Annotated in this window: 215 protein-coding genes, 1 tRNA gene and 5 pseudogenes (1 of these 221 cut by a window edge); 106 read left to right on the forward strand and 115 right to left on the reverse strand. The window is 58.7% G+C overall.

From position 1 onward, the window contains the following. Both urtB and urtA read right to left on the reverse strand, forming a co-directional pair. On the reverse strand, window positions 1-784 hold the 5' end (the start) of the coding sequence (urtB, locus tag TG4357_RS08630; RefSeq protein WP_058262485.1) for an urea ABC transporter permease subunit UrtB. It extends 1,166 nt beyond the left edge of the window; the window shows 784 of its 1,950 coding nt (coding positions 1-784); it begins with the start codon at window positions 782-784; the stop codon falls past the left edge of the window. A gap of 71 nt (window positions 785-855) precedes the next feature. Beyond that, window positions 856-2,136, reverse strand: a complete 1,281-nt coding sequence (gene urtA, locus TG4357_RS08635; protein ID WP_058262486.1) for an urea ABC transporter substrate-binding protein — start codon at window positions 2,134-2,136, stop codon at window positions 856-858. Window positions 2,137-2,518: 382 nt separating this feature from the next. Here urtA and TG4357_RS08640 point away from each other — a divergent pair, with 382 nt between their 5' ends. From TG4357_RS08640 to ureC, 5 genes are read left to right on the forward strand one after another with little or no spacing between them, the layout of a single operon-like run. Then, window positions 2,519-3,379, forward strand: coding sequence for an urease accessory protein UreD (locus tag TG4357_RS08640; protein WP_175473938.1), 861 nt, complete (start codon window positions 2,519-2,521; stop codon window positions 3,377-3,379). A 1-nt stretch (window position 3,380) separates the two neighbouring features. Beyond that, window positions 3,381-3,683, forward strand: a complete 303-nt coding sequence (locus TG4357_RS08645; protein ID WP_058262487.1) for an urease subunit gamma — start codon at window positions 3,381-3,383, stop codon at window positions 3,681-3,683. A 41-nt stretch (window positions 3,684-3,724) separates the two neighbouring features. Beyond that, the gene (locus TG4357_RS08650) at window positions 3,725-4,030 is read left to right on the forward strand and encodes an urease subunit beta (protein ID WP_058262488.1); all 306 of its coding nucleotides are present in this window, start codon (window positions 3,725-3,727) and stop codon (window positions 4,028-4,030) included. Continuing rightward, entirely contained in the window at window positions 4,027-4,416 is a 390-nt protein-coding gene (locus tag TG4357_RS08655) for a lysozyme inhibitor LprI family protein (RefSeq protein WP_074647019.1), read from the forward strand. Before TG4357_RS08650 ends, TG4357_RS08655 begins: the two co-directional genes overlap by 4 nt. A 21-nt stretch (window positions 4,417-4,437) precedes the next feature. After that, window positions 4,438-6,147, forward strand: a complete 1,710-nt coding sequence (gene ureC, locus TG4357_RS08660; RefSeq protein ID WP_058262489.1) for an urease subunit alpha — start codon at window positions 4,438-4,440, stop codon at window positions 6,145-6,147. Here ureC and TG4357_RS08665 read toward each other — a convergent pair. Further along, window positions 6,144-6,467, reverse strand: a complete 324-nt coding sequence (locus tag TG4357_RS08665) for a hypothetical protein (RefSeq protein ID WP_233487455.1) — start codon at window positions 6,465-6,467, stop codon at window positions 6,144-6,146. The two genes, ureC and TG4357_RS08665, sit on opposite strands and share 4 nt — an antisense overlap. Window positions 6,468-6,575: 108 nt before the next feature. On the opposite strand from TG4357_RS08665, the gene TG4357_RS08670 reads away from it, so the two are divergent. The 6 genes from TG4357_RS08670 (at window position 6,576) to TG4357_RS08695 (ending at window position 15,127) form a co-directional block, all read left to right on the forward strand. Next, on the forward strand, window positions 6,576-7,124 hold the full coding sequence (locus tag TG4357_RS08670; RefSeq protein WP_058262490.1) for an urease accessory protein UreE: 549 nt from the start codon (window positions 6,576-6,578) through the stop codon (window positions 7,122-7,124). After that, complete coding sequence (locus tag TG4357_RS08675) at window positions 7,114-7,758, forward strand: urease accessory protein UreF (RefSeq protein WP_058262681.1); 645 nt, start codon at window positions 7,114-7,116, stop codon at window positions 7,756-7,758. The genes TG4357_RS08670 and TG4357_RS08675 overlap by 11 nt, the downstream gene beginning before the upstream one ends. Next, window positions 7,755-8,378 carry an urease accessory protein UreG gene (gene ureG, locus TG4357_RS08680; RefSeq protein WP_058262491.1) on the forward strand — a complete coding sequence of 208 codons (624 nt, stop codon included), beginning with the start codon at window positions 7,755-7,757 and terminating at the stop codon, window positions 8,376-8,378. Before TG4357_RS08675 ends, ureG begins: the two co-directional genes overlap by 4 nt. A gap of 129 nt (window positions 8,379-8,507) precedes the next feature. Next, window positions 8,508-11,852: a transglutaminase family protein gene (locus TG4357_RS08685; protein WP_058262492.1), complete on the forward strand. Its 3,345-nt coding sequence runs from the start codon at window positions 8,508-8,510 to the stop codon at window positions 11,850-11,852. A gap of 6 nt (window positions 11,853-11,858) precedes the next feature. Continuing rightward, on the forward strand, window positions 11,859-14,240 hold the full coding sequence (locus tag TG4357_RS08690) for a circularly permuted type 2 ATP-grasp protein (RefSeq protein WP_058262493.1): 2,382 nt from the start codon (window positions 11,859-11,861) through the stop codon (window positions 14,238-14,240). A gap of 5 nt (window positions 14,241-14,245) precedes the next feature. After that, window positions 14,246-15,127 (forward strand): transglutaminase family protein, encoded by an 882-nt coding sequence (locus TG4357_RS08695; RefSeq protein ID WP_058262682.1) that lies wholly within the window; start codon window positions 14,246-14,248, stop codon window positions 15,125-15,127. On the opposite strand, the gene TG4357_RS08700 is transcribed toward TG4357_RS08695, so the two are convergent. The 7 genes from TG4357_RS08700 to TG4357_RS08730 form a co-directional block, all read right to left on the reverse strand. Continuing rightward, the gene (locus tag TG4357_RS08700; protein WP_058262494.1) at window positions 15,128-16,264 is read right to left on the reverse strand and encodes an acyl-CoA dehydrogenase family protein; all 1,137 of its coding nucleotides are present in this window, start codon (window positions 16,262-16,264) and stop codon (window positions 15,128-15,130) included. It lies immediately after the preceding gene. Between the two features lie 271 nt (window positions 16,265-16,535). After that, window positions 16,536-17,441, reverse strand: a complete 906-nt coding sequence (locus tag TG4357_RS08705) for a LysR family transcriptional regulator (protein WP_058262495.1) — start codon at window positions 17,439-17,441, stop codon at window positions 16,536-16,538. A gap of 151 nt (window positions 17,442-17,592) precedes the next feature. Further along, window positions 17,593-18,501: an AEC family transporter gene (locus TG4357_RS08710; protein ID WP_074647021.1), complete on the reverse strand. Its 909-nt coding sequence runs from the start codon at window positions 18,499-18,501 to the stop codon at window positions 17,593-17,595. 364 nt (window positions 18,502-18,865) lie between these two features. Further along, window positions 18,866-19,765, reverse strand: coding sequence for a pyridoxamine 5'-phosphate oxidase family protein (locus TG4357_RS08715; protein ID WP_058262496.1), 900 nt, complete (start codon window positions 19,763-19,765; stop codon window positions 18,866-18,868). 18 nt (window positions 19,766-19,783) lie between these two features. Beyond that, window positions 19,784-20,446, reverse strand: coding sequence for a glutathione S-transferase family protein (locus tag TG4357_RS08720; protein ID WP_058262497.1), 663 nt, complete (start codon window positions 20,444-20,446; stop codon window positions 19,784-19,786). Between the two features lie 3 nt (window positions 20,447-20,449). Continuing rightward, the gene (locus TG4357_RS08725) at window positions 20,450-20,914 is read right to left on the reverse strand and encodes a nuclear transport factor 2 family protein (protein WP_058262498.1); all 465 of its coding nucleotides are present in this window, start codon (window positions 20,912-20,914) and stop codon (window positions 20,450-20,452) included. Between the two features lie 74 nt (window positions 20,915-20,988). Next, window positions 20,989-21,543, reverse strand: a complete 555-nt coding sequence (locus TG4357_RS08730; protein WP_058262499.1) for a carboxymuconolactone decarboxylase family protein — start codon at window positions 21,541-21,543, stop codon at window positions 20,989-20,991. 103 nt (window positions 21,544-21,646) lie between these two features. Here TG4357_RS08730 and TG4357_RS08735 point away from each other — a divergent pair, with 103 nt between their 5' ends. Continuing rightward, complete coding sequence (locus tag TG4357_RS08735) at window positions 21,647-22,576, forward strand: LysR family transcriptional regulator (RefSeq protein WP_058262500.1); 930 nt, start codon at window positions 21,647-21,649, stop codon at window positions 22,574-22,576. Here TG4357_RS08735 and TG4357_RS08740 read toward each other — a convergent pair. The 7 genes from TG4357_RS08740 to TG4357_RS08770 form a co-directional block, all read right to left on the reverse strand. Then, entirely contained in the window at window positions 22,546-24,570 is a 2,025-nt protein-coding gene (locus TG4357_RS08740) for an NADPH-dependent 2,4-dienoyl-CoA reductase (RefSeq protein WP_058262501.1), read from the reverse strand. The two genes, TG4357_RS08735 and TG4357_RS08740, sit on opposite strands and share 31 nt — an antisense overlap. 122 nt (window positions 24,571-24,692) lie before the next feature. Then, window positions 24,693-24,995, reverse strand: a complete 303-nt coding sequence (locus TG4357_RS08745; RefSeq protein WP_058262502.1) for a hypothetical protein — start codon at window positions 24,993-24,995, stop codon at window positions 24,693-24,695. A gap of 26 nt (window positions 24,996-25,021) precedes the next feature. After that, window positions 25,022-25,756, reverse strand: coding sequence for an arsenical resistance protein ArsH (arsH, locus tag TG4357_RS08750; protein WP_139193659.1), 735 nt, complete (start codon window positions 25,754-25,756; stop codon window positions 25,022-25,024). Window positions 25,757-25,889: 133 nt separating this feature from the next. Then, a complete protein-coding gene (locus TG4357_RS08755) occupies window positions 25,890-26,222 on the reverse strand; it encodes an ArsR/SmtB family transcription factor (protein ID WP_058262503.1) in 333 nt (110 codons plus the stop codon). Between the two features lie 125 nt (window positions 26,223-26,347). Next, window positions 26,348-26,728, reverse strand: coding sequence for a hypothetical protein (locus TG4357_RS08760; protein WP_058262504.1), 381 nt, complete (start codon window positions 26,726-26,728; stop codon window positions 26,348-26,350). A gap of 25 nt (window positions 26,729-26,753) precedes the next feature. Then, window positions 26,754-27,530 carry a DUF6478 family protein gene (locus TG4357_RS08765; RefSeq protein WP_058262505.1) on the reverse strand — a complete coding sequence of 259 codons (777 nt, stop codon included), beginning with the start codon at window positions 27,528-27,530 and terminating at the stop codon, window positions 26,754-26,756. 10 nt (window positions 27,531-27,540) lie between these two features. Further along, complete coding sequence (locus tag TG4357_RS08770) at window positions 27,541-28,344, reverse strand: hypothetical protein (protein WP_058262506.1); 804 nt, start codon at window positions 28,342-28,344, stop codon at window positions 27,541-27,543. Between the two features lie 242 nt (window positions 28,345-28,586). On the opposite strand from TG4357_RS08770, the gene TG4357_RS08775 reads away from it, so the two are divergent. The 4 genes from TG4357_RS08775 to TG4357_RS08790 all read left to right on the forward strand — a co-directional run bounded on the left by TG4357_RS08775 (window position 28,587) and on the right by TG4357_RS08790 (window position 32,659). Further along, window positions 28,587-29,480 (forward strand): CPBP family intramembrane glutamic endopeptidase, encoded by an 894-nt coding sequence (locus TG4357_RS08775; protein ID WP_058262507.1) that lies wholly within the window; start codon window positions 28,587-28,589, stop codon window positions 29,478-29,480. Window positions 29,481-29,488: 8 nt separating this feature from the next. Further along, window positions 29,489-30,385 (forward strand): CPBP family intramembrane glutamic endopeptidase, encoded by an 897-nt coding sequence (locus TG4357_RS08780; RefSeq protein WP_058262508.1) that lies wholly within the window; start codon window positions 29,489-29,491, stop codon window positions 30,383-30,385. Between the two features lie 64 nt (window positions 30,386-30,449). Then, on the forward strand, window positions 30,450-31,391 hold the full coding sequence (gene accD / locus TG4357_RS08785; protein WP_058262509.1) for an acetyl-CoA carboxylase, carboxyltransferase subunit beta: 942 nt from the start codon (window positions 30,450-30,452) through the stop codon (window positions 31,389-31,391). Continuing rightward, window positions 31,388-32,659, forward strand: coding sequence for a bifunctional folylpolyglutamate synthase/dihydrofolate synthase (locus tag TG4357_RS08790; protein WP_058262510.1), 1,272 nt, complete (start codon window positions 31,388-31,390; stop codon window positions 32,657-32,659). Before accD ends, TG4357_RS08790 begins: the two co-directional genes overlap by 4 nt. Before the next feature lie 315 nt (window positions 32,660-32,974). Here the strand turns inward: TG4357_RS08790 and zapE are convergent, their stop codons facing one another. Next, window positions 32,975-34,033 carry a cell division protein ZapE gene (gene zapE / locus TG4357_RS08795; protein ID WP_058262511.1) on the reverse strand — a complete coding sequence of 353 codons (1,059 nt, stop codon included), beginning with the start codon at window positions 34,031-34,033 and terminating at the stop codon, window positions 32,975-32,977. 151 nt (window positions 34,034-34,184) lie between these two features. On the opposite strand from zapE, the gene TG4357_RS08800 reads away from it, so the two are divergent. After that, window positions 34,185-35,423, forward strand: coding sequence for an MFS transporter (locus TG4357_RS08800; protein ID WP_058262512.1), 1,239 nt, complete (start codon window positions 34,185-34,187; stop codon window positions 35,421-35,423). On the opposite strand, the gene TG4357_RS08805 is transcribed toward TG4357_RS08800, so the two are convergent. The 7 genes from TG4357_RS08805 to mbfA form a co-directional block, all read right to left on the reverse strand. Continuing rightward, complete coding sequence (locus TG4357_RS08805; protein WP_058262513.1) at window positions 35,413-36,318, reverse strand: alpha/beta fold hydrolase; 906 nt, start codon at window positions 36,316-36,318, stop codon at window positions 35,413-35,415. The genes TG4357_RS08800 and TG4357_RS08805 overlap by 11 nt on opposite strands. Next, window positions 36,315-37,232: an ornithine cyclodeaminase family protein gene (locus TG4357_RS08810; protein WP_058262514.1), complete on the reverse strand. Its 918-nt coding sequence runs from the start codon at window positions 37,230-37,232 to the stop codon at window positions 36,315-36,317. Before TG4357_RS08810 ends, TG4357_RS08805 begins: the two co-directional genes overlap by 4 nt. Beyond that, a complete protein-coding gene (locus TG4357_RS08815) occupies window positions 37,229-37,849 on the reverse strand; it encodes an HAD family hydrolase (RefSeq protein ID WP_058262515.1) in 621 nt (206 codons plus the stop codon). Before TG4357_RS08815 ends, TG4357_RS08810 begins: the two co-directional genes overlap by 4 nt. Beyond that, the gene (locus TG4357_RS08820; protein WP_058262516.1) at window positions 37,846-38,304 is read right to left on the reverse strand and encodes a YaiI/YqxD family protein; all 459 of its coding nucleotides are present in this window, start codon (window positions 38,302-38,304) and stop codon (window positions 37,846-37,848) included. The genes TG4357_RS08815 and TG4357_RS08820 overlap by 4 nt, the downstream gene beginning before the upstream one ends. Continuing rightward, window positions 38,301-39,131: an S-formylglutathione hydrolase gene (gene fghA / locus TG4357_RS08825; RefSeq protein ID WP_058262517.1), complete on the reverse strand. Its 831-nt coding sequence runs from the start codon at window positions 39,129-39,131 to the stop codon at window positions 38,301-38,303. The genes TG4357_RS08820 and fghA overlap by 4 nt, the downstream gene beginning before the upstream one ends. A 64-nt stretch (window positions 39,132-39,195) precedes the next feature. After that, window positions 39,196-40,119: an AEC family transporter gene (locus TG4357_RS08830; protein WP_058262518.1), complete on the reverse strand. Its 924-nt coding sequence runs from the start codon at window positions 40,117-40,119 to the stop codon at window positions 39,196-39,198. A 325-nt stretch (window positions 40,120-40,444) separates the two neighbouring features. Beyond that, on the reverse strand, window positions 40,445-41,419 hold the full coding sequence (gene mbfA, locus TG4357_RS08835; RefSeq protein WP_058262519.1) for an iron exporter MbfA: 975 nt from the start codon (window positions 41,417-41,419) through the stop codon (window positions 40,445-40,447). Window positions 41,420-41,535: 116 nt separating this feature from the next. Here mbfA and TG4357_RS08840 point away from each other — a divergent pair, with 116 nt between their 5' ends. Continuing rightward, window positions 41,536-42,162 carry a TetR/AcrR family transcriptional regulator gene (locus TG4357_RS08840; protein ID WP_058262520.1) on the forward strand — a complete coding sequence of 209 codons (627 nt, stop codon included), beginning with the start codon at window positions 41,536-41,538 and terminating at the stop codon, window positions 42,160-42,162. Here TG4357_RS08840 and TG4357_RS08845 read toward each other — a convergent pair. From TG4357_RS08845 to paaI, 5 genes are all read right to left on the reverse strand, one after another. Next, entirely contained in the window at window positions 42,159-42,872 is a 714-nt protein-coding gene (locus TG4357_RS08845) for an NYN domain-containing protein (protein ID WP_058262521.1), read from the reverse strand. The two genes, TG4357_RS08840 and TG4357_RS08845, sit on opposite strands and share 4 nt — an antisense overlap. A gap of 121 nt (window positions 42,873-42,993) precedes the next feature. Then, the gene (locus TG4357_RS08850; RefSeq protein ID WP_058262685.1) at window positions 42,994-44,106 is read right to left on the reverse strand and encodes an S-(hydroxymethyl)glutathione dehydrogenase/class III alcohol dehydrogenase; all 1,113 of its coding nucleotides are present in this window, start codon (window positions 44,104-44,106) and stop codon (window positions 42,994-42,996) included. 168 nt (window positions 44,107-44,274) lie between these two features. Continuing rightward, on the reverse strand, window positions 44,275-44,850 hold the full coding sequence (locus TG4357_RS08855) for a TetR/AcrR family transcriptional regulator (RefSeq protein WP_058262522.1): 576 nt from the start codon (window positions 44,848-44,850) through the stop codon (window positions 44,275-44,277). Beyond that, window positions 44,851-46,161, reverse strand: a complete 1,311-nt coding sequence (gene paaK, locus TG4357_RS08860; RefSeq protein ID WP_058262523.1) for a phenylacetate--CoA ligase PaaK — start codon at window positions 46,159-46,161, stop codon at window positions 44,851-44,853. It lies immediately after the preceding gene. Between the two features lie 49 nt (window positions 46,162-46,210). Beyond that, window positions 46,211-46,648 (reverse strand): hydroxyphenylacetyl-CoA thioesterase PaaI, encoded by a 438-nt coding sequence (paaI, locus tag TG4357_RS08865; RefSeq protein WP_058262524.1) that lies wholly within the window; start codon window positions 46,646-46,648, stop codon window positions 46,211-46,213. A 114-nt stretch (window positions 46,649-46,762) separates the two neighbouring features. Here paaI and paaZ point away from each other — a divergent pair, with 114 nt between their 5' ends. Both paaZ and TG4357_RS08875 read left to right on the forward strand, forming a co-directional pair. Further along, window positions 46,763-48,784, forward strand: a complete 2,022-nt coding sequence (gene paaZ / locus TG4357_RS08870; protein ID WP_058262525.1) for a phenylacetic acid degradation bifunctional protein PaaZ — start codon at window positions 46,763-46,765, stop codon at window positions 48,782-48,784. Between the two features lie 93 nt (window positions 48,785-48,877). Then, the gene (locus TG4357_RS08875; protein WP_058262526.1) at window positions 48,878-49,222 is read left to right on the forward strand and encodes a DUF2794 domain-containing protein; all 345 of its coding nucleotides are present in this window, start codon (window positions 48,878-48,880) and stop codon (window positions 49,220-49,222) included. Between the two features lie 19 nt (window positions 49,223-49,241). On the opposite strand, the gene TG4357_RS08880 is transcribed toward TG4357_RS08875, so the two are convergent. The 3 genes from TG4357_RS08880 to TG4357_RS19470 all read right to left on the reverse strand — a co-directional run bounded on the left by TG4357_RS08880 (window position 49,242) and on the right by TG4357_RS19470 (window position 51,697). Then, window positions 49,242-50,093: a C40 family peptidase gene (locus TG4357_RS08880; RefSeq protein WP_058262527.1), complete on the reverse strand. Its 852-nt coding sequence runs from the start codon at window positions 50,091-50,093 to the stop codon at window positions 49,242-49,244. Window positions 50,094-50,096: 3 nt separating this feature from the next. Next, a complete protein-coding gene (locus TG4357_RS08885) occupies window positions 50,097-51,482 on the reverse strand; it encodes a leucyl aminopeptidase family protein (protein WP_058262528.1) in 1,386 nt (461 codons plus the stop codon). A gap of 65 nt (window positions 51,483-51,547) precedes the next feature. Further along, entirely contained in the window at window positions 51,548-51,697 is a 150-nt protein-coding gene (locus TG4357_RS19470; protein ID WP_158509060.1) for a hypothetical protein, read from the reverse strand. A 280-nt stretch (window positions 51,698-51,977) separates the two neighbouring features. Here TG4357_RS19470 and TG4357_RS20030 point away from each other — a divergent pair, with 280 nt between their 5' ends. The 4 genes from TG4357_RS20030 to TG4357_RS08900 all read left to right on the forward strand — a co-directional run bounded on the left by TG4357_RS20030 (window position 51,978) and on the right by TG4357_RS08900 (window position 55,294). After that, complete coding sequence (locus TG4357_RS20030; protein ID WP_082644108.1) at window positions 51,978-52,130, forward strand: hypothetical protein; 153 nt, start codon at window positions 51,978-51,980, stop codon at window positions 52,128-52,130. 233 nt (window positions 52,131-52,363) lie between these two features. Next, window positions 52,364-53,392: a TRAP transporter substrate-binding protein gene (locus tag TG4357_RS08890; protein WP_058262529.1), complete on the forward strand. Its 1,029-nt coding sequence runs from the start codon at window positions 52,364-52,366 to the stop codon at window positions 53,390-53,392. Window positions 53,393-53,443: 51 nt separating this feature from the next. Beyond that, window positions 53,444-53,962: a TRAP transporter small permease subunit gene (locus TG4357_RS08895; RefSeq protein ID WP_058262530.1), complete on the forward strand. Its 519-nt coding sequence runs from the start codon at window positions 53,444-53,446 to the stop codon at window positions 53,960-53,962. 3 nt (window positions 53,963-53,965) lie between these two features. Continuing rightward, complete coding sequence (locus TG4357_RS08900; protein ID WP_058262531.1) at window positions 53,966-55,294, forward strand: TRAP transporter large permease; 1,329 nt, start codon at window positions 53,966-53,968, stop codon at window positions 55,292-55,294. 54 nt (window positions 55,295-55,348) lie between these two features. Here the strand turns inward: TG4357_RS08900 and TG4357_RS08905 are convergent, their stop codons facing one another. Continuing rightward, window positions 55,349-55,912: a nuclear transport factor 2 family protein gene (locus TG4357_RS08905; protein ID WP_058262686.1), complete on the reverse strand. Its 564-nt coding sequence runs from the start codon at window positions 55,910-55,912 to the stop codon at window positions 55,349-55,351. Window positions 55,913-56,077: 165 nt separating this feature from the next. Here TG4357_RS08905 and TG4357_RS08910 point away from each other — a divergent pair, with 165 nt between their 5' ends. From TG4357_RS08910 to TG4357_RS09005, 20 genes are all read left to right on the forward strand, one after another. Next, window positions 56,078-57,238 carry an amidase gene (locus TG4357_RS08910; RefSeq protein ID WP_058262532.1) on the forward strand — a complete coding sequence of 387 codons (1,161 nt, stop codon included), beginning with the start codon at window positions 56,078-56,080 and terminating at the stop codon, window positions 57,236-57,238. After that, window positions 57,235-58,374, forward strand: coding sequence for an acyl-CoA dehydrogenase family protein (locus tag TG4357_RS08915; RefSeq protein WP_058262533.1), 1,140 nt, complete (start codon window positions 57,235-57,237; stop codon window positions 58,372-58,374). The genes TG4357_RS08910 and TG4357_RS08915 overlap by 4 nt, the downstream gene beginning before the upstream one ends. Before the next feature lie 11 nt (window positions 58,375-58,385). Next, a complete protein-coding gene (locus TG4357_RS08920; RefSeq protein WP_058262534.1) occupies window positions 58,386-58,754 on the forward strand; it encodes a hypothetical protein in 369 nt (122 codons plus the stop codon). Window positions 58,755-58,771: 17 nt separating this feature from the next. Further along, window positions 58,772-60,055 carry an aromatic ring-hydroxylating oxygenase subunit alpha gene (locus TG4357_RS08925; protein ID WP_058262535.1) on the forward strand — a complete coding sequence of 428 codons (1,284 nt, stop codon included), beginning with the start codon at window positions 58,772-58,774 and terminating at the stop codon, window positions 60,053-60,055. Window positions 60,056-60,058: 3 nt separating this feature from the next. Further along, complete coding sequence (locus TG4357_RS08930) at window positions 60,059-60,553, forward strand: aromatic-ring-hydroxylating dioxygenase subunit beta (RefSeq protein ID WP_058262536.1); 495 nt, start codon at window positions 60,059-60,061, stop codon at window positions 60,551-60,553. Further along, a complete protein-coding gene (locus TG4357_RS08935; RefSeq protein WP_058262537.1) occupies window positions 60,553-61,314 on the forward strand; it encodes an SDR family NAD(P)-dependent oxidoreductase in 762 nt (253 codons plus the stop codon). Before TG4357_RS08930 ends, TG4357_RS08935 begins: the two co-directional genes overlap by 1 nt. Before the next feature lie 11 nt (window positions 61,315-61,325). Further along, window positions 61,326-62,282: a PDR/VanB family oxidoreductase gene (locus TG4357_RS08940; RefSeq protein ID WP_058262538.1), complete on the forward strand. Its 957-nt coding sequence runs from the start codon at window positions 61,326-61,328 to the stop codon at window positions 62,280-62,282. Between the two features lie 11 nt (window positions 62,283-62,293). Further along, window positions 62,294-62,827, forward strand: a complete 534-nt coding sequence (locus TG4357_RS08945) for a flavin reductase (protein ID WP_058262539.1) — start codon at window positions 62,294-62,296, stop codon at window positions 62,825-62,827. 375 nt (window positions 62,828-63,202) lie between these two features. Beyond that, entirely contained in the window at window positions 63,203-64,216 is a 1,014-nt protein-coding gene (locus tag TG4357_RS08950) for a TRAP transporter substrate-binding protein (protein ID WP_058262540.1), read from the forward strand. Between the two features lie 116 nt (window positions 64,217-64,332). Beyond that, window positions 64,333-64,743, forward strand: coding sequence for a TRAP transporter small permease (locus tag TG4357_RS08955; RefSeq protein WP_233487463.1), 411 nt, complete (start codon window positions 64,333-64,335; stop codon window positions 64,741-64,743). Window positions 64,744-64,755: 12 nt separating this feature from the next. Continuing rightward, window positions 64,756-66,036 carry a TRAP transporter large permease gene (locus TG4357_RS08960; protein WP_058262541.1) on the forward strand — a complete coding sequence of 427 codons (1,281 nt, stop codon included), beginning with the start codon at window positions 64,756-64,758 and terminating at the stop codon, window positions 66,034-66,036. Between the two features lie 29 nt (window positions 66,037-66,065). Then, a complete protein-coding gene (locus tag TG4357_RS08965) occupies window positions 66,066-67,085 on the forward strand; it encodes a ketopantoate reductase family protein (RefSeq protein WP_058262542.1) in 1,020 nt (339 codons plus the stop codon). 12 nt (window positions 67,086-67,097) lie between these two features. Further along, the gene (locus tag TG4357_RS08970) at window positions 67,098-67,865 is read left to right on the forward strand and encodes a class II aldolase/adducin family protein (protein ID WP_199484643.1); all 768 of its coding nucleotides are present in this window, start codon (window positions 67,098-67,100) and stop codon (window positions 67,863-67,865) included. Window positions 67,866-68,107: 242 nt separating this feature from the next. Next, a complete protein-coding gene (locus tag TG4357_RS08975) occupies window positions 68,108-68,560 on the forward strand; it encodes a MarR family winged helix-turn-helix transcriptional regulator (protein ID WP_058262543.1) in 453 nt (150 codons plus the stop codon). A 321-nt stretch (window positions 68,561-68,881) separates the two neighbouring features. Continuing rightward, on the forward strand, window positions 68,882-69,943 hold the full coding sequence (locus tag TG4357_RS08980) for an extracellular solute-binding protein (protein WP_058262544.1): 1,062 nt from the start codon (window positions 68,882-68,884) through the stop codon (window positions 69,941-69,943). 74 nt (window positions 69,944-70,017) lie between these two features. Next, entirely contained in the window at window positions 70,018-71,124 is a 1,107-nt protein-coding gene (locus TG4357_RS08985; protein WP_058262545.1) for an ABC transporter ATP-binding protein, read from the forward strand. Then, the gene (locus tag TG4357_RS08990) at window positions 71,125-71,988 is read left to right on the forward strand and encodes an ABC transporter permease (protein WP_058262546.1); all 864 of its coding nucleotides are present in this window, start codon (window positions 71,125-71,127) and stop codon (window positions 71,986-71,988) included. A gap of 1 nt (window position 71,989) precedes the next feature. Beyond that, window positions 71,990-72,844 (forward strand): ABC transporter permease, encoded by an 855-nt coding sequence (locus tag TG4357_RS08995; protein ID WP_058262547.1) that lies wholly within the window; start codon window positions 71,990-71,992, stop codon window positions 72,842-72,844. A 262-nt stretch (window positions 72,845-73,106) separates the two neighbouring features. Beyond that, on the forward strand, window positions 73,107-76,121 hold the full coding sequence (locus TG4357_RS09000; RefSeq protein WP_058262548.1) for a PAS-domain containing protein: 3,015 nt from the start codon (window positions 73,107-73,109) through the stop codon (window positions 76,119-76,121). After that, window positions 76,118-76,834 (forward strand): response regulator, encoded by a 717-nt coding sequence (locus TG4357_RS09005; RefSeq protein WP_058262549.1) that lies wholly within the window; start codon window positions 76,118-76,120, stop codon window positions 76,832-76,834. Before TG4357_RS09000 ends, TG4357_RS09005 begins: the two co-directional genes overlap by 4 nt. 104 nt (window positions 76,835-76,938) lie before the next feature. Here the strand turns inward: TG4357_RS09005 and TG4357_RS09010 are convergent, their stop codons facing one another. Further along, window positions 76,939-78,438: a calcium-binding protein gene (locus tag TG4357_RS09010; RefSeq protein WP_074647025.1), complete on the reverse strand. Its 1,500-nt coding sequence runs from the start codon at window positions 78,436-78,438 to the stop codon at window positions 76,939-76,941. A gap of 109 nt (window positions 78,439-78,547) precedes the next feature. Beyond that, entirely contained in the window at window positions 78,548-78,775 is a 228-nt protein-coding gene (locus TG4357_RS09015) for a hypothetical protein (RefSeq protein ID WP_058262551.1), read from the reverse strand. 194 nt (window positions 78,776-78,969) lie between these two features. On the opposite strand from TG4357_RS09015, the gene TG4357_RS09020 reads away from it, so the two are divergent. After that, window positions 78,970-79,620: a carbonic anhydrase gene (locus tag TG4357_RS09020; RefSeq protein WP_058262552.1), complete on the forward strand. Its 651-nt coding sequence runs from the start codon at window positions 78,970-78,972 to the stop codon at window positions 79,618-79,620. 10 nt (window positions 79,621-79,630) lie between these two features. Here TG4357_RS09020 and TG4357_RS09025 read toward each other — a convergent pair whose 3' ends face one another. From TG4357_RS09025 to TG4357_RS09060, 8 genes are all read right to left on the reverse strand, one after another. Beyond that, on the reverse strand, window positions 79,631-81,241 hold the full coding sequence (locus TG4357_RS09025) for a DUF4139 domain-containing protein (protein ID WP_074647027.1): 1,611 nt from the start codon (window positions 81,239-81,241) through the stop codon (window positions 79,631-79,633). 108 nt (window positions 81,242-81,349) lie between these two features. Beyond that, a complete protein-coding gene (locus TG4357_RS09030) occupies window positions 81,350-82,372 on the reverse strand; it encodes an aspartate-semialdehyde dehydrogenase (protein ID WP_058262554.1) in 1,023 nt (340 codons plus the stop codon). A gap of 72 nt (window positions 82,373-82,444) precedes the next feature. Continuing rightward, window positions 82,445-83,623, reverse strand: a complete 1,179-nt coding sequence (locus TG4357_RS09035) for an MFS transporter (RefSeq protein WP_058262555.1) — start codon at window positions 83,621-83,623, stop codon at window positions 82,445-82,447. 154 nt (window positions 83,624-83,777) lie between these two features. After that, window positions 83,778-84,848: a branched-chain amino acid ABC transporter permease gene (locus tag TG4357_RS09040; RefSeq protein ID WP_058262556.1), complete on the reverse strand. Its 1,071-nt coding sequence runs from the start codon at window positions 84,846-84,848 to the stop codon at window positions 83,778-83,780. Window position 84,849: 1 nt separating this feature from the next. Then, window positions 84,850-85,881 carry a branched-chain amino acid ABC transporter permease gene (locus TG4357_RS09045; protein ID WP_058262557.1) on the reverse strand — a complete coding sequence of 344 codons (1,032 nt, stop codon included), beginning with the start codon at window positions 85,879-85,881 and terminating at the stop codon, window positions 84,850-84,852. Window positions 85,882-85,954: 73 nt separating this feature from the next. Beyond that, a complete protein-coding gene (locus tag TG4357_RS09050; protein WP_058262558.1) occupies window positions 85,955-86,680 on the reverse strand; it encodes an ABC transporter ATP-binding protein in 726 nt (241 codons plus the stop codon). Then, entirely contained in the window at window positions 86,673-87,437 is a 765-nt protein-coding gene (locus TG4357_RS09055; protein WP_058262559.1) for an ABC transporter ATP-binding protein, read from the reverse strand. The genes TG4357_RS09050 and TG4357_RS09055 overlap by 8 nt, the downstream gene beginning before the upstream one ends. A 71-nt stretch (window positions 87,438-87,508) precedes the next feature. After that, on the reverse strand, window positions 87,509-88,627 hold the full coding sequence (locus TG4357_RS09060; RefSeq protein WP_139193663.1) for a substrate-binding domain-containing protein: 1,119 nt from the start codon (window positions 88,625-88,627) through the stop codon (window positions 87,509-87,511). Between the two features lie 405 nt (window positions 88,628-89,032). Between TG4357_RS09060 and TG4357_RS09065 the strand changes: the two genes are divergently transcribed. Next, on the forward strand, window positions 89,033-89,611 hold the full coding sequence (locus TG4357_RS09065; protein ID WP_058262561.1) for a hypothetical protein: 579 nt from the start codon (window positions 89,033-89,035) through the stop codon (window positions 89,609-89,611). 102 nt (window positions 89,612-89,713) lie between these two features. On the opposite strand, the gene TG4357_RS09070 is transcribed toward TG4357_RS09065, so the two are convergent. The 10 genes from TG4357_RS09070 to TG4357_RS09115 all read right to left on the reverse strand — a co-directional run bounded on the left by TG4357_RS09070 (window position 89,714) and on the right by TG4357_RS09115 (window position 99,757). After that, complete coding sequence (locus TG4357_RS09070) at window positions 89,714-90,445, reverse strand: LrgB family protein (protein WP_058262562.1); 732 nt, start codon at window positions 90,443-90,445, stop codon at window positions 89,714-89,716. Continuing rightward, entirely contained in the window at window positions 90,438-90,785 is a 348-nt protein-coding gene (locus TG4357_RS09075) for a CidA/LrgA family protein (protein ID WP_058262563.1), read from the reverse strand. Before TG4357_RS09075 ends, TG4357_RS09070 begins: the two co-directional genes overlap by 8 nt. Before the next feature lie 59 nt (window positions 90,786-90,844). Then, window positions 90,845-91,585, reverse strand: coding sequence for an SDR family oxidoreductase (locus TG4357_RS09080; protein ID WP_058262564.1), 741 nt, complete (start codon window positions 91,583-91,585; stop codon window positions 90,845-90,847). Further along, window positions 91,582-92,031, reverse strand: a complete 450-nt coding sequence (locus TG4357_RS09085; protein ID WP_058262565.1) for a hypothetical protein — start codon at window positions 92,029-92,031, stop codon at window positions 91,582-91,584. The genes TG4357_RS09080 and TG4357_RS09085 overlap by 4 nt, the downstream gene beginning before the upstream one ends. Beyond that, the gene (locus TG4357_RS09090; protein ID WP_058262566.1) at window positions 92,024-93,478 is read right to left on the reverse strand and encodes an aldehyde dehydrogenase family protein; all 1,455 of its coding nucleotides are present in this window, start codon (window positions 93,476-93,478) and stop codon (window positions 92,024-92,026) included. Before TG4357_RS09090 ends, TG4357_RS09085 begins: the two co-directional genes overlap by 8 nt. Window positions 93,479-93,490: 12 nt before the next feature. Beyond that, window positions 93,491-95,080, reverse strand: a complete 1,590-nt coding sequence (locus tag TG4357_RS09095) for an ABC transporter ATP-binding protein (protein WP_058262567.1) — start codon at window positions 95,078-95,080, stop codon at window positions 93,491-93,493. Further along, window positions 95,080-95,898: an ABC transporter permease gene (locus TG4357_RS09100; RefSeq protein ID WP_058262568.1), complete on the reverse strand. Its 819-nt coding sequence runs from the start codon at window positions 95,896-95,898 to the stop codon at window positions 95,080-95,082. The genes TG4357_RS09095 and TG4357_RS09100 overlap by 1 nt, the downstream gene beginning before the upstream one ends. Then, window positions 95,895-96,842 carry an ABC transporter permease gene (locus TG4357_RS09105; RefSeq protein WP_058262569.1) on the reverse strand — a complete coding sequence of 316 codons (948 nt, stop codon included), beginning with the start codon at window positions 96,840-96,842 and terminating at the stop codon, window positions 95,895-95,897. The genes TG4357_RS09100 and TG4357_RS09105 overlap by 4 nt, the downstream gene beginning before the upstream one ends. Before the next feature lie 116 nt (window positions 96,843-96,958). Next, complete coding sequence (locus tag TG4357_RS09110; RefSeq protein ID WP_175473939.1) at window positions 96,959-98,443, reverse strand: ABC transporter substrate-binding protein; 1,485 nt, start codon at window positions 98,441-98,443, stop codon at window positions 96,959-96,961. Between the two features lie 15 nt (window positions 98,444-98,458). Next, the gene (locus tag TG4357_RS09115) at window positions 98,459-99,757 is read right to left on the reverse strand and encodes an acetylornithine deacetylase/succinyl-diaminopimelate desuccinylase family protein (RefSeq protein WP_058262570.1); all 1,299 of its coding nucleotides are present in this window, start codon (window positions 99,755-99,757) and stop codon (window positions 98,459-98,461) included. An 84-nt stretch (window positions 99,758-99,841) separates the two neighbouring features. On the opposite strand from TG4357_RS09115, the gene TG4357_RS09120 reads away from it, so the two are divergent. Beyond that, a complete protein-coding gene (locus TG4357_RS09120; RefSeq protein WP_058262571.1) occupies window positions 99,842-100,402 on the forward strand; it encodes a PAS and helix-turn-helix domain-containing protein in 561 nt (186 codons plus the stop codon). Window positions 100,403-100,433: 31 nt separating this feature from the next. On the opposite strand, the gene rpe is transcribed toward TG4357_RS09120, so the two are convergent. Next, on the reverse strand, window positions 100,434-101,117 hold the full coding sequence (rpe, locus tag TG4357_RS09125; protein WP_058262572.1) for a ribulose-phosphate 3-epimerase: 684 nt from the start codon (window positions 101,115-101,117) through the stop codon (window positions 100,434-100,436). A gap of 29 nt (window positions 101,118-101,146) precedes the next feature. After that, window positions 101,147-102,109 (reverse strand): class 1 fructose-bisphosphatase, encoded by a 963-nt coding sequence (locus TG4357_RS09130; RefSeq protein ID WP_058262690.1) that lies wholly within the window; start codon window positions 102,107-102,109, stop codon window positions 101,147-101,149. Window positions 102,110-102,324: 215 nt separating this feature from the next. On the opposite strand from TG4357_RS09130, the gene TG4357_RS09135 reads away from it, so the two are divergent. The 3 genes from TG4357_RS09135 to TG4357_RS09145 all read left to right on the forward strand — a co-directional run bounded on the left by TG4357_RS09135 (window position 102,325) and on the right by TG4357_RS09145 (window position 105,729). After that, window positions 102,325-103,101, forward strand: a complete 777-nt coding sequence (locus TG4357_RS09135) for an SDR family NAD(P)-dependent oxidoreductase (RefSeq protein WP_217621229.1) — start codon at window positions 102,325-102,327, stop codon at window positions 103,099-103,101. Between the two features lie 14 nt (window positions 103,102-103,115). Then, window positions 103,116-104,801, forward strand: coding sequence for a long-chain-fatty-acid--CoA ligase (locus TG4357_RS09140; RefSeq protein WP_058262574.1), 1,686 nt, complete (start codon window positions 103,116-103,118; stop codon window positions 104,799-104,801). 100 nt (window positions 104,802-104,901) lie between these two features. Further along, window positions 104,902-105,729 (forward strand): IclR family transcriptional regulator, encoded by an 828-nt coding sequence (locus TG4357_RS09145; RefSeq protein ID WP_058262575.1) that lies wholly within the window; start codon window positions 104,902-104,904, stop codon window positions 105,727-105,729. A 100-nt stretch (window positions 105,730-105,829) separates the two neighbouring features. Here the strand turns inward: TG4357_RS09145 and TG4357_RS09150 are convergent, their stop codons facing one another. After that, on the reverse strand, window positions 105,830-106,795 hold the full coding sequence (locus TG4357_RS09150) for an NADPH:quinone oxidoreductase family protein (protein ID WP_058262576.1): 966 nt from the start codon (window positions 106,793-106,795) through the stop codon (window positions 105,830-105,832). Between the two features lie 291 nt (window positions 106,796-107,086). On the opposite strand from TG4357_RS09150, the gene TG4357_RS09155 reads away from it, so the two are divergent. Next, complete coding sequence (locus TG4357_RS09155) at window positions 107,087-108,718, forward strand: long-chain-fatty-acid--CoA ligase (RefSeq protein ID WP_058262577.1); 1,632 nt, start codon at window positions 107,087-107,089, stop codon at window positions 108,716-108,718. 417 nt (window positions 108,719-109,135) lie between these two features. On the opposite strand, the gene TG4357_RS09160 is transcribed toward TG4357_RS09155, so the two are convergent. The 5 genes from TG4357_RS09160 to TG4357_RS09180 form a co-directional block, all read right to left on the reverse strand. Beyond that, the gene (locus TG4357_RS09160; protein ID WP_233487456.1) at window positions 109,136-109,843 is read right to left on the reverse strand and encodes an ABC transporter ATP-binding protein; all 708 of its coding nucleotides are present in this window, start codon (window positions 109,841-109,843) and stop codon (window positions 109,136-109,138) included. Beyond that, window positions 109,840-110,613 (reverse strand): ABC transporter ATP-binding protein, encoded by a 774-nt coding sequence (locus TG4357_RS09165; protein WP_058262578.1) that lies wholly within the window; start codon window positions 110,611-110,613, stop codon window positions 109,840-109,842. The genes TG4357_RS09160 and TG4357_RS09165 overlap by 4 nt, the downstream gene beginning before the upstream one ends. Next, complete coding sequence (locus tag TG4357_RS09170) at window positions 110,610-111,890, reverse strand: branched-chain amino acid ABC transporter permease (protein ID WP_058262579.1); 1,281 nt, start codon at window positions 111,888-111,890, stop codon at window positions 110,610-110,612. The genes TG4357_RS09165 and TG4357_RS09170 overlap by 4 nt, the downstream gene beginning before the upstream one ends. Further along, complete coding sequence (locus tag TG4357_RS09175; protein ID WP_058262580.1) at window positions 111,887-112,819, reverse strand: branched-chain amino acid ABC transporter permease; 933 nt, start codon at window positions 112,817-112,819, stop codon at window positions 111,887-111,889. The genes TG4357_RS09170 and TG4357_RS09175 overlap by 4 nt, the downstream gene beginning before the upstream one ends. Window positions 112,820-112,889: 70 nt before the next feature. After that, window positions 112,890-114,128 carry a branched-chain amino acid ABC transporter substrate-binding protein gene (locus tag TG4357_RS09180; RefSeq protein WP_058262581.1) on the reverse strand — a complete coding sequence of 413 codons (1,239 nt, stop codon included), beginning with the start codon at window positions 114,126-114,128 and terminating at the stop codon, window positions 112,890-112,892. A gap of 135 nt (window positions 114,129-114,263) precedes the next feature. Between TG4357_RS09180 and TG4357_RS09185 the strand changes: the two genes are divergently transcribed. The 10 genes from TG4357_RS09185 to curA all read left to right on the forward strand — a co-directional run bounded on the left by TG4357_RS09185 (window position 114,264) and on the right by curA (window position 123,410). Continuing rightward, window positions 114,264-115,460 carry an acyl-CoA dehydrogenase family protein gene (locus TG4357_RS09185; protein WP_058262582.1) on the forward strand — a complete coding sequence of 399 codons (1,197 nt, stop codon included), beginning with the start codon at window positions 114,264-114,266 and terminating at the stop codon, window positions 115,458-115,460. An 11-nt stretch (window positions 115,461-115,471) separates the two neighbouring features. Continuing rightward, window positions 115,472-116,605, forward strand: a complete 1,134-nt coding sequence (locus TG4357_RS09190; RefSeq protein WP_175473940.1) for an acyl-CoA dehydrogenase family protein — start codon at window positions 115,472-115,474, stop codon at window positions 116,603-116,605. A gap of 10 nt (window positions 116,606-116,615) precedes the next feature. Then, window positions 116,616-117,434 carry an SDR family NAD(P)-dependent oxidoreductase gene (locus tag TG4357_RS09195; protein WP_058262583.1) on the forward strand — a complete coding sequence of 273 codons (819 nt, stop codon included), beginning with the start codon at window positions 116,616-116,618 and terminating at the stop codon, window positions 117,432-117,434. 2 nt (window positions 117,435-117,436) lie between these two features. Beyond that, complete coding sequence (locus TG4357_RS09200; protein ID WP_058262584.1) at window positions 117,437-117,916, forward strand: MaoC family dehydratase; 480 nt, start codon at window positions 117,437-117,439, stop codon at window positions 117,914-117,916. Further along, on the forward strand, window positions 117,913-118,842 hold the full coding sequence (locus TG4357_RS09205; RefSeq protein WP_058262585.1) for an SDR family NAD(P)-dependent oxidoreductase: 930 nt from the start codon (window positions 117,913-117,915) through the stop codon (window positions 118,840-118,842). The genes TG4357_RS09200 and TG4357_RS09205 overlap by 4 nt, the downstream gene beginning before the upstream one ends. Before the next feature lie 22 nt (window positions 118,843-118,864). Continuing rightward, a complete protein-coding gene (locus tag TG4357_RS09210; RefSeq protein ID WP_058262693.1) occupies window positions 118,865-120,067 on the forward strand; it encodes an acetyl-CoA C-acyltransferase in 1,203 nt (400 codons plus the stop codon). 60 nt (window positions 120,068-120,127) lie between these two features. Beyond that, a complete protein-coding gene (locus TG4357_RS09215) occupies window positions 120,128-120,796 on the forward strand; it encodes a histidine phosphatase family protein (RefSeq protein WP_058262586.1) in 669 nt (222 codons plus the stop codon). Between the two features lie 9 nt (window positions 120,797-120,805). Next, window positions 120,806-121,840 carry a phosphotransferase family protein gene (locus TG4357_RS09220; RefSeq protein WP_058262587.1) on the forward strand — a complete coding sequence of 345 codons (1,035 nt, stop codon included), beginning with the start codon at window positions 120,806-120,808 and terminating at the stop codon, window positions 121,838-121,840. After that, window positions 121,837-122,268, forward strand: coding sequence for a PaaI family thioesterase (locus tag TG4357_RS09225; RefSeq protein ID WP_058262588.1), 432 nt, complete (start codon window positions 121,837-121,839; stop codon window positions 122,266-122,268). The genes TG4357_RS09220 and TG4357_RS09225 overlap by 4 nt, the downstream gene beginning before the upstream one ends. A 98-nt stretch (window positions 122,269-122,366) precedes the next feature. Then, window positions 122,367-123,410 carry an NADPH-dependent curcumin/dihydrocurcumin reductase gene (curA, locus tag TG4357_RS09230; RefSeq protein ID WP_058262589.1) on the forward strand — a complete coding sequence of 348 codons (1,044 nt, stop codon included), beginning with the start codon at window positions 122,367-122,369 and terminating at the stop codon, window positions 123,408-123,410. A 131-nt stretch (window positions 123,411-123,541) separates the two neighbouring features. On the opposite strand, the gene TG4357_RS09235 is transcribed toward curA, so the two are convergent. The 7 genes and pseudogenes from TG4357_RS09235 to TG4357_RS19790 form a co-directional block, all read right to left on the reverse strand. Beyond that, window positions 123,542-124,615 (reverse strand): acyl-CoA dehydrogenase family protein, encoded by a 1,074-nt coding sequence (locus tag TG4357_RS09235; protein WP_058262590.1) that lies wholly within the window; start codon window positions 124,613-124,615, stop codon window positions 123,542-123,544. A gap of 4 nt (window positions 124,616-124,619) precedes the next feature. Then, window positions 124,620-125,807, reverse strand: a complete 1,188-nt coding sequence (locus TG4357_RS09240) for an acyl-CoA dehydrogenase family protein (protein ID WP_058262591.1) — start codon at window positions 125,805-125,807, stop codon at window positions 124,620-124,622. Window positions 125,808-125,810: 3 nt separating this feature from the next. Beyond that, window positions 125,811-127,910 carry a 3-hydroxyacyl-CoA dehydrogenase NAD-binding domain-containing protein gene (locus TG4357_RS09245; protein ID WP_058262592.1) on the reverse strand — a complete coding sequence of 700 codons (2,100 nt, stop codon included), beginning with the start codon at window positions 127,908-127,910 and terminating at the stop codon, window positions 125,811-125,813. 152 nt (window positions 127,911-128,062) lie between these two features. Beyond that, window positions 128,063-129,757 (reverse strand): adenine deaminase, encoded by a 1,695-nt coding sequence (gene ade, locus TG4357_RS09250; protein ID WP_058262593.1) that lies wholly within the window; start codon window positions 129,755-129,757, stop codon window positions 128,063-128,065. 276 nt (window positions 129,758-130,033) lie between these two features. Beyond that, window positions 130,034-130,189: a VOC family protein gene (locus TG4357_RS19920; protein WP_082644116.1), complete on the reverse strand. Its 156-nt coding sequence runs from the start codon at window positions 130,187-130,189 to the stop codon at window positions 130,034-130,036. A 66-nt stretch (window positions 130,190-130,255) separates the two neighbouring features. Further along, window positions 130,256-130,873 (reverse strand): annotated as a pseudogene (locus TG4357_RS09255) (IS3 family transposase); the annotation flags it as partial. 20 nt (window positions 130,874-130,893) lie between these two features. After that, a pseudogene (locus TG4357_RS19790) lies at window positions 130,894-131,013 on the reverse strand (IS3 family transposase); the annotation flags it as partial. A gap of 59 nt (window positions 131,014-131,072) precedes the next feature. On the opposite strand from TG4357_RS19790, the gene TG4357_RS09265 reads away from it, so the two are divergent. The 14 genes and pseudogenes from TG4357_RS09265 (at window position 131,073) to TG4357_RS09325 (ending at window position 142,852) form a co-directional block, all read left to right on the forward strand. Beyond that, window positions 131,073-132,202, forward strand: a protein-coding gene (locus tag TG4357_RS09265) for an IS3 family transposase (protein ID WP_139193705.1) whose coding sequence is annotated in 2 segments (ribosomal slippage) — window positions 131,073-131,307 and window positions 131,307-132,202 — 1,131 coding nt in all. Because the reading frame shifts where the segments join, the coding sequence is not laid out codon by codon here. Then, window positions 132,183-132,413: a hypothetical protein gene (locus tag TG4357_RS20125; protein ID WP_074647109.1), complete on the forward strand. Its 231-nt coding sequence runs from the start codon at window positions 132,183-132,185 to the stop codon at window positions 132,411-132,413. The genes TG4357_RS09265 and TG4357_RS20125 overlap by 20 nt, the downstream gene beginning before the upstream one ends. A gap of 196 nt (window positions 132,414-132,609) precedes the next feature. Beyond that, a complete protein-coding gene (locus TG4357_RS09270) occupies window positions 132,610-132,897 on the forward strand; it encodes a co-chaperone GroES (protein ID WP_058262596.1) in 288 nt (95 codons plus the stop codon). A gap of 44 nt (window positions 132,898-132,941) precedes the next feature. Then, window positions 132,942-134,579, forward strand: a complete 1,638-nt coding sequence (gene groL, locus TG4357_RS09275) for a chaperonin GroEL (RefSeq protein WP_058262597.1) — start codon at window positions 132,942-132,944, stop codon at window positions 134,577-134,579. Window positions 134,580-134,687: 108 nt separating this feature from the next. Further along, a complete protein-coding gene (locus TG4357_RS19925; RefSeq protein ID WP_092363166.1) occupies window positions 134,688-134,822 on the forward strand; it encodes a hypothetical protein in 135 nt (44 codons plus the stop codon). Window positions 134,823-135,064: 242 nt separating this feature from the next. Continuing rightward, window positions 135,065-135,508 carry a hypothetical protein gene (locus TG4357_RS09280; RefSeq protein ID WP_233487457.1) on the forward strand — a complete coding sequence of 148 codons (444 nt, stop codon included), beginning with the start codon at window positions 135,065-135,067 and terminating at the stop codon, window positions 135,506-135,508. Beyond that, window positions 135,505-135,858: a hypothetical protein gene (locus TG4357_RS09285; RefSeq protein ID WP_058262599.1), complete on the forward strand. Its 354-nt coding sequence runs from the start codon at window positions 135,505-135,507 to the stop codon at window positions 135,856-135,858. The genes TG4357_RS09280 and TG4357_RS09285 overlap by 4 nt, the downstream gene beginning before the upstream one ends. A gap of 914 nt (window positions 135,859-136,772) precedes the next feature. After that, complete coding sequence (locus TG4357_RS09295) at window positions 136,773-137,972, forward strand: N-acetyltransferase DgcN family protein (protein WP_082644110.1); 1,200 nt, start codon at window positions 136,773-136,775, stop codon at window positions 137,970-137,972. Further along, a complete protein-coding gene (locus TG4357_RS09300; RefSeq protein ID WP_058262601.1) occupies window positions 137,969-139,090 on the forward strand; it encodes an alanine racemase in 1,122 nt (373 codons plus the stop codon). Before TG4357_RS09295 ends, TG4357_RS09300 begins: the two co-directional genes overlap by 4 nt. A 49-nt stretch (window positions 139,091-139,139) precedes the next feature. Continuing rightward, window positions 139,140-139,373, forward strand: a complete 234-nt coding sequence (locus TG4357_RS09305) for a hypothetical protein (RefSeq protein ID WP_058262602.1) — start codon at window positions 139,140-139,142, stop codon at window positions 139,371-139,373. A 112-nt stretch (window positions 139,374-139,485) separates the two neighbouring features. Further along, complete coding sequence (locus tag TG4357_RS09310) at window positions 139,486-139,767, forward strand: hypothetical protein (RefSeq protein WP_058262603.1); 282 nt, start codon at window positions 139,486-139,488, stop codon at window positions 139,765-139,767. Window positions 139,768-140,407: 640 nt separating this feature from the next. Further along, window positions 140,408-140,902 (forward strand): annotated as a pseudogene (locus TG4357_RS19060) (transposase); the annotation flags it as partial. Window positions 140,903-141,216: 314 nt separating this feature from the next. Continuing rightward, window positions 141,217-142,626, forward strand: a complete 1,410-nt coding sequence (locus TG4357_RS09320; protein ID WP_233487459.1) for a hypothetical protein — start codon at window positions 141,217-141,219, stop codon at window positions 142,624-142,626. Further along, on the forward strand, window positions 142,610-142,852 hold the full coding sequence (locus TG4357_RS09325) for a hypothetical protein (protein ID WP_058262605.1): 243 nt from the start codon (window positions 142,610-142,612) through the stop codon (window positions 142,850-142,852). The genes TG4357_RS09320 and TG4357_RS09325 overlap by 17 nt, the downstream gene beginning before the upstream one ends. Here the strand turns inward: TG4357_RS09325 and TG4357_RS09330 are convergent. After that, a complete protein-coding gene (locus TG4357_RS09330) occupies window positions 142,824-143,621 on the reverse strand; it encodes a GntR family transcriptional regulator (protein WP_082644111.1) in 798 nt (265 codons plus the stop codon). The genes TG4357_RS09325 and TG4357_RS09330 overlap by 29 nt on opposite strands. Beyond that, a complete protein-coding gene (locus TG4357_RS09335; RefSeq protein ID WP_058262606.1) occupies window positions 143,614-144,738 on the reverse strand; it encodes an alpha-D-ribose 1-methylphosphonate 5-triphosphate diphosphatase in 1,125 nt (374 codons plus the stop codon). The genes TG4357_RS09330 and TG4357_RS09335 overlap by 8 nt, the downstream gene beginning before the upstream one ends. Before the next feature lie 102 nt (window positions 144,739-144,840). Here TG4357_RS09335 and TG4357_RS09340 point away from each other — a divergent pair, with 102 nt between their 5' ends. The 3 genes from TG4357_RS09340 (at window position 144,841) to phnE (ending at window position 147,355) form a co-directional block, all read left to right on the forward strand. Further along, window positions 144,841-145,695, forward strand: a complete 855-nt coding sequence (locus TG4357_RS09340) for a PhnD/SsuA/transferrin family substrate-binding protein (protein WP_058262607.1) — start codon at window positions 144,841-144,843, stop codon at window positions 145,693-145,695. A gap of 63 nt (window positions 145,696-145,758) precedes the next feature. Then, window positions 145,759-146,562, forward strand: coding sequence for a phosphonate ABC transporter ATP-binding protein (locus tag TG4357_RS09345; RefSeq protein ID WP_058262608.1), 804 nt, complete (start codon window positions 145,759-145,761; stop codon window positions 146,560-146,562). Beyond that, a complete protein-coding gene (phnE, locus tag TG4357_RS09350; RefSeq protein WP_058262609.1) occupies window positions 146,555-147,355 on the forward strand; it encodes a phosphonate ABC transporter, permease protein PhnE in 801 nt (266 codons plus the stop codon). The genes TG4357_RS09345 and phnE overlap by 8 nt, the downstream gene beginning before the upstream one ends. 129 nt (window positions 147,356-147,484) lie before the next feature. On the opposite strand, the pseudogene TG4357_RS19295 reads toward phnE, so the two are convergent. After that, window positions 147,485-147,616: pseudogene (locus TG4357_RS19295) on the reverse strand (IS256 family transposase); the annotation flags it as partial. A 758-nt stretch (window positions 147,617-148,374) separates the two neighbouring features. Beyond that, complete coding sequence (locus TG4357_RS19475) at window positions 148,375-148,533, reverse strand: hypothetical protein (RefSeq protein ID WP_158509061.1); 159 nt, start codon at window positions 148,531-148,533, stop codon at window positions 148,375-148,377. Between the two features lie 50 nt (window positions 148,534-148,583). On the opposite strand from TG4357_RS19475, the gene TG4357_RS09355 reads away from it, so the two are divergent. From TG4357_RS09355 to TG4357_RS09370, 4 genes are read left to right on the forward strand one after another with little or no spacing between them, the layout of a single operon-like run. Continuing rightward, entirely contained in the window at window positions 148,584-149,663 is a 1,080-nt protein-coding gene (locus TG4357_RS09355; protein ID WP_058262610.1) for an ABC transporter permease, read from the forward strand. Next, window positions 149,663-150,436 (forward strand): ABC transporter ATP-binding protein, encoded by a 774-nt coding sequence (locus tag TG4357_RS09360; protein WP_058262611.1) that lies wholly within the window; start codon window positions 149,663-149,665, stop codon window positions 150,434-150,436. Before TG4357_RS09355 ends, TG4357_RS09360 begins: the two co-directional genes overlap by 1 nt. 12 nt (window positions 150,437-150,448) lie before the next feature. Then, complete coding sequence (locus TG4357_RS09365) at window positions 150,449-152,191, forward strand: MlaD family protein (protein WP_058262612.1); 1,743 nt, start codon at window positions 150,449-150,451, stop codon at window positions 152,189-152,191. 3 nt (window positions 152,192-152,194) lie between these two features. Next, on the forward strand, window positions 152,195-152,821 hold the full coding sequence (locus tag TG4357_RS09370) for an ABC-type transport auxiliary lipoprotein family protein (RefSeq protein ID WP_058262613.1): 627 nt from the start codon (window positions 152,195-152,197) through the stop codon (window positions 152,819-152,821). Between the two features lie 83 nt (window positions 152,822-152,904). Here the strand turns inward: TG4357_RS09370 and TG4357_RS09375 are convergent, their stop codons facing one another. From TG4357_RS09375 to TG4357_RS09385, 3 genes are read right to left on the reverse strand one after another with little or no spacing between them, the layout of a single operon-like run. Next, complete coding sequence (locus TG4357_RS09375; protein WP_058262614.1) at window positions 152,905-153,888, reverse strand: hypothetical protein; 984 nt, start codon at window positions 153,886-153,888, stop codon at window positions 152,905-152,907. Beyond that, the gene (locus tag TG4357_RS09380; RefSeq protein WP_058262615.1) at window positions 153,885-154,406 is read right to left on the reverse strand and encodes a (2Fe-2S)-binding protein; all 522 of its coding nucleotides are present in this window, start codon (window positions 154,404-154,406) and stop codon (window positions 153,885-153,887) included. The genes TG4357_RS09375 and TG4357_RS09380 overlap by 4 nt, the downstream gene beginning before the upstream one ends. Continuing rightward, the gene (locus TG4357_RS09385; RefSeq protein WP_058262616.1) at window positions 154,403-157,243 is read right to left on the reverse strand and encodes a xanthine dehydrogenase family protein molybdopterin-binding subunit; all 2,841 of its coding nucleotides are present in this window, start codon (window positions 157,241-157,243) and stop codon (window positions 154,403-154,405) included. The genes TG4357_RS09380 and TG4357_RS09385 overlap by 4 nt, the downstream gene beginning before the upstream one ends. A gap of 278 nt (window positions 157,244-157,521) precedes the next feature. Between TG4357_RS09385 and TG4357_RS09390 the strand changes: the two genes are divergently transcribed. From TG4357_RS09390 to TG4357_RS09400, 3 genes are read left to right on the forward strand one after another with little or no spacing between them, the layout of a single operon-like run. Beyond that, the gene (locus tag TG4357_RS09390; RefSeq protein WP_058262617.1) at window positions 157,522-158,124 is read left to right on the forward strand and encodes a TetR/AcrR family transcriptional regulator; all 603 of its coding nucleotides are present in this window, start codon (window positions 157,522-157,524) and stop codon (window positions 158,122-158,124) included. Beyond that, entirely contained in the window at window positions 158,121-159,425 is a 1,305-nt protein-coding gene (locus TG4357_RS09395) for a phenylacetate--CoA ligase family protein (RefSeq protein WP_058262618.1), read from the forward strand. Before TG4357_RS09390 ends, TG4357_RS09395 begins: the two co-directional genes overlap by 4 nt. Then, a complete protein-coding gene (locus TG4357_RS09400; RefSeq protein WP_058262619.1) occupies window positions 159,422-160,183 on the forward strand; it encodes an enoyl-CoA hydratase/isomerase family protein in 762 nt (253 codons plus the stop codon). The genes TG4357_RS09395 and TG4357_RS09400 overlap by 4 nt, the downstream gene beginning before the upstream one ends. A 177-nt stretch (window positions 160,184-160,360) precedes the next feature. On the opposite strand, the gene TG4357_RS09405 is transcribed toward TG4357_RS09400, so the two are convergent. From TG4357_RS09405 to TG4357_RS09450, 9 genes are all read right to left on the reverse strand, one after another. Further along, window positions 160,361-161,092 carry a Crp/Fnr family transcriptional regulator gene (locus TG4357_RS09405; RefSeq protein WP_158509062.1) on the reverse strand — a complete coding sequence of 244 codons (732 nt, stop codon included), beginning with the start codon at window positions 161,090-161,092 and terminating at the stop codon, window positions 160,361-160,363. 171 nt (window positions 161,093-161,263) lie between these two features. Beyond that, complete coding sequence (locus TG4357_RS09410; protein ID WP_058262621.1) at window positions 161,264-161,758, reverse strand: hypothetical protein; 495 nt, start codon at window positions 161,756-161,758, stop codon at window positions 161,264-161,266. Window positions 161,759-161,811: 53 nt separating this feature from the next. Continuing rightward, window positions 161,812-162,165, reverse strand: coding sequence for a polyketide synthase (locus TG4357_RS09415; RefSeq protein ID WP_139193683.1), 354 nt, complete (start codon window positions 162,163-162,165; stop codon window positions 161,812-161,814). A gap of 375 nt (window positions 162,166-162,540) precedes the next feature. After that, window positions 162,541-163,506, reverse strand: a complete 966-nt coding sequence (locus TG4357_RS09425; protein ID WP_058262624.1) for an agmatinase — start codon at window positions 163,504-163,506, stop codon at window positions 162,541-162,543. A 12-nt stretch (window positions 163,507-163,518) separates the two neighbouring features. After that, on the reverse strand, window positions 163,519-164,250 hold the full coding sequence (locus TG4357_RS09430; protein WP_058262625.1) for an SDR family NAD(P)-dependent oxidoreductase: 732 nt from the start codon (window positions 164,248-164,250) through the stop codon (window positions 163,519-163,521). Continuing rightward, window positions 164,247-165,014 (reverse strand): SDR family NAD(P)-dependent oxidoreductase, encoded by a 768-nt coding sequence (locus TG4357_RS09435; protein ID WP_058262626.1) that lies wholly within the window; start codon window positions 165,012-165,014, stop codon window positions 164,247-164,249. Before TG4357_RS09435 ends, TG4357_RS09430 begins: the two co-directional genes overlap by 4 nt. Further along, the gene (locus tag TG4357_RS09440; protein WP_074647114.1) at window positions 165,011-165,805 is read right to left on the reverse strand and encodes an ABC transporter ATP-binding protein; all 795 of its coding nucleotides are present in this window, start codon (window positions 165,803-165,805) and stop codon (window positions 165,011-165,013) included. The genes TG4357_RS09435 and TG4357_RS09440 overlap by 4 nt, the downstream gene beginning before the upstream one ends. 2 nt (window positions 165,806-165,807) lie before the next feature. Next, complete coding sequence (locus tag TG4357_RS09445; protein WP_233487461.1) at window positions 165,808-166,482, reverse strand: ABC transporter permease; 675 nt, start codon at window positions 166,480-166,482, stop codon at window positions 165,808-165,810. A 190-nt stretch (window positions 166,483-166,672) separates the two neighbouring features. Next, window positions 166,673-167,731, reverse strand: coding sequence for an ABC transporter substrate-binding protein (locus tag TG4357_RS09450; protein ID WP_158509063.1), 1,059 nt, complete (start codon window positions 167,729-167,731; stop codon window positions 166,673-166,675). A gap of 137 nt (window positions 167,732-167,868) precedes the next feature. Here TG4357_RS09450 and TG4357_RS09455 point away from each other — a divergent pair, with 137 nt between their 5' ends. Both TG4357_RS09455 and TG4357_RS09460 read left to right on the forward strand, forming a co-directional pair. Next, window positions 167,869-168,498 carry a TetR/AcrR family transcriptional regulator gene (locus TG4357_RS09455; protein ID WP_158509064.1) on the forward strand — a complete coding sequence of 210 codons (630 nt, stop codon included), beginning with the start codon at window positions 167,869-167,871 and terminating at the stop codon, window positions 168,496-168,498. A gap of 26 nt (window positions 168,499-168,524) precedes the next feature. Beyond that, complete coding sequence (locus TG4357_RS09460) at window positions 168,525-169,385, forward strand: polysaccharide deacetylase family protein (RefSeq protein ID WP_058262631.1); 861 nt, start codon at window positions 168,525-168,527, stop codon at window positions 169,383-169,385. A gap of 66 nt (window positions 169,386-169,451) precedes the next feature. Here the strand turns inward: TG4357_RS09460 and TG4357_RS09465 are convergent, their stop codons facing one another. The 5 genes from TG4357_RS09465 to TG4357_RS09485 all read right to left on the reverse strand — a co-directional run bounded on the left by TG4357_RS09465 (window position 169,452) and on the right by TG4357_RS09485 (window position 174,764). Then, window positions 169,452-170,447 (reverse strand): fatty acid desaturase, encoded by a 996-nt coding sequence (locus TG4357_RS09465; protein WP_139193681.1) that lies wholly within the window; start codon window positions 170,445-170,447, stop codon window positions 169,452-169,454. A 77-nt stretch (window positions 170,448-170,524) separates the two neighbouring features. Beyond that, entirely contained in the window at window positions 170,525-170,770 is a 246-nt protein-coding gene (locus tag TG4357_RS09470; protein WP_058262633.1) for a hypothetical protein, read from the reverse strand. Between the two features lie 128 nt (window positions 170,771-170,898). Next, complete coding sequence (locus tag TG4357_RS09475) at window positions 170,899-171,144, reverse strand: DUF982 domain-containing protein (protein WP_139193680.1); 246 nt, start codon at window positions 171,142-171,144, stop codon at window positions 170,899-170,901. Window positions 171,145-171,287: 143 nt separating this feature from the next. After that, window positions 171,288-171,494 (reverse strand): cold-shock protein, encoded by a 207-nt coding sequence (locus TG4357_RS09480; RefSeq protein ID WP_058262698.1) that lies wholly within the window; start codon window positions 171,492-171,494, stop codon window positions 171,288-171,290. A gap of 231 nt (window positions 171,495-171,725) precedes the next feature. After that, entirely contained in the window at window positions 171,726-174,764 is a 3,039-nt protein-coding gene (locus tag TG4357_RS09485; protein ID WP_058262634.1) for a PAS domain S-box protein, read from the reverse strand. 254 nt (window positions 174,765-175,018) lie between these two features. On the opposite strand from TG4357_RS09485, the gene TG4357_RS09490 reads away from it, so the two are divergent. Further along, window positions 175,019-175,966, forward strand: a complete 948-nt coding sequence (locus TG4357_RS09490; RefSeq protein ID WP_058262635.1) for an aminotransferase class IV — start codon at window positions 175,019-175,021, stop codon at window positions 175,964-175,966. Here TG4357_RS09490 and TG4357_RS09495 read toward each other — a convergent pair. From TG4357_RS09495 to TG4357_RS09505, 3 genes are read right to left on the reverse strand one after another with little or no spacing between them, the layout of a single operon-like run. Further along, on the reverse strand, window positions 175,963-176,730 hold the full coding sequence (locus TG4357_RS09495) for a hydroxypyruvate isomerase family protein (RefSeq protein WP_058262636.1): 768 nt from the start codon (window positions 176,728-176,730) through the stop codon (window positions 175,963-175,965). The two genes, TG4357_RS09490 and TG4357_RS09495, sit on opposite strands and share 4 nt — an antisense overlap. A 39-nt stretch (window positions 176,731-176,769) precedes the next feature. Continuing rightward, window positions 176,770-177,138, reverse strand: coding sequence for a DMT family transporter (locus tag TG4357_RS09500; RefSeq protein ID WP_058262637.1), 369 nt, complete (start codon window positions 177,136-177,138; stop codon window positions 176,770-176,772). Beyond that, window positions 177,135-178,604, reverse strand: a complete 1,470-nt coding sequence (locus TG4357_RS09505; protein WP_058262638.1) for a UbiA family prenyltransferase — start codon at window positions 178,602-178,604, stop codon at window positions 177,135-177,137. Before TG4357_RS09505 ends, TG4357_RS09500 begins: the two co-directional genes overlap by 4 nt. 190 nt (window positions 178,605-178,794) lie before the next feature. Here TG4357_RS09505 and TG4357_RS09510 point away from each other — a divergent pair, with 190 nt between their 5' ends. Continuing rightward, window positions 178,795-180,480, forward strand: coding sequence for a glycosyltransferase family protein (locus TG4357_RS09510; protein WP_058262639.1), 1,686 nt, complete (start codon window positions 178,795-178,797; stop codon window positions 180,478-180,480). A gap of 45 nt (window positions 180,481-180,525) precedes the next feature. Here the strand turns inward: TG4357_RS09510 and TG4357_RS09515 are convergent. Further along, window positions 180,526-180,602: transfer RNA gene (locus TG4357_RS09515), tRNA-His, on the reverse strand. A 66-nt stretch (window positions 180,603-180,668) separates the two neighbouring features. Then, window positions 180,669-181,130, reverse strand: a complete 462-nt coding sequence (locus TG4357_RS09520) for a GNAT family N-acetyltransferase (protein ID WP_058262640.1) — start codon at window positions 181,128-181,130, stop codon at window positions 180,669-180,671. 80 nt (window positions 181,131-181,210) lie between these two features. On the opposite strand from TG4357_RS09520, the gene TG4357_RS09525 reads away from it, so the two are divergent. After that, on the forward strand, window positions 181,211-181,399 hold the full coding sequence (locus tag TG4357_RS09525) for a DUF6324 family protein (protein ID WP_058262641.1): 189 nt from the start codon (window positions 181,211-181,213) through the stop codon (window positions 181,397-181,399). A 9-nt stretch (window positions 181,400-181,408) separates the two neighbouring features. Here the strand turns inward: TG4357_RS09525 and TG4357_RS09530 are convergent, their stop codons facing one another. From TG4357_RS09530 to TG4357_RS09540, 3 genes are all read right to left on the reverse strand, one after another. Then, a complete protein-coding gene (locus tag TG4357_RS09530) occupies window positions 181,409-181,861 on the reverse strand; it encodes an MmcB family DNA repair protein (protein WP_074647103.1) in 453 nt (150 codons plus the stop codon). A 255-nt stretch (window positions 181,862-182,116) separates the two neighbouring features. Continuing rightward, window positions 182,117-183,094, reverse strand: coding sequence for a glycosyltransferase family 2 protein (locus TG4357_RS09535; protein ID WP_058262642.1), 978 nt, complete (start codon window positions 183,092-183,094; stop codon window positions 182,117-182,119). Window positions 183,095-183,105: 11 nt separating this feature from the next. Further along, window positions 183,106-184,593, reverse strand: a complete 1,488-nt coding sequence (locus TG4357_RS09540) for a glycosyltransferase family 25 protein (RefSeq protein ID WP_058262643.1) — start codon at window positions 184,591-184,593, stop codon at window positions 183,106-183,108. A 568-nt stretch (window positions 184,594-185,161) separates the two neighbouring features. Between TG4357_RS09540 and TG4357_RS09545 the strand changes: the two genes are divergently transcribed. The 6 genes from TG4357_RS09545 to TG4357_RS09570 all read left to right on the forward strand — a co-directional run bounded on the left by TG4357_RS09545 (window position 185,162) and on the right by TG4357_RS09570 (window position 191,384). Then, window positions 185,162-187,420 (forward strand): choice-of-anchor F family protein, encoded by a 2,259-nt coding sequence (locus TG4357_RS09545; protein WP_058262644.1) that lies wholly within the window; start codon window positions 185,162-185,164, stop codon window positions 187,418-187,420. A 245-nt stretch (window positions 187,421-187,665) separates the two neighbouring features. After that, complete coding sequence (locus TG4357_RS09550) at window positions 187,666-188,631, forward strand: MBL fold metallo-hydrolase (RefSeq protein WP_058262645.1); 966 nt, start codon at window positions 187,666-187,668, stop codon at window positions 188,629-188,631. Window positions 188,632-188,749: 118 nt separating this feature from the next. Continuing rightward, entirely contained in the window at window positions 188,750-189,883 is a 1,134-nt protein-coding gene (gene ribB, locus TG4357_RS09555; RefSeq protein ID WP_058262646.1) for a 3,4-dihydroxy-2-butanone-4-phosphate synthase, read from the forward strand. A 1-nt stretch (window position 189,884) separates the two neighbouring features. After that, window positions 189,885-190,436 (forward strand): 6,7-dimethyl-8-ribityllumazine synthase, encoded by a 552-nt coding sequence (locus TG4357_RS09560; RefSeq protein ID WP_058262647.1) that lies wholly within the window; start codon window positions 189,885-189,887, stop codon window positions 190,434-190,436. Next, complete coding sequence (nusB, locus tag TG4357_RS09565) at window positions 190,433-190,921, forward strand: transcription antitermination factor NusB (protein ID WP_058262648.1); 489 nt, start codon at window positions 190,433-190,435, stop codon at window positions 190,919-190,921. The genes TG4357_RS09560 and nusB overlap by 4 nt, the downstream gene beginning before the upstream one ends. Window positions 190,922-191,039: 118 nt before the next feature. After that, window positions 191,040-191,384, forward strand: coding sequence for a hypothetical protein (locus TG4357_RS09570; RefSeq protein WP_058262649.1), 345 nt, complete (start codon window positions 191,040-191,042; stop codon window positions 191,382-191,384). A gap of 524 nt (window positions 191,385-191,908) precedes the next feature. Here the strand turns inward: TG4357_RS09570 and TG4357_RS09575 are convergent. Further along, the gene (locus tag TG4357_RS09575; RefSeq protein ID WP_058262650.1) at window positions 191,909-192,496 is read right to left on the reverse strand and encodes a riboflavin synthase; all 588 of its coding nucleotides are present in this window, start codon (window positions 192,494-192,496) and stop codon (window positions 191,909-191,911) included. 143 nt (window positions 192,497-192,639) lie between these two features. Between TG4357_RS09575 and TG4357_RS09580 the strand changes: the two genes are divergently transcribed. From TG4357_RS09580 to TG4357_RS09590, 3 genes are all read left to right on the forward strand, one after another. After that, entirely contained in the window at window positions 192,640-193,932 is a 1,293-nt protein-coding gene (locus tag TG4357_RS09580) for a capsule polysaccharide biogenesis protein (protein WP_058262651.1), read from the forward strand. A 96-nt stretch (window positions 193,933-194,028) separates the two neighbouring features. After that, on the forward strand, window positions 194,029-195,162 hold the full coding sequence (locus tag TG4357_RS09585; RefSeq protein ID WP_058262652.1) for a polysaccharide biosynthesis/export family protein: 1,134 nt from the start codon (window positions 194,029-194,031) through the stop codon (window positions 195,160-195,162). Continuing rightward, the gene (locus TG4357_RS09590) at window positions 195,162-197,183 is read left to right on the forward strand and encodes a capsule polysaccharide biogenesis protein (protein ID WP_058262653.1); all 2,022 of its coding nucleotides are present in this window, start codon (window positions 195,162-195,164) and stop codon (window positions 197,181-197,183) included. The genes TG4357_RS09585 and TG4357_RS09590 overlap by 1 nt, the downstream gene beginning before the upstream one ends. 124 nt (window positions 197,184-197,307) lie before the next feature. Here the strand turns inward: TG4357_RS09590 and ribD are convergent, their stop codons facing one another. The 4 genes from ribD to TG4357_RS19485 form a co-directional block, all read right to left on the reverse strand. After that, window positions 197,308-198,402, reverse strand: a complete 1,095-nt coding sequence (gene ribD / locus TG4357_RS09595; protein WP_267886193.1) for a bifunctional diaminohydroxyphosphoribosylaminopyrimidine deaminase/5-amino-6-(5-phosphoribosylamino)uracil reductase RibD — start codon at window positions 198,400-198,402, stop codon at window positions 197,308-197,310. An 11-nt stretch (window positions 198,403-198,413) separates the two neighbouring features. Further along, window positions 198,414-198,881: a transcriptional regulator NrdR gene (gene nrdR / locus TG4357_RS09600; protein WP_058262654.1), complete on the reverse strand. Its 468-nt coding sequence runs from the start codon at window positions 198,879-198,881 to the stop codon at window positions 198,414-198,416. Between the two features lie 209 nt (window positions 198,882-199,090). Beyond that, window positions 199,091-200,725 (reverse strand): methyl-accepting chemotaxis protein, encoded by a 1,635-nt coding sequence (locus tag TG4357_RS19480; RefSeq protein ID WP_058262655.1) that lies wholly within the window; start codon window positions 200,723-200,725, stop codon window positions 199,091-199,093. Window positions 200,726-201,192: 467 nt separating this feature from the next. Continuing rightward, window positions 201,193-201,456, reverse strand: a complete 264-nt coding sequence (locus tag TG4357_RS19485; RefSeq protein WP_158509065.1) for a hypothetical protein — start codon at window positions 201,454-201,456, stop codon at window positions 201,193-201,195. Here TG4357_RS19485 and TG4357_RS09615 point away from each other — a divergent pair. After that, a complete protein-coding gene (locus TG4357_RS09615; protein ID WP_158509066.1) occupies window positions 201,455-203,017 on the forward strand; it encodes a methyl-accepting chemotaxis protein in 1,563 nt (520 codons plus the stop codon). The genes TG4357_RS19485 and TG4357_RS09615 overlap by 2 nt on opposite strands. A gap of 60 nt (window positions 203,018-203,077) precedes the next feature. Here the strand turns inward: TG4357_RS09615 and TG4357_RS09620 are convergent, their stop codons facing one another. From TG4357_RS09620 to TG4357_RS09650, 7 genes are all read right to left on the reverse strand, one after another. Further along, complete coding sequence (locus TG4357_RS09620) at window positions 203,078-204,304, reverse strand: bifunctional alpha/beta hydrolase/OsmC family protein (RefSeq protein ID WP_058262658.1); 1,227 nt, start codon at window positions 204,302-204,304, stop codon at window positions 203,078-203,080. 84 nt (window positions 204,305-204,388) lie between these two features. Further along, the gene (locus TG4357_RS09625; RefSeq protein WP_058262659.1) at window positions 204,389-204,808 is read right to left on the reverse strand and encodes a secondary thiamine-phosphate synthase enzyme YjbQ; all 420 of its coding nucleotides are present in this window, start codon (window positions 204,806-204,808) and stop codon (window positions 204,389-204,391) included. A gap of 1 nt (window position 204,809) precedes the next feature. Further along, window positions 204,810-205,094: an HlyU family transcriptional regulator gene (locus TG4357_RS09630; RefSeq protein WP_058262660.1), complete on the reverse strand. Its 285-nt coding sequence runs from the start codon at window positions 205,092-205,094 to the stop codon at window positions 204,810-204,812. 339 nt (window positions 205,095-205,433) lie between these two features. Beyond that, window positions 205,434-206,015 (reverse strand): hypothetical protein, encoded by a 582-nt coding sequence (locus TG4357_RS09635; RefSeq protein WP_058262661.1) that lies wholly within the window; start codon window positions 206,013-206,015, stop codon window positions 205,434-205,436. A 48-nt stretch (window positions 206,016-206,063) separates the two neighbouring features. After that, complete coding sequence (gene rpoD, locus TG4357_RS09640; RefSeq protein WP_058262662.1) at window positions 206,064-208,058, reverse strand: RNA polymerase sigma factor RpoD; 1,995 nt, start codon at window positions 208,056-208,058, stop codon at window positions 206,064-206,066. Between the two features lie 126 nt (window positions 208,059-208,184). After that, window positions 208,185-210,161 carry a DNA primase gene (gene dnaG / locus TG4357_RS09645; RefSeq protein WP_058262663.1) on the reverse strand — a complete coding sequence of 659 codons (1,977 nt, stop codon included), beginning with the start codon at window positions 210,159-210,161 and terminating at the stop codon, window positions 208,185-208,187. Between the two features lie 82 nt (window positions 210,162-210,243). Further along, window positions 210,244-210,552 (reverse strand): hypothetical protein, encoded by a 309-nt coding sequence (locus TG4357_RS09650; RefSeq protein WP_058262664.1) that lies wholly within the window; start codon window positions 210,550-210,552, stop codon window positions 210,244-210,246. A gap of 300 nt (window positions 210,553-210,852) precedes the next feature. Between TG4357_RS09650 and TG4357_RS09655 the strand changes: the two genes are divergently transcribed. The 3 genes from TG4357_RS09655 to TG4357_RS09665 are packed head-to-tail and all read left to right on the forward strand — an operon-like array spanning window position 210,853 to window position 213,637. Next, window positions 210,853-212,553: a TadE/TadG family type IV pilus assembly protein gene (locus TG4357_RS09655; RefSeq protein ID WP_058262665.1), complete on the forward strand. Its 1,701-nt coding sequence runs from the start codon at window positions 210,853-210,855 to the stop codon at window positions 212,551-212,553. After that, a complete protein-coding gene (locus tag TG4357_RS09660; RefSeq protein ID WP_058262666.1) occupies window positions 212,550-213,083 on the forward strand; it encodes a TadE/TadG family type IV pilus assembly protein in 534 nt (177 codons plus the stop codon). Before TG4357_RS09655 ends, TG4357_RS09660 begins: the two co-directional genes overlap by 4 nt. Continuing rightward, the gene (locus TG4357_RS09665; RefSeq protein ID WP_058262667.1) at window positions 213,083-213,637 is read left to right on the forward strand and encodes a TadE/TadG family type IV pilus assembly protein; all 555 of its coding nucleotides are present in this window, start codon (window positions 213,083-213,085) and stop codon (window positions 213,635-213,637) included. The genes TG4357_RS09660 and TG4357_RS09665 overlap by 1 nt, the downstream gene beginning before the upstream one ends. Window positions 213,638-213,662: 25 nt before the next feature. On the opposite strand, the gene TG4357_RS09670 is transcribed toward TG4357_RS09665, so the two are convergent. Together TG4357_RS09670 and TG4357_RS09675 are read right to left on the reverse strand one after the other, a co-directional pair. Continuing rightward, on the reverse strand, window positions 213,663-214,157 hold the full coding sequence (locus TG4357_RS09670; RefSeq protein ID WP_058262668.1) for a hypothetical protein: 495 nt from the start codon (window positions 214,155-214,157) through the stop codon (window positions 213,663-213,665). 72 nt (window positions 214,158-214,229) lie between these two features. Beyond that, window positions 214,230-214,817 (reverse strand): TetR/AcrR family transcriptional regulator, encoded by a 588-nt coding sequence (locus tag TG4357_RS09675; protein ID WP_058262669.1) that lies wholly within the window; start codon window positions 214,815-214,817, stop codon window positions 214,230-214,232. 147 nt (window positions 214,818-214,964) lie between these two features. On the opposite strand from TG4357_RS09675, the gene TG4357_RS09680 reads away from it, so the two are divergent. Together TG4357_RS09680 and TG4357_RS09685 are read left to right on the forward strand one after the other, a co-directional pair. Further along, window positions 214,965-215,210: a hypothetical protein gene (locus TG4357_RS09680; protein WP_058262670.1), complete on the forward strand. Its 246-nt coding sequence runs from the start codon at window positions 214,965-214,967 to the stop codon at window positions 215,208-215,210. 99 nt (window positions 215,211-215,309) lie between these two features. Next, window positions 215,310-216,596, forward strand: coding sequence for a homoserine dehydrogenase (locus TG4357_RS09685; protein ID WP_058262671.1), 1,287 nt, complete (start codon window positions 215,310-215,312; stop codon window positions 216,594-216,596). A gap of 94 nt (window positions 216,597-216,690) precedes the next feature. On the opposite strand, the gene TG4357_RS09690 is transcribed toward TG4357_RS09685, so the two are convergent. Both TG4357_RS09690 and TG4357_RS09695 read right to left on the reverse strand, forming a co-directional pair. Then, window positions 216,691-217,698 (reverse strand): LLM class flavin-dependent oxidoreductase, encoded by a 1,008-nt coding sequence (locus TG4357_RS09690; RefSeq protein WP_058262672.1) that lies wholly within the window; start codon window positions 217,696-217,698, stop codon window positions 216,691-216,693. Between the two features lie 260 nt (window positions 217,699-217,958). Continuing rightward, a complete protein-coding gene (locus TG4357_RS09695; RefSeq protein WP_139193679.1) occupies window positions 217,959-218,657 on the reverse strand; it encodes a calcium-binding protein in 699 nt (232 codons plus the stop codon). A gap of 74 nt (window positions 218,658-218,731) precedes the next feature. On the opposite strand from TG4357_RS09695, the pseudogene TG4357_RS09700 reads away from it, so the two are divergent. After that, window positions 218,732-219,099: pseudogene (locus TG4357_RS09700) on the forward strand (transposase); the annotation flags it as partial. 38 nt (window positions 219,100-219,137) lie between these two features. Here TG4357_RS09700 and TG4357_RS09705 read toward each other — a convergent pair. Beyond that, a partial coding sequence (locus TG4357_RS09705) for an integrase core domain-containing protein (protein ID WP_144433921.1) occupies window positions 219,138-219,441 on the reverse strand: 304 nt, incomplete at its 5' end.

The raw sequence follows: 219,441 nt of genomic DNA on the forward strand, positions 1-219,441 counted from the left end.
TCAATCTCGGCGCGCCCAGATTGGCGGCGACGATCAGGTCATAGGCTTGCTTGTCGGTCAGCTCGTCCGCTCCGGGTTTCAGTCTGCGTGCAATATTCATATCCGCCGGCGGATCGCCGGCAAAAACCATGCGCTTGGTGGTCAGAACCGGGTTCAGCGCAGCGCGGACATCGACACCCAGATCGCCCTTGATCGCGTCCAGCGCCGCAATCCGGGCGGCCTCATCGGGGTCAAATGAAATCGTCTGCAACCGTTCGGTGCGGATCTTGCGCGCTTTCAGGCCAAGATCGGTTTCGCCCTCGATCGAGGCCCGCAGCGGCAGCAGCGTCGACGCATCGGGGGCCCGTTCGATCGCGGCCAGCGCTTCGGCGCGGCGGGCGGGGTCGGGATCAATCAGTTGAAACTGCACCAGCGCCGTGCCGATCAGCGCCCGCACCCCGGAATTGGGTTTAAGCTGTTTCAGCGCTTTCTTGTCTGCCTCACCAGCGGCTTCGCCGCTGTCGAAATCGATCAATTGAATGGCTTTCGATGGCAAAGTGTTGCCGCGAAAAAACAGCCCGTCTTCGATCCGCAGCCACATGTCCTTGCCCTGCCATGTCTGCAACACGATCTGCGCCTGTGGCAGGTTGCTGTTGGCCAGTGCGTCGATCGCAGGCTGGATCGTCTTGCGCGAAGATTTGGTGATGAGTGCGCTATGGTCTTGCAGGATATCCTGCACCGGCCCGGCCTGCGCCGGAAGTGCAAGCAAGATCACTGCGCTGAACAGGATGAGTAGCTGCCGCATTTCTGGGACCCTGGGGTGTTTTGGGGAAAGAGGTGGGCGGGCACCCGGTCGGTGCCCGCCCGAATGTCCGATTAGTAGTTCGATTTGATCTGAACGCAGCTTTCGGTTTCGGTGTTGTACATACCGCAACCCAGATCTTTCCAATCCGATTTCAGTACCGCCGATTCCGGCAGGAAGTCGGTCCAGGCGTCGCCCGGCACTTCGGTGGTCTGGCTGATGATGTCGAATTGACCGTCATCCTGGATTTCGCCGATCAGAACCGGCTTGGCCAGATGATGGTTCGGCAACATGACCGAAGTCCCACCGGTCAGGTTCGGATATTCCTGCCCGATCATCGCCGCCGAAACCGCATCGACTTCGGTGGTCCCGGCCGCTTCGACCGCGTTCACCCACATGTTGAAGCCGATGAAATGCGCTTCCATCGGGTCGTTGGTGACGCGTTCGTCGCCCATCTTGGCTTTCCAAGCGGCGACGAATTCGTCGTTCATCTCGGATTCAGCCGACTGGAAGTAATTCCAGGCTGCCAGATGGCCAACCAAGTTGGCGGTGTCGAGACCCGACAATTCCTCTTCGCCGACCGAAAAGGCCACGACGGGAATGTCATCGGCGGAAATTCCGGCTGCGGCCAATTCCTTGTAAAAACCGATATTGGCGTCGCCATTGATGGTGCTGATCACGCCGACCTTTTTACCATCCGCACCCAGCGCCACGACATCGGCGACAATTTTCGACCAATCGGAATGGCCGAACGGGGTGTAGTTCACGAAGATGTCGTCTTCGGCAATGCCTTTGCCCTTGAGGTAGCTTTCCAGAATGTTGTTGGTGGTACGCGGATAGACATAATCGGTGCCCAGCAGCGCGAATTTTTCAACGCCCAGTTCTTCAAGGAAATAATCGGTGGCCGGGATCGCCTGCTGGTTCGGCGCTGCGCCGGTATAGAACACGTTTTTCGAACTTTCTTCGCCCTCGTACTGCACCGGATAGAACAGCAGCCCGTTCAACTCTTCGATCACCGGCAGAACCGATTTACGGCTGACAGAGGTCCAGCAGCCGAACATCACGTCGACATCCTGCACCGTCAGCAATTCGCGCGCTTTTTCGGCGAATAGCGGCCAATCCGAGGCCGGATCGACGACAACCGCTTCCAGCTGTTTGCCCAGCACGCCGCCCTTGGCGTTCTGTTCGTCGATCAGCATCAGCATCGTGTCTTTTAGCGTGGTTTCCGAGATCGCCATCGTGCCCGACAGCGAATGCAATACGCCGATTTTGATCGTGTCTTCGGCGGCAGCGGCCGGCAGGCTCAGCGTGCCCAGAGCCAAAGCCCCCGCAAGCGTGGATTTCAGATAATTCATGGTCATCCTCCAAGCGGGGCTTTTTTATATGCAAGTCTTGTCCGGCAATATCGGACCGCTTACCTATTCCCCCGCAACATGTTGTTTGTTGCATCAGTGTGACGGCCGATCGATTTCCACATCCTTGCGGTCGTCACACGCCCCGGGAAACGCATTTCCCTTGGGGCAGGGCCAGTGAGGTCGGAAGCAGTCGACCGCGCAATCTTCCCGACACATCCGCTTTGCTGCACTGCCGCATTTGATCGTTTTTTAGGCGAAAGCTGACCTTATCGCCTAATTGTTATGCGCCTAATTGGCCGAAATCCGCCCTCAGCCCGTTTTTTAAGCGTTCGACTTCCAAGCGGTGGCGCTTTGTGCAACCGATTCCATCGGTAAGACGCAAATGCCGGAGCGGATCATCACTATCGCGGCCAAAATATCATCAAACCTGCATGTTTCGCAGCAGCCTCGCGCGAATGGCGAAGCGATGGTATTTTCCAAGCTGCGAAACACCGGGTCCGCCATCGCCGATCTGCGTACGTCTGGCTGCATGAAGATGCTGTTCCCGCGCAGCGATGGACAGGAATTGACCGGCATCATGCTGAACACTGCCGGCGGCGTCACGGGCGGAGATCGCCTTGCCATTCAGGCCGGGGCGAAGGCGGGCAGCCACCTGCGCCTGTCCACCCAGGCCGCCGAACGGATTTACCGCGCCCAACCGGGCGAAGTCGGACGGATCGAAACCCGTCTCAGCGCTGAAGACGGCGCAAGGCTGGATTGGCTGCCGCAGGAAACCATCCTGTTCGACCGCGCCGCACTGGACCGGCGGTTGACGGTCGATCTGTCAGCAACGGCCCGGCTATTGCTGGTGGAACCGCTGATCTTTGGCCGCGCCGCGATGGGCGAAGCGGTAAATGATGCCCAGCTGACCGACCGGATACGGGTGACCCGCGACGACGCATTGATCTTTGCCGACACGATGCGATTGCAGGGCAATTTGCAGGCACATATGACGCGCTCCGCGATTGGTGCTGGCGCGGGCGCGATGGCCACGGTCCTGTTGGCAACCACGGTGGACGAAGCAGATCACCTGCTGCCGCACATCCGCGCCCTGCTGCCGACCACGGCCGGGGCATCGGTGATCCGACCCGGCCTTTTGTACTTGCGCCTTCTTGCCCCCGATGGGTTCGAATTGCGCAAAACCCTCCTGCCCGTTCTGACCTGTCTGAACGGGGCCAACCTTCCCAGAACTTGGATGATCTGACATGAACCTCACGCCCAGAGAAAAAGATAAACTGATGGTCGCGATGGCAGCCGAAGTGGCCCGCAAACGGCTGGCGCGCGGCGTCAAGCTGAACCATCCCGAAGCGATCGCGCTGATCACCGACGCAGTGGTCGAAGGCGCCCGCGATGGCCGTTCGGTGGCCGATCTGATGGTCGCCGGTGCGCAGGTGATCGGCCGCGAAAACTGCATGGAGGGCATCGCCGAAATGATCCACGAAGTGCAGGTCGAAGCGACGTTTCCCGACGGGACCAAGCTGGTGACCGTGCACGATCCGATCCGTTGAATTTTGAGTACTTAAAAAACGATGAAAGAGGAGAGCCGCCGATGATCCCCGGAGAATTGTTTGCCGCGACTGGCGAGCTGGAATTGAATGCGGGCCGCGACACCATCACCGTAATGGTGGCCAATACCGGTGACCGCCCGGTGCAGGTCGGGTCGCACTATCATTTCCATGAAACCAACCCGGCGCTTGATTTCGACCGTGTCGCGACGCGCGGCATGCGGTTGGATATCGCCGCCGGAACCGCGGTGCGGTTTGAACCCGGCCAGCGCCGCGAAGTGACGCTGGTACCATTATCGGGGAACCGCACGGTTTACGGCTTCAATCAGCAAGTGATGGGCAAGTTATGAAGTGCCGTTTCGCCATCGCAGTCTTGTTGGTCTCTGCCGGAGCCGCGCAGGCGCTCGATTGCAGCAATCCGCAGACCCAGCGGGACATGAACCAATGCGCCTACCAGATGTGGCAATATGCCGATGAAGACCTGAACCTGGCCTATCAGCTGGCCCGCGATGTCATGCGGACCACCGACAGCTATCTACCCGAAAACCTGAAAGGGGCCGAAGCCGCGCTGCGCGATGCCCAGCGCGCCTGGATCCCGTTCCGCGACAAGGCTTGCGAAGCTGAAGGGTTCGCCTTTCGTGGCGGATCGATGGAACCGCTGATGGTTCTAAGCTGCAAAGAACGCCTGACCCGGCAGCGCACCGAAGAATTGCGCAGCCTGACCGAGATGAATTGAGCCTGAAAAGGACCCGAACCGATGCCTGCTAAAATTTCCCGTTCCGACTATGCCGCCATGTACGGCCCGACCACCGGCGACCGGCTGCGGCTGGCCGATACCGACCTGATCATCGAGGTGGAAAAAGATTACACCACCTATGGCGAAGAGGTGAAATTCGGCGGTGGCAAGGTGATCCGCGACGGTATGGGCCAATCCCAGGTCACCCGCGCGGGCGGCGCGGTGGACACCGTGATCACCAACGCGCTGATCGTCGACTGGACGGGCATCTATAAGGCCGATGTCGGCCTCAAAAGTGGCCGCATCGCCAAGATCGGCAAGGCCGGCAATCCCGACACCCAACCGGGCGTCGACATCATCGTCGGCCCGGGCACCGAGGTGATCGCGGGCGAAGGCCGGATCCTGACTGCCGGCGGTTTTGACAGCCATATCCATTTCATCTGCCCGCAACAGATCGAAGAGGCGCTGCATTCGGGGCTGACCACCATGCTGGGCGGTGGCACCGGTCCGGCGCATGGCACCTTGGCCACCACCTGCACGCCGGGTCCGTGGCATATGGGGCGGATGTTGCAGGCGGCCGACGCCTTCCCGATGAACCTGGCCTTTGCCGGCAAAGGCAACGCGTCGCTGCCCGCCGCCTTGGAAGAACAGATCAAGGGCGGTGCCTGTGCGCTGAAACTGCACGAAGACTGGGGCACCACCCCGGCCGCGATCGATTGCTGCCTGTCGGTGGCCGATGCTTACGACGTGCAGGTGATGATCCATACCGATACGTTGAACGAATCCGGTTTTGTCGAACACACCGTGGCAGCGATGAAGGGCCGCACCATCCACGCCTTCCATACCGAAGGCGCGGGCGGCGGTCACGCCCCCGACATCATCAAGATCTGCGGCGAAGACCATGTGCTGCCTTCATCCACCAACCCGACCCGGCCATTCACCGTCAACACCGTCGATGAACATCTTGATATGCTGATGGTGTGTCACCATCTGGACAAATCGATCCCCGAAGACGTCGCCTTTGCCGAAAGCCGGATCCGGCGTGAAACCATCGCCGCCGAAGACATCCTGCATGATATGGGCGCATTTTCGATCATCGCCAGCGACAGTCAGGCGATGGGACGGGTCGGCGAGGTGCTGATCCGCACTTGGCAAACCGCCGACAAGATGAAGAAACAGCGCGGCCGCCTAGCCGAAGAAACCGGCGACAACGACAATTTCCGCGTCCGCCGCTATATCGCCAAATACACCATCAACCCTGCCATTGCCCACGGCATCAGCCACGAAATCGGCAGCATCGAAGAAGGCAAGCGCGCCGACCTGGTGCTGTGGAACCCGGCCTTTTTCGGGGTGAAACCGGAAATGGTGCTGATGTCAGGCACCATCGTGATGGCACAGATGGGGGATCCGAACGCGTCGATCCCGACGCCGCAGCCAGTCTACAGCCGCCCGATGTTTGGCGCCTATGGCCGGTCGGTGGAACAGTCCGCCGTCACCTTCGTATCAGCAGCGGCGCAGGCCGAAGGCATCGGCGCCACGCTGGGATTGGCGAAACAGACCGTCGCGGTGCAAAACACCCGCAACATCGGCAAGAAAGACCTGAAGCTGAACGACGCCACCCCGCAGATCAAGGTAAACCCCGAAACCTATGAGGTGCGCGCCGATGGCGAATTACTGACCTGCCAACCGGCAGAGGTTCTGCCGATGGCACAGCGCTATTTCATGTTCTAATGGCTCAGCGAAGACGACACCAAACGGCGGATCGGCCAACCCGGCCGGTCCAGCTGCGGCCGGATCGGCAGGCAGCGCACGCTCTGGGTGACCTTTTGATGCCAGAACCGGGGATTGTCCCGAACTTTTTCGGGCAAACGGTCCTTGTCGAACACCATTTCCCGGCGTTCGACCAGTTCGATGCGGTGAAACCGTCCCGCCGGAACAGGTCCTTCGAAGCTCAGGATCGCGGCTTGAACCGCAGCTTCCTTTTCGCGCAACCGCGCGATTTCTTCGCGAATTTCGGCGAGCTCGTCTGCAAGACCAAACTTCATCATCATGAGCACTTCCCCTTTTACCATTTAAACGTTTCTTCTTGTTTTTTTAGACGGCAGTTACAGACCAAAGTTTAACAAGTCCTCCCTCCGATCTGACACAGGATATATGCAATGACCTTGCCAACCGCATACATGTTGAGAAAAAAACACGACTGGCGCGACTCCTGCGGATCGGTGACCTTGACCTATGAGCAACGGTTTTTGCGCCGCAAGATGCTGCAAACGGTGCAGGGTGAACGGTTCCTGGTCGATCTGGAACAAACCACTTCGGTCGACGATCATGACGCGTTCGAACTGCAAGACGGGCGGCTGATCGAAATCCATGCAGCGGATGAAAACCTGCTGCAAATCACCGGCGACACCCTGCCCCGGCTGGCGTGGCATATCGGCAACCGCCATACGCCGTGCCAAATCGAATCCGACCGGTTGTTGATTCAGCGCGATCACGTGATCGAAGCGATGCTGCACCACTTGGGTGCCTCGGTCAGCGAGGTCAACGAACCCTTCCTGCCCGAAGGCGGTGCTTATGGTCATGGCCGCACCCACAGCCACGAACATGGCGCGACGCTGCACACGCATGACCACAGCCATGACCATTCCCACGCCCATGAACATGAACATGAACATGAACATGAACATGAACATGAACATGATCACTGAACGGGGCCTTCTGACTCTGGCGCAATGGTTGTCGCCTGCCTATCCGGTTGGCGCGTTCAGCTACAGCCACGGGCTGGAATGGGCGATCGAGGCCGGACAGGTGCGCGATGGCGATGATTTCCGCGACTGGCTGGGCGATATCCTGCGCTTCGGCACCGGGCGCAACGATGCGATCCTGCTGGCCTGTGCCTATCGTGCCGACGCGGCGGCGCTGCACGATATCGATGAAACCGCCCGTGCCTTTGTGGCCGCCAAGGAACGGCTGCTGGAAACCACCGCGCAGGGGGTGGCGTTTTGCCGGACCACGGCGGCAATCTGGGGCGATGACCTGCCCGAACTGACCTACCCGGTGGCCTTGGGATATGCCGCCAAGACCCACGGAATTCCGCTGCGACCGACATGCGCCATGTACCTGCACGCCTTCGCCAGCAACCTGACCTCGGCGGCGATGCGGCTGGTGCCGCTGGGTCAGACCGAAGGCCAGACAGTGCTGAACGAACTTGCCCCGCTTTGCGAAACCATCGCGGAAGAAACCGAATATCTGACCCCCGACGATCTGGGCGGATCGGTCTTTATGGCCGATATCGCCGCGATGAACCATGAAACCCAATATACAAGGCTATTCCGTTCATGACTTCCCCTCACGGTCCTTTGCGCATCGGCATCGGCGGCCCCGTCGGGGCCGGAAAAACCACCCTCACCGCCGCCCTGTGCAAGGCGCTGTCGGGCAAATATTCTCTCGGCGCGATCACCAACGATATCTACACTCAGGAAGATGCCGAAGCGTTGATGCGGTTACAGGTATTGCCGCAGGACCGCATCATCGGGGTTGAAACCGGCGGCTGCCCTCATACCGCGATCCGCGAAGACGCGTCGATCAATCTGGCGGCAGTGGATGAAATGCGCAAACGCCACCCCGACCTTGATCTGGTGCTGATCGAATCGGGGGGCGACAATCTCAGCGCCACGTTCAGCCCCGAACTGGCCGATCTGACCATCTATGTGATCGACGTGGCGGCGGGCGAAGAAATCCCGCGCAAGGGCGGCCCGGCGATCACCAAATCCGACATTCTGGTGATCAATAAGACCGATCTCGCACCCTATGTCGGGGCCTCGCTTGATGTGATGGACCGCGACGCGACGCGGATGCGTGCCGGGCGGCCCTTCGTCTTTACTGCGCTGCGCCAGGGCGACGGCATCGACCCGGTGGTTGCTCTGATCGAAGACATCGGCGGGTTGGTTGCGGCGACCTGACCACTTTGCCTGTTTTTTTGGCAGCATCCGGGATAAGCTTCACCGGACCGGGCACCGCATGCGTTTCGAAATGATCCGTTTCCCCAGCTGCTTCATACTGGGGCACATGACCAATCAGACAGGCACCCAATGGCCATTATTGCTTCGATCCATCACCTGACCCATTACAAATACGACCGCCCCGTTACCTTGGGGCCTCAGATCATCCGCCTTCGGCCCGCGCCGCATGGCAGGACGCGGGTGATCAGCCATTCGTTGAAGGTCGGACCGCAACCGCATTTCGTAAACCATCAACAGGACCCTTACGGCAACTGGCAGGCGCGGTTCGTATTTCCCGAACCGGTGCGGGAATTCAAGATCGAAGTCGATCTGACCGCCGATATGTCGGTCTACAACCCGTTCGATTTCTTCGTCGAGGAAAGCGCGGAAAACTGGCCTTTCGACTATCCGCTGGATTTCGATCAGGACCTGTCGATCTATCTGAAACCGGAACCGATGGGGCCGCTACTGGCGGATTTCGTCGCCGCGATCCCGCGCGACCGGTTGCGCACCACGGACAAGCTGGTGGCGCTGAATGCGCTGGTCAGTTCCCATGTCGGCTATGTCATCCGCATGGAACCCGGGGTTCAAACGCCCGAAGAAACGCTGGAAATCGGCACCGGGTCATGCCGCGATTCAAGCTGGCTTCTAGTGCAGGTGCTGCGCCATCTGGGCATCGCTGCGCGCTTCGTGTCGGGCTACCTGATACAGCTGAAACCGGACCTGAAGGCGCTTGATGGCCCGTCCGGCACCGATCAGGATTTTACCGATCTGCACGCCTGGGTCGAAGCTTTCATTCCCGGCGCGGGCTGGGTCGGGCTGGACCCGACCAGCGGGCTGTTGGCCGGTGAAAGCCATATTCCGCTGGCCGCAACACCGCATTACCGCAACGCCGCGCCGATTTCCGGCATGGCCAGCGCCGCCGAGGTCAATTTCGATTTCGACATGACGGTCAAACGCACCGCCGAACATCCGCGCATCACCAAACCGTTTTCAGACGACGCTTGGGCCGACCTGTTGAAACTGGGGGCCAAGGTCGATGACAGCCTGAAAGCAGGTGATGTGCGCCTGACCATGGGCGGCGAACCGACCTTTGTTTCGATTGACGAATTTGAAAGCGATGAATGGAATACCGCCGCCGTCGGCCCGATGAAACGCGATCTGGCCGACACCCTGATACGTCGGCTGCAAAAACGCTTCGCCCCCGGCGGGTTCCTGCATTACGGACAGGGCAAATGGTATCCCGGCGAAAGCCTGCCGCGCTGGACCTTTTCGCTCTACTGGCGCAAAGACGGCAAACCGATCTGGCAAGACCCCGATCTGATCGCGACCGAAACCGCCCAGACCGGTGCCACCCATGCCGATGCGGCCAAGCTGATGACCGGCATTGCCGAAACGCTTGGGGTGGAAACCGACATGGTGCAACCGGCTTTCGAAGACCCCGCCGAATGGATCGTGAAAGAAGGCAACCTGCCCGAAAATGTCACGCCGCAAAATTCGAAACTGAAAGACCCAGAAGAACGTAATCGCATCGCCAGGGTCTTTGCGCGCGGGCTGACCGATCCGGCGGGCTATGTGCTGCCGATCCAGCGCTGGCAATCCAAGGCAACCGGCCATGTCTGGCGGTCGGAAAAATGGAAAATGCGCCGTGGTCATCTGTTTCTGGTGCCCGGCGACAGCCCGGTCGGCTATCGCCTGCCGCTCGAAGCGCTGCCGCATCTGTCGAAATCGGCCTATCCCTATACCTATGTCACCGACCCGACGCTGCCGCGTGGCGACCTGCCCGATTTCGGGGAAAAACAAACCGGCAAACAGCCCGAAGCGACACCGGACCATACCCAACCGGTATCCAGCGTCAGCGCCGGACCCGCCGGTCAGGACATTGTCGAACAGGAACTGGGCGAAGTCGGCGGCGCGGTGCGCACCGCGCTGTCAGTCGAAGAACGCGATGGCCGTCTTTGCGTATTCATGCCACCGGTCGAAGATGCCGAAGATTACCTTGAACTGGTCGCTGCGGCCGAAACGGCGGCCCGCAAACTGGGCCTGCCGGTCCATATCGAAGGCTATGCGCCGCCGCACGATCCGCGCATCAACGTGATCCGGGTCGCCCCCGATCCCGGCGTGATCGAGGTCAATATTCACCCCGCCGACAGTTGGGAAGACTGCGTCGCCACCACCGAAGCGGTCTATGAAGAAGCCCGGCAATGCCGTTTAGGTGCCGATAAATTCATGATTGACGGGCGTCACACCGGCACCGGCGGTGGCAATCATGTGGTGGTCGGCGGGGCTACGCCACTGGACAGCCCGTTTTTGCGGCACCCCGATCTGCTGCGGTCGCTGATCCTCTATTGGCAACGTCACCCCGCGCTCAGCTACCTGTTTTCGGGCCTGTTCATCGGCCCGACCTCGCAGGCGCCCCGGATCGACGAAGCCCGCCATGACAGCCTGTACGAACTGGAAATCGCGCTCAGCCAAATCCCCGATCCCGATGAAGGCGCCGCGCCGCAACCTTGGCTGATCGACCGGCTGCTGCGCAACATGATGATCGACGTGACCGGCAACACCCACCGGGCCGAAATCTGCATCGACAAGCTGTATTCCCCCGACGGCCCCACCGGGCGGCTGGGACTGGTCGAATTCCGCGGCTTCGAAATGCCACCCAATCCACGCATGAGCCTGGCGCAGCAATTGCTGATCCGTGCCATCATCGCGCGGATGTGGAAACAGCCGATCAAGGGCAAACCCGTGCGCTGGGGCACGGTGCTGCACGATCGTTACATGCTGCCGCATTTCCTCTGGGACGACCTGATGGACGTGCTGCGCGATCTGGGTGATCACGGCTTTGACATGAACCCAGACTGGTTCAAGGCGCAGTCCGAATTCCGCTTCCCGTTCTGCGGTGAAGTCACCTACGAAGGCACCAAGCTGGAACTGCGTCAGGCGCTGGAACCCTGGCACGTGCTGGGCGAAACCGGTGCCATCGGCGGTACCGTGCGCTATACTGACAGTTCGGTCGAACGGCTTCAGGTCAAACTGACCACGCCCAATCCCGACCGCTATATCGTCACCTGCAATCAGCGCATCGTGCCGTTGTCCGCAACCGAAGAAGCCGGCACCTTTGTCGGCGCTGTCCGCTTCAAGGCCTGGCAACCGGCCGAAGCCTTGCATCCGGTCTTGCCGGTCAACGCGCCGCTGACCTTTGACATTTACGACAGCTGGACCGGCCGGGCATTGGGGGGTTGCGTCTATCACGTGGCCCATCCCGGCGGGCGTAGCTACGAAACATTTCCGGTCAATGGTAACGAAGCCGAAGCGCGAAGGCTTGCGCGGTTCGAACCACACGGTCATACATCGGGGACCTACACACCCGCTCCCGAAACAACGCATCCGGAATTTCCGCATACATTGGATCTCAGGCGCTCACCGGGGATCTGACCGCAGATGCCGCAGCATGAACAACGGACCGACCAGCCCGACCTTTCCAATCTGCTGGAAGGTTACGCCGTGCCCAAGGGCACGGCGGATGAATTGTTCGATGCCAGCGGCACCATGCGCCCGGTCTGGCACCCGTTCCTTTCCTACCTGAATGGGCTGGGCCCGGCGCGATGCGAATCCCGGTTTCATCGCGGCAATCAGTATCTGCGCGATATGGGCGTGTTTTTCCGCCGCTATTCGACCCAATCGGGCGAAGACCGCGACTGGCCGCTCAGCCATGTCCCGGTGCTGCTGCATGACAGCGACTGGGCCCAGATCGAAACTGGGCTGATTCAGCGCGCCAACTTGCTGGAACGGGTCGTGGCCGATATCTATGGTCCGCAACGGTTGGTCCGCAATGGCCAGTTGCCGGCGGAATTGCTGGCACAAAACCCCGAATGGCTGCGCCCGATGGTTGGTATCCGGCCCCGTTCGGGCCAGTTCCTGCAACATCTGGCCTTTGAACTCGGTCGCAATCCCGATGGCAGCTGGTTCGTGCTCGGCGATCGGACACAGGCGCCGTCGGGGGCCGGTTTTGCGTTGGAAAACCGCCGTGCCAGCGCGCATATGTATTCCGATTTCTTTCCTGACACCAATGTGCACCGGCTGGCCGGGTTTTTCCGCCGCTTCCGTGACGCGCTGCGTGGGATGAGCGATGGCGACACTTTGGCGATCCTGACGCCGGGGCCGAATAACGACGCCTATTTCGAACATGTCTTCATCGCCCGCTATCTTGGCCTGATGCTGCTCGAAGGCGAAGACCTGACCGTTCACAACGGTCAGGCGATGGTGCGCACTGTTTCGGGACTGAAACCGGTTTCGATGCTTTGGCGGCGGATGGATGCGCAATTCGCGGACCCGCTGGAACTGAACGAAGCAAGCCGCATCGGCACCCCCGGAATGGTCAGCGCGATCAGATCGGGCAGCCTTGCGCTCAGCAATGCACTGGGCAGCGGTGTGCTGGAAACCCGCGCCCTGATGGCATTTCTGCCCCGGCTGTCGGAAATCCTGCTGGGCCAGCCGCTGCAATTGCCCAATATCGCAACATGGTGGTGCGGCGATCCGCAGGCCCGCGCTTATGTGCAGAAAAACATCCACAAACTGGCGCTGGCCCCGGCTTTGGCGACCGGGTTGCCGCATGATTCCAACATCAGCGCAATGGGCCCGACCGGGATCAGCGGCGAAGCCCAGCCTGACAATTGGGACGGCACGTTGGTCGGTCAAGAAGCGGTCAGCCTGTCGACGACCCCTTGTTATGAAAACGGTCGACTGGTGCCGCGCCCGATGGTGCTGCGTGTGTTTCTAGCGCGCACGCCCACCGGTTGGGCGGTGATGCCGGGCGGCTATGCCCGGATCGGGCCGGGCGGTGAAAATTCGGCACTGTCGATGCAACAGGGCGGATCGGTCGCCGATGTCTGGGTGGTGTCGGACACCGACGTGCCGCGCGACCCGCTGGTCCCGAACCGCGACACCTATCAGCGGGTGTTGCAAGGGGCACTGCCCAGCCGTGCCGCCGACAACCTGTTCTGGCTGGGCCGCTATGTCGAACGGGCCGAAAGCACGATCCGCCTGATCCGCAGCTATCACCGCCGGATCAGCGAAGGCGAACCGGCCCATTCGCGGCGGTTGCAGCATCTGGCGGCACATCTCGACCGGCTTGGCGTCGATCTGGAACAGGATCTTCCCGATGTGCTGCGCGATCAAATCAGCGCCGCAACCCATTGCGCCAGCAAGGTACGCGACCGCTTTTCGGTCGATGCCTGGGTGGCGCTCAGCGATCTCAACCGGACCCTGGCCGGGATGACCAAAACCGTACGCGCCGGCGATGACTGCGCCCGCGCGATGAGCGTCCTGCTGCGCAAATTGTCGGGCTTCGGCGGACTGGTGCTGGAAAACATGTACCGATCTTCCGGCTGGCGCTTCCTTGAATTCGGTCGGGCGCTGGAACGGGCGATCACGCTGAACGATGTGTTGCAAAGCTTCACCGCCACGGATGCCCCGAATGGCAGCCTCGATCTGGCGATCGAATATGGCGACAGCATATCCACCCACCAAAGGCTGTTTCTGGTCGATCCCAACCGCTACAGCGTTCTGGACCTGATGTTGCTGGATCTCAGCAATCCCCGGTCGGTCCTGTTCCAGATCGACATCCTGTGCAGCTTGGTGCCCGATCTGCCGCTCAACCCTGATCACACGGCGTGGCGTGAAACCCTGTTGCGCCAGATCACGGCGGTTCAGCAATTCCTGACCGGCACCCGACCAGAAGGAATCGAAATCTCGGATTTCGACGATATCCGCCAGCGCTTGTTTGAACTCAGCACCAGCCTGTCATCGATTTACATGAGGTGATGGGAATGCGCTACGAAATCAGGATGCAACAGGATTACAGCTATGCCGCCCCCTCTCATGCGGCGCGTAATCTTATCCGCGTCAGCCCGAGGCCAATCCCCGGACGGCAACTGCTGACGCGTTGCGATGTGACGGTGTCGCCACCACCCAGCGAACGCCGCGACTGGTTGGATTTCTTCGGCAATCAGGTCACTGAAATCGCCTTCCAGATGCCGATCAACGCGCTCAGCGTCACGCTTCTGACCGAAGTGGACTGCACCTCTCCGCCGCCGATCGCAGCAGCGGATGCCACGCCGCTGGCCGATCTTCCGGCGCAATTGCACGCGGTCAGAGATATCGGACCGGACTCGCCGCATCATTTCCTCGCCGCATCACCGCGGGTGCGCCCCCAAACCGACATGACCGCCTATGCCCGCGCTTGCATCGATGACGGCATGACCGCATTGCAGGCGGCATTGGCCATCGGCCAGCGGCTACACCAAGACATGACCTTTGACGCCAAAGCGACCGAAGTCGACACTCCCACAGAAACTGCCTTTGCCAAACGGCACGGCGTTTGTCAGGATTTCAGCCATGTCATGATCGCCTGCCTGCGTGGCATCTGCATTCCGGCCGGATATGTGTCGGGCTACCTGCGCACCCTCCCCCCCGAAGGTCAGCCCCGGCTGGAAGGGGCCGATGCCATGCACGCCTGGGTCCGCATCTGGGGCGGGCCGCAATCGGGATGGATGGAATACGACCCGACCAATGATCTGGTGGTGGGATCCGATCACATCGTGTCGGCCTATGGCCGTGATTATTCCGATGTCGCCCCGATCCGGGGCGTGGTGCGGATCGCGGGGGATCAGAAAAGTTCCCACCGCGTCGATGTCATCGCGCTGGACTGATCAGCGCGCCAGCGCCCGGGTGATGATCAGCTTCTGGATGTCGCTGGTGCCTTCGTAAATCTGGCAGACCCGGGCATCGCGGTAGATCCGTTCGACCGCGAAATCCTGCATATAGCCATAACCGCCAAAGGTCTGGATCGCTGCCGAAATGATCCGTTCCGCCGCTTCCGACGCAAACAGCTTGGCCATCGCTGCTTCGGTCAGGCAGGGAATGCCGGCATCCTTCATCCGCGCCGCGTTCAACACCAATTGCCGCGCCGCCTCCAGTTCGGTGCGCGCATCGGCCAAACGGAACCCGACCGCCTGATGGGCGATCAAGGGTTGACCAAAGGATTGCCGATCCTTGGCATAGTCAATCGCCAGGTCCAGCGCCGCCTGCGCCATGCCCACCGATTGCGACGCAATGCCGATCCGGCCGGTCTCTAAGCTCGACAAGGCGATCCGATAGCCGTCGCCTTCTTCCCCGATCCGCATCTCGACAGGCACTCGCATGTCTTCGAACCGCAAGGCACAAGTGTCCGAACAGCGCTGCCCCAGCTTTTCCTCGACCGATGTCACGTGATAGCCGGGGGTGTCGGTCTTCACCAGAAACGCGGTAATCCCTGATTTGCCTTCGCTGCCTTCCATGCGGGCAAACACCACCACCCATTCGCCGATCTGGCCCGAGGTGATGAACGCCTTTTCACCATTGAGGATATAATCGTCCCCATCGCGCCGCGCCCGGCTGCGAATGGCCGACGCATCCGATCCCGCATGCGGTTCGGTCAGCGCAAAGGCTCCGATGAATTTTCCCGCCGTGGCCGGGCGCAACACCTGTTCTTTCTGTGCCGGGCTGGCATAGCGTTGCAAGATCGCGTTGAACGGCGCGTTATGTACGCTCATCACCGTTGAAACCGCGCCATCCCCGGCGGCAATCTCGATCAGTGCCAGCGCATAGGACACGTAATCGGCCCCGACCCCGCCCAGCTCCTCGGGCACCGTCATGCCAAGGAAGCCCAGCTCGCCCATCTGCGTCAGAATTTCTGGTTCGATGGTTTTTGACTTGTCCCGCGCCGCCGCCCCCGGTGCCAGAACATCGCGGGCAAACCCCCGCGCCATATCCTGAATCATCTGCTGATCTTCGCTCAGTACGGTCATGATGAAGCCTCCCCGCTGTCAATTCGCGCTTGGCCGGCAAGATGTCAGAACCCAGCCCCGGCGCAAAGAGGGTATCGGCGCAAAACCTTGCAGGAGTTTTGCAAAAGGGGGCGACGGGGCGCAAATGAAATGGATATAGCAAAAACTGTTGCCCGCCATGCGGACCAAGCTGCCCTTAAGGACATGATCACAACCGGTTCAGCGCTTCCCCAAAGAAAAACCCCGGCCGAAGCCGGGGTCAAGTGGGCGCTTGATCAACGCTAGGGAATTCTTACCAGTCGCTCGGGCCTTTGTCGGCAAAGGCATGAGCCAGAAAGTCGATGAAGGCACGGACCTTCGGCTGGGTGAACCGTCCCGGCGGATACACCGCATAGATGCCTTGGGTTTCCATCGGCAGATCGGGGATCACATCCTCGATCAACCCCTGTTTCATCGCATCGGCATAAAGGTAGCTCGGCAGATAGGCGATCCCCAGTCCCGCGACAGCGGCGTTCAGCAGCGACTGGCCATCATTCACGCTCAACCCGCCGGACGTGCGGATCTGCCGCTTTTCACCCGACGGCGCGGTCAGTTTCCAGACATTGCCGCTCGACTGATTGGAATAATGCAGCAGCTTGTGTTCGTTCAGATCGTCGATCTTCTGCGGCCGGCCATGTTTTTCGAAATACCCCGGCGATGCGATCATCCGCTTGGTGGTCTCGGTCAATTTGCGGGCGCGCAGGGTACTGTCTTCCAACTCGCCGATGCGGATCGCCATGTCGAAGCCTTCGCTGATCAGTTCGACATAGCGGTTGTTCAGCACCATGTTCACAGTGATGTCAGGGAAGTCGGACAGGAATTCGCCAAGGATCGGGCTTAGGTGATTGACGCCGAAATCGGTGGCAACGCTGATCCGCAACAGGCCAGAGGGGGCCGATTGCATCGACGTGACCAACGCGTCGGCTTCGCCAGCATCGTTCAGCACCCGGCGGGCACGGTCATAATAAGCCAGACCGATCTCGGTCGGGCTGACCCGGCGGGTGGTCCGGTTCAGCAAACGGGCACCCAGCCGCGCTTCGAGGCTGGACACATGCTTTGAAACAGCGGATTTCGAAATCCCCATCTTCTTGGCCGCATCGGTGAAGCCTCCTTGGTCCACTACGGTGGCGAAAGCTTCCATTTCGGTCAGGCGATCCATCTGCGTACCCTTCAGTATTGCGTCTTCAGCATCCGGTATCGCGGTGAAATCGGGCAGCACTGCGGCAGGCGCTGGACAATATCGGGGTAAAGTCGGGGATCGTTCATGGCACGGAAACACGGAAACAGAATGTTGCCCGGATCGATTGTTTCTAAAACAACACCGTAATCACGGTGATCCACAGCGGCAGACTCGCCGCCGCCAGCAGCGTCGATTGCGCCACCAGCGTCGCCGCCAATTCGCGGTCCGCACCAAAGCCCGCCGCCAACACATGCGCCGCCGACGCCGTGGGCAAAGCCGCGAACAGGATCAGCGTTCGGGCAATCGCCTCGCCGGGGTCAAAGATCAGGCACAGGATCAACGCGGCAACAGGCGCGACGATCAGTTTCGTTGCCACGATGATGGCGCTGAACCGGGTCATCCGGGCCAAGGCGCCCCAATTCATCGTGGCCCCCACCGATATCAACGCCACCGGGATCGCCGCCCGCGACAGCATTTCCAACGGCGCCAACACCGGCCCCGGGATCGACACCCCGCTGACCCCGACAATCACCCCCGACACCGAGGCCAGAAGAAACGGATTTGTTGCCACTTTGAAAACAGTCTGCCGCCAATCGCCGCTACCGCGCGACAGCGCCGTCACCGCCAACAGGTTGGCCATCGGGATCGCCATCCCCACCGCCACTGCCAATTCCCCCACCGGGGCCGGGTGCAGCGTTTCCACCGCGACAAAGCCCAGCGCGGTATTGAACCGCCACGCGGTTTGCCAGGCCCCGGCGAAATCGCGGAACCGTTCCGGCCCGAACCGCCGCGCCAGAAACCCGACCGACAGGGCAATCAGCAGGATCGTCCAGACCGCCGGCCCGATCCGCGCCATATCCGCCAAATCAATCGGCCGGCTGGAGGCCGCCACGAAAATCAGCGCCGGAAACAGGATTTCGAAATTCAACCGATCCAGCCCCTGCCAGGCATTGGCAGACAGCCGGTTGCGGATCAGTCCGCCCAGACCAACCATCAGAAAACTGGGCAAAAGCCCCAGCAGGATCGTGATGAAAACCATATGCCCCCGTCCGCACCGCATCTAAGCCCCAGGATCGGCAGGCCACAAGCAGATTTCTGCGGTTTCGCGGCCCCTCTGGCCTGACCGCAAGGAACAACACCGCCATCAGCGCCCCGATCCGGGCGTCCCATTCCCTGTTCCCTAAATACTCCGGGGGGATCTAGTACTTTCCGTATCTGGCAGCCTCAAGCGATCTTGGCATGTTTAATATCTGTATAAACCCAATATGGTATCGCAATATGTTCCGTAGGTTGCCCTGCACCGATGACATGTGATCCCTCCCGTTCACCAATGTTCTGTGATGTTGGGGAAGCTCCAGACCTAAGGCACGTAGAACAAAACACCTTCCGTAAGCTCGGGCGGTTCAATCCGCGGCCTCTCTTTCCTGTATGAAGGTACCGCGAGGCAATGCATGCTTGACGTGCCAAACCTCCTCGGGGCGGATGTCGACGACGCGTTCGGCGGCTTCGAATTGCGCCGCGCGCTCAGGGGACCAATCGATCCCGGCCCGCCCCGTCAGCAGGATTGCCTCACCACTTGCAAATTCCGGAATGAACAACCCGGCGCGACCGTTAAGCTCGATATTGCCAAGCGTGTTATAGAAACGGTTGCCGGCATAATCCGGAAAGCAAAGCGAGCCGTCCGCGTTCTGGTGCAGGACGCCGGGCATCCCCCCACGGTGCGAAACGTCGGCCCCGCCTTTCGCAAAGGTCGCAATGAAGAACGTGTCTGCGCAAGAGATGATCCGCCGCGCCACCGCATCGCTGATTGCAATGCGCGCACCTTCAGCGGATGGGAGTGGCGCGGCTGGCAAACCTAACCGTCGCGTCCAGATGTATTTCGGGCAATTGCCGAAGCTCTGCTCGACGGCAATGGACAGAACGTTCTCTGCCGCGGGCGATATGGTTCCATTCATGCGGTTGCGCCGCCGCGTTGCGAAGTCCAGACCAAGAACCGCCGCCTTTGCGCCCGGTCGCAGGTCCAGACCGAGCGGTTCGGCAAGCACCGGGCGGGTGTTGGCGGACAGCATCGCGCCCGTTGCCCGCGCACCGGTAGGGAGGGAACAGGCGGTGGCCCAAGGCCGGCCCCGCTGGTCGCGCAGACCAAGAAACAGCACCGGCAGGCTTTCGAAAAATAGCTGGTGTTGCGCGGGCATGGTCGTCCGAATTGCACGGGCCGCGCGTTGGCGCCATTCCTCGGGAACGCCAGCGCGATCCTGCACCGCGCGTTCGCCAATATGGAAGACGTGATCGGGTCGGGTCATCGCAACCGCCTTTCGGTGTCAGATATCGCTTGGGATGGGTGAACGGGCCATGCCCACGAAGTCCGGCAATGCTTCGATCCGGTCCAGCCACGCATGGATGGCGGGATAGGCTTCGAGGCTGACACCGCCTTCGGGTGCATGGGCGATATAGCTGTAGCCCGCAATATCGGCGATGGTGACGGCGGGGCCGGCCAGGAAGGGGCGGCTTTGCATGAGCGGTTCCATCACCGCGAATAGCCGGTGCGCCTTGGCCTTGGCGGTTTCGCGATCCAACTTTGCGCCAAAGACGGCCGCCAGTCGCGCCGCCGCCGGGCCGCTGGCGATTTCCCCCGCAGCGACAGACAGCCAGCGCTGCACCTCGGCAGCGGCTTCGGGCGCTGCGGGCAGCCAGTCGTGCCCGTCGGGGTATTTGCGCACCAGATAGGTGAGGATCGCGTTGGAATCCGACAGGGTGATGCCGTTGTCGTCGATGGCGGGCACCTGGCCGAAGGGGCTGATCTTCAGGTATTCGGACGCCTTGTGGGCGCCGTTCGCCATGTCCATATCGACGGGTTCATAGGGCACGCCAAGCAGCGACATCATCAGCTGCACCCGGTGGCAATGCCCCGATTTCGGATTGCGGTAGAGCTTGACCGGCGCGGCACCGGCGGGAAAATGCGGGTTCACGGAACTGTCTTTCATGGTTCAGAGACCGAGATCTGACAGGCCCGGATGATCGTCGGGGCGGCGGCCCAGCGGCCAGTGGAACTTGCGCTCATCCTCGCGGATCGGGCGTTCGTTGATGCTGGCATGCCGGGCCGCCATCAGCCCGTCTTCGGCGAATTCCCAGTTCTCGTTGCCATAGGCTCGGAACCATTGGCCGCTGTCGTCGCGGTATTCATAGGCATAGCGCACGGCGATGCGGTTGCCGGTGAAGGCCCACAGTTCCTTGATCAGCCGATACTCCATCTCGCGGGTCCATTTGCGGGTCAGGAAATTTTCGATTTCGGCGCGGCCCACCGGGAATTCGGCGCGGTTGCGCCAGCGGCTGTCGGTCGTATAGGCCAGCGCCACCTTGGCCGGATCGCGGGAATTCCAGCCGTCTTCGGCCAGACGGATCTTTTCCTTGGCGCTGTCTTCGGTGAACGGGGGAAGCGGGGGGCGGCTCATCGGCGCATCCTTTCGGGTTGGGACAGGGGAAAGTGCGCGGCCGGGGGGGACAGGACCCGGCCGCGCCGCCAGGGTCAGGCCGCCAGTTCGGCAGCGTCGACCGCGGGGAAATCGATTTCGGTCTGGACCAGTTCGTTGAGGTAGTTGGTCCAGATGTTCAGCGCGACATGCTGCACGATTTCGATGATCTGGCCGTCGTCATAGCCGGCATCGCGCACCGCGCGCAGATCCTCGCCATCGACCCGGCCCCGCGCGTTGGTCACCTTGACGGCAAAGCGCACGGCGGCGTCGGCCTTGGCGTCGTTCGACCGCCCGGCGCGGTTGGCGTCGATTTCGGTATCGTCGAGCTTGGCAAGGTTCTTGCCCAGATAGGTATGGGCCGAGAGACAGTAGTTGCAGCCGTTAACTTGTGCCACCGCCAGCGCGACACGTTCGCGGGTGGCAGCCGGCAGGCGGCCCTTGCCAAGAGCACCGGACAGGCCGAGATAGCCTTCCAGAGCAGCCGGGCTGACGCTGGCAAGGCGGAACAGGTTCGGGACCGTCCCTAACTGTTTTTCAACGGCTTGCAACAGCGGCTGCGAAGCCGCAGGCGCGGTGGAGATGCTGTCGGGATAAGTGATACGGGACATGTGAAAGCTCCTTTGCATGTTGTGCGAGGTAGATGTAAGAGCTTTCATTAATTGGTAGTATCCCATATTATTGAGATGCTTGCTTCCAAAAATTGGAAAAGTCATGACCGACCGTCTTGAAACCATGTCCATCTTCGTGCGTGTCGTGGACGAAGGCAGCCTGACCGCAGGCGCGCGCGCGTTGCGGATGCCGATCGCCACCGTCAGCCGCAGGATTTCCGAACTGGAAGACAAGCTGAGGGCAGAACTGTTGCTGCGCTCTCCACGGGGATTGACGCTCACGGACACGGGCAGAACCTATGTCGCGGCTTGCCGCAGAATTCTGGAAGAGGTCTCGGAAGCCGAACGCAATGCCTCGGGTGAATTCATCGCGCCACGAGGAACACTGACGATGACCGCGCCCATCGTTTTTGGCCGGTTGCACGTCCTGCCCACGGTGAATGCCTTCCTCCGGGCCTACCCGGATGTCGACGTTCAGATTGAACTGACCGACCGCACGATGAACCTGCACGAGGAACATCTTGACCTGGCTGTGCGCATCGGGCCGCTTGCCGACAGTGCGTTTATTGCCCGCAAGGTGGGCGAGGTGCGCCAGATCGTCTGCGCCAGCCCTTCCTATCTTGGCGAGCACGGCACACCAAAGGTGCCCAGCGATCTGGCAAAACTGGATGGCATCACTTTCCAGAACCTCATGTCACCGCAGAACTGGCGTTTCGGATCCGGCAGGCATGAAATCACCGTTCCGGTGCGTTCGCGCCTGATCGTGAATGCCGCAGAAGCCGCGATTGATGCAGCCATTGACGGGCTTGGTTTCACCCGTGTCCTGTCTTATCAGGCCGCCGCCGCCATCCGGGCGGGGCGGCTCGTGCCGCTTCTGCAGGATTTCGAACCCGAACCTTGGCCGGTCCACCTTCTCTATGAGCCGCGCGCCCTGATCCCACAGAAGCTTCGGGCGTTCCTTGATTTTGCCGCGCCGAGGATTGCAGACGGCATGCCCCAACCTTACAGCGCCGCCGCCAGACGGGTGCCCTGATTGATCGCCCGCTTGGCATCCAGTTCGGCGGCCACATCGGCGCCGCCGATCACGTGGCAGCCGATGCCCTCGGCCTGCAACGCATCGGCCAGCGTGCGCTCGCTCAACTGCCCGGCGCACAGGACCACGGTATCGCATTCGATCACCTGCGGATTTTCCCGCGCCTCGCCAAAGCTGATATGCAACCCCGCATCATCGATCTTTTCATAATTGACCCCGCCGATCATCTCGACGTCTTTCATTTTCAGCGTCGCGCGATGAATCCAGCCGGTGGTTTTGCCCAAACCCTTGCCCAGCGCCTTGGCCTTGCGCTGCATCAACGTCACCTGACGCACCGGCGCATCGGGTTGCGGCCCTTCGGGAGCCAACCCGCCGCGCACGGCTTCAGGATCGGCAACGCCCCATTCCTTCAGCCATTCCGGCAGGTTCAGCGTCGGGCTGTCGCCGGTGACCAGGAATTCGGCAACGTCGAACCCGATGCCGCCCGCACCGATGATCGCCACCTTCTGACCGACCTCGGCCTTGTCGCGCAGCACGTCGATATAGTTCAACACATTGTCGCGGTCCTGCCCTGGAATACCGGGATCGCGCGGCATCACGCCGGTGGCGATGATCACCTCGTCAAAGCCGGCCAGATCATCCACCCCGGCTGCGGCATTCAGCTTCACGGTAATGCCCGCATCGGCGACCATGTTGGCAAACCAATCGACCAGCCCGTTGAATTCTTCCTTGCCCGGCACCTGCCGCGCCATGTTCAACTGTCCGCCGATCCTGTCCGCCTTGTCGAACAAGGTGACGTTGTGGCCACGTTCCGCAGCAGTCAGCGCCGCCGACAACCCGGCCGGCCCGGCCCCTACAACAGCAATGCTTTTCACCTCTTCGGCCGGGGTGATAGCCAATTCGGTTTCATGACAGGCGCGCGGATTGACCAGACACGACGTCAGCTTGCCGCCGAATGTGTGATCCAGACAGGCTTGATTGCAGCCGATGCATGGGGCGATATGGTCGGACTGGCCGGTTTCGGCCTTGACCACGAAATCGGCATCGGCCAGCAGCGGGCGGGCCATCGACACCATGTCGGCACAGCCCTCGACCAGAACCTCTTCGCCCACTTCGGGCGTATTGATCCGGTTCGAGGTAATGATCGGAATACCGACCTTGCCCATCAGCTTCTTGGTGACCCAGGCAAAGGCGCGGCGCGGCACCGATGTGGCGATGGTGGGAATCCGTGCCTCGTGCCAACCGATGCCGGTATTGATAATCGTCGCACCGGCCTTTTCGACCTCCTGCGCCAATTGAACCACCTCGTCAAAGGTCGATCCATCGGGCACCAGATCGATCATCGACAACCGATAGATGATGATGAAATTCGGCCCCACCGCTTCGCGGGTGCGACGCACCACGTCCAGCGGCAGCCGCATCCGGTTTTCATACGACCCGCCCCAACGGTCGGTCCGCTTGTTGGTATGGGCGACCAGGAACTGATTGAGGAAATAACCCTCCGATCCCATGATTTCGACCCCGTCATACCCCGCTTTACGGGCCAGGACGGCAGCGTTGACGATATCGTTGATCTGCTTTTCGATGCCGTCTTCGTCCAATTCGTTCGGCGGGAACGGCGAAATCGGTGATTTGACCGCCGACGGGGCCACGCATTTGGGGCCAAAGGCATAGCGGCCCGCATGCAGGATCTGCATCGCGATCTTGCCGCCCGCATCATGCACGGCCTTGGTGACGATCGCATGGGCCTGCACATCGTCTTCGCTGGCCATCATCGCCGCGCCGGGGGCAACCGATCCTTCCAGGTTCGGGCCAATGCCGCCGGTCACCATCAACCCGACGCCGCCGCGCGCCCGGGCGGCATAAAATTCGGCCACCCGCGGCCAATCCTTGGTTTCTTCCAACCCGGTATGCATCGATCCCATCAGAACGCGGTTTTTCAACGTGGTGAAACCCAGATCAAGCGGAGCGAGTAGGTGCGGATAAGTTGTCATGACGTGCCTCCCTGCAATTGGCCGGTATCTGGCCCCAGGACAGGCGGATTGTCATCCAAAACGCAGCGTAAGCCCCAAACCGACCGTGACGGCAGCAGCCGCAAACGCCCGCCAATCCAGCGTCAGTCCTGAAGGCTTTCGTTTTCCACAAACAGCGTTGCTTCGAAATAATCGAACCGGGGCGCGCTGCCATATGTATCTTCGGCCATCCGGCACCATTCGGCATCATGCGCGGCCTGCGCCGCCGCCAGGGTCTTCCACAGGTAAACCCCGCCGCCGCGCTTGCCGTCGGGATCATAAAGATACGTCTTGCGGATCAACTCCGGGTTGGCGCGCCAACGCGGCAGCGTGGCCTGATATCGGGCCAACACGTCATCGCGGGACATGTCTGCGGGCAGGTCAAAGGTGACAATCTCTGTAATCATGACCCGACCCTAACAGACAGTCGCGCTCAAGTCGCGGATTTCATGTTCACCCGTTGCGACAGTTGTTGCAGGCTTTCCACCCGTTCCGAATACCGATCAGTCAGATACCCCGATTGGCTGCGGGTCAGCAGGGTGAATTTCACCAATTCTTCCATCACGTCCACCACGCGATTGTAGAACGGGCCGGGCAACATCCGGCCCGCTTCGTCGAATTCGTGAAACGCCTTGGGAACCGAGGATTGATTCGGAATGGTGATCAACCGCATCCAGCGGCCCAGAATGCGCATCTGGTTGACTGCGTTGAAGCTTTGCGATCCACCACAGACCTGCATCACCGCCAGCGTTTTACCCTGCGTCGGGCGGATGCCACCGATCGGGGCCAGCGGAATCCAATCGATCTGCGTTTTCATGATCCCGGTCATCGCGCCATGCCGTTCGGGCGAACACCAAACCATGCCTTCCGACCACATCACCATGTCACGCAATTCCTGCACCTTCGGATGCTCGGCAGGTGCGTCGTCAGGCAGCGGCAGGCCGGAGGGATTGAAAATCCTGGTCTCACAGCCAAAGCGCTGCAACATCCGCGCTGCTTCCTCGACCATCAGCCGGGAATAGGACCGGTCGCGCAGCGATCCATAAAGCAGCAAAATGCGCGGCTTGTGCGCCATCCGTTCAGCCGGATGCAGGCGGTCTTCGTCAATCGGGAAAAAGCTTTCGTCTTTGATATTCGGCGTGTCAGTCAACGCGGTCTCCGTTTTCATTCAGGGATCATTTGGCCGCCCTTTTTGACGCACGGACCTGTGGGTCCGTCCTTGGCGGGGCATGAACAATTCGACGTTCAGCAACCGGGCGACAGGAAAACCGCCCAACCGTGTTGTCCGTCATCGGGTTACATCAACAATTGCAGGCAATGGCATCCAGAACCGGGCGGCACAGATCGGGGTCACCGCCGCAACAGTCTTCCATCAGGAAGCCCAGCATGCCGCGCAGCCCGTCCATATCGACGAAATAGCGGATCGAGCGGCCTTCGCGGGTGTTTCGGATCAACCCGGCCTGAAACAACACCGACAAGTTGGCCGACATGGTGTTTTGCTTCACCCCCAGCGCCTCCGAAATTTCACCCGCAGCCATGCCTTTGCTTCCGGCCCGGATCAGCAAACGAAAAGCGTCGAGACGGCTCGACTGCGACAGGGCCGCAAAAGTGGCGAGTGTTTTAGTCTTTTCCATATATCATGATTTATGGATATTTCTGACCCGATGCAAGACAAAGAACCACAGGTGCCGTGATTTTCTTTTAACCACCCCAACGGCGGCGCGGCTACATCAACTCGGCCCCGCCACGTCCTGCCCGCTTACATGGTTTCCAGACAATGCCGCCGGAAAGCGCGTTTCAGCATGTCCAACTCTTCGCGCAACAGCGCGATCTCGGCCCGCAGGTCGTCGGCCATCACTTCGCCTGCCAGTATCGCAAAGCTTTCCAGCACATCGCCGCTATCGGCATCACGGATCACAAAACTTTGCACCCCGTCCGACAACAGCGCGGCCGGGATCGGTACCCGCAGCACCCATTGCCCCGCCTCCGCATCCTCGACCAGCTCGACATCGGGCAATCGCGCCTCAAGATGGATCACTTCGATCTGCGGCGAAACCCGGCGCTTGCCGGCGTCAACCGTCAACACGCCTTCCCACACGCCTTCGAACAGGCGGGTCTTGGTCAGTGTCAGTTCGCTCATCGCGGATGCTCCTTGCAACTCGGCGTTACAGTTCGGCCCGGGGCCGGCGGCTGAATGTCAGGTCGCGCAGCGTCACCTGATTCATATCCGGCCCTTCGAAAATCAGATCCAGCCAAGCCTTTTCGACCCGTTTTTCATTCAACTTGGTATAGGCCAGATCAAATTCGACCATGATTTCTTCTTCATGCAGCGGCAATTCGCGCACGATCTGTTCGGTATTGGGACCGTGGCGGATATTCAGCCGGGCGAAGATTTCCAGCGGCTTTTCCATTTCCACGATCGTGTCCATCCGCAGCAGATGCCGCCGCTTCAGCCCCTGCACCGCTTCGGGCGGCAGGTCGATCACCAATGACAGGAACGACCCGTCGAATTTGAACACGTCCATCCGCATCCCGAACGGGGCCAGATCGGCTTCTCGGGTATTGCGCAACTGGCGCAGGGTCAGTTCGGAAAAGACGCAGTCGTGAAACAGCGTCACCTCATCGCCCAACTGGCTTTTGTTCTGCACCGATGACATCCCCGGCACCGGCAGCGGCCCGCGCCACAGCTGCGGCCGCCACGCCCAATCCGATCCTTGTGGTTTGCGGAACGTGGTCGATCCGATCATCGGCAGCGCCAAGCGGCTGTCGGCGACATAAATCAGCTCGTTCAGATGCTGGCGCAGCGTGCGGGCGTAATTCCGTTCCCGCCGCAGCACCGACAAATCGGCCTCTTTGGCTCCGCGCGCCGCCTTGGCCCAACGCTTTGATACGCGTTCCGCCACCAGCGATCTGAGGAATTTGTTCGGGGTCCGGCGCGCCATGTCTTCGGCCTCATTCTTGCTGCTCTGGCATCGTTTTATCGGTTCGGCGGCGCTGAAACAAACCCGCAATGAGTTTTTTCACTCCGCCGCCTTTCGCGGTGTCGTTTTCCGGTTCCGGTTTCGGGCGTTCAATCGGTTCTGCGCTGGCATCTGCGGCCCCCACGCCCGGTTCGATCCCGGTTCCGGGCCGGACATGCGGCCGCAGCATCGCCTCCGGCACCGGCCCGCCGCCGCGCACCATCAACGGGCTTTCTTCGCGCAGGCGTTCGGCTTGCCAACTCAGCATGGTCAGACCCTTTTCGCCGCTCATTGCGCTGCCCTTGGGACCGTACAGCGCCAGGCCCACCATCTTGCCGTTGAGAACCATCATCGCGCGCCAATGCCGTGGATCGTCTTCCGTCGTCAGGCTTTCGGTCGCCATCACCTGCACGATGGTCAAGCCGTCGCCATGCAACCGGCGCAGCACCTTGCGGTCGCCCAGCGCGGCAGCGATTTCTTCAACATCGGGTTCCGCCGCTTCCGATCTGCGCGGCACGGCGGTGATGGTCAAAACCATCGGGTCTACGTCATACCCGCTGACATAGCCGGTGATCGTTTCACAACTGGCCAGCAGCGCGAACCCGCCGGTGGCGCGACTGTGCAAGGTTTCTTGTTGAATGCAATACCCCTGCGGCGGCACGATCACGACATCGCCGCCAGCCAGTTCGGCACGGTGCAGACCGGTTTTGACCGCCGCGCCCGCGTCATCCTGCGGGCCAGGAGCCAGACAGCCCGACAGCAGTCCCAGCAACGCCCACGCCCATACGATACGCAATACGGATTTTCCCGTGCCGTTTCTCATGGCCCCGGCGATTCCCCCTCAATCCCATGTCCAACAATTGACCCTGTACCGGGCCTTTCCGCATGGACTTGGCAATGGGATAGCCAAGCCCCCGGAATCACACAAGTCCGATTGTCGCAACCCGCCCCTGTTCGCGCCCATTTTTCATCCCTATGATCTGGCAAAGATCAACGCGCGGGCCACACGGTTCGGGCACTGGCGTCCGGACCACAGGCATGCAGTCAGACTATTCCGCCCACGAGGCTTACATCCGCCCGGCCCGGCCCCGGGCCGAACTCTGGCGGTTGGTGGTTGGGCTTTGCATGGCAATGGTGATCTATCTCGGCCTGATCTGGGCGATGCAGGCGCTGGCCCTCGCCTTGCTCAGCGATGACGGCTATTTCCAATTCAACCTGCACATCCGAAACGGCCGCAGCCCGGAAGGCGCGCTTTACCTGTTGACCAGCTTCGGCTTTCTGACCATCGCGCTTGCCGCGGTTGCGCAACAACTGCACCGGCGCAATCCGCTATCGCTTCTTGGTTCGCCCGGGCTGGCTTTGCAGCAGGGCTGGGCGGTGTTCAAAGCCGTTGCCCTGCTCTATCTGGTGCTGTCGTTGCTGCCACCCTATGATCTGCTGCCCGAAAACGCAGCACAGCGCGCGGTCGGTCCGTGGATCGCCCTGTTGCCACTGGCGCTACCGGCGCTGCTGATTCAAACCAGCGCCGAAGAACTGCTGTTTCGCGGCTATATCCAGCAACAACTGGCCGCGCGCTTCGCGTCGCGCTGGGTCTGGATGCTGGTCCCCGCCGCGCTGTTCGGGTTGATGCATTACCGCGCCGATGCCGGGGCCAATACATGGATTCTGATCGGTTGGGCGGCGGCGTTTTCGATTGCGGCTTCGGACCTGACCGCACGGGCGGGCACGCTGGGCCCGGCCATCGCGCTGCATTTCGTGTCGAACGCCGTTGCGATCCTGTTTGTGTCCCAAGACGAAGCCCTGTCTGGACTGGCGTTGTTTGCCGCGCCGGTCGATATGGCCGACCCTGCCACGCTGCGCCCGCTGCTGCTGCTTGATCTTTGCGTGTTGTTCATCAGTTGGCTGGCCGCCCGGCTGGCCTTGCGGCGCTAGGCGGGAAAATGCAGTCCTATCTTCCCCATAACGATTATATCGGCACCGCCCGTCTGACCCCCGATTTGCCCCGGCTGGCATTCGGCGTGATCGCGATCGAACTGATTTACAGCCTGGCGCTGGATTTCGTCGAAGCCGTGCTGATCGCTTTCCCGCCCGAAATAGGCGACGCCTATTTTTACGGCACAACCGCTGCCGGGCTGCTGGCGCAACTGTTCAGCTTTGCCTTTCTCGGCGGGGCGGTATGCCTGATCGCGCGCGTACTGCACTTCCGACCACCGCTCAGCCTGACCGGCCCGCCCAAACCTGCCCTCGAAGGGTTCGGCCTGGCACTGGTCGCGGGGCTGGGTTGTTTTCTGGCACTCGAAATCCTGCCGCCCTACTGGTCCAGCGCCGGGGCAGTTTCGACCGGCGGGCTCAGATGGCTGTTATTGCTGCCGATCTCGGTCGCCGCGTTGACCGTTCAGGTCGCCGCCGAAGAACTGCTGTACCGTGGCTATATCCAGCAACAACTGGCGGCGCGATTTTCTTCGCCCTGGATCTGGCTGACCGTACCGAACCTGTTGTTCGCAGCGGCCCATTGGGACAATGGCAGCGATCCGGTGGACGCTGTCCAATACGTGATCTGGGCGTTTTGTTTTGGGCTGGTGGCTTCGGACCTGACCGCGCGGACGGGCACATTGGGCGCGGCGATCGGATTTCACTTGGCCAATAACATCTATGCGTTCTTGTTCTTTTCCGAACGTGGCGCGCCGGATTCCGGGCTGGCGCTGCTGCTGTTCCCGACCGACGACCTGCTGCCCCCCTCGACCACTCCTGATTCCATTATCGCCATCAGCACCGTAATCGAACTTGCCACCTTGCTGGTGATGTGGCTTTCGATACGCTGGGCGCTAAGGCGCTGATTGCAATTCTGCCGCGCGCGGCTTATCTGACAGCTCTAGACAAGACGACGGGGTAAAGCCGCTCATGAACTGGATCACCAACTACGTCCGCCCGCGGATCAATTCGATCTTTTCGCGCCGCGAGGTGCCGGAAAATCTGTGGACCAAATGCGATGAATGCGGAACCATGCTGTTCCACCGGGAACTCAGCGACAACCTCTATGTCTGCACCAATTGCGGTCATCACATGGCGATCACCCCGCGGGATCGGTTCCACGCCCTGTTCGACGGCGGCATCTTTACCGACGTGGACGTCCCCGAACCAATCGCCGACCCGCTGCATTTCCGCGATCAGAAAAAATATCCCGACCGGATGAAGGCGGCGCAGAAGAAGACCGGCGAAAAAGAAGCGATGTTGGTCGCTACCGGCGAAATATGCCGCACGCCCGTCGTCGCTGCCGCCCAGGATTTCAGTTTCATGGGTGGATCGATGGGCATGTATGTCGGCAACGCCATCATCACTGCGGCCGAAAAAGCGGTCGACCTTAAACGCCCGCTGATCCTGTTTTCCGCCGCTGGCGGTGCCCGGATGCAGGAAGGCATCCTGTCGCTGATGCAAATGCCGCGCACCACAGTTGCGGTGCAGATGCTGAAAGAAGCCGGTCTGCCCTATATCGTGGTGCTGACCCATCCGACCACCGGCGGCGTCACCGCGTCCTATGCAATGCTCGGCGATGTACAGATCGCTGAACCCAACGCGTTGATCTGTTTCGCAGGCCCGCGGGTAATCGAACAGACCATCCGCGAAAAACTGCCCGAAGGGTTCCAGCGCGCCGAATACCTGCTGGATCACGGCATGCTGGACCGGGTCACCAAACGCACCGACATGCGCGATGAACTGACCACCATCATCCGGATGCTGATGGGCCTACCGCCCGCGATCAAAGGCGACCTGCCCGCCCCCGAGACCGAAGCAACGCCGCCGGAATCGGTGGAGGAGCATGCTGCGGACCAGTCCGCAAAATGACCGCAGGTTCGGACGTCATCCTTGACCGGATGATGGCGCTGCACCCCAAGGTGATCGATCTGGTGCTGGATCGGGTCTGGCGCTTGCTCGACGCGCTCGATAATCCGCAGGACAACTTGCCGCCGGTGATCCATATCGCCGGCACAAATGGCAAGGGGTCGACCCAGGCAATGATCCGCGCCGGGCTGGAAGCGACAGGCAAGCGTGTTCACGCTTTTACCTCGCCGCATCTGGTGCGGTTCCATGAACGCATCCGGCTGGCCGGAGATCTGATTTCGGAACCCGACCTGACCGAAGTTCTGGAAGAATGCTATCGCGCCAATGGCGGCCATGACATCACCTATTTCGAAATCACCACCTGCGCCGCCCTGTTGGCGATGGCCCGTATCCCCGCCGATTATACCCTGCTCGAAGTCGGCCTCGGTGGACGCTTGGACGCGACCAATGTGATCGAAAAACCGGCGCTGACCATCGTCACCCCGGTGTCCATCGACCATGAACAATTCCTCGGTGACACGCTCGCCAAGATCGCGGGCGAAAAGGCCGGAATCATCAAGCGCGGCGTGCCCTGCGTGGTCGGCCCGCAAACCGACGAAGCGATGGACGTGATCGAAGCAACAGCGGCCCGGCTCGGGGCACCGCTGATCGCTAGCGGACAGCATTGGCACGCGTTTGAAGACCGCGACAGGTTGGTGTTTCAGGACGAATCCGGGCTGTTGGACCTGCCGCTGCCTAACCTGCCCGGCGCACATCAGATTCAGAATGCCGGGGCCGCTCTGGCCGCACTGCGCCATTTACGGATGGGCGACGCCGCCTATGAAGCCGCTGTCACCAAAGCCGATTGGCCCGCGCGGATGCAACGTCTGAAATCCGGACCCTTGGTTGAAATCGCCCCAAGCGTCGAACTGTGGCTCGATGGCGGTCATAATCCAGCCGCCGGTCAGGCGCTGGCGGCGCATCTGGCGCACCTGCCTTTGCGGGAAACCCATTTGATCTGCGGCATGCTGAACACCAAGGACATTGCGGGCTATCTGTCGCCGATGGCGCCGCATGTGGCCAGCCTGACCGCTGTGTCGATCCCCAAAGAGGCCAATACCCTTCCCGCCGACGTCACAGCGGCAAGCGCAGCACAAGCCGGGATACCGGCGGAAGTGGCCGGATCGGTGCGCGATGCGGTGCAGGCGATCGCCGCGCATAGCCCGAATGCCCGTATCCTGATCTGTGGATCGCTTTATCTGGCCGGTTCGGTTTTGCGCGAAAACGGCTGATCAAAGCCGACCTATACAAAATTTCCAACATGATTCGCCTAAATCGAATCACACCTGTTGACTGATTCGCACTGATTCGCCTAAGGTCGAATCACGGAAATTCGAAGGCGAGGGGCATCGCCTTTTCCGTTCCCACACTATTTGGAACGGACTATCGACAGGTTGACAGGCAGGACACAGAAAGAGGGGCCGATCCAACGGCCCCCTTTTTTCCTCCGCTCAGGTCTCAAATTCCGCAGCCATGCCGGACAGTTGGGGGCCAGCCCCCAAACCCCCGGGATATTTTCCAAACAGAAGAAGATTACAAAAAGAAGCTTAAGACAGGCCCCAATCTTCGGCCTGCATTTCGCGCAGCCGGCTGGCAGTACGTTCGAATTCGAACACGCCCTCGCCTTCGATATAAAGGCTTTCGGGCGTGTCAGCCGCCGAACAGATCAGCCGCACCTGGGCTTCGTAAAGCGCATCGATCAGGGTGACGAAACGCTTGGCTTCGTTGAAATTGCTGCGCCCCAGACGCGGGATGTCTTCGAGGATCAAAACCTTGACCGCCTCGGCCAGGGCCAGGTAATCACCCGCCCCAAGCATCCGGCCGCACAGGTCATAGAAGCTGGCCCGCGCCACGCCGTTGCGAAATTGCGGGATCTCGACATCGCGGCCCTTGACCTTGAGCACCAGTTTTTCCGCCTCGCCGCCGCTAAGATGTTCCCAGACTTCGCGGATTTTCTGCCGACTTTCGGCATTGATCGGGGTGAAATAGACCTCGGCCCCCTGCAACCGGTTTTGCCGGTAATCGCGCGGGCTGATCAGTTCCCAGACCACCATCTTTTGTTTCAAAATGTCGATGAAGGGCAGGAATAGCTGTCGATTCAGCCCATTCTTGTAAAGATCGTCCGGGATGCGGTTCGACGTGGTGACCACCACCACCCCGGCCTGAAACAGGATTTCGAACAACCGTCCAACGATCATCGCGTCAGTAATATCGGTGATCTGCATTTCATCGAAGGCCAGAACCTTGACCTCTTTCGCGACCCGTTGCGCCACCGGGGCCAGAGAATCTTCGATCCCTTGCTGCCGCGCCGCATGAATTCCGTCCTGGATTTCCTGCATGAAGGCATGGAAATGCACCCGCCGCACCGGCACGCCGACATGATCCACGAACAGGTCCATCAGCATTGATTTGCCGCGTCCGACCCCGCCCCAAAGATACAGCCCCTTCGGCGGTTCCGGCGCTTTGCGGAACAGACCTTTTTTCACCGGCTGGGACAGGGCGTCCCGGATCCGGTCGAATTCGGGCAGCACCGCCTGCTGTGCCATATCGGCATGCAGACCGCCTTCGGCCACGCGCGCGTGGTATATATCCTGAATATGAGTCATGGGGCCGACATAACCAATGCACCGGGTAAGGAAAAGGGCCTTCCCTCATAACGGCCCATCGTCACGATTTGTGAGCCGGGCCATGACAATTGCTGAATTGACCATCCGGTTTTTTCTTTCCATCCTGCCCCCCGCGCACAGGAGACCCCAAATGCAGACCCGAACACCGCTTTTCACCCCCGTTTTGATCGTGGGCTGCGTCATCATCCTGACCGGCTTTGCCATCCGCGCCAGTTTCGGGGTGTTCCAGATCCCGATTGCCGAAGACTTCGGCTGGCTCAGGTCGGAATTCAGCCTGGCCATCGCGATTCAGAACCTGGCCTGGGGCATCGGTCAGCCGATTTTCGGCGCCATTGCGGAAAAACTGGGCGATCGCCGCGCCATCGTCATGGGGGCCGTGATCTATGCGCTGGGGCTGGTGCTGTCGTCCTTTGCTGTGACGCCGCTGGCGCATCAGGTGTTCGAAATTTTCGTCGGCTTCGGCATTGCCGGCACCGGGTTTGGCGTGATCCTGGCGGTGGTGGGGCGGGCATCTTCGGATGCAAACCGCTCGATGTCGCTGGCCATTGCCACCGCGGCCGGGTCGGCCGGTCAGGTGTTCGGCGCGCCGCTGGCGGAATACCTGCTGGGCTTCATGACCTGGCAGGGCGTGTTCGTGGTCTTTGCCGCCGCGATCCTGCTGGTGCTTTTGTTCCTGCCTTTCATGCGGGTACCGACCCCGGTCGCCAGCAAGACCGAATTGCAGGCAAGCATGGGCGCGATCCTGCTCAAGGCCTTCCGCGATCCGTCCTATACGATGATTTTCCTCGGCTTCTTTTCCTGCGGCTATCAGTTGGGTTTCATCACCGCGCATTTTCCCGCCTTCGTGACCGAAATGTGCGGCGCGATCGTGCCCGGCGGCGCGCTGCATTCGCTGGGGATCACCACCACCTCGACGCTTGGCGCGGTGGCGATATCGCTGATCGGGCTGGCCAATATCGGCGGTACGCTGATGGCCGGGTGGCTGGGCAACCGGGTGTCCAAGAAATACCTGCTGGCAGGGATTTACACCCTGCGCACCTTCGTTGCCGCCGCGTTTATCCTGACCCCGATGACCCCGGCCACGGTGATCCTGTTTTCGGTGTCGATGGGGGCGCTTTGGCTGGCCACGGTACCGCTGACATCGGGATTGATCGCGCATCTTTACGGGCTGCGCTACATGGGTACACTCTATGGCATCGTGTTTTTCAGCCACCAATTGGGCAGTTTCATGGGCGTCTGGCTGGGCGGGCGGATGTATGACCTTTACGGGTCTTACACCGCGGTCTGGTGGATCGGCATCGGGGTGGGGGCGTTTTCGGCGCTGATTCACCTGCCGGTGCGGGAAAAACGCACGGAAATTATGATCTGATCGCCGCCAAAACTTCGCCCGCATGGGTATAGGTCACGCCATGCCCGGCCCCGTCGATCACCACATGGTGCGCATCGGGGTTCCAGTCTTCCAGCACCGCCTTGTCCCGGATCGGAATGGTGCGATCCTCGGCCCCCCAGATCGCCAGCACCGGCAGACCGGCGGCGGCAATTGCCCGGTGTTCACCTTCCAGCACCGTGCTCAACATATGGCGCAGCGATGACAAAACCGCCGGAACGAACCCGCGCCAATGCAATTCGCCCTGTTGCAGATCGACGATCCCGGGCACCGATGTCGGTAGACCGCGTTCGGCATCGGTGCCTTTGCGATGGCGTCGCGGGAACATCGTCAACATCAGCCAATCGCCGAAAAACGGCACCCCCAGCACCACCCGGGCAACCGCGCCGGACAGCGGTTGCATTCCTGCCGGGGCCAGCAGGATCAGCCGTTTCAATCGGCCGGGATGCGCGGCGGCAAAAGCCGCCGAAATCGATCCGCCCATCGAATAGCCAATCAGGGTAAAACCATCCCCCACCTGCTGATCGGCCAGCAGGTCCTGCAACTGGCGCAGGAAAAACGCGCTGTCCTGTGCGCCCTTGGGGCGGTCGGAATAGCCACGCCCGTACAGGTCATAGCTCAGCACCCTTACCCCTTTTGCGGCCAACTCTTCGGCAACGCCCCGCCAGACAAAGCTCGGCGTGGTCAGCCCATGCACGCACACCGCAACCGGCCCGCCTTCGGGGCCTTGCCAACGGTAATGGGTCACGCCCTGCGACAGGCGGGCGAACTGCCCCGGTGCCGATTGTCGGTCGGCATCCGTCATCCGTGGCCGCAACGCTTCGCGCAGGAACGGCAGCGCCAGAACCACCGCGACAAGGACCAAGGCCCAGATCATTGCGCCGCTTTCCACCGATCAAGAACATACCGCGCCGTCATCAGGTCCAGATGCGCCCCGCCACCATTCTTGAACAGGGTGATGTCATCGTCAGATTGCCGCTTGAAGGCATCGAGGTCGTAATAATCCGCCAACAGGTGTTCGCGCGCAATCACACCGTTTTTCAGCGGAATTTCGATTTCGCCGATATGGCCGATGGTGGTGCCGAAATTGTCGACGAACACCCGCGCCCGCTTGATTGCCGCATCATCGGCTTCGCGCATGTCGGGGCGATAGGCGCCGATCAGGTCGATATGCTGCCCCGGTTGCAGCCAGTCGCCCATCAGCACCGGGTCGGTGCTCATCGTGGCGCTGGTGACGATATCGGCAGCGCGCACTGCGGTTTCCAGATCCTCGGCCACCTGCATGTCGGGAAATTCCGCCGCCATCGCTTCGGCATTCGCCTTGGTGCGGTTCCAGACGGTGAACGCCGCTTGCGGGAAAGCCGCGCCGTAAGCCTGCCGCAGCGACCGCCCGACGGTACCGGCCCCGATGATCAGGATCCGGCGGCTGTCGGGCCGCGCCAATCGGGTCGCCGCCAAAAGGCTGTCACCGGCGGTTTTCCATTTCGTCACCAGATGGAAATCGACCAAGGCTTCCAGCATCCCGTCGGCATCGCCATAAAGCGACATGCCGCCATTGACCATCGGCTTGCCCTGGTCCGGGTTGCCGGGAAAAATCGTCGCCGATTTCACCGCCAGTCCCAGCCCGTCAATCCAGGCCGCCCGGTTCAGCAACGTGTCCTTGCCGCGATAGAGGAAACTGTCAGCCACTTCCGCCTTGGGCAATGTGTGCCCCGCCGCCAGCGCCGTGATAAAGCCCATCCAATCGAGCAGTTTTTCGCCCTCATCGAAGGAAATAAACGGAATCGTCATGCAGCATTCTCCTTTGTCAGTATCCCATGCCCGACCAAACAGTCGGCCCAGCCTTGCGGATGCTCAAACAGATGCACCCGCCAGCCGCGTTGCCGTGCTGCCTCGATGTTCTCGGGTTTGTCATCGGTGAACAGCAGGTCTTTGGCGGTGAAACCACTGCCCTGTTCCAACGCAGCATAGATACCGGGATCGGGTTTGATTTCTTTCAGATCGGCAGAAACATAGCGCTGATCGAACAGATCCAGAAACGGATAATGTCGCCGCGCCATTTCAAAGGTTTCAGCGCCGAAATTGGTCAGCGCCAGAACCGGCACCCCCTGTGCTTTCAGCGCTTCCAGCAACCGTACCGAATGCGGGATTTCAGGGCTGGCCATTTCGATCCAACGATCGGCCCACATCGCGATTTCTTGGCCGAATTCGGGATGCGCCCGCACCGCCTCGGCAACCGTATCATGCAACGGTTCACCCCGGTCCACCCGCAGATTGATCCCGTGCAGATCGACCGCGCCGAACAGGGCCGCGCGCCGCTCCGGCCCGATGACACGATCATAGAACCGTTCCGGATCGTATTCGATCAGCACCCGACCTATGTCGAAAACCACCGCCTTTGGTGTCATTGCCCCTGCCCCTTCGCCTTGCGCAATTCGCGTTCCAATGCGTCCAGAAACCGCGACCGGTCCGCCTTGGTGAACCCTTTGCCGCCGCCCTGCCGGAACGGATCGGCGGCGCGCAGATCGGTCATCAGGTCGCGGGTGGCAAGCGCGTTGCCGACATTGGCCGCGCTCAGCGCTTCGCCATTCGGTTTCAACACCTGCGCCCCTGCGGCCACGCATTTCGCCGCCAGCGGGATATCGGACGTCACCACCACATCCCCCGGACCGGCACGGTCCGCGATCCACATATCGGCCACGTCCGGGCCTTCGGGCACGATCACCGATTCCACCAACGGATTGGCCGAAGGCCGCAACCCGCCATTGCTGACCAGAACCATCGCCACCCGATGCCGGGTTGCCACCCGTTCGGCCTCGGCCTTCACCGGGCAGGCATCGGCGTCGATGTAAAGCTTGGTCATTCGTACAGCGCCTCGGCGTGGAAGTTTACGTGATCCTCGATGAAGGTCGAGACAAAGAAATAGCTGTGATCATAGCCTTTTTGCAGCCGCAGATTGGCCGGAACCCGACGCGCATTCACCGCCTCGGCCAAGGCTTCGGGCATCAGCAGATCAAGGAACTGATCGGACGTGCCCTGATCGACCAATAGCGGAATATCCAGCCCGTTTTCGCGCATCAGCAGCGTCGCATCATGCGCCGCCCAAGCGGCGGCCTCATCGCCCAGATAGGCGCGCAACTGCTTGCGGCCCCACTCGCTGTCGGTCGGATGGCAGATCGGCGAAAACGCCGATACCGACCGATATCGGCCTGGCAAAGACATCGCCAGTGTCAGCGCGCCATGCCCCCCCATCGAATGACCGGTGATCGACTGGCGGCCTTCGTCGATGTTGAAATCACCGGTGATCAGGCGCGGCAATTCATCGGCAACATAGTCCCACATCCGGAAATGCGGCGCCCAGGGATTTTCGGTGGCGTTGACATAAAACCCGGCGCCCTGGCCCAGATCATACGCGTCGTCATCGGCCACACCCGGCCCGCGCGGCGAGGTGTCAGGGAACACCAGGGCGATCCCCTGTTCCGCGGCCCAAGCCTGCGCACCGGCCTTGACCATCGCGTTTTCATGGCTGCAAGTCAGCCCCGACAAGTACCACAGCACCGGCACCGGGTGATCCTCGGCCTCCTCGGGCAGGAACAGCCCGAAGGTCATGTCGCCTCCGGTCGCCTTCGAGGGATGTTTGTAAACCCCCTGCACGCCGCCGAAACACCTGTTTTCAGAAATGATATCCATCACGCTCTCCCATCCGGTTTGCCCCATGGCTAACGCAGGGTCCGGGGCACGGCAAGCGCTTGACCTATCCGATCCAGGCGATCACCGCAGAAACGGTGAAAATGCTCAAACCGGTGGAAATCAGGATCGCTGCCGACACCCGGTGCGGCGCAACGCCGTAATGCTGCGCCAGAATGTAAACATTGCCCGCCACCGGCAGCGCTGCGGCGGCGATCATCACCCCGGCGGCATAGCGATCAACCTCGAACAGGACCAACGCCGCCGTGGCCACCGCCAGAGGGTGCAGCACCAGCTTGCAAAACGACAACCACCCTGCCGTGGTCAGCCGTTCGGCCGATTTCGACGCCAGTGAAGCCCCGATCGCAAACAGCGCCCCGGGCGTCGCCGCGGCCCCAAGGATGGACACGAATTCGTTCAGCGGTCCTGGAATGGGGATTTCCAAGGCTGCCCAGCCCAGCCCAATGGCAATCGACACGATCATCGGGTTTTTCAGCAACCCCAGCCCGACGCTGCGCAAGATGCCGAATGACACCCGCCCGTCGCGCGACCCGGTGATCAGGATCACGATCAGGCTGCCGAACACGATCAGATCCACCGCCAGCACCAACATCACTGGCCCGATCGCCTGTTCGCCCAGCAACAGCACCAGCATCGGCACGCCCAGGAACCCGACATTGCCGATCACCGCGCATTGCGCCTCAACCGCGGCTTCTTCGACTCCGCGCCCACGGATCAACGTGACAATGGTGGCCAGCAAATAGATCGCCCCGGTGCCGGTCAGATAGGCCAGAATGAAAGCAGGATCGTAGATATCGCCCAGTGACAGGTTGGCGGAAAACCGGAACAACATCGCCGACAGCGCGAAATAGAACACGAAGCGGGTCAGCCACGCGGTTGCGTCCTCGGGGAAAAACCGGGTGCGTCCCGCACCGTAGCCCAGTCCAATGATCAGGAAGAAGGGAAGCGTCTTGAGAAAAATATCAACCATTCCGCCTGCCTAGCACGGCACCGCGCCGGGTCAATCCCAATGACGGCGCTATCGCCTGCGGCGGGCAGATCAAGGGGGCTATCTGCCCCCTCTGCCCCCTCTGCGCCTTCGGCGCATTCACCCCTGAGGATGCTTTTAAACAGAAGAAGACACCAAACATTAAGGTTAATGCGCCAAGCAGACGGAGCGGTACAGGCGGGGACGCCGATGACCGCAACAGGAGAAGCCCCCTGCGTTGCAAACCCGACGCGGGGGGTGATTTTTCAAGCTTCTTCTGTTTTGAAATATCCCGGGGGGTCGCCTTTAGCGACGGGGGCGGCGCCCCCTAACCCGATCCGATCAACACCCCGGCGGCGAAAACCAGCGCCCCGCCCAGAACCACCTGCATGGCGGCGCGGAAAAACGGCGTGTCCATGTATCGGTTCTGAATCCAGGCGATCGCCCAAAGCTCGATAAACACCACGACAAAGGCCGTCATCGTCGCGGTCCAGAAATCGGTAATCAGGTAGGGCAGCGCATGGCCCAGCCCGCCAACCATCGTCATGATCCCCGATGCAAAGCCGCGCTTGGTCGGCGATCCGCGTCCCGACAATTCACCGTCATCCGACGCCGCTTCGGTGAAGCCCATCGAAATCCCCGCCCCGACCGATGCGGCCAGCCCGACCAGAAACGTGGTCCAGGTATCCTGCGTCGCAAAGGCGGTGGCAAAGATCGGGGCCAAGGTCGACACCGATCCGTCCATCAGCCCGGCCAAGCCGGGCTGCACCCAGGTCAGCACGAATTGCCGATGCGCTGCGCGGTCTTCCTCGGCGCGGCTGTCTTCATCCAGGTACTTTTCGGCCAGAATCCCCGCCTTGTGCTTGTGCCCGGCTTCCATCGCCGCCAGATCGCCCAGCAATTTGCGGGTCTCGCTATCCGTGCTGCGTTTGGCGGCTGTCAGGTAAAAATGTTCGGCGTCATGTTCCATCGCCTCGGCTTCGGCTCGGATCCGCTCCAGTCCGAGGTTTTCGACCAGCCAGATCGGGCGGCGTGCGTAATAGCCCGCCACATGTTCGCGCCGGATCAGCGGAATGACCGACCCGAAACGGCGTTCATGCAGGGTGATCAACAGCTGGCGGTGCCGGTCTTCTTCTTCTGCCATGCCGTCGAAGATCTTGGCGGAGTCGGGGTAGTCGTCGCGCAACCTCTGGGCATAGCTGCGATAGATCCGGGCATCGTCTTCTTCCGACGAAATCGCCAAGGCAAGGATTTCCTGCTCGCTCAGATCCTTGAAATGACGCCGTTGAATGGAAAATCGCATGCGAACCCCTTTTTGGCTTTCTTCCAACACTAGCCGTTCTGCCAAGACCCGCAAGTGGTGCCTTGATGAAACTGAACTGGCCAGTTTATAATCGTTTTCCCAGCCGAAAGACAGCAATGGACCCTGCGACAAAAACCATCATCCGCACCGGGCGCAAATTCGAACAAGTCCTGCTAGGGGCGCGGAAGGTTTTCATGGCCGACGGGTTCGAAGGCGCCAGCGTCGACGACATTGCCAAGGCGGCAGGCGTGTCCAAGGCGACGCTTTATAGCTATTTCCCCGACAAGCGATTGCTGTTCATGGAAGTCGTGCGCAGCGAATGCCTGCGCCAGGCCGAAGATGCGGTCGAACTGGCCGATTTCGACGCGTCACCGCAGGTGGCGCTGCGCTTTGCGGGATACGCGATGGTGGATATCTTCACCTCGGACTTTTCCCAGCGCATTTTCCGCGTCTGCGTAGCCGAGTCCGACCGGTTCCCCGAACTGGGGTGGGAATTTTACCAAAGCGGGCCGATGGTCGGACGCGCCCGGTTGACCGAATATCTGAAACAGGCGGTGGCGCGGGGCGAGCTGAAGATCGACGATTTCGCGCTGGCGGCCGATCAGTTCGTCGAACTGTGCAAAGCCGACCTGTTTGCGCGCATGGTGTTCGGGATTAACCGCGATTTCACCAAAGCCGAAAAGGCCCGGGTGGTCGAAGCCGCAGTGGACATGTTCATCGCCCGCTACGGGGTCGCGCCCTAATCCCTGCGCCGCACCATCAACTGATTGCCGCCGGTCTTCTTGATTTCGAAAATCGGGAATTCGGCCACCAGTTCGCTCAGCTTCTTCTTGCCATAGCTGCGGGCGTCGAAATCGGGGTTGGCCTGGGTGATGTACTGTCCCAACTGGCCCAAAGTGTACCAATCGTCTTCTTGCCCGATCGCGTCCATCGCCTTGAGGATCAGATCGCGCGCGTCGCCGGATACTGGTGTTTTTCCGACTGAAACGTCGGTTTGTGCCGGGTTTTCGCCACCGATGTTTTCCAGAAAGATGAAGCGGCGGCAGGCTTTGCGGAACGCTTCGGGCGTTTTCTTGGCCCCGATGCCATAAACGGTCAGCCCCTGTTCGCGGATACGGCTGGCCAGCCGGGTAAAATCGCTGTCGCTGGAAATCAGAACGAACCCGTCGAACCGGCCCGAATGCAGCAGGTCCATTGCGTCGATCACCAGCGCGATATCGCTGGCATTCTTGCCCACGGTATTGGCCGGCTGATGATGCGGCACCAGCCCGAATTCCGCCTGAACCTTGTTCCAGCCGTTCATTTGCGGGCTGGAAAAATCGCCGTAACAGCGCCGCACCGAAGCTTCGCCCAGCGTTGCGATTTCGTCGAAAATGGCCTTGGTCCATTTTGGCGACGTGTTGTCGGCGTCGATCAACACCGCCAGCAGCTGGCTTGCGTTCTTGTCTTCCATCGCGGGCCTCTCTTGTTATGCCACCGGTCCGACCCGGGGCAAAGCGGTCAAATATGTGCGCGCATTTGTCAACGGGTCGACGGCGGAACATCGCCGCCGACAACCGATGTCAAAGCCGTAATCAGTAAACCACGACCGAGCGGATCGATTCACCCGCATGCATCAGGTCGAAACCCTTGTTGATGTCTTCCAGGCTCAGCGTGTGGGTGATCATCGGATCGATCTCGATCTTGCCGTCCATGTACCAGTCGACGATCTTGGGCACGTCGGTCCGGCCACGCGCGCCGCCAAAGGCGGTGCCGCGCCAGCTGCGCCCGGTGACCAACTGGAACGGGCGGGTGCTGATTTCCGCGCCAGCAGCAGCCACGCCGATAATAATCGATTCGCCCCATCCCTTATGCGCCGCTTCCAGCGCAGTGCGCATCACCCCGACATTCCCGGTGGCGTCGAAGGTGTAATCCGCACCACCGCCGGTCAGTTCGACCAGATGACCGACCAGATCGCCTTCGACCTCGCTGGGATTGACGAAATCGGTCATGCCGAAACGTTTCGCCATGTCCACCTTGGCCGGGTTCAGGTCGACACCGACGATCTGATCAGCGCCGGACAGCCTCAGGCCTTGAATGACGTTCAACCCGATCCCGCCCAGACCGAACACGATCGACCGGTTGCCGATTTCCGCCTTGGCGGTGTTGATCACCGCGCCGATGCCGGTGGTCACGCCGCAACCGATATAGCAGATTTTGTCAAACGGCGCGTCAGGGCGCACCTTGGCCAGCGCGATTTCTGGCAGCACCGTGTGGTTGGCAAAGGTCGAACAGCCCATGTAATGCAGGATCGGCGTGCCATCGAGCATTGAAAAACGCGACGTGCCGTCGGGCATCAGCCCCTGACCTTGCGTCGTGCGGATCGACTGGCACAGGTTGGTTTTCGGGTTCAGGCAGTAGTCGCATTCGCGACATTCCGGGGTGTAAAGCGGGATGACGTGATCACCGGGTTTCAGGCTGGTCACGCCGGGGCCGACTTCCAACACCACGCCCGCGCCTTCATGGCCCAGGATCGCCGGAAACAACCCTTCGGGATCGGCCCCCGACAGGGTGAATTCATCCGTGTGGCAAATGCCGGTGGCCTTGATTTCGACCAGAACCTCGCCCGCTTTCGGACCTTCCAGATTCACTTCCATGACTTCAAGCGGCTTGCCTGCTTGCAGGGCGACGGCGGCTGTGGTGCGCATCTTGCGTCCTTTCTCGTTGGTTGCGGGCAACCTGCCCCAGATACCGGGAGGGTTCAAGAATGCGTTCATCGATAGCCGGTATCGAATTCCCCGATCAACCGGATCGGAACCTTCGGCTACAGTGTCGACCCACGGCAACAGCCGAAGCCGCTTTGCGCCTTGGTCCCGCTACAGGGCCTTAAGCCCGCCAATGGCGAAATCCGTCGCCAGATCGGCATAGGCTTCCCGGCTCAGCCCCTTGCCGGGGCGGTGCCACATGTAGAACCAGTTCAGCACCGCGAAAACGCTCATCGTGGCGGCGCGCAGCCGGTCGGGATCGGCCTGCAATTGCGGCGCCTGCTCCAACACCACATCGGTCATGATATCGACCAAATGCCGCTGCGCCGCGATCAATGGTGTCTGCTTGTCCACCGGCAACACGCCCAGCGCATCCAGTTGCAGCTTATGTTCGGCATCGGCGTCGGCATAGGCGTCCAGGATCGCCCCGATCAGCCCGCGCAGCCCTTCGGACCGCGCCGCTTCGACCACCTCGACCAATGCGCCAAGATGATCGTCAAGGATGTCATAAAGCAGATCCTCTTTCGACGCCCAGTAGTGATAAATCAGCGCCTTGGACACGCCACAGGATTTCGCCGCCCCGGTCATCGACGCCCGGTCGAACCCATGCGCGGCAAAATAGGCGGCGGCACCCTTGCGCAGTGCCGTCCGCTTTTCGTCGTGATCGCGTGCCAGTCCGCGCGCCATTCAGCCCTCCTTGGGGCGGTTGTCGATGATCCTTACCGCCTTGCCTTCGCTGCGTGCAACCTTGCCCGGTTCGGCCACGTTGACCCGCACCGAAATGCCGACATTGGATTTGACCTTGCCGGTCAGATCCCTGGCCGCGGTTTCGATGATGTCGATCGACGCGCCATCGGACAATTCCACATGCACGGTCATTTCATCCATCCGCCCCGGTCGGGCCAGTTCGATCTGGAAATGCGGTGCCAATCCTTCGACGGTCATCAACTGTTCCTCGATCTGGGTCGGGAACACGTTGACGCCGCGCAGGATGATCATGTCGTCGCTGCGGCCGGTGATCTTTTCCATCCGCCGCATGCTGCGCGCGGTGCCCGGCAACAGCCGGGTCAGGTCGCGGGTGCGGTAACGGATGATCGGGAAGGCTTCCTTAGTCAACGAAGTGAACACCAGTTCACCCAGCTCGCCATCGGGTAGCACTTCGCCAGTTTCGGGGTCGATCACTTCAGGATAGAAATGGTCTTCCCAGATATGCAGCCCGTCCTTGGTTTCGACGCATTCATTGGCCACGCCGGGTCCGATCACTTCGGACAACCCATAGATATCGACCGCGTGCATGTCGAAGGCTTCCTCGATTTCCAGACGCATCGCGTTGGTCCAGGGTTCGGCCCCGAAAATCCCCACCTTCAGCGGGCTTTTGCGCGGATCAAGCCCCTGCTTGGCGTATTCGTCAAGGATCGACAGCGCATAGGACGGCGTCACGGTGATGCCGGTAGCCCCGAAATCTTCGATCACCCGGACCTGCCGCTGGGTCATGCCGCCCGATACCGGCACCACGGTCAGGCCCATCTTTTCTGCGCCGCCATGAATGCCCAAACCACCGGTGAACAACCCGTAGCCATAAGCGTTGTGCAACACGTCCCCCGCCCGCAAACCGGACGCGCGCAACGACCGCGCCACCACACTGGCCCACATGTCCAGATCGTTCTTGGTGTATCCCACCACGGTCGGCTGACCAGTGGTCCCCGACGAAGCATGAATGCGCGCGATCTGCTGACGCGGCACCGCAAACAGGCCGAACGGGTAATTGTCGCGCAGGTCCTGCTTCACCGTGAATGGGAATTTCGCCAGATCCTCCAGCGAATTCAGGTCATCGGGATGCACCCCGGCCTTGTCGAAACTGTCCTTGTAGAACGGCACGTTGTCATAGGCGTGCTTCAACGACCATTTCATCCGCTGCAATTGCAGTGCTGCGATCTCGTCACGCGATGCGGTTTCGATATGGTCCAGATCGCCTGGTTTGGGTGACAGGTCTTTCATGTCGGTTTCCTCCCGATATGCCCCGGCTGCATTTGCGGGGCCGGCATTGTCAGTCTGCGTCAGTTTCGTCGAAATGTTGGCCCGAGATCTGCCGTGACAGCCCCCGGAAAAGCGCCACCTTGCGGCCGTCTTCGCCCGTGACCACCACGTCATAAACGCCCGACCGGCCCTGTAACGACGCCTCGGTCGCGGTGGCGGTCAGCAATTCACCGGCCTTGCCGGGGCTGAGATAGGTGATGCTATTTTGCTGCGCCACAACCATCTTGTTGTAGCTGTTGCAGGCAAAGGCAAAGGCGCTGTCGGCAAGGGTGAAGATATATCCACCATGACAGATATGATGGCCGTTCAGATGCTCGTCACGCACCCGCATGGTCATCACCGCCTCACCCGGATCGATCCGGGTGATTTCCATTCCCAAAGCCTGGGTCGCCTGATCGGTCGACCACATTTGTTTGGCGCTGCGTTCAGCCCGTTGCTTCGGTGTCATGGCGCTCCTCCCCCAATTCCGGCTCAACCTGACACAAAACCGACCATGCGGTCAATAGTGTTGAAAAAGCTTTCGGATTGGCGCAGAATGCTGGCCAACAGGAGGACTCAAGAGATGCTGAAGCCACAAAGTTACGCCGCCGGTCACTGGATCGCGCCGGGCGACACCGCCACAACCGTCATCGGCCCGGTCGATGGTCAACCGGTCGCCCTTGCCGGCGGTTCTGACCTCGACATGCAGGCCATGCTGGACCATGCCCGCAACACCGGCGGCCCCGCCCTGCGCGCGATGACGTTCCACGAACGCGCCAAGATGCTCAAGGCGCTGGCGGCCTATCTGGATGGCCGCAAGGAAGAACTCTATGCGATCAACCCGGCAACCGGCGCAACCCGCCGCGACGGCGGTATCGACATCGAAGGCGGCATCGGCACCATGTTTCTGTTCGCCTCCAAGGGGCGGCGCGAAATGCCCGACGGTCATGTTTATATTGATGGCGAAATCGAACAATTGTCGCGCAAAGGCACCTTCCTTGGTCAACATATCGCGGTGCCACTGCAAGGTGTGGCAGTGCATATCAACGCCTTCAACTTCCCGGTCTGGGGCATGTTGGAAAAACTGGCCCCGACCCTGCTGGCAGGTGTGCCCGCCATCGTCAAACCAGCGACCCAGACGTCTTACCTGACCGAAGCGTGCTTTCGCATGATGATCGAATCGGGTCTGCTGCCCGAAGGCGCGGTGCAGCTGATCGTCGGGCGTACCGGCGACCTGCTCGACCGCTTGGGCGCACAGGACGTGGTCAGCTTCACCGGATCGGCGGACACGGCCAACATGCTGCGCTCGAACCCGAATCTGCTGCGCAATTCGACCCGGTTCCTGGCCGAACAGGACAGTTTGAACGCCGCCATTCTCGGCCCCGATGCCGATCCGGACAGCCCGGAATTTGCCCAGTTCATCAAGGAAGCCGTGACCGAAATCACCGCCAAGGCGGGGCAGAAATGCACCGCGATGCGCCGCCTGATCGTACCTCAGGCACAAATGGAAAACGTGGCAAAGGCGCTGTCGGACAAACTGGAAAATATCGTTCTGGGCGACCCTTCGGCCAAGGAAACCCGCATGGGCGCGCTGGCCTCGCTGGATCAGAAAGCCGATGTTCTGGCCAGACTCGAAGCGCTTGCCGCCGAAACCCGGCTGATCTGCGGTGGCCCGGACGCATTGACCGACAACCTGTCGAATGGCGCCTTTCTGCCGCCGACCCTGCTGGCCTGCGACGATCCCGATACCGCAACGGCGGTTCACGCGGTCGAAGCCTTCGGTCCGGTCTCCACCCTGATGCCCTATCGTGATCTGGCCCATGCCGCCCAGCTTGCCAATCGTGGCGGCGGGTCGCTTGTCAGCTCTCTGTTCACCAACGATCCGCAGGTCGCGCGCGATGTCACGCTGGCCGCGGCCGCCTGGCATGGTCGGCTCTATATCATGAACCGCACCGCCGCGGCCGAAGCGACCGGCCACGGATCACCCTTGCCGCACATGGTCCATGGCGGCCCCGGTCGCGCCGGTGGCGGTGAAGAACTGGGCGGCATTCGCGGCGTGATGCATTACATGCAACGGACCGCCATTCAGGGCAGCCCCGACATCCTGACCGCGATCACCAGCACATGGATCAAGGGATCGGCGGAAATCACCGGGCCGCAACACCCGTTCCAACGCACCTTCACCGAAATCGAAATCGGTGAAACGTTGCATACCGGGTCGCGCACGGTGACACTGGACGATATCGAACATTTCGCCCATTTCACCGGTGACACCTTCTATGCCCACATGGATGAAGACGCCGCAAAGGCCAACCCGTTCTTCCCGGGCCGGGTGGCGCATGGCTATCTGCTGCTCAGCTTCGCGGCAGGTCTGTTCGTGCAGCCCGATCCGGGGCCAGTTCTGGCCAATACCGGGTTGAACGGTCTGAGCTTCCAAAAACCGGTCAGCCCCGGCGATGCCATCAAGGTCCGGTTGACCTGCAAACGCAAAACCCGCCGTACCGACAGCTATGGCGAAGTGGCGTGGAATGTTACCCTGACCAATCAGGACGACGATCAGGTCGCCGAATACGAATTGCTGACCATGGTCAGCTACGACCGCTGATCAAAGGGCGCGGGATGGCACAAATCCCGCGCCCAACCGCCTATCCATGTGCAAAACGCTTGATTTAGCGCCCGTTTGCAGCGACGCTAAGTCATGAATGTTCAAAACACGACGCCCTTTCCGAAACAGGGCATCCCCGAACAGGTCGCCTTTCACCGCACGGAACTGGGCGTCATCCTCAGCCTTTATGGCCGCATGGTCGCCGCTGGCGAATGGCGCGATTACGGCATTTCCAGCCTGCGCGACATGGCGGTGTTTTCCGTCTTCCGCCGCACCGCCGAAAACCCGCTCTACCGGATCGAAAAACGCCCCAAGCTGCGCAACAAGCAGGGCCAATATTCCGTCGTCGGCATTGACGGACAGGTGCTCAAACGCGGCAACGATCTGAAAACCGTTCTGCGGGTGCTGGAACGCAAACTGATCCGCGCGATCGACTAAGCGTCAGCAACAGCCGCGATCAACCCGCGTCACTGTCCTTTTTTGGACGCGGCAGCCGTTTATGCGCCGTCACCGGCCCGTCGCCCTGCGCCGCGATCCGGTCGATTGCTTCGGCCATGTCTTCGAACACAACCGCCATGCTGTGAACATTGGCATGCAGGATGCGCCCGCGCCCGGCGACCAGCGCCACGTGCCCTTTCCAGAACAACAGATCGCCGCGCCGTGGCTTGCTGCCCTCGGGCAGCAACCGGCCCAACCCGGCTTCCTGCTGGTCACTGTCGCCGGGACAGTCCAGTCCACAGGCCAGACAGGCGGCCTGCACCAAGCCGGAACAATCGATGCCCCAGATGCTGTTACCACCCCACAGATAAGGCACCCCGAGATAACGCTCGGCCTCGCTCACCACGTCCTCGGCATGGAAATCGATCGGGTGGACATGCTGAAGCGGCACATAGCCTTCGGCCAGCACCAGAAACCCGTCATCTTCGCCGGTGGCGCGCAACCGCGATCCTGCGCTCAGCCCGAACCGTTCGGCGGATTTGAACCGCGGCGCGGCATAGACATGGGTGGCGCGGGCGGTGACTTTATGGGTCGGCGGGCGGCGATCTTCCAGGTCCTGCGCCGGCAGATACCCGACATACCCATCGCGTTCGCATTGCACAAAAGCCCAGCCTTCGCGCGATTCGAACCTCGTGACCGCCTCCCCCATCACCAATTGCCGTTCGCGCCGTCCCAGCGGCGCATTCAACAGATCGACCAATGGCCGCGCCACCACGCGCCTGACACCTTCGGTATAAAGCGGTACATCGACCACGCCGCGCAAAGTCGTCGCGGCAACGCGGCTATTGGCCGGGATCAGACGGCGATCCATCTGCTATATCCCCAACACACCCGGCAACGCCTCCAACAGCGCCCGCGCCCCCATGCCGACCCCGCCCGTGGGCCGCGCCGGGGCGGCTTTCGGTTGCCAGCCATAGATATCGAAATGGGTGTACCGAACACCATCACCGGCAAACCGGCGCAGGAACAGCGCGGCGGTGATCGCACCGCCAAACCCACCCTTCGGCGCATTGTCCAGATCGGCAATGCCCGGTTCTATATCTGCCTCGTAAGGGTCCCAGAACGGCATCCGCCACACCGGATCGGAAACCTTGGCTGCGGCCCCGTCCAGCGCCGCCGCGACCGCGTCATCACCGGTGAAATACGGTGCCAGATCGGGCCCCACTGCGACCCGCGCCGCGCCGGTCAACGTCGCCATCGACAACATCAGGTCGGGATCGTTTTCGGCCCCGTAAGCCAACGCATCGGCCAGAACCAGACGACCCTCGGCATCGGTATTGTTGATCTCGACCGTCAGCCCCTTGCGCGAATTCAGAATATCCTGCGGCCGGAATGAATTGCCGGAAACCGCGTTTTCCACCGCCGGGATCAGCACCCGCAACCGCAACGGCAGGCCAAGCCCCATGATCATATGGGCCAGCCCCAGCACCGTCGCTGCGCCGCCCATATCCTTTTTCATCAACCCCATGCTGGCACCCGGTTTCAGGTTCAAACCACCCGTGTCGAAACAGACCCCCTTGCCCACCAAAGTCAGCGCCGGGCCGCTGTCGCCCCAGTTCATTTCGATCAACCGCGGGGCTTTGTCGCTGGCCCGGCCAACCGCGTGGATCATCGGGAAATTCCGGGTCAGCAGGTCTTCGCCAAGAATCACCGAAAACCCAGCACCATGTTCGGCGGCCAATTGCGCCGCCGCCGCTTCCAAGGCGTCAGGCCCCATATCGCTGGCAGGCGTGTTGATCAAATCGCGGGTCAGGCATTCGCCTGCGGCGATGATTTCCAGCCGCGCGGCATCAACACCCTCCGGTGCCAGCAGATAGGCCTCGGACGCAGTGCGGCTGGCATAGCGGTCAAACACGTACGAAGACAACAACCACCCCAGCGCTTCTTCTTCTGCCTTGTCCGCCGGCAGGCCCGACACGATTTCATAGGCCCCCGCCGGCAGTGACGGCACCGCCGCAGCCAGATGGAACCGGCCCCGTTTGCGCGCGGCGTCGTCGCCATACCCGATCAGCACCGCCTCCGGGGTGCCATTGGCACCGGGGATCAACAGGCTTTGGCCGATACCGGGCTTGAACCCGCTGGCCCGGACCCAGGCCTGCACCCGCGCCGGCTGATCATCGATCCAATCCTGTAGCCCGTGTTTATCGACCACATGAACCGGGGTCGGGGCGTCGGTGGAATGGGCAAAACGGGGCATCATCGAAGGTGGCCTTTCTGTCTGATTTCGGCCCCAGCCTACGCCAACCGCCCGCACCTGCAAGGGGATCAGACATAAAGATTTTGCAAATTCCACAACGCCGATAACGCCCCGTCGCCAACCCGCTCCAACCGCGCCCGCATCACGGTCGTTGCCACCGCGTCACCGCCATCGATACAGGTCAGCAATTGGTGGGCCACATCGGCCAGCGACTGCACGGCAAACTGAGGTCTTAGAACTCAACGACAGCGCAGATTGATTTGTCCTGATTTGGGGGGACTAAGGGCGTCGTGAGGCGGTCGCAGAAAACCGGACAGTCGGCTCAGCTGTATCCCAACCCATTGAAGGGATACTAAAATGACGAAACGCCCAAGCATTACAGGACAGTCTAAGGCCAAAGTGGTGTTGGAAGCGTTGCGCGGTATGTACGCTCTGCGGTGATGTCCGAGCGTCACCAGTGCGGCACATGTGAAATAGGCACCAACGACATGGCCTGTCGTGGATGCGGAACTCAAGCTGCATAGAATCACTGTGCCGCGCGTGGCAAATGCCTCGACCACGCCCTTTGTGACGACGGGCAACACCAATGCTCTTGTTATCAGGATCGCTGAAAAACTAGCCGACATGATTAAAACTTCACTATTCATGTGAATAAGAATGCGCCCTGCGCGCTTCCTTATGCTTTTTAAGGCCAACAGTGGGAGTTCGTATTTATGAGTGCTTTGGGCACAAACCGCACCTGTGCTGACCTCGCCCATGCTGAATTTCCAAAAACATACACCGGCATGACGCAACCACGAAACTCCGCTCACTGAGCGCGGCAACCATTTTGCCACACCAAATTACCGGATCAAACGGCCCGAAAGCATACAAGGAACGACACAATGAAACGCCTGCCTAAACTCTTCTGCGCTGCAACTGTTGCGCTCTCTTCCGTCGTGGCCACCGCGGCCATTGCAAAAGACAAACTCGACATCCAAAGCGCGTGGCCTCTGAACATGGCCGCAAGCGGCGCAAACGCAGAATATCTTGGCAAAGCGTTAAACGCCGCCTCAGGCGGCGAACTCGACGCAACCGTATATGGCGCGGGCAAACTTGTGCCATCCCTGCAAATCTTTGACGCTGTTCAACAGGGCACTCTGGACGCAGGCATTACCTCGCCGCTCTATGTCGCTGGACGCTTTCCCGCGGTGCAACTCTTTGGCGGCATTCCTTTTGGTCCAGATGCCATTGAACACACGGCATGGATTTACAACGGTGGCGGGCGCGAAATCTGGGAAGAAATCTACGCAGCCCAAGGCGTCAAGACGATTCCTTGTGGTCTAATGGATGCCGAAGCCGGCGGTTGGTATAATTTTGAAATTAACTCCGTCGACGATCTCAAAGGCAAAAAAATCCGCTTTGCAGGCCTGGCAGGCGAAGCACTGGCCGAACTCGGGGCGTCCATCGTTCTTTTGCCGTCGAGTGAAATTTACCCTTCACTGGAGAAAGGCATCATTGATGGCACCGAACTCTCCTTGCCTGCAATCGACATTCTCCTCGGTTTCCAACAAGTCGCAAAATACTACTACCTGCCCGGTTGGCACCAACCCGCCGCGATGAACGAGCTGATCATCAACATGGCGAAATGGGACAGCCTGTCTGATGCGAACAAAGCCCTGATCGAAGAAAGCTGTAAGGCCGTGAACATGACCTCGATCACCTCGACCGTGCCAATGAATGGCGAAGCGGTGGCACAGTTCAAAGAGGCCGGCGTCGAACTGCGCAGCTTTACACCGGAAGTCCTCGCGCCAATCGAAGCCGCCTTTGACAAAGTGATCGCGGAACAAGTTAAAAACGATCCCGAATTCAAACGCGTTTGGGACTCGCTCGAGGCCTACCGCGCGAAAACCGGCCTCGGTCTGAGTGAATAAAGACTGTTGCGCCGGAGCCCCCTCTCCGGCGCACTTTTTTAGGACAACCTCATGCAGCTCCTCATCTCTACGATTGACCGTGCGGTCGCCGGCATCGGCAAAACGGGTGCGCTCTTTCTCCCGCTGCTGATGCTGACGATCCTGCTCAATGTGATCCTTCGATATGTGTTTCGGATCGGGTCCATTGAGCTTGAAGAATTACAATGGCACCTGAATGCCATTGTTGTCATGAGCAGTCTCGCCTGGGCCTATCAGTGCAACCGCCATGTGCGGGTGGATGCGTTCCACAGCCATATGTCCGTCCGCGTGAAGGCTGTGGTCGAAATCCTCGGTGTGACTTTCCTGTTGTTCCCATTCGTATGGTTGGTGAGCGACAGCGCATGGACCATTTTTGGCTATAGCTGGAAGCTCAAAGAAGGCTCGCCGATGCCATCAGGACTGCCCGCCCGTTACATCATCAAATTCGTTATGGCGGCGGGGCTAAGCCTTTTGTTTTTACAAGGCATCTCCGTTCTACTGAAGGCTGTAAAAAGCCTGCTGCACCCCTCTATCACGACTGAAAAGAGCTAAGCCATGGATGCGATTTTTGTCTTTCTTCTGGCGGCAAGCTTTCTGATCGTCATGTTCTCTGGCTACCCCATCGCATTCGTTCTGGGCGGCGTGGCGGTGGCTTTTGCTGCTCTTGGTACCTTGCTGGACAATTTCACCGTGGTCGATGCCGATATGGCCTCGCTCAGAATGATTGGCTTTGTTGCCAACCGGATTTTCGACAGTCTTTCGTCTTACTCGCTGATCCCTATGTCCATGTTCATCTTCATGGGGATGATGCTGGATAAATCCGGCGCGGCCGAACGACTTTTGACCCAAATGCACAAAGTCCTGCGCCCTGTTCCCGGCGGCATGGCTGTCGCGGTCGTGATCATTGGTGTGGTACTGGCGGCTTCGACCGGCATTATCGGTGCTTCGGTCGTTTTGCTGGCAACCATCGCCATGCCGGCCATGCGCGCGGCGGGCTATGAGGACCGACTGGGTCTTGGCGTGATTGGTGCGACCGGCTGTCTGGGGATTTTGATCCCGCCTTCGATCATGTTGATCGTCATGGGGGATCAGTTGCAAATCCCCGTGGGGGATCTCTTTCGCGGCGCTATGGTGCCCGGTCTTTTGTTGGCGCTGTTTTATGTTGGCTATGCGGTGTTCGTTGCTCTGCGCAATCCGTCTGCCGCCCCTGCTCTTGCCTATGCAGACCCACGCCCCCTCTCCACTGCGATCAAAGACTTGGTTGGTTCGCTTTTGGGACCGCTTTTGCTGATCATGGCGGTTCTGGGATCCATCATCTTTGGGATTGCGACCCCGACGGAAGCCTCCGGCATCGGTGCTGCGGGGGCCACTCTCCTTGCCTTTGCCTCAAAACGCCTGACCTGGGACAGTTTCAAAGAGGTCTGCCATGAAACGGCATTGACCACCGCATTTCTGTTTGGCCTGATTTTCGGTGCCTCGTGCTTTTCGGTGGTTTTGCGGGGGTATGGCGGGGACGAGTTGATTGAAAGCGCACTCCACGCCTTGCCACTTGGTCCGAACGGTACCCTCGTTTTTATCTTGTTCTTGGTGTTTCTATTGGGGTTCTTCTTGGATTGGATGGAAATCATCTTGATCGTAGCGCCACTGGTCTTGCCTGTGCTTTCCGCCCTTGGTCATGAACCGGCTTGGGTCGCGATCCTCATGGCGATTTGTCTACAGACATCGTTCCTGACACCGCCTGTGGGGATGGCGCTCTTTTACCTCAAAAACACCGTGGACGATGTGAAAATCACCGACGTTTACCGCTCTGTCCTGCCGTTTATTGCGATCCAAGTGACAATCTTGATGCTCGCATTTGTGCTCCCCGTTCTTGTTCTCTGGTAAGCGTCCCTTTGTGCCAAAATGAGGTGAGGCCGGTTTGACCTCACCTTTTTCGTATCAGGGATTCATCAACACTGATTGGGATGGGTAATCAGACGCCCAAGTCGCCGGAAGCGGTGCGATAAAGACATTTTCGGTTCTATTTTGAATGAACCGCCATTGGCCATCGTCGCATTTGCGAAACTTATTGTAGAGACGCGATGAGCGCAGCATGGCTTTCCCATCAGAAAAGAGCCACGGCTGCATATGTACCCAATTCCCTTCAGCGGTCATCGCATCTGGTGCAACGCGGATTTGTTCTGAGGTCAGGTAGTGACAATTCAGGATAAGCTGCGGGTCTGTTTTGCCACCCCAGAAATTTTGGAAATGCGCTTTGATCGCATCCCATCCTTCAGCGCGGCCAAACTGTCCGTCATAATATTCGCCAACCCCTTCCCAGACAGCCTCTGGCGCAAAAAGCTCCATGATGCGATCGATCCTGTCGGCATCATCATTTGATCCGAATTCCGGGTTGGGCGTGTCACACAAAAACATGTAGCGCGCCTGTATCCGGCGCACCTCAGCCTCAGCTTCGAGAACAGCGATTCGTGCTTCAAGAGCTGAAAATTGGTCATCCGTCATATTGTGCATCCTTATCCTGCGGCATTTTTCATCTTTCCGCTTTAGCCATGCTCAATTCCAAAGTTTATTTCAATATTCACGTGAATAATCTTGACCGAAATCCGACATACGGGAATATTACTGTAACAAGCGCACAAAAATCGCTCAACAAGCCACAGGGAAAACATGACTGTAGCCGAACAGAATAACTGCGCATTGGCGCATACTCTCGATATGGGCGGCGACGGCCTGAGAGTGGCGATCAAAGACTGTATCGACATCAAGGATATGGTCAGCGCCTGTGGGTCTGCCGCACTCATAGACAGTGCGCCAGCGACGGAAAACGCCGTGGTCGTTGACAGTGTCTTATCGAATGGCTGCAAGATCATCGGCAAGGCCAACATGCATGAACTGGCCTATGGGATGACCGGTGTGAACACCACGTTCGGCACCCCCGTGAACCCGCATTGGCCCGATCGTATCCCCGGCGGTTCCTCCTCTGGCTCCGCGGTGGCAGTCGCCGCAGGATTATGTGATTTTGCCATCGGCACCGACACGGGCGGCTCCGTGCGCCAACCCGCGATCTGTTGTGGCGTCTATGGCATCAAACCCACCTTTGGCCGCGTCAGCCGGGACGGTTGTCACCCCAAAGACAGCTCTTTGGATTGCGTTGGTGTTCTTGCCCGCACTGCCGAAATGCTGGTCAAAGGAATGGAGGCGATTGATCCAACCTTTGAACGCCAAACATTGACGAAAGCGCCGCGCCTCGCCCGTGTCAAAAGCAATGTCGAAAAGAAACTGGGCGATGCGCTGGTCTATGCCTTGATGGAAGGCTTGCCAGATGCCGCCTATGTGAAATTGCCCCATATGGAGGCCGCGTTCGAAGCAGGCATGACGGTGATCGGCGTCGAAGCGGCCGTCGCTTACGGCCCGCTTGTGGATGCTGGGAAACCCTTGGGCGCGGATATCCGAACCCGTCTGATCAATGCCCGCAAAATCACGGATGAAAGCCTTGGCGCCGCCGAAGACATCCGCACGACATTCACCAACGAAGTGGATGCCATATTCGAAGACTATGACGTGTTGGTCACCCCTGCCCTTCCCATCATTCCCCCGACACTGGCCGAGGCCAAAGACCCCGCAACGGTTTTGCCCCTGACCAAACTGTTGCGCCCCTTCAATCTAAGCGGGCACCCCGCGATCGTCCTGCCGATCCCGGTCGGACCAGATCACCTCCCCGCAGGTATCCAAATCATCGGGCGCAAAGGCGAGGACGCGTTTCTCTGTGCGATTGCCGTGTGGCTCACCAAGACCCTGACTGCATTCCAACCGGAGGACAAATCATGACCGCTGATGCAGCGCTGGCTGAACAGCCGCTAACCAAAGACGAGGTACTCGCCAGCATCCGCGCCCGCGCGACCGAATTTCAAAACCTGCGCCACATTCCGCAAGATGTCGTTGATCAGTTCAAAGCCCTGGGCGTCTACCGGGCCTTTGTACCCGCCCGTTTCGGCGGCGATGAAATAAGCCCCGCCGCGTTTTGCCGCCTGATCGAAGACATTTCTGCCGCAGATGCATCCGCCGGATGGGTCGCAAGTTTTGGTGTTTCCGCCACATATCTGAGCACCTTGCCAACCGACACCTATGCCGAAATTTTCGGCAAGAACCCGGACACGGTGTTCGCAGGCGCCATGTTCCCGCCGCAACCGGCCAAAACCGTTGCCGGTGGCTATGAAGTCACCGGGCAATGGCCATGGGGGTCTGGCATCATGGGCGCGGATCTGGCAGGCGCCGGCATCAAGGTCGAAGATCAAAACACCAAACTCCCGCTCATTGCGATCATGCCAAAGGCAAAGGTCGAGGTTGTCGACACGTGGAAAACCCTTGGCCTGCGTGCCACAGGCTCTCATGACATCAAGGTAGACCGTGTTGTTGTACCGCGCGAATGGACCTTTATTCGGGGGTCCAAACCGACGATGGACGATCGTATCTTCCGCTATCCGTCTATGGCACTCGCCTCGCAAGTTTTGGCCGTCGTCGCCTTGGGCGCGGCACGCGCGGCGCTTGATTTCCTGCACAACAGTGGCTCGCGCCAATCCGTGACCGGCGCACCGAAGCCGGGCGCAAGACCCTATTTGCAGACCGAATATGCCAAAGCGCGTGGCATGTATTTGGGCGCGCAAGCCCTGTTCTACGACACCTTGGACGAAGCCTACGCGGAACTCGAACACCAAGAGACGGTCAGCCGCGACACCCATATTCGCTTGCGCCTTGTCGCCTCAAAAGCCGCAAAAGACGGGGCCGAAGCAGCGCGTATGGCCTTTGCCCTCGGCGGCTCTGCCGCGATCAACGAAGGCCATCCCCTTGGCCGTTACATGCTTGATGCCGCTGGCGTCGCGCAACACGCCTTCCTCAGCGAAGGCACATGGACCGGTGCAGGCGCCGCCATGTTCGATGAACCCACCATGCCCGGCTACCCATAAGGAACATTCCGATGACCGATAAAGCATCCCTGCGCACCTTGCTGTGTTTCAACAATCACCCGACTTTCTTCTCTCTTCCCTTCGATCAAATCGGCCCGGTGTGGAAAGCCACCCAAGAACTGATGATGGGGATCGATCAGATGGACGGCGTCCAAATCGTCGGCACCTTTGACGACGATCAGACCATGGTTGGGGCCAGCCAGGGTTTTCCCTACACATGGTATATTCTCGCGGACTTCCCGGATCGCGAGGCGGTTCAGGCCGCTTGCAACCTGCTGCGCACCATCGTCGTGGGCGAAGCCAATGATCGCCTTTGGAAATACATGACGGTTGAGGCCCGCATGGGCCGCGCCCTCGAAATCCCCACCGAAATTCTTTAATTTAAGGGAACAGACACATGTCTCTTGATACGCCAAAATTCAGCGATTTGGACGCGCTCTACGATGTGGAAAACGCCAAGGTCGCAACTGAAATGTACGAAGATCCAGAACTCTTCAAAGAAGAAATGGATCGGATTTTCAAAAAGACCTGGGTCTGGGTCGCGCATGAAAGCGAATTCCCCGACAAAGGCTCTTTCAAACTGTCCCAAGTCGGCCTTGATCCGGTCATTGTGGTGCGTGACCGCAAGGGCAAAATCCACTGTATGGTGAACCGCTGCCGCCACCGCGCCGCCACTGTATGCGAAGTGAAAAAAGGCAAAACGTCATCGTTCCAGTGCCCCTATCACGGCTGGGGCTACGGGTTGGACGGATCGTTGCGTGCGGTGCCCTACCCCGAACAATATGGCGATGACTTTGACAAGTCCCAGCATGGATTGTTGAAGCTTCGCACCGAATCCCATGAAGGCATGGTCTTTGCGACCTTCAACGAAGACGCCGAACCGCTTGTGGATTTCTTGGGGCCTGAAGTTTGCCGCTACATGACCTTGTTCATGAAACAAGGCGGCGGGTTCCCGGTGAAGGTTCTGGGCGAGCACCAGTTCCAAGTTCCGATGAACTGGAAAGTGCAGCTGGAAAACACCACCGACGCCTACCATTTTCCCATCGTGCATAAATCTTTCATGCAAACGCTCGATGAAAAAACCGAAGACCTCTTTGACTTCATGGAAAAAAATGAAGGCTGGGTCGAAGATCTGGGCAACGGACATTCCATATTGATGATGATGCCGTCACGCGCAGATCTGGATGAGCGTCTCGACGATCCGATCGAACCTCGGTTCGAATGGCTCGCCGAAGAGATCCGCAAAGAAGGCTATAGCGAAGAGCAGGTCAAAAAGATCGTGCTCGCCGTGGGTGGACCAGGGTTCAACATGAACCTGTTCCCCAACGTGTCCTTCTCTTTGTCGTTCTTCCGCGTGTTGACGCCGATTGCCGTGGACAAAACCGATATTCGTCACATGGCATTGGGCATGGATGGTGGACCAGCGATTGCCAACCAAACCCGCCTGCGCCTGCATGAGCATTTTCAAGGACCGATGGGCTTTGGCTCGCCGGATGATGCCGAAGTCTGGGAACGGGTGCAACGCGGCACGCGAGGCGGCGAAGAGCTTCCGATCCTCGTCAATCGCGGCATTGTCGACGAAAAACCCGGCGTGACGGGCCCACGTGGTCATGTGAGTTCCGAAACAGGAATGCGCGCTGCCTATAAAATGTGGAAGCACATGATGGAAATGGAGGCCTGAACCATGACCGAGATGAGCAAAATCGACACCAAGGCCCTCTTGGCGGATGTGACCGAATTCCTCTGGCAGGAAGCGGATATCCTTGATCGCAAAGACTATGACGCGTGGATTGATCTGTGGCTGGAAGAAGGTCTTTACATCCTTCCCATCGGCGACGGTGAAGATTACGAAAACCAGCTTAACCTATGCCATGACAACGATAAAATGCGCCGCATGCGCGTTGACCGCTTCAAACGTGGCTTCTCGATCTCGTCTGCCCCCGCAGCGGATACCGTGCGCACAGTCAGCCGGATCGTGATCGAAAGCGCCGAGGGCGATATCATCAAAGTCCGCGCCGCCGAGCATCTGATCGAGAACAAATTCGGGCGTCAGCGCATGTGGGCCGCGAACCTGTATTACACGCTTCAGAAAACCGAAGACGGCTTCAAACTGGACCGCAAAATCGCAAAAATTCTCAACTCCGACGGGATGCTGAATTCGTTCAGCTATTTGTTCTAATGGCGACACCTCTTCCAGAAAAAATACAAACCGCTGTGGTCACGGGCGGCGCCCGTGGCTTTGGGGCCGAGGTCTGCCGTGCGCTTCACAAGGACGGCTTTCGGGTGATCATCACAGATGTTGATCCGGGCACCGAAGCGGCCGCGCTTGCCTCTGAACTTGATCTTTCGGGCGATACCGGCATGACCGCAACGCTTGATGTGTCCAAGCCCGAAGACTGGCAGCGTGTCCTGGACGAATGCGTGACGCGCTATGGTTCGGTCGAGGTGTTGGTCAACAACGCAGCCCGCACCAAGGCCCAGCCCGTGATGGACATTGATCCGTCTGAATTCAACGACATCATGGCCATCAATGCCGGTGGCACTTTCGCGGGTTGCCAAATCTTTGGACGCCATTTCAAAGAACGGGAATATGGCCGGATCGTCAACATGGCGTCCCTTGCGGGTCAAAACGGTGGAACCGCAACCGGCGCGCATTATGCCGCCTCCAAAGGGGCGATCCTGACGCTGACCAAAATCTTTGCCCGCGATCTCGCGCCCTTCAACATCACCTGCAACGCCATCGCCCCCGGTCCGATGGATACGCCCATGGTGCGCGATGTTTTGGGCGACAATATTGACAAGGCCATTGCCAATATCCCGGTTGGGCGTTTGGGCGATCCTGTCATGGTCGCGGAATTGGTCGCCATGCTCGCATCCCCCCGCTCTGCTTTCGTCAATGGCGCCTGTTGGGACGTCAATGGCGGGCTGTATATGCGCTGAGGCCTATTAAGATGACAAACACACAAACATACACGGTTTCCAGCCGTATTGATGACCGTGGCGATATCGCCCGCATCCGTTTTTCCCCTAAAAGCGGCGGTCAAATCATTCCCTTTACGGCGGGTGCCCATATCGACATCTATCTTCCCGATGTCGATCTTTGGCGGCAATATTCGCTCTGCTCTGACCCTGCCGAAACTGGATTTTACGAAATCGGCGTTCTCAAAGACCCGAACTCGCGGGGCGGCTCTACGGCGGTGCATCGCCTCGCCACCGAAGGGGCAGAGTTCAAGGTAGAAGGCCCGCGCAATCACTTTCCGCTTGATGAAACCGCGACGCAAACCGTGCTTTTGGGCGGCGGCATCGGGGTCACTCCGATGATTGCCATGGCCAAGCGCCTTCATGCTTTGGGCAAAGATTTTGTCCTGCACTATTGTACGCGCTCCGAAGAAGTGACCGCGTTCAAAGACGACCTTGATGGCTCTGACTTTGCCGACAAAATCGTCTATCACTTTGATGATCAAGATGACAGCCAACGGCTCGACTTGGCCCAGGACCTTCCAGCCCCGGATCCCGACACCCATCTCTATGTTTGCGGCCCGCAAGGGTTCATGGATTGGGTCATCGGGGCGGCCGAAGGCGCAGGCCACGTCCCCGCGAACGTACACCGCGAATACTTCTCCGCAGAGGTGGAATTGTCCGGCGACAGTTTTGAGGTGGAATGTGCCCAAAGCGGCATCACAGTCACCATCGGTCCGAATGACACAATCGCCAAGGCCCTCGCAAAAGAGGGCCTAAAAATTGACGTGAAATGCGAAGAAGGTGTCTGCGGCACCTGCATCACAGATGTGTTGAGCGGCGAAATCGATCATCGCGATCAGTTCCTCACCGAGGATGAGCGCGAAGACGGCGATCAACTTTGTGCCTGTTGTTCGCGCGGCAAGGGCAAATTGGTTCTGGATATTTGAGGAGAACACCGATGGAACTCACTCCGAACCAGATCGCCTTTCGCGAAGGCATGAGCCGCATGGGGGCTGCCGTCAATCTGATCACCTCTGACGGGATCTCAGGGACACATGGGATTGTGGCCTCTGCGGTTTGTTCGGTGACAGACACGCCGCCCACCCTTCTGGTCTGCGTCAACCGCAACGCATTTGTCCATGACAAGTTTCTCGAAAACGGGGTGCTCTGTGTGAATGTCCTAGCCGCCCATCACCAAGACCTGTGCCGGGTCTTTGCCCGCTATGTCGAGGGCGTAGACCGCTTTTCCTATGGCGATTGGCTGACCCTCAGCACGGGGTCTCCTGTGCTCAGTGATGCCAATGTCGCCTTCGATTGTCGGATCGGTTCGGTGTTGGAACAGGGGTCACATTCGGTGATGTTCTGCGAAATCAAAGCCGTTCACTTGCCCGAGAAACCGGATCGCGGCCTTGTCTATTTCAGTCGCGATTATCACCACTTGGAAACCGGAAAATCACAGGCCGGTTTTCCGCCCACGCCAAAAGAAGCATGACAGGGCTGCCGCCCCTCACACCCCTTATCAGATTCAGCTTCAAAATCAGACAGAGCCTATGACAGAGCGCGTGTTTTTTAACCAAATGCGACTGCAACGCGGTGGAATCGAACTGGATCAGGGAAATTTACGTAAACTTTCTTGACCCAATTCCGACTTGCGGTAGTTTTACCGTAATAAGATCGCGAAGGAATAGGAAAGAAACCACAAGGCTTGGCACCACAAGAGCTGACCCATCTCACTTGAACACGGGGAAAAAACCAAGCTCAAAATCGGGCAGTCCCCTCGTTCGACCCCTTAGCCCAACAACCAGATAACAACTTGAAACAGGCACCAGAAAAACGGTGCACCAATGCTGCAACAGGGAAACGCACAATGAAAAAACTCCTCTCAACCGTCGCCGCGACCATGATTTTGTCCGGCGTGGCCAACGCCGAAACCACTTTGACAGTGGCCAATTGGCTGCCCCCGTCTCACCCATTGGTTTCCGAGGTCATCGTCCCGATGACGGAACAGATCAAAGAGGCCACAGCAGGCGAAGTGGTCGCAAATATTCTGCCCGCCCCCCTCGGGCCGCCACCCGCGCATTTTGACTTTGCCGTCAACGGCGTCGCGGACATCACTTTCGGCGTGCAAGGCTACACAGCAGGCCGTTTCAAAACCACAAACATCGCGGAAATCCCGTTTCTAGGCGACAGTGCAGAGGCAATTTCGGTCGCCTATTGGCGGACCTTTGAGGCTATGCTCAAAGACGCGGGCGAATATGACGATGTCAAAGTTTTGGGGGTCTTCACCCACGGTCCCGGCGAAATTTTCCTGAAAAAAGGCGACGCGAGTGCGGTTGATCTGTTGGATGGCAAAAAACTGCGTGTCGGCGGGGGCATCGTTCACGAAGTCGCCTCCACCTTGGGTGCCGTTCCCGTAGAGGGCCCCTCGTCCAAGGCTTATGAACTTCTGAGCCAAGGCGTCGCGGACGGCATTCTCTTCCCCTATGAATCTGTCAGCTTCTTCAAACTTATCCCGCAGCTCAGCGTCGGCGTTTCCGTGCCAGGCGGCCTTTACAACACATCCTTCTATATCGTGATGAACAAAGCGAAATGGGACAGCCTGACGCCCGAACAACAAACTGCGATCGACAGTGTCACCGGCGAAGCGCTGGCCCGCATGGCGGGTCAGATGTGGGATCGCGTAGACGCGGCGGGACTTGAAGCGATGGCTGGGCAAACCACCGTCACCCCCGCCACGGAGGAACAGGTCACCGCGTGGACCGAAGCGTTGCAGCCGGTCGTGGACGCAAAACTCGCCGAGGTTTCCGAAACGGGCGTAGACGGGGCTGCGGCTCTTGCAATGCTCAAAGCTGAAATCGCTGCAGTTGCCGCGGAACAATGACCAAGACCATTGACACGGGTGTTCGGGAGGGGGGCACAGGCGCCTCTCCCGCGCATCACCTGACGCGGTCTGGAATCTTTCTGGGCAGTATCGGGGGCGTTCTTTTGCTCGCCATGATGGGACTTACCGTCTGCGATGTGATCGGGCGCTATCTGTTCAACTCCCCGATCAAAGGCGCGAGTGAATTGACTGAAATCCTGCTATGTGCCGTGATTTTTGTTGGACTTGGGGCCGTCTCCTTGGCGGAAGATCACGTGACCGTCGATCTTTTGACCGAAAAGATGCCGCTGGCTGTGCAGCCGTTGCGGCAGGCCGTCACCGGGGTCTTGAGCGGCGCCATCCTTGTCGTGATCTCATGGCGGCTTTGGATCTATGCGGACCAGATCGGCGGCTATGGCGGCTCGACGACCAATCTCAGCATTCCCATCGCGCCTCTCGGCTATTTCTGCGCCATCTGCGCATTTATCGGCGGTGTGATCACCGCTTTTCTGCCCCTCGAACGTTTCATCAAACGTTTGAAGCAATAAGGGACAAGACACATGGAACATTGGCCTATTGGAATGGCTGTTCTGGCCTTTCTGTTGTTCATGGGCATGCCCATTGCCTTTGCTCTTACAGGCGTCGGCTTGGTCGGCGTGGTGTCCATTATCGGCTGGTCCCCCTCGTTGGCATTGCTTGGATCGGTCTTTTTCGACAACGGGCGCGATTACACACTCTCTGTCCTGCCGCTCTTTCTGTTGATGGGGAACTTTGTGGTGCAATCCGGGATCGCAGCAGAGCTTTATGCCTCTGCCTATGCTTGGTTGCGCCATCGCAAGGGCGGATTGGCGACCGCGACAGTGGTGGCCTGTGGTGCGTTCTCGTCAGTTTGTGGCTCATCGCTTGCAACGGCGGCCACCATGACCAAAATTGCGCTGCCCTCCATGCGGCGCTATGGCTACCCGGATCAGCTTTCGACCGCATCGATTGCTGCGGGCGGCACGTTGGGTATTTTGATCCCTCCTTCCGTGATCCTTGTGTTCTATGGCATCCTCACCCAACAAGACATCGGGCGGCTGTTCCTTGCCGGCCTGATCCCCGGCGTGATCGGTATCATCGGTTACTCTATCGCGGTGCGCTTGTCGCTTAGGTTTCAAGGAATCGATCTGCCGACAGAACCAAAATTGCCGCTCTTGGATCGTATTCGGGCGCTCAAAGGGACGTCGGGCGCCTTGGCTCTGTTCACCTTTGTCATGGGCGGGATTTACCTTGGTGTCTTTACGCCGACCGAAAGTGCGGGCATGGGCGCAGGCGGGGCCTTTCTTTTGGTGATCCTGAAACGCCAGTTTTCCATCGAAGCAACGCTGTCCGTGCTGTTCGACACGATGAAAACCACGGCAATGATGTTTTTCATCCTCTTTGGCGCGCTGACCTTCACCAATTACGTGAACATGTCTGGCATGACCAATGACATTCAGACCCTGATCACCGGACTGACCAGTAGCCCGATGGGGTTCATCCTGATCGTGTTCTGCATCTACCTCCTGCTCGGTTGTGTCTTGGAAAGCCTGTCGATGATCATGCTCACCGTGCCTGTGTTTTATCCGATCGCGGCCGACCTTGGGATTGATCTGATCTGGTTCGGCATCTTTGTCGTGATGGTGACGGAAATATCCTACATTACCCCGCCCGTCGGGATGAATGTTTTTGTCCTGCGCTCTGTGGTGCCGGATGTCCGGCTCAGCACGATTTTCAAAGGCCTTGTGCCCTTCGTCACGATGGATGTGCTCCGCGTGGGTCTTTTGACGGCAGCACCCGTTCTCGTGCTGATCCTCACCTAACAACCGCAAAAGAGAGACCCAGAGAGACAATGACAACCTCTTATAAAATTGGTGTGATCGGTGCCGGCAATATCGGCACCGCTATGGCCGCGCTGGTGTCGCAATCGGGTGCGGATGTCTGGCTCACAGCGCGCGGTGCGCGGCTGGGTCAAATCACGCAGGACGGCGTCCATTTGGATGATCGGGGCACTGTAATCTCTGCCCGCCCGAAAACCTGTGACCACCTCAAAGCCCCCATGGACGCGCTGTTTGTCTGTGTGAAATCCCAAAGCCTTGCCTCAGCGCTTCACCTGAACCGGGCGGCGATCACGCCGGACACATTAGTGATCCCGATGGTGAACGGCTTGCCGTTTTGGTTCTACGCCGATGAGACCGGGCTTGGCGCGGTACCGCTGCTAGATCCCGACGGCGATTTGGCGCGGATTTTAACCCCGCAACAGGTGCTTGGTGCCGTGCTATTGATGACCGTTCAGATGGATGACGCAGGTCTGGCAAAATCGTCCAACACCCCGACCCTGAGTCTTGGCGCGGTATGCGAGGGCGTCGATGCCGACAAAGTGGGTCAGTTGATCTCTCTTTTGAACTGCGGCGGAGTACGGACAGAGTTTGATCGGGATATCCGGCAAAAAGTTCTTGTTAAACTGTTGGCGAATTTCGCAACCAATCCGCTCTCCGCACTGACTGGTGCGATGCTTGATGAGCTTGGCCAAACCCCCGCCCTTCGCGACATTTCCACAGCGCTTGCGGATGAGTTCCGGGACTGGGCCAGCAGCGAAGGTTATGAGCTTCCGCCAAATGCGTGGCTCGTGGATTTGTTGATTGATGCAGGGGCTTTCCCGACATCAATGTTACAGGATGCTTTGGCCGGCAAGCCTCTTGAACTTGATGCGATTTGCCTTGCCCCGATGGAACTCGCCAAGGCGAAAGGCACCCCTATGCCCACCTTGGGCGGGCTTTTGGATCTTCTAAACACGGCCACGTCACTCCCCGCAAGAAAAGCTCAGGTGCCCGACATGATCCAAACCCTGCGCCTCTCACAAACCGCCTGAAAGGACAACTCGATGAACAGCCAAACGCCCACGATCACCCCACCGATGGCGGGGATGACCGAAGCCGACCTTCGCGTGCAGCTTGCAGATTTCTACCATCTGGTGAGTTACCTTGGTTGGACAGAATTGATTTTCAACCATATTTCTGTCCGCCTCCCCGGTGAAGACCATGCCTATCTCGTCAACCCGATGGGATTGCATTATGATGAGGTGACGCCCGAAAATCTTCTGGTTGTCGGGGTGGATGGCAAGCTGTTGCGCGACAGTGCCTATAAACCAAATCCGGCGGGGTTTGCCCTTCACGGCGTGATCCATGAACACCGTCCAGATGTTGGCTGTGTCGCGCATACGCACACGACCCCAATCTCAGCAATGACAATGAAGGGGTTCGACATTGATCATGACAATTTTTATGGCGCACAGCTTTACGGGCGCGTTGCCTATCACACATTCGAAGGCATCACGATTTACGATGAAGAACGCGGGCGCATTCTTGAATCCCTGAAGGGCAAACATGTATTGGTGCTGCGCAATCACGGGATTGCTGTGTGCGAGGCCGATATTCCTCTCACCTTTTTCCTGTTGTGGACCGTACAACGCGCCGCCGAAATTCAATGTGCCGCAAGCGCAATTCCAGGCCCAAACAACGCCCTGACCGAAGACATCAAACAGAAATGCGCCGATGACGCACAACGCCTGAAAGACAACGCTTCCTTTGCCACATTGTTGTTTGACGCGATGATCCGCAAGATGAAGCGCGACCGCCCGGAATTCGCCTGACTGTTGGCTCAGACAAACAGGGCGGCTTTCTCGCGGCCCTGTTTGTCATGCCCATCCGGCACAATGCTGATCCAGTTTAGCCCCCGTGCAAGACTGCGGCGCCAATTAGCGTCGATGTCGCGGATCGCGACAGCCAAAGACGATTGCGCTATGCGTCGATAAATCACGTCACTTTTCACATTCTATTCCATTACAAACCTCACTAAACTTCGCGCGAATACGTGATTTGGAGACACCTAGCAGTGACAGTGAAGCAGGATAGCCCTAAAAAATTCAAAGAAAATTGGCCTTTTTTCTGGGTGAGCCAAATCAACGCCGCTTATGCCAATGCCCTTGAGCGGCGGATCAAATCCTATGGCATAGATATGCCCCGTTGGCGCGCCATGATGAGCCTTTACGAAGATCAGTACCTTTCCGTTTCCGAGATCGCAGAGTTTTCCGCTCAGAAACTCAACACAACCACGAAAGTAGTGCAGCGCATGATGAGTGACGGTCTGGTCTCGACCAGAGTGCGTCCAAATGACGGTCGCGTCACAGAAGTGTGCCTCACGAATAAGGGCGAAAAGCTACGCAAAGAAGCCTTTACTGAAGCACAAGTCATCTTTCAAAATACATTCGAACAGTTCTCGGAAGCAGACCTTGCAGCTTTGAACACCACACTGTCGAAACTCCATGCAAGGCTCAAAAAACTCTAATCCCCAGAGCAGAGTTGACTGGGGAAATCTGAACAGCCGGGATAAGTGGGTTTTCCGCGCTACAGCGGCATGATGCTGCAAGCAAGGAAAAGACACCACGCCGGAACCATAGCCCGGCATTCAAGGCAAAAGTGGCAACCTGACCCGAAGCGGAAAACCACTTGGAAAATGCCCGAAACCTACTCAGACAAACCGCCTCCTTCACCAAGCCGTTCGCGACAAGTTTGATGTCAAAAAAAATTCACATATCGCACCTATAGACAAACAACAATTTGACTGCCTTAGTAGGCTCAGATTTACAGCTAAAATCAGGAATTTGACATGAAACTCGGACTCATCGCTACATCCGCGCTGATCGCAGCCCTTTCAACAACTGCCGTTTCCGCAGAAACGCTCCGTCTTTTGACATGGGGCGGTTATGCACCAGAAGACGTGATTGCAATCTTTGAGAAAGAAACGGGCCACACCGTTGAAGTCACGACCTCGAACAACGAAGAAATGATCGCAAAGCTGCGCGCCACCAATGGGGGCGGTTTTGATCTGGCACAGCCAAGCCAAGACCGGATCACCAGCGCGCAAGAAGAGTTCGGCATTTACAAGCCGATCGACATGTCCCGCGTAGACGCGGCCCAGTTCATTCCTTCGATGCTGGCTGCGACGGCCACCAACACAACCTTTGAAGGCGAAGTATTCGGCTTGCCGCATGTTTGGGGCACCAGCGGCTTGATTGTGAACACGGCCAAGGCGGCGCAGGTCACCGACTATGTTGATCTGTGTGACGACTCTGTTGCAGGCAATGTGTCTTATCGCCTCAAACGCCCGACGCTGATCGGCTTTGCCTTCTCGATGGGCCTTGATCCGTTTGCGGCCTATTCGGATGTGGATGCTTACCAAGGCGTGCTGGATCAGGTCGAAGCCAAGCTGACGGAATGTAAGCCAAACGTAAAAACTTACTGGGATGGCGGCGACGAAATCCAGAACCTGCTGCGCTCGGGTGAAGTGGTTGCGGCGATGGCATGGGACACAGGCGGCTGGCAGTTGAACGCTGACAACCCGGATATCACTTTCGTTGCACCAAAAGCGGGCGCATTGGGCTGGATTGACACGTTCGTTCTGCCATCCCGTGGCCGCGCGGATGATGCAGCCTACGACTGGATCAACTTTGTGATGCGTCCGGAAATCGCCTCCATGATTACCAACACCGCAGGAAACTTCACGGCGGCTGTTGGCGGAGATGCAGAGGTAAGCGCCGATCTTAAAGCGCGCTATCAGGGCAGCTTCGATCAAGCCGCAATTGATAACATCAAGTGGTACCCACCGGTTCCTGCGGGCCTTGAAACGTTGGAAGGTGCGACTCTGGACCGTATCAACGCAGCCAAGTAAGCTAGGTTGAATGAATGATGAAAGAAGGGCGCATTCACCGCGCCCTTCTTTACGACTGAACAAGGCCGAAAACCATGCCCTTCACCGCCGATCTTGTCTGCCGTGACCTGACCAAAGAATTTAAGGGGTTTCGTGCAGTTGACCATGTGAGCTTCGACGTTCCACAAGGATCGTTCTTTTCCATTCTCGGTCCTTCGGGTTGTGGCAAAACCACATTGTTGCGGATGATCGCGGGTTTCCAGTTTCCCACCAGTGGGGATCTGTTGATCAAAGGGAAATCAATGATTGATGTCGGGCCCAACAAGCGCCCCGTCTCTATGGTCTTCCAACATCTTGCGCTGTTCCCGATGATGGACATTGGCAAAAATATCGGCTTTGGCCTTCGTCAACGCGGCGTACCGGCAGCCGAGATCAAGCAACGGGTCGGACGGGTGCTGGAACGCGTCGGCCTACCGGGGATTGAAAACCGTCAGGTCAGCCAACTCTCAGGCGGGCAAAAGCAGCGGGTCGCGATTGCGCGTTGTATGGTGTTGGAACCTGATGTTTTGCTGCTGGATGAACCGCTCGGCGCGCTGGATCTCAAGCTGCGCGAACATATGAAAATCGAACTGAAAGCCTTGCAGGCAGAATTCAACACCACCTTTGTCTACATCACGCACGACCAATCAGAAGCTCTTGTGATGAGCGACAATATCGCCGTGATGAACAAAGGTAAATTTGACCAGATCGGCACCGCGAAAGAACTCTATTATGAACCCGCCAACGCTTTTGTCGCTGGATTTGTCGGCGATGCGAACCGGTTTGAAGGCAAGGTAACAGCGATAAATGACCGATTGGTCACAATCGTGACAGATGGCGGTATCACCCGTCAGGCCCAAGCCGCGGCAGAGTTGCCGATCGTGGGCCAACGCGCTCTGGCCTTCGTGCGTCCCGAAGCGATCCAGTTGTCAAAGACCGCATACGATTCTGCAACCCACCCGAACGCAAGCGCGCAAATTGTGGATAGCGTATTGTTCAACGGTGCGAATTCCGTCGTCCTCCTGCGCGATCCGCAATCAGGGGAAACGCTGCACGCGGGCTTGCCGCAGACGGGGGATTTCCTGGGACTGGGCAAGGGCGAAACCATCCATACCAACTGGCACGCCACGCAGGCGCGCTGCTTTGTGGCGGAGGGGCATTAAATGGTCACTGACCGCTCCAAGCTCGGGTTTTACCTGCTGATATCGCCGCTGTTGTTGTGGTTGGTGACTCTGATTATCCTGCCTCACATCGGCCTATTCGCTGTTTCGATGAGCGAAAAGGTGGGCGTGCGTGAATATGAGACGGGATTTGGCAACTACGCCGTGTTCTTTAACGAACCGCTGTACTGGCGCACCTTTGCACGCACGGCCCTCATGTCCATTTCCACAACGGTTTTAACGCTGCTGTTAGGGTTTCCAATTGCCTATTACATCGCCAAACTGACCCGTGGCCGAACCAAGACAACGCTGTTCCTCATGTGCTTGATCCCGTTCTGGGTCTCCGAACTTGTGCGCACATTCGGCTGGATGATCCTGTTGCGCGAAACGGGGATTTTGTCGAATTTCCTGCAATACATCGGAATTCTGGCAGAGCCGGTCGAGTTTTTGTATAACGACGCGGCCATCATGGTGGGCCTTGTCTATACGTCGATACTCTTCATGATTGTGCCACTCGTCACCACCTTGGACAGTCTGGACGACAGCCTGATCGAAGCGGGATATGATCTAGGTGGGTCGGGGTTTTCCATTCTGCGCGAGATCGTCATCCCTCATGCGATGCCCGGGATTGTTTCGGGGTGTATTGTGGTGTTCATGCTGTCACTTGGCAACTACCTGACGCCGATCTTGTTGGGTGGCAAAGACAGCCTGTGGTTTACCGGCCTGATCTATACCCAATTCATCACCCGCTTTAACTGGGAGCTTGGCTCGGCTTTCGGCTTCCTGCTTTTGGGCCTTTCCTCGGCGGTGGTTTTCCTTGGCCTCAAGCTATCGCGCCAATCGCTTTCAAACACGATGGGGCGTTAGCATGATCCCCACAGTCCCCCAATCATCCGCGATGAAATGGTCCTATCGGGCCTATGTTACGCTGTTTTTCATTTACCTCGCCTTGCCGCTGACGGTGGTCTGCGCCTTTGCATTTAACGACAGCCTGTTCCCTTCCCTCCCATGGGAAGGTTTCACATGGGCGTGGTTCTTTGGGAACGAGGCGCCCTTTATCGGGGTGTTTCACGAACGCTCCATCCTGCGCGCCATCGGCACATCCGCATTCGTTGCCTTCTGGGTATCCAGCCTGTCTGTGACCGTTGGCATCTGCAACGCCTTCTTGTTCGTGCGCCATGATTTCCGCGGCAAGGGTTTCCTCTATATCTTGATGCTATTGCCGCTGATCATCCCCGGGGTGATCCTCGGCATCTCGATCCTGGTATTCGCAAGCGCAGTCGCCAATACCCTAGAGGACGCCACGGGCCTGTGGTTTGATGGTTTGCGGCCCGGCCTGATCCTTGTGATCCTGGGGCAATTCTCCTTCATCACGACCTTTGCAACATTGGTCATTTCCGCGCGATTGCAGAAATTCGACCTCAGCCTCGAAGAAGCCGCGCTGAATCTTGGTGCAAGTAAATGGGGTGCGATCCGGCAGGTGACCTTGCCCTTCCTGCTGCCTGCTATTGTGGGGGCTGGCGTTGTTTCGATGCTGATGAGCTTTGAAAATTTCAATACAACCCTCATGCTGGTGGGCTCTGACGCGCCGCTGACGATTGCGATGTTCGATAAGCTTAAACTCGGCTCGACACCGGTACTGAATGCTGTGTCCCTATTGTTAATTGTCGGGTCGGCAGCCCTCGGGATACTCTCCCTGATTTTTCAGCGTGTGAAAGAATAGTTACCGCACGGACGATGCGGGCCCCCAAATGTCGGGGTAATCCCCCCATTTTCAAGGGGGTCCAGCCGCAGAATTCACGCGGCTATTTTCAATTTCATGTAGAGCTTCCAGGCGACGATGTAGCGGAAGTGTTCTGACACAATTGATACAATACCCGAAACCGCTTTGAAAAATTAGACTGACATCTATAACAAAACACCGCTTTACTGCACAGATCAAAGAAATGTCAGAGACATGCGGAACAGACGTTGGGTAAAGCGATATGAATATGACCCCCGACATGCAGACGCCATGCCCAATAATCCGTGAGGCGATGGATGCACTTGCCGAGGGCGTAGTTCTCTTTGATAAGGCACGTAACCTTGTGTTTGCAAATCATAGCTACGCTGAGATGCTAGGCTATCACAGCAACCAGCTAATGCCCGGCACACCTATGCAGGACATCATCAGCTCTGCGGTGGAAAATGGTCACATCAGGATCTTGCACGGTGCGCAGAAGGGTATTTCGACTTTTCTCGCTACTCTCGACACACTCGATAGCGCCAAAATCGAAATCCAAGTTTCGGACGGCACACAAAGAGAAATTACACTGACACGCCTGAGCGACGGCGGCATTGTTGGTAGCGTCAAGGATGTGACAAAGCAACAGACCACCGAAGCGCAGGCCCGCGACTTGCTGAACAAAGCCATCGACGCGGTCGACGTCGGGATTGCCCTCATTGATGATGATGAAACACTGGTTTTTGCCAATAGGAAGTTCACTGAAATCGCCGACCCAGCCGGGCAAATTCTGAGGCAAGGCATGCCCATCCGTGACACGTTTGAAAAGGCCGTCGCGTCTGACCTATTCCTTCTGCCTGACGGGATCTCTCCTACCGACATGCTGGAAGCTCTCGATACTCTGTTGCGCACAGCGGCCAAGGGTTTTTCTTTGACGAAGGTGAATGGTCGGGAAATTGTCGGGAAATTTTACGAGACAGTTCTGCAAGGCAGGTTGCTCACCTTGGAGGATGTCACAGACCAGCTGCGCGCAGAGCAACTATTTACCGACACGGTTGCCCGCCTGCCCGTTGGTGTCGCGATTGAGCAGGCCTCGGGTCAGCTGTCCCATTGCAACGATGCCTTTTCCGAACCTTTCGGGTATAGGGCCGACGACCTGCTGAAGCTCACTGATGCGCAACGCTTCAAGACCCTCGCACCAATGATCGCATCGATCTCGGGCGAGGATGTTGGTCGTCGTGGTGCCGAATTTTTTGCCGCGGCCATTCGCAGTCAACGCGAAACGCTCGCCCCCATGGAGATCTGTTTTAGAAACGGACGACACTACCTCGTCGAACGGGCTGTAACCGAGGGTGATGGCCGTGTCGTGGTCGTTACCGATACAACCGCTCTGAAGGAAGCCGAAGAAAGAAGCCTGCGAACTTTAAATGACACCATCCAATCACTCGAAGAAGGCCTCGCTGTCTTTGACAAGGACTCGAGATTTCTGCTCGGTAACAGGCAATGGCGGAAGCTGTTTTTTGATGACATCGCCCTTCCGCGCGAAGGTGAATTGCTGTCAGACCTTTGGGCAAGACTTATTGGCGCAGGGGTATTCTCATTACCCGAAAACATCACTGCGAACGCCTATCTGGAAACCTTGAACCATTTTTCCAGAGCGCATCAGATGAAAGAAACACTCCTCTTGCGCAACGGTAGAACGATTGTGGCATCCGTGCATGGCACAGAGCAAGAAGGCTATCTGCTCTCTTTTATGGATGTAACTGAACAGCGGCGCGCCGAATCCGAACAACGCGAAGCAGACCTGCTTCTGCGCAAGATCGTCGATGCCTGTCCGGCAAATTTTCTCGTCTCCCGCGTTGATGACGGAAAAATCATCTATTGCCCACCTCCGTCCCGTGAACGCTTCGGAAAAATTGAAAGCGCACTGAGTTTTTTTCTCACCCCGGACGACCGTCAAAACTATCTCGATGCACTGCTTCCGACAGGCTCGCTCGACGATTACCGTGTGCAGTTCCAACGCGCGGACGGCTCGATTATGCAGGGTCTGACGGCCGCGCGGGTCACTGAGTACAAGGGCGAACAGGTGATTGTCTCTTCAACGCGGGACATCTCGGATCTTTTGGCAATGCAGGAGGAATTGCAGCAACAGCGCGATGCGGCACATCAGACAGAAAAACTGTCGGCCTTGGGCGAGCTCCTGGCCGGGGTCGCGCATGAACTCAACAACCCGCTGTCCATTATCGTGGGCTACGCCCAGATGCTGTCGGGCCGGCTAGAGGACGAGGTTCTTGCAAAACGCGTTGACCGGATTGGCGAAGCGGCAGACCGCAGTGCTCGGATCGTCCGGGCCTTCCTTGCAATGGCGCGCCAGCGCCCGACGACTGTCGAGCCCTGTTCGCTTAATGACATAGCGCTGACGGCGCTTGATGTGGCAGGCTACGGCCTCCGAGCCATGGGCACGAACATCGAAATGCAACTCGACGACGAGTTGCCAGAGATATCCGGCGATCCGGACCTACTGGTACAAGTGTTCTCCAATCTCATCATAAATGCCGAACACGCACTAGCGCCACTTGGACAGTCGGGCTTACTGCTCATCCGCTCATTTTTCGACACTGAAAACAACCAGTCGGTGGTGGAAATCAGGGACAACGGACCCGGTATTCCCGAAGCAATACATGCGCGCGTTTTCGAGCCTTTTTTCACCACTAAGGATGTTGGCAAAGGGACCGGAATTGGACTGGCCTTCAGTCATAGGATCATCGTTGCACACGGTGGGCAGCTAGACCTTGAATCAAAGGAAGGCAAACAAACAAGCTTCTTCGTGCGCTTGGGCGTTCACGAGGAAAGAGACGTCATCGTGACAAGGGAACAAACAGAGGCGCCTGCTGCCACATCCTCGCGTGTGCTCGTCGTCGATGACGACGAAAGCGTAGGAGAATTGATTTGCGATATTCTTGAAGAATTGCACTGTGAGCCGGTTCTGGTTGCTGATGCGGCAACTGCGCTGGACCTTCTTGGCCATGAAACCTTTGATGTTGTTTTGAGCGATTTCAAGCTGCCGGGTATGAATGGTGCAGATTTCTACAAAGCAATCCAGCAGACCCTGCCACACTATGCCAACCGGGTTGGCATCGTCACAGGCGATACGCTTGACGAGGATGTCTTCCGTTTTCTCTCTGAAGTGCAAAGGCCGTACATCGAGAAGCCAATTCTGCGACAAGATCTATCCGACCTTCTGAAACGCCTCTCGGAATCGGGAAACGGGACATGACTGTGACTGTTGAATCAAAGAAGATCATGATCTGTGACGACGAACCTCACCTGCGGGAAATGCTTTCGGAATATCTCGGCGAAAGGGGATACCGCGTGGTCGAGGTGGAAAATGCCGACGCCATGCTCGCGACACTCGACCAGGCGGCTCCTGACGTCATCGTTCTTGATATAAATATGCCGGGGACCGACGGGCTGACAGCTTTGCGCACGATGCGTGTCACTTCGAAAGTCCCTGTCATCATGCTCTCGGCGGCGGGAGAAGTGATTGACCGGATCATCGGCCTCGAAATGGGCGCCGATGACTACGTCGCAAAACCTGTGGACCTGCGCGAACTGGAGGCACGTATCAAGTCGGCCTTGCGTCGAAAGGCGTACTCTGGAGAACCAGAGGTGCAGAAAGACCGGATGACCGGGGCGATCCCTTTTGGTGTCTGTCGGCTGGACCTCGACGGTGCGAAACTCTTTGGGGAAAACGGCGAAGAGATCGCCATTACTGCAATGGAATTCAGCTTGCTGCGGGTATTCGCGCAAAATCGCGGACGCGTGCTGAACCGTGACCAATTGTTGGAACAGGCCCATGATCGCGGATGGGAGCATTTCGACCGTTCAATCGATCTGCGCATTTCGCGGTTGCGCCGCAAGATCGAAATGAACCCCACCAAGCCGGAGACAATCCGCACGGTCCGCGGTCTGGGTTATATTTTCGACTGAACTGGTTTCACTCTGCACGACAAAGGAAGCGCGCCGGCTCTCTGGTCCGGCGCGCTTCCACACATCTGTCAGTTGAGGTGATCGCCAGACCACCTCGTTCTTTCTCAGATTATAAACAGGTCACTCTCGGCGAGATCGAGGTGACCGAGCAACGTGAGGGATAGATCCGCGTCAAGCCCACTGTCGTCACGCAAATAGACATTTGTGACCGCGCCATAGATATCGCTCTGGGTCTGTTCAAAATACGCTTCGGCAGCCTCAACGTTGGAAAATCCATCCTCTCCACGCCATTCAGTATGACCGAAACCTTGGAAGACCATCAGATCGCCACCACCCGCTCCAAAATCCGCGATGATGTCCGATGGTGCCGAATTGCCACCACTGTCACCAATATCAAAGTAGAAAACGTCAAAACCGCTGCCGCCCATTAGATAATCGCCGATCTCTCCCGCGGTATTTGTACCACCGTAGATGATGTCATTCCCGGCACCGCCGTGAATGTAGTCGTTCCCTTCATTGCCATAGAGGGAATCGTCGCCATCACCGCCAAGCATGTCATCGTCTCCCGTGCCGCCCTCCATGTTGTCGTTGCCAGTACCACCGTCCATCCTATCATTGCCTTGGTCACCCGACATAATGTCATTGCCGGTACCACCGTCCATTCTATCATTGCCTTGGTCACCCGACATCATGTCATTGCTTGAGCCGCCGTTGATACGGTCGTCACCTTGATCTCCGACCAAGACGTCGGCACCGGCACCGCCTTCCAGATGGTCGTTGCCCAACCCGCCTTGTAGCAAATCGTTTCCAACACCGCCGAACAACTGGTCTTCGCCATCGCCGCCAAGGATCGTGTCGCGCCCCTCGTCACCCCACATCAGGTCATTGCCATCGCCCCCCTCAATAAGGTCGTCTCCTTCACCACCACGGACCACATCGCGTCCCTCACCGCCTTTAACACGGTCATTTCCGTCTCCTGCTTTGATCATGTCATTGCCGAGACCGCCAAGCAGCACGTCGTTTCCGGTGCCACCGTCAATGGTATCGTTGCCGACATCGCCGGAGATGACATCATTGCCAGCCCCGCCGTAAAGCGCGTCATTTCCGCGCCCGGCAAGGATCAGGTCATTCCCTGCACCGCCGTAGGCTGTGTCGTTACCGTTGTAGAGATATATCTCGTCATCCCCGCCAAGCCCCAACGCCTTGTCGACGCCGTTTGTGCCCTGAAACGCGTCATCCCCATTCCAATCAACCCAGATATTGCCAGGTGTGATTTGCAGACCATTCGCGAAATATGGCATTAAAAAGTCAGGTACGGTGATATTGGCGTCGAAGCGCGCAAAAAAGTTGGCGTTGACTGAAACTGAAGGTGTTGCAACGTCGCCGCCGCGCACGAACCCCGGATCATCACCGCGACCGTCCGCTTCCTCGCTGTCACCTGACGGGATGTCTACGCGGATATCGGTCAACTCACTTTCAGGCTGACTGATAAGAACGCTGTCGGTCTCTTCCAACGTCAGTTGCGTGTCGCTCTCTCTCGATGCTTCCTTCTTTTCGTTCCAGGCTGATTTTCTTGAAAATGGCTTTAACAGTTTGAACGGCATTCTTCCGATCCTCTCACAAATTTTCCCACGCCGCACCACGGGTCTACTTTCGCACGGCCGTTGAGCTGGGTGTGGGACATCTATGGAGGAGCCGTGTTTCTCCAGAACTTCACAAGCAGCGAATTTTGTAACTGTTGTGTCTGTCCGTTCGTAAAAACGCGACGGTTTGAAAAAAATGATACACAACGGCAAAAAAACCATCGATGGCTGTCTGCGCGCCGTCAGGGATGATCGTGCGGCGGACCACAACCAAAGATAGATTCTGACGTGAGCCCCAAGTTCCCTCCAGCTTTGCGCGGATCACATCATATAATTCGTCCAATCGGTCGCGATTCATCCGGTCCCGCTCCTCGGCATCAGCAAAATCATCTGTTCCAAACCTCTTTCCTCATGCCGCGCATGCGGCATCGAAACCAACGAAACGCCGCCTTGGGGTCTCGAAAGGTTGAGGCCAACAATTGTTTTCCCTCGAAAACCAATTAAATCCGCGCTAATGACCTCGGCTAATGTCCGCATCGCAAGGAGAATGACATGCACAATGCCAAGCCCCTGCCCAGCTATCTGGTTCAGCGCTATCAAGGTTGGAAAGCCACCACCTACGCCGAAAACAAAACCTGGTATCGCCGTCTGGCGGAAGAAGGGCAAAGGCCGCGCGCGATGGTGATTTCCTGCTGCGATTCACGGGTACACGTGACGTCGATCTTCGGGGCCGATCAGGGCGAGTTTTTCATCCACCGCAACATTGCCAACCTGGTGCCGCCCTATGAACCCGATGGCGATCACCACGGCACTTCGGCGGCGGTGGAATACGCGGTGACCGCGCTCAAGGTCGCCCATATCGTGGTGATGGGGCATTCCGGCTGCGGGGGCGTCGAAGGCTGCCATGACATGTGTTCCGGCAAAGCCCCCGAACTGGAAGAAAAGTCGTCTTTCGTGGGCCGCTGGATGGACATCCTGCGCCCCGGTTATGAAAAAGTAAAAGACATCGCCGACGAATCCGAACGCAAACGCGCGCTGGAAAAACAGGCGGTGCTGACCTCGCTCGAAAACCTGATGAGCTTCCCCTTTGTCGCCTCCGCGGTCGAAACCGGGGATCTGTCGGTACACGGGGTCTGGAACGATATCGGCGACGGCAGTCTGGAACATTACCTGCCTACCGAAGACGGCTTCAAAGTGGTCTGAACCTGCCTGCTCAGCGCAGCAGCATATCCTTGGGCCATTGCATCTTGTGGCTCAACTCGATCCGGCGGCTGTCGCCCGGCGCGATGTCGAATTCCCATGCCAGGACCCCGGTCTTGCCATCGACATCCTTTTCGCTGGGCGTCGGTCGCGCTTGCCATGTGATCGTCAGATCCTCCTGTTCCGAATAGGGCACCCGGTCGACGATCCGCATCGGCCAACCCCGCCCGGTCAGGTTTTCCACCGCGATCCGCACCGTTTCGGTTTCTTCATTCGATTGACTCAGAATCCCGGCATCGCCTTCGTTGCGGGTCACCACCCGGTTGACCCTGACCCCTTCGATTGCGCCGAAAGGCAACGTCGCCTCGGCCCCCGCCGCGATCTTGTCGGTTGCCGTCGCGCCGACAAATTCCCCTTCCAAATACAGCTGCGTCACCCCAGTCGGCAGCAACAATTCGCCCGACCCGTTGACAAATTCCGCCACCAGATAAGCGGTTTCATCCCATTGCGGCGCGGCAACAGCCCGGATCGCGGCATCGAAATGCACATCGCCCAACGCGATCCGCACCCCATCCGCATCCGAAGCCACCGTCACCGGCTTGGGGTATCCATAATTATAGATCAGCCCGTGCAACGACACCGCGCGGGCCTCTTCCATCATCACCATAGGTTCGACCATTGGCGCACCGGCCAAGCTGTCGGCAGCCATCTTGGCGGCCGCACGATAAGGCTCGCCAATCCGGCGCAGCCAGGGTGTGACCTCGCCCGGCTGGAACCGTCCGCTCGGCGCACTGGTCGACAGGGTCAGCGCCACATCATCCCAGTTTTCGCCGGTCTGCTGCCACACCATCGCACCGCGCTGCAAATCGACACCGGGTGTATCGCCCAAGGTCAGATAGGCATCATTGACCGCTTCCCAACTGGCCTCGGCCGAATAATAGCTCAGCACCAGCTTGCCTGTTTGGGCCGCCCCGGCGCTGACCGACACCTCGACCAGATTGGTCGGCCCACCGCCGGTCTGTACCGCCTGCAACGCTTGCAACGCCTGCTCCAGATCCTGTTTCAATTCCGCGATGTCGCGGTCGATCCCGCGCGCCTCGGCTTCGGCTGCGATCACCGCGCGGCGGGCGGCAAGGGTTTCTTCTCCGACCATCCGCGCCACGTCGCGCAACGTGTCGGGCGCGGCCCCTTCCAACGCCTTGCCCTCGCCCAATTGCCGCAAAAACCCGATCCGCGTTTCGGCGGCTTCGCGTGCCAACCGCAGCCCTGCTGCGTCATCCTGCCGGCTGCGCAGCGCCTCCTCGCGCCGCTCGACCTCGGCACGGGCGGCCTTGATCGCCGCGCTGTCGCTGTCCCCGCGCGGCGGCACGAAACTGTCGCGCAGGCTGACCGATCCCATCCGCGCTCCTTCGACCTTGGCCCGCACCATGTCCAGCATCGCGGTGTGCGGCAGGTCCAGAACCCGCAACGTATGATCGCCCTCGGGCATGGAAAAATCCGCCACCCGGGTGATCTTGGCCCCTTGCGGATACACCGTGACATCGACAATCCGGCTGTCGACCCGGATCACATCGGCCAAGCCAAGACTTGGAAGAAAACAAAGGACAGCAACAAGAGGACGCATGAAATCGCTCCGTTCAAATGATCGTTTGCGCAACCCTTCCCCGTCGGCCCCGAAAAAACAAGAGGGCGCCCGAAAGGCGCCCTCTCAGATCTCGGTTTTGGGCGGATATCAGCCCTTTTTCAGAACCTCACGACCCAGCAATTCGGCGATCTGCACCGCGTTCAGCGCCGCGCCTTTTCGCAGGTTGTCGCTGACGCACCAGAAATTCAGACCGTTGTCGATAGTGCTGTCCTGCCGCAACCGGCTGATGAAAGTGGCGTAATCACCAACGCATTCCACCGGGGTGACGTAACCGCCGTCTTCGCGCTTATCGATCACCATGATGCCGGGGCTTTCGCGCAGGATATCGCGGGCTTCATCTTCGTCCAGGAAATCCTCGAATTCGACATTGATCGATTCAGAATGGCCGACGAAAACCGGCACCCGGACACAGGTTGCCGTGACCTTGATCGACGTGTCGATGATCTTCTTGGTTTCGGCTACCATCTTCCATTCTTCCTTGGTCGATCCATCGTCCAGGAAAACATCAATATGCGGGATCACGTTGAAAGCGATCTGCTTGGGGTATACCGACGGCTCGACTTCCTGACCCGGCACATACATGCCTTTGGTCTGGTTCCACAGCTCGTCAATCGCTTCCTTGCCCGACCCGGACACCGACTGATAAGTCGACACCACCACGCGCTTGATCTTGGCGCGGTCATGCAGTGGTTTCAGCGCCACCACCATCTGCGCGGTCGAACAGTTCGGGTTGGCGATGATGTTCTTTTTGCCATAGCCATGCACCGCCTGCGGGTTCACTTCAGGCACGATCAGCGGCACATCGGGATCATAGCGATACAGCGACGAATTATCGATCACCACGCAACCGGCAGCGGCCGCTTTGGGCGCGTATTTCTTGGTCGCCTCCGACCCCACCGCGAACAAAGCCATGTCCCATCCGGTGAAATCGAATGTGTCCAGATCCTTGGTCTTAAGGGTCTTGTCGCCAAAGCTAACTTCTGTGCCAAGAGATTTGCGGCTTGCCAGCGCGACAATCTCATCGACGGGGAACTGGCGCTCGTCCAGGATGTTCAGCATTTCGCGGCCCACATTGCCCGTGGCACCGACTACAGCGACTTTATAGCCCATTTGGGACGTCTCCTTTCGTTAAGACGCCCCGGCACATACAGCACCGCCCCAAGGGATTAAAGGGGATTCGCGTCAATCGGTGCGGTCTTGACTCAGAAGATAGGGCAGCAACCCCAGCACCAGACAGACCGCAAATAACAGAAACAAGGCGCGATAGGGATCACTCGGCGACACAGCGTCAACCGACAGCGCCGAATGCAGCTTACCGGTGGCCACCTGAAACAGCCCGACACCACCAATGCCAAACAGATTCATCAAGGTAACCCCGCGCCCAACCAGATGCGGCGGAAAGAAACTGCGCCCATGCGCCATGAGGACCGGGAAACTGGCCCCGAAAAATCCAACCGCCGCAAACAGCAGCGCGGCCGTCCAATAGCTTTCCAACGGCAGCAGATAAAGCATGAACAGCACCACCGCCGCCATCGCGTTGCCGATCGCAATCACCCATTTTCGGGTACCCAACAGCCGGTCCAGCGGACCATAGGCGAACGTGCCCAGAATCATCGCCGCCCCCATCACCAAAGTGACCTTGCCGATCGCGGTGGCATCAAGTCCAAAGACCTGATCCATATACGGACCGACCCACACCCCGCGCAGCCCGCCCGCCGGGGCGTATTGCACGAACATCAACGGAAAGATTAGCCACATCGCCGGGATTTTCAGCAGGTCCAGAACCGATCCTTTTTGATCATGCGCCACCCGCTCGGGGTCTTTCACCACCACCAGAAGCCCCAGCGCCACCACCGCGCTCAAGGCGCCCAGGCCCAGCATCGTTGCGCGCCATCCCAGCGCCTCGGCCGCCATCGCCATCGGCAATGACCCGGCCAGATTGCCCAGACTGCCTGTGCCCAGCAGCACCGCCGCCAGCGTGGCAAACACCGCCGGGCTGTAGATCCGCGCAAAGATGTAATAGCTCGCCATCAGGACCGGCGAACAGCCCAGCCCGATCAACGCCATCGCCAACGCGATGTGAACCGGTTGCGTCGCCATCCCGAACATAACCGCCCCGCCCGCGCCACCGATCAGCAGCAAAACACCCGCTGTCCGCCGTGGCCCGATCCGGTCCAACGCCTCGCCCACCGGGATCTGCATCGCGGCAAAGGCCAGGAACCACAGTCCGGAAGCAAAGGCCAGATCCTCGGGACCGGCCCCGATATCAGCCTGCAACGCTGGCGTCAGCACCGCCAGAAACGACCGGTAGAACTGACTCAACACATACGCCACGCACAGCAGCACCAAACCCGACTTCATGGAAACCCCTCCTCCAAGGTCGCCCAGACTTGACCGAATCCCAAGCAAAGAGCAACCCGCCGAATTGAGACAGACCATTGAAACCAATGGGAACCTTGACACCTGCCGCCCGGCTGCCTTTCGCGCCGCGCGCCAGACGGGTCAGCAAATCCGGCTACTTGCCATCCCGCAACCGCCCGACCACGCCGGTCGGAAAGAAATAGACGCTCAGGATGAACAGGAGACCCAGCCAAAGCAGCCATCGGTCCGCGCTCAGCAAATCCGGCAGGATCGGCACGCCCTCGACCGCGCTGGATGCCGCGCCCATCAGCCCTTGCAGGTAATTCTGCGCCACCACGAACAGGGTCGCCCCGATCACCGCGCCATACATCGTCCCCATGCCCCCGATCACCACCATCAACAGGATATCGACCATGATCTCGAAGCTCAGCGCGGTATCAGGCCCGACATAGCGCAGCCAGATCGCATAAAGCGCCCCGGCCAGGGCCGCCACCGCCGCAGAAATGCAGGTCGCCGCCGTGCGATAGCTGATCACGCGATACCCCACCGCCTCGGCCCGGAAATCGTTTTCCCGGATCGCCTGCAACACGCGGCCAAACGGCGAATTCACGATCCGCAGCAACAGCAGGAACAGCACCAGCGCCCCGGTGAACACCACGTAATAGGCCAACAACCGGCCATTGGTCTTGACCCCTAAAATCTCGCCGCCAAAGGTCTCCTTGCCGAACCGGAACGCCGGGGTCAATTCGCGCGGGATCTTGTAGGTCAGCCCGTCTTCACCTCCGGTCAGCCCCGATAGCTGACTGACCAGTACCGCCACCGCCGACGCCACCGCCAGCGTGATCATGGCAAAGAATATCGCCCGCACCCGCAGGCTGAACAGCCCGATCAGGAACGCGATCAGCGCCGCCAGAATCGCCCCGCCCGAAGCCCCCACGATCAAAGCTCCAAAGCCGCGCTCCATATGGGTACAGGCCAAGGCAACACCATAGGCGCCCATGCCGAAAAACATCGTATGGGCAAAGCTGACGATGCCGCCATAGCCCAGGATCAGGTCATATGACGCCACCAGCAGGATAAAGACACAGATCCGCGCCGCGGTATCGACAGACCGCACACCGGGAAACAGGAACGGCGCAAAGGCCAGGCAAAACAGGATCGCCATCAGGATCACCGTCAACACCCGACTACGCGGCGCATCGCCGGAAAGAAGTTTCATCAGCATCTCATTTCGCCTTCACAACCGGTATCATGCCTTGCGGCCGCCACATCAGGATCGCCACCATCAGGCCGATATTGGAAATCAGCGCCGCCTTGGGTTCCAGAAACGCAACATAGTTCTGCAACAACCCGACCAGCAGCGCGCCGATGAAACAGCCCTCGACGCTGCCCAGCCCGCCAATGATCACCACGATGAAAATCAGGATCATCATCTGCTGGCCCATATGGGCGGTGATCACTTCCTGATACAGCCCCCACATCACCCCGCCCAGACCGGCCAGCGCCGACCCGGCCACGAAGACGCCGATGAAAACCAACCGCAGCCTGTATCCCAGCGCCTCGACCATTTCGCCGTTTTCCACCCCGGCGCGCACGATCAGCCCGATCTTGGTCCGCCGCAGCACGAAACGCATGGTCAGGAACAACGCCAACCCGACCGCCACCGCGACCAGCCGGTATTTTTCCAGCGCCGCGCCGGCAAAGGTCACCGCGCCCTTCAACGCCTCCGGCCGCAAGATATATATCTCTTCGGGCCCCCACAGCACGATGATCAGCTGCTCAACCACGATCAGCCCGCCCATGGTGACAAGGATCTGCTTGAGATGGGCCCCGTAAACCGGTTTCACGATCACCCGCTCGAACGCCCAGCCCAGCGCCCCGGTGGCCAACGCCGCCGCGATGATCGCCAGCAGCATCGCCAGCAGGTTCAAAAACAGGCTCGGTGCGGCGGTCATCCCGGCCAGCATCAGCAACACGCTGACCCCGACAAAGGCGCCAACCGAAATGAACACGCCATGGCCGAAATTGATCACGTCCATCAAGCCGAACACCAAAGTCATCCCCGACGCCATGATGAAAATCATCATCCCCATCGCCAACCCGCTTACCGTCAGCGTCAGCCAGCTCGACCCTGATGGGATCAATATCAGCCCGGTCAGCATCACCAGCGGCACCAGCAGCATCGGCAACCACGGCGCGATCCGCTCGGCCAGATTCGCCCGCGCCATCGTCGGCGCATGTTCGGGGGCCGCGCTCATGACCTTGCCCTTTTCATTGTTCCCAAAATACTCCCGCCCGAGGCGTCCCGCCCCGACCACATGCGCGAAACCGTCATTGATGCGCCTCCATGCTCAGCCCCATCAGCCGTTCCTGCAATTCCGCGCTGGCGGCCAGTTCCGCCATTGCGCCGCTCCAACTGACCCGGCCGTCATCCATCACCACGCAACTGTCACCCAGCGCCTTGGCGACACTGAAATTCTGCTCCACCAGCAGGATCGACGCGCCCTGTTGCTTCAACTCGCGCAAAGCGCGCGCCATGGTGGAAATGATCGCCGGGGCCAACCCCTTGGTCGGTTCGTCGATCAGGTATAGCTGGCGTTCCTCTACCATCGCGCGGGCGATCGACAACATCTGTTTCTGGCCGCCCGACAGGTTGCCGGCATGGCTTTTCCAGAACGTCTTCAACGGCGGAAACGCGGCAAAGATCCAATCCAGCCGACCCGCATCGATCGGCCCGGACACCGCCGCCAGAACCATGTTTTCCTCGACCGTCAGATCGCTGAAAATGCCCATGTTTTCAGGCACGAACCCGACGCCCATCCGGGCGATGGCCGGGGTCGGCAACGCAGCGATATCGCGCCCGTCGAACATCACCTTGCCCGCTTTGGCGCGCCAATGGCCCATGATGGTGCGCAAGGTGGTTGTCTTGCCCACCCCGTTGCGGCCCAGCAGCATCGTCACCTCGCCGCGCGGCACCTGCAAATCGACACCCTGCAAAATGTGATACTGGGCGATATCGGTATAGACGCCTTGCAGCGTCAGGATCGGATCAGACATTGTCCAGCTCCTTGCCCATATAGGCTTCCTGCACCACGTCGCTGGCCATCACCTCGGCCGGATCGCCATCGGCGGCCAGCGCCCCGTTATGCAAAACGATGATCCGGTCGGCCAGGGTGCGGATCACGTCCATCTTGTGTTCCACCAACAAGATGGTGCGGTCTTTTTCCGCCTTCAGCTCGGCAATCAGGTCCAGCACCACCGGTGCTTCATCCACGCTCATTCCGGCCGTGGGTTCGTCGAACATGTAAACCAGCGGCTCCAGCGCGATCAGCATCGCCACTTCCAGCTTGCGCTGATTGCCGTGGCTCAGCACCGAAACCGGTTCTTCGCACAGATCGTACAGCTTCACCTTGTCCAGAACCGCAACCGCGCGGTCGGTGATCTCGGCATGGCTGTCGGCCATCGAAAACAGGTTAAACCCCATCTTCGCCTTGGCCTGGATCACCAGCCGGACATTTTCCAGCACGCTGAGATTGGGAAACAGGTTGGTCAACTGGAACGCCCGCCCGATCCCCATGTCGCAGCGCTGCGACACCGACATCCGGGTGATATCGCGCCCGTTCAGATCGACCCGGCCTTCGCTGGATGGAATCTGGCCCGAAATCAGGTTGAAATAGGTGGTCTTACCGGCCCCGTTGGGCCCCACAATCGCGGTCAGTTCGCCGGTCTTGAACCCGCAACTGACGTGATCGACCGCAACATGACCGCCGAACCGGACAGTCAAGTCATGGGTTTGCAGAATAACCCTGCTCATAGTCTGATATCCTGTGGGATAAGATTTCCGCAGGGCAGCCCAAGGGCCACCCCGCGGACGGGAAAACCCGCTTATTTGTTGCGGATCGGGATCGGCAGATCGTCGATCGTCAACTCACGCACCAATTCGGGGATCGCCCAATCGACGCCATCTTCAACCTTGACCTTGAAGTGATACATCGACTGCAACGCCTGATGATCTTCGGCGCGGAACATCATCTTGCCCTTGGGCGTATCCCATTCCATGCCTTCCATCGCCGAAATCAGCGCTTCGGTATCGGTGCCACCGGCGGCCTTGATCGCCTCGACCACGGCAATCCCTGCCGACATGCCACCCGCGGTAAAGAAATCCGGCGGGGTGCCGAACCGTTCCTGATGGGTCTTCACCAACCAGTCGTTGATTTCGTTCTTGGGGTTTTCATAGTAGTAATAGGTCGCCCCTTCCATGCCGGGGAATTCCTTATACGCCGCCAGCGCCGCCAGAATGTTCCCCCCGGTGGCGATCTTGATGCCGAACCGCGACGGGTCCATTGCCTGAACCTTGCCCATCGGGTTGCCGCCACCGGCCCAGATCACGAACAGTTTCTTGTCGCCTTCGACGTCTTTCATTGCGTTGAAAATACGTTCTGCGGCGGCGGTGAAATCGGTGGTGTCGGTGGGGGCGTATTCTTCATGCACGATCTCGGTGCCGGTCCCCGCCAAGGCTTCCTTGAACGCGGCGATCCCGTCGCGGCCAAAGGCGTAATCCTGTGCCAGTGTGGCGATCTTCACGTTTTCACCGCCCAGCGCGATGGCGTTGGCCACGGCGTCTTGGGACGAATTGCGCCCGGTGCGGAAAATGTAACGGTTCCAGTTCGCGCCGGTGATTGAATCCGCAACCGCCGGTTCGACGATCAGGACTTTTTCATATTCTTCGGCCACCGGCAGCATCGCCAGCGCCACGCCAGAACTGACCGGCCCGACGGCCAGATCGACCTCGTCATCGCCATAGGCTTCTTCCAGCAGCGCCTTGCCGTTTTCCGGCTTCAACTGGGTATCTTTTTCGATCACGACGATCTTTTCGCCGTTGATTTCCATGCTGCCGCCGGTGGCATATTCCAGCCCCATCATCAGCCCGTCATGGCTTTGTTTGGCATAGGCTTCATAAGGGCCGGTTTTGCCATACACATGGGCGATCTTGATATCGGCCATGGCCCCGGACGCCAAGGCAATAGCCGAGACAAGCCCGGTCAAAAATGCGGTTTTCACGATAGTTCCTCCCTGAACTGACAAACTTGTCGGTCGCGCTGATGCTAGGGCTCAGGGTGATTTGCTGTCAATCCGAGGGAACACGTACACAAAACCCCGTAGAAGCGTCCCGCACCCTGCCTGCAAACCGCAACGGGCAGCCCCCGGTTTTGCGGGCCTCTACTGTCTGAACCGCCGGACAAGCCGGACCGCGTTTCAAAAGTATTCAACGCTTGCCAAGACGTCTATTCGCGCTCCGGTATTGCTATTTGAGTGCAGCACAAGTTTCATTGACCTCGGTCAAGGCACCGACAACCCGCACCGAATAATTTCAGCACAACGCGGACATGACAAAGACAGGAAAATCCAATGACGAATTCACAAGGCAAAGACCACAAGAGCACTGCGATCAATATCCCCGAAGCGGTCGGGGTGTTCGACAGTTTCAAAGATCTTCAGGCGGCTTTCTATGATCTTCGGATGGTCGGATTCAGCCGGTATGACATCAGCCTTCTTGCCGGTCAGGACGTGCTGAAGGAAAAACTGGGCAAGTCCTATTGGCGCGCGTCCGATCTGGAAGACGATCCCGACGCCCCCCGCGCGGCCTTCGTTTCCGAAGAAGCGATCGGCGAATTGGAAGGCGGCATTGCCGGTGGTTTCTTCTTTCTTGGCTCATATATCGCAATGGCCGCAATGCTCACACCAGCCAGCACACTCGCAGCCTCTATCGCCGCCATTGCAATCGGTGGCACCCCGTCAGCCGTGATCGGAACATTGCTGGCGCGACGCGTCGGAAAACACCACAAGGACTACTATGCGAACCAGATCGAACATGGCGGGATTCTGCTATGGGTCAGGGTCAAGGACAAAGAACATGAAGACCTCGCCGTGAATATCCTGAAAGGACATTCTGGCCGGGACGTGCATGTCCACCCATGGAGCGAATGAACAGCGCCATCGTCCGCTGACAAAGACGGTTTCACCGAACCGCCGCGCCCCATTCTGCGAATGTCTTTGGGGCGCGGACATCCGGTCAGCGACCCAACCGCATCAGAACGTCAGATACTTCACCAAAACGCCCCACAGGATCGGCAATAACAAGGCGGTCGCCAACGCGTTCAACCCCATCGCAAGCCCGGAAAATGCCCCGGCGGTTTCGTTTTCCTGAAGCGCCCGCGCGGTCCCGATGCCGTGACTGGCCGTGCCAATTGCCAACCCGCGCGCCCGCAGATCGCTGACCCCGATCAGGCTCAGAACCGCCGGGCCGAACATGGCACCGAAAATGCCGGTCACGATCACCAAAACGGCCGTCAAAGACGGCACGCCGCCCAGCCCTTCGGCAATCGCCATGGCAACCGGGGCGGTGACGGATTTTGGCGCGACCGAAGCCAGCACTTGCGCCGATCCCCCCATCAGCCAAGCCACCGCTATGGCGGTCAGGATCGCGGTCAGCGACCCCGCCAACAGGCTGACCGTGATCGCCAGCGCCGACCGGCGCACATGGGTCCATTGCCGGTAAAGTGGCACCGCCAAGGCCACCGTTGCAGGCCCCAGAAGAAAATGAACGAACTGCGCACCCTCGAAATAGGTGCCATAATCGGTGTCCGTGACCACAAGCAGGGCCACCAGCAAAAGAACCGCGCCAAGCACCGGGTTCAACAGCGGATTTCGCCCGGCTTTTTCGAACACCCAATTGGCAATCTGAAACGCGACCAGCGTCATGGTCAGATGAAACAGCGGCGAGGCACTCAGATAGACCCAGGTTTCTTGCAAACTATCCATCGGCACGGGCTTTCCCCAGCCATTGCATCAACCGCGCGGTCACTATGATGGTGGCCAATGTGCTGACGATCACGGCCGCGCCCAGTGGCAACAGCGCCTCGCCCAGCAGATCGAAATGCACGATCACCCCGGTCCCGGCAGGCACGAACAGCAACGACATCGATTGCAGCAACCCGGTCGCGGTCTGGTCCAACCGTTCGGGCACATCCCCCAGAAGGACCAGAACAACGAACAGCAACACCATGCCAAGAACCGGCCCCGGAACCGGCAGGGCCAAGACCCCCGCAATCAGTTCCCCTGACAACTGACACACAAGTATTAACGTCAAAAAGCCCAGCATCTCGTCCCCCCGGTGTGGCGCTTTGAAAGCGTCGCACCGACGGAACAGCGACACAAGCCTCAGATACAGCGGCCGCCATCGACCTCCATCGCCACGCCGGTCACCATACCGGCTTCGTCCGAACACAGGAAACAGGCGGCGTTGCCCATGTCCTCGGGGGTGGAAAATCGGCCCAAGGGAATGGTCGACAGGAATTTCGCCCGCATCTCGGGTGTGTCTTCCCCCATGAAACTGCTCAACAGCGGCGTTTCACCCGCCACCGGGCACAACGCGTTGACCCGCACGCCGGCGGGGGCCAATTCCACTGCCATCGTCTTGGTCGCGGTGATCATCCAGCCCTTCGATGCGTTATACCAACTCAAATTGGACCGCGGGCTCAGCCCGGCGGTCGAGGCAATGTTCAACACGGCACCTTTGCCGGCGGCTTTCATTCCCGGGACCAGATGTTTGGCGGTCAGGTAGACGGATTTACAATTCACCGCGAAAACCCGGTCAAACTCGTCCTCGCCGATCTGGTCCATCGGGGTCGGCAAATGGGTGATCCCGGCATTGTTGACCAGGATGTCCACCGCGCCCAATTCCTTGGCGGCCATTGCCGCCATTGCGGCCACGCTGTCATCCTTGGACACATCGACCTGACACGCGATACCACCGCATTGCGCCGCCACCTCACCGGCCAGATCGATGTTCAGATCGGCCACCATCACCCGCGCACCTTCGGCGGCGAATTTGCGCACGATCCCGGCACCGAATCCCGATGCGCCGCCGGTCACGATGGCGGTTTTTCCTTGCAGTCTCATATCGCTTTCTCCTCGTTCTGCGCCATCCAGTCTGTCATCAGCTCGCGCACCATACGCTGCCGTCTGGCGATAAATTCCGGTTCTGACGTGTCGGTGCCGCGGCCATAGCGCGGATCATCCGTGCCGGTGATCACCACCGGCGGCAGACCGAACTGATCCGCCGTCACGTCCAAAATCTTGTTCTCTGCTTCTACCCAGGCATGGCCCTTCCAGCCCTGCGCGGTATGAAACCCCTTTTGTCCCTCGGTCGGGTCGCCAGCGGCGAAGCCGGCCACGATGCCGTGTTGCTGCAACACCTGACACAGGAACAGGCTGGAGCGGCCACAGGTGCCCTGACTTGGCGTCCGCAACGCCGGGCTGCCTTCGTGCAGGTGCCATTCGGACCAACGCGGTTCCAGAAATCGGCGCACCCGGCCCACCAGATCCGCCAGCCGAGGATCAGCCATGAAACGCCGCCACGGTTTTCAGCGTGGTAAAACCATAAAGCGCCTCAAACCCCTTTTCGCGGCCATGGCCCGATTTTCCCATGCCACCAAACGGCAATTCGACGCCGCCACCGGCACCGTAATTGTTCAAAAACACCTGCCCGCTGCGGATTGCCTTGGCCATCCGCATCTGCCGCGCACCGTCGCGGGTCCACACACTTGCCACCAGCCCGTAATCGGTGCCATTGGCAATCGCCACCGCCTCGGCTTCGTCGTCAAACGGGATCACCACCTGAACCGGGCCGAAAATTTCATCCCGTGCCAGCGCATGATCGGATGAAACCCCGGCGAACAGGGTCGGCGGCACATAATACCCGCCCTCGGGCGCATCTTGCAAAACGCCCTGCGCGGCGGTTTGCAGATCGGCCCCTTGGCTCAGGAACCCGCCGACGATCCCCTTCTGCTTGCCCGAAATCAGCGGCCCGACATCCAGATCGGCCATTGCCGGCCCGACCCGCAACGCGCCATAGCGGGCAGCCATCCGTTCCACCACCTGATCATAGACCGACCGATGCGCCAGAATCCGCGACGACGCCGAACAGGTCTGCCCGGCATTCTGAATCCCCGCATTGACCAGAAACGGCAGCGCCGCGTCCAGATCGGCATCGTCAAACACCAATTGCGGCGACTTGCCGCCCAGTTCCAATGTCACCGGCACCACGTTGGGGGCCGCCGCCATCTGCACCTGAACCCCGGTACCGACCGACCCGGTGAAACTGATGTGATGGATACCAGGATGCGCGCTCAATGCCGCGCCGGCTTCCGCGCCCAGCCCCGGCACCACGTTCAGCGCCCCGTCAGGCAACCCCGCCGCCTTGGCCAGATCGGCAAAGGCCAGCGCGGTCAGACAGGCATCTTCGGCCGGTTTCAACACACAGGCATTGCCAGTCGCCAGTGCCGCGCCGACCGACCGCCCGATGATCTGCATCGGATAATTCCACGGCACGATATGGCCCGTTACCCCATGCGGTTCGCGCAAGGTATAAACGGTATAGCCATCGAGATAAGGAATGGTTTGCCCGTGCAGCTTGTCCGCCGCCCCGCCATAGAATTCCAGATAGCGCGCCAAAGCCACCGCATCGGCCCGCGCCTGTTTCAGCGGTTTACCGACATCCAGCGCTTCGATCCGCGCCAGATCGTCGACCTTTTCCAGCACCAACTGGCCCAGCCGGAACAACACCCGGCCGCGGTCCACCGCGCTCATCCGGCCCCACTCCCCGGCCCGCGCCATGTCCGCCGCCGCCACGGCGGCATCGATATCCGCCGCGCCGCCGCGTGCAATCTCGCCGATCTGTTCCCCGGTCGACGGGTTTTCCAATGGCAGGGTCTGTCCCCCCATCGGGGCCACCCAATGGCCCCCGATCAAACATTTCGACGGGTCGAACCACAGGTTCAGCTCTTGGGTCATGATCTTTCTCCCTCAGGCGACATCGGCGGGCAAAACCGGCGCCGCTTCGATCAGTTGTTTGGTATATTCATGCTGCGGAGCGTCGAACACGGCTTTGGTTTCGCCCTGCTCGACAATCTCGCCCGCTTTCATCACCAACACCCGGTCGGTGACATTGCGCACCACGCTCAAATCATGACTGATGAACAAATAGGTCAGGCCGAACCGATCCCCCAGATCGGCCAACAGGTCCAACACCTGCGCGCGCACCGACACGTCCAGCGCCGACACCGCTTCGTCCAGAATGATCAGCTCGGGCTTGATGATCAATGCCCGCGCGATGGCAATCCGCTGCCGCTGGCCGCCGCTGAATTCATGGATATACTTGTGTTGATCCTCGGACTGCAGCCCGACGCTTTCCAACGCTTCGGCAATGGCGCGGGCCTTGGCCCGCCCTGCTGGCGGTTGTTCCAGCAGATGATAAGGCTCCGCGATCAATCGCCCGACCTTCCAGCGCGGATTGAAACTGCCATACGGGTCCTGAAACACCACCTGCATACGCCGGCGTATGTCGCGGTTGGCATGATGGCCGGTGAAAACCGGCTGCCCATCCAGCAGGATCGACCCGCCCTGCACCTCTTCCAGCCCCAGAATGGCACGGGTCAGGGTGGATTTCCCGCACCCCGATTCCCCCACCAACCCAAGACTTTCGCCCTTGCGAATTTCGAAACTGACACCCTTGACCGCTTGGAATGTGGTGGTTTTCCCCCACCAGCCGCGCATGTGAACCGTATAATCCCGCACCACGTCCTGCACTTGCAACAGCGGCACATCCTGCGGCGCGCCTTCGCGGTCTGGCGCATGGGTCGATGCCGCCAGCAATGCCTTGGAATAAGGATGCTGCATGGTGCGAAACAAGCTGTCCGCCGGGCCGCTTTCGACCACTTCGCCCTTGCGCATGATGACGATATCGTCGGCCAGATCGGCCACCACCGCCAGATCGTGACTGATCAGCATCAACCCCATGCCGTCTTCGGCCACCAGCCGTTTCAGCAGATCAAGGATCTGCGCCTGCGTCGTCACATCCAAAGCCGTGGTCGGTTCATCCGCGATCAACAGCTTGGGCCGCAGCGCAATCGCCATCGCGATCACCACCCGCTGCCGTTGACCACCGGACAATTCGAACGGATAGCGGCTCAACGGGAACCGGTCTTGCGGCAACTCGGCCCGGCGCAGCGCCTCGGCGGCGCGTTCCATCGCCGCGCCCCGGCTGACCTTTTCATGGATCAATATGGTTTCGGCCACCTGATCGCCAATGGTCCGGATCGGGTTCAGCGCCGTCATCGGTTCCTGAAACACCATGCCGACATCGCGCCCGCGCATCCGGCACAAATCCTGTTCACCAAGGTCCAGAACCTCTTGCCCGTTCAGCTCGATCCGGCCGTCGCAAACCGATCCATCGGGCAGCAATTGCATCGCGGCAAAGGCGGTCATCGACTTGCCCGATCCACTTTCCCCGATCACCCCCAATATCCGCCCCGGTTCGATCTGCATCGACACATCGCGCAGGATCGGCGCACCGTGGATCGACAATGACAGGTTTTCGATGCTCAACAGGCTCATCACCGTGCCCTCCTGAGCTTGGGATCGAACATATCACGCAGCCCGTCGCCCATCAGGTTCAACCCCAGCACCGTCAACAGGATCGCCAGACCGGGAAACAGCGCCATATGCGGGGCAAAGGAAATCATCGTCTGGCTATCGGCCAACATCCTGCCCCAGCTTGCCGTCGGTGGCTGCGCCCCCAACCCGACATAGCTCAGCCCGGCCTCGGCCAGAATGCCAAGGCTGAATTGAATAGTGCCCTGCACAATCAACAGGTTGGTTACATTGGGCAGGATATGTTCGGCCGAAATCCGTGCCGCGCCCTTACCCGCCACCCGCGCCGCCATGACGTAATCGCGGGTCCAAAGACTCAACGCGCCGGACCGGGTCAGACGGGCGAAAACCGGGATGTTGAAAATCCCGATGGCAATGATCGCATTCAATGCCGAAGCCCCGAAAACCGCCGTGATCATGATCGCGATCAACAAGCTGGGAAAGGCAAAGACCAAATCATTGCCGCGCATGATCAATTCGTCCAGCAAACTACCCTTCTTGGCCGCCGCCGTCAGGCCCAAAGGCACGCCCAGCCCCATGCCGATCCCCACCGCGACCAAGGCCACCGCGATCGAGGTCCGCGCACCGACCATGATCATGCTCAGGATATCGCGGCCGAAATGGTCGGTACCCAACGGATGCGCGCCGCTCGGTCCCTTGATCTTGTTGGCAATGTCCAGAACCGTGGTGTCATAGGGCACCCACAGGAAACTGATCAGCGCCGCGCTGGCAAAGATCAGCGTCAAACCCCCGCCCAGCCACAGATTGCGATTGCCCTTCATCGCCGTGTCCTCAGCCTAGGATCGACCACGGCATAGGCCATGTCGACCGCGAAATTGACCACGATCACCGCAAAGACCAACAGCATCACCACCGATTCCACCACGATCAGATCACGCGCTGAAATCGACTGGAACACCAACCGGCCCAGACCGGGCAGGAAAAACACGTTCTCGATGATGATCGCGCCCGCCAACAGGAACGAAAACTGCATCCCGATGATGGTCAACACCGGGATCAACGCGTTGCGCAGCGCGTGCCGCCACAGGGCCTGCCCCCGGCTCAACCCCTTGGCCCGCGCGGTGCGAATGTAATCTTCCGACAAGGTGTCCAACAGGCTGGAGCGCATCACCCGCGCCAGAATGCTGGCCTGCGGCAGCGCCAGCGCCACCGCGGGCAGGGTCAGTGATTTCAGCGCCGCCGCGAAACCGGCATCCCAGCCGACAAATCCCCCGGCGGAAAACCAGCGCAGATTGATCGCAAAGACCAGAACCATCAGCATCGCGAACCAGAAATTCGGGATTGCCACGCCCAGTTGCGTCACCCCCATCACGGTCACATCTGCCGCCGATCCGCGCTTCGACGCCGCCCAGATCCCAGCCGGAAAAGCGATCAGCGTCGACAGCACCAGCGCATAAAGCGCCAGCGGCAACGAAATCCACAACCGTTCGCCGATCATCTCGGCCACCGGGGTGCGATAGGTATAGGAAATCCCGAAATCGCCCCGCAGCATCCCGCCGGCCCAGGCGAAATAGCGTTCGACCACGGTCCCGTTCAGCCCCAGCTGATCGCGCAAAACCGCCAAAGTGTCTTCTTGCGCATTGATCCCCAGCATATAGGCCGCAGGATCCCCCGGCACCACTTCAAGCGCCAGGAAAATCACCAGGGAAGCCACCACCAGGCTCAGCGCCAAAGACAGCAATCGTTTCAGGAAATAGCGCAGCATCCGTCCGGCAGCTCACCCTTCAAAGGCTCTCAAAGCCCCAACTTCTTCTTGGTAAAAATACTCTCGCCGAAGGCGTCCGAAACCGGCAACCGGCCCGGACGCCCCGTTTCAGGCGATCAGTCTTCCCAATACACCGCCGTCAGGTCGGTCGCTTGGGTCGGCGCGTCCTTCCACAGGCCCATGACCTTGGCATTCGCCACGGTCGGGAAGGCCAGTTCGAACAAATAGCCGTTGACGTAATCCTTGCTGATGGTTTCCTGCGCCTGTTTCAGCATCTCGCTGCGCTTGGCCGGATCGCTGGTCACGGCCAGATCGGCCATCAGCTTCTGGAAGTCGGCATTGTCATACTGGAAATAGTAATCGGGCCGGGCATAAATGCCGATATCGAACGGTTCGGTGTGGCTGACGATGGTCAGGCCGAAATCCTTGCCCTTGAACACCTGTTCCAGCCATTGCGCCCATTCCAGATTGCTGATCTCGGTCTCGATCCCGACCGCGCGCAGCTGGGCGGCGATAATTTCGCCGCCGCGCCGGGCATAGGACGGCGGCGGCAGTTTCAGCGTGGTCTTGAACCCGTCGGGGAACCCGGCTTCGGCCAGCAGTTTCTTCGACAGCTCTGAATCATACCCGCTCATCCCGGTCAAATCGACATAATCGGGGTTATGCGGCGCGAAATGGGTGCCGATCGGGGTGCCATAGCCGAACATCGCACCATCGATAATGGCCTGCCGGTCGATGGCATGGGCCAGCGCTTCGCGCACCTTGACGTTGTCAAATGGCGGCATCTTGTTGTTGGTCGACAGGATGGTTTCTCCCTCGGTCGACCCGACCAGAACCTGAAACCGCGGATCGGCTTCGAATTGCGGCAGGTTTTCGGGGGCCGGGAAACCGACAAAGGCATCCACATCTTCGGCCATCACCGCGGCAAAGGCGGCGGTCGGGTCTGAAATGAACTTGAAGCTCACCTTGTCCAACTTGGCAGGCGCACCCCAATAGTCGGCGTTCTTTTCCAGATCGATCTTGTCGCCCTGCACCCAGTTGCTGAATTTGAACGCCCCGGTACCGACCGGCGCGGTCTTGATATCCGCGATGGTTTCCGGTGCCACGATCACCGCGTCGCCCCAGGCCATGTTGAACAGGAAACTGCCATTCGGTTCGCTCAGGGTCACTTGCACCGTGGCCGGGTCCAGCGCCTCAACGCTTTCGATCCCGTCAAACAGCGCCTTTTGCGCGTTGGCGCTGTCTTCGGCCCGCGCCCGGTCAAGGCTGAATTTCACATCCGCCGAATCCATCGCGCTGCCGTCGTGGAATGTCACGCCGTCTTGCAGATGGAAGGTATAGGTCTTGCCGTCTTCGGAAATCTCCCAACTGGCGGCCAATCCGGGGATCACCGATCCGTCAGACGCGAACCGGGTCAGCCCTTCGAACACGTTCGAATAAAGCACGGAATCGATCGCCCCGGCGGCGGCGCTGGTCGGGTCCAGATGCGGCGGTTCCAACTGAAGCGCCACCACGATATCGCTTTTGGCCAAAGCCATTCCCATGCTGGCCGACAGCGCCGCAGCACTCAGCAATCCCAGTTTGATAATCTTGAAACTCATAGCCTTAACTCCCTGTTACGCCGCCGACGCCTCTGGTTTTACCAGCAGGTCAATCAATGATCGGCCCATTACTTTTGCGGAATCGATCATATCATCGACTCCGACATATTCATCCGGTTTATGCGCCAGGTCGAGTATTCCCGGACCATAAGCGATACAATTCTTCAGCTTGCCGATCCGGTCGATGTGTTTCTGGTCATAGGTTCCGGGGCTGACCACGTAATCGGCCTCTTTGCCCATCGTGGCGGCAATCGCCTTCGCCACCACCTGCACCACCGGCGCGTCCTTTTCCGTCATCGTGGGCAACACCCGGTGCAGTTCGCGGACATCATAGCGGAACTGGTCGCGCCGTTCCCCGACGGTTTTCAACACCTGCATCACCTCGGCCTGTACGTCGTCGATATTTTCCTCGATCAGGAACCGGCGGTCAATCACCATGCGGCAACTGTCGGGCACGCAGGGGCTGGGCAACCCGTTGAAATCAGGTTCATTTTCGGCCTGACCGCCATGAATCGAATTGATGTTCAGCGTTGATTGCTTGGCCCCTTCCGGCACCACAGGCATATCCGTGCGTTTTTGCGCCAAAGCGGGGAACAGGCTGTCTTCCATCTCGGTCATCACCGCCCCCATATGGCGCACCGCGCAATCGCCCAGGAACGGCATCGACCCATGGGCGATTTCGCCAAAGGTTTCGATTTCGGCCCACCACACGCCGCGATGACCCAGACAGATCCGATCCTTGTTCAACGGTTCGGGGATGATCACATGCTGCACCCGTTCGGGGGTGAAAAACCCCTTTTCGGCCAAATAGGCCACCCCGCCAAAACCACCCGATTCCTCGTCCGCGGTGCCGCTGATTTCGACCGCGCCGTGAAAATCGGGGCAAAGATCGACAAAGACTTCGGCGGCGATGATGCTCGCGGCCAACCCGCCTTTCATGTCACAGGCGCCACGCCCGTAAATCTTGCCATCCTTCAATTCACCGCCAAACGGGTCGGTGGTCCAGCCCAGCCCGACATCGACCACATCGATATGGCTGTTGAAATGCACGCATTCACCGGGCTGCGCCCCTTCCTTGCGCGCAATCACGTTCCAGCGCGGATATTTTTCGCTATCGCCGGGCGTTCCCACGGCACGGACCAATTCGATCTCGAATCCCTTGCCCCGCAGCCGTTGCGCCAGAAAATCGCAGATTTCGCGGTAATTTTCGCCCGGCGGGTTCAGCGTCGGGATTCGAATCAAATCCTGGGTCAGCGCGATCAAATCATCGCGCCGGGCGTCAATTTCCTGGCAAAGTCGGTCGGACAACATCATGGATTGAAACTCGTGGCTTGCATCATTCACGAAATGATGGTCCGATAATATTACGGTGCCAATACCGTATGACCACGGTGAGACATGGACGATCTCGATCAGCTTGCCTTTGAAAACGCGCCGATGGGGCTGGCGCTGACGGAACACCGGGTGATCCGGTCCTGCAATGACACGTTCGCGCGGATGTTCGGCTTTGAAAAACCGCAATTGCTGGGTCAAAGTTTCCGGCTGCTTTACGGCACCGATCAGGAATTTCACCAAATTCGCGATATCGGGCTGGAACCGCTGAAACAGGATATGCCCTACAGCGATGAACGCCTGATGCAGAAATCCGATGGCAGCCATGTTTGGTGCCGGTTTCGCGCCCGCACCCTAACGCCCAAGGACCCGTTGGCGCGCATTATTCTCAGCTTTGCACTGATCGAAAACACGCCGCTCGGGCCCAGCCTGACACCGCGCGAACGCGAAGTGTTGATGTGGCTGGCGCGTGGCCGTACCAGCAAGGAAATCGCGCAGGTTCTGAATCTGTCACCGCGCACCATCGAAGACGTGCGCGCCCGGCTGCTGCGCAAATTCAAGGTCAAGAACGTAGCGGTTCTGCTGGCCCGGATGGCCGGGTTCGGACAGGGTGGCCCGGCGTCCTGACCCCTTAAAAATAACCGTCGGTTCGAACTGATCAGCCCGCGACCGCTGCGCGGATCGCCCGCATATTGTCGCCGTAAGGGGCCGGGTTGTCCACCGACCCGCCCTTGAACACCGCCGATCCCGCGACCAGAACATCGGCCCCGGCGTCCACCACCAAGGGCGCGGTTTGAGGCGTCACGCCGCCGTCGATTTCGATATGGATCGGTCGGTCACCAATCATCGCGCGCAGCTTTTTCACCTTATCGATCTGGCTATGAATGAACTTCTGCCCGCCGAAACCGGGGTTCACCGTCATCACGCAAATCAGATCGACCATGTCCAGAAGGTAATCGATGTCTTCCACCCCGGTGCCCGGGTTCAGTGCCAGCCCCGCCTTGCAGCCCGCGCCGCGGATCGCCTGAAGCGTGCGGTGGATATGGGGCCCGGATTCCAAATGCGCAGTCAGGATATCGGCCCCGGCCTCGGCAAAGGCGTCGATATAGGGATCGACCGGCGCAATCATCAGATGCACGTCCATCACCGTGTCGATATGTTTGCGGATCGCTTTGCACAGCGGCGGGCCGAAGGTCAGGTTGGGCACGAAATGCCCGTCCATCACATCGACATGCACCCAGTCGCAGCCCTGCGCCTCGATCGCTTCGATCTCTTGGCCGAAATTGGCGAAATCGGCGGACAGGATCGACGGCGCGATCTTGAGGGAACGGTCAAAACTCATATATGTCTCTCCTGTAAGCGGGCGGTGCGTTACGCGGTCAATGTGTGGTGGTCGGCGACGCGCTGCACCTTGTCGGTGCTGCCGAAGACCAGTGGGATACGGCCATGCAGCGTGGTCGCCTGCTGATCCAGAATCGGAACTTCGCCATTGGTCGCCATGCCGCCGGCCTGTTCGATCACAAAGGCGATCGGGGCGCATTCATAGACCATTCGCAACCGGCCGTTTTCATAGCCCGGACGGGAATCGCCGGGATACAGGAAAATCCCGCCCCGGGTCAGGATGCGATGAGTTTCCGCGACCAGAGACCCGACCCAGCGCATGTTGAAATCCTTGCCGCGCGGACCGTTCATGCCTTCAAGGCAATCGTCGATATAGGCGCGCACCGGCTTGGTCCAATGGCGATAATTCGACGCGTTGATGGCGAATTCTTTCGATGTCTCGGGCACCTGCATCGCGGCCTCTACCAACACGAAGACGCCTTTGACCGGGTCCAGAATATATTGCTGCGTCCCATTGCCGAACGTCACCACCAGACAGGTCGCCGGACCATATAGGATATAGCCGCCCGCGATCTGTTCCTTTGCGGGCCGCAGGAAACTTTCCTCGGCCCCCTCCTTGGTGTCGAAAATCGAAAAGATCGTGCCGATCGACACGTTCACATCGATATTGGACGATCCGTCCAGCGGATCGATGGCCAAGGCGTATTTGCCGTTTTCCGACAACAGCAGCGCGTCTTCCTGTTCTTCCGATCCGTACCAACGCACATCGCCACCGCGCAACGCGGCTTCGAACATTTCGTCGGCCATCACGTCCAGCGCTTTTTGATTGTCGCCATCGGTGTTTTCGCCGACTTGTTCGGCCAAAGCCCCGCTCAACGTCCCGCGTGCGATCACCCCGGCCACGTCGATCGACACCGCGCAAAGCGTGCTCAGCGTCGGATAAAGGGCCTCGGGAATAAGATCGTGGGGAAGTACGTCTGGATGCGTGGTCATGATGGAATCCGCCTTGGCAACTGAATCTGCCCGACAGGCTATCGCAGACATTGGCGCAAATTTGAATGCCTGAAATGGCGAATGCGACCATGTTAGCGGACTTTCGCATGCGCGTGCCGGGGTCTAATTCCCACTATGCGGAAGCGCCTTCCGCATTCTATTGATCGTCTCGGATCTTTGTGCCACTGTGACGCCCAACAGGGAGGAACTGACTGGTGAGATTTGATGGAAAAACCGCCATTGTGACTGGCGCGTCCAGCGGCATAGGCAAAGCCACGGCAAAACGACTGGCCGACGAAGGCGCATCGGTCGTGTTGGTCGATATCAACGGCGATGCACTGAAACAGGCGCTGCCCGATACCGGCGGGACGCATACGGCCATGGTCTGCGACGTCGCCGACGAACAGGCGGTCGAAGCCTGCATCAGGGCGGTGCTGGACCGCTATGGCAGACTGGACATCATCTGCAACAATGCCGGGATGGTCTGCACCCATCATTCGATCACCGAATTGGACAGTGAAAAACTGCAACGGGTGTTTCAGGTCAACCTGTTTGGCATGATGTATTTCATCAAATACGGCGCCCGCGCGATGATCGAACAGGGCGGCGGCGCCATCGTCAACACCGCTTCGGTCGCCGGTATCCGGTCGGGCGCGGGCGGCAATGCCTATTCGGCGTCCAAGGCCGGGGTGATCAACCTGACCCAAACCACCGCCTGCGATCTGGGCGCTTATAATATCCGCGTCAACGCGGTCTGCCCGGGACTGATCGAAACCGGCATGACCAAGCCGGTGTTCGATTATGCCCGCGACAAGGGCAAAGAGGACAAGCTGGGATCGCGCGCCGAACTGCGCCGTTTTGGCAAACCGCAGGAAATCGCTGCCGCGATTGCCTTTCTGGCCTCTGACGATGCCAGCTTCATCACCGGACAGGCATTGCCAGTCGATGGCGGCAACACCGCGTCGCTGAACATGCCCGGCATGAAATACTAATAACAGGGGTCCCGATGTTCGACCGTCACTTCTCTCATTGGCCCGAAGGGGTCTCTCATACCCTGGCCCTGCCAAACCACACCATCGTTCAGGCACTGGCCGATCAGGTGGCGCAACGGGGATCTGCCCCCGCGCTGACCTATCACGGCCACACGCTAAGCTATGCCGAAATGTGGGATCAGATCGAAAAATTGGCCGCCTATCTGCAACAGCGCTGCGGCGTGCAAAAAGGCGATCGGGTGCTGCTTTATATGCAGAACGCGCCGCAATATGTGATTGGTTTCTATGCGATCCTACGCGCCGATGCGGTGGCCATCCCGGTCAACCCGATGAGCCGCCACGCCGAATTGCAGCATTACGCCCATGATTCCGGTGCCACGGTGATGCTAACCGGGCAAGAATTGCTGGGATTTGCCACCCCGTTGCTGGAAGAAGACGCGCTGAACGCGATCATCGCGACCCATTACGGTGAATTGGCCGATCCGCAGGACGACATTCCGCTGCCTGCCCCGCTGGATCAACTGGACCCGGCCGATATCCAAGGCCCCGGCATCACCCGCTGGACCGATGCCATCGCCGCCGGTCTGACCCCGGCAGAAGCACACGCCACGCTGGATGACCTGTCGGTCATTCCTTACAGCTCGGGCACCACCGGCCAACCCAAGGGCTGCGTCCATACTCATCGCAGCCTTTACGTCGTTGCCCATGGTGGCGTGGTCTGGAACCCGATGCACAACACCGATATCAGCCTGTCGGTACTGCCCTTCTTCCATGTGACCGGGATGCAGGCCGCGATGAACGCGCCGTTGATCACCGGTGGCCACATGGTGATCATGACCCGCTGGAACCGCGCCAGCGCGGCCAAGCTGATCGAACGCTACCGGGTCACCCGCTGGCGGTCGATTGCCACCATGGCCATTGATCTGGTCAACGATCCCGATTTCGAAAGCTACGATCTGTCATCGCTGCAAATGATCGGCGGCGGTGGCGCGGCGATGCCCGAAGCCATTGCGAAAAAACTGAAAGACATGACCGGTCTCGATTACATCGAAGGCTATGGCATGTCCGAAACCATCGGGGCGACCCACATTAACCCGGTGCAGGCCCCCAAGCGCCAATGCCTCGGCTTGCCGATTTTCGATGTCGATTGCCGGGTGCTCGCGGTCGGCGACGACCACGAACTTGGTCCCAATGAAACCGGCGAAATCGTGATGGCCGCACCGCAGGTGTTCCAAGGCTATTGGCGCAACGAAACCGCCACCAAAGAAGCCTTTGTCGATCACGACGGAACGACTTTCCTGCGCACTGGCGACTTGGGATATTATGACGAAGACGGCTATTTCTTCATGGTCGACCGGGTTAAGCGGATGATCAACGCCGCCGGCTTCAAGGTCTGGCCCGCCGAGGTTGAAATGCTGATGCTGAAATGCGCCGGCATCGTCGAAGCCTGCGTCATCGGCACCACGGACCCGCGGCGCGGCGAAACGGTCAAAGCCTTTGTCGTGCCCAGCAAATCCGTCCCGATGACGGCCGAAGAAATCATCGGCTGGTGCAAAGGCGAAATGTCCGCCTACAAAATTCCGCGCGAAATCGTGTTTGTCGACAGCCTGCCCAAATCGGGCAGCAACAAGATTCTGTGGCGTCAGTTGCAGGATGAAGAGCGCGAAAAGCAACGACGAGAAGAAAAAGCAGCCGGGTAGAAAAATCCAAGTTGCTTGACCCACCATATGCAGTTCACATAACTGCACCGGGTAAAAAAAGAAATAAGGCCCGCAAAACAAGCCAGATCGGGGACGTGGCGTGAGAAAAAGAACAGGCGAGACGGCAGCAGATTCAGCCGACAATGAATTTAGTGGTGATCGTCAATTCGTCACCGCCCTGCATCGCGGGCTTGAAATCCTGCGCGCCTTCCGCCCTTCCGATTTGCACGGGTTGGGCAATCGCGAACTTGCCGAACGCACCGGTTTGCCCAATTCCACCGTGTCCCGGCTCAGCTATACATTGTTGAAACTGGGCTATCTGGCCTATGACGACGGCACCGGGCGCTACACGATGGGCGTGCCGGTACTCAGCTTGGGCTATGCCTGCCTTGGCGGTATGAAAATCCGCGAAACCGCGCAGCCTTTTATGCAAAAGCTGGCCGATGATTGCGGCGACGGCGTTCTGGTGGCACTGGGCGGGCGCGACGACAATGCGATGACCTATATCGCCTGCGCCCGCGCGGCCAAGGGGATGATTTCGCTCCAGCTCAATGTCGGGTCGCGGATTTCACTGGCCCGCTCGGCGATGGGCCGCGCCTATATCGCCGGCACCAGCGAAGCCGAGCGCAATCAGATCATGGAACAGATCGAAGACCGCTACGGCCCCGACGAATGGCCGCAAATCCGCGACGAAATCTTCAACGCGCAAGAACAGATCCGCGATCAGGGCTTTTATGTCAGTCTGGGCAAATGGCAATCGGATGTGCACGCGGTGTCAGTACCGTACCGATCGATGCATGGCGACACCCCGATGCTGGCCTATAACCTCGGTGGTCCGGGCTACATCCTGCCGCGTGAAAGACTGGTACAGGAACTTGGCCCCAGACTGGTCGAGATGAAAGATAACATCGCCAGAACCGGGGTCTGAGCGCAAACCGCACCACGGACCGAATACGGGATGTAGGCCGGGCTTCAGCCCGGCCATCCGCAAAACACTCCTGATCAACGGCACAAGCCCCGTCAGCCCCTCAAGGTTCCAGTACGATCTTGCCGGTCGCACCGCGCCCCAATACCCGGGTCAGAACATTCGCCGCGTCTGCCAGCGGATACCGGCCTTCGACCACCGGCTTGACCTTGCCGGTCTGATACCAACCGATCAGCTCTTTCATATTGTCGGCATAGACCTGCGGTTCGGCGCGGGTGAAATTGCCCCAGAACACGCCGACCACGGCATATTCCTTGACCAATGCCAGATTGACCGGGAATTGCGGGATCGTGCCGCTGGCAAACCCGATGATCAACAACCGGCCATTGCGCGCCATCGACCGCGAACAGGCATCGAACGCCGCGCCGCCGACCACGTCATAGACCACGTCGGCCCCCTTGCCGCCTGTCATTTCCTTCAACTGGTCCTTCAGGTTGTCATAGCCGATCGCCTCGTCAGCCCCGGTTTTCAAAGCGATCTCGCGCTTTTCTTCTGACGAACAGACCGCGATCACCCGCGCGCCCATGATCTTCCCGATCTGGATCGCCGCCACCCCGGTCGCACCCGCAGCGCCCAGCACCACCAGAACTTCGCCCGGTTTCAGATCTGCCCGCTGCTTCAACGCATGATGCGAGGTGCCATAAGCCACCATCAACGCGCAGGCGTCGCCGCCATCCATGTCACCGATCGGGAAAACCCGGCCCTCTTCGGTGACCACCTTTTCGGCATAGCCGCCCAATTGGCAAATCGTCGCCACCCGGTCGCCGACTTTCAGGTTTTTCACATCCGGCCCGATGCTTTCAACGACGCCGGCCGCTTCCATCCCCGGCACGAAGGGGCGGTCGGGCTTCATCTGGTACTGGCCCTGAACCAACAGGCCGTCAGGATAATTCACCCCGGCGGCTTCGACCTTGATCACCACCTGATCACCGGCCGCGACCGGGTCGGGCAAATCGGCGTAGTCCAGTTGATCCAAGGGGGCGAATTCATTGCAGATGATGGCTTTCATACGGGTCTCCTCCGGGGTCACTTCCGGTCCCGTCTGGGGCCGGATTGTTCCGCTTAAGTTTACCTCTCTGCCCCACCCCAGGCAACAAACAGCCCCCGCAAAACCGGAATAACGGTACGGCATTTCAGCGATTCCCAAACCCCGCGCCCATTTTGCGGAACACTTTTCCGCATTTAGACAATCCCTTGAGCACAAAACAGAATTTGGAACGCCCCACGGCACGAATATGCTTTTGAAACCCCCTGCGCCACGCTATCTTGACGCAGAGGAATGACACATAGGGAGGAGATCATGCTTGGCATGATGATGCAGCGTCCGCTGTTGATCAGTGATATTTTGACCTTTGCCGCCGAAGCCAATCCGCGCGGCGAAATCGTTTCGGCCCGCACCGAAGGCGACATTCACCGGCAAACCTACGCCGAAACCCTACCGCGTGTGTCACAGCTGGCACATGCGTTGCAGGGCCACGGCGTGCGGCTGGGCGACCGGGTGGCGACATTGGCCTGGAACGGCTATCGCCATTTCGAACTGTATTACGCGATTTCCGGCATCGGTGGGGTTTGCCACACGATCAACCCGCGGCTGTCGGCGGAACAGATGATTTATATCGTCAACCACGCCGAGGACAAACTGATCTTCGTCGACACCACCTTCGTGCCCGTCCTCGAAGCGGTAAAGGAACACCTGCCCAAGGATCTGGTCTTCATCATCATGACCGACCGGGCGCATATGCCGGAAAACAGCCTGAATGCGCTGTGCTATGAAGAATTGCTAACCGGCCAGCCCGACAGTTTCGATTGGCCCGAATTCGACGAAAATACCGCCTCGGGCCTGTGTTACACATCCGGCACCACCGGCCATCCCAAGGGCGCGCTTTATTCCCACCGCTCCACCGTTTTGCATGCGTTGATGGTCACTTCGGTGCTCGGCGGTGCCCTGCCCGAAGGCAGCAGCGTGTTGCCAGTGGTGCCTTTGTTCCACGTCAACGCCTGGGGCCTGCCTTATACCGCGCCGCTGCTCGGGTTGAACATGGTCATGCCCGGCGCCGGGATGGACGGGGCCAGCCTGTTCAAACTGATGGATGATGAAAAAGTCCATTCCGCATGGGGCGTGCCCACCGTCTGGATGGGCCTGTTGGCCGAAATCAAGGCTCAGGGCCGCAAACCCGAAGGCTTCGCCGATGTGGTGGTTGGCGGTTCTGCCGCGCCGCGCTCGATGATCGAAACCTTCGAAAAGCTGGGGGTCGAAGTCGGCCATGCCTGGGGTATGACCGAAATGTCCCCGATCGGCACCCATGGCGTGATGCCCAACTGGGTTAAACAACTGCCCTTCGATCAGATGATCGACAAGAAAGCCCTGCAAGGCCGCCGCGTCTTCGGGGTGGAATTGAAAATCGTCGACGATCACGGCAACCGCCTGCCGCAGGATGGCAAGGCGATGGGCGAACTCTATGTGCGCGGCAATTCCGTTGTGTCGGGGTATTACAACAATGCCGATGCCTCCGAAAAAGCCATCGACGCCGATGGTTGGTTCGGTACCGGCGATATCGCCCTCATCGACACCGACGGATTCTTGTCCCTGCAAGACAGGTCCAAGGACCTGATCAAATCGGGGGGCGAATGGATTTCCTCGATTGATCTGGAAAACGCCGCCATGTCGCATCCCGCCATCGCCAATTGCGGGGCCATCGCCATGCCGCATCCGAAATGGGACGAACGTCCGGTTCTGATTGCGGTGCCTTCGGGCGATGCCCGGCCCAGTCTTGAAGAAATCCACGACCACATGTCGGAACATTTCGCCAAATGGCAATTGCCCGATGATCTGATCTGGGTCGAGGAACTGCCGATGACCGCGACTGGCAAGACCTCGAAACTGACCCTGCGCCAGCAGTTTGCCGATTACAAACTGCCCGATCTGCGCTGATCCGGGTCAAAACGACCCTCAAACCCGAAGGGCACCTCACGGTGCCCTTTTCTTTTCAGCTCGCCCGTAACCGGATGTAGGCCGGGCTTCAGCCCGGCACTCTCCCGGCAATATATCCCCGCGATTCGCCGCATTGCGGGCATCTGTATCGTTGCGCGATACAAAACCCACAAATGCCCACAAATTTTTGTACATCAATAAGTTAAGCCCGCCTTGTTAACCAAAACGCAAAAACGCCCGGCGGGTTTCTCAACCAACCGGGCGCTCACCCCAATCGCAACAGGGGATGGGCGAAACGGGTCTCCTCCCATCCCCGTTTCGCAGAATCGCTCACATCCTACGATCTTTACGGGCTAATGCGACTAAAATGTATTGGCGAACTCGTGATGTCGGTTTTCTGACGCCACAGCCGCTGGTTCAGACCTCCAGCCACTCGGCGCGGACATCGTCCCGGGTTTTGAATTCTTCCGGCGTACCGGAATAGACAATTTCGCCATGCCCCATGACATAGACCCGGTCTGCGATCCGCAAAGCGATGCTAAGCTTCTGTTCTACCAGCAAAATAGACACGCCGGTCTTGGCAATTTCCGCGATGACGTCACCGATTTGATGCACGATCTTGGGGGCCAGACCTTCGGTCGGCTCATCAATGATGATCAGTTCAGGATCGCCCATCAGGGTCCGACACATGGTCAACATCTGCTTTTCCCCGCCCGACAGAACCCCGGCCAGATTGTCTGCCCGGGCCCGCAGGTTGGGGAACATATCCAGCATCTGATCGACCGTATGTTTGCCCGGATGCCGCATGTCCTTGATCCCAAGGATCAGGTTCTGACGCACGGTCATGGCAGGGAAAATATCCCTGCTTTCAGGAACATAGCCCAGACCCAACCGCGCAATCTGATAGCTTTCCAGACCCGAAATCGGTTGCCCCTTGAAGGTAATTTCACCCTTGGGTTCCACTTCCCCCATGATCGCCTTGGCGGTGGTCGAACGCCCCACGCCATTGCGGCCCAAGAGCGCGATCACTTCGCCCGGCATGATTTCCATATTCACGCCACGCAGGACATGGGATTTGCCATAATAGGCGTTCAGGTCCTTCACGGACAGCATCGCCTGGGTCATGCCGCATCTCCTTCGATCGCATCGGCTTCGTCGCCCAGATAGGCTTCGCGCACTTTTTCATTGCCACGGATTGCCATCGGCTTGTCGGTGGCGATGATTTCGCCGTAAACCAGCACGCTGATCCGGTCGGCCATGTTGAAAACCACGCCCATATCGTGTTCCACGATCAGCAGCGTTTTGCCTTCGGTCGCCTGTTTGATCAGCGCCACCGCGCGTTCGGTCTCCGAATGCGACATGCCTGCGGTGGGTTCGTCTAGCATGATCACATCCGCCCCCCCCGCGATGGTGATGGCGATCTCCAAAGTGCGCTGATCAGCATAGGGAAGCAGCGCCGCTGGCAGCTGCGCCTTGTCAAGAAGATCAACACTTTCAAGGATTTCCGCAGTTTTCCTTTGAACGTCATGCAGATTGCCGACATTGCGCCAGAACCCGTACCCATAGCCCATCGAATACAGCACACCGCAGCGGACATTTTCCCGAACGGTCATGTTCGAAAAGATGTTCGACACTTGGAAACTGCGCGACAGCCCCTTGCGGTTGATCTTGAACGGTTTCATCCCGCCGATCTCCTCGCCGCGCAGCTTGATGCTGCCCGAACTGGGGTGATACCCGCCGGAAATCAGGTTGAACAAGGTCGATTTACCCGCCCCGTTCGGCCCGATGATCGCGTGGCGTTCCCCCGGTTCGATGTCCAGCGTCACCCCCCGGATGATATGTGCCGGGCCGAAACTTTTATGCAGGTTATTGATGGAAAGCGCCGGAACACTCATGCCTGGCCCTCCTTGTTCTTAAGCGCTTTGCGCAGGATACCAACGCCGGCGACGAATGGGATGAAGATCACAGCCCAAGTCAACACGCCGTCATGTGGCAGATGCATCCCGAACGGTTCGAAGACCTCGCCGTAATTGTTCGACCAGTTCACCGACATCTCGATCAGGGTGACGAGACTGATCATCATCAGCACAATGCCCGTGATCTGGACGGCCCACTGACGCAGACTCGCAGCCGGATTGTCCCCGCGCAACCCGCGAAACAGCCCGCCGAAGATCCCCGCCAAACCACCGGGCGCAAACATAACGATCACGATGAACAGCAGTCCCAGATAAAGCAACCAAGCCTCCGAATAGTCCGACATCATCGATTGCATGTAAGTCAGCAGAATCGCACCCAAAATCGGGCCGGCAAAATATCGAATACCGCCGATATATGCCATCAGAAGAACCATGCCAGAAGGGGCCAGCGACAGCGCCTCGGGGGTGAAGATTTCATAGTTTACAGCGGACATGCCGCCGGCTAGCCCAGCGAAGCCACCTGCGAAGATAAACACCAGATAGCGTACTTTTTGCGGATCATAGCCGACGAATTCCGCCCGTTCTGGATTGTCGCGGGTCGCCTCGGACATTTTTCCGAGCGGCGTACGAGTAAAGGCATAGATACCCAACACGCCTATAAAGGTCCAAAACGCGATGAACCAATAGACTTCGTTAATCGGACCCAACGACAGGCCAAACATTTCCGGCCCATTCATGCGGTCGCCCGAAATGCCTTCTTCACCACCGAAAATGGATCCAAACATGAACCCTGCCGCCGAGATCAACTCGGCAACGCCGAGTGAAATCATGGCAAAGGGTGTGCCGGCCCGACGACAAGACGGCCAACCTATCACCGCCCCGGCCAATGCCCCGCCAGCAAATCCGATGAATGGCAGGAAAAAGACCGGGTAGCCGGCCCAAAATCCGCCATCGCCATAAGACGCGGCTTCGATCGCGCCCATCGCATGCACCGCAGCGTAACCACCCAGCCCGAAATAGACCGCGTGCCCGAAGGACAACAATCCGGCCCGACCCAACAACATATTGTAGGACATGGCGAAAACGATATTCACACCCATCGCATTCAAAAGCGAATACATCGTGCGCGATGGTCCAAAGACCGGAATCACCGCCAGGATCACAGCGAAAATGATCAGCGGCACAGTCCGCTGCATAAATTTCTGACTGCCGCTCGGCGACAGCGAAATCATTGTATCAGTTGCGATATTGCTCATAGTTCACGATCCCCCAACAAACCGCGCGGACGAATCATTAGAACCAGTACCAGCATCAGGAACGGAATCATCGGAGCCAGCGATGCGATTGTAATGCTGCCCAGCTCGGATGTGGCATCCAGCCCCAACCAACCGAAAATATCGGCAAAGCGGGCATCAATGGCGACTGCGAAAGTCTGCAAAAGCCCGAGTATCATAGCGGCCAGAAATGCCCCCATCAGGCTGCCCAACCCACCAACGACGACAACGACAAACACGATCGGGCCCATCTGCACTCCCATTGCGGGATCAGTCACAAGGTAGTTGCCACCGATTACGCCCGCCAGACCGGCCAGCGCACAACCGACACCAAACACGGTCATGAAAATCCGCGGTACATTATGCCCCAGATGTCCCACCATATGCGGATGCGACAACGCCGCCTGAATGATCAGACCTGCACGGGTACGGTTCAGGATGAACCAAAGTCCTGCAAGCATGGCCAAGGCCACGAAAAGAGTAAAAATCCGATAGGCCGGATATTGCGCGCCGAACAATTCGAACAGCGGGAAATCAAGCAATTCCGGAACCTTGTAGTCAACTGCATTGCGGCCCCAAATGATCTTTACCACCTCGTCGATCAGGTAAGCCAGTCCAAACGTGAACAACAATTCAGCTACGTGCCCATTTACGTGAACCGTTCGAAGTCCGTATTTTTCCACCAATGCACCCACCAATCCGACAAGGATCGGGGCAAAAATCAGGGCCACCCAGAAACTGCTGGCTTCGGAGATGGTGTAGGCAAAATAGGCTCCCAGCATGTAGAAGCTGGCATGGGCGAAGTTCAGAACGCCCATCATGCTGAAGATAAGTGTCAGACCGCTTGACAGCATGAACAAAAGGAGCCCGTAAATCACCCCGTTGAGGAGTGAAAATACGATCGTTTCCATGAAAACCTCTTAGCAGTAAGGTGCCGCGTGGTTTCACGCGGCACCGTTCTTGGATTCAGATTTCGCCGCCTTATTTGCTCGGGCGCGTCATCTGACAGGTGGTTTCGGTGCGAGTGTCTTCCGCTTCGATACGTGCGGCATCATCCGCCACCCATCCAAATGGTCCATTGTCCACACCACGAGCCACATTATCCGAGAAGGTTGACATGAACATTGGCTGCAACACCTGGTGGTTGTCGGCGCGCATGGTCAAGGTGCCGGTCGGCCCCTCATAGGTCATGCCCTCCAGAGCGAAGGCCACGTCTACCGGATCAATGCTATCGGCTTTTTCAGCCGCCATCGCCAGCATGTGCATCGCGTTGTCGATGCGCTGATAATAGTAGTTGCTTTCACTATACTTGGCTTCGTACCCGTCGACATAGGCCGCATGGGCATCCGACATTTCCAGATTGGTATTATGCTCGACAATCGCCATGACTTGGCCGACCGCAGCTTGCCCCATCGCTGTGGCTGCTCCTCGCGAACCACCATAATAGGTCAGGATCTTGCCGTCGAAACCCGAATCGATCGCCGCTTTGATCAGAAGCACCATATCGGCACCCCAGTTGCCGGTGATCATCGCATCGGCGCCCGAGCTGATGATCTTCTGCACATAAGGGGTGAAATCCTTCACTTTGCCCAGCGGATGCAGTTCGTTGCCGACGATTTCGATGTCGGGGCGTTTTTCAGTCAGGTTTTTCTCGGCAGCGGCCGCGACGGCCTTACCGAAGGAATAGTCCTGCCCGATGATGTAAACTTTCTTGATGTCTTCCTGGCCCTTCACCCAATCGGTGATGGCCTCCATCTTCATGTCAGAATCAGCGTCAAAGCGGAAATGCCAGAAGTTGCAACGATCATTGGTAAAGGACGGATCAACCGCAGCGTAGTTCAGGAAGAGAACTTCTTCGCCGGGGTTCCGCTTGTTATGCTTGGTGATGGCATCAATCAGCGCCGAAGCCACCGAAGAACCGTTGCCCTGCGCGATATAACGAACACCGTTGTCGAGCGCCTTTTGCAGCTGAACCAACGATTCCTTGGGGTTAACCTTGTTGTCGTAACCGGTAACTTCGACTTGGTTACCGTTGATGCCACCCTTGGCATTGATCTGCTCGGCCGCGTATTCCCATTCGTTCAGCCCGTCCTGGCCTGTCGGCCCAAATGGTCCCGAAAGCGGATCGATAAAGGCGATTTTCAGCGTATCGGCTGATGCGCCGGAAAGGGCTGTAACGCTCATGACCGCTGCAAGCGCCGCCGATGAAAGTAGTCTCATAGATTTTTCCTCCCGTCATTAAATGACGCCGCAACGTCATTTCCGTCCCTGATCAAAAGCGCCTACTCGCTGCTTGTCAATCTTTTTGTGAAACTCTATTCTGCTATGCGAAACATTCACCAAGGGAGGGGTGACATGGCAGATAATACGACGGATTTGTCAAAATTCCGCGAGAAAATAGCCGATTGGATCGTCGAGAATTGCCCCGCGACGCTGCGTAACCGTCCGATTGGTGAAGATTCCATTGTCTGGGGTGGTCGCAACTGGACCTTCGACGACGACGACCAACGTGTTTGGATGGAAAACGCCATCACCAAAGGCATGACCGCACCGCGCTGGCCGACGGCCTATGGCGGTGCAGGATTGAGCCGAGCGGAAGAAAAGATTTTCCGCGACGAGATGGTGCGCCTGAAAGCCCCCAGCCCGCTGGAAAGCTTTGGTTTATGGATGTTGGGACCGGCCCTGCTGGCCTTTGGTACCGAAGAACAAAAACTGCATTTCTTGCCCCAGATCACCAGCGGCAAGATCCGCTGGTGCCAAGGGTATTCCGAACCCGGCGCAGGCAGCGATCTGGCCAGCGTTCAAACCCGGGCCGAAGACATGGGGGATCATTGGCTGATCAACGGGCAAAAGATCTGGACCTCTTACGCCGACAAGGCCGACTGGATTTTCGCGCTGGTCCGCACCGACCGCGATGCGCCCAAGCACAAAGGCATTTCCTTTGTTCTGATCGATATGACCACACCCGGCGTCAGCACCAAGCCAATTCAGCTGATTTCCGGAAAGTCGCCGTTCTGCGAAACCTTCTTCGATAACGTGAAGGTGCCTAAATCCTATGGTGAAAATATCCCGTCGCAGGTCGGTGAAATCAACCGGGGATGGGATGTGGCGAAACATTTGCTGACCCATGAACGCGAAATGATCGGCAGCGGTGCGCAAGGGTTGCTGGGCGGTCGGTCGATGGGTGAATTCCTGTCCAGCCTCGATACCGACATCTTGGCCGATCCGGTGATCAACACGCAAGCGATGGAACTGGAAGTCGACAGCCTTGCCTTTGGCATGACACTGGATCGCTACAAGGATCAGGCGGAATCGGGGCGCGGCGTGGGCAATGCCAGCGCGATGCTGAAATATTATGGCACCGAAATGAACAAGCGGCGTTACGAATTGCTGATGTCAGCATCCGGCAGCGAAGGCGTGGAATGGGACGGGCCGCACGGATCGTTGGCACCGGAATGGCTGCGTACCAAGGCCAATTCGATCGAAGGCGGCACTTCGGAAGTGATGCTGGACATCCTTTCCAAGCGCGTCCTTGAACTGCCTTTGAAATAAGGAATTTGCGAATGACCAGTCTTCTAGAAACCGAAGACGAAACCCTGCTGCGCGATTCTGCCCGCGGGTTTCTGAACGATGCATCCCCAGTTTCCGCCCTGCGCGCCAATCGCGATCAAGGCCGTCCGTTCGATCCCGGCTTGTGGCGCGAAATGGCTCAGATGGGTTGGACCGGCGTATTGGTGCCCGAAGAACAGGGTGGGGCCGATATGGGCCATCGCGCGGCCGGTATTCTGGCCGGAGAAATGGGTCAGGTTTTGGCTGCATCGCCCTTCATTTCATCGGCCGTGATGGCCGCAACGACATTGCGGGGTGCCGCGACTGGCCGGGCCAAAGACGCGCTGGCGCAGATCACGTCGGGTGAATCGATCTACGCTATTGCGGTGGATGAGGGCCCAAAACACGCCCCCGCGAAGACAGCGCTGAAGGCAGAAAAATCCGGCAACGGCTATCGACTGTCCGGTGCCAAGACATTCGTCGCCGATGGCGGTAGCGCCAACCGGGTGCTGGTTCTGGCCCGCACTGGCGGCGAACCGGGCAATGCGTCGGGTTTGACCCTGTTCGATATCGATGTCGAACGGGCCGGGTTGAGCCGCAAAACGATCAGCACGATTGATTCGCGTGATCACGCGCGGCTGAACTTCGAGGGGCTGGAAGCCACCGGCGAAGATATCGTGGGCGAACTGGACAACGGTTTCGTAACGCTGCGTCACGGTCTGGAAGCAGGTCAGGCAGCATTGGCGGCCGAACTTTCGGGCCTGACGGCGGGCGCGTATGCGATGACCATCGGGTATCTGAAGGAACGCAAGCAATTCGACCGCACCATCGGGTCGTTTCAGGCACTGCAACACCGCGCCGCGCATCTGTTCAGCGAAATCGAGATTACCGCTTCTGCAGTGATCAATGCCGGTCGCATTCTTGACGAAGCCCCCGATCAGGCCACGCTGGCCGTGTCGGTCGCCAAGGCGCGCGCCACCGCAACAGCGAAACTGGCAGTATCCGAAGGGGTGCAGATGCATGGCGGCATCGGCATGACCGATGAATACGACATCGGTTTTTTCATGAAACGGGCTCGGGTCGGGGCCGAATGGCTGGGCGATTATGGTTATCACGCGGCGCAGGTTGCTGCCGCACGCGGGTTCTGAGGAGGACAACATGACACCGAATGATTTGTTTGATCTGACTGGCAAGGTGGCTTTGGTCACTGGCGGGTCGAGTGGGATTGGCCGCATGGCCGCTGAAGGACTGGTCGCTGCGGGTGCCCGAGTGCTGATCGCCAGCCGCAAGGCCGATGCCTGCGGCGCGGTCGCAGCGGAACTAAACGGCATGGATTATAGCGGCAGCGCCGAAGGGTTCGCGGGCGATGTCAGCACCGAAGCGGGTATTGACGCGCTGGTTGCAGAAGTGAACAAGCGCACCGACAAGCTGCATATTCTGATGAACAACGCCGGCCGCACTTGGGGTGCGGCCATTGGGGAGCATCCCTATCAGGCTTGGGAAAAGCTGCTGAGCCTTAACGTCACCGGCATGTTCCATCTGACCCAGCAATTGCTGCCGCTGTTGAAAGCGGCCAGCACGCCCCAAGACCCCGCCCGCGTGGTCAATGTCGGATCGGTCATGGGGGACATTCCCAAGGGCACCCAGACCTATTCTTACGCCGTGTCGAAAGGTGCAGTTCACCATATGACCCGGGTTCTGTCGAACGATCTGGCTCCCGAAGGCATCACGGTAAACGCCATTGCTCCAGGGCCGTTCGTGTCGAAGATGACCGCGTTTGCCATCGGCACCGAAGAAGGCCAGAAAAAATCTGCTGAAGGTGTCCCGCTTGGCCGGGTCGGCTGCCCCGAAGATATCGCCGGTGCATTGCAATATCTTTGCGGCCGCGGTGGGTCTTATGTATCCGGCGCGATCCTGCCATTGTCGGGCGGGATGCAATCGAACGCCCCGGGTTCCCTGTTCAACGAGGATCTGTGATCATGACATTGCCTTCAGGCAAAACAATCAGCCGGGAAGAATTCGAAGCCCTGCTGGGCAAAGAAATGGGCGTGTCGGATTGGTTCACCATCGATCAGAGCCGAATCGATCAGTTCGCGGACTGCACCGAGGATCACCAGTTCATTCATGTCGATCCCGAAGCCGCAGCGAAAACCCCCTTTGGCAGCACCATTGCGCATGGGTTCCTGACGCTGTCGATGTTGTCAGCTATGGTCTATCAAATGCCCAGCATCGAAGGCGTTGTCATGGGGGTGAACTACGGATTCGAAAAGGTCCGTTTCGTTTCGCCGGTGAAAGTGGGGGCCAGGATCAGGGCGCGGTTCGTGCTGGCCGCGTTCGATGAAATCAGACCCGGCGAATTCCAGTCCATGATGGATGTGACGGTTGAAATCGAGGGGCAGGAAAAACCCGCCCTTGTGGCCCAATGGCTGGGTCGCCGCTATTTCGGAGAAAAAGCATGAGCGAAGTACGTTTTGACGGGCGCGTTGCCATTGTCACCGGCGCGGGTGTCGGTCTGGGTCGCAGCCATGCGCTTGGCCTTGCGGCACGCGGGGCCAAGGTAGTGGTCAACGATCTGGGGACCTCGACGGATGGGACCGGATCGGGGTCCGATGCAGCCCGCGCAGTGGTGGAAGAAATCCGCTCGGAGGGAGGCAAAGCGATCGCCAACGGAGCCAACGTCGCAGATGCCGCGCAGGTTCAGGCGATGGTGGACGAAGCCATTTCCGAATTTGGCCATGTCGATATTCTGGTGAACAATGCCGGCATCCTGCGCGACAAGACCTTTGCCAAGATGACACTGGAAGATTTCCAGATGGTGATGGATGTACATTTGGCAGGATCGGTCCATACCGCTCATGCGCTGTGGCGGCACATGTGCGAACGGGAATACGGGCGCATCGTTTTCACCACCTCGGCCTCGGGGATGTACGGCAATTTCGGTCAGGCGAACTATGGCGCGGCGAAATCGGCGATGCTGGGGCTGATGAACGTGCTATCCATCGAAGGTGCGAAATACAATGTGCGGGCCAATATGCTGGCCCCCACGGCAGCAACACGGATGACCGAAAACCTGATCCCTGCCGAACTGCTGGCGTTGCTGAAACCCGAAACCATCACCCCCGGCCTGCTGGCTCTGGTCAGCGACGACGCGCCGTCCAAGATGATCCTTGGCGCGGGTGCCGGTTGTTTCGCGGAAACCAAGATCTACGAAACAGAAGGCATCACTCTGCAAGACGCAGAGCTGAGCCCGGAAACGGTTCTGGCCAGGATGGCAGAAATCCGCGATCCTGCGAACCAACAGGTGATGGCAAACGCTTTCGAACAGACCCACAAATATGTCCGGAATGCAGCGGCGGCGCGTGGCGTCACCCTGCCCGGCGAATAACTCTGACCAAAAGGATTCCAAAATGCGTGACGCAGTAATCGTTTCAACCGCCCGCACCCCGATCGGCAAAGCCTTTCGTGGCGCTTTCAACAACACTTCGGCTCAGACCCTGATCGGTCATGCGGTCTCCAATGCCGTGTCCCGCGCTGGTCTGGACGGGTCCGAGATTTCGGATTGCATCATCGGCGCTGCGATTCAACAGGGATCGACTGGCGGCAATATCGGTCGTCAAGCGGTCATCCGCGCCGGCTTGCCCGTGACCATCTCGGGCATGTCGATGGATCGGCAATGTGCCAGCGGCATGATGGCCATCGCCACCGCCGCAAAACAGGTCGTTCATGACGGTATGGATATCGCCATCGGTGGCGGTGTTGAATCGATCAGCTTGGTTCAGAACGACAAGATGCGGACCGACTGGCTGGCCGATGCCTGGATCAAAGAACACAAGCCCGAGCTTTACATGTCAATGCTGGAAACCGCCGAAATCGTCGCGGAACGCTATGGCGTCAGCCGCGAAGACCAGGACGCCTTTGCCCTGCAATCGCAGCAGCGTACCGCAGCAGCACAAGAAGCCGGCAAGTTCGATGATGAAATCGTGCCGCTGACCACCGTGATGAAAGTGGTAAACAAGGAAACCCGCGAAGTGTCGGACAAGGAAATCACGATTTCTAGGGACGAATGCAATCGCCCGTCGACCACGCTGGAAAGTCTTTCCGGGTTGTCGCCGGTCTTCAAGAACGGTCAGGTCGTGCAAGAGGGCAAATTTGTCACCGCTGGCAACGCGTCGCAGTTGTCTGACGGGGCATCTGCCGCCGTGATCATGGAAGCAAGCGTTGCCGAAAAGCGTGGGCTGCAACCGCTGGGCCGCTATGTTGGCGTTATGGCTGCCGGTCTGGAACCAGATGAAATGGGCGTTGGTCCGGTTTATGCAGTGCCGAAACTGTTGGAAGCACATGGCCTGACCATGGACGATATCGGGTTGTGGGAACTGAACGAAGCCTTTGCCTGTCAGGTTCTGCAATCGGCCAAGGTTCTGGGCATTCCGAATGAACTGCTGAACGTCAATGGTGGCGCGATTTCGATCGGCCATCCTTATGGCATGTCTGGTGCCCGCATGGTCGGCCACGCCCTGATCGAAGGCAAGCGGCGCGGCGCAAAATACGTGGTCTGCACCATGTGTGTGGGCGGTGGCATGGGCGCTGCCGGCCTGTTTGAAGTTCTCTGATCAGTAACATACGGGGCCGCAGATCATTGCGGCCCCCTTTTCCCAATAAAGGCCCCCTATATGCCCGAACTCTATTTGATCCGTCACGCGCAGGCGTCTTTCGGTGCGGCAGATTATGATGTGCTGTCCGACTTGGGCCATGAGCAATCCTTTGCGTTGGGCAAGGCGCTGGCCGAACAAGGCGTGCAACCGGATGGTCTGTTCATCGGAGCGCAGAGGCGCCACCGCGAAACGCTGGAAGGCATACTAAAAGGCATGGGCCGCGATCCGCAGCAAGCGCAGATCCATGCGGGCCTCAACGAATTCGATTTCAAATCCCTGCTCGATGCTCATTACCGCAACCGTACCGCACCGGACCACATGCACGATGAACGGAAATCTCATTTCCGCACCCTGCGCGACACGGTTCTGGCCTGGCAACGCGATGAAATCGTCGATCCTCCGGAAACCTGGGCCAGCTTTGTCGGTCGGGTCGAAGCCGCCCGCCAGATGATGATCGAAAGCGGAGCGGAAAAAATCGTCGCGGTCAGTTCAGGAGGGGCGATCGGTCAGATGATTGCTGCCACACTTTGCACCCCGTCGGAACAACAGATCAAATTGCAATTGCAAATGAAGAACTGCGCCGTGAACCGCTTTGTTTTTTCCGAGCGCAGTTTCTACCTGCATGGGTTCAACGAAACCCCGCATATCACGGCGGCAAATGCCGATCCCCTGCTCACCTATAGCTGAGAGCCGATCATGACAAAAGCAGACCCTACCAAGCTGGATACCGAAGCCGTCGCTGCCTATCTGCGCGCACATCTAAAGGATTTCGAAGGACCGCTCGAAGCGGACAAATTCGATGTCGGACAATCCAATCCCACCTTCCGGCTCCGCACACCGAAGAAGAATTACGTTCTGCGCCGCAAGCCGCCGGGGGTTTTGCTTAAATCTGCCCATGCGGTAGACCGCGAATTCCGGGTACAAAGTGCATTACAAGGGACCGACGTCCCAGTCGCCAAGATGCACTTGCTGTGTGAAGATGACAGTGTGATCGGGTCGGCCTTCTATGTGATGGAAGAAGTTATCGGGCGTCACTTCAACGATCCGCGCCTGCCGGAACTGTCGAAGGAAGATCGGTTGCCGATCGTCGACGAAACGAACCGGGTGCTGGCCGCAATTCACAATATCGATCTGGTCGCCACCGGGTTGTCCGATTATGGCCCCGAGGGCAATTATTACCGTCGCCAGATCGACCGCTGGACCAAGCAATACCGCGCCTCTGAAACCGATACGATCCCGGCAATGGACGAGCTGATTTCCTGGCTCGACACCAACATCCCGGCCGAGGACGGCCAACGCACGCTGGTGCATGGCGATTACCGCATCGATAACATGCTGTTTAACAAGGACCGACCCGAATGCGCCGCTGTGCTGGATTGGGAATTATCCACCACCGGTCATCCCTATGCCGATCTGGCCGCGGTGATTATGCAATGGTCGATGCCCCCGGGTGCCGAAGGCCGCGGTTTGGCCGGAGTGGATCGTTCCGCCCAAGGGTTGATGAGCGATGAAGGGTTTGTCGACGCTTATTGCGCCCGCCGCAATCTGGCCGGGATCGACAAGTTCGGTTTCTATCTGGCCTTCACCTTCTTTCGCATGGCTGGGATCATTCAGGGCGTTTACAAACGTGCGCTGGACGGCAACGCTTCGAACCCGGAGCGGGCGAAATTGCTTGGCAGTCATGTTGGCACCTTCGCCGAACACGGGCTGGCAGCGGCGAAAACCGTATGACGGAAGGACCCGATGTGAGAAACAGTGAAATCGACCCCGCGCTTTCCGAAGATCCATATGCATTGCAAAAGCATCTGGGATTCCAGATCACCGGCTGGGACAAGGATTACGCCCGGGTCGAACTACCGATGCAGGATCATCTTGGCAACCGGTATGGCATTCCCCATGGCGGGGTGCATGCCACGTTGCTGGATACAGCGATGGGGTTTGCCGGATGCTATACCGGTATTCCCAACCAAAAGCAGCTGGCGATGACCTTGTCACTGAACGTGAACTACGTCGGCCAGCTCATGGGCAAGCTGTTGATCAGCGAAGGGTTTCGCACCGGTGGCGGACGTAAAACGTTTTTCGCCGAAGCCAAGGTGACAGACGAACTGGGCACCCTGATCGCAACCGGAACAGGCGTATTTCGCTACCGCGGCGTTTGAGGGAAAAATGACGTGATGTCAATCCCTCAAATCCATGAACGTCCTTTCATTTCAGGGCTTTTGTCCCAGAATGAAGGCCAATGAAGAGGAGAGACACAATGACAGATATGATGCAGAGAATCGTATTGGCGCGTCGCCCGACGGGTGAACCGACCGACGAAGATTTCCGCTTGGAAGACGCCCCGATGCTGGTACCGGGCGATGGTGACGTTCTGGTCCGGGTGACGCATATGTCGCTTGACCCTTACATGCGGGGCCGTATGGATGATGCCAAATCCTATGCCAAACCTGTCGAAATCGACCATACGATGGAAGGTGGCGCCGTGGGCGAGGTGATCGCTTCGAACCACCCAAACTTCACCCCCGGCGATTTCGCTTTTGGCATGTTCGGCTGGGCCAGCCATGGCTGCCTGCCGGGCAATCAACTTCAGAAACTCGACCCCGCGCATGGGCCCGTTACCAATGCGCTTGGCGTATTGGGCATGCCGGGCTTCACCGGCTGGTTCGGACTGACGGAATATGGCAAGCCGAAAGCGGGTGAAACCCTGGTCGTGGCTGCGGCCACCGGACCGGTCGGATCGATGGTCGGGCAGATGGGCAAACAACTGGGCCTGCGCGTCGTCGGCATCGCTGGGGGGCCTGACAAATGCAAATTGGCCAAGGAAACCTTCGGGTTTGACGAATGCCTGGACCATTACGCCTATGACGATGCCAAGGCGCTGCGCGATGCGTTAACAAAAGCCTGCCCGGACGGCATCGATATCTATTTCGAAAACGTTGCCGGCAAGGTGCTGGAAGCGGTGCTTCCCTTGATGAATGTTGGTGCCAGGATCCCGCTTTGCGGTATGGTTGCCTGGTACAATGCGGGCGCTCTGGGTGCCAATCAGCAGGGCGCGAAAGATCAGTTACCGAAGATGTGGCGCAGCATTCTGGTGAACCGGATGCATGTGCATGGCTTCATCATTTCGGATCATTATGACCGTTACCCGACCTTCCTTGCCGATGCCGGGCCGCGTGTCGCTTCTGGCAAGATCAAATCGGTCGAAGACATTGCCGAAGGTCTGGAAAACGCACCGCGGGCCTTCATGAATTTGCTCAAGGGCGGCAATTTCGGCAAACAGATCGTCAAACTGGCTGATTGAGTCAAACAATACCTGACCTGCGGCAAACAGAAAAAAGGGGGGCATTGCCCCCCTTTTCATTTCAAATAATACGGATTTTTTCCTGAATTCAGACCCCGAATATGGGCGCCCTAAACGGGCGCACCATGGAATCAAGCGGCGCGATTTGCCGCCATGATCCGACCGAGATGATAATCGGTATCACCCAGCTGCGCATCCAGCATCACCAAGCGCTTGGCAAAATGCGAAATCGGGTATTCCCAAGTCATCGCGATACCGCCATGCATCTGGACCGCTTCTTCGGCAATCAACCGCGCCGCACGACCGATCAGGTTCTTGGCCATCGACGCATATCGTGAGGCGTCTTCACCACCCAGTTCCGCCGCCGCCTTGATGGTGATCGATCGGGCCTGTTCGATTTCGGTCAACATGTCGACCGCACGGTGCTGCAACACTTGGAACTTGCCGATCGGTATGCCGAACTGCTTGCGCTGCTTCAGGTAGTCGACCGTGGTCGCATGGGTGACATCCATTGCGCCGACCGCTTCGGCACAAAGCGCCACGATGCCTGCATTGATCGCGTCTTCCATCGCATCGGCCGCATCGGCCATCAACAGGCGCGCCGGGCTGTCGTCCAGTTGCACCTCTGCCGCGCCGCTGCCATCCATCATCGCATAGCCGGTCACATTGGCATCTGCGGCCTGCACTTCGAACAGGGCCACTTTGCCGTCCAACTTGGCGGCAATCAGGAAGGTATCAGCGATCTGGCCGCCATAGACGGTGCTTTTGCGCCCCGACAGGGTGTAACCTTCGCCCTTGGCGCTGGCGGTGCAGGCGATGTACTCCAGTTCGTAAGGCGCGTCGATTTCGGTGAACCCCACCGCATATTTCGTCGCCCCGGCTAATAGCGCCTCTTGATCTTCACCCGCCGACACCAGCAGGCGCGACGCCATCAGTGCCCCCAGAACCGGTTCCGGGGTCAGTTGCCGGCCCATGGCTTCGAACACAACCGAAATGTCAAAACCGGTGCCGCCAAAGCCGCCTGCATCTTCCGGTGCGAGCGCAAAGAGCACCCCCAATTCAACCAGTTGATCCCATTTAGACGGATCATAGAACGGTGCGTCATAAGCGACCTTGTTGCGATGTTCCACAGCGTATTGTTCTGCCAGAAATCGGTTCAGCGTGTCTGCCAGCATCTGGCGGTCTTCAGTCAGATTGAAATCCATCGGCTTACAGCTCCAGCATGGTCTTGGTCAGGATATTGCGCTGGATCTCGTTCGATCCACCGAATATCGAGGTTTTACGGTTGTTGAAATAACGCGCCGCGTTATTAGCGCTGTCGGCAGGACCGAACATCAGGTTACCGTCGGTGACATAGCCCGGGAACGGGGCCGCAGCCGGACCCAAAGCGCGGCGTGCCAGATCCTTGAGTTCCTGGTTGATCACCGTGCCCTTGATCTTGAGGATCGAGGTTTCCGGCCCCGGAGCACCTTGTTGCTGCGCCTTGAACAACATCCGAAGATTGGTGATCTTCATCGCTTCCAGATCGATTTCGGCCTGCGCCACGCGAGAGGCGAAAAGCGGGTCTTCGATCAGCGGGCGACCGCCGCGCTGCACTTTACGCGCCAGCGCTTTGACCTCTTCCAAAGACTGCATCGAAAAGCCTACACCAGCGATGCCGGTACGTTCATGGGTCAGCAGGTATTTGGCGATGGTCCAGCCCTTGTTTTCTTCGCCTACAAGGTTGCCATAGGGCACCCGGACATCGGTGAAGAAGACCTCGTTCACCTCATGGCCGCCTTCGATCAGCTTGATCGGGCGCACTTCGATGCCGGGGGTTTGCATATCGACCAGAATAAAGCTGATACCCGACTGCTGCTTGGCGTCCGGGTCGGTACGGCACAGGCAGAAAATCCAATCGGCATGCTGTCCCAGAGTGGTCCAGGTTTTTTGTCCGTTGATCACCCATTCGTCACCTTCACGCACAGCGCGGGTTTTCAAGCTGGCAAGGTCCGAGCCGGCACCGGGTTCGGAATAGCCCTGGCACCACCAATCGGTCCCGTCCAGAATGCGCGGCAAGTAGTGATCCTGCTGTTCCTTGCTGCCGAATGCCTGCAACACCGGTCCCAGCATGCTAAGCCCGAAAGGCACGATGCGGGGGGCATAGGCGCGGCAGCATTCTTCTTCAAAAATGTGACGCTGCACCGGGGTCCAGCCGGGGCCGCCGAATTCTGTCGGCCAGGTGGTGGCAAGCCAGCCGTTGGCGTTCAGAATGGCGTGCCATTCTTCCATGACCTCTTTGGTCAGCTCGTCACCCGCACGCACCGCATCTGAAATATGGGTGGGTAGGTTTTCGGCCAGGTAAGCGCGGACTTCTTCGCGAAACGCGATGTCCTCGGCGGAAAAGCTCAGATCCATTCGTCAGGCTCCTTTGTTCAAATCGGCAAATGTGGTGCCGTCATCAGCCATTTTCTTTAGCAGGTCAGGCACCTGCCAGTAATGGCTGTCTTCCTTGGCGTATTCGGTGATCCGACCCACCAATTCCTTGGCTCCGATGGTATCAGCATAAGCCAGCGGACCGCCACGGAAGCGCGGGAAGCCATAGCCAAAGAGGAATACCATATCGACATCGACTGGCCGCTTGGCGGTGCCGTCTTCGACCACGCGGGTAGCTTCGACAATCATCGCGGTCATGTAGCGGTCGACAATATCTTCATCGGTGAAATCGTGCGGGGTGATGCCCTTGTCGGCGCGTACTTCGTCGATGATCGTGGCGACTTCGGGATTGGGGACCGGCGCACCTTGGTCGTAGATGTAATAGCCCTGCCCGGTCTTGCGCCCGAACCAGCCGTTTTCACAGATACGGTCGGCCACGTCGCCGGCATAGCGTTCATTCGGATTGCGGCTGTCTGCCTTGCGCTTGCGAGTCATCCAACCGATGTCCAACCCGGCCAGATCGCCGACCTTGTGCGGTCCCATGGCGAAACCGAACCCTTCCAACGCGGCATCGACCTGTTGCGGTGACGCACCGTCCAGCACCAGATAGCTGGCTGTTTTGACATAATGCGCCAAAATACGGTTCCCGATGAAGCCGTCGCAGACCTGCGCCAGAACGCCGACCTTCTTGAGCTTTTTCGCCAGCGCGAAACCCGTGGCCAAAACGTCGGGTGCGGTTTTCGCGCCCTGCACGATTTCCAGCAACCGCATCACATGGGCCGGGCTGAAGAAGTGCAGACCCAGAACGTCCTGCGGACGGTCAGTGCAGGCTGCGATTTCGTTGACATCCAGATAGGACGTGTTGGACGCCAAGATCGCACCGGGTTTGCAAACGGTGTTAAGCTTGCCAAAGATTTCCTTTTTCACATCCATCTGTTCAAACACCGCCTCGATCACCAGATCGACATCGCTCAGAACATCCAAACCCACTGACGGTTCCAGCATAGCCAGTGCGGCCTCTTTCTGATCGGCGCTCATCTTGCCCCGGCTCACCGCGCCTTCCAGGTTCTTGGTAATGGTGGCGACACCACGGTCGAGACCGTCCTGCGCCACTTCGACCAGACGCACCGGAATACCCGCGATCAAGCAAGAGGTGGCAATGCCAGATCCCATCGTGCCACCGCCGATCACACCGATCTTGGAAATTTCGCGGGTGTCGCCCTTGGCCTCCGGAATACCCGAAACGGCGCGTTCGCCAAAAAAGGCGTGGATCAGGCCGGCGCGCTGCGGCGTGTCCATCGAATCGATGAACGCTTGACGTTCGATTTTCAGCCCTTCGGTCCTTGGCAGCGACGATGCGGCGACCGCTTCGACGATTTTATGCGGCGAAAACAGGTGCGGCTGCTTTGCCTTCAGCATCGCGGCCGTATCGGCCAGCGTTTTTTCATCGGGTACGACATCCAGATCGCAGCTGTGGCGGGTTACCAGTTTGCCATCCAGAACATCCTGCGCGGCCTGCAAAGCGGCGTTACGCGGGGGCATATCAACCAACCGGTCGATCACGCCTTTTTCCAGCGCTTCCTCGGCTTTGACCTGACGACCCGACAGCGCCACATCCAGAGTAAAGGCAATGCCTGCGATCCGCGGCAGGCGCTGCGTCCCACCGGCACCGGGCAGCAGGCCCAGCAGGATTTCCGGCAGGCCGACGCGCAACCCCTTGGTACCGATCCGGGCATGGGTCGCCATGCCCAGTTCGAACCCACCGCCAAGCGCAGTCCCGTGCATGACCGAGATCACCGGGATTATGCTGTCTTCGATGATGTTATAGACGTCTGGCAGAGACGGAGCCTGCGGCGGCTTGCCAAATTCTGTGATGTCAGCCCCAGCGACGAAGGTTCGGCCCTCGGCATAGATCGCAATGACCTTTGCAGTGCCTTCTTCGTTCAACCGGATGATTGCGTCCTGCAACCCCTGCCGAACCACCTGACCGGTGGCGTTCACCGGCGGGTTATTGATAATGATCAGGGCAATATCGCCCTGCCGTTCGATGGAAATCTTGTCATTCACCTGGGTGACATCGGTCATCTGGCTGCCTCACGCTCCTGCAATCACACAGAGGAATGCTGGCCGCGCTTTGCAACCGCCTCCTCCCGTCGGGATCAAACTAAAGCCTCGGCGGGATCGCGTCAACGCGTGGAATATTGTTTTGCAATGCAGAACAATGCGGTGACGTCAGGTTATGAAATGATCTCGAACCGATTCACATCGACCAGTCCACGATCGGTAATCTTGAGGTTGGGAATCACCGGCAGGGCAAGGAAGGCCAATTGCAGGAACGGTTCTTCCAGCGTGACACCAAGGGAACGGGCGGCAAAGCGCAGATCAACCAACCGGTCGCGTACGGTTTCGAATGGATCAAGGCTCATCAACCCGGCCACCGGCAGCGGCAATTCTGCCAGAACCTTGCCGCCTTGAACCACCACAAAGCCGCCTTCGATTTCGCCCAACCGGTTTGCGGCCAGCGCCATGTCGTCGTAATCGACCCCGACCACCACGATATTGTGGTGATCGTGGCAGACGGTCGAGGCGATGGCGCCGCGTTGCAGCCCGAAGCCACGCACGAACCCGGTCGCCATGTTGCCGTTTTTGCCATGCCGTTCGATCACCGCGATCTTGATCAGGTCGCGGGCGATGTCGGGGCGTTTGTCTCCATCCGCGATCGGGATCGTTTCATGCAGGTGATCGGTGATGATCTTGCCTTCGATGATGCCGATGACATCTGTGTCTTCGCGGTTTCCCGCTGTGCGGAAATGGCTGGCCGTCACCGTCGGGGCCTTGACCGAATGACGACCCACCGGCGGGATCGTCTGACGGGCGGCAAAGGCGTCGTCCGTCACCTCGACGCCACCGCATAACACTTTCTGCACGTCACACGCTTCCAGACTGGACAGCGCAACGATATCGGCGCGTTTGCCCGGGGCAATCTGACCGCGATCCTTTAGCCCGAAGGCTTCGGCGGCGGACAGGCTGGCAGCGCGATAGGTGGCCAGCACCGGTGCGCCCAACCCGATCAGGCTGCGGATCATGTAATCGAGATGGCCATATTCAGCGATATCAAGCGGATTTCGGTCGTCGGTACAAAGGCACAGGTAAGGTGCGGTGCGTTCCGTCAGGATCGGGGCCAGCGCATGCATATCCTTGGACACAGACCCTTCGCGGATTAGCACCCGCATCCCCTTGCGCAGCTTTTCCAACGCCTCTTCGGCGGTGGTTGCTTCGTGTTCGGTGCGAATACCGGCAGCGATATAGCCGTTCAGATCCTTGCCCGACAGCAGCGGGCAATGACCGTCGATATGTTTGCCGCGGAACAGGTTGAGCTTTTCCATCACGCCCGGGTCCTTGTAGAGGACACCGGGGAAGTTCATAAATTCGGCCAGCCCGATGCTGGTCGGGTGATCCATAAGCGGCACCAGATCGGCGGCTTCGATCCTTGCACCGGCGGTTTCCATTTCGGTCGAAGGCACGCAGGAGGAAAGCTGCACCCTTATGCTCATCAGCGTATGCAGCGCGGCCTGCTGGAAATAGCGGATGCCGCCGGGGCCGATCACATTTGCGATCTCATGCGGGTCGCAGATCGCGGTGGTGACGCCCCTCGGCAGCACGCAGCGGTCGAATTCGAACGGCGTGACCAACGAGCTTTCGATATGCAGATGGGTATCGATGAACCCCGGTACCAGGATCAGGCCCGAAACATCAACGATCCGCGTGCCTTCGTAATTGTCACACGTGCCCACGATGGTATCGCCACAAATGGCGATATCGCCTTCCAGCAACTCGCCGGTCACAAGATCAAGCATCCGGCCACCGCGCAGCACGATATCGGCGGGCTTTGCCCCACGCCCCTGATCGATCAACTGGTCCAGTTTCGCCATGCCGCCCCCCTTTAGCATATTTCGGCTACGATGCCACGGAACGGCGACCAGCGCGAGGCGTTATCTATTCGATGAACCGCACCGGTTTTATCGGCGGTTCCAACTCCTCGAACAAACCTTCCTCAGAAGTGCGGGACCGTGCTGTACGGATATTTTTGAATAGTGAAGGCCAGCATGAAAGCCGTTGGGCAGCAACGACCGGCGGATGTCATATGAGCCTCGTAGCGCGTCGCCGGCGCGGACAGATTTCGGCTATGAGCCCGAAATAGCTCCGATTCAATTGGAATGAGATAGAATGTTCAGAAGCTTGCCCGCCGGGTCACGGAGATAGAAGCGGCGAACGCCCCATGGCTCGTCAGTGAGATCGTAGGCGATGCCGTGACCGAGGCTCTTCGCTCGCGCATATGCAGCGTCGATGTCATCGACCTCTATCGAAAAGAGGTGGTCCTAGATTTTAGACCAGTTTGTAGCCTTGTTAAGATGGATCAGGGTTTCATTTCAGGCTGCTAATCTCATTGGTTCTGCTTTGCTGGCATAGGCCTCATCGGGGGTCAATATGCCGTGCGTCGAATGCGGGCGGTCAGCATTGTAATAGGTCAGCCACTTGCCGATCCCGGTCCGCATTTCTGAACCTGTCTCAAAAGCGTTCAGATAGACGCATTCATACTTCAGCGACCGCCAGAGCCTCTCGATCATCCGATTGTCGCGCCACGCGCCTTTGCCGTCCATGCTGATCTTGACCTTCGCATCGGTTAGCACGTCGATCCAGGCGCCGCTGGTGAATTGGGACCCTTGGTCGGTGTTGAATATCTCCGGCGCGCCGTGTTCGGCCAGGGCTTCTTTCAGGGCCTCAACGCAGAAGTCTGCATCCATGCTGTTGGACAGCCGCCAGCTCAGAACTTTGCGGCTGTGCCAATCCATGATCGCCACGAGATACAGAAAGCCGCGTCGCATAGGGATATAGGTGATATCTGCGCACCAGACTTGGTTTGGACGGTCGATGACCGCATTTCTCAGCAAGTATGGCCAGATCTTGTGCTGCGGGTGTTTCTTGCTTGTGTTGGGCTCCTGATAAATCGGAACCAGACGCATAAGCCGCATCAATCGCTGTGACCTGCCCCCCATTGGTCCCTCGTTTATAATGAGAGTCTGCGGGTTTGATTTTGATAATCATGGGTTTCGGTTTGGGCAAGCGCGCCGTGCGCGGAGCCCTCAAATTGTTCAAGCGCTCGGCGCGCTTGCAGTGGCGTCTTGGACCTGTCGCGGTTTGATGCCGCTCCTTTGATAGCATTTACTGCAACAAAGGAGACGAACTATGGGCACAGGAAGAACGGATGAATTCCGCAAAGACGCGGTGCGAATTGCGCTGACCAGCGGGCTGACACGGCGACAAGTTGCGGATGATCTGGGCGTTGGGCTTTCGACGCTGAACAAGTGGGTGAACGCGCACCGTGGCACGGATGTGGTATCTCCCGAGGATCGCGAGCTTGCGCTGGAGAACGAACGGCTTCGGCGCGAGAACCGCATCCTCAAGGAGGAGAGGGACATCCTAAAAAAAGCCACCCAGTTCTTCGCGAGCCAAAAGCCATGAGGTTCAGGTTCGTCGAAGAACAGCGCGGTGCCTTCCCGATCGACCGGCTTTGTCAGGTCATGAACGTCAGCCCACGCGGATTGCGGGCTTTCCGCAGCCGGCCTGCCAGCCGCAGGCAGCGCACGGATATGGTTGTGCTGGCGCATATCAAGGAACAGTCGCGCTTGAGCCTGGGCAGCTACGGCAGGCCCCGAATGACCGAAGAATTGAAGGAGGTCGGTGTCGATGTCGGGCACCGGCGCGTCGGTCGCCTGATGCGCGAAAACGGAATTACTGTTGAAAGAACGCGCAAGTTCAAGGCGACCACAGACAGTGATCATACATTCAACATCGCCCCGAACCTGCTGGATCGGGACTTCAGTGCAGCCGGGCCGAACCAGAAATGGGCGGGTGACATCAGCTACATCTGGACCCGCGAGGGTTGGCTGTATCTGGCAGTGATCCTCGATCTGCATTCCCGGCGTATCATTGGTTGGGCTGTCAGCAATCGCATGAAGCGTGACCTGGCGATCCGGGCTCTGAAAATGGCCATCGCTTTCCGAGCGCCACCAAAGGGCTGCATCTTCCACAGCGACAGGGGCAGCCAATACTGTTCGCATGACTACCAGAAGATCCTGCGCCAGCATGGCTTCAAAGTCTCCATGAGCGGCAAAGGTAATTGTTATGACAATGCGGCCGTCGAGACATTCTTCAAAACCATCAAGGCCGAGCTGATCTGGCGGCGGTCATGGGCAACCAGGCGGCAAACTGAGATGGCTATCTTCGAATACATCAATGGCTTCTATAATCCGCGCCGACGCCATTCAGCACTGGGCTGGAAAAGCCCCGTCGCTTTTGAGCGGAAGGTGGCTTAAACGAGCACTTGGGGCGGCACGAAACCGTGACAGGTCCACCTTGAACGATCGCGGGCTGCTGCCGGAGCACGAGATCGTGGGGGTTCTTCGCGACGCCGCAGCGACGCATGAGAACGCAGTCGGGACCGAACCCGAAACGGAAAGGCACCGAGCCGTCGCAGACTTGATCAACGCGATCATTGCTGGCGGTAACTCTGTTCGGCGCTTGTGACGTTAAGCTTCAACAGTGGGCGGGAGCATTTATGGATATGCACTCATGGAAAGCAAAAAAGATATTCTTTGAGGCGCTATTGTAGAACCCCTGCTCAGCCATCACTTCAATAGCATTGGCACTCCGGTATGGCGAGTGCCAAAGCACATCCGAACATCGCCATGCTCCCCTAAGCAGCCGAATAAGGAGCAATTACGTGTCGTTCACTCCACTCCACGACCGGGTTCTCGTGCGCCGCATCGAAGGCGACGCGAAGACCTCAGGCGGGCTCATCATCCCTGACACCGCAAAAGAGAAGCCACAGGAAGGTGAAATCGTCGCGGTCGGCGCTGGCGCCAAGGACGAGGACGGCGACCGCGTCGCCATGGACGTCAAGGCTGGCGACCGGATCCTGTTTGGAAAATGGTCAGGGACCGAAATCAAACTCGACGGCGAAGATCTCATGATCATGAAGGAGAGCGATATTCTCGGCGTCATGGCCTGACCCCGACAGCGACGCCGAAATTTCATTCTCAGGAGCACCCGACCATGTCCGCCAAAGACGTCAGATTCAGTACAGATGCCCGCGACCGCATGCTGAAAGGCATCAACACGCTGGCCAACGCCGTGAAGATCACCCTCGGGCCGAAGGGCCGGAACGTCATCCTCGACAAATCCTGGGGTGCGCCGCGCATCACCAAGGACGGTGTGACCGTCGCCAAGGAAATCGAGCTGTCGGATCATTTCGAAAACATGGGCGCGCAGATGGTCAAGGAGGTCGCGCAGCGCACCAATGACGAAGCTGGCGACGGAACCACGACCGCGACCGTACTCGCCCACGCGATTGTCCGGGAGGGCATGAAGTCGGTTGCGGCCGGCATGAACCCGATGGATCTCAAGCGCGGGATCGACAAAGCCGTCGCATCGGTTGTGGCCGAGATCAAGACCATGTCCCGCCCCGTCGGCGACAGCGACGAGATCGCGAAGGTCGGCGCCATTTCAGCCAACGGAGAGGTCGCGATCGGCCGTCAGATCGCCGATGCGATGGCGAAGGTCGGCAATGAGGGCGTGATCACCGTCGAGGAAAACAAGGGACTGGAGACCGAAACCGAAGTGGTCGAGGGCATGCAGTTCGATCGCGGCTATTTGAGCCCCTACTTCATCACGAACGCTCAGAAGATGGTCGTCGAACTGGAAGACTGCGTCATCCTGCTTCACGAGAAGAAGCTGACCTCGCTGGCCCCTATGGTGCCCTTGCTCGAAGGGGTCATGCAAGCGGACAAGCAGCTCTTGGTTGTCGCCGAAGATATCGATGGCGAAGCGCTCGCCATGCTTGTCGTGAACAAGCTCCGCGGTGGGCTGAGGGTCGCGGCCGTCAAGGCACCTGGCTTCGGGGATCGTCGCAAGGCGATGCTGGAAGACCTTGCAATTCTTACGGGCGGCCAGGTCATTTCAGAAGAACTCGGAATTAAGCTCGAGAACGTCACGTTGGACATGCTGGGTGTCGCCAAGAAAATCACCATCACAAAGGACGCAACGACAGTGATCGATGGAGCGGGCGACAAGGCGGCCATCGCCGCGCGCGTGTCTCAGATCCGCACGCAGATCGAAGACACCACGTCGAATTACGACAAGGAAAAGCTGCAGGAACGGCTGGCCAAGCTTGCCGGTGGCATTGCCGTGATCCGGGTCGGAGGGGCAACCGAAATCGAGGTGAAGGAGCGCAAGGACCGCGTCGACGATGCGCTGAATGCTACCCGCGCTGCGGTTCAGGAAGGTGTCGTGCCCGGTGGCGGCGTGGCCCTGGTTCACGCTGGCAAGGTGCTGGCGACGCTGAAGGGTGAGAACAACGATCAGGGTGCCGGCATCAAGATCGTCCGCCGCGCGATCCAGGCACCGCTGCGCCAGATCGCCGAAAATGCCGGGGTCGACGGATCGGTTGTCGTCGGAAAGGTGATCGAGAACGACAGCCCGAGCTTCGGTTTCGACGCGCAGGCCGAAGAATATGGCGACATGTTGAAGGCCGGTGTCATCGACCCCACCAAAGTCGTCCGGATCGCGCTCGAAAACGCCGCGTCCATTGCCGGGCTGTTGATCACGACCGAAGCGATGGTCGCGCAGAAGTCCCAGAAGACCGGTGCCGGCAGCGAAATGCCCGACATGGGTGGTATGGGCGGGATGATGTAAGCAACCGCGTCTCAAGGGCAGTGCCCTTTGGGCGCTAAATCGCAAACTGACGAAGACCAAAGACGAAAACGGCATCAGAAACAGAAATCTGGATCAGGAGGATCTGACGTGTCAAAAGGTGACAAGAAGCGCGGTAACAGAGAAGCGAAGAAGCCCAAAAAGGTGAAAGAAAAGGTCGTTGCAACAGCCGACTTCACGAAGGGCAAAACCTTGACCAATCTGGGCGAGCACAAGAAGAAATAGGTGTGGTCGAAGCCTATTCTGAGACCTGGTAGAAATGACGCCGTGTTCTCGTGCGTCACCCTTTCTCGACAGCAGCCGCTATCTCGTCTCAGGGCCCGCGAGGCAGCAAGTCGCTCAGCAGCTGAGGGATCAGCCTGGCGTAGCAAGCGCAAGGCAGCGGGAAGCCACGCGATTGGAGCATGAACTGTCTGAGAAATGAAGCCAGAGTTATCAACGTTGTATTTTCGACGTTAAGAGACTATGTGAAAGATACGAAAGTTGCGGTTCTCTGCGGCATAGGCGCATCAGCCTGCCAGAGCGGACCACAACCCTCCATCATGAAAATTCAGCTTTCACGTCCTGTAGCAGGGATCTGGTGTTTGGGAAGGTTGCCGATGTTATCGCGCACGACCACGTCAGTTGTGACATTTCTTCATCCGTTTGTGGTCGCGGGATACGCCGATGAACTGCCCGCGGGCGAATACGAAGTGTTGGCAGACGACGAAGTCATGCAGAGCCACAGCTTTGTGGCATACCGACGGACCGCGACGTTTCTATTGATCAATTGGCACGCGGGAGAGTCAGATCTGCGCGCAGTGGATCACCGAGACCTGGAGTTGGCTCTGGCGCAGGATCAGGCCAACGCAAACACGAACGTAATGAAAAATAGTGCGGCGGCGCTTTCTCCGTCAGAGGATCAAAAATGACATTCCCCGAATGGACGAAACCCGGTGTTTACGGAGCCTTGGTTGGCGCAGTTGCTGTCTCTATTCTTGGCTTCACCTGGGGCGGCTGGACAACTTCAGGCGATGCGCAGGAGATGGCTGATAGCTTTGCGGCAGAGCAGGTCATCCTGGCCATGGTGCCGGTTTGTTTAGAGCTTTCAGAAGCTGATGCAGAACGCACCGCGAAATTGGCGATACTTCAGGAGGCTTCTAGCTTTCAGCGACGCAATGCGATGATGGAAACGGGCTGGGCCACGTTGCCGGGCACTGACGCCCCGAGCCGGGATCTGGCAAACGCGTGTCTTGAGGGGCTTGAATTGGATGGATCATAGATCAGGATCGACAGAACGTCACCGTCCGCATTCCATCGCTTTCCAGATCCCTGCGGAAACACCATCGGCCGGGGCCCTACTTATAGGTTTGATTGTCGCTGTCTTGCTTCTTGCACTGCCTGCATTTGGACAAACCGCCGATCAGCCAATGCCTGAGAACGCCAGTGCCAAAAGTTACGGTGATGGATGGGAATGCAATATTGGATTCCGACTAAACGAAGATACCTGCGTCGCTGTGATCGTGCCACAAAACGCATATGACACGAACCGTTCCTACGGATCCGGATGGGAGTGTCTGCATGGGTTTCGCAGAACCGATGAAGCTGCATGTGTTGCAGTGGAGGTGCCTGAGGGTGGGTTCTTGGGCCCGTCAGGCGAACGGTGGCGTTGTTTGCGCGGCTACATCAAGGTCGATGACACATGTCAGGAATTCGTGCTGCCAGCAAATGCGTACTTGGCAGATGCCTCATATGGCTCCACGTGGACGTGCGAACGCGGGTTCGAAACAACTGGCGACCAGTGTACTGCCATCGAGGTTCCAGCCAACGCCTATCTGAATGGATCAGGATACGGTCAGCCCTGGACATGTGAGCGCGGCTTCTTTGAACAGGCTGGTCTGTGCGAAGCCGTCGTGATCCCCGCAAATGCATACTTCGACGACGCAAGCTACGGCTCAGGGTGGAAGTGTGATCGTGGATACGCCGCGTCTGGCGAGACATGCGAATTCTTAAACGTTCCCGAAAACGCGCATCTGGACAGGTCGGGAAACCGCTGGGAATGCAACAAAAATTTCCAAAAATCAAAGGGGCTGTGCGTCCTTAACAACTAGGCGCGCGCCACGGCATCATTCCCATTCAAAATGCACATGTGAGGGCAATTCTGCCCTCCGTGCCAACCTGTGAAAGAGAACCACAATGGAAACCAAATCTGAAACTGTCGATACCATCCGCCGCCCTATCAGGGGACCGCAAGCACCTCCAATGAAACAGATCAAACCCGTAGGCTTGACGTCAGGCAGGCAGATCACGTCCTCACCGACGGCGGTCGTCTATTGCGAAGAGAATTTCGCGCAAATCGATGGCAAGACGGCAAATGGCCTTGTGCGCCATTCTCAAGCGTATCGCATCCTTTCCGTCATCGACAGCACCTATGGCGGACAAGACAGCGGATCCGTCCTCGACGATACAATGAACCACATCCCTATCTTTGGTGATTTGGATGCTGCAGTTGCACATCAAGCCGTCATTCCCGATACGTTGATCTATGGGATGGCCCCCTCATCGGGGCGGCTTTCACCTGCGGATCGAAGCGTTGTTCTAAATGCGATCGGGCTTGGCATGAACATCGTGAGCGGGCTGCATGAGTATCTGAGCGACGACCATGAGATAGTCACCGCCGCATCCGAACGGAATGTCATGATCCGGGACATCCGCAAGCCGAAACCCAGCAAGGACATGCGCCTGTTCGATGGCAGTGTCGGCGATGTCAAAGCTTTGCGTATTGCAGTTCTTGGGACAGATTGTGCCATAGGCAAGCGCACAACGGCGACCGTTTTGGCACGCGCCCTGAATGCAAAGGGCATCAAGACAGTGCTTGTCGGCACGGGCCAGACCGGCCTGATGCAGGGCGCGAAATACGGTATCGCAATGGATGCCGTCCCGCCCCAGTTCTGCTGCGGCGAGCTTGAAGGTGCGATTGTTGCGGCCTCTGAAGCCGAACAACCCGATATCATTTTGATCGAAGGCCAGGGCGCGTTAAGCCACCCCGCGTTTTGCACATCGGCCTTTATCCTGCGCGGTAGCCAGCCGGATGCTGTCATCTTGCAGCACGCGCCCAAACGCGCCCACCGCTGCGACTTTCCCGATATGCCGATGCCCACAGCGTTAAGTGAGATCGCCCTGATCGAGGCCTTTGCAGATACAAAGGTCATCGGTGTCACGCTCAATCACGAGGGGATGTCTGACGTCGAAATAACCGACACCATCGCGGCACAATCACGAAAGCTCAGGTTGCCTGTCACCGATGCGTTGGCCCGACCGGCTGCACATTTGCTTGCGATGGTGATCGCCGCATACCCCGGTTTGACGCAAAGGCCTTCGATGGCCGCGATATGAGCTGCCCACGCATCGAAGTGGATTTGAGCAAGATACGTCGCAACACAGAAACTGTCGTTCGGCGGTTGGGCCCGCGTGGTATCGGCGTCACAGGCGTTACCAAGGCTGTCTGCGGCCATCCTGCGATCGCTCAGGCTATGCTGGACGGTGGTGCCTTGGGGCTAGCGGATGCACGTCTCAGCAATGCGCAGAGGTTGCGCCAAGCAGGCATCACATGCCTGGTCACGCTGATCCGGACGCCGATGTTAAGTCAGGTCGATGAGGTCGTTGGGTTCTGTGAAGTGAGCTATAACACAGAGATTGCTATCATTGCGGCCTTGGCGTCTGCCGCCATCCGCAAAGATAAGGTTCACGGTATCATACTGATGGTCGAGATGGGCGATGGACGCGAAGGTATTTTACCCGAGAACGTGGCTGAAGTTGCGCAGGAAGTCATGACGATGCAAGGGGTGGCGTTGAAAGGCATTGGCGCAAACTTTGCCTGTCTGAGCGGGCTTGCCCCGACGGCGTCGCAAATGGCCGCTTTTTGCGGCCTCGCGAACGAAATTGAGGGTGTTTGCGGCCCGTACCTCAAGATCGTGTCTGGTGGCAACTCAGCCAATTTGCCGTGGGCGCTTGGTGAACACGCGACGGGTCACGTCAACGACCTCCGTCTGGGTGAGACGATCCTTCTGGGTGTTGAGCCGGTGTCTGGGGACCAGATCGACGGGATGCACACGGACGCCTTCACGCTTGTTGCCGAAGTCATCGAAACGGAAGCAAAACCCCCGCCTTCCCCTATCGCCCTGATCGATCCAACTAGGGAACGACTTCGCATTGTGACAACCAGTGCCGCCTCTGCGCGCATGATCCTCGCGATGGGACATCAGGACACCGACATTCCGGGGCTCTCAATGCCTGTTGGAAGCACATTGATCGGTGCAACCAGTGATCATATTGTCATTGGAACGCCCCGCCCCCTGCCAAAGGTGGGCTCCGAGGTGAGATTCCAGTTGAATTACAACGCGTTGATGCATGCCATGGCCGCGCCGGACATCGAAGTGACACTGTTGGGCGATCAATCCATGCGCCCATCACGGCGCGCCCAAGGCAAGGTCAACCACTTGGCGTTGGTGTGAAAGACCTCGCTTGGTCCGGCCGACCTTAAACCACAAAGGAAACTGAAAATTGACGAAACTTACAAAAAACAATCTGTTCAAAGTGTATGACTCCAAACCGGAAACCGCGATGGATAAGACGACGCGTGTCGTGAGACAAATGGTCGACGAAGAAACGGAACAACGACAAGCTAAAGTGACCCGGCTTCGCAATACCCGCCTTGAAAGGGAAGCGAACACGCCATCCGAAGCGACAGCGAAAACAGCGCGCAAAACGCGGCCCTCTAAAACCGTTTCAAAGTGATGATAGAGCTTCGGCGGCATTGTTATGCGTTAAGCACCAAGCTTGGCCGCAGACGATCCGGTCGGGCTGAAATCGGGAAAGGTAGTTCCCGGCTTCCTCTAAGGATCAATCGATGACGAACTCAGAGCGGACCACAGACAAAATTCACTATATCTGCCAGACGTATGTCGAGAAGGAGGCTGGACGCGATGGGCAGGGTGGCCTGAAAATTGCCAAGCAACTTGAATATTCCACAGCGTCGGAGGCACAAAACAGAGCCGAGCGAGAGGCTCTATCCGAAGACTGCGCGGGTGCCGACGCCTACATGGTCAGTGAAGACCCAAACAGTGGAGAAGTTGGCGAACCACGCTTCCTTATAAGGCTTGGCAACGTTCCAGAATTTGACGATTTCTAGAAACCCAAAAACAGCCGCGGCCTACCCGGGATTTGTGTCCCGCAAACGCGACAATACGCTGGTAACAGGAGCGTTGGAGGTGAGGCTCTTCCGCGATCTGAGCCATGCTAACCAAAAAATAGGTCATTGGTGCGAGCGCAGCAAATCCACCCTTCACCCGCATCTGAGTCTTTGGAACCGTCCGCGGCGAAAGCACGGTTTGAAATTTGTGTCTCAGCGGGGCTTTGGATGACCGCTCTGGCGACTTTAGCTGCAACGCAACAGCTAGCATGCCGCATCTGCGAAGCGATGCTGCGTCAGCAATAACCGCGTGAGCAAAAGGCGGGTTCGTCCCGCCCAGCCGTCATTAATGCGCAGTACCCTGAAGGTCTGCTGTCACACTGCTGTACGAATAGGCCACGACCGCTTTGGGGCTGGGACCGGACCTGCGCTGCGCGCTGCATCAAGGACGGCTGTGGCCGGAAGCGCCATTCAGCCCCGCGCGGTGACCTCGCTTTTGCAAATGTCGCTATCTGCGCCTAGCCGTCATCGGCCCGATGCACAGCTAAGGTCCGTTCCCAGTCGATTTTGTTGAAAAACTCTTCCTTGATCGACGGCTGATCTACTGATTCAATTCCTTTATTGATTGGGGGATTTAGCGATGTTGGGACCAAAACAGGAAGCGCAGGCAGCTCTGTTTTATGAGTTCTCGTTGGAGGATCACGTCCCGCAAGATCACCTTCTGCGGTCGATTGATCGCTTCGTTGATCTGAGTAGCATCCGCGCACATCTGGCTAATTTCTATAGTCATACTGGTCGACCATCCATCGACCCAGAACTGCTCATTCGAATGCTGTTGGTTGGCTATTGCTTTGGTATTCGGTCTGAGCGCCGCCTGTGCGAGGAGGTGCATCTGAACCTCGCTTATCGATGGTTTTGTCGCCTTGATCTGACGGACCGGATTCCTGATCACTCCAGCTTTTCCAAGAACCGCCACGGACGCTTCCGCGAAAGCGATCTGTTGCGCCACGTATTCGAGACGACCGTTGCGCGATGCATGCAAGAAGGGCTTGTTGGTGGCCAAGGATTTGCCGTCGATGCCAGTTTGATCAGTGCTGATGTCCAGAAACAGAACTCCAGCAACCCTGAAGACTGGGCAGCCCGTGTGACTGACGCCGGTGATAGGAACCTTGCTTGCGGAACTCATCAGGGCCAGTGGCAATCGCCACGCAAACAGGCCGGACACACGACTGTACTGACCGATGATCGCAATCACAAAAAACGCTTGCAATGCAGGAGCCATCTACACAAGCCGTTCGCGCATTTTGCAGCATTCTGGCGGCTTGATTGTCGGTCATGGGACAAAACACGGTCTATGACCGTCATCGTATCGCCGCGGTATGAAGAGGGTGTTGTTGTGCGGCCTCAACTTGCAACTTGTGCTAACAGCCTGCACACCGATAACTTATCATGGAACAGAAGGTAATTTCGATGGGCAGCTTGGCAAACAGAACGGTCGGCCTTCTGCTTTGCGCGATCACAGCGCTTGTTATTTGCCGGGAATGGGGTGTCGCAGAGTGGACGCAACCTGCCAAACCGTTTCTGGTTCTTGTCGTCGTTGCGATCCTTCTTTTTCAGGTGCGATGGTCCCGCAAGGCGTTTGTCGCCGTGGCCATGCTCATCAGTATCTCTCTGGTCGCCACGAACACTGATTGGCGCGGGATTATTACGCGTGGGCTCGAAACCGCCGCGTTCATCGGCGCCTTTTTCACCGCGCTGTCAACGCTTCGCACGGTGGCGCAGACCTCTCCGGCGATCCAGCGCGCCGGAACCTTTCTTGCAGGTCAGCCCCCCGGCAGGCGCTATGCAGCATTGACCGTAGGCGGCCAAGCGTTTGCCTTGCTTTTGAACTACGGGTCGCTTCAACTGCTTGGTTCGCTGGTGACAGCCAATGCGAACTCCGAACCCAATGTGGAAATCCGCAGGCACCGTATTCGGCGAATGCTTCTGGCAATTCAACGCGCCTTTGTCTCGGCCTTGCCATGGTCGCCGCTGTCCTTTGCGGTTGCGATCACAGTCAGCGTCATTCCGGACACAAGCTGGAGCAAGGCATTGGCTCCAGGCTTGATGACATCGTTCCTGCTTGCGGGGATCGGCTGGTCACTCGACACGATCTTCAAGCCTCGGCTGACAGTCAAGCCGGTCCGCAGCGCGCCGGTGGGAACTTGGGCAACGATGCTGCCGATGGCGGTATTGTTGGCGGTTCTGTTCATTGGCGTGGTGACACTGAGCGCGCTGACACAGGTTCGAGTGGTGGGTATCGTCGCTGTCATAGTGCCTTGCATCGCGGTAGTATGGATGCATATTCAGCATTGGCACGAAAACCCAGTTTCCACCACGTGCAGACGTATCAAGACATACGTGCTGCAAGAGCTTCCCAGCTATCGTGGGGAACTGACTTTGCTGATGATGGCAGGTTTCATTGGCACGGCGGGGTCGCAACTGTTTGCTCCAATGATGCAGGCGACCGGGTTCGACCTGTCTTTCATGCCGTCTTGGATTATTCTGATCTCGTTGGTCTGGATCATCCCGATTGCTGGGCAGATTGGCATGAACCCAATTCTCGTCGTCACGCTGATCGCTCCGCTCATTCCGACAGCCACGGACCTTGGAGTGCAGCCGATAGCGATCGTTGTCGCGATTACATCGGGATGGGCGCTGAGCGGCGCGAGTTCGCCCTTCACGGCGACGACCCTTTTGATCGGTTCATTTGGCGGCATAAGCGCAACCCGCGTCGGATTGGTATGGAACGGTGCTTACACGCTGATCTGTGGCGTTGTGTTGTCGATCTGGGTCATCACATTTGCCTATCTATTCTGATCACGCCGGCTATCCGGTCGAGCGCATTGGTTTTAAGGCAGGCACACTGAGCCAGCATCTCTTTTATAACCTGACCAGCGAAGGGTTTGATGTCGACTGCATGGAAGCCCGCCAAGTGTGCGCGGCACTTTCAGCGATGCGTAACAAGACCGACAAAAACGACGCGCGTGGACTTGCCCATGCCCAGCGATGCAAGATCAAGGTTGCGGTTGGTTGGGCAGGTTGAAAATGAATTCCACGCTGGTCATTGGCCAGCAGCCAAGGTTGTATTCGATGGCTTCGCCATCCAGCGTGCGATTGACGGCGATGACGTATTGCACCGGAGTTTTGACATTGATGCCTAGGATCTCCGCCTCGGCAGGTTGCGCCAGCCCGCCGCGCACACGGGTTTCGGCTCGGCGGAACCAGGGGATGCCCGCCGCCTTGTAGACCGCGCTGACCGATTGCGATTCAGAATAAATCCGCTCGAAATCAAGAAACCGATGCGCCGGCAGTTCCTTGCGGGTAAAATAGATCGGCATACCGTCCAGAAGGCGCATCCGATGCAATACGATCACCTCATCGCCACCCCCCAGTCCGAACAACTGCGCCGCCTCGGAGCTGGGCGCCGCGCGGTCGAGCCGAAGCGTACGAGAGGTCAGTTTCTGTCCGCATCCGACGAGGGAATCCGCGAAGCGCATATCATTCTGGATGACAAAGGTGCGCGGCGTCTGCCGCACGAAGATGCCCACGCCCTTGCGGGCCTGCAACGTCCCTTCGCTTTGGTGCAAAGCCAATGCGCGGCGCATCGTGACCCGGCTCACCCGGAACATTTCGGACAGCTGCACCTCGCCCGGCAGGCGGCTGCCAGGCGCGACGATGCCTTCGTCGATGGCTTGGGCCAACCGGTCATAGATCTGCAACCAAATCGCGCGCAGCGATTTCGGTTGATAGGGGCGTTGGGCCAGGCTCCACAAACGTGGGTCATCTGGCCGGGCAGCGGGCAGGTCAGGCACGGTCGAGAACCTTCCTTCCTTCGACGAACACGGCCTGTATCTTGCGCGTTTCCTTGTTGACCACAAGAATATCCGCGCGCTTGCCGATGGAAAGGTCGCCGCGGTCGGTCAATCCCACCGCAGCGGCAGGGTTTTCCGACACAAGCGCCCAGGCTTCGGCCAGCGGCAGGATGCCCTCGTCGCTCAGCCGGAAGGCGGCATGAAACGGTGCGGGGTAATAGTAATCCGACGCCAGCACCGTACATAGCCCGTCCCGGATTGCCTGCGTCGCGCACAGTGCACCGTTATGGCTCAGCCCCCGCAGGGCATTCGGTCCGCCCAAAATCACGTGTTCTCCGGCATCCCGTGCTTCGCGCGCGGCTTCCTCGGTCGTCGGGAATTCGGCCACGGTCAACCTGCGCGCCCGCCCGGTGCGGCGATCTGCGCGGCTCGCGTCGTCATGGGATAGGGCGGGCCGACCCAAAGCGGCGGCCTCGGCACAGATCCGGTCTATCGCCTCGGGAACTTCGTTGCGACGGTCCCAAACCGCCGCAATTTCGGCCTTGGCGTCGGCGGGCGACAGACCCATCCGCACCGCCATCCGTTTCAGCTTGGCGCTATCCTCACCCAGCTTGTGATTGGCGCTGGTGTGATCATTGATCGACAGGATGTCGCCCGGCCGCGCGGCAAGCCAGCCGATCACTTCGTCCACATGGTCGATTGCGAAGGTTTCCCAGCGAATATTGACCCAGGTATCGCAGGTCAGCTTGTGCGTGACCTCGTCCAGCGCAGTCAACAGCGCACGTGAAATCCTGATGTCGCGCAACCCCGGTTCCCACGAGATGGTAAGAGCATGATAGCCCGTGGTAATGCCGTTCGAGATCATCTGCCGATCCGCTTCGGCATAGGCCAAATCATAGGGGAAATGTACGCCCGGACGTGGCTGTACGACCGCCTCGAACGCGTCGCCATGCAAATCGATGATCCCCGGCAGAACCCATGATCCACTGGCGTCGTAGAGTTCTGTATCGGCCTGCGAATGTTCGACGATCCGGCCATCGCATACATGTAAAGGGCCCGCCGCAAAACCTTCGGGCCAAAGAGGTTCTCCTCCAGTGATTTTCCAAGATCTTGTCATGGCTTTCGCAATCTCCGTGTCATGAAAGTGTAAACAGAATCCCTTATCCCGTCAGTGTGTAACGTTCCTGTATACACAGCACTGGATATCTTGGAGAAGCTCATGATCCGTTCCCTGTTCGCCGCTGCCGCGCTTTCCTTAACCGCCGCTCCCCTCTTTGCCGAAACCCTGAAATTCGCTGTCACTGACATCGAAGGCCTCGAAGCGCTTCAGCAGGAATTCGGCGCATTCGAAGAAAAACTGGAAGACCTGTCCGGTCACGAAGTCGACCTGTTCCCGGTCAGTTCCCGCACCGCCGCCGTCGAGGCGCTGAACCAGGGCAAGATCGACCTGGTTCTGACCGGCCCGGCAGAATACGTGGTTATCAATGAACTGACCGACGCGCAAATCGTGACCGCCTGGCAGCGTCCGAACTACTATGCTCAGATCGTCACGCTTTCGGACAGCCCGATAAAGTCGGTGCAGGATCTCAAGGGCAAGATCGTCACCTTTGGCTCGGTGGGTTCCACCTCGCAGCATCTCGGGCCGGCGCAGGTTCTGGCCGATTTCGGCCTGGCCTACAATGCCGATTATCAGCCCCAGATCATTTCGCGCAACGTCGCGATCGAGGCGCTGATCCGCGGCGATGTTCAGGCCGTCGGCATGAACGAAGGCCATCTGGCACGCATCCGCAAAGCGTTCCCGGACACATCCTTCACCGTGATCGCGCGTGGCCGCGACCTGCCCAACGACATTCTCGTGGCCCGCTCTAGTCTGGACGACGACACTGTCGCCGCGATCAAGTCCGCCTTCGTGGATCACTCGGCCGAACTGATGGGCGCTATCCTCGCCGGTGAAGACAACCAGAAATACAATGGTGGTTTTTTCCTGACGAAGGTCGAGGACAGCGAATACGACTACGTGCGGTCGATGTACAAAACGATCGGCGTCGACACCAACGCCTTCGTTGGCAACTGACCACCCCTTCATGATCCGGGCCGGGGGGACTGCCCCCGGCCTTCTGCAATCCGGAGGGCGCGAATGCTCGACCATGCGACCAACACGCAGACCGCCGACACAACGGAACAGCCCCAGGCTGCCCCGCTGATCATGGCGTGCGGCCTGACCAAATCCTATGACCGCCGCAATATGGTCCTCGACGGGATCGATCTGCGAATATGGGCGGGTGAGCGCGTGGCGCTCATCGGATCCAACGGATGCGGGAAATCGACCCTATTGAAAAGCCTGATCGGGTTGCATCCCATCTCAGGCGGTACACTGGAATGTTTCGGCAATCCTGTGGGGGCACAAAGCAGCCGTGCGCAACGGCTGCAGATGCGTCGGCAGACGGGGTTCGTTTTCCAGAAACATTGCCTGGTGCGCCGCAGGACGGTTCTATCCAATGTCATTCACGGCCTCTACGGCGATCGCGGCAGCTGGCGTGCGTTTTCACACAGTCTCGCCCCTGAGGAATGGCGCGCACGGGGCTTGCAGGCGCTTGATGAAGTGGATCTTGCCGACAAAGCGATGCGCCGCGCAGACGCGTTGTCAGGCGGGCAACAGCAGCGCGTAGCGATCGCGCGGGCACTGGTACGTCGCCCGCAGCTTCTGATCGCGGACGAACCTGCGGCCAGCCTTGATCCCGTATCCGGCCGGAATGTCATGAATCTCTTCTCACAGCTCTGCCGCGCTCACGGCATCACACTGCTCTATACCTCGCACGACATGGACCATGCGATCGATTACGCCGACCGTGTCATCGCCCTGAAATGCGGCAAGGTCCTGTTCGACCGCCCGGCCGAGAAGGTCACTCCCGCCGACTTGAAAGTGACCTTTGATGGCTGAAAGAACCATCCATATGCCAAAGCGTTTCACCGGCGTTTCGCCGCTCAATTTCGTGCTTCTGGTCGCGCTGGGGGGCGTGATCCTCACCTCGATGGGCAAGGTCGCGCCTTCGCCGCAGCAACTGGCTGATGGGGTTCCGGACATGACCAGACTCGTCGGCCGGATGCTTCCCCCCAACACCGATCCGGACTTTCTCGCCCGGATCGCAAGACGCATCCTCGAAACCTTCCAGATCGCGCTGGTGGGGGCTTTAATCGGGATTGTGCTCAGCCTGCCCATCGCCTGGTTCGCGGCGCGGAGCGTTTCACCGCTGGGGCGTGGGAACCTTCTCGCCAAGGCGTTCGTGTCCTTCTTGCGCACCGTGCCGGATCTGGTCTGGGCGCTTTTGTTCGTCGCCTCCATCGGGCTTGGTGCGGTGGCGGGCACCATGACGATTGTCGTCGACACGATTGGCTTCTGCGGCAGGTTCTTCGCCGAAGCGATGGAGGATGCCGAAAAGGAACCGCAAGAGGCGCTTTCCGCCATCGGTGCAGGGCGCGGGTCGATCCTTGTCGGCGCGATCCTGCCCGACATCATGCCTTCGCTCGTCAACTCATCGCTTTTCGCGCTGGAAAAGGCAGTGCGCTCGTCGGTGGTGCTGGGCCTCGTCGGTGCCGGCGGAATCGGTCAAGAATTGAAGGTCGCTTTCGACCTGTTCCAGTACCGCAATGCCTCAATGATCATCCTGACGATATTCGTGATCGTTTTCCTGATGGAGGTCTGTACCGACAAGCTGCGCGCCCGGATACAGTGAGGCACCACTTTACCCTGTCGATAGAGCCTGCAAAGCGCGCCCCATTTCGATTATCTGGACCATCCTTTTTAACCCTCTGTAACGGCATCCTGCAATGACCGGCTATGGTCGTGATTCCGATACTGACTTCAACTCAGCCCCCAGCATCCGCTCCATTAACCGGATCTTCAACTCTTTCATCAGCCCGGCATCGCCGAGCAGGTCTTCAGGGCGTTCCACGCCCTTCAGCAGTTCGTCCAGGAGTTCTTTCGAGATAGTCATTCATGCTTCCTTTCGGTGAAGCATGAACCGGATCACTCATACACAAAAGGTCGGACACTCTCGTTAGAATTGGTGAAATTCCTTTAGACAATATCCGGCCCCCGTTCCTTCCCCCCGCATGCAGGGGAAGGCCCTTCAATTCCAGATCCGTTTCCGCGCGACGCCGTGAGTTACCTCTATCGGTGGCCAGCCGCTTCCCCGCAGGCTTTGCTCCTGCCCCGTCCATTGCAGCTCTGCGCCGGCACGGTCCCCGATCTGTCACGGCCACTACTCTGACCTTTACCAGCCGGTGGGTTTCATTATCGCGTTTCTGCGCCAGTCCAGAAGGAGTCGATCTGGCGCGGGGTGGGGGTAGTCCCCGGATCATCGCCTAACACTTGGTGGCCGGTCTGTAGGCTGACCGTGGCGACCGTCTTGCAGATAGTGGCAGGCATGGAAAACGGCCGGTCCAAACCAAGCGCCACAAACCTGGGCCGCGCCCAACATGGCGAAGCACAGATTTGCGGGCATGGTGAAAACCGCGCATGAAATGGTCGAAGTGTATCGATTGGAAAATTTCAAACGGATTGATACCCTAGCCTAGCCGGAATCGCTACTGATCGCGGCAAATCAGACTCCCACTCTCAACTGACAAGCCCCAAGAACGCGTTTTGGCCAGGCGCCTGGAATTGATCTCTTGAACTTGTGGCCCCATTAGCTCAGGAGGATCGCGGAATTCATACGTTCCTTGTGCTTTGCAAATTTTCCTAAACTTTGGTTCATGTGTTTGCCAACACCATCACGCCATAGAGTTGGATCGGCGCTGACGTCAGACGACCATGACCAAGGACTTTTTGCTTGCCCCCCCTGCCCCGTGCGATGATTGGCTGCGACGCATTGCGTTGATTGTGGATGCCCCGATCGAACTCTGCTACCATCCTTTGGTTCCTGCCGCCACGGACCTTATGGAAAACGATCAAGTGAAGCCATGACAGTAACACTGCCAGATCGGATCGTGGTCGCAAGGGTCGATGAAATTCGGGCGCAATTGGCAACGGTGGTGGCCTCTGACGATGTCACTTTCGACCTGTCATCGGTACAGGTCATGGACACCGCCGGGGCGTGGCTGATCATCGACCTTCAAAGCAAGATTCTGGACCGTGGCGGGCGATGCGACATCATCGGCGCGTCGCCTGTGCATATGGATCTGGTTGACGTGGTCCGAAACAGCATTCCCGCCAAGGACGCGGCGAAAAAGCCGCGCCACGATTTCTTTGACTGGCTCGAAACCGTCGGCAAGGCGACGTGGCAAGCGGGCCTCAGCCTGGTCGAAATCCTGAGCTTTTTCGGCACCGTGATCGCGCGTTTTGGCGGACTGATGATCCACCCCCGCCGCCTGCGCTTCACATCGCTGGTGCATCACATGCAGGAAATCGGGCTGAATGCCGTCCCCATCGTGGCGCTGATGGCGTTCCTGATCGGCGTCGTGATGGCGTTTCAAGGGGCTGTCCAGTTGCGCCAGTTCGGGGCCGAAGTGTTCGTCGTCGATCTGATCGCGATTTCGGTCCTGCGCGAACTGGGCATCCTGTTGACCGCCATCATTGTCGCAGGCAGGTCGGGCGCGGCCTTCACCGCCGCGATCGGGTCCATGAAGATGCGCGAAGAAATCGATGCGATGCAGACTCTGGGCCTGGACCCGATCGAGGTTCTGGTCCTGCCGCGCGTTCTGGGGCTGGTGATCATGCTGCCGCTGCTGGGCTTCGTGGCCGATGTCATGGGCCTGTTTGGCGGGGCGGTAATGTCTTGGATCGAACTGGGCGTGTCACCGGGTATGTTTCAGACCCGGCTTTATGATTCCGTCGATGTCTGGCATTATGCCGTCGGCATGATCAAGGCTCCGTTCTTTGCCATCATCATCGGAATCATCGGCAGTTACGAAGGCATGAAAGTCGGGGGGGACGCTGAATCCCTGGGGCGGCTGACATCGACATCGGTTGTGCTTTCCATCTTTCTTGTTATCGTTGCGGATGCCATGTTTTCGATCTTTTTTGCGATTGTCGGGGTGTGATGCAGGACACGCGTGAAGTCGCCATTCAGGTCCGTGGATTGCGCAATCAATTCGGTGATCACGTGGTGCATGACGGTCTGGACCTGGACGTGTTACGGGGTGAAGTTCTGGGCGTGGTCGGCGGATCGGGAACCGGGAAATCCGTCCTGCTGCGGTCGATCGTTGGCTTGTTGCACCCCAAGGCGGGCAGCGTCGCTGTTTTTGGCACCGACATGCTGAATGCGTCGGACGAAACGCGCCAGAAAATCGAACGCCGCTGGGGCGTGATGTTTCAGGATGGGGCGCTGTTTTCATCCTTGACGGTGCGCGAAAACGTCGAAGTGCCGATGCGCGAACAGACCGACCTGTCACCGCAAACGCGCCGGGCGCTGGCCGAACTGAAAGTGTCCATGGTAGGCTTGCCGCCGAACGCCTGTGACAAATACCCATCCGAATTGTCGGGAGGGATGCGCAAACGCGCCGGGCTTGCCCGGGCGCTGGCACTGGACCCTGAAATCGTGTTTCTGGACGAACCCACAGCCGGGTTGGACCCGATCGGCGCTGCCGCGTTTGACGCCTTGATAAAGAAACTGCAAACCACGCTGGGGTTGACGGTGTTCATGGTCACGCATGATCTGGACAGCCTGCATGCGATCTGCGACCGTATTGCGGTGCTGGCCGAAAAACGGGTCTTCGTGACAGGCACGATGGCGGACATGTTGGAGGTGGACCATCCGTGGGTTCACGAATATTTTCACGGTCCCCGAGCCCGCGCGGCCGGGTTCGGGAACTGAGGATTTTACCGAATGGAAACCAAAGCCAATTTCGTGCTGATCGGTGCCGTCACAATCCTTGGCATGCTGGGGGTTCTGGGCCTGCTGGTGTGGTTCGCAAAGGTCGAAGTTGACCGGCAATATGCCGAATACGAAATTCTGTTCGACAGCGTGTCGGGATTGGGGATGGCGGCGGATGTGCGCTATAACGGATTGTCTGTCGGCAAGGTCATCGGCCTTGGACTTGATGCCGACAATCCCGATAAAGTGCGGGTCCGGATCGAAGTCGCCGCCGACACCCCGGTCAAAACCGACACCACCGCACAGCTGAATTCACAAGGCGTCACCGGGGTTTCTTTCGTCGCCCTGACGGGCGGCAGCCAAGGCGCTGCGTTGTTGCGCGACACAGCCGACCCGACCACCGTTCCCCTGATCACAGCACAGCGGTCCGCCGTCCAAGCCCTGACCGAAGATGCCCCCGATCTGGTGAACGAAGCGGTCGAAGCGATCAAGGAAGTCAGGAACTTCCTTGGTCCGGAAAATCAGGCGGCGGTGTCCAACCTTCTGCAAAACCTTGATCGCGCCTCGGGCCAGCTTGACAAGGCGCTGTCCGATTTTTCCGATATCTCGCAGACCGTTTCCGAAGGCACCGCGGAAATTTCGAAATTCACCGGTCGGCTTGATGAAATCGGGGAAACCGTTCAAACCTCGCTTCTTAAGATCAACGAAACCCTGGACGCCGCAAAACTTGCGCTTGGCGAAATCGAACCGACGATGCGCTCGGCGACTGCGGCTTTTACCACGGCGGAATCCACGATCAGCGGCGTCGACAGCTTCGTTCAGACCCGAGTGCCGCAAATCGCGGATGACCTGTCCTCCGCAATCCGGTCGATTGACACCGCAACCAACGACTTAAAAACCCAACTCGATACCGTCCTGACGCAATTCGGCGGCTCGGCCGAAGCGGCAACGCAACGGTTTTCCGAACTCGAAACGACGATTGCCACCCTCGACCTCACCCTTGCCGATGCGCGTAAATCGCTGACCGCCGTTGAAAGCGCCTCGACCAATTTCCAAGGCTTGATCGATGGCGACACAACCGCGCTGATCGTCGATGCCCGCGAAACGCTGAAGGCGGTACAGGGGTCGATCACCGGCATCGATACGGTGTTTCAACAGGACGTGCCGGGCATCGTCACCGACATTCGCACCGCCGTCACATCCGCAACCGGTGTCATTGATCAGGTTTCGACCGATCTCGTGGCGTTCACGACCCGGCTTGATCCTCTGGTCGATAGCGGCGACGAAACCCTGAAGGCGGCGACGGAAACTTTACAAAACGCCAATCGCACGCTTGCCAATCTGGACCGCGCACTGATCGCGACCGAAAAAACGCTTGATGTCGCCGAACGCACATTCGCCGGCGCGGACACAATCATTTCAACCGATCTGAGCCCGGCAATTTCGGATGTCCGCACCGCTGCGGGCCAGTTCGAGGCGACGATGGCGACCCTGTCCGAAGATATCCCGGCAATCACCACCGATCTGCGCGATGCCATGGCGCGCGCCTTGGATGTTGTGCAACAGATCGAAGACACCGTCAGCGCCAGCGCCCCGCCGGTTCAGGCATTCGCGCAAACCGGCCTGCCCGAATTCACCAAGTTCGCGCGCGAAGCACAGCAATTGGTTTATCAATTGGAACAGTTGACAAAGAAAATGCAAAGAGACCCCGCGCGGTTCTTCTTTGGCAACAACATTCCCGAATTCAGGAGATAGACCATGATGTCTTATCGAAAAATCTTTCGCTCCGTTGTGTTCGGTCTTGGTCTTGCGGCCCTGGCCGGATGTTCTGGTCTGACCAGCCTTCAGTCGGCTTCCAAACCCCTCAACACGTTCGAACTCACACCCCTGCCGGCCGGGTCGGTTTCCGTGCCTCGCGGCAGGCGTCAGTTGGAAGTCGCGCTGCCGACGGCGACGGGTGCCCTGAACAGCGACCGGATCGTGATCAAGCCGACACCGCTTGAAATTCAATCCTTGCCCGAAACCCGATGGGTCAACGAAGCGACCGAACATGTTCAGCTGCTATTGGTGCGTTCGCTGGCCAATTCGGGCCGTTTTGCGTTGGTCACTAGCGCCGGCACGGGACCGTCGCCGGACTATGTGTTGCTAACGGATTTGCAGGCATTTCAGGCAGAAGTTAACGCCGACCAGGTGACGGTGGTAATCAAGACCACCATGACTTTGTTGCGCGGCACTGATGGATCGGTGATTTCGTCGCGAAGCTTCGACAATGCCGCAGCGGTGGCCGATACATCCGCCGATCTGATCGTGGCCGGGTTCGATGCCGCCATGACGCAGCAATTGACCGACATGGTCACTTGGTTGGCCCGCAATACCGGCGGCTGATCCCCGCACCTGATGCAATCCGCCCCTGCGCGATCAGAAAACATCCCCCGCTTTGCCCGACTGTGAAACGCGCAAGGGCTTGTTCATCTGTTTTGAGCGCGGTCCAGATAAGACTGAATTTCGGCAAGCCCGCACATATCTTGGCCGGGATCGGCGCAACAGGATTGGATATCGGCCGCCGATTGCGCATAGATCACGTTCCAGGCCGCTTCGGACCGGCCAAAATTGGGCGGCATTGCGTGGCTGGCGGGATAGCGGCTTGCCTGCTCATCCGCCCCAACGGGCACCACTTGCCCGGTCATCCATTGCGCCAGCGCGCCACAGGACCCCGGTTTTTCCTGCGCCGGATCCGGCGGCATCAGCAAACCCGCCCCAATCCGGTGACAGCTTAAACAAGTGTTGTCGCGCAGGTTCATCGCATGCAACGGCCAGTCCGAAAAACCAATCCCGGGATCAACATGGCCATAGGGGCCAAACGGGTCGACCGGGACATCCGCCCAGACCTGCCCGACAAAGGGCGAATACATGAAGGGATCGTTGTCGTGGCAGACGCCACAGTCTTCGGCAACGACCGCTTCGGGCGTCTGCCAGAAACTGGCATCGGTCGCGGCGGTAGGCGACGGAACATTTTGCCCGCTTACCCCCGCGCCCGCATCGGCCTTGGCCTGAAACCAGCAGGTCGCGCCGGTATCGGGGTTATGGGCGATCACGTCGATTTCATCGAAATCGGTGCTGCCCTCGGCGCGAAAACGCTTTTGCCGGCACATGACCGCGATCTGCGCCGTCTCGGTGGACAGGTTCAAAATGCGGGAAAACGGCACACATTGGCCGTCAGACCCGGCACCGTTGTTCAAAAGCGCCGGTCTGTCGCAGGTCGCGGGCGCATGATCCGTGACCGCAACCCCATCCACCGTGACCGGAACAGCGACGCCATTGGCGCAATCGAACACGTCAATCGCGCCGATATCGGTGGCACAGGCCGACCCGTAGATTTGGGTCGATGTCTGCGCGCCCGCAGCCCCGGCGACGCACAGAAACGCAATGCTACAGGCACGCGGAATCTTCATTGTTGCCCTCCTTGACCCGCGTTAGCAGCCTCAGCCAGCGGTCTGAGCGCCTCGAAATACCGCAGATAGCCAGTGCATCGGCAAATATGGCTGCCAATGGCCGTCATCATCGCATCTTCCAGTTGGTCAGCCGGAACCGGCTGCGCTTTGAGCCCCTCAAGAAACATCCGCGACGCCATGACAAAACCGGGGGTGCAATAACCGCATTGGAACGAAAAGTTTTCCAGAAACGCCTGCTGCACCGGGTCAAGAACGCCGCCCCGTGCAACGGATTCGATGGTCGAAACCGCGCTTCCATCCAAGCTGCCAAGCGCGGTTGAACAACTGACCACCGGCGCAGGTGCCGGATTGGGCGGTTTGCTGACCTGCACGGTGCAGGCCCGGCAAACCCCAATGCCGCAACAGAATTTGGTGCCGGTTAGGTTCAGCTCTTCGTGCAGAAAATCGATCAGCTTGTCATCAGCGCGGCTATCGTCGATCTGATATGCGATACCGTTGACTGTCAGGGAAATCGTCATTGACCCAAACCTTTCAGGATTTTTTCGGGCGTGATCGGCAGCGACGCGAACCGCATACCGGTGGCATCCCGCAACGCGTTGGAAATCGCGGGCGGGACCGAACACATCACCGCTTCGGCGATGCCGCGACCCACCGGCGGGCTGCCGGGAAGCTCGGCCAGCGTGATCAGCTGCTGACCGCGCTGGCCGGGCGCATACCCATCGACCAGCGGCACATCCCCCGCGCGGGCCAGATGATACTGATTGAGATTCCAACTCCCGTTTGCCGGGCCAGCCATCCCCGGCGGCATGTCTTCAAACAGCGTGTAACTGATCGCCATCGCCACCCCGCCCTGGCTCTGACCTGACACCAATTGCGGCACGTGGATATGACCGGCATTCAGCACGCTCAGCACGTTTTCGATCTGCACGGCCCCGGTGGTGATATCGACGCTCAATGCCACGACATTGACACAGGGTGCCCAGACATACCGGCCATAGCGTGTACTCGTGCTATCGGGGCCGCTGGTGGCCTGCCGCTCGACAAAGACCGGATCAGAGCCGTCGGGCAGATAGAAAGACACCCCATCCAATTGAAGCGGCACAAGACCGGCCGGGGTGGGATAGATTGCTGCGGCCCAGGTGTTCTGAAAATAGGCATGACCCAATGCGCCGCAAGGCAAACCGGCGGCATATATTTCATCGGCCAGTTGCGACAACTTCAACGGCACCACGCCCCCCGCGTTCAGAACAAGCAGGCCATCTTGCCAAGACACCTCATCGGGGGTCAGCCCGGATAGGCCCCAAATCCGTGTTGCCGCGACCAGAACAGACCCTTGGAAAAGCGCTTCTGCCGTCTGCCGGACCGTATGCACCTGATGCAACGCGGTCAGGCAAGCCGACGAAGACCCAACGGATTTCGCTGTCCAATGCGGATTGTCCCAACCTTGGCCGGTGCTGTCTTCCGTGCTCAGGCCGGTCATTCCGAACAATGTATAGGCGCCCATATCGACTTGTGCGGCGTTGCTGCCAAGGATCGGGCCGATGGTCACGCCCAGCGTCGTGGCTGATCCATTTCCCATGTCAACCGCATCGGATTGAACGGTGATCGTCCCGTCGCGGTTCAAGAAGACCGAAGCGACCATCCCGTCGCCCGACGTCCCGTAAGCCTGAAGCGACATGGCAAGCCCGGTGCCATAACAGGTCTGACCTTCGACCGTACTTTCCCGCTTTAGCGCTGCGCGATCGGCCCAAAGCGGGTGATTTTCCGCCAGATCCAGCATCTCTGCAAGGCGCAGGCTTTGCTCTACCGGACCACCAACCACGGTTGCGCCGCCTTCTGCCACGATGTTGGCCCGGCGCAATTCGACCGGGTCCCAGTTTTGCCCAGCGGCGATATCGTCAAGCGCCGTTTCGATGGCGAAAAAGGCCTGCGGTCCGCCGAAACCTCGCTGCGAGCCGCCTGAAATATTCTGGGTATGGGTCGCCTCGGCAAAGATGTCGGCCATCGGCACGGCATAGGAACCACCGGCACAAAGCGCCGCCAAGGAGGCCACGTAAGGGCTCAGGTTGCGCCGCCCGCCCCCGTCGAAGGTCAGCGTCATCTGGATGGCCTGCAACGACATGTTGCCATCAATGGCCAATGCGCCGGTCAACACGGCACCGTGGCGTTTCAGACCGACGCGAAACTGTTCGAACCGGTCATAGGCCAACCGCACCGGGTTGCCGCCGGAATAGGCCCCGGCCAACGCCAGCATAAGCGTGAAAGGCGAACTGTCGCGCCCGCCGAATCCACCGCCGGGATAGCAGCTTGTCAGGTTGACCGCCCGCAGATGAAACGGCGCGTCGTCGCTGTCATACATCGACAGGATGTTGCTGATATCGCCATCCGGGGATTGGGTCCCCAACACGATATTTATCACCCCCGCCGGGCCATCGATCCAAACCAACCCCGCTTCGGGCTCCATGAACATCGGGTCCATTGCCTGCATATCGGTTGAAAACGGTTGCCGGATCAGACCGGGATCACTGTCCAGAACCTGCTGAATCTTGCTCTGATAGCCCGGCACCTGATCCATATAGGTTTCGGGGTCGGCCGTGGCATAGCTGAATTCGTCGCCGTATTTCACGTAAGTGGTCGTCGGTGAAAACGCGTCGCCCAGCGGCGGACCATCCCGAAGACCGCTGCCGTAGATCTGGAACGCATCATCATTGAATTCGATCGCGGCTTTGGCCGCGCGGAAGGCCGCAACACTGTCAAACAGCAACAGCGCAACCGCCTGACCAAGGAAATTCGGGATATTTCCGGGCACAACGATCAGGTCAAAAACCACATCGGGCGGCAAGTTGAAGCTGCGACCGTCAGCGTCGACCGTCGACTTGCGCTGCGCCTTGGCGATCTCTTGGGCCATTCGTTCGTCCATATGCAAATCGCGCGTGAAAGCCACTTTCGGTGCGCGTTGCGCTTGGCTCAATTCGTTACCAAGCACCACCCGCACAGGCTGCGCCTGCGGCGGCAGGTTGCCAAGGTCGACGCCTTCGAAAGCCTGATCGGTGGTCAGCGCCCGCAAATACAGCGCGTGCCACTGGTTGTCCGGCCAGCCAGCCATGTCAGCGGCGGAAAAATCGCGGGCATAGACCTTTTGCCCCGTTACCTTGGCCAACCCGTCAATCCGTTGCCTTGCGACACCGGGAACGGCGGTTGATCCAGCGCCAAGACCTGCCCCCTCGGCCCGCCCGGCCCGCCCAGTCAGCCCCAAAGGGGCCGCGATCACGGTAAGGGCAACGCCAGCACCGGTTGATTTGAGGAAGGCACGCCGCGTGACCGCAGCGCCTGTGACTGTTTCTCGAAAATCCATCGGATACCCCTGCTATGGGTGCAAGAAATCTATAATGCCGCCCGGCGAAAAACTTGTTCCAAAAACCCGAACAAACCCCAAAGGCTGTCCCTCAAATCATGCTCAGACTGCGATTTAAGCAAGAACCGCGCCAAATTTGTGGCTCACAAGGTCTTGACGAATTATAAATATGATGTTGATGTCAGTTTCATATTTAACCAATGACAGAGCCCACCGTGACCCCAGCCCCCTCAACAAACGCGCCCCCTCCACAAGATCCATGCTTTGAAGATTGGCTCATGCGCGACCGCACGGAGATGCGAAAAGGCGACCGGACGCGCACCGATCTAATCGTCGCTTGTGCCCGCTTCCTTGCCGCGCAGCCATTGGAACGGCTCACCGTTTCGGCGATCTGCAAATCGGCCGGCGTGGCGCATGGCACGTTCTATCTCTATTTTTCCGACCGGAATGTGCTGGCCGGTGCCGTTCTCAGCGCCTTTGCCGATTACGTGCAGCTGCGCATGCACGCCGCCAGCCGCAACACCGACGATCCGGCCCACGATACCACGGCCGCCTATATGCGGATATTCGAGGACAACGCCGGCCTGATGAAAAGCATGGTGGTTGGCGGCGACGCCTTCCCACAGGCCCGCGAAGCGTTCCAGCGGCTGAACCACGACTGGGCCCAAACCGTAATGCGCGCAACGCTCCGGCGCGATGGCCGCGCGGCAAGACCCGAACCGGACCTGATGCGCCGCGCCTACGCGCTTGGCGGCATGGTGGACCAATATCTGACCGCCCTGTTCATCACCAATGACCCGTGGGTCAAATCCTTTTCACACGATCACGAGGCGGTGCTGGAAATGTTCACAGACATCTGGAAACGGGGCATGGCACCATGAGCCTGATCGAAAACGGCCACCGGATCGCGCTGAATGATCTTGCGGCGCACCGGCAAGCGGCCTGGGAACGCCAAAGCGCCTATGTCGCCGCCCATTCCGATTTCTACCGGCGCCTGTGGGCGGGTCAAACACCGCCCAAACGGTTGGAGGATCTGGCTGCTCTGCCCTTTTCCGACAAAGCGGACCTGCGCCTGTCACAGCCCGCCCATCCGCCGTTCGGTGACTATCTGGCCGCGCCGCGCGATCAGGTGTCCCGGTTGCACCGTACATCGGGCACCACCGGGCAGGCGATGAACCTGGCGCTCAGTGCGCGTGACTGCGACACCACCGAAATCGTCGGTGGCCGGGCACAGGCGCTGGCTGGTCTTGGACCGGGTGACACGGTGGTGCATTGCCTGAATTACCAGATGTGGATGGGGGGATTGACCGATCATCGAACATTGGAACGCACCGGGGCGACGGTGGTGCCGTTCGGCGTCGGGTCGACTGAACTTCTGGTCCGCAGCATTCTCGAAGTCGGGATCACCGCGATTTCCTGCACGCCGTCCTATCCGACCGTGCTGGAACGGGTGATTGCGGAAAAATTCCCCGGTCTCACCCCTGCCGATCTTGGCCTCAAGCTGGGATTGTTCGGCGGAGAACCCGGTCTGGACGATCCCGCCTTGCGCCAACGCCTGTGCGACACATGGGGGATGGAACCGCGCAACGCCAATTACGGCGTGTCGGATGTGTTTTGTAACTTCGCGTCCGAATGCCCCCATGACACCGCGTTGCATTTCGTGGCCCATGATGTGCTGCATGTCGAACTGATCGACCCGGACACCGAAGCGACAAAGACCTTGGAACCCGGCGCGAAAGGCGAACTGGTCCTGACCCATCTGTCGCGTGACTGTCAGCCGCTGGTGCGGTTTCGAACCGGCGACATCATCGTGATCGAAGCAACCGATCCCTGCCGTTGCGGCGGTACCGGGTTCCGGTTCCGCGTGGTCGGGCGTTCCGACGACATGATCGTGGTTCGGGGGCTGAATATGTTTCCGACCATGGTGGCCGCTGTGGTGACCGAATTTCCCGAATTGTCGGGCGATTACCGGATCATCCTCGACAGTCCGCCACCCTACGACGTGCTGCCGGTTCACGCCGAACTTGCCAAGGAACAGCCAGAGGACGGCACCCTTTCCCAGCGGCTGGAAACGGCGCTCAAGGCCAAACTCGGCGCGACGGCCCAAGTGACCATCGTCCCCGCCGGCACCTTTCCGGTGACTGAGGGCAAAACCAAACGTGTGATCAGGAACACCCCATGACAGATTTCAGCTATGACACCATTCTGTCCTCCATGACCGGTGACGGCGTGCGCACCATCGCCCTGAACCGGCCAAATTCTCTCAATGCGATGAACCGGCGGCTGATCGACGACGTTGCGATCGCGTTCGACGACGCCAATCGGGATCCGCAGACCCGCGCGATCATCTTCACCGGCAAAGGCCGCGCCTTTTGCGCCGGCGATGACAGGCATGAACATGTTCATCCTGAAACCGAAGCAGAGGCGCGCGATCTGGTCGATGCGATCCAGCGGGCGACGGTCGCCATCGTGTTCGGCGCCAAGCCGGTGGTGGGGGCGATCAACGGCTGGGCGGTCGGCGGCGGTTTCGAATGGGCGATCAACTGCGACTTTCCGATCTGGGCCGAAAGCGCCAAAGGGTTTTTCCCCGAAGTGTCGCTCAACCTGTTCGTCACCGGGGCGGTAACGTCGCTGCTGCCAGCCATTGCAGGCCCGTTGAAAGCGCGTGAAATGCTGTTTCTCGGACAGCGCTACCCAGCCGCTGAATTGCACGATTGTGGGGTCGCGTGGAAAGTCGTGCCCGACGCCGATCTGCAAACCGAAGCCGCCAAGGTGGCGGCACAGCTTGCACACCTCCCGACCCTGTCGGTGCGCGCGATGAAACGGGTGCTGAATCAGGCAACCGCCGGCGCATTGCACCGCGCGCTTGAACAGGAAACCGAAGCAACCGTTGCCGGTTTTCTCGACCCCGAAACAACCCGCCTGTTGAAACAGTTCTAAGTTTCAACACACCCGGCCATATGGCACAGGATTTCGAACATCGCCGACGCATCGAAGAGCGTCGACAGGATATATCGGCCATCTTGGCTGAAGTGTAAGGTGCGGCTACTTGTAGAAAAGGACTTGTAACGCTTCAAAATCTGGTCCGATGCGTAACGCACCGGACCAGCAACGGTTTCAGGCGGCATGGCGCAGCGAAACGGCCTCACCCGTGGCGGCGAAGAGACTCTGAGGATCGCGGATCACGGCGCAGGAAGGCTGCGGCAATGCGACCACGCCGGCTTTTTCAAGCGCCTTGATCTGACGCGAAACGGTCTCAAACGTCAGACACAGGATCTGCCCAAGCTCGGCGCGGTTCAGGCGTAAATCCATCTCCTCGGGTCGCTCCTGTCGTTCCCAGAACGACAAAAGCAATGTGGCCACCCGTTGCATCGCGGTTTTGCGGCCCAGCATGACCTGCCAGCGGCGCGCTTCGCAAAGTTGATCCTGCAATTCTTCAAGATAGTTCATCCGCAGGCGCGGTATTTCCTCCAGAATTACTGCGAATACATCACTATCACAGCTAAGCAGCACCGTTTCCCCCATCGCAGTGCGCCGCACCCCGGCAGTGCGCGGGCCGACGGGCGACAGCATCTCGCCCGCGAAGGTCAGACCGAAAAGCCGGCTGACCCCGTCAGGATCGCATACCTCCTTGCGCAGCACACCGCGCAGCACGATCTCGGGATGGGGGACGTTGGTGTGATCGCGAGAAATCGGGTCGCCATCGCCATAAATATCTTGGGTAAAGGCCCGTAGGACCGTGGATTTCTGCCGCGCTGTCAAACCGCGAAACAGCTTGTGCCGTTTCGTGCTGATATGCATCGGTACTGCGTGGCCCGGAATTTGCCACGGTAGAGTCATCGCGTTCATCTCGCATCTCTTTCTCATTTGGTGCAGTGCCGCGTTTCACGGCAGGGTGCGGCCAGAGAGAGACTGCGCAATTGGCGCTATCCGTCTTGCCCAAGGCCATGACGGACTGCCGGTCGTGCGGTCCCTGTTCCGACGTCTGTTCGGGATAGCCGGACTCGGTGTCCGGCGGGATCAGACGGGAACAGGCGGGGCGCGGGCACGCGTGGCCCCCCCGGCGGTCTGCCGGTTCAGGATCTGGTCGGTCGGCAGCGCCAAATCACAAAATCCAAGCGCAAATGCGACCGGCTCGGCAAGCGGCGGCGCCGCGTTCTGGGTGGTAAGGGAAACCTGCACGCAGTGGGGAGCATGGGGATCACCACCCTGGTCTTGCTTCTCTCCAACCGGAATCGTGCTGCCGTCTTCGGTCAGCCAGACTTCCTTCGTGCCACTACTGGTACACAGCACCAGCCGGATACCATCCGGTCCGGCATGCCGCATCATGCCATCGGGAACGGTCCCAAGCAGCACAAGCGCCAGTACAAGCAAGGGCCGGGCAAGAAGAAGCGCGAAACGCATTACGATCACCTCGCCCCGGCGGGGATGATGACAGGGACTGTGACGGGGCAGGCAGCCACCGCAAAGAAACGTCCCGCGCAAATGGGAAATAACGTCATGTCTGATATCCATGGGGGCATCCGGCACGCGATGGCCGGAACGCTCATTCGGGTCGTGGAAGACGGTCAGACCAATGGCGGCGCCCGCGCGGGGCGTGTTGCGGTTCGTGTCAATGACGTCTGGCGTGGCCCAAACATGGCAACAGGTGCCGCCACCGTGGCGAGGTTCAGCCGAACATAATCGGATGCCGGTTCAGGAAGATGAAACGTCACCAGAAGACGGCAGGCTTCGCAGTCGGTCCCCGCGCCGCCATCCCCAGAACCACCGCAAAGATCGGCAGCCCCCAATCCAAAGGCCGCGGCATAAAGATCTGCCTCGACTTCGGCAGGCGAAGAAAACCGATGCCCAAAACCCGTCGTCGCCAAAGCAACGGTCAGAGCACAGATCAGTGCACCCAGCAGGATTGGAAATTTTTTCAACCTCATGGCATCTTAGCTAATCTGCCCCTCCTCACACAACAAGCACCCAATTCCCGATGGGGCGATTTGTCCTGTCGCTGCACGGCACCCCAAGCATCCCTGCTTTCTCCGAATTTGAAACGCGGTAGGGGATTTCATCTGTGTTTCGTGTTCTTCGGATGGGAATGCATTTCCGCGAATGTCATATCTCATACCCCAGACAGAGCGGTTGCTTCGCTTGTCATATTTCGCGACAGCCTTTCGCACCATCGCGACCGCAAGCCGTTCAATTGCAGTCTGAGCCTGTGCTTGAAAATCAAAAAGCCCGGCAAACGCCCGTTTCAGCATCGAAACGGACCTTCGCCGGGCGCTTTGTGTTCAGCCAAGGTCGGTCTCTTATTCGGACGCCAAACCGGCCATGTGGCACAGGATTTCGAACATCACCGACGCACCGAGGTAAGCGGTGCCCCCGGACGCATCGAAGGGCGGCGACACTTCGACCAGATCGGCCCCGGCAATATTGACCCCGTCAAGCAGGCGGGCGACCTGCAATGCCTGATAGGAATTCGGCCCGCCCACTTCGGGGGTGCCGGTGCCGGGGGCAAAGGCCGGGTCGACGAAATCGATGTCATAAGACACATAGGTGGGCGCCTTGCCGACGATTTCCTTGGCTTCGGCCATCACATCTTCGGGGCCGCGGGCGTGGAATTCTTCGATCGGGATCACCCGAATGCCGACGCTGTCGGCGAAATCGCGGTCTTCGCTGTCATAGGTGGTGCCACGGATGCCGATTTGCACGACCCGCTTGGGATCAAGAAGCCCCTCTTCGACCGCGCGGCGGAACGGGGTGCCGTGGGTGTACATCGTACCGCCGAAATAACTGTAAAACAGGTCGGTATGGCTGTCGAAATGGATCATGCCCAGCGGATCGGGTTTACCCAAGGCACGCAGGATCGGCAGCGAATTGAGGTGATCACCCCCGGCGGTCAGCGGCCGAATGCCGTTGGCGCGGACCTGTTCGAAGAATGTGGTGATCCGCGTCATGCTGTCGTGCAAATCCGCCGGGTTCGGGGCGACATCGCCCATATCGGCGCAATTGGCCATCTCGAAAGGGCGCACCCCGGTCGCACCGTTCTGGGCCCGGATCATCGTCGACATGTCGCGCAGCTGACGCGGCCCATGCCGTGGCCCCGGACGGTTGGTGGTGCCGGAATCCCAGGGCGAACCTATAAAACCGATCTGCACGTCCTTCAGGCGCGGGTGATCGAAATTGACATGCGGCAACCGCATGAAGGTCGGAACACCGGCATAGCGCGGCAGGTCAAAGCCGGAAACCGGATGGAAAAAGGGATCGCTTGTCATTGTTGGCTCCTATCAGATCATCACGCTGCCACCGTTCACGCCGAAACACTGGCCGGTGACGAAATTGCTATCGGGGCTTGCAAGGTAGCAGGCCATTGCGGCGATATCTCCGGGCTGACCTAACCGCGCCAGCGGCGTCGCCATATCCTTGGCCAACTGTTCGGGGCTCATGCTGTCGGGGCTGGTCATGTCGGTTTCAATCGATCCGGGGGCGATGGCATTCACCAAGATCCCCGGCGCCAGTTCCCGCGCGAAGGTGCGGGTCAACGCGATGATCCCGCCTTTCGACGCGGTGTAAGCCGCCATTTCCTCGCGGCCAAGAATCCCTAGGTCGCTGGCGATATTGATGATCCGTCCGGTCTGGCAGCGCCGGACAAAGGCACGGGCCGCAAGGAAGGTGCCACGCAGGTTGACCGCGATCACCCGGTCGAAATCGGCCACTTCGGTTTCGGCAAGCGGGCTTTCGCGCAGAATGCCGGCATTGTTGACCAGAATGTCAGGCGCACCGAAGGCGTCGGTCGCGGCCTCGAAAAACGCTTCGATCTGGGCTTCGTCGGCCACGTCAGCGGTGACGGCGATGCCATCCGAAAGCGCCTTGATCGCCGTCAGCGTGTCCGCTGCGGCCGGATCACCGGGATGACAGAACGCCACCTTGGCGCCATGCGACGCCAGCGCCAGCGCAATCGCCCGGCCAATGCCGCGCGACCCGCCGGTGACAATAGCAAGCTTGCCGTGCAACGTCATGACATCACCTCTCCGCGATCAACATTGATGGCCTGCCCGGTGATATTCGCCCCACCCGACGAGGCAAGGAACATGTAGGTATTGGCCATGTCGCGCGGTTCCATCAATCCGTCGATTGCCTGCGCCGACATGATTTCGGCCTGCACCTCTGCCTCGCTGCGCCCGCTGGTTTCGGCCAGTTCTCTCAGCGAATTCATCGCCGGTCCGGTCTTGACCCAACCGGGGCATACCGCGTTGACACAAATCCCGCGCGGACCAAGTTCCTGCGCCCAGGTACGGGCCAGACCGATCAGCGCGTGCTTGCTGGACACATAGGCCGAAAATCCCGGAACGGCGGTGCGCGCCCAGATCGAAGCGGTCAGAATGATCCGCCCCCCATCGGGAATGCGTGTCACCAAGGCATCGGTCACGTTCTGGGTGCCGGTGATGTTGATCGCGATGATCCGCTCGAACGTCGCGTTGCCGGTCGGGTTGTCCCCGGTCAGCGGCGTCGGGCGTTCAAGCCCGGCATTGTTCACCAACACGTCGATCCGGTCGATATCGCGCAGCCGCTCCGTCACCATCGCGGCATCGGCGATGTCGCATTGGATCGCGCGCACCTTACCCGGCAATTGCCGGGCCGCGTCGTGGATCGCATCGGTATCGGCCAGAACGATCAGGTCGGCCCCGGCCCGGGCAAAGCCTTCGGCGACGCCATAGCCGATTCCGCTGCTGGCCCCCGTCACCAGCACCGTCTTGCCGGAAAAATCGAAACTTACGCTCATTCCACGCCCCTTCCCTCTTCTCGCATCAACCGCATCAATCGGGATTCCAGTTCGGCATAACCGTCCAGCTTGACCGCCCGTTCCTTGTCGGCGATGCGCTGGCCTTGCTTGAACTCCGGCACGATTTCTTCCTTCACCCGGCCCGGATGGCTGGACAGGAACACGATCTTGTCGGCCAGAAAAATCGCCTCTTCCAAATCATGGGTGACGATCACCATGGTGGTGTTGGTCTGTTCGGCGACATTGATCATCAATTCCTGCATCAACCACCGGGTTTCGGCATCAAGCGCCCCGAAAGGTTCGTCCATCAGCAGGACTTCGGGATCATTTGCCAAGGTCCGGGCAATGGCGACGCGCTGGCGCATCCCGCCAGAAAGCTGCGAAGGATAGACATCGGCGAATTTGCCAAGCCCGACAAGGTTGATGAACCGTTCCGCCCGTTCGCGCCGTTCGTCCGGGTCGATGCCGTTGATCTTCATTCCGAATTCGACGTTCTTGCGCACCGACAGCCAATCGAACGACGTATAGGCCTGAAACACCATGCCGCGATCGCGCCCCGGCCCGTCGACGGTACGCCCGCCGATGGCTATTTCACCCTTAGTGGGGATTTCCAATCCTGCCATCATTCGCAGGATCGTCGACTTGCCGCAGCCCGAAGGCCCAAGCAAGACGCAGATCGAATTCTGCTCGACCTTGAAATTGACATCCTGAACAGCCGTTACACGGTTTCCGCCGCCCAGTTCGAACACCTTGGTGATGTTCTTGATCTCCAATGCGGTGACTTGGGTCATGATCATTTCTTCTGCAAATAGGGGAAGGCCCGGCGATGCAAGGCGGCGAAGGCGAGGTCAAAAACAAGGCCAAGCACACCGATCACGATGATGCCCGACAGGATCTCGTCAGTTTTCAGAAAGCGGCGGGCGCGCATCATCATCGCACCGATCCCGGTGGTCGAAGCGACGATTTCGGCGATCACCAGATAGGTCCAGGCCATCGCAAGCATCTGGCGCATCGCGACCATGATGTCGGGCAGAACGGCGGGGAAAATCACCCGGGCCACGACCGTGCCACGGCTGGCCCCAAGGGTCAGCGCGGTTTCGACCAGTTCTTCACGGACATTCTTGGTGTGATCCATGATCAGCGTGATCAGGAAAAAGATGACACCGATGAACAGCAGCGCCAGCTTGGGGGCTTCGCCGGTGCCGAACCACATCAGCAGGATCGGGATGAAAGACGGGGCCGGCAGGTAACGCCAGGCCGAAACGAATGGGGCGAAAACCGCTTCGATCGCGGGAAAGCTGCCCATCATCACGCCCAGCGGCACCGCGACGGCGATCGCCATGCCAAAGGCACCGATCACCCGGGCGATCGAAATCATCACATCGGACCCGAAGCCGCGATTGAAGAAAAGATCGATTGTGGTGGCAAACACCTGCTGCGGTGCGGGCACCAGCAGTTCATTCACCATTCCGGTCGCCGAAGCGAAAATCCAGACGCCGAAAAATACCATCCAGATTGCGAGTGCCGACAGGATGCTCTGACGTCGGCTTACGGGTTTTCTTAGCCTGAAAAACGGTCTTGAAGGGGATTGGGCCGTCACTGCTCTGCTCCGGTCTAAGGGATGGGGGGGCACCATCCGGTGCCCCCGGATATCTGGATTATTGCGCGATCAGTTCCTGGCGATAGCCAGACGCTGCAAGATCGCCCATCAGGCTGCAATCGATGCCAGCAGCGGCGTCGATCTTCTTGTCCATCAGGCCAAGCTTGATCCACCATTCGTTGGTCAGTGCAATCGAATCCACCATCGACCCGTTTGCCATCCCGAACGGACCGTCGCCCTCAAGCACACCGCACAGCCGGGCGCTTTCATCGAAATCGAGCATATAAATGCCACCTTCGAAGCTTTTGCCATTGGTGCCGATCACAAAACCGATGTCTTCTTCCGGCCATTGCAGGAATTTGGCCATCGCCTTGTTGGTTTCCGCGACATGAGTACTCCAGTACCCCAACCCGTCCCAACGCGCTTTCAGCACGGCAAGGGCGGCATCACGGTTCTCGGCGATGAAGTTCTTGTTCATGTAAAGCGAATCCATGAAGATTCCGGTCTTCAGCACATCCGGGTCGGACGTGTTGACGATCGAACGGGCCCCCGGCTTGGCTTCGAGCACCTTCGAAATCCAGGGCTCATACATATAGGCCGCCGCAAGATCGCCCGACATCATCGGCCCAACCGCTTCGTCGGCGTTCAGGTTCACCCATTCCACCTGATCAGGGGAAATGCCTTCGGAATCAAGCCAGATGCCCATCAGCAAATGACCGATATACGCCTGCGGCGCGGCCACTTTCAACCCCGGCAGGTCTGCCGTTTCGATTTCCGGCGACAGGATCACGTGATCGACCCCGTAGGATGGGTTGAGAAAGGCGACGTTGACCACGTCGGTCCCCCGATCGACCACCAGCGGGGTGTATTCCGCGGTACAGCCATAGACATCGATCTGACCGGCCGCGAGCGCCGCGTGGCCCCCAAGCGGGTCTTCGAAGATTGTGATTTTCAGATCGTGATCCGGGATCAGGTCGTTCTGGCGGGCGACTTCAAGCATCGCATAGCCGGGCCAGGATACGCAGATCCCAACATTGATTTTGTCAGCAGCGGCCGCGCCAGCGCTACCTCCTGCTGCAATGGCCGCAGCGGCCGCGATATTCAGAATGGAGCGCATGGTCATACCTCGCAAGTTGTCGTGATTCCTTGTTGTGCAAATAACTTTATCGAGTAAAAACTTTTATGCAATAAAATATTTTGCTTGACCAAATCCGCCAGTTGGCCGAATGTCCGATGAAATCAAAGGAGAAAACGGTGAGCACCCTACGTGCACGACAGAAAGAAGACCGGAGAAACCGCATCGTGTCTTCGGCGAAAACCCTTTTCAAAGACAAAGGGTACGACAAGACGACGATTGAAAATATCGCCGTGGCCGCAGAAGTGTCCGGGGTGACCGTACACAATTATTACGGCACCAAGGCAGGTGTGCTGCTGGCGCTGGTGATCGAAAGCGACAAGCAGTTGATCGCACAGCTCGACGAATCTATGCCGCATGAACAGGGCGACCTCATTACATTGATGATTGCCTTTGCCCGTCGGATCATGGCCCACGCGATCAAGACGCTGGAAAAGGATATCTGGCGACAAGTCATCGCCGCCGTCACAACCGAAGCAGGCACCCCGCTCAGCAAGGCCTATTCCAAGCTCGACGAACAGCTTTCCTTCGTGCTTGTCCGTCGCATCGAAGCGATGCAGGCGGCAGGAACCCTTCCGGGCGCGGTGAACCCGCTGCATCTCGGGCGCGCCCTGTTCCAGCTTCAAAATGCCCGCTTCATCGAATTCATATCGTCCGACCAGGTTACGCAGGACGAAATCGAAACCCGCCTGCGCAATGATCTTGTTGCGCTGTTTTCCGTTTGCATCGATCAGGCCCACTCGGCCTGACATCGTTTTATTTCCGGGAGTCACCCATGTTCCTCAACCCGATCACCTGGCCCGAAGGCAAGCGCAGCGCTGCCTGCATTACATTCGACATCGATGCGGATTCACTCATCCGCACCGCCCGCCCCGATGATGCCGAACTTAGGTTGCAGGCGATCTCGATGGGCCGCTACGGGCCGACGGTCGCCATGCCCCGCATCCTCGACACGTATCGCCGCTTCGGTCTGACCCAGACCTTCTTCATGCCGGCATGGGTGATGCAGACCTACCCGGACACCGTCGAAGCGATTTTGAAAGATGGCCACGAAATCGGGCATCATTCGTGGATGCACGAAGACCCGATGATGCATTCGGACGACGTCGAAGCCGAACTGTTCGACCGCGCCCTCGAAGTGCATGTAAAAATGACCGGCCGCAAACCACGCGGCTACCGCGCCCCGGTCTATTCGATGACCCCGGCGATGGTTGACCGGCTGATCGAACATGAATTTGTCTATGACAGTTCGATGATGGCCGACGATCTGCCCTATCTTGTCGAAACCCCCAAAGGCAGCCTGATCGAAGTGCCGCCGCATTGGGGCACCGACGATTGGCCGCCCTTTGCCCATTTTGGCGAAATCGATTACCTGATGCCGGTGCGCGCCCCGTCGGACGGGATTCGCGCCTTCGCCGAAGAATTCGACGCCATGCACGACGCGGGCGGGTTCTGGATGCCGGTGCTGCACCCGTTCCTGACCGGGCGCTTGGCGCGGTGGCGGGAAATGGAAAAGCTGATCGAACGGGCGCTGAACACCGGCGAAGTCTGGTTCGCCCCGATGGAACAGATCGCATCACATGCGCTGTCGAACCGCGATGGTTTGCGTCGGGAACGGATCGGTGACGCGGGCTGACCCACCGCTGCATCGCTCAATCACAGCAGCGGCCCCACGGATCGGGGCCGCGCGCGTCGCAGGTTGTTACACTGCAACCGCCCTTGCATCAGAAAACGACAACAGCTTTCGGCTCTTTTCGTCCCACAGATGAAGCCGCGCACAGCGGAAGCTTTCCCAAAGCGTGATGCGCTGCGACTGGGCAAGGATGTCATGATCCCGCACCACTTCGCTCAGCCGATAGAACGGAATGCGGCTGGCCAGATGATGCACATGGTGAACACCGATATTCGCGGTGACCCACCGCAGGACACCGGGCAGGTCGTAATAGGAACTGCCGTTCAATGCCGCCTCTTGCACGGTCCATTGGTCATCGTGATCCCAAACGGTGTCTTCGAACTGGTGTTGGACATAAAAGAACCAAACCCCCGCCATCGCGGCCAAAAGCGTCGTTGGCAGGAACACCAACAGCAGAACATCCAGACCGCCCAGCCAAACGATCACGCCCAGCGCGACCGCAATCGCGGCATTGGTCGCCAAGGCACTCAGCCAATAACTCTGTCCTGACCGCATCTGCCCGATCGGCAACCGGTTTTGCAGGAAAAACAGATAGAACGGGACAACGCCCAGCAGGAAAAGCGGATTGCGCACCAATCGATACAAGGCCCGTCCGGTCCAGCTTTTTTGCCGGTATTCCCGCACGGTGAGCGTCGGCATATCGCCTGTGCCACGCTTGTCGAGATTCCCGGTCGTTGCATGGTGAATCGAATGATTTTTGCGCCAGACATCATAAGGCGTCAGCGTCATGACGCCCAGAATCCGACCGACCCAGTCGCTCAGTTGGCGGTTCTTGAAAAACGCACCATGGCCGCAATCGTGCTGGATCATGAACAAGCGCATCAGAAAACCCGCATTCGCCAGAGCCAGCGCCAAGGCCAGCCAGGGACTGATCGACACCGACCACCAAGCCAAAGCCCAGATCGCTAAAAAGGGCACCAAGGTCACGGTCAATTCGAAAATACTGCGGGAGAGGATCGGTTCGCGATACTGGGCGAGGATCCGGGTCCATTCATAGGGCTTCAACAGGCTATCTTTCGTTTGGATTATCTTAGGTACCCTTCGTTCTTGAGGCACCTTTTGTGTTCAGTTTGTACCGTGTGTCAACTTTTTCCGTCGGCCTTGACGCGGGTTTTCTGCGCCGCGTCTTTGATCTGTGCTTGAGGGGCTTTGGTAACCGTGCTGGCCTCTCTCTCAAGCCGGGCCTTGCGCAGCCGCGCGGTCTTGGTTTCGCGCTTTTCCGCTTCGTCGTCCAAAATTTCCCACGCCGCGCGCGTGGTCTTGTCGATCAGCGTTTCAGCGCGCGGCTTTTCAGCCTTGAACAACGTGTCCTTTGTAATTTTCGCCATCTTTTCTACTCCTTGAAAGGTGCTGTGCAGGGCTGCACCAATGGGCCGCAAACGTTGGGGGACTGGACGTTACCGATCACCGGATCATCCAAACCGGCGGACCCACAACAAAGCCCCGCCCGCCTCGATCAAAAAACGGCAGCCTTATCGATACCCATCTGCTCTGGCAGAAAGCCCGCAGTCTTCGCCGCCGACTGGAACGCGTCGCGCGCAACACCAACCGTTACAAGACAGTGCATCGCCGCATCAACCTGTGTCAGCGCGTCCTCGCGTTTGCGGTCGGCCACCGGCCATTTTTTCCGCAGCCAATACTGCGCCTGTTCAATCGTAGTGATCTGTTGTGTGTCCCCTTCCGGCGAAACGACAACGGTCATAGGGTTTCCCCAATTAATTTCTATCAAGTTTGTCTTTTCCTTAATTTTCGCGATGGCCAGCTGTGAAACTCAGGGGCCATATCAAATAAAAGGCGAAAACGGTCAAAGGCCGCTTCCGCCTCGTAATCCATCTCGCCGCAGGCTTATGCCAGCGCAAGATTGGTCGCGGATTCACGACCGTCCCGACCGCTTTCGATATCGAAGGTCACAGCCTGCCCATCATCGAGCTGTTGCAGCCCAGCGCGTTCAAGCGCCGAAATATGAACGAAAATGTCCTTCGATCCTTGCTCGGGGGCAATGAAGCCGAAACCTTTTTGGGTGTTGAACCATTTCACGGTGCCATTGGCCATCGTGTTGTCTCCTTGTTTGATCGCCATCCGCAAAACGCGATGGCCCGGCCCAGTGTCGTCATAAAATCAACTGAGGCCGTCAGGAAACAGAAGGTCGTAAGAAGAAGCTTTGCCCGTTTTAAGTAGGCATACATAAGCCTCATTGCAAGTGCGCAGGGCCGCGAACCGAAAAATGGGTTGTTCAAGCCGTCTCAGGATGCACAAACGTCATCCCACCGTCCTGCGATCAAATCAGCCATGGAAAACGCTGTTGACCGCCTGTGCCAATTGCCCCACCCGGAACGGCTTTGTCAGAAGCTGGATATCGGCATTCACCGATCTGTTCTGCCGCAGATATTCCGCAGGATAGCCCGACATGAAAATGAACTGCATGTCCGGGCTGTTTGCCCTGACTTGGGCCGCGAATTCCGGCCCGCTGATCCCGCCGGGCAAGACGACGTCAGACAGGATAAGACGGATACCCGGCATCGCAGCAAGCGTGCGCTGCGCCTCGTCGGTATTTTGCGCCATCACGACGGTATACCCAAGCTTGCGCAGCATCCGTCCGGTGATCGTTCGGACCTCGCTTTCGTCCTCAAGAACCAACACGGTTTCGCCTTGGCCTTTGGGGATATCCTGTGTCTTGACGCGCATACGCCGTCCACTGTTCGCCTCTGCTTTGGGTAGGAACAATTTGACGGTGGTGCCCTCGCCGACCACGCTATCGATGATCACCTGTCCGCCCGACTGACGGGCAAAGCCATAAACCATCGACAATCCAAGACCGCTGCCTTCCCCCACCTCCTTGGTGGTGAAGAACGGTTCGAACACGCGTGCCAGTGTTTCCTTCGACATGCCATGCCCGCGATCCCCAACCGACAGCATGACGAAATCACCGACCAACTGGTCGCTGTCCGGTTCGCCATCCGGTTCGGGCAACGATACGTTCTGACACGCGATTGTCAGCGGCCCACCGTCCGGCATCGCATGGCGCGCGTTGATCGCCAGGTTCAACAGCGCGTTTTCGACCTGGCCCGGGTCCGCAAGTGCGGGCCAAAGCCCCTCCTCTGCCTGGGATTGAATATCGATGGTTTCGCCCAGTGTCCGCTGCAACAGCGACAGCATGCCACCCACCAATTCCGACAGATCGATCTCTTCAGGTGCCAGCGGCTGTTGCCGTGAAAATGCAAGCAAACGCTGCGTCAGCTCCGCGCCCCGTTCGGTCGCGCGCAGGATTTGCGAAACCATCCTGGGATCGTATATCCCGTCATCTTCAAGAACTTCTGCATTGCCCTGAATGACGGCCAGCAGGTTGTTGAAATCATGCGCGATTCCACCGGTCAACTGCCCGACGGCTTCCAGCTTCTGGGCCCGCACAAGCTGCAATTCCGTTGCCTTGCGTTCGGTAATATCCTCGACAATCGCAAAATATATCGGCGGAGTTTCCGTCCGCGCAATTTGCAGACGGATCTGGACATCGTAGAATGAACCGTCCTTGCGTTGATGCCTGATTTCAAATTCCAAAACCTGAACCCGCCCATCTCTAAGCGGTTGAATAAGGTCTAAAAAATCCTGCCTTGAATAATCCGGCTTGATATCGAAAGGCGACATCCCTTTCAATTCATCCATACTGTAGCCCAGATTTTCGCGGGCCCCGCGATTGACCAAGATGAAGTGAAGATCGTCGCCGCCGAAAACGTACACTTCGTTGACCGAATCTTCGATGATCCGGCCAAGGCGGGTGTTGATTTCCTCGGCCTGCATGCGCTCGGTCACATTTCGAACGGTGCCTTCAACCCCCAGAACCTCATCGTTGTCACCCAAGATGAAACGCGCATTCGTTTCGCCGACAATGACCTGCCCATCCTTGTGGCACAGCCAAGCGGGATAATTTCGAATGTGACCGCCCTGTTCATCCAAGGCTTGCAGGAAATGGTGACGGGCCTCGGAATCGAAATAGAGCGACTTGATCGGTCTGCCGATAAGGTCGTCAACCGAATAGCCAAGCAGATCCTGACAGGACGGCGATATCATCGTGATGCGCCCTTGTTTGTCTGATCGATAATAGGTTTCGTCGAGATGGTCCAGAATGCCGCGATAGGTCGCTTCACTCGCCCGCAATTCCTGCTCCAGCAGCTTGAAGTCGGTGATATCCTGAAGCGTTCCTTCCATCATCGTCGGTTCATCAGCGCGCCATTCCGGCGCGGCTTCCACTTCGTGCACAAAGCGAGTGACACCATCTTTACCGACGATGCGATATTCCAAAGTAATCGGATCAGGAGTTTCGCGCCGTGCCGACAGGGCCTTGATATACATTTCCCTGTCATCCGGGTGGATCAACGCGATGTCGTCTTCTTCGGTGTCGATCTCGGACATATACTCTTCGATCGTCATCCCGTGCAGCGCCGCGAATTCCTCGGTGATGAAGACGTTTTTGCCTTTTTCGAAATCCCAGATGTAATAGCCAAGCTTGCCGATATTCATCGCATGTTGCAGCCGCCGCTCGCTTTCGTGCAGATCCGCAGACCCAGACGCAACAGGATTTTCACGCAGTTCCTCCGCGTCCCGGCCTTGTCGATCTGCGGCCCGCAGCGCGGCAATCAGGCGGCCGGTTTGTTCCCGGCACAGCACCGCAAGGGAAATCATCGCCGCCCCGGCGACACCCGTCAAAACAAGCGAAACAGAAACGCCGGTCAGTTTCAGAAAATCCGCGGTCGTCGGCAACCAGCCGGGTAAACCGGGGCTGGCCGGAACGAAAACCCCGGCAAACGCTCCGTAAAGCAAGAAGGAACCGCCAAGAATACGCGAAACCACCGGGGCAAACCCAAACGCCCGGCGCAACGCCAGCGCCGCCATGACCGCAGCCGGCAATCCAAGGACATAACGCGCAACAGCTTCGACGACCGCCAACTGGCCGCTGCCCGACAACAGCAACATCCCCCCGATCAGGCCGAAAAGCAGGTAAATCCATTTCGAAACAATTGGGACAGACTTGTCCGCCGCGGCCCATGGCCGTGTCACGCTCCGCCGGGAAAATTCGAAAAGCGACAGGAAGGAAACCACCAGAAGGGCCACCGCCACCCCGTTCAGCCATGAAGGCACGACATCCGCAACCAACCGCCACGCATCAACGAAACCCCGCCCCCCCTGAAACAGGCCGAACAGGCCCAGATAAGCAAAGTGACGGTTGACCGGCAGGTCTTCGATATCTCTGGGCTGCATCAGGGCAACAACGCCCACCCCCAACAGGCAGCTTCCATAACCCAGAGTAATCGCGAATTGATAATCCATATGCCCTGCACACACTACTTGTCACAATCGATACACACCCAGTCTCAGTCTGGTGGTCATAGACTTGAAATTCTAGCGCAAACCGGGCCCCTGTGCCAGCTTTGCGCGGCGTCTGCCTAATACAGGGCAAAACCCGGCGCGGAAAGGTTCTACTGTCCTGTCAGTGCGTGGCACCTCCGGCGACAGCCCTTGAAGCCAGCCGAAAACGGGTAGAGGTTACACGCAGGCATTTTCCATCCTGACCGGGGCAAACCATGACCGACGCGCACAGCCATTCCACCCATGACACCTTGGCCGATCCGCGCAATGACACGATCATGATCTATGTCGATGGCGCGATCGTCCCCAAGGATCAGGCCAAGGTTTCGGTCTACGATTCCGGCTTCATGCTGGGCGACGGCATGTGGGAAGGGCTGCGGCTTTATGAAGGGGAATGGGCGTTTTTCGACGACCACATGGACCGGCTGTTCAGCGCCTGCAAAGCGGTGTCTCTCGATATCGGGCTGGATCGGGACGGGATTCGCGACATCCTCGACCGGACGGCGGCGGCCAATGGCATGGTCAATGACGCCCATTGCCGGTTGATGATCACCCGCGGGCGCAAGGCGAAACCGTTTCAGCACCCGCATTTGTCACAATGGGGTCCGACCATCGTCGCCATCGTGGAACATTCCACCCCCGCCAACAGCCTGCAAAGCCGGGGTATCCGGTTGGCCACCGTGCCTCAGGTGCGCGGATTGCCACACAGCCAAGACCCGAAGTTCAACAGCCATTCCAAACTCAACTGCGTCATCGCCTGCCTGCAAGCGGAACAGGCCGGTGCCGATGAAGGGCTGATGCTGGACCCGCATGGGTTCGTCAACACCACCAATGCCTGCAATTTCTTCATTGTGCGCAAAGGGGCGGTTTGGACCTCGACCGGGGACTACTGCATGAACGGCATCACCCGGCAGAAGGTGATCGACCTGTGCCACGCCAATGGCATCCCGGTCTTTGAAAGGAACTATTCGCTTTATGACGCCTATGGCGCCGATGAAGCGTTTTTGACCGGCACTTTCGGGGCCCAGACCCCGGTGGCCGAAATTGATGGCAAATCGATCGGCGGCGGATCGGGGGCCGGACCGGTCACCTTGCGCCTCCGGGATCTCTACAAGGATCTGATCGCCCGGACCGTGGCCGCGCAAAAGGCGCAGCGGGGCTAAATCCCCTTGGCCCAGTCGAGCCAGGCCAAAGACGCCCCGGTATCGCCTGCGGGCCGGTATTCCGCCCCCAAGGGGCGGTCATATCCCACGTCCCGCAGCAATGTGAAAACAGAACGGTAATCGACCTCGCCATGATCGGGGGGACCACGATCGGGAACAGCGGCAAATTGGATATGGCCGATCCAGGGTAGCAGCGTTTTCAACCTGCCCGCGACATCGCCCTCGGTTCGTTGCACATGGTAGCAATCGAACATCAATTTCAGATTGCCCGCCCCGACCGCACGGATCAGCGCCACCGCCTGATCGGTCCGGGTCAGGAAATACCCCGGCGCATCATCGGGATTGATCGGTTCGATCAGGATCGTGATGTCGTGCCGTGCGGCCCGCGCACAGGCATAGCGCAGATTTTCCGCGAACACCTGCGCCGCCTCCGCCCCGGTGGCTTTGCCCGCCATCACATGCACATGCCGGGCATTGATCGCGGCCCCGTATTCAACGGCTTCGTCAATCGCTGCGCGCGCCTGCGGGCCGCGCCCCGGCAGCGCAGCAAGACCGAAGTCACCCGCAGCCACATCGCCCGGCCTTGTGTTCAAGGCGACCATTTCCAACCCGGTCTCGGACAGCGCCGCGATAACGTCTTCGTTGGCAACATCATAAGGCCAATGGCATTCGACCGCATCGAAACCCGCCCGTTTCGCCGCTCGAATGGCGGCGGGCAACGACCGGTCTGCCCATAAAAATCCCAGATTTGCCGAAAACTGCATTGCCTGCGCCCCTGTTCCGTCTGGCGTGTCAAACGCTGGTCACGCCCCGCGCGCCATCACCAGCAGACCCAGCACGATCAACCCGATCCCGGTCAACCGGGTCGGATTGGCCGGTTCCCCCAGAACCAGAATCCCCGACATCACCACCAGAACGAAACTGATCGACACGAACGGATAGGCCAGCGACAGATCAAGCTGCCGCAAGGCGAACAGCCACAGCACCACGCTGACCCCATAAAGCGCCAATCCCAGCAGCACGAAGGGGGAAAACAGCATCCCCATGACCTTCATCACCAAACCGGCGGTTTCGCTGAACACCACCCGTGACACCCCGTGTTTAAAAGACGTCTGCGCCATCGCCGACAGGATCACGCTGGCAATGACAAGAACGAAGTTGGGCAAGGTCACGGTAACATCCAATCCAAATTGATATAACGGGCCGACAGGACAACGGCCAAAACGATCAGACCCGACACCCGGCTGATCCGGTCTTTGAGGGCAAAGGCCACCGGATCGTCTCCGATCTGATCGCGGTTGGCCCACATCCAGGCGCGATAGGTCCAGAACATCATCACCGGCAGCACCAGCCACAGCAAACCCGGTGCCTGATACTGTTCTTGCACGGCGTTGCTACTGATATATTCCGCCATCGTCAGCAGCGACAGCGCGGCATTGGCGATACCGAATGTCTGCACGACATGCAGATCACCGGCATAATAATTGCGCGCCGGCAACCGCCCCGAGGACGTATCCCGCGCCAGTTCGATATAGCGTTTCATATAAGCCAGGCTAAGAAAGAAGAAGAGAGAGAAGGTCAGGATCCAGGGGCTTGGCACCACCAGAATGGCGGCTGCACCGGCAACAATCCGAATGGTATAAAGCACCGATAAAACCACCACGTCGATGGTGGAATAGGCCTTCAGCCAGAACGAATACGCCTTGGTCAATGCCACATATAGCAACAGCACCATCCCGAACGCCACGCTGACCAAGGCAAAGCCGATACTCACCCCGGCAAGCAGCAGCCCCAGCGCCGCCGCCACCCCCGTTGTCGGTCGTAGCGCCCCAGCGGCGAACGGGCGTTTGCATTTGGTCGGATGCGCCCGGTCGGCATCGATATCAAGCATGTCATTGATCAGGTAAACCGCCGATGCACACAGCGAAAACGCGGCAAATCCCAGCGCCGCCCGCAACAGGCTGGCCGGATCGTTGTAAAGATGCGCAAACAGCAGCGGCAGGAACAATAACAGGTTTTTAGCCCATTGCTGCGGTCGCATCGCCCGCCACAATGCCGCCTTTGGGGCCTTGTCATCCGCCGGTACCAACGTGACCGCCTCACCGGTCGCCAAGGCGCGCGCCTTGGCCGGAACCCGCGCAAAGCCGCGCCAGGCCGCATCGCGCCAGATCGGCAGATCGGCGGCGGAATCGCCCAGGTATTCGAACCCGCCCTGCCCCGCTATGGCCCGGATCGCGGCCAGTTTGGCAGCACCTTTCATATTGTGCCCCGGCTCCGACGCAATGATATCGTCGAACAGCCCGGTAAAATCGGCCACCTCTTGCGCCACTTTGCGGTCGGCCGCAGTGGCCAGTATCACCCGCCGCCCGGCCCGACGCGCCGCTTTCACATAGGCCAGAACCGCAGGGTCGTACGGCAACAGATCGGCCCGGAATTCGACATGGTCGGCCAGCGCCCGTTTCACCCCGGCAACCCCGGATTTCAAGACGCCTGACAAAACCGCAGCGATTGCAACAGGGGATTTGAACGCCCGCACCAGCAATTCCTGCGCGACATCGGTCCGCAGCAATGTCCCGTCCATATCGACGAACAACGGCACGTTTTGACGTTCTGAATGGCTTTCTACAATGTCCGTCATATCAGCCTATTAATTCCAGCCTATCGAATAAAACTGCCAATTCCGCCATCAAAACCGGCATATCGGCCGAAACAGACGGTTTTCTTTGCCCGAATGACCCTGAATTGGTTACCAGTTGAATAGTAATATCAGCATCTCGAAAGTCATAACCGTGAATTCTATGGGAAGTTTAGACAAAACTGCGGCGTTTATGTGCATTCTTTTGTTTGTCGCGGCTTTGTTGCTGCGGCTCGTCGGGGTCGATTACGGTTATTTCCACGGCGATGAGCGGGTCAATGACGCGGCCAAGGTTCTGACCGGCCAAATCGTGCCCGGTCAACATTTTTATCCTCCCTTTTTCACCTACCTCAACGCCGTGGCCTTGGCCGGGCTGTTCGTGATCGGCAGCATCGCCGGTTGGTGGGAAGGCGTCGCCGGGTTCAGGGCGCAATATTTCGCAGACCCGACCCTCTTCTATGTCACCCTGCGGAGTGTCACCGCATCGATCAGCGCCCTGATCGTACCGCTGTTTTTCCTCACCGCCCGGCATCTGAAACTGGACACCCCGCGCGCCTTGCTGGTGGCCCTGTTCGCCATGCTGTTTCCGCTCGCGGTTTTCATGGCCCATATCGCCAAGGGCGATACCGGCCTTGCCGCCGGTCTGATCGGTTGTTTCTGGGCGATGCTGATCCGGCTTCAGGCCAATCGGCCTGTACGATGGGACATTATACTGGGGCTCTGCGTTGTGCTGACGCTCAGTTTCAAACAATCCGCCGTCTTTGTGCTGGGACCATTGGCGCTTGGCCTGTTGGTGATGCTGATCCGGGCCGAAGGGCAAAAATCGGCGCTGACATCTTTCTTGCGGGTTATGGTCCTGGTGCTGATCTTGTGGCCGATCCTGAATATCGGCGTGATTCTTGATTTCAGGAACTTTCTGGATTTTCAACGCATTCAGGCGGTGATGTCGCTCAGTTCGGAATCGGGAAACGGGTTGGACGGGCTGACGACGCTGGCCAAACGCGCGATTGAAATCACCTTTGGAATGTCCCCGGTGATGGCCGTTGTTGCACTGCTGACCCCGGTTCTGCTGCTGCGCAAGGAATGCTGTTTGCCGCAAAAACCGGCGCTGCTGGTGATCTGGCTGTCGCTTGCCATCGGCACGGTCGCAACCGCGCTGATGACCGGCCCGCGCCAACCGGAACATTTGTGGATCGGCAACTTCACCGGTTTCCTGCTGCTGGCCGGTCTGGTGATCGCCGACCTGACCCGCGCCGACCGGCGGCCCGCGACGCGTATCGCGGCTGGCCTGCTGTTACTGGCCGCTCTCGGGCTATCGGCCACCGGCACGACCAAGACATTGCAACAGGCGCTGGCCAAACCGATCCGGCAGGACGTCGAAACCTATCTGGTCAAAAATTACAGCGACCGCAAAATCATCACCTCACTGCATCTGGATTTGCCACAGATGAAAGAAGCCCAGCAGGCCGAACTTGATCGTTGGGACCGGTTGGCCCGCAAATACGATACCGATCTGCCGGAATTTTCTCAGGAACGCCGAATTGCGCATTCCGCCCCGGATGCGCTTTATTTCGTCAACCTGCCCGGGGTGATGTTCGGATTGGAAAATGTCGATGAAGACAGTCAGGATTATCAAGTCAAGGCCCATGCCTGGCCGCTGCAAAAAGAAGAATGGGACCTTCCCTATTGGCTATCGCGCGGCTTTACCGTCTTCACGATTCAGGATTTCGAATATTATGCTTACAGCGCAAACCCTGAAATCCGGCGGGCGTTTTTCCAGACACTGAACCGGGACTGCACCCTCAAGCACAGCTTCCCCGCCGCCAAACCGCTTTATCTGGAACGCGAAGTCAGGATTTTCGACTGCGCCGGACCCTGACGGACATTCCCCCGGGCGTCGCATTTTCTACAATGAGGGGGAGAATGGTACCGCCTTCCCGGTTTGAACGGGAGACCTCTGGATCCACAATCCAGCGCTCTAACCAACTGAGCTAAGGCGGCACTGTCTGGGCGATTTAGCGTTGTTGAAACGGGATTGCAAGCCCGTTAAAGCACAATTTCCCAGCTTTATTCGACAAGGTCGACACCGAAACTATGCACCGGTTCGGACCGTAGCAACTGCCATCCGTTGCGGGCGTAAAGCGCACAGGCCGCGCGATGGCTTTCATGGGTCCACAGCACCATACGCTTGTATCCGGCGTCCCGTGCAAAGCCCATGCAGGTCTCAAGCAAACGCTGGCCAAGCCCCTTGCCGCGCGCGGCCGGCAGCAACAGGAACAACCGCAATTTGGCGGTTTCGGCATCTTGGCGGACGCAAAAAATACTGCCCAGCCTTTCCCCGTCTTCTTCGGCGATCCAGGCCCGTTCCGAATTTGGATCGTGGGTCGCAATGTAATCCGAAAGGATCTGCGCCACCACGGCTTCGAAACCGGCGTCAAAGCCTTCGTCGCGGTGATAAAGAACCGCGTGCTGTTCGATCAACCAACCGGCATCGCCAATTTGCAAACCGCGTAAATTCAGCTCTCCCATATCCACAGTCTGCGTCCCCCATCGCTTGCATTGCAAGTCCGAAAGCGCTAGCTGACCAGACAGAAAAGGGGAAAGTGGTCATGGGGATCAACACCGAACGCGACATCGAAGCCAACCTGCAGATCGGACCGACCGACGTGGGGATGGTACGCCTGTTCATCGAAGGCAAAGGGATTGAAATCCCGATGGATTTCGAACCCGAAGAAGCCGAGGAAATCGCCGAAGAACTCCGCGCAGCCGCACAGGCCGCGCGGGCGGTGAAACGCTAACCTCCGGCTCTAGACTCCGGGGTCGCGCAGCGCCTGAAGCCGCCGTGCCGCATGGGTGGCGAATTTCTGCGTCAACACCTTGCGCCGGGGCGCGGCCAGCTTGATTTCAGGCCCCATGCGGATGATTTCCCCGCCATAGGCATCGGCGATCAAAAGCCCGGTTTCGGACGGCAGAAGATCGGTGGGAAAATCTTGGTCCACGGCCCAGAAATAGCGGTCGCACCACTCCAGATAGCCTTGCCATTTCCCATCGGTCTGAAAATCCGCACGGCTGGATTTGCATTCGATCACCCAGATTTCGCCCTTGGGTCCCAACCCCATCACATCGACGCGCAAACCGCGGGCCGGCACAAATTCCTCAATGGAAACAAATCCATAAGACCCAAGCGCCCTTGCCACCCCGCGCGCCAGAAGCTGACCGGGCTGCAATGATTGAATGGAATTCGCCTCGCGCATCCGCATGATCCAATCATGAACATATCATGAACATATGCAAGCCCCGATGCACCGCAGATCGGTTGCCGGGCAATTTTGCCAAAATCAGCGGCGGTCAACAGTGGGGGGTAGCGGCGCGATTAGCGGGCCATTCACCGCATCGATGCACGCCTCTTGGCGGTGCCCGGCCCCGGTACAGACAAACCATACCATGTCCCGATCACGAATGGATTACCCCCTGAACAAGGTCAGGTTTCTAACCGGCCCGTTCAGGGCCACGGGTCACTTGGCCACCTTCGCGCCTATCATAGCATCGATATCCGCCCGCGATCTGGCTTTTAACAACATCAATTGCAAACTCTCTTTATCGAGATCCCGAAGTTTGGAATTGTATTCCAGATAGGCGAGCTTCAGAAGTAGCATATGCCGTACATATTGCGCCTTTTCGCCCTCATCCAAGCCTGAATCGACGATCATGTTGGTATGGTAGCGAAGGCTCTTTCCGATCTTCACGAAAAATTCTTCGTGGTATCGGTTCAACAGGTCTTCGGTGCTAAAGAAGTCCCAAAGCGTATCATAGGTGCGGAAATAATCGATTATGTGCCGCGCACTATACGAATTTGTAATCGAATTTTCACGAACAACATATTGGTAAAGGACGTCTTGGATCGTTTTGATGACCTTTGCAAAACGCAGGACTCGTGGCGTCGTCGCAAGGTCTTCGTAATACATATGAGTGGGAAAAGTGACACCCGTTTCGGTAAAAAGGCTGGTGCGCCACAGCTTGTTGCAAAATGACGGGGGCAGCAGATCAAGGATATTGACCTGTGACGCGTCATTCATGAACGTCTGGTTCGGTTTGGTGACATTCAACTGAACGGAGCCGTCCTCATCGACCAACGCCAGCCCACACGAAACCACGTCTACCGTTTGCCCGTCGGTTGCATCCCACAAGCGTTCAAGCATGGAGGGATCGATATAATCGTCGCTGTCGACACTGGCCAGATAGGGCGCGCGGGCCTCCGAAATCCCGGTGTTTCTCGCCCCTCCCAGACCCAGATTGCGGTCATGGCGGATCAGCCGGATGCGCTTATCCTCGGCGGCAAGCCGTTCAATGATCGCGGCGCTGTTGTCCGGGGAACAATCGTCGATGCACAGGATTTCGATGTCTTCAAAAGTCTGTTCCATCACCGAACGGACACATTTTTCAATGTAGCGTTCCGTTCCGTAAACCGGGATGATCACCGAAATCTTGGGCATTGGTTTCCTATTCAACTAAACGCGGCCGGGCTGTGCGCCGGGACAGAATAACCATAGCGCCTGCAATACGAAACCAGCCGCTCCCAGCTTGGCTTTGGCAGGCTGTCCCAAGCCAGACAGGGCCCGTTTTCCGGAGCAGCCGCGATCTGCATGGCATCCAATTCATCCGGCACATCAATACCGGCCCGCGTCAGGAATGCAACGAGATCGGCCGCGCTATCCTCTGCGCGAAACGTCAGGGCCGGATGCATTTGGTCTATGAATTCAGACCACGTCACCAAAATCAAAACCGCCTTCTCGAACTCCGTTGGGTGTTTCTCAAGATCGACCCCTGTCATTTCAAGAATCTGATCCCTGATAAAACGATACAGTTCAGGGTGGGCCCGTATGAAGGCCATGATTTCCGGAACCGCTTTTTCCGGTCGCTCGACCAAGTGCAGAAGATGATTCCAATGCATTGCCCGGCGTGTGCGCAACGCCTTGCAGGGCGGATTGGGGCGGTCGGCATCGGTAGCGAGCGACCAAGTCAGCAGACCATCTTGGCCATCTTTATCCTTCCCGATTTGCAGCCCGGCATGGGCCATCAGTTCCATCGGCCCCGCATACATTCCACCGGGGTGCCCAAGGATCACCAACGGGTAATGATGCATATGCTTGATATGGTTCAGGACCCGTTTGTCATTGTCGACAGCCTCAGCGTCGCGGCCGCGTTCGCGCAGAAATGCACTTCGGATTTCTTTCGGATGTATCAGCGAATCCATCGCACCGGTGGACCATGAAAGCTCCGCAGCGATGGGCGGGAACACCGTCGTGGCTTCTCCGTTCTTGGGCGTATCCCCATGGATGAAAACATCGGAGGTCGTGTCGATCTTTTCAAACCGGTCAAGCAGGACCTGAGCAAAAGCGGACGTCATCGCGTGACACGGGTTCGACATCCGTGCAACCGTATCAAGCCGAAAAGAGCTGGCATGATGTTCCTTGCACTGCGCCCACCCCAAACGGAGCAAACGAGGCTTGTCAGGCACAAATTCCAGTTTCCCGGATTCGATTTCCTGGAACAGCTGGCGCAACGTATCTTCTGCGTAGGGTTCAAACACCACGTCGTCTTCTACAAGCAGTGCTCGTTGAGGATGTTGCGCGATACGTTGCCAAAGTTCCCGATATGTCAAAAAGTTAGCCACTTGCGGCGGTATCAGGACGTTGTTGCAGGTATCCTTGCCGCAGCGAAATTTCTTGCACCGAAAACAGACTGGATAGCGGGCCACAATGTTTTGCTCGAAAGCGTCTTTCACCTCTGCTGAACGCGACGAGAGCGCGTCCACAAACTGATATCTGGTCAAACCGATCTCATCGAAATGCCGACGGATATGGTCCCTTCGTTCAACCGATTCAGGCAGGCTTATGACATAAACCTTGTCAAATAACTGGTCTATCGCGTCTTGAAATGTCCTCTTTCGCGTTCCTGTAAACCGCTTCAATATTTTGAAAATTTTCTGCATAAAAAAGGCATCCAGCGCTTAGCTATGCCCGAAAGCAGGTGATGGCGGCATCAGGCGGCGTTTAGAAGGTGGTTGATCCCGGCCTTGAATTCAATCCCCAGAACGATTTCCGGCCTCCGATCACAACCGTCGGGTTTTGGCCATTCGTCTGCCCAGCATGGCAATTTCTCCATTTTCAGCGCGGTGTCGATGCTCTCAACACCCTGCCAATTCTGTCGTTTCAACGGAATAGGCCGATGGAAAGACCCCGCACGCGCCGGCTTCCCGCCCGCCCCCGCGCAACCACGCCGTGTCTATTATGCAACAAGGCAAAGTAATACATTTTATTTTTCGCATGAAAACATCCCCACCCGACCGAATACTGCTATTTCAGGACCGTATGATCAATGGTTTTGATAACGCTGCTGACATTGCTCCTGCGGCTTAATGTCGTGATCTGAAACTTGATTTCGCTGCCCTTTTGCTTTCTTTTCCACAATCTGTTAGCGAAATGAGAGATCAGGGTGGAAAACACGACCACCATAAACGACACACCAACGGAAAAGCGTCATTCGCTGGGACTGGACAAATGAAAAAAATATCGAGCTTGATGAAGATCAGTGTTGCACCTGCTGCCCTATTCGCCTGCCTTGGGACATCGGCTTGGGCCGATACCCTTGCCGACGACGTTCTGGTCGGCACCTCCGGGGATGGTATAATTTTTATCGATCCCGAGGAAGGCATCGAAGAACCGGGCATCCGTGCCGTCACCTTTACCCAGACCCGGGTTTCGATCAGCGAAGATGAATACGAATACGTCGATCCGTTCGAAACGATCATCACCGATTTCAGCGATATGGACAGCCGCGGTGACGTAACCAACTGTCTGATGACCAACCAGGTTGGCGTCTATTGCGATTCCGCAGGCGGATCGGGCAAACGGATCAAAACATATCTGACCGGTCGCAACCCGTTCGACATCCGGCTGCGGACCGTGACCGATTCCGGGTATCCGTCGGTGGATTACTTCACTTTCGGCAAGACTTCGAACTTCACCGGTGCCCGGCTGACCGGCTTCTCTCTCGAACTGCTGGATTCGAACGGCAACCCGATGAGCGATACCGCCGCAGCCGAAGCCGTTCTGTTCAACCTCGACGCGACCGATCTTGGCATCGGCGCACGGCTGCCGGACGGGTTGTTCGGTGGGGGCGGGCAAGAAGGTGAAATCGGGTTCTTATCGGATGGCCGCGCAGCTCTTGCGGTTACCACGACCGACGACACCCTGAATTTCGGGGCGCTGACCAATGCGGATTATAATGCATACTTTGGTTCGGCCTTCCTCGACAACAGCATGGTGCCCGATGGCCTGTTCTGGGACGATAACGATGATCCGACCGACGAATCCGCGCTGGTTGCTTGGAATAACCTCGCCGGTGGCGGTTGGACCTATGGTACGCTCGACACTGCCGAAAACCTCGATGCCCGTCTGCAGGAAGTCGCAGATGCGCTTGGCGTCGAAGTGGCAGATCTCGATTATGTTGCTGGCGGGCTTATGCCCGACGCCATCATCGAAGTGGCGGAAGCGAACGGGTTGTTCGAAGTGGATTATATCGAAGATCTGCGGAACGCGAACCTGAACTTCAGCATCACCGTGGGCGATATCGAAACGGGTGAATTCACCCTGCGGATCAGCCCGACCTTTGCACCGGTCGTGGAACAGACGGTAACCCCGTACCAGTTCGCAACGGCCGGGTATCTGGACGGGGCGGCAAACGTTCCGTATCTCGATATCGGCGGTGCAGCAGCCTATCAGGCGGCGATTGCCGATATCGTCGCGCTCGATCCGGCAGCGGCCAACGCGCTGCTTGAAACGACCGGTTTCAGCTTCCTCTCCGGGTTCACCGGGATCGGTCTGGAATTCGGCAAGACCGTGGTGGGCAGCATCGGTCAGGCCTCGTCCGAGGTTAGCAATGACGGCATCGCCCTTTCGACGAAGGGAACGCCGGAAAGCTGGGAAATCGGTGACGATACCCATGCCTTCGTGTCGCTGGGCGGATCGACGGCAACCTACGGGACGACGACGAATGGCATCGGCTACGATGTCGATAGCTGGAACGCCGTGTTCGGCGCGGAAAAGCGTTTCAACGGGAAAAGCTCCATCGGGCTGGTCGCTGGCTATTCGAATGCCACGGCAGAGGCCGCTCTGTCCCGCGGTTCGGTCGACGGATCGGGCATGTTCATCGCAGCCGTTGGCCGGACGACCTTCGGCAAAGGCGGTGCCGCGCAGGCGATGCTGGGATATCAGGATCTGTCTTTCGACACCACGCGCAACGTGATGGGCGCGGTTGCCACCGGCAGCACCAACGGGTCTCAGGTCTTCGCGGTTCTGGAAGGCGAATACATGTTCACCCAAGGCGGGTTCCGCTTCGGTCCGACCGGTTCGGTTGAATACTATGACCTCTCGGTCGACGGTTTCGACGAAACCGGTGCCGGTGCTTGGAACCTGTCGGTTGGCGATCAGTCGGGTCAGGTCACGATCCTTTCGGCGGGCTTCAGCGGCGAATATAAACTGGCGGCCGCACAGCCGACCAAGCTGACCGGGGCGCTGACATATAACAGCGCATCGGGCGACGATCAGCTGGTACAGACCGGCTTCATCGGCCTGCCCTCGGGCAGCACACCTGTCGATGGCATGAACATGGACTGGGTGTCGCTCTATCTCGGGATCAGTTCCCAGATCGGCGGATCGGCCGGGAAAGAAACCATGCTGAATGCCGGCTATGTCGGATCGTTCGGCAGCGACTATGACAGCCATGCGCTCCAGCTGTCGCTGAGCATGCGGTTCTAAGCGCCCCAACATAAATGCACGACTACGGCACCCTTGGGGTGCCGTAGTTTTTTCAAGAACCGGTTTATGCCCGACGGCACCGCGCTTGGCGGCAAGGTGTCAGCTCAACAGTTGGATGTTTTTCACCAGCGCCCAAATCTTCTTGTGCCTCCCCCGAAACGGACACCCTACGCAGCAACATATTCGCAATTGATATTGCGATATCGGCGCAACCGGCTATCCTTGCGCGAAAAGGGAGCACCGCCATGTCATTCATCAAACCCAGCCGTCGCGATATCCTGAAACTGGCCGCGCTGGCGCCGGGCTTCGCGCTGCCGGGGATGGCGCGGGCCGAACTGGGGGCGCCCAGCGGGCAGAACCCGGGCTATTTCCGCTTTACCTTGGGGGATGTCAGGCTGACCATCCTGTCGGATGGCTATTTCCGAGTGCCGGCAGATGGCCTGGGGGTGAATACCGCCCCCGAAGATGTTCAGGCTTTTCTAACCCGCTACTTCCTGCCCACCGATTTGGGCTATTCCCACACCAATCACCTGCTGATCGAAACCGCCGACGCGGTGGTGCTGGTCGATGTCGGCTCGGGCAACCGCTTTTTCGACACCGTCGGCCGTCTGGCCAGCAATATCGAAGCCGCCGGGATCGATCCGGGCTCGATCACCCATGTGGTGATCACCCATGCCCATCCCGATCACATCTGGGGCATTCGCGATGATTTCGACGAAGCGATCTTCCCCGATGCCACCTATATCATGGGCGCCGCCGAACACGGCTACTGGATGCAGGACGATCTGGTCAATCAGGTCCCGCCAGAGGATCAGCAATTCGTGCTGGGCGCGGTCAATTCGATCAATTGCGACGGCGTCGATTGGACCTTGGCGCAGGACGGCCACGAAGTGACCGCGGGCGTCCGGCTGATCGACACGCCGGGCCATACCCCCGGCCATATGAGCGTGGTGCTGGAAAGCGGCGGCAAGCAGTTGATCGCGCTGGGTGACAGCATGACCCACGCCTTTATGAGCTTCCGTCAGCCGGGGTGGTATAACGGCACCGATGCCGATGGCGACACCACCGTCGCCACCCGCAAACGGCTTTTGGACATGGCGGCGGCCGACCGGATGGCGGTGCTGGGATACCACTTCCCCTTCCCCGGCGTCGGCCATGTGCTGCGAGATGGCGACCAGTTCAGCTTCGTTCCCGCGCTCTGGCAGTTCTGATTGCGGTTCCGATTCACCGCCTGTTTGTTGTCGCACAGGGCCTGTGAAACGCCGCGTTGCCTCTGGTCAACGCGGCGCGGCTGCGCTATCTGCGGAGGGAAACCTGACAGGGGGTCCCATGCCCGAAAGCTCTGCCTTTGAAACACCCGGTCCCGTCGAGACCGAACTCAGCAACGCGATCAGCCCGATCGAGGACATCATCGAAGAGGCCCGCAAAGGCCGGATGTATATCCTCGTCGATCACGAGGACCGCGAAAACGAAGGCGATCTGATCATCGCCGCCGAATTCGCAGACGATACTGCGATCAATTTCATGGCCACCCACGGGCGTGGCTTGATTTGCCTGCCGATGACCGCCGAACGGATCGACCGGCTGGGCCTGCCGATGATGGCGGTGAACAATTCCTCGCGCCATGAAACCGCCTTCACCGTGTCGATCGAGGCGCGCGAAGGCGTGTCCACCGGCATTTCCGCAGGCGACCGGGCGCTGACCGTGGCCGCCGCGATCAACGAACAAAACACCATGGCGCATCTGGCCACGCCGGGCCATGTGTTCCCGCTGCGCGCCAAGCGGGGCGGCGTGCTGGTGCGCGCCGGCCATACCGAAGCCTCGGTCGATATTTCCCGGCTGGCCGGACTGAACCCGTCCGCGGTGATCTGCGAAATCATGAAACCCGACGGCGAAATGGCACGATTGCCCGATCTGGTGACCTTCGCCCGCGAACACGGGCTGAAAATCGGCACCATCAGCGACCTGATCAAATACCGCGCCCGCAACGACAATCTGGTGGTGGAAACGTCGCGCCGGACGGTAACGTCGGAATTCGGCGGTGACTGGGAAATGCGGCTGTTTACCGATCAGACTCACGGCGTCGAACATGTGGTGATGGTCAAGGGCGATGTTTCGACCCCCGAACCTGTGCTGACCCGCACCCATGCGCTGCATGAAGCGACCGATGTGCTGGGGCTTGGCCCGAAATCGGCCCGCCAATTGCCCCGCGCGATGGAATTGATCGCCGCCGAAGGCCGTGGTGTCGTCTGCCTGTTCCGGCAACCGCGCAACGCGCTCTATGCCAGCGAAGAAGAAGGTCCACGCACCATCAAGCAGACCGGGCTTGGGGCACAGATCCTCAGCACGATGGGGTTGCGCGACCTGATCCTGCTGACCGATTCCCCCAAGACCAAATATGTCGGGCTCGACGCGTTCGGGCTCAGCATCACCGGCACCCGCCCGATCCTGAAGGAAGACTGACATGGCCGGACATGAAACCCATTACATCCTGCCACGGCCGCACTTCGACAAGCCGGTGAAAATGCTGATCGTGGTGGCGCCCTATTACAAGGATATCGCCGACAACATGGTCGCCGGTGCCAAGGCAGAAATCGAAGCCTGCGGCGGCAGCTGGGATCTGGTCGAAGTGCCTGGCGCCTTGGAAGTGCCCACCGCCATCGGCATAGCCGAACGGATGAGCAACTTTGACGGTTATGTCGCGCTGGGTTGCGTCATTCGCGGTGAAACCACCCATTACGACACCGTCTGCAACGACAGTTCACGCGCCTTGCAAATGCTGGGTCTGCAAGGGCTTTGCATCGGCAATGGCATCCTGACGGTGGAAAACCGCAAACAGGCCGAAGTCCGCGCAGATCCCTCTGATCAGAACAAAGGTGGCGGCGCTGCGGCGGCGGCCTTGCATCTGATCGCACTCGGCCGTAAGTGGGGCGGCCAGCGTAAAGGCGTGGGATTCGTACCCGACGCCGAAGAATACAAGCTGGCTGGCGAACTCAAGGACAACCCCACCGCATGACCTCTGCCTCCGACGATAAACCGCTTTCCAACAACCTGAAGCGCAAGATGAAATCGGCAGCCCGGCTTTACGCGGTGCAGGCGCTGTTCCAGATGGAACAATCCGGCCAGACCGTGGAACAGGTCATGGTCGAATTTCTCGATCATCGCTTCGGGGCGGTTTACGACGAAGACGAAATGCTGGAAGGCGATGACAGCCTGTTCCGCCAGACCATGAAGGACGCGGTGAACTGGCAGGCCAAGATCGACCAGATGACCGACCGGGCGCTGGTCGCCAAATGGCCGATCGCCCGGATCGACCCGACCTTGCGGGCGCTGTTTCGCGCCGCAGGTGCCGAACTGACCCAATCGGACACCCCGCCCAAGGTGGTGATCAGCGAATATGTCGATGTCGCCCGTGCCTTTTTCCCCGAAGGCAAGGAACCCAAATTTGTCAACGCCGTGCTTGACCACATGGCGCGCGAAGCAAAACCCGACGCGTTCTGACCCCTCAAATCTGCGGCAAATTGGTTCGGATAGGATAAAACCCCGCCACAACGGGACGGGAGCCTTGAAGTATTCTAGAAACGGGATACCTTTGTAGGGACCAAAGGGGACCGACATCATGCCGAAACTGATCCGACTGTATATCGTCAACGTCTTGATCGGCTACGGTATTGCCGCCGCCTTCGTGGCAATGCTGCTGTGGTTCAACGTCGCCAATCTGTGGCATCTGGTCACCCATTCCAGCAGCGGTCTTTTGGCGGTATTCGTGTTGTGGTTCGCCAACGGCATCGTGTTCGCCGGGGTGCAGTTCGCCATCGCGGTGATGCGGTTGAAAGACGATGACGACGATCATCAAGGCGGTCGCCGCGATCCAATCCGCGTCGACCTGACCCAGATGGTGCCCGTCCGCTCCGAAGCGAAGGCCCGCGACGGCCAGCCCCGCAACGGTCCGACCCGCCGCTGATCCTGCCCTTGGATTAAAGCCCCCAAACCGGCCCGTTTCGTGGCCGGTTTTTTGATGTGATGGGGCCAAGGGGGATTTGTACCGTTCAGCACTACAAATGTGGCATATAGCAATGAAATTCAGGTAAAAAGTGGCGGGCCCGCAGCGACCGTGGGGTTATCTCATTCCCGAGGACCTGTATGTACAGGTGGGCGCCAGGTAATCAGGCCAGGACCTGAACAGAGCCAGCCCCCTCGGAATTGCTTAAGGCCACTGGAATGCAACCGAGTAACGAGAAGAGCAGCACCCGCCAACGCCTTACTTAAGCCCTCGCTGCGGCTGGAACAAGGGGGGATGCCGTGACAAGATTTTCAATGTCATGTCGCGCGCCCGGTTTTGTGTCGGCTTCAACCTGCGACCGTTGCCTCGGGATTACCTGCGGCGGGAATATTTTTTGCAAAATGAAATACTTAGCCGCACAGATTTCATCTTGGCGAAAATACTCCGGGGGTTTGGGGGCAGCGCCCCCATCCGGTGTAATCGGGTCAGGCGAAATCCTGCAGCCGGGCGACATAACGCGCCAGGGTATCGATTTCCAAATTGACCCGGTCACCGATACGGGCCGCGCCCCAGGTGGTCGCGTCCTTGGTATGGGGAATGAAGTTGATGCCGAACTCGCAGCCCTCAACCTCGTTCACGGTCAACGACGTGCCATTCAGCGCCACCGATCCTTTCGGCGCGACAAACCGCGCCAAAGCGTCCGGCGCCCGCAGCGTAACACGCGTGCTGTCGCCCTCTTGCGTCATCGCGATGATTTCGGCGACGCCATCGACATGGCCCGAAACGATATGACCACCCAATTCGTCGCCGACCTTGAGCGCGCGTTCCAGGTTCAGCTTGCGGCCCTGCGTCCAGTCGCCAAGATTGGTTTTCGATACCGTTTCGGCCGACACATCCACATCGAACCAACCTGCCCCCTTGGCAACCACGGTCAGGCAAACGCCGTCGCAGGCAATCGAAGCGCCCAGATCAACGCCGGCCATGTCATAGCCTGTACCAATCCGTGCCCGCAGATCGCCACGTTGATCCAGCGTCTGAACCTCGCCAATGTCGGTGATGATGCCGGTGAACATTTGCGCCCCCTGTCTAAACTGATCCCTGACCTAGCCGTTGACCTTGATGGAAACAAGCCGATTTACCATCACTTTATGCCTTATTTTTGCCAACTGGACAGGTTAGAGAATCTGAAACATCCCACGGGACAGAGCGTGTCAACATGACCAAAGCATTCGCAGACAATCGCGTATTCTTGTGCCTTCAGGGGCCGCATGGGCCGTTTTTCCATCAACTTGGCCGGATGTTGCGCCGCGCCGGGGTCGCGGTTTGGCGTGTTGGGTTTAATGCCGGCGACCGGGCATTCTGGTTCGACCGCAACAGCTATATCCCCTATTGCGGATCTCCCGAAGAATGGCCCGATCGATTTGACGCGCTGGTGGCCGAAAAGGGCGTCACCGACATCGTGCTATACGGTGACACCCGCCCGATCCATGCCGAAGCGGTGGCCCGAGCCAAACGGGCCGGATTGTGCGTGCATGTGTTCGAAGAAGGCTATCTGCGGCCGTTCTGGGTCACCTATGAACGCGGTGGTAGCAACGGCAATTCGCGGCTGATGCGGCTGAGCGTTGGCGAAATGCGCACGGCGCTGGAACGGTCCGACATGGATACCTTCCTGCCGCCGGGGCATTGGGGCGATATGCGCCAGCATATGTTTTACGGCGCATTGTATCATTGGTTCGTGATGTTCAGGAATGGTAATTACCGCCAATTCCGGCCCCATCGCGAACTGCCGGTGGCGCGCGAATTCTACCTTTACCTCAACCGGTTGCTGATGACGCCGCTGTTGATGGCCGAACGCGGGCTGGCCACCCTGCGCATCAGACACGGCGGATTTCCCTATCATATCGCGCTGTTGCAGCTGGAGCATGACAGCGCGTTTCAGAAACATTCACCGTTTTCGACGATGACGGAATTTCTGCAACTGACCATTGATGGCTTTGCCAAAGGTGCGCCGGGGCATCATCATCTGGTGATTAAGGCGCATCCGCTGGAAAACGGTCGGGTGCCGCTGAAACGCGAAATCCGCCATCTGGCCGAACAGGCGGGGGTTGCCGACCGGGTGCATTTCGTGCGCGGAGGAAAGCTGGCGCGGCTGCTGAACGATGCGCGCAGCGCGGTGACGGTCAATTCCACCGCCGGGCAACAGGTGCTGTGGCGTGGTATCCCACTGAAAGTCTATGGCGACGCGGTTTATGCCAAGCCCGAATTCGTTTCCGATCAACCGCTGCCACATTTTTTCAACGCGGCGAGGCGGCCCGACCTGCCCGCCTATCGCGATTACCGCCGCTTCCTGCTGGAAACCAGCCAGGTGCCGGGCGGATTTTATTCCGCCCGTGGGCGCAAGCAATTGCTGCGCCAAGTGGTCGATATGATGCTCAGCGCAGAAGATCCTTATGATGCGCTGAAGTCGGGAACCGCGGCTCCACGGCAACAGTTGCGTGTGGTGAACTGACCGGCACAAGGTCTAGTGCTGGATTTTTGCTCTGCATTCCTATAGGTTTGGGCAAAAGACTTGAGGCATATAATAACAGGTCGAGGAGACCGAGCAGTGAAACTCCTAGCATCCCGCGGGGCGAAGTCCGTCGCCCTTTTGGTCGTTGCGGCGCTTGTGGCGTCTTGCGGCTTGCCGCGTACCGGCCCCACCAAACGCGAAATATTTGCCGGATCGGTGCAGCGTGAAGGCGACGCCTTCATCGTGTCGGTCAATGACCGGGTGACCCGCGCCACCGCGGTGACCCCCGCGCTTGGCTTTTCTGAAAAATTCACCAAAGCCGGACAATTGGGATCGGATATTATCCGCCCCGGTGACACGTTGAGCCTGACCATCTGGGAAAACGTCGAAGACGGGCTGTTGGCCAGTTCCGCCAGTTCGGCCACCACATTGTCCGAAGTGCAGGTCGATGGTGCCGGGTTCATCTTCGTACCCTATGCCGGACGCATCCGCGCCGCCGGCAATTCGCCCGAAGCACTGCGCGGGGTCATCACCCGCAAACTGGAAGAACAGACCCCGGACCCGCAGGTCGAGGTGCGCCGTTCGGCCGGGGACGGATCGACGGTGTCGCTGGTCGGGTCGGTGGGGGCGCAAGGCGTGTTCGCCATTGAACGCCCCACCCGGACGCTGTCGGCGATGCTGGCCCGCGCCGGGGGTGTTACCATTGAGACCGACATCGCCCAGGTCACCGTGATCCGCAACAACGATCGCGGCCGGATCTGGTTGCAGGATCTATATGAAAATCCCGAACTGGACATCGCGCTGCGCGGCGGCGACCGCATTCTGGTCGAAGGCGATACCCGCAGCTTTACCGCGCTTGGCGCGACCGGTACGCAAACCCGCGTCGGGTTCGAAAGCAAAACCGTTTCGGCGGTCGAAGCGATTGCTCAGGTTGGTGGCCTGGTCGCCACTGCGGCCGATCCGACCGGCGTGTTCATTTTGCGCAATGAACCGGCAGAGATCGCCAATGCGGTGCTGGGCCGCAGCGACCTGATCGGGGCGCAGCGTCTGGTATACGTGCTGGATCTGACCAAACCGAACGGTCTGTTCCTGGCCCGCGATTTCGCCGTGCGCGATGAAGACACGCTTTATGTGACCGAAGCGCCGTTCACCCAGTGGAACAAGACGATTTCGTCGCTCACCGGGTCGCTAACATCGGCAAGTTCGATCACCACGCTTGCCGGCGGCTGATGACGATCCTCGACTGGATCGGGTTTGAACCCGCCGGGGCCCTGCCCCGGCGGGTTGCCTTTTTCAATGCCGGTTTTTTGCGTCAGCGGCGGGTACGGCGCATATTGCATCTGGCCGGGTTCGACCTGCGACTGATCCGGCCCGGGGCGGCGGACCTGATCGCGGTTTGGGGCCATTCACCCTATGCCGCGCGCGGCGAAAGCATCGCGGCAAAGACCGGTGCCGGGCTGATCCGGGTCGAGGATGCCTTCCTGCGGTCTGTCCATCCGGGCCGGGCGGGCGAACCGCCGCTGGGTCTGGTGATCTGCCGCAAGGGGCTGCATTTCGATGCCTCCAAACCGTCAGACTTGGAACGTATCTTAAGCGAGCATCCGCTGGATGATAGCCACCTGTTGAACCGGGCACGGGGCTGCATGGCGCGACTGCGCGAAGCGGGGTTGACGAAATATGCCGGATTCGATCCCGATGTTACACCGCCCGATCCGGGTTATGTTCTGGTGATCGATCAGACCAAGGGCGATGCGGCGGTGCGGCTGGGCGGGGCGGATAGCAACAGTTTTCGCGAGATGTTGTATTATGCGCAGGAAGAAAATCCCGGTGCCCGCATCCTGATCAAGACCCATCCGGAAAGTCAGCAAGGCTATCGCAGTGGTTATTTCAGCGAAGCGGACGCAACCGGCCGGATCCAGCTTTATGACCAACCGGTCAATCCATGGTCCCTGCTGGAGAGCGCGGTGGCGGTCTATACCGTGTCGTCGCAATTGGGGTTCGAGGCGATACTGGCCGGGCATAAACCGAAAGTGTTTGGCCAACCCTTCTATGCCGGTTGGGGGCTGACCGAAGATCACAGACCACCTGCGCGGCGGCAACGCAATCTGACCCGGACCCAATTATTCGCCGGAGCGATGATGTTGTACCCACTATGGTATGATCCCTGCCGCGACCGATTGTGTCGGCTCGAAGACGCGCTGAACGGGTTCGAGGCGCAGCTTCGGGCGTGGCGCGACGATCGCAAGGGCTGGGATGCCAGCGGAATGCGGCTGTGGAAACGCGGTGCACTGAACGGATTCTTTGGTGGTGTGAAAGCGGTGCGGTTTCGGGATGCACCGGCTGAAAACGCGGCCCGGCGGCAAATGGTCTGGGCCGGCAAGGGCGAAGCGCTGAACCTTGACAGCCTTGTCCGGGTCGAGGATGGGTTCTTGCGGTCGCGCGGGTTGGGGGCGGCGCTGGTACCACCGCTGTCATTGGTCTGTGACGATCTGGGGATTTACTATGATCCGAACCGGGAAAGCCGGTTGGAGCGGCTGATTGCGGCACGCGCGTCACTACGCCCGGATCAGGACGCGCGGGCCGACGCGTTGCGCCGCCGCCTGATCAAGGCGGGGTTGAGCAAATATAACTTGGGCGGGACAGTGCCCGAACTGCCCGAGGGACGCCGGATTCTTGTGCCCGGACAGGTAGAGGATGATGCTTCGATCCGGCTGGGCGCGGGGAAGGTGCGGACCAATCTGGACCTGCTGCGCGCGGCGCGGAAGGCCAACCCGAACGCAGTGATCCTGTATAAACCACACCCCGATGTCGAGGCCGGGTTGCGCCCCGGCGCGGTGCTGCACACCGCGGCGCTGGAATTGGCCGATGCGGTGCTGGATCAGGCCGATCCAGTCGCGCTGCTGGACCGGGTCTCGGAGGTTTGGACGATGACATCGCTGTTGGGATTCGAAGCCTTGTTACGCGGCGTCGAAGTGACCACGTTCGGGGCACCATTTTACGCCGGTTGGGGGCTGAGCCGCGATCTGGGCCCGGTGCCGGACAGGCGCCGGGTGCGGGTCGGGCTGAACGGGTTGATCCATGCCACCTTGATCGATTATCCGCGCTATCGCGATCCGGTGAGCGGGCTGCCCTGCCCGGTCGAGGTGATCGTGGAACGATTGGCGTCAGCAACGGCTGATCAGGGGCACGGGTTGAAACTGCTGGCCAAACTGCAAGGTGCGTTGGCCAGTTGGGCGCATCTGTGGCGCTGAACCGGTATCCGTGATCCGTCGGCGCGCGCCAAGGCGCGAACAGGGATTTCCCGAAATTTTCCTGCGAAAAATCTTCGGGCTAACCGCCTGCGGCGGAATTTGAGTATTTGAACCAAGAAGAAACTCAGGCGCTCCGGGTCCAATGGTGCAGAATGTCGGGGCCGATGGCGCGAACGTCTTGCAGCGTGAAGCGGGGGGCCAAAGACAGCTGCGTCAACCCCATCGCGCCAATGGCGGGCAATCCTTCTGCGCCGATGGTCAGCCCGGCGGTAAAGCCGATCAGGTCATCGACCTTGTCATGCGCCAGAAGGGACGCCGCCAGTGCGCCGCCACCTTCACAGAAAATCCGTGTCAGGCCCCGGTCCCCCAGCGCCGCAAGCAAGGCTGTTGGGTCGATCTGCCCCTGCTGCACATCGCAGCCGATCAAGGTGGCACCGAGATCGGTCCAGGTCCGGTGCAGGATCGGGTCGGGATGAGGGCCATGACAGATCCAGACCGGGATATCGCGCGCGGTTTGCGCCAGTTGCCCCATCAGTGGCAGATCGAGCCTGCGCGAAACCACGATGCGGACCGGTTGCCGGTCAATGCCAAGATCGCGCACGGTAAGCGACGGATCGTCGGCCCGCGCAGTGCCTGCCCCAACCATGACCGCGTCATGCCGGGACCGCAGCCCATGCACCCAGCGTCGCGCCTGTGGTCCGGTGATCCATTGGCTTTCGCCGGTGGCGGTGGCGATGCGGCCATCGAAGCTACTGGCCAGTTTCAGCGTGACCCGGGGGCGTCCGGTTTCCACCCGCTGAAAAAACCCGGCAAGATCGCGTGCGGCGCGGTCGGCCAACACCCCGGTGGTGACTTCGGTCCCGGCAGCGCGTAGCATGTCGAAGCCTTTGCCGGAAACGCGCGGATCGCTGTCGCTGATCGGCGCGACGACGCGGGCCACCCCCGCGTTGATCAGCGCTTGCGCGCAAGGTGGGGTATGGCCGTGATGGGCGCAAGGTTCGAGGCTGACATAGGCGGTGGCGCCGCGCGCCAAATCGCCAGCCTGTGCCAGCGCCTGCGGTTCCGCATGGGGCCGTCCACCCGGCGCAGTCCAGCCGCGCCCGACGATCCTGCCGTCCTGCACGATGACACAGCCCACAGCGGGGTTGGGCCAGGTGTTGCCCTGACCGCGCCGCCCCAGCGACAAGGCCAGCGCCATGTAGCGGGTGTCGTCGTTCACGTTTGCGGGCCTCACTTTTCCGGGGCGGTATCGGGGCGCAATTCGGAAACGAATTTGTCGAAATCATCCGCAGCCTGGAAATTCTTGTAAACGCTGGCGAAACGGACATAGGCCACGGTGTCGATCCGCGCCAAAGATTCCATCACGATTTCGCCGATTGTTTTTGACGGGATATCGGTTTCGCCCATGCTTTCCAGCCGTCGCACGATACCGGAAATCATCTGATCGATCCGTTCCGGTTCGACCGGGCGTTTCTGCATCGAGATACGGATCGACCGTTCCAGCTTGTCACGATCGAAATCTTCACGCCGACCATTCGACTTGATCACGACAAGATCGCGCAGCTGCACCCGTTCATAAGTGGTAAAACGACCGCCACAGGCCGGACAGAACCGGCGCCGACGGATCGACACGTGATCTTCGGCAGGCCGTGAATCCTTGACCTGCGTATCCATATTTCCGCAAAACGGGCAACGCATGGCTGGCCCCCTTATAAATTACCGCCTCATTCTGTGGGTTTCCCCCACTTATCCACAGGCACTATAGGTCAGCCGCTAGGGTTTGGGTAGGGGGGAAGTTACAGCCACCAAATGACGCGGCGCTGTCGATGCGGCGCTTATGCTCCAGATGCAACGGCAAACAGCCGCGGAATGACCCGCGGCTGCCTTTTTTCGGAGAAATCGTCGGATTACGATGCGACTTTGAAATCGATCGCTTCTTCGCCATCATCGGTTTCGAGATCGATCAGCAGCGGCGCGTCTTGATCTTCGCTGTCATCTTCCTGCGGGGGGATCGGGTCGGCATCATCCATTTCACTGTCATCGTCGACCTGAAAGAAACTGATGACTTCGGCCAACTGTTCGGCCTGGCTCGACAGTTCGGTCGCCGCCGCTGAAAGTTCTTCTGACGCGGCGGTGTTGCCTTGGGTCACGTTATCCAGACGCTGCACCGATTCATTGATCTGGGTCGATCCGATCGCCAATTCGCGCGACGCAGCGGTAATACCACTGACCAAGGTCGAGGTCTTTTCGATACTGGGCACCAGATCGTGTAGCATTTCGCCCGCTTTGGTGGCCGAAGACACGGTGTTGGACGACAGGGCAGAGATTTCTGCCGCCGCCTGCTGGCTGTTTTCAGCCAGTTTGCGGACTTCCGCTGCGACCACTGCAAAACCGCGCCCATGTTCACCGGCCCGCGCCGCTTCAACTGCCGCGTTCAGCGCCAACAGGTCGGTCTTGCGGGCGATTTCCTGCAAGATCATGATACGTTCGCCGATGGTTTTCATCGCTTCGACCGCGTCGCTGACGGCTTCACCGGAAGTCTTGGCATCGCGGGCCGCGCCTTGGGCGATTTCATCAGTGGTGGCCGCGTTGTCCGACGTGGCTGAAATATTGGCCGACATTTGCTCTACTGCCGCCGAAACTTCTTCGGTCGATCCGGCCTGTACCGAAGCCCCTTCGGACAGCGTTTCCGAAGTGCCCGAAACCTGACTTGCCCCGGCAACGAGATTGTTCACCGCAGACGATACGTTTTCCACCGTGTCGCGCAGCCGCAGCACCATGTCGTTCTGCGCGTTCAGAAGATCGCTGATTTCGTTATTGCCGGATACCTTGGCCGTGGTGCGCAGATCTCCCGAGGCCACCCGTCGCGCCAGATCGATCGAGCGATTCAGACCCGAAGACAAGGTGCGGATGATCAAGGCAGAGGAAAACAGCATCATCAGAACTGCAACGCCCATGGCCATAAACAGATTGCGACGGACTTCGAGATATTCCGCTTTGGCCTGATCGACGGCCTTGCTCATTTCGGCAGATTGATAGGCTTCGACGTCTGCGGCGTATTGGTTCACCCTGATCATCGTCGGATTGACACCAAAGTGATAGACTTCATTGGCCCGATCATCGCCATCCAGTTCATAATCCACGGCACCGCGGACATTTTGAGTGAAACGCTTCACTTGGCTGCCCAGGCGTTTGAGGGTTTTTTGCAAATCCTCGCCGGAATATTGTTTCATCGCTTCGAGGATCGTGACGGTTTCGTCGGCCGCGCCGGCCATGCTTGTTTGCAGGTTCGAAATGCGGTCGGGGTCTTCGGCACCACCGGCCCATCCGATCAGGATATTGGCCGCGTCGATCTGCATATTGCGCGTCAGCACAAGAAGACGCTGTGCATCCAGCAGGTGCTCGGTCTGGACATTCACGATATTGTCCATCTTATCATTGGCTTTTTCCAAGGCTTTGACCGCCAGGAACATGCTACCCGCGAAAATAAGGAACACTGCCGCGAAACTTGCGGCCAAGCGGGTTTTTAACGTGAAGCGCATCGATTTTCCTCCTACTTCCTACTGGGAGGATCAGAGACGAAATCCGGCAATCCACCACCGCAGCGACACGCGGCTCCCTCTTGGAGTATGTTCCGGTTTCACGACGAGGGACGACGCCCACACAACTCTAATCACTCAACACCTATGGCGTCAGTTGAAAGAAACGGCGGAATGCCCGAAGTTTTATGGAAAAGCCCTGAAAAATCGGTCTGTCTATGCGCAATGATTACCGGATCGATATCAAAAGGGATGCGTATTATCGCCTTTCGCGCGCATGAATACCAAAACGTGTGCGATTGGGTGGCTCAATGCGTCGAGACGAACGACGGCTTGCAACCGGATCACCGCAGGGTCGGACATTGCCGCAGAAACAACCAAAAGAGGCACCCCCGAATCCTGCCACCCGGACACATGGAAAACCTCAGATAATGCACTACTCTTGCGTATAGATTTGTCAAATTTCCAGATCAATTTCGCAAATTCCGCCTCCCGAGGTCGTTAACTTTTTCACCCCAACCTTCAATACGGGGAACAAATATCTGCGCTTTGCAGCCTTCATCGCGGACTTGGCACGCCTTGCCCGAGACGTGAATTTCGGTGCTTCGTCCATATTGCCGGAATTTGAGCCTGAAACCCTGCGGATGTAAAAAAGGAAGAAAGATGCGTTTCACTTTAAAACTACGGTTGGCTGCAACTTTCGCAGCCGTTTTCATTATTTTTGCAAGCAGCATGTTTCTGTCGCTCCGGGCGTTGGAAAAGAGCAAGTCGAACATGGAGCAGGTTGTTTACGTAAACACCGAACATTTGCTGAATGCCGAAAGCCTTCTGATCATGACCCGGAACATGCAGTTGAATGTGTCCAATATCCTGATCGGCTGGGAAGGCGGCGAAGACGATCCGAACCGGATTCCGAATTTGCAGAAAAACCTGAAAGACACTGCCGCCAAAGCCGGAAAGATCATCGAAGACATGAAAGGGTATTCGGCGGAAGATTTGCAAACCAGGCTGAAAATCATGTCCGAAGCGCTGGATCAATTCGCAAAGCACACCGAGCAAGCAATCACCTATGAGCTGGCCGGAGACGGACGTGCCAACGAGGTGTACCATCACGATGCAAACCCCACGATGGCCAAGATCAATAGCTTGGCGAAGGAAGTCGAAGTCTTCTATTCGGCTGAGATGGATCAGACGGTGCTGAAAGCACAGGAAGATTTCGCAACGACCCGCAACAACCTGTTCATGGCCATGGCCGTGGCGGTAGTTTTCATGCTGATTTCGTCGGTGCTGATCATTCGCAAGCTGGCCACCGGGCTGAACCTGTCGATCAGTCTGGCGCGGCAGGTAGCGGCGGGCGATTTGCGCAGTACGGTGGACGTGAAGGGCAACAATGAACTCACCGACCTACTGAATGCCCAAAACGACATGGTCGTTCATCTGCGCAATACGGTTGAAAACGTCACGTCAGCAGTGGGCAATCTGGTTGCCGGGGCAAGCCAGGTTTCAGGCACGTCAGAAACGCTGTCCGAAGGGGCCACTGTGCAAGCCGGATCGACCGAAGAAGTTTCGGCGGCAGTGGAACAGATGTCGGCCAACATCTCGGCCACGTCGGACAATGCAAGTACGACGGATGACATCGCCCGTCAGGCGGCCAAGGACGCCATTACTTCGGGCGAAGCGGTAACCAAAGCGGTTGAATCGATGAAAACCATCGGCGAACGCATCATGATCTTGCAAGAAATCGCCCGTCAAACCGACCTGTTGGCGCTGAACGCGGCGGTTGAAGCGGCGCGGGCCGGTGAACACGGACGCGGTTTTGCAGTGGTCGCAGCGGAAGTCCGCAAACTGGCCGAAAACAGCCAGCAGGCAGCAGCGGAGATTTCGATCCTGTCCAAGGACACCGTATCGTCGGCCACCAAAGCGGGCGAGATGTTGCAAGACCTGGTGCCGAAGATCGAAAAAACATCGACATTGGTCAGCGGCATCACAGGCGCGTCGCGCGAATTGGCGATCGGATCGACCCAGATCAATGAATCGGTGCAGCGCCTGGACAATGTGACCCAAGGCAACACCGCCGCGTCGGAAGAACTGTCCGCCGCAGCGACCGAATTGTCGAGCCAGGCCGAACAGTTGGCCGAAGTCATCAGTTTCTTCCAGGTCGAGAGCCGCAGCATGCAGGGCGACCCCGCCACGACCGGGACCAAAGGAAAGGATACCGGCGAAGACGCGCCCATGGTGATTAATCTGGATCTCGACGACGGTGCGGAAAAGATCGATTTCAAAGCCGTTTCGTAATCCGGCGGTTTAAGAAAAATCACAACAGCCGCGGTTGATGCCGCGGTTGTTGTGATCCATTCATGTGTCGTCCGGGCGCAGCACCGTTTCGATTACAGATGCCGAATGCAGCGTCTTGTGGACCGGGCAGCGGTCGGCAATGCGCAACAGCGACTGGCGTTCGGTTTCGCTCAGATCGCCCGCGAGACGGATTTCACGGCGGAACACATCGACCTTACCGGTGCCTTTTCCGGGAGTGATTTCTTCACCATGGCGCTTGTCATGGGTGACTTCGACCGACACATGTTCCAGCGGCAGATTTTTGTGGCGCGCATAGATCCGCAGCGTCATGGTGGTGCAAGCCCCAAGCCCGGCGGCAAGGAACTGATATGGGTTGGGGCCTAGATCAGTACCGCCCATTTCCAGCGGTTCATCTGCCAGCATATGGTGTTTGCCCGCGATATTCACATCCTGAAGTAGACCCGATGCATCGGCTTCGGACACCCGGATCACACCGTCGGGGGCGTGTTGCGGGAAGTCTTCTTCGACCAGATCGAGATAGCGGCCAGCCCATGTTGCAATGGTGTCGGCGACATATTCGGCATCAGTTTCACGGCTGATCAGATGATCGGCATCATCCAGCGTGACAAAGGATTTCGGATGCATTGCGGCGGCAAAGATTTCGGCCGCATTGTCGATGCCCACCACGGTATCGCGCGGCGCGTGCAGCACCAGAAGCGCCTTTTTCATTTCCCGGATCGCGGGCCCCATCTGTTGCGCCGCGATATCGTCAAGGAAATGTTCGCAGATGGTGAAACTGCGCCCGGCCAGATCGACCTGCGCCTTGCCTCGTGAGCGGATTTCATCAAGCTGCGCGGCGAAATTTTCCGCCACATGCGCCGGATCGAACGGGGCCCCGATGGTAGCGACGGCTTGGGCGGTCGGGATATTCCCCGCTGCTTTCAGCATCGCCGCCCCGCCCAGCGAATGACCGATCAACAGTTGCGGCGGCATCAGTTTTTCCCCAAGCGCCCGGGCGGCAAGGATCAGGTCGGCCACGTTGGTGGTGAAATTGGTATTGGCAAATTCGCCGTCGGAATGACCCAGCCCGGTGAAATCGAAGCGCAGCACGGCAATACCCTGCGATGCCAGCCGGGACGAAATCCGGCGTGCGGCGGGGATATCCTTGGAACAGGTGAAACAATGGGCAAACAGCGCCGTGGCACAGACCTGACCTTCGGGCAGATCAAGCCGGGCCGACAGCGTGCTGCCATCATGGCCGGTAAAGGTAAGGCGTTCGGATTTCATGGCATTGTCCTGTATTGTGGTGCGGCCAATATGGCGGAAAACACCGCACCGTGCAGGGGGTAAATACCCATTATCACCGATTTGTCAGCGGCCGAGATACGCCGCAACTTGCCGGAGATGCGGGGCATTGCGGTGTTCGAACAGGTATATCCCCTGCCATGTGCCCAGAACCGGGCGCCCCCCCGTGACCGGGATCGATAGCGAGACCGGCATCATCGCGGCCTTGATATGGGCCGGCATATCATCAGGGCCTTCATAGGTATGGGTCAGATAAGACATCGCCGGGTCGGTGGTGGGTGGCACCAACCGGTGAAAGAAATTGCGCAGGTCGGTCTGCACTTCGGGATCGGCGTTTTCCTGAATCAGCAGGGAACAGGAGGTGTGGCGCACGAACAGGGTCAGCAGCCCGGTATCGATACCTTGCCCTGACACCCAAGCTGTCACCTGCCGGGTAAATTCATAAAGCCCCTGCCCGTTCGTGTGGACGCTGAAACTGGTCTGCATGTCAGCGGAACACGCCCTCGCCCATCTGATCAATGAAGACCTTGGCCTTGCGCAGGCTCGCGCTGCGGGCTTCTTCGGGCGACTGAATGGTGTCGGCGCGGATCATCTGATGGGTTTTCAAGTCTCCGTCGATTTCTTTCTCGATCCGGGCGGCAAGGCGGAACCCGCCCTCGCCCGGCATCGGATCGGGGAAGATGCGGAAGCCTTTGTAATCCTCGGGCTGCGCTGCGGGTTTGGCCTTGGGCTCCGACCGACCGGCGCCGAAGAGTTTGGAAAGCAGTGACATAGGGTGATCCCGTTGGTTCCGTTTGGCCGCCAGTGTGCGGGGTTGAGCGGCTGGGGGCAAGGGGGCGTGGGGCAGTCCCGACCCGGAACAAGGCCGCAGGCCGCCGGGCCAGCGCCGGACCGTCCCGGCGGTCTGGCGCTTTGGTGAGGTTGGCGCGTCGCTTATCTGTCGTCCGGATATGGCTGGAATAAAGCGCGTCGTTCAGACGGTGCAGCGCCACACCACGGTCCAGCGCAGGCCCGGTTTTGCACTTTACCAAACCCAATTCAAAGCGTCTGCTGAATATTTCATGGATAGCTAAAAATGGAGCAACCGTGAGACACACGACCTACCGCAGGCTCAAGAGTTTCGGCTTAACTCAACGACCATTTCCTCTGGCGTCTTAATTGATCGCAATCCCAATGACTGGAGTTCAGAAAACTTGTTCTGAAAGTCACGTGTATTAGTAGTTATGAAAACATCCCGATCCGCATCTAGGTGTGTCCACAACGTATGCACGTCACACCACACGTTTCGCCATTTTTTCATCTCAGATGAGTGCAGTAGGTCTGTAGTTACACTGGCCGGAAGTTGACGCACCTGTATCCCGCCTATTATCGCCCAAATATCATCAATAAGTTTTTCATAGGCATCTGAGTCAACAAATCTAGCCATGTCCCAGTATGTCAAATCCCAAATCAAAGGGCCGAACAATATGGTCAGCTCAGACCAACCCAACTTTTCCAACCGATCATTAAATTGCTCCGCCGACTGGCAAAGCGTTTTGGAGCCCGGGAGGCTTTCGGAGGCAGATATGGTGGTGATTGCAACATCTACCTGTTTTGCAAGATGAAGATCGACCAATCGCTGGACGTAACGTGATTGAACATCACGCTTCTCAGCGCTCACGACGCAGTTCCAATCAAAAGTTAGCGTTTTCATGAAACCTATACCTATTAAAAAAAAGGCGCCCCTCAGGGCGCCCTTTGATCACTGATCCAGGAAGCTCCTGAGTTTTCGGCTCCGGCTCGGGTGCTTCAACTTCCGCAAAGCCTTGGCCTCGATCTGGCGGATCCGTTCGCGGGTCACGCTGAACTGCTGGCCGACTTCTTCCAGCGTGTGGTCGGTGTTCATGCCGATGCCGAACCGCATCCGCAAAACCCGTTCTTCACGCGGCGTGAGAGAGGCCAGAACCCGGGTGGTGGTTTCCTTCAGGTTTTCCTGAATGGCGGAATCCAACGGCAGGACGGCGTTCTTGTCCTCGATGAAATCGCCAAGCTGGCTGTCTTCCTCGTCCCCGATCGGGGTTTCGAGGCTGATCGGTTCCTTGGCGATCTTCATCACCTTGCGGACCTTTTCCAGCGGCATTTGCAGCTTTTCGGCCAATTCTTCCGGTGTCGGTTCGCGGCCGATTTCGTGCAGCATCTGACGCCCGGTACGGACCAACTTGTTGATCGTTTCGATCATGTGGACCGGGATACGGATGGTGCGGGCCTGATCCGCGATGGACCGGGTGATCGCCTGACGGATCCACCAGGTCGCATAGGTCGAAAATTTATAACCGCGGCGATATTCGAATTTATCGACCGCTTTCATCAGGCCGATATTGCCTTCCTGGATCAGGTCGAGGAATTGCAAGCCGCGGTTGGTGTATTTCTTGGCGATCGAAATCACCAGACGCAGGTTGGCTTCGACCATTTCCTTCTTGGCTTGACGTGCTTCTTTTTCGCCCTTCTGGACCTGAGACACGATGCGGCGGAATTCCGAAATGTCGAGGCCGACATACTGACCGACCTGCGCCATGTCGTTGCGCAGTTCGTCGACCTTGTCGGACGAGCGTTCGATGAACATCTGCCAACCGCGACCGGGTTTTTCACCCATCCGGTCAAGCCAGGTCGGATCGAGTTCGGAATTGCGATAGGCTTCGATGAATTCGCGGCGGTTGATCCGCGCCTGATCGGCCAGTTTCACCATCGCGCTGTCGATCTGCATGATCCGGCGGTTGATGCCGTAAAGCTGATCGATCAGGGCTTCGATCCGGTTGTTATGCAGGTGCAGACCATTGACCAGTTCGACGATTTCCGAGCGCAGTTTCTGATAGGTCGCTTCTTCCTGATCGCTGAACGTGTCGTCTTCGTTCAGGGTGGCCGAAATCCGCAGATCCTGCATTTCCGACAGCCGTTCGAAATCTTCGGCGATGTGATTCAGCGTGTCCAGAACCCGCTGTTTCAGTGCCGCTTCCATCGCGGCCAGCGACATGTTGGCCTGTTCGTCGTCTTCATCGTCTTCATCATCGTCGTCACTGCGGATCGGGTTGCCATCCGCGTCGAGTTCGGGTTGGTCGTCTTTTTGCGCCTTGGGCGCGGTGGCAACATTGGCAGCTTCGGCGACAGGTTCGCTTTCGCCTTCTTCTTCCATCGTGTTGCCGAAGGTCGTTTCCAGATCGATCACATCGCGCAGCAGAATGTCTTCGGACAGAAGTTCGTCGCGCCAGATGGTGATCGCCTGAAACGTTAGCGGGCTTTCGCACAGGCCGAGGATCATCGTGTTGCGGCCGGCTTCGATCCGCTTGGCGATGGCGATTTCGCCTTCGCGGCTTAGCAGTTCGACCGAGCCCATTTCGCGCAGATACATCCGCACCGGATCGTCGGTCCGGTCGAGCTTTTCTGCCCCACCGGAAGACAGGGTAACTTCGCCTTTGTTCGACGACACATCGACCACGGCGGTGGTTTTCTGATCGTCGTCTTCGGCTTCTTCATCTTCGATGATATTGATGCCCATCTCGGACAGCATCGACATCACGTCTTCGATCTGTTCCGAGGACACCTGATCAGGCGGCAGCACCTGATTGAGCTGGTCGTAGGTGATGTAGCCTTTTTCACGCGCCTCGGCGATCATCCGTTTGACGGCGGCTTGGCTCATATCGAGCGAAGATTCGGCGTCCTGATCGTCTGGCTTGCGGTCTTCGGTATCTTTGGCGGCCATCTAGCTCTCCTACAGGGGCGTCGGTGCGGATCTGTCGGGTGATTCGTTATCGCGAATCAATAGCGCGAATACCCGATTCGAAAACCCGTTTACCCGTATTTCTTTCTCAATTCTTCACCAAAACGGTTATCGCGGCCGTTTTGTGAAGCTGATTTGTCCCAAAACCCGGTCCAGCGCGTCGCGTTCGTCGCGATTGATTCGGGCCCCGTTCTTGCCGATGTCATAGCGTGACGTGTCTTCCTGTTCGCTGCGCAGCGCGCGATTCTTGGTTTCAGCGGCCTGTTGCAGCCGCCATGTTACCGCTTCGTCCGCGACCCCGCCCAGTTCCTCTTCGGCTTCGGCGATTTCGGCGCTCAGGCCGCGTTCGGCCTGCAATTTGGCGAATTCTTCGGTCACCGTCATCCGGGCGGTTTCGATATCCCCCGACCTCCGCACCGAGGGTGCAATCGCCACATGGGGCAGCGCAAGCAGATTTTCAAGAACCCCGGGCCCCAACATTTCGGGCAGACGGGCTTCCAGATCGACAATATCTCCATGATGCGACAGGTCCAGCAGCCGGTCGCGCAGCAGGGCGAAATCGGGATCGACGCAATCGAGATGTTCGATCTGATAATCGAATTCCGCGATCAGGTCGGGTTGGCGCAACAAGGTCGCAAGGATCACCGCTTCGCGCAGTCGGGTTTGCGCACTATCCCCGGCTGACACCAGCATCGAGGATTTGGTGCCGGGATGGAAGGTGGGGCCGAAATCGCCCCGGCGGCCGCCACGCCCCTGCCCCGGCTGGAACGGCTTGCCCGGCACGAAGGCCTTACGCCGGTTTTGTCGGAACAGATCCCAGCGCAGATCCTTGATCGCCTGACCATAATGGGCGCGGATCGACGGATCGCGGATCAGTTTGATCTTGTCGCGCAAAGCCTTGTCCAGTGAGGCCTTGCGTTCGGGGCTGTCAAAATTCTGCCCTTCGGTTTCGCGGCGCCACAGCAGATCGACCATCGGAATGGCCGCTTCTAGCAGGTTTTGCATTTTTGCTGCCCCCTGCGCACGGATCAGGTCGTCAGGATCTAACCCTTCGGGCAACAGCGCAAAGCGCAGCGATTTGCCCGCTTCCAGCAAAGGCAGGGCCAGATCGATCACCCGCATCGCGGCGCGCAGCCCGGCGGTGTCACCATCCAGTGCAATGACCGGTTCCGGCGCGATCCGCCACAGCAATTGCAGCTGGCTTTCGGTGATCGCGGTGCCCAATGGGGCCACGGTGGCAGCAAAACCCGCTTCGGACAGCGCGATCACATCCATGTAGCCTTCGGCCACGACCAAGGGTTTGCCCTTGCCAGCGGCTTCGCGGGCGGGGCCTTGGTTATAAAGACTGCGCCCCTTGTCGAAAAGTTCGGTTTCCGGCGAATTCAGGTATTTGGCATTGTCATTGGGGTCCATTGCGCGACCGCCGAAGGCGATGCAGCGCCCGCGCGGATCACGGATCGGAAACATGATCCGGTTGCGGAAAGTGTCATAGGGTTTCTTGCCCTTGCTCGACGCTTTGGCCAAACCGGCCCCAAGGATCAGATCCTCGGCCACACCTTTGCCGGACAGATGATCCCACAAACCCTGCCAGCCATCGGGGGCAAAGCCGATTTCGAACCTGTCTTGGGTTTCGGGTTTCAGACCGCGCCGATCGAGATAAGCGCGGGCGGCTTCGGCCCCGTTGCGTTTTAGCTGCAACCGGAAAAACTGGGTCGCCATTTCGGTGACTTCGGCCAATAGGGTGCGACGGTCGGATTTCTGTTGGGCCTGTGGGTCGCGCTGCGGCATCGGCATCCCGGCTTCGCGGGCCAGAATTCCGACTGCTTCCATGAAATCGACGTTTTCGGTTTCGCGGATGAAGCTGATCGCGTCGCCCTTGGCCTGACACCCGAAGCAGTAATAAAACCCCTTGCGGTCATCGACATGAAAAGAGGCCGATTTTTCCTGATGGAACGGACACGGCGCCCACATGTCGCCCTTGCCCTGATTGGATTTGCGGGGGTCCCACATGACCTTGCGCCCCACCACCTGAGACAGGCTGATGCGGTTGCGCAATTCATCAAGGAAGCCGGGCGGGAGACTCATGCTGGCGACTATAGAGCGCGCCGCACCGCAAGAAAATGGGCCACTGCGCCAAGGCGCGAAGGAACCGCATCACGAGCAGGATTTATTGAACGAATTCATTGCAGGACGTTTCAAAATACGCGACCGTTTCCGGCAACAACTGATTTTTCGGCAGATGATAGACCCAATCCACCAGCACATCGACGTTTTGTTCGTATTTGCTGCCCGCGATGGGATCAGATTTCAGGATCAGCTTGCCCGCGCGTTTCTGACTTTTGTTTTGAATGCGCAAATCGACCGCCTGCTGCACGATCCCGGTCTGAATGGTACAGCGATCCTGCCTTTGCTGTTTGGTTTCCGCAAGCGCGGGCGTCGCCAGCATCAGGGTCGCAAGACAAAGTAAACGGATCATGAAACACCTCGGGTTCGGTCGCCTTGTCCCTTGATGACAGCAGTTCCAGATCGCTGCAAGGGCTGCGCATCTGCCCAGACTGTCAACCGGGCAAATTCATAAGACTTTAGGGATAATGGCCAATTCTGGAAACAATCTGCGGGACCGCCGGACATTACCCCGTAAGGCGCAACCCAATCCTAGCATAGCCTTTGCCACGCCCAATTTTGGCCACGAATCAAGTTCACAACATTCAAAGCACTTAATGTGTCTGCCGGGGATCGGGACATCCCCCGGCGGGCCAGATGAAAGGGTGACGAGATGGAACAGTTGAGTTCTGACTGCAACGGCTTGGGCCGTCAAAACAATTTGGCGAAGCGACTGGACCGGCTCAAACGGTTCCGTCGGGATGAAAACGGATCGATGACGATGTTCGCGATCTTTGCCTTTATCTGCATGTTGATGGTTGCCGGTATCGGCATCGACCTGATGCGCTATGAACGCGACCGTGCCAAGCTTCAGAACACGCTCGACCGCGCCGTTCTGGCGGCGGCCGACCTGGATCAGACCACCGATGCAACAACCGTGGTGAACGACTATTTTACCAAGGCTGGCATTGGTCAGTATCTGACCAGCGTGACAGTCAATGAAGGCATCGGTTTCCGCACGGTCAGCGCCAATGCGAAATCGACGCTGAACACCTTTTTCCTGTCTCTGGTCGGTATCGACGAATTAAGCGCCCCCGCCGCCGGCACCGCCGAAGAAGCCGTTGGCAGCGTTGAAATTTCACTGGTTCTGGACGTGTCGGGATCGATGGGCAGCAATTCGCGCCTGACCCGCCTGAAACCGGCAGCAAAAGAATTCATCGATACGGTTCTGTCGACGTCGCAAGAAGACAATGTTTCGGTATCGATCATACCCTATTCCACACAGGTCAGTGCCGGGGCAAGCCTGCTGAGCAAATACACCGTGACCGACGAACACGCTTATTCGAATTGCGTCAACTTCACGTCTTCGGATTTTGACACCACGGCCTTGTCCACCGTTGATACGTTGCAGCGCACCGGCCATTTCGATGTCTGGAACGAATACGAAGATCCGGTGGATGGTATCCGGCAACCGGTTTGTCTGACCGACTCCTATGCACAGATTTTGCCCTTGTCGAGCGATCAAACCGTGTTGAACAATTACATCGACGCCTTGCAGGCAGAGGGCAACACGTCGATCGATATAGGGATGAAATGGGGTTCTGCCCTGCTTGATCCCAGCACCCAGGGCGTCGTTGACAGTCTGATCAACGACGGCGAAATCAACGACGGCTTTTCCGGTCGCCCCACAGCATTCCGCGATGGCAGCACGTTGAAAATTCTGGTGCTAATGACCGACGGTCAGAATACCGCCCAATACATGCTGCGCGACGATCTGCGGGCGGGGGATTCAGATGTTTATTATAACGCCGAAGCAGATCGGTATTCGGTCGAATATGTTTCCGGCAGCACCACCCAGTACTGGTGGCCCCATGATGATGACTGGCATGATCATCCCTATGGTGAAGGAATCTATGAGGCCTGTGAAAGCGTCTGGGTTTCCACCGGCTATACCTATCGTCGCGGCCGGTACCGTGAAACCGGCTACTATCAGACTGAATGTTCGGAACAGCAGGAAGCCGGGACATCTGTCAGGCTGAGCTATCCAGAATTGTGGAACCAGGCTTCGTTGCAATGGAACGCTGACAACAACTATAGCTATTCCTACAACCGTTGGAACGATTGGTATTACGACGCCTACACCTATAACGGCTCCAGCACCAAAGACACCCGGACCCATAACATCTGCGCAGCGGCCAAAACCGCTGGGATCATCGTTTTCACTGTGGGTTTCGAAGCCCCAAGCAGCGGCCAGGCCGTTCTGGCAGATTGCGCCAGCTCTGACAGCCATCATTTCGATGTCGACGGATTGGAAATTTCCGATGCTTTTGAATCCATCGCCGCATCGATCAGCAAACTGAGGCTGGTACAATGACGATGTTCAAACGGTTCCTGAACCGCTTCCGTCGAAGCGAACGCGGCTCTGCCACGTTGGAGTTTGTGATCGTGTTCCCGATCTTTGTGGTCCTGATGGGATCGTCTTGGGAATTAGGGTTGATCACCATGCGCACTACGATCATCGAACGAGCGACCGATCTGGTGGTGCGCGACATTCGCCTCGGGACTGGTTCCGCGCCGCAGCATGACGAAATCAAGCAGGAAATCTGCGACATGGCGTCGATCCTGACAAATTGCGAGCAAAATTTGCGGATCGAGATGATCCAGATCGATCCGCGCAACTGGACCGAACCGCCGGCAGAGGCCGATTGCACCGACGCGTCGCAAGAAGTGTCGCCGGTCCGGGCATTTGAAAATGGCCAGGAAAACGAACTGATGCTGCTGCGGGTTTGTTTCAAAGTTGATCCGCTGTTTCCGGCGGTCGGTTTGGGGAAAGCCCTCGTCACGGATGACGCCGGGCAGTTTGCATTGGTGGCAGCCGCCGCCTTCGTTCAGGAGCCGCTGTGATGGATATGATGAATAAAACCAAACGCCTGCTGCGACGCTTTGCCAAGGACAGCGACGGGACGGTCGCGCTGGAAGCGGTGATTGTTGTCCCGTTCCTGTTCTGGGCTTTTCTGGCCAGTTACGTCTATTTCGACGCCTATCGGCAGACCAGCGTGAACATCAAAGCCAATTACACCGTCGGCGATCTGTTGTCGCGGGAAACGGCGGCGGTCAACGACGCGTATATCGATAGCATGCAATCGCTGTTCGCCTTCCTGACCAAGGCCAATTCGAATGCCAGCCTGCGGGTTACGGTTGCGATGTGGGACGAAGAAGACAACATGTATAAACTGGATTGGTCCGAAGCGCGTGGATCGAAATCTGCGCTGAACGAGGCTGGGATCAACGCGCTTGCCGACAATTTGCCGAGCGTGATCGACAATGAGCGTGTCATCGTGGTCGAAACCTGGAGCCATTACACCCCGCTATTCGAGGTTGGGCTGAACGAATCCGACATTTACGAGTTGTCCTTCACCAGCCCGCGCTTTGCGCCGCAACTGGCTTGGGCCAACTAGTAGTCGGTGGCGCCCCGCGACCGGATCATCCGGTCGGGCGTTCCGAAATCATAACCTGAAGAACTTCGGCAATGGCTTTGGTCTGACCACCGGGCAGCACACCGCCAATACCGACCCGACGGCCCATCCGCCACCAGATACCGGGCTGCCAGCGTCGCCCGCGCGGCTGCGCCAATTGCAGCATGAAGCCATGCGAGGGTTTGAAGGCAAAAGTGCCGCGGTTGACCCTGACAATATCTTCGATCCGGGCGATTTCGGTGCCGTCGCTGTCGCAGAGCGCGGTTTCGGTCAGCCGCAGGCCGAGCCGGGTCGCGGCATGCATCTTGACCGCAAAGGCAATCGCAACCGCGCCGCACAGGATCAAGAAAACCTGAAGGCCCAGCGCCGAGGAAGACGGGGTGGCGAAAGCCAGCGCGATCAGCAAAGCGCCCAGCACCACGAACATACCGATGCCCATCCAGCGCCGCGATAGCGATGCCTGCGCTGTGGCCAGAATTTTTTCTTGAACCAATCCGTCCATTGCGTGCGTCCCTTTGCCTGTTGCGCTGCTCATAGCCGGTCTGCGGTCGCAATGCGAGTAACTTTGCAACACTCAGACCGAGACCGCCTTGCGCACCATGTCCCAGTAGATGCCTTCGACTTCGGTCGCAGACAATCGGCCTTCGGCACGGTACCATGTGGTAACTCCGGTCAGCATGGCGATGACGGCCATGGTTTCGATCCGGCTATCTGTGATGGCGAATACGCCTTCGACCGCCCCCTGTTGCAGGATGGTCTCAAGTTCGTTTTCATAGCGTCGACGCAATGCTTCTATCACGGTGAAATTTTCCGGTGTCAGGTTGCGCAGTTCCATATAGGCGATGAAAACCTCGTCGGAGCGGTCGAGGTGGTAGCGGATATGAAAGCGGGTAAAATCTTCCAGCTGTTTCAGCGCGGTGCCGGGACGGCAATGATCGGAGCGCGTATCCAGCAATTCCTGCATATGCCGTTTCATCAGGTCGAACAGCAATGATTGCTTGTCGGGCGTGTAGTTATAAAGCGCCCCGGCCTGCACGCCGACTTCCTTGGCGATCTGGCGCATCGACACTGCCGCGTAACCGTGGCGCGCGAACAGGCGCAACGCCGCGTCCAAAACGCGGGGGCCGGTGATGTCGGAATGGGACCCTGTGGTTCTTGCCATGCCGCCAAGTTAACTGAACATTTGTTCAGATCAAAGCGCGATCTGACCACCAGCGCCCCGGATCCCGCTCTTGGTCGAATGGCAATCCCTTGCCGCAAGGGCGGTTCTGGTGCAAGACAGGGAAAGCCCAGCTGATGAGATTTCGCCATGCGCGCGACCACCGCCCTGATTTTTGCCTTTTACCTGACCGGCTGCGCCGACTTTCCTGATCTGAACGACCAGATCGAACCGGCGGCACGACAGGCCGATTTCCCGGCATTGCTGCCGCTTGATCCGATCTTGGCGGCAAACGCGGACAGCCAGATCACCAAAGACACCGATAAATCCCTGCAAGCCCGCGCCCGCGCCCTGCGCGCCCGCGCCAACCGGCTTCGTCAGCTTGCAGAAGGCTGATGACAGGGTGGCCCCGCCGGCCCCCAATTGCCGCGTTGCGCCGGGCTGCAAGACCCGGTACATCGCCCCTCAAAGATCCGTAACAGTCAGGAGGGCCAGATGAGCCACCCCTTGCGCCTTGGTATTGCCGGGCTGGGCACCGTCGGTGTCGGCGTCGTGAAAATCGTCCGTCAACAGGCGGCTCTTCTGACAGCGCGCACCGGTCGCGAGGTGACGATCAGCGCCATTTCGGCCCGATCACGGACCAAGGACCGTGGTGTCAACCTGTCGCAATACGGCTGGGAAGACGACCCTGTCGTGCTGGCCCAGCGTGACGATGTCGACGTCTATGTCGAACTGATGGGTGGCGAAGATGGCCCGGCCAAGGCATCGATCGAGGCCGCGCTGGCCGCGGGCAAGGACGTGGTCACCGCCAACAAGGCGCTGCTGGCGCGTCACGGTCAGGCGCTGGCCGAACAGGCCGAAGCGACAGGTCGGGTGATCCGCTATGAGGCCGCAGTCGCGGGCGGCATCCCGATCATCAAATCGCTGGCCGAGGGACTGGCCGCGAATGAAATCAGCCGCGTCATGGGGGTGATGAACGGGACCTGTAATTACATCCTGACCCGGATGGAAGCCACCGGACAAGGCTATAACGCGCTGTTCGAAGAGGCCGCCAAGCTGGGCTATCTGGAAGCCGATCCCAATCTCGATGTGGGCGGGATCGATGCCGGGCACAAATTGGCGATCCTGTCTTCGCTGGCCTTTGGCACCCGGATCGATTTCGACGGCGTCGAATTGGAAGGGATTCAGCGCATCAGCCTGGAAGACATCCGGCAGGCCGCCGACATGGGCTACCGGATCAAGCTGCTGGGCGTGGCGCAATTGACCGGCCGCGGGCTGGAACAGCGGATGTCGCCCTGCCTGGTGCCTGCCGACAGCCCGCTGGGCCAGTTGGAAGGCGGCACCAACATGGTTGTGGTCGAAGGTGACAGCGTCGGCCAGATCGTGCTGCGCGGCGCCGGGGCCGGCGAAGGCCCGACCGCCAGCGCAGTGATGGGCGATGTCTGCGATATCGCGCGCGGCGTGCGTTACCCGGTCTTCGGGCAACCTGCCAACACGCTCAAACAGGCACAGCGGGGCACTTCCACACTACCTGCGCCGTATTATCTGCGGATGGGACTGACCGACAAACCGGGCGCATTGGCCAAGATCGCTTCGATCCTGGGCGAGGCTGGCGTGTCAATCAACCGCATGCGGCAATACGGTCACGTCGATGACTATGCGCCGGTGCTGATCGTGACCCATAAAACCACCCGGGCCGATATCGACGCCGCGCTGAACATCATTGCCAAGACCGATGTGGTGGTCGAAGCTCCCGTGGCGTTGCGGATCGAAAGCGTGTGATCCCCGCCGGGGCCAGAATGGCGGCGGCAGCGAATGACCGTTGTCAGACCTTTCTGATCTCGTTGACGTCTTCCGATTTGACTGGGCTGGCACGTCAACTGACGTGAACAGGCTCTTGCAGCTCACTCAAAACACCCGCTGCGATTTCGAATGACCGAACCCGTGCAGAATGGTCATGGATCATGCCCGTCACCATCAATTCATCGGGCCGATACTTGTCGATGATCGCACCCAACTGCGTTTTGATTGCCGAAGGCGACCCGGTCGCAGAACAAGACGACATATGCCTTGCCCGCGCCATGACCTGAGGGGTTATTTTCGCAGCGAGATCGTCAGTGGGGTAAGGCAGCTTACCACGGTTGTTCGTGATGATATTCGCGAATGAAAGCAATTGCGACGACCGAAGACGTTCTGCTTCGGCATCGGTTTCGGCGGCGAACACTCCGGCGGCGATCATCGCATAGGGCCGCGAAAGGGCCCCGGATGGCCGGAAATTTTCGCGGTAAACGTACAAGGCTTCTTCGAGCATGTCCGGTGCGAAATGCGAGGCAAAGACATAGGGTAGCCCCATATAAGCCGCCAACTGCGCCCCATACAGGCTGGACCCAAGAAGCCAGACCGGAACATGCGTCCCCATGCCCGGAATTGCGCGAACAGGAGCCCTTTCGGGCATATCCCCCAAGTAGTCGATTAGCTCCTGCACGTCATGCGGAAAGCTGTCGTTTTGCGACATATGGCGTCGCAAGGCTCTTGCCGTCGCCATATCCGTTCCGGGTGCGCGCCCAAGACCAAGATCAATCCTGCCTTGATAAATTGACGCCAGCGTCCCGAATTGTTCGGCCACCATCAATGGTGCGTGGTTGGGCAACATGATGCCCCCGGCCCCGATACGCATGGTTTGGGTAACCGATGCCAGATACCCGATAAGAACGGCGGTCGCCGAACTGGCGATGCCTGACATATTGTGGTGTTCGGCCACCCAGAAACGAAAATAGCCAGCCTTTTCGGCGGCAATTGCCAAATCCCCGGAATTGGACAAGGCATCAGCCGCGTTTTTACCTTCTGGAATGGGCGACAAATCAAGCAGTGAAAATTTTTCCATAACGACCTCCGTTCGGACGGAAGCTATGGTGCCGCCGCCTTTGACCCGCGCCCCAAGTTCCCTCCAGCTTGCGCGGAGTCCTTGGGATTAAATGTTTGGCCTGAGGCTGCCAACTTGTCCACGGTCTTTCTGTGCAAGAATTCCACCGGACTCAGGTCATCGTCCAGCGCACATGTTACTGCCGCTGGACGACTGTCCTACGCTTTGCAAACCAGATCGATTCATCCTAAATCCGATCCACCAACTGCCAGCATGGAAGCCTAGCGGAGATTCATAAGCCAGCTCATGTCAGCAAGTAAATCTTTCGCCAGCACTCCTTCGATGGTCGCCATGTTTACACCCCAGTAGATTAGCATGGTACCAGATCCATCTTCTGTCGGTTCGAGAGTAAGGAAATCGTTTACGGCTTGCGCTGGTGGGGCGAAGCCTGTGTCTGAGATCAGGGTAATTACGTCCCCTTCTCTCGTCGGGTCAAAATCTGTGATCAAAACAGGAGTCAAATCTTCAGGATCGATACCGTGGTCGACGACTATCTCAAAATCATCGGCCCCGGTTCCGCCCGTTGCGACATCACCGTCATTGACGGCAAGTGTATCATCTCCTTCACCACCAATTATCGTGTCAAAGTGGCCGTCGTAGAAATCGATGGCGCTAAGGTAGTCATCACCATTGCCTCCATCCACTAAATGAGAGCCATCATCGCTTCCTATACTGGCCCTGATCGTGTCGTTCCCTTCTCCGCCAAACAACTGCTGGTCCCCGTTTCCAGCGTCTATGCTGTCGTCACCGCCATTCCCGAAAACCGGGTCATCGCCTGCAAATGGATTAAGAACGTCTGCACCCTCAGAGCCTTGGATAACATCGGTTCCCGTATCAGCAAAACTCGACCTGAAATTTCCAATCCAGCTTGAGGTGGAAATCAAAGTTCCGGGGTAAACGCCTCTGACGACTGCAACCAACTGACCGTTGACCTGCCCCCCACAAAATCCCTCACTTTAATGTAGAGTCTGCTCAATCTTGAAGGAGCAGACGAATGCGAAAGAGCCGTTTTACCGAGGCGCAGATAATCGGGATGATCAAGGAGCAAGAGGCTGGCATGCCGACGGCTGAGGTGTGTCGTAGACACGGCCTCAGCCCTGCGACGTTCTACAAGTTCAAGTCCAAGTATGGCGGCATGGAAGTGTCGGATGCTGCCAAGTTGAAAGCGCTGGAGGACGAGAATGCCAAACTCAAGCGCCTGCTGGCTGATACCATGCTGGACAACGTCGTGCTGAAGGATTTGCTGGGAAAGAACTGACGACATTGACCAAGCGGCGAGAGGCAGCGCTCAGGGCGATGCGGGATCATGACATCTCGCAGCGCCGGGCTTGCCGGCTTGTCGGTGTCGACCCAAAGACGGTCTGGACCTGTCACGGTTTCGTGCCGCCCCAAGTGCTCGTTTAAGCCACCTTCCGCTCAAAAGCGACGGGGCTTTTCCAGCCCAGTGCTGAATGGCGTCGGCGCGGATTATAGAAGCCATTGATGTATTCGAAGATAGCCATCTCAGTTTGCCGCCTGGTTGCCCATGACCGCCGCCAGATCAGCTCGGCCTTGATGGTTTTGAAGAATGTCTCGACGGCCGCATTGTCATAACAATTACCTTTGCCGCTCATGGAGACTTTGAAGCCATGCTGGCGCAGGATCTTCTGGTAGTCATGCGAACAGTATTGGCTGCCCCTGTCGCTGTGGAAGATGCAGCCCTTT

The sequence above is a fragment of the Thalassovita gelatinovora genome (genome assembly GCF_001458355.1).
Taxonomy (GTDB): domain Bacteria; phylum Pseudomonadota; class Alphaproteobacteria; order Rhodobacterales; family Rhodobacteraceae; genus Thalassobius; species Thalassobius gelatinovorus.

What these genes read in the sequence shown, in the direction of transcription:
- urtA (WP_058262486.1), bottom strand. Translation starts at nt 2,136, where the DNA reads ATGAATTATCTGAAATCCACGCTTGCGGGGGCTTTGGCTCTGGGCACG.
- TG4357_RS08640 (WP_175473938.1), top strand. Translation starts at nt 2,519, where the DNA reads ATGCCGGAGCGGATCATCACTATCGCGGCCAAAATATCATCAAACCTG.
- TG4357_RS08645 (WP_058262487.1), top strand. Translation starts at nt 3,381, where the DNA reads ATGAACCTCACGCCCAGAGAAAAAGATAAACTGATGGTCGCGATGGCA.
- TG4357_RS08650 (WP_058262488.1), top strand. Translation starts at nt 3,725, where the DNA reads ATGATCCCCGGAGAATTGTTTGCCGCGACTGGCGAGCTGGAATTGAAT.
- TG4357_RS08655 (WP_074647019.1), top strand. Translation starts at nt 4,027, where the DNA reads ATGAAGTGCCGTTTCGCCATCGCAGTCTTGTTGGTCTCTGCCGGAGCC.
- ureC (WP_058262489.1), top strand. Translation starts at nt 4,438, where the DNA reads ATGCCTGCTAAAATTTCCCGTTCCGACTATGCCGCCATGTACGGCCCG.
- TG4357_RS08665 (WP_233487455.1), bottom strand. Translation starts at nt 6,467, where the DNA reads ATGATGATGAAGTTTGGTCTTGCAGACGAGCTCGCCGAAATTCGCGAA.
- TG4357_RS08670 (WP_058262490.1), top strand. Translation starts at nt 6,576, where the DNA reads ATGACCTTGCCAACCGCATACATGTTGAGAAAAAAACACGACTGGCGC.
- TG4357_RS08675 (WP_058262681.1), top strand. Translation starts at nt 7,114, where the DNA reads ATGATCACTGAACGGGGCCTTCTGACTCTGGCGCAATGGTTGTCGCCT.
- ureG (WP_058262491.1), top strand. Translation starts at nt 7,755, where the DNA reads ATGACTTCCCCTCACGGTCCTTTGCGCATCGGCATCGGCGGCCCCGTC.
- TG4357_RS08685 (WP_058262492.1), top strand. Translation starts at nt 8,508, where the DNA reads ATGGCCATTATTGCTTCGATCCATCACCTGACCCATTACAAATACGAC.
- TG4357_RS08690 (WP_058262493.1), top strand. Translation starts at nt 11,859, where the DNA reads ATGCCGCAGCATGAACAACGGACCGACCAGCCCGACCTTTCCAATCTG.
- TG4357_RS08695 (WP_058262682.1), top strand. Translation starts at nt 14,246, where the DNA reads ATGCGCTACGAAATCAGGATGCAACAGGATTACAGCTATGCCGCCCCC.
- TG4357_RS08700 (WP_058262494.1), bottom strand. Translation starts at nt 16,264, where the DNA reads ATGACCGTACTGAGCGAAGATCAGCAGATGATTCAGGATATGGCGCGG.
- TG4357_RS08705 (WP_058262495.1), bottom strand. Translation starts at nt 17,441, where the DNA reads ATGGATCGCCTGACCGAAATGGAAGCTTTCGCCACCGTAGTGGACCAA.
- TG4357_RS08710 (WP_074647021.1), bottom strand. Translation starts at nt 18,501, where the DNA reads ATGGTTTTCATCACGATCCTGCTGGGGCTTTTGCCCAGTTTTCTGATG.
- TG4357_RS08715 (WP_058262496.1), bottom strand. Translation starts at nt 19,765, where the DNA reads ATGACCCGACCCGATCACGTCTTCCATATTGGCGAACGCGCGGTGCAG.
- TG4357_RS08720 (WP_058262497.1), bottom strand. Translation starts at nt 20,446, where the DNA reads ATGAAAGACAGTTCCGTGAACCCGCATTTTCCCGCCGGTGCCGCGCCG.
- TG4357_RS08725 (WP_058262498.1), bottom strand. Translation starts at nt 20,914, where the DNA reads ATGAGCCGCCCCCCGCTTCCCCCGTTCACCGAAGACAGCGCCAAGGAA.
- TG4357_RS08730 (WP_058262499.1), bottom strand. Translation starts at nt 21,543, where the DNA reads ATGTCCCGTATCACTTATCCCGACAGCATCTCCACCGCGCCTGCGGCT.
- TG4357_RS08735 (WP_058262500.1), top strand. Translation starts at nt 21,647, where the DNA reads ATGACCGACCGTCTTGAAACCATGTCCATCTTCGTGCGTGTCGTGGAC.
- TG4357_RS08740 (WP_058262501.1), bottom strand. Translation starts at nt 24,570, where the DNA reads ATGACAACTTATCCGCACCTACTCGCTCCGCTTGATCTGGGTTTCACC.
- TG4357_RS08745 (WP_058262502.1), bottom strand. Translation starts at nt 24,995, where the DNA reads ATGATTACAGAGATTGTCACCTTTGACCTGCCCGCAGACATGTCCCGC.
- arsH (WP_139193659.1), bottom strand. Translation starts at nt 25,756, where the DNA reads ATGAAAACGGAGACCGCGTTGACTGACACGCCGAATATCAAAGACGAA.
- TG4357_RS08755 (WP_058262503.1), bottom strand. Translation starts at nt 26,222, where the DNA reads ATGGAAAAGACTAAAACACTCGCCACTTTTGCGGCCCTGTCGCAGTCG.
- TG4357_RS08760 (WP_058262504.1), bottom strand. Translation starts at nt 26,728, where the DNA reads ATGAGCGAACTGACACTGACCAAGACCCGCCTGTTCGAAGGCGTGTGG.
- TG4357_RS08765 (WP_058262505.1), bottom strand. Translation starts at nt 27,530, where the DNA reads ATGGCGCGCCGGACCCCGAACAAATTCCTCAGATCGCTGGTGGCGGAA.
- TG4357_RS08775 (WP_058262507.1), top strand. Translation starts at nt 28,587, where the DNA reads ATGCAGTCAGACTATTCCGCCCACGAGGCTTACATCCGCCCGGCCCGG.
- TG4357_RS08780 (WP_058262508.1), top strand. Translation starts at nt 29,489, where the DNA reads ATGCAGTCCTATCTTCCCCATAACGATTATATCGGCACCGCCCGTCTG.
- accD (WP_058262509.1), top strand. Translation starts at nt 30,450, where the DNA reads ATGAACTGGATCACCAACTACGTCCGCCCGCGGATCAATTCGATCTTT.
- TG4357_RS08790 (WP_058262510.1), top strand. Translation starts at nt 31,388, where the DNA reads ATGACCGCAGGTTCGGACGTCATCCTTGACCGGATGATGGCGCTGCAC.
- zapE (WP_058262511.1), bottom strand. Translation starts at nt 34,033, where the DNA reads ATGACTCATATTCAGGATATATACCACGCGCGCGTGGCCGAAGGCGGT.
- TG4357_RS08800 (WP_058262512.1), top strand. Translation starts at nt 34,185, where the DNA reads ATGCAGACCCGAACACCGCTTTTCACCCCCGTTTTGATCGTGGGCTGC.
- TG4357_RS08805 (WP_058262513.1), bottom strand. Translation starts at nt 36,318, where the DNA reads ATGATCTGGGCCTTGGTCCTTGTCGCGGTGGTTCTGGCGCTGCCGTTC.
- TG4357_RS08810 (WP_058262514.1), bottom strand. Translation starts at nt 37,232, where the DNA reads ATGACGATTCCGTTTATTTCCTTCGATGAGGGCGAAAAACTGCTCGAT.
- TG4357_RS08815 (WP_058262515.1), bottom strand. Translation starts at nt 37,849, where the DNA reads ATGACACCAAAGGCGGTGGTTTTCGACATAGGTCGGGTGCTGATCGAA.
- TG4357_RS08820 (WP_058262516.1), bottom strand. Translation starts at nt 38,304, where the DNA reads ATGACCAAGCTTTACATCGACGCCGATGCCTGCCCGGTGAAGGCCGAG.
- fghA (WP_058262517.1), bottom strand. Translation starts at nt 39,131, where the DNA reads ATGGATATCATTTCTGAAAACAGGTGTTTCGGCGGCGTGCAGGGGGTT.
- TG4357_RS08830 (WP_058262518.1), bottom strand. Translation starts at nt 40,119, where the DNA reads ATGGTTGATATTTTTCTCAAGACGCTTCCCTTCTTCCTGATCATTGGA.
- mbfA (WP_058262519.1), bottom strand. Translation starts at nt 41,419, where the DNA reads ATGCGATTTTCCATTCAACGGCGTCATTTCAAGGATCTGAGCGAGCAG.
- TG4357_RS08840 (WP_058262520.1), top strand. Translation starts at nt 41,536, where the DNA reads ATGGACCCTGCGACAAAAACCATCATCCGCACCGGGCGCAAATTCGAA.
- TG4357_RS08845 (WP_058262521.1), bottom strand. Translation starts at nt 42,872, where the DNA reads ATGGAAGACAAGAACGCAAGCCAGCTGCTGGCGGTGTTGATCGACGCC.
- TG4357_RS08850 (WP_058262685.1), bottom strand. Translation starts at nt 44,106, where the DNA reads ATGCGCACCACAGCCGCCGTCGCCCTGCAAGCAGGCAAGCCGCTTGAA.
- TG4357_RS08855 (WP_058262522.1), bottom strand. Translation starts at nt 44,850, where the DNA reads ATGGCGCGCGGACTGGCACGCGATCACGACGAAAAGCGGACGGCACTG.
- paaK (WP_058262523.1), bottom strand. Translation starts at nt 46,161, where the DNA reads ATGAAAGACCTGTCACCCAAACCAGGCGATCTGGACCATATCGAAACC.
- paaI (WP_058262524.1), bottom strand. Translation starts at nt 46,648, where the DNA reads ATGACACCGAAGCAACGGGCTGAACGCAGCGCCAAACAAATGTGGTCG.
- paaZ (WP_058262525.1), top strand. Translation starts at nt 46,763, where the DNA reads ATGCTGAAGCCACAAAGTTACGCCGCCGGTCACTGGATCGCGCCGGGC.
- TG4357_RS08875 (WP_058262526.1), top strand. Translation starts at nt 48,878, where the DNA reads ATGAATGTTCAAAACACGACGCCCTTTCCGAAACAGGGCATCCCCGAA.
- TG4357_RS08880 (WP_058262527.1), bottom strand. Translation starts at nt 50,093, where the DNA reads ATGGATCGCCGTCTGATCCCGGCCAATAGCCGCGTTGCCGCGACGACT.
- TG4357_RS08885 (WP_058262528.1), bottom strand. Translation starts at nt 51,482, where the DNA reads ATGATGCCCCGTTTTGCCCATTCCACCGACGCCCCGACCCCGGTTCAT.
- TG4357_RS08890 (WP_058262529.1), top strand. Translation starts at nt 52,364, where the DNA reads ATGAAACGCCTGCCTAAACTCTTCTGCGCTGCAACTGTTGCGCTCTCT.
- TG4357_RS08895 (WP_058262530.1), top strand. Translation starts at nt 53,444, where the DNA reads ATGCAGCTCCTCATCTCTACGATTGACCGTGCGGTCGCCGGCATCGGC.
- TG4357_RS08900 (WP_058262531.1), top strand. Translation starts at nt 53,966, where the DNA reads ATGGATGCGATTTTTGTCTTTCTTCTGGCGGCAAGCTTTCTGATCGTC.
- TG4357_RS08905 (WP_058262686.1), bottom strand. Translation starts at nt 55,912, where the DNA reads ATGACGGATGACCAATTTTCAGCTCTTGAAGCACGAATCGCTGTTCTC.
- TG4357_RS08910 (WP_058262532.1), top strand. Translation starts at nt 56,078, where the DNA reads ATGACTGTAGCCGAACAGAATAACTGCGCATTGGCGCATACTCTCGAT.
- TG4357_RS08915 (WP_058262533.1), top strand. Translation starts at nt 57,235, where the DNA reads ATGACCGCTGATGCAGCGCTGGCTGAACAGCCGCTAACCAAAGACGAG.
- TG4357_RS08920 (WP_058262534.1), top strand. Translation starts at nt 58,386, where the DNA reads ATGACCGATAAAGCATCCCTGCGCACCTTGCTGTGTTTCAACAATCAC.
- TG4357_RS08925 (WP_058262535.1), top strand. Translation starts at nt 58,772, where the DNA reads ATGTCTCTTGATACGCCAAAATTCAGCGATTTGGACGCGCTCTACGAT.
- TG4357_RS08930 (WP_058262536.1), top strand. Translation starts at nt 60,059, where the DNA reads ATGACCGAGATGAGCAAAATCGACACCAAGGCCCTCTTGGCGGATGTG.
- TG4357_RS08935 (WP_058262537.1), top strand. Translation starts at nt 60,553, where the DNA reads ATGGCGACACCTCTTCCAGAAAAAATACAAACCGCTGTGGTCACGGGC.
- TG4357_RS08940 (WP_058262538.1), top strand. Translation starts at nt 61,326, where the DNA reads ATGACAAACACACAAACATACACGGTTTCCAGCCGTATTGATGACCGT.
- TG4357_RS08945 (WP_058262539.1), top strand. Translation starts at nt 62,294, where the DNA reads ATGGAACTCACTCCGAACCAGATCGCCTTTCGCGAAGGCATGAGCCGC.
- TG4357_RS08950 (WP_058262540.1), top strand. Translation starts at nt 63,203, where the DNA reads ATGAAAAAACTCCTCTCAACCGTCGCCGCGACCATGATTTTGTCCGGC.
- TG4357_RS08955 (WP_233487463.1), top strand. Translation starts at nt 64,333, where the DNA reads ATGGGACTTACCGTCTGCGATGTGATCGGGCGCTATCTGTTCAACTCC.
- TG4357_RS08960 (WP_058262541.1), top strand. Translation starts at nt 64,756, where the DNA reads ATGGAACATTGGCCTATTGGAATGGCTGTTCTGGCCTTTCTGTTGTTC.
- TG4357_RS08965 (WP_058262542.1), top strand. Translation starts at nt 66,066, where the DNA reads ATGACAACCTCTTATAAAATTGGTGTGATCGGTGCCGGCAATATCGGC.
- TG4357_RS08970 (WP_199484643.1), top strand. Translation starts at nt 67,098, where the DNA reads ATGAACAGCCAAACGCCCACGATCACCCCACCGATGGCGGGGATGACC.
- TG4357_RS08980 (WP_058262544.1), top strand. Translation starts at nt 68,882, where the DNA reads ATGAAACTCGGACTCATCGCTACATCCGCGCTGATCGCAGCCCTTTCA.
- TG4357_RS08985 (WP_058262545.1), top strand. Translation starts at nt 70,018, where the DNA reads ATGCCCTTCACCGCCGATCTTGTCTGCCGTGACCTGACCAAAGAATTT.
- TG4357_RS08990 (WP_058262546.1), top strand. Translation starts at nt 71,125, where the DNA reads ATGGTCACTGACCGCTCCAAGCTCGGGTTTTACCTGCTGATATCGCCG.
- TG4357_RS08995 (WP_058262547.1), top strand. Translation starts at nt 71,990, where the DNA reads ATGATCCCCACAGTCCCCCAATCATCCGCGATGAAATGGTCCTATCGG.
- TG4357_RS09000 (WP_058262548.1), top strand. Translation starts at nt 73,107, where the DNA reads ATGAATATGACCCCCGACATGCAGACGCCATGCCCAATAATCCGTGAG.
- TG4357_RS09005 (WP_058262549.1), top strand. Translation starts at nt 76,118, where the DNA reads ATGACTGTGACTGTTGAATCAAAGAAGATCATGATCTGTGACGACGAA.
- TG4357_RS09010 (WP_074647025.1), bottom strand. Translation starts at nt 78,438, where the DNA reads ATGCCGTTCAAACTGTTAAAGCCATTTTCAAGAAAATCAGCCTGGAAC.
- TG4357_RS09015 (WP_058262551.1), bottom strand. Translation starts at nt 78,775, where the DNA reads ATGAATCGCGACCGATTGGACGAATTATATGATGTGATCCGCGCAAAG.
- TG4357_RS09020 (WP_058262552.1), top strand. Translation starts at nt 78,970, where the DNA reads ATGCACAATGCCAAGCCCCTGCCCAGCTATCTGGTTCAGCGCTATCAA.
- TG4357_RS09025 (WP_074647027.1), bottom strand. Translation starts at nt 81,241, where the DNA reads ATGCGTCCTCTTGTTGCTGTCCTTTGTTTTCTTCCAAGTCTTGGCTTG.
- TG4357_RS09030 (WP_058262554.1), bottom strand. Translation starts at nt 82,372, where the DNA reads ATGGGCTATAAAGTCGCTGTAGTCGGTGCCACGGGCAATGTGGGCCGC.
- TG4357_RS09035 (WP_058262555.1), bottom strand. Translation starts at nt 83,623, where the DNA reads ATGAAGTCGGGTTTGGTGCTGCTGTGCGTGGCGTATGTGTTGAGTCAG.
- TG4357_RS09040 (WP_058262556.1), bottom strand. Translation starts at nt 84,848, where the DNA reads ATGCTGATGAAACTTCTTTCCGGCGATGCGCCGCGTAGTCGGGTGTTG.
- TG4357_RS09045 (WP_058262557.1), bottom strand. Translation starts at nt 85,881, where the DNA reads ATGAGCGCGGCCCCCGAACATGCGCCGACGATGGCGCGGGCGAATCTG.
- TG4357_RS09050 (WP_058262558.1), bottom strand. Translation starts at nt 86,680, where the DNA reads ATGTCTGATCCGATCCTGACGCTGCAAGGCGTCTATACCGATATCGCC.
- TG4357_RS09055 (WP_058262559.1), bottom strand. Translation starts at nt 87,437, where the DNA reads ATGAGCAGGGTTATTCTGCAAACCCATGACTTGACTGTCCGGTTCGGC.
- TG4357_RS09060 (WP_139193663.1), bottom strand. Translation starts at nt 88,627, where the DNA reads ATGGCCGATATCAAGATCGCCCATGTGTATGGCAAAACCGGCCCTTAT.
- TG4357_RS09065 (WP_058262561.1), top strand. Translation starts at nt 89,033, where the DNA reads ATGACGAATTCACAAGGCAAAGACCACAAGAGCACTGCGATCAATATC.
- TG4357_RS09070 (WP_058262562.1), bottom strand. Translation starts at nt 90,445, where the DNA reads ATGGATAGTTTGCAAGAAACCTGGGTCTATCTGAGTGCCTCGCCGCTG.
- TG4357_RS09075 (WP_058262563.1), bottom strand. Translation starts at nt 90,785, where the DNA reads ATGCTGGGCTTTTTGACGTTAATACTTGTGTGTCAGTTGTCAGGGGAA.
- TG4357_RS09080 (WP_058262564.1), bottom strand. Translation starts at nt 91,585, where the DNA reads ATGAGACTGCAAGGAAAAACCGCCATCGTGACCGGCGGCGCATCGGGA.
- TG4357_RS09085 (WP_058262565.1), bottom strand. Translation starts at nt 92,031, where the DNA reads ATGGCTGATCCTCGGCTGGCGGATCTGGTGGGCCGGGTGCGCCGATTT.
- TG4357_RS09090 (WP_058262566.1), bottom strand. Translation starts at nt 93,478, where the DNA reads ATGACCCAAGAGCTGAACCTGTGGTTCGACCCGTCGAAATGTTTGATC.
- TG4357_RS09095 (WP_058262567.1), bottom strand. Translation starts at nt 95,080, where the DNA reads ATGAGCCTGTTGAGCATCGAAAACCTGTCATTGTCGATCCACGGTGCG.
- TG4357_RS09100 (WP_058262568.1), bottom strand. Translation starts at nt 95,898, where the DNA reads ATGAAGGGCAATCGCAATCTGTGGCTGGGCGGGGGTTTGACGCTGATC.
- TG4357_RS09105 (WP_058262569.1), bottom strand. Translation starts at nt 96,842, where the DNA reads ATGCTGCGCTATTTCCTGAAACGATTGCTGTCTTTGGCGCTGAGCCTG.
- TG4357_RS09110 (WP_175473939.1), bottom strand. Translation starts at nt 98,443, where the DNA reads ATGAGTTTCAAGATTATCAAACTGGGATTGCTGAGTGCTGCGGCGCTG.
- TG4357_RS09115 (WP_058262570.1), bottom strand. Translation starts at nt 99,757, where the DNA reads ATGATGTTGTCCGACCGACTTTGCCAGGAAATTGACGCCCGGCGCGAT.
- TG4357_RS09120 (WP_058262571.1), top strand. Translation starts at nt 99,842, where the DNA reads ATGGACGATCTCGATCAGCTTGCCTTTGAAAACGCGCCGATGGGGCTG.
- rpe (WP_058262572.1), bottom strand. Translation starts at nt 101,117, where the DNA reads ATGAGTTTTGACCGTTCCCTCAAGATCGCGCCGTCGATCCTGTCCGCC.
- TG4357_RS09130 (WP_058262690.1), bottom strand. Translation starts at nt 102,109, where the DNA reads ATGACCACGCATCCAGACGTACTTCCCCACGATCTTATTCCCGAGGCC.
- TG4357_RS09140 (WP_058262574.1), top strand. Translation starts at nt 103,116, where the DNA reads ATGTTCGACCGTCACTTCTCTCATTGGCCCGAAGGGGTCTCTCATACC.
- TG4357_RS09150 (WP_058262576.1), bottom strand. Translation starts at nt 106,795, where the DNA reads ATGAAAGCCATCATCTGCAATGAATTCGCCCCCTTGGATCAACTGGAC.
- TG4357_RS09155 (WP_058262577.1), top strand. Translation starts at nt 107,087, where the DNA reads ATGCTTGGCATGATGATGCAGCGTCCGCTGTTGATCAGTGATATTTTG.
- TG4357_RS09160 (WP_233487456.1), bottom strand. Translation starts at nt 109,843, where the DNA reads ATGACCCAGGCGATGCTGTCCGTGAAGGACCTGAACGCCTATTATGGC.
- TG4357_RS09165 (WP_058262578.1), bottom strand. Translation starts at nt 110,613, where the DNA reads ATGAGTGTTCCGGCGCTTTCCATCAATAACCTGCATAAAAGTTTCGGC.
- TG4357_RS09170 (WP_058262579.1), bottom strand. Translation starts at nt 111,890, where the DNA reads ATGAGCAATATCGCAACTGATACAATGATTTCGCTGTCGCCGAGCGGC.
- TG4357_RS09175 (WP_058262580.1), bottom strand. Translation starts at nt 112,819, where the DNA reads ATGGAAACGATCGTATTTTCACTCCTCAACGGGGTGATTTACGGGCTC.
- TG4357_RS09180 (WP_058262581.1), bottom strand. Translation starts at nt 114,128, where the DNA reads ATGAGACTACTTTCATCGGCGGCGCTTGCAGCGGTCATGAGCGTTACA.
- TG4357_RS09185 (WP_058262582.1), top strand. Translation starts at nt 114,264, where the DNA reads ATGGCAGATAATACGACGGATTTGTCAAAATTCCGCGAGAAAATAGCC.
- TG4357_RS09190 (WP_175473940.1), top strand. Translation starts at nt 115,472, where the DNA reads ATGACCAGTCTTCTAGAAACCGAAGACGAAACCCTGCTGCGCGATTCT.
- TG4357_RS09195 (WP_058262583.1), top strand. Translation starts at nt 116,616, where the DNA reads ATGACACCGAATGATTTGTTTGATCTGACTGGCAAGGTGGCTTTGGTC.
- TG4357_RS09200 (WP_058262584.1), top strand. Translation starts at nt 117,437, where the DNA reads ATGACATTGCCTTCAGGCAAAACAATCAGCCGGGAAGAATTCGAAGCC.
- TG4357_RS09205 (WP_058262585.1), top strand. Translation starts at nt 117,913, where the DNA reads ATGAGCGAAGTACGTTTTGACGGGCGCGTTGCCATTGTCACCGGCGCG.
- TG4357_RS09210 (WP_058262693.1), top strand. Translation starts at nt 118,865, where the DNA reads ATGCGTGACGCAGTAATCGTTTCAACCGCCCGCACCCCGATCGGCAAA.
- TG4357_RS09215 (WP_058262586.1), top strand. Translation starts at nt 120,128, where the DNA reads ATGCCCGAACTCTATTTGATCCGTCACGCGCAGGCGTCTTTCGGTGCG.
- TG4357_RS09220 (WP_058262587.1), top strand. Translation starts at nt 120,806, where the DNA reads ATGACAAAAGCAGACCCTACCAAGCTGGATACCGAAGCCGTCGCTGCC.
- TG4357_RS09225 (WP_058262588.1), top strand. Translation starts at nt 121,837, where the DNA reads ATGACGGAAGGACCCGATGTGAGAAACAGTGAAATCGACCCCGCGCTT.
- curA (WP_058262589.1), top strand. Translation starts at nt 122,367, where the DNA reads ATGACAGATATGATGCAGAGAATCGTATTGGCGCGTCGCCCGACGGGT.
- TG4357_RS09235 (WP_058262590.1), bottom strand. Translation starts at nt 124,615, where the DNA reads ATGGATTTCAATCTGACTGAAGACCGCCAGATGCTGGCAGACACGCTG.
- TG4357_RS09240 (WP_058262591.1), bottom strand. Translation starts at nt 125,807, where the DNA reads ATGGATCTGAGCTTTTCCGCCGAGGACATCGCGTTTCGCGAAGAAGTC.
- TG4357_RS09245 (WP_058262592.1), bottom strand. Translation starts at nt 127,910, where the DNA reads ATGACCGATGTCACCCAGGTGAATGACAAGATTTCCATCGAACGGCAG.
- ade (WP_058262593.1), bottom strand. Translation starts at nt 129,757, where the DNA reads ATGGCGAAACTGGACCAGTTGATCGATCAGGGGCGTGGGGCAAAGCCC.
- groL (WP_058262597.1), top strand. Translation starts at nt 132,942, where the DNA reads ATGTCCGCCAAAGACGTCAGATTCAGTACAGATGCCCGCGACCGCATG.
- TG4357_RS09285 (WP_058262599.1), top strand. Translation starts at nt 135,505, where the DNA reads ATGACATTCCCCGAATGGACGAAACCCGGTGTTTACGGAGCCTTGGTT.
- TG4357_RS09295 (WP_082644110.1), top strand. Translation starts at nt 136,773, where the DNA reads ATGGAAACCAAATCTGAAACTGTCGATACCATCCGCCGCCCTATCAGG.
- TG4357_RS09300 (WP_058262601.1), top strand. Translation starts at nt 137,969, where the DNA reads ATGAGCTGCCCACGCATCGAAGTGGATTTGAGCAAGATACGTCGCAAC.
- TG4357_RS09310 (WP_058262603.1), top strand. Translation starts at nt 139,486, where the DNA reads ATGACGAACTCAGAGCGGACCACAGACAAAATTCACTATATCTGCCAG.
- TG4357_RS09320 (WP_233487459.1), top strand. Translation starts at nt 141,217, where the DNA reads ATGGAACAGAAGGTAATTTCGATGGGCAGCTTGGCAAACAGAACGGTC.
- TG4357_RS09335 (WP_058262606.1), bottom strand. Translation starts at nt 144,738, where the DNA reads ATGACAAGATCTTGGAAAATCACTGGAGGAGAACCTCTTTGGCCCGAA.
- TG4357_RS09340 (WP_058262607.1), top strand. Translation starts at nt 144,841, where the DNA reads ATGATCCGTTCCCTGTTCGCCGCTGCCGCGCTTTCCTTAACCGCCGCT.
- TG4357_RS09345 (WP_058262608.1), top strand. Translation starts at nt 145,759, where the DNA reads ATGCTCGACCATGCGACCAACACGCAGACCGCCGACACAACGGAACAG.
- phnE (WP_058262609.1), top strand. Translation starts at nt 146,555, where the DNA reads ATGGCTGAAAGAACCATCCATATGCCAAAGCGTTTCACCGGCGTTTCG.
- TG4357_RS19475 (WP_158509061.1), bottom strand. Translation starts at nt 148,533, where the DNA reads ATGGTAGCAGAGTTCGATCGGGGCATCCACAATCAACGCAATGCGTCG.
- TG4357_RS09355 (WP_058262610.1), top strand. Translation starts at nt 148,584, where the DNA reads ATGACAGTAACACTGCCAGATCGGATCGTGGTCGCAAGGGTCGATGAA.
- TG4357_RS09360 (WP_058262611.1), top strand. Translation starts at nt 149,663, where the DNA reads ATGCAGGACACGCGTGAAGTCGCCATTCAGGTCCGTGGATTGCGCAAT.
- TG4357_RS09365 (WP_058262612.1), top strand. Translation starts at nt 150,449, where the DNA reads ATGGAAACCAAAGCCAATTTCGTGCTGATCGGTGCCGTCACAATCCTT.
- TG4357_RS09370 (WP_058262613.1), top strand. Translation starts at nt 152,195, where the DNA reads ATGATGTCTTATCGAAAAATCTTTCGCTCCGTTGTGTTCGGTCTTGGT.
- TG4357_RS09375 (WP_058262614.1), bottom strand. Translation starts at nt 153,888, where the DNA reads ATGAAGATTCCGCGTGCCTGTAGCATTGCGTTTCTGTGCGTCGCCGGG.
- TG4357_RS09380 (WP_058262615.1), bottom strand. Translation starts at nt 154,406, where the DNA reads ATGACGATTTCCCTGACAGTCAACGGTATCGCATATCAGATCGACGAT.
- TG4357_RS09385 (WP_058262616.1), bottom strand. Translation starts at nt 157,243, where the DNA reads ATGGATTTTCGAGAAACAGTCACAGGCGCTGCGGTCACGCGGCGTGCC.
- TG4357_RS09390 (WP_058262617.1), top strand. Translation starts at nt 157,522, where the DNA reads ATGCGCGACCGCACGGAGATGCGAAAAGGCGACCGGACGCGCACCGAT.
- TG4357_RS09395 (WP_058262618.1), top strand. Translation starts at nt 158,121, where the DNA reads ATGAGCCTGATCGAAAACGGCCACCGGATCGCGCTGAATGATCTTGCG.
- TG4357_RS09400 (WP_058262619.1), top strand. Translation starts at nt 159,422, where the DNA reads ATGACAGATTTCAGCTATGACACCATTCTGTCCTCCATGACCGGTGAC.
- TG4357_RS09405 (WP_158509062.1), bottom strand. Translation starts at nt 161,092, where the DNA reads ATGAACGCGATGACTCTACCGTGGCAAATTCCGGGCCACGCAGTACCG.
- TG4357_RS09410 (WP_058262621.1), bottom strand. Translation starts at nt 161,758, where the DNA reads ATGGATATCAGACATGACGTTATTTCCCATTTGCGCGGGACGTTTCTT.
- TG4357_RS09425 (WP_058262624.1), bottom strand. Translation starts at nt 163,506, where the DNA reads ATGACAAGCGATCCCTTTTTCCATCCGGTTTCCGGCTTTGACCTGCCG.
- TG4357_RS09430 (WP_058262625.1), bottom strand. Translation starts at nt 164,250, where the DNA reads ATGACGTTGCACGGCAAGCTTGCTATTGTCACCGGCGGGTCGCGCGGC.
- TG4357_RS09435 (WP_058262626.1), bottom strand. Translation starts at nt 165,014, where the DNA reads ATGAGCGTAAGTTTCGATTTTTCCGGCAAGACGGTGCTGGTGACGGGG.
- TG4357_RS09440 (WP_074647114.1), bottom strand. Translation starts at nt 165,805, where the DNA reads ATGACCCAAGTCACCGCATTGGAGATCAAGAACATCACCAAGGTGTTC.
- TG4357_RS09445 (WP_233487461.1), bottom strand. Translation starts at nt 166,482, where the DNA reads ATGGTGAATGAACTGCTGGTGCCCGCACCGCAGCAGGTGTTTGCCACC.
- TG4357_RS09450 (WP_158509063.1), bottom strand. Translation starts at nt 167,731, where the DNA reads ATGCGCTCCATTCTGAATATCGCGGCCGCTGCGGCCATTGCAGCAGGA.
- TG4357_RS09460 (WP_058262631.1), top strand. Translation starts at nt 168,525, where the DNA reads ATGTTCCTCAACCCGATCACCTGGCCCGAAGGCAAGCGCAGCGCTGCC.
- TG4357_RS09470 (WP_058262633.1), bottom strand. Translation starts at nt 170,770, where the DNA reads ATGGCGAAAATTACAAAGGACACGTTGTTCAAGGCTGAAAAGCCGCGC.
- TG4357_RS09475 (WP_139193680.1), bottom strand. Translation starts at nt 171,144, where the DNA reads ATGACCGTTGTCGTTTCGCCGGAAGGGGACACACAACAGATCACTACG.
- TG4357_RS09480 (WP_058262698.1), bottom strand. Translation starts at nt 171,494, where the DNA reads ATGGCCAATGGCACCGTGAAATGGTTCAACACCCAAAAAGGTTTCGGC.
- TG4357_RS09485 (WP_058262634.1), bottom strand. Translation starts at nt 174,764, where the DNA reads ATGGATTATCAATTCGCGATTACTCTGGGTTATGGAAGCTGCCTGTTG.
- TG4357_RS09490 (WP_058262635.1), top strand. Translation starts at nt 175,019, where the DNA reads ATGACCGACGCGCACAGCCATTCCACCCATGACACCTTGGCCGATCCG.
- TG4357_RS09495 (WP_058262636.1), bottom strand. Translation starts at nt 176,730, where the DNA reads ATGCAGTTTTCGGCAAATCTGGGATTTTTATGGGCAGACCGGTCGTTG.
- TG4357_RS09505 (WP_058262638.1), bottom strand. Translation starts at nt 178,604, where the DNA reads ATGACGGACATTGTAGAAAGCCATTCAGAACGTCAAAACGTGCCGTTG.
- TG4357_RS09510 (WP_058262639.1), top strand. Translation starts at nt 178,795, where the DNA reads ATGTGCATTCTTTTGTTTGTCGCGGCTTTGTTGCTGCGGCTCGTCGGG.
- TG4357_RS09520 (WP_058262640.1), bottom strand. Translation starts at nt 181,130, where the DNA reads ATGGGAGAGCTGAATTTACGCGGTTTGCAAATTGGCGATGCCGGTTGG.
- TG4357_RS09525 (WP_058262641.1), top strand. Translation starts at nt 181,211, where the DNA reads ATGGGGATCAACACCGAACGCGACATCGAAGCCAACCTGCAGATCGGA.
- TG4357_RS09530 (WP_074647103.1), bottom strand. Translation starts at nt 181,861, where the DNA reads ATGCGGATGCGCGAGGCGAATTCCATTCAATCATTGCAGCCCGGTCAG.
- TG4357_RS09535 (WP_058262642.1), bottom strand. Translation starts at nt 183,094, where the DNA reads ATGCCCAAGATTTCGGTGATCATCCCGGTTTACGGAACGGAACGCTAC.
- TG4357_RS09540 (WP_058262643.1), bottom strand. Translation starts at nt 184,593, where the DNA reads ATGCAGAAAATTTTCAAAATATTGAAGCGGTTTACAGGAACGCGAAAG.
- TG4357_RS09545 (WP_058262644.1), top strand. Translation starts at nt 185,162, where the DNA reads ATGAAAAAAATATCGAGCTTGATGAAGATCAGTGTTGCACCTGCTGCC.
- TG4357_RS09550 (WP_058262645.1), top strand. Translation starts at nt 187,666, where the DNA reads ATGTCATTCATCAAACCCAGCCGTCGCGATATCCTGAAACTGGCCGCG.
- ribB (WP_058262646.1), top strand. Translation starts at nt 188,750, where the DNA reads ATGCCCGAAAGCTCTGCCTTTGAAACACCCGGTCCCGTCGAGACCGAA.
- TG4357_RS09560 (WP_058262647.1), top strand. Translation starts at nt 189,885, where the DNA reads ATGGCCGGACATGAAACCCATTACATCCTGCCACGGCCGCACTTCGAC.
- nusB (WP_058262648.1), top strand. Translation starts at nt 190,433, where the DNA reads ATGACCTCTGCCTCCGACGATAAACCGCTTTCCAACAACCTGAAGCGC.
- TG4357_RS09570 (WP_058262649.1), top strand. Translation starts at nt 191,040, where the DNA reads ATGCCGAAACTGATCCGACTGTATATCGTCAACGTCTTGATCGGCTAC.
- TG4357_RS09575 (WP_058262650.1), bottom strand. Translation starts at nt 192,496, where the DNA reads ATGTTCACCGGCATCATCACCGACATTGGCGAGGTTCAGACGCTGGAT.
- TG4357_RS09580 (WP_058262651.1), top strand. Translation starts at nt 192,640, where the DNA reads ATGACCAAAGCATTCGCAGACAATCGCGTATTCTTGTGCCTTCAGGGG.
- TG4357_RS09590 (WP_058262653.1), top strand. Translation starts at nt 195,162, where the DNA reads ATGACGATCCTCGACTGGATCGGGTTTGAACCCGCCGGGGCCCTGCCC.
- nrdR (WP_058262654.1), bottom strand. Translation starts at nt 198,881, where the DNA reads ATGCGTTGCCCGTTTTGCGGAAATATGGATACGCAGGTCAAGGATTCA.
- TG4357_RS19480 (WP_058262655.1), bottom strand. Translation starts at nt 200,725, where the DNA reads ATGCGCTTCACGTTAAAAACCCGCTTGGCCGCAAGTTTCGCGGCAGTG.
- TG4357_RS09615 (WP_158509066.1), top strand. Translation starts at nt 201,455, where the DNA reads ATGTTTCTGTCGCTCCGGGCGTTGGAAAAGAGCAAGTCGAACATGGAG.
- TG4357_RS19485 (WP_158509065.1), bottom strand. Translation starts at nt 201,456, where the DNA reads ATGCTGCTTGCAAAAATAATGAAAACGGCTGCGAAAGTTGCAGCCAAC.
- TG4357_RS09620 (WP_058262658.1), bottom strand. Translation starts at nt 204,304, where the DNA reads ATGAAATCCGAACGCCTTACCTTTACCGGCCATGATGGCAGCACGCTG.
- TG4357_RS09625 (WP_058262659.1), bottom strand. Translation starts at nt 204,808, where the DNA reads ATGCAGACCAGTTTCAGCGTCCACACGAACGGGCAGGGGCTTTATGAA.
- TG4357_RS09630 (WP_058262660.1), bottom strand. Translation starts at nt 205,094, where the DNA reads ATGTCACTGCTTTCCAAACTCTTCGGCGCCGGTCGGTCGGAGCCCAAG.
- TG4357_RS09635 (WP_058262661.1), bottom strand. Translation starts at nt 206,015, where the DNA reads ATGAAAACGCTAACTTTTGATTGGAACTGCGTCGTGAGCGCTGAGAAG.
- rpoD (WP_058262662.1), bottom strand. Translation starts at nt 208,058, where the DNA reads ATGGCCGCCAAAGATACCGAAGACCGCAAGCCAGACGATCAGGACGCC.
- dnaG (WP_058262663.1), bottom strand. Translation starts at nt 210,161, where the DNA reads ATGAGTCTCCCGCCCGGCTTCCTTGATGAATTGCGCAACCGCATCAGC.
- TG4357_RS09650 (WP_058262664.1), bottom strand. Translation starts at nt 210,552, where the DNA reads ATGATCCGTTTACTTTGTCTTGCGACCCTGATGCTGGCGACGCCCGCG.
- TG4357_RS09655 (WP_058262665.1), top strand. Translation starts at nt 210,853, where the DNA reads ATGGAACAGTTGAGTTCTGACTGCAACGGCTTGGGCCGTCAAAACAAT.
- TG4357_RS09660 (WP_058262666.1), top strand. Translation starts at nt 212,550, where the DNA reads ATGACGATGTTCAAACGGTTCCTGAACCGCTTCCGTCGAAGCGAACGC.
- TG4357_RS09665 (WP_058262667.1), top strand. Translation starts at nt 213,083, where the DNA reads ATGGATATGATGAATAAAACCAAACGCCTGCTGCGACGCTTTGCCAAG.
- TG4357_RS09670 (WP_058262668.1), bottom strand. Translation starts at nt 214,157, where the DNA reads ATGGACGGATTGGTTCAAGAAAAAATTCTGGCCACAGCGCAGGCATCG.
- TG4357_RS09675 (WP_058262669.1), bottom strand. Translation starts at nt 214,817, where the DNA reads ATGGCAAGAACCACAGGGTCCCATTCCGACATCACCGGCCCCCGCGTT.
- TG4357_RS09680 (WP_058262670.1), top strand. Translation starts at nt 214,965, where the DNA reads ATGCGCGCGACCACCGCCCTGATTTTTGCCTTTTACCTGACCGGCTGC.
- TG4357_RS09685 (WP_058262671.1), top strand. Translation starts at nt 215,310, where the DNA reads ATGAGCCACCCCTTGCGCCTTGGTATTGCCGGGCTGGGCACCGTCGGT.
- TG4357_RS09690 (WP_058262672.1), bottom strand. Translation starts at nt 217,698, where the DNA reads ATGGAAAAATTTTCACTGCTTGATTTGTCGCCCATTCCAGAAGGTAAA.